General features: G+C 49.5%; 201 protein-coding genes, 2 pseudogenes, 1 riboswitch and 1 other annotated feature (1 of these 205 cut by a window edge). Of the genes and pseudogenes, 169 read left to right on the plus strand and 34 right to left on the minus strand.

The window, feature by feature from the left end; translation table 11 throughout:
- Positions 1-544: 544 nt before the first annotated feature.
- From ACFORK_RS03695 to ACFORK_RS03725, 7 genes are all read left to right on the plus strand, one after another.
- Positions 545-928, plus strand: a complete 384-nt coding sequence (locus tag ACFORK_RS03695; protein WP_379195800.1) for an N-acetylmuramoyl-L-alanine amidase — start codon at positions 545-547, stop codon at positions 926-928.
- 20 nt (positions 929-948) lie between these two features.
- On the plus strand, positions 949-1,707 hold the full coding sequence (locus ACFORK_RS03700) for a pseudouridine synthase (protein WP_379195802.1): 759 nt from the start codon (positions 949-951) through the stop codon (positions 1,705-1,707).
- 112 nt (positions 1,708-1,819) lie between these two features.
- On the plus strand, positions 1,820-2,344 hold the full coding sequence (gene resA / locus ACFORK_RS03705) for a thiol-disulfide oxidoreductase ResA (RefSeq protein WP_379195804.1): 525 nt from the start codon (positions 1,820-1,822) through the stop codon (positions 2,342-2,344).
- Positions 2,341-4,026, plus strand: coding sequence for a cytochrome c biogenesis protein ResB (gene resB, locus ACFORK_RS03710; RefSeq protein WP_379195806.1), 1,686 nt, complete (start codon positions 2,341-2,343; stop codon positions 4,024-4,026). The genes resA and resB overlap by 4 nt, the downstream gene beginning before the upstream one ends.
- The gene (gene ccsA, locus ACFORK_RS03715) at positions 4,023-5,285 is read left to right on the plus strand and encodes a cytochrome c biogenesis protein CcsA (protein WP_379195809.1); all 1,263 of its coding nucleotides are present in this window, start codon (positions 4,023-4,025) and stop codon (positions 5,283-5,285) included. Before resB ends, ccsA begins: the two co-directional genes overlap by 4 nt.
- A 76-nt stretch (positions 5,286-5,361) precedes the next feature.
- Complete coding sequence (locus ACFORK_RS03720) at positions 5,362-6,078, plus strand: response regulator transcription factor (protein WP_379195811.1); 717 nt, start codon at positions 5,362-5,364, stop codon at positions 6,076-6,078.
- Complete coding sequence (locus ACFORK_RS03725; protein WP_379195813.1) at positions 6,079-7,518, plus strand: ATP-binding protein; 1,440 nt, start codon at positions 6,079-6,081, stop codon at positions 7,516-7,518. It begins immediately after the preceding gene.
- Between the two features lie 275 nt (positions 7,519-7,793).
- On the opposite strand, the gene ACFORK_RS03730 is transcribed toward ACFORK_RS03725, so the two are convergent.
- The 4 genes from ACFORK_RS03730 to ACFORK_RS03745 all read right to left on the minus strand — a co-directional run bounded on the left by ACFORK_RS03730 (position 7,794) and on the right by ACFORK_RS03745 (position 11,458).
- Positions 7,794-8,786: a 3-oxoacyl-[acyl-carrier-protein] synthase III C-terminal domain-containing protein gene (locus ACFORK_RS03730; protein ID WP_379195815.1), complete on the minus strand. Its 993-nt coding sequence runs from the start codon at positions 8,784-8,786 to the stop codon at positions 7,794-7,796.
- 81 nt (positions 8,787-8,867) lie between these two features.
- Complete coding sequence (locus tag ACFORK_RS03735) at positions 8,868-9,218, minus strand: hypothetical protein (protein WP_379195817.1); 351 nt, start codon at positions 9,216-9,218, stop codon at positions 8,868-8,870.
- A 206-nt stretch (positions 9,219-9,424) separates the two neighbouring features.
- Positions 9,425-9,805, minus strand: coding sequence for a carboxymuconolactone decarboxylase family protein (locus ACFORK_RS03740; protein WP_379195819.1), 381 nt, complete (start codon positions 9,803-9,805; stop codon positions 9,425-9,427).
- Between the two features lie 15 nt (positions 9,806-9,820).
- Positions 9,821-11,458, minus strand: a complete 1,638-nt coding sequence (locus ACFORK_RS03745) for a thiamine pyrophosphate-binding protein (protein WP_379195821.1) — start codon at positions 11,456-11,458, stop codon at positions 9,821-9,823.
- Between the two features lie 186 nt (positions 11,459-11,644).
- A riboswitch (cyclic di-GMP riboswitch) is annotated at positions 11,645-11,737 on the minus strand.
- Positions 11,738-12,024: 287 nt separating this feature from the next.
- Between ACFORK_RS03745 and ACFORK_RS03750 the strand changes: the two genes are divergently transcribed.
- Complete coding sequence (locus ACFORK_RS03750; protein WP_379195823.1) at positions 12,025-12,291, plus strand: hypothetical protein; 267 nt, start codon at positions 12,025-12,027, stop codon at positions 12,289-12,291.
- Positions 12,292-12,307: 16 nt separating this feature from the next.
- Here the strand turns inward: ACFORK_RS03750 and ACFORK_RS03755 are convergent, their stop codons facing one another.
- The 4 genes from ACFORK_RS03755 to ACFORK_RS03770 form a co-directional block, all read right to left on the minus strand.
- On the minus strand, positions 12,308-13,558 hold the full coding sequence (locus tag ACFORK_RS03755) for a methyl-accepting chemotaxis protein (protein ID WP_379195825.1): 1,251 nt from the start codon (positions 13,556-13,558) through the stop codon (positions 12,308-12,310).
- 88 nt (positions 13,559-13,646) lie between these two features.
- Positions 13,647-14,633, minus strand: a complete 987-nt coding sequence (locus ACFORK_RS03760) for a helix-turn-helix transcriptional regulator (protein WP_379195827.1) — start codon at positions 14,631-14,633, stop codon at positions 13,647-13,649.
- Positions 14,634-14,828: 195 nt separating this feature from the next.
- Positions 14,829-16,421 (minus strand): phosphoglycerate dehydrogenase, encoded by a 1,593-nt coding sequence (serA, locus tag ACFORK_RS03765; RefSeq protein ID WP_379195829.1) that lies wholly within the window; start codon positions 16,419-16,421, stop codon positions 14,829-14,831.
- A 256-nt stretch (positions 16,422-16,677) separates the two neighbouring features.
- Positions 16,678-16,904: a binding site (T-box leader), on the minus strand.
- Positions 16,905-17,023: 119 nt separating this feature from the next.
- A complete protein-coding gene (locus ACFORK_RS03770; protein ID WP_379195831.1) occupies positions 17,024-17,929 on the minus strand; it encodes a hypothetical protein in 906 nt (301 codons plus the stop codon).
- Positions 17,930-18,043: 114 nt separating this feature from the next.
- Here ACFORK_RS03770 and ACFORK_RS03775 point away from each other — a divergent pair, with 114 nt between their 5' ends.
- From ACFORK_RS03775 to ACFORK_RS03785, 3 genes are all read left to right on the plus strand, one after another.
- Positions 18,044-18,640, plus strand: a complete 597-nt coding sequence (locus ACFORK_RS03775) for a CPBP family intramembrane glutamic endopeptidase (protein ID WP_379195833.1) — start codon at positions 18,044-18,046, stop codon at positions 18,638-18,640.
- The gene (locus ACFORK_RS03780; RefSeq protein ID WP_379195835.1) at positions 18,637-19,005 is read left to right on the plus strand and encodes a hypothetical protein; all 369 of its coding nucleotides are present in this window, start codon (positions 18,637-18,639) and stop codon (positions 19,003-19,005) included. The genes ACFORK_RS03775 and ACFORK_RS03780 overlap by 4 nt, the downstream gene beginning before the upstream one ends.
- Positions 19,006-19,067: 62 nt before the next feature.
- Complete coding sequence (locus ACFORK_RS03785; protein ID WP_379197080.1) at positions 19,068-19,838, plus strand: metallophosphoesterase; 771 nt, start codon at positions 19,068-19,070, stop codon at positions 19,836-19,838.
- Positions 19,839-20,866: 1,028 nt separating this feature from the next.
- On the opposite strand, the gene ACFORK_RS03790 is transcribed toward ACFORK_RS03785, so the two are convergent.
- The gene (locus ACFORK_RS03790) at positions 20,867-21,775 is read right to left on the minus strand and encodes a polysaccharide deacetylase family protein (RefSeq protein ID WP_379195837.1); all 909 of its coding nucleotides are present in this window, start codon (positions 21,773-21,775) and stop codon (positions 20,867-20,869) included.
- Between the two features lie 94 nt (positions 21,776-21,869).
- Here ACFORK_RS03790 and ACFORK_RS03795 point away from each other — a divergent pair, with 94 nt between their 5' ends.
- From ACFORK_RS03795 to ACFORK_RS04050, 52 genes are all read left to right on the plus strand, one after another.
- Positions 21,870-22,244 (plus strand): hypothetical protein, encoded by a 375-nt coding sequence (locus tag ACFORK_RS03795; RefSeq protein WP_379195839.1) that lies wholly within the window; start codon positions 21,870-21,872, stop codon positions 22,242-22,244.
- Between the two features lie 229 nt (positions 22,245-22,473).
- Positions 22,474-23,088, plus strand: coding sequence for a genetic competence negative regulator (locus ACFORK_RS03800; protein ID WP_379195841.1), 615 nt, complete (start codon positions 22,474-22,476; stop codon positions 23,086-23,088).
- A gap of 134 nt (positions 23,089-23,222) precedes the next feature.
- The gene (gene prsW, locus ACFORK_RS03805) at positions 23,223-23,918 is read left to right on the plus strand and encodes a glutamic-type intramembrane protease PrsW (RefSeq protein WP_379195843.1); all 696 of its coding nucleotides are present in this window, start codon (positions 23,223-23,225) and stop codon (positions 23,916-23,918) included.
- Positions 23,919-24,303: 385 nt separating this feature from the next.
- Positions 24,304-25,662: a germination protein YpeB gene (ypeB, locus tag ACFORK_RS03810; RefSeq protein WP_379195845.1), complete on the plus strand. Its 1,359-nt coding sequence runs from the start codon at positions 24,304-24,306 to the stop codon at positions 25,660-25,662.
- 163 nt (positions 25,663-25,825) lie between these two features.
- Positions 25,826-26,479 (plus strand): flagellar brake protein, encoded by a 654-nt coding sequence (locus ACFORK_RS03815; protein WP_379197082.1) that lies wholly within the window; start codon positions 25,826-25,828, stop codon positions 26,477-26,479.
- A gap of 203 nt (positions 26,480-26,682) precedes the next feature.
- Positions 26,683-27,393, plus strand: coding sequence for a (d)CMP kinase (gene cmk / locus ACFORK_RS03820; RefSeq protein ID WP_379195847.1), 711 nt, complete (start codon positions 26,683-26,685; stop codon positions 27,391-27,393).
- Complete coding sequence (locus tag ACFORK_RS03825) at positions 27,390-27,977, plus strand: lysophospholipid acyltransferase family protein (protein ID WP_379195849.1); 588 nt, start codon at positions 27,390-27,392, stop codon at positions 27,975-27,977. Before cmk ends, ACFORK_RS03825 begins: the two co-directional genes overlap by 4 nt.
- Positions 27,978-28,084: 107 nt before the next feature.
- Complete coding sequence (gene rpsA, locus ACFORK_RS03830) at positions 28,085-29,380, plus strand: 30S ribosomal protein S1 (protein WP_379195851.1); 1,296 nt, start codon at positions 28,085-28,087, stop codon at positions 29,378-29,380.
- A gap of 175 nt (positions 29,381-29,555) precedes the next feature.
- Complete coding sequence (gene der, locus ACFORK_RS03835) at positions 29,556-30,878, plus strand: ribosome biogenesis GTPase Der (protein WP_379195853.1); 1,323 nt, start codon at positions 29,556-29,558, stop codon at positions 30,876-30,878.
- A 12-nt stretch (positions 30,879-30,890) separates the two neighbouring features.
- Complete coding sequence (gene plsY / locus ACFORK_RS03840) at positions 30,891-31,508, plus strand: glycerol-3-phosphate 1-O-acyltransferase PlsY (RefSeq protein ID WP_379195855.1); 618 nt, start codon at positions 30,891-30,893, stop codon at positions 31,506-31,508.
- Complete coding sequence (locus ACFORK_RS03845; RefSeq protein ID WP_379195858.1) at positions 31,501-32,541, plus strand: NAD(P)H-dependent glycerol-3-phosphate dehydrogenase; 1,041 nt, start codon at positions 31,501-31,503, stop codon at positions 32,539-32,541. Before plsY ends, ACFORK_RS03845 begins: the two co-directional genes overlap by 8 nt.
- Positions 32,542-32,608: 67 nt before the next feature.
- Positions 32,609-32,884 (plus strand): stage VI sporulation protein F, encoded by a 276-nt coding sequence (locus ACFORK_RS03850; RefSeq protein WP_379195860.1) that lies wholly within the window; start codon positions 32,609-32,611, stop codon positions 32,882-32,884.
- Positions 32,885-33,022: 138 nt separating this feature from the next.
- Complete coding sequence (locus tag ACFORK_RS03855) at positions 33,023-33,202, plus strand: DUF2768 family protein (RefSeq protein ID WP_379195862.1); 180 nt, start codon at positions 33,023-33,025, stop codon at positions 33,200-33,202.
- Between the two features lie 84 nt (positions 33,203-33,286).
- Positions 33,287-33,901 carry a nucleotidyltransferase family protein gene (locus ACFORK_RS03860; RefSeq protein WP_379195864.1) on the plus strand — a complete coding sequence of 205 codons (615 nt, stop codon included), beginning with the start codon at positions 33,287-33,289 and terminating at the stop codon, positions 33,899-33,901.
- 15 nt (positions 33,902-33,916) lie between these two features.
- Positions 33,917-34,285, plus strand: coding sequence for a 2Fe-2S iron-sulfur cluster-binding protein (locus tag ACFORK_RS03865; RefSeq protein ID WP_379195866.1), 369 nt, complete (start codon positions 33,917-33,919; stop codon positions 34,283-34,285).
- A gap of 38 nt (positions 34,286-34,323) precedes the next feature.
- Positions 34,324-35,073 carry a hypothetical protein gene (locus tag ACFORK_RS03870; protein WP_379195868.1) on the plus strand — a complete coding sequence of 250 codons (750 nt, stop codon included), beginning with the start codon at positions 34,324-34,326 and terminating at the stop codon, positions 35,071-35,073.
- Between the two features lie 123 nt (positions 35,074-35,196).
- Positions 35,197-35,430 carry a hypothetical protein gene (locus ACFORK_RS03875; RefSeq protein ID WP_379195870.1) on the plus strand — a complete coding sequence of 78 codons (234 nt, stop codon included), beginning with the start codon at positions 35,197-35,199 and terminating at the stop codon, positions 35,428-35,430.
- Positions 35,431-35,510: 80 nt separating this feature from the next.
- Entirely contained in the window at positions 35,511-36,989 is a 1,479-nt protein-coding gene (spoIVA, locus tag ACFORK_RS03880) for a stage IV sporulation protein A (RefSeq protein WP_379195872.1), read from the plus strand.
- Positions 36,990-37,288: 299 nt separating this feature from the next.
- Positions 37,289-37,561, plus strand: a complete 273-nt coding sequence (locus ACFORK_RS03885) for an HU family DNA-binding protein (RefSeq protein ID WP_066363296.1) — start codon at positions 37,289-37,291, stop codon at positions 37,559-37,561.
- A 113-nt stretch (positions 37,562-37,674) separates the two neighbouring features.
- Complete coding sequence (mtrB, locus tag ACFORK_RS03890; protein ID WP_066363294.1) at positions 37,675-37,923, plus strand: trp RNA-binding attenuation protein MtrB; 249 nt, start codon at positions 37,675-37,677, stop codon at positions 37,921-37,923.
- A 143-nt stretch (positions 37,924-38,066) separates the two neighbouring features.
- Positions 38,067-38,609, plus strand: coding sequence for a hypothetical protein (locus ACFORK_RS03895; protein WP_379195875.1), 543 nt, complete (start codon positions 38,067-38,069; stop codon positions 38,607-38,609).
- A gap of 114 nt (positions 38,610-38,723) precedes the next feature.
- Positions 38,724-39,593, plus strand: coding sequence for a heptaprenyl diphosphate synthase component 1 (locus tag ACFORK_RS03900; RefSeq protein WP_379195877.1), 870 nt, complete (start codon positions 38,724-38,726; stop codon positions 39,591-39,593).
- 2 nt (positions 39,594-39,595) lie between these two features.
- Complete coding sequence (locus ACFORK_RS03905; protein WP_379195879.1) at positions 39,596-40,342, plus strand: demethylmenaquinone methyltransferase; 747 nt, start codon at positions 39,596-39,598, stop codon at positions 40,340-40,342.
- A gap of 1 nt (position 40,343) precedes the next feature.
- Positions 40,344-41,219 carry a UbiA-like polyprenyltransferase gene (locus ACFORK_RS03910; protein ID WP_379195881.1) on the plus strand — a complete coding sequence of 292 codons (876 nt, stop codon included), beginning with the start codon at positions 40,344-40,346 and terminating at the stop codon, positions 41,217-41,219.
- Positions 41,216-41,818 (plus strand): UbiX family flavin prenyltransferase, encoded by a 603-nt coding sequence (locus ACFORK_RS03915; protein WP_379195883.1) that lies wholly within the window; start codon positions 41,216-41,218, stop codon positions 41,816-41,818. Before ACFORK_RS03910 ends, ACFORK_RS03915 begins: the two co-directional genes overlap by 4 nt.
- A 4-nt stretch (positions 41,819-41,822) precedes the next feature.
- Entirely contained in the window at positions 41,823-42,680 is an 858-nt protein-coding gene (locus ACFORK_RS03920; protein ID WP_379195885.1) for a menaquinone biosynthetic enzyme MqnA/MqnD family protein, read from the plus strand.
- Positions 42,677-43,645 (plus strand): polyprenyl synthetase family protein, encoded by a 969-nt coding sequence (locus ACFORK_RS03925; RefSeq protein ID WP_379197084.1) that lies wholly within the window; start codon positions 42,677-42,679, stop codon positions 43,643-43,645. Before ACFORK_RS03920 ends, ACFORK_RS03925 begins: the two co-directional genes overlap by 4 nt.
- A gap of 110 nt (positions 43,646-43,755) precedes the next feature.
- On the plus strand, positions 43,756-44,199 hold the full coding sequence (gene ndk, locus ACFORK_RS03930) for a nucleoside-diphosphate kinase (RefSeq protein WP_379195887.1): 444 nt from the start codon (positions 43,756-43,758) through the stop codon (positions 44,197-44,199).
- Between the two features lie 26 nt (positions 44,200-44,225).
- Positions 44,226-45,029, plus strand: coding sequence for a CheR family methyltransferase (locus tag ACFORK_RS03935; RefSeq protein ID WP_379195889.1), 804 nt, complete (start codon positions 44,226-44,228; stop codon positions 45,027-45,029).
- Positions 45,030-45,138: 109 nt separating this feature from the next.
- On the plus strand, positions 45,139-45,300 hold the full coding sequence (locus tag ACFORK_RS03940) for a hypothetical protein (RefSeq protein ID WP_379195891.1): 162 nt from the start codon (positions 45,139-45,141) through the stop codon (positions 45,298-45,300).
- Positions 45,301-45,490: 190 nt separating this feature from the next.
- Positions 45,491-46,660, plus strand: a complete 1,170-nt coding sequence (gene aroC, locus ACFORK_RS03945; RefSeq protein WP_379195893.1) for a chorismate synthase — start codon at positions 45,491-45,493, stop codon at positions 46,658-46,660.
- A gap of 2 nt (positions 46,661-46,662) precedes the next feature.
- On the plus strand, positions 46,663-47,766 hold the full coding sequence (aroB, locus tag ACFORK_RS03950) for a 3-dehydroquinate synthase (RefSeq protein WP_379195895.1): 1,104 nt from the start codon (positions 46,663-46,665) through the stop codon (positions 47,764-47,766).
- Positions 47,760-48,134, plus strand: a complete 375-nt coding sequence (aroH, locus tag ACFORK_RS03955; RefSeq protein WP_379195897.1) for a chorismate mutase — start codon at positions 47,760-47,762, stop codon at positions 48,132-48,134. The genes aroB and aroH overlap by 7 nt, the downstream gene beginning before the upstream one ends.
- Before the next feature lie 331 nt (positions 48,135-48,465).
- Entirely contained in the window at positions 48,466-50,019 is a 1,554-nt protein-coding gene (gene trpE, locus ACFORK_RS03960) for an anthranilate synthase component I (RefSeq protein ID WP_379195899.1), read from the plus strand.
- A 33-nt stretch (positions 50,020-50,052) separates the two neighbouring features.
- Positions 50,053-51,093, plus strand: coding sequence for an anthranilate phosphoribosyltransferase (gene trpD / locus ACFORK_RS03965; protein ID WP_379195901.1), 1,041 nt, complete (start codon positions 50,053-50,055; stop codon positions 51,091-51,093).
- Positions 51,083-51,913: an indole-3-glycerol phosphate synthase TrpC gene (gene trpC / locus ACFORK_RS03970; RefSeq protein ID WP_379195903.1), complete on the plus strand. Its 831-nt coding sequence runs from the start codon at positions 51,083-51,085 to the stop codon at positions 51,911-51,913. Before trpD ends, trpC begins: the two co-directional genes overlap by 11 nt.
- Positions 51,906-52,586, plus strand: a complete 681-nt coding sequence (locus tag ACFORK_RS03975) for a phosphoribosylanthranilate isomerase (protein WP_379195905.1) — start codon at positions 51,906-51,908, stop codon at positions 52,584-52,586. The genes trpC and ACFORK_RS03975 overlap by 8 nt, the downstream gene beginning before the upstream one ends.
- Complete coding sequence (trpB, locus tag ACFORK_RS03980; RefSeq protein ID WP_379195907.1) at positions 52,583-53,782, plus strand: tryptophan synthase subunit beta; 1,200 nt, start codon at positions 52,583-52,585, stop codon at positions 53,780-53,782. The genes ACFORK_RS03975 and trpB overlap by 4 nt, the downstream gene beginning before the upstream one ends.
- Positions 53,779-54,600 carry a tryptophan synthase subunit alpha gene (trpA, locus tag ACFORK_RS03985; protein ID WP_379195910.1) on the plus strand — a complete coding sequence of 274 codons (822 nt, stop codon included), beginning with the start codon at positions 53,779-53,781 and terminating at the stop codon, positions 54,598-54,600. The genes trpB and trpA overlap by 4 nt, the downstream gene beginning before the upstream one ends.
- Positions 54,601-54,628: 28 nt before the next feature.
- Positions 54,629-55,726, plus strand: a complete 1,098-nt coding sequence (hisC, locus tag ACFORK_RS03990; protein WP_379195912.1) for a histidinol-phosphate transaminase — start codon at positions 54,629-54,631, stop codon at positions 55,724-55,726.
- Between the two features lie 48 nt (positions 55,727-55,774).
- Positions 55,775-56,869 (plus strand): prephenate dehydrogenase, encoded by a 1,095-nt coding sequence (locus tag ACFORK_RS03995; RefSeq protein WP_379195914.1) that lies wholly within the window; start codon positions 55,775-55,777, stop codon positions 56,867-56,869.
- 1,662 nt (positions 56,870-58,531) lie between these two features.
- Positions 58,532-59,122, plus strand: a complete 591-nt coding sequence (locus ACFORK_RS04000; RefSeq protein WP_379195916.1) for an RNA polymerase sigma factor — start codon at positions 58,532-58,534, stop codon at positions 59,120-59,122.
- Positions 59,123-59,127: 5 nt separating this feature from the next.
- Entirely contained in the window at positions 59,128-59,721 is a 594-nt protein-coding gene (locus ACFORK_RS04005) for an anti-sigma factor family protein (protein ID WP_379195918.1), read from the plus strand.
- A 144-nt stretch (positions 59,722-59,865) separates the two neighbouring features.
- Positions 59,866-60,453: a histidine phosphatase family protein gene (locus ACFORK_RS04010; RefSeq protein WP_379195921.1), complete on the plus strand. Its 588-nt coding sequence runs from the start codon at positions 59,866-59,868 to the stop codon at positions 60,451-60,453.
- 90 nt (positions 60,454-60,543) lie between these two features.
- On the plus strand, positions 60,544-61,629 hold the full coding sequence (locus ACFORK_RS04015) for a hypothetical protein (RefSeq protein ID WP_379195923.1): 1,086 nt from the start codon (positions 60,544-60,546) through the stop codon (positions 61,627-61,629).
- Positions 61,630-61,815: 186 nt separating this feature from the next.
- Positions 61,816-61,995 (plus strand): IDEAL domain-containing protein, encoded by a 180-nt coding sequence (locus ACFORK_RS04020; protein ID WP_379195925.1) that lies wholly within the window; start codon positions 61,816-61,818, stop codon positions 61,993-61,995.
- 242 nt (positions 61,996-62,237) lie between these two features.
- Positions 62,238-62,657, plus strand: coding sequence for a DUF2487 family protein (locus ACFORK_RS04025; protein WP_379195927.1), 420 nt, complete (start codon positions 62,238-62,240; stop codon positions 62,655-62,657).
- A 284-nt stretch (positions 62,658-62,941) separates the two neighbouring features.
- Positions 62,942-63,496 (plus strand): Rieske (2Fe-2S) protein, encoded by a 555-nt coding sequence (locus tag ACFORK_RS04030; RefSeq protein WP_379195929.1) that lies wholly within the window; start codon positions 62,942-62,944, stop codon positions 63,494-63,496.
- A 6-nt stretch (positions 63,497-63,502) separates the two neighbouring features.
- Entirely contained in the window at positions 63,503-64,174 is a 672-nt protein-coding gene (qcrB, locus tag ACFORK_RS04035) for a menaquinol-cytochrome c reductase cytochrome b subunit (protein WP_038594453.1), read from the plus strand.
- Between the two features lie 67 nt (positions 64,175-64,241).
- Positions 64,242-65,114, plus strand: coding sequence for a menaquinol-cytochrome c reductase cytochrome b/c subunit (locus ACFORK_RS04040; RefSeq protein ID WP_379195931.1), 873 nt, complete (start codon positions 64,242-64,244; stop codon positions 65,112-65,114).
- 186 nt (positions 65,115-65,300) lie between these two features.
- Positions 65,301-65,918 carry a DUF1405 domain-containing protein gene (locus ACFORK_RS04045; protein WP_379195933.1) on the plus strand — a complete coding sequence of 206 codons (618 nt, stop codon included), beginning with the start codon at positions 65,301-65,303 and terminating at the stop codon, positions 65,916-65,918.
- Between the two features lie 105 nt (positions 65,919-66,023).
- On the plus strand, positions 66,024-66,923 hold the full coding sequence (locus ACFORK_RS04050) for a sporulation protein YpjB (RefSeq protein ID WP_379195935.1): 900 nt from the start codon (positions 66,024-66,026) through the stop codon (positions 66,921-66,923).
- A 1,409-nt stretch (positions 66,924-68,332) separates the two neighbouring features.
- Here the strand turns inward: ACFORK_RS04050 and ACFORK_RS04055 are convergent.
- Positions 68,333-69,202 (minus strand): YitT family protein, encoded by an 870-nt coding sequence (locus ACFORK_RS04055; RefSeq protein ID WP_379195937.1) that lies wholly within the window; start codon positions 69,200-69,202, stop codon positions 68,333-68,335.
- Positions 69,203-69,380: 178 nt separating this feature from the next.
- Here ACFORK_RS04055 and ACFORK_RS04060 point away from each other — a divergent pair, with 178 nt between their 5' ends.
- The 40 genes and pseudogenes from ACFORK_RS04060 (at position 69,381) to ACFORK_RS04255 (ending at position 117,412) form a co-directional block, all read left to right on the plus strand.
- On the plus strand, positions 69,381-69,710 hold the full coding sequence (locus tag ACFORK_RS04060; RefSeq protein WP_066363194.1) for a nucleotide pyrophosphohydrolase: 330 nt from the start codon (positions 69,381-69,383) through the stop codon (positions 69,708-69,710).
- A gap of 61 nt (positions 69,711-69,771) precedes the next feature.
- Positions 69,772-70,293, plus strand: a complete 522-nt coding sequence (locus ACFORK_RS04065) for a tetratricopeptide repeat protein (RefSeq protein ID WP_379195939.1) — start codon at positions 69,772-69,774, stop codon at positions 70,291-70,293.
- Between the two features lie 34 nt (positions 70,294-70,327).
- Positions 70,328-71,134, plus strand: a complete 807-nt coding sequence (gene dapB / locus ACFORK_RS04070) for a 4-hydroxy-tetrahydrodipicolinate reductase (protein WP_379195941.1) — start codon at positions 70,328-70,330, stop codon at positions 71,132-71,134.
- 17 nt (positions 71,135-71,151) lie between these two features.
- Positions 71,152-71,574: a methylglyoxal synthase gene (gene mgsA / locus ACFORK_RS04075; RefSeq protein WP_379195943.1), complete on the plus strand. Its 423-nt coding sequence runs from the start codon at positions 71,152-71,154 to the stop codon at positions 71,572-71,574.
- The gene (gene bshB1 / locus ACFORK_RS04080; RefSeq protein ID WP_379195945.1) at positions 71,571-72,290 is read left to right on the plus strand and encodes a bacillithiol biosynthesis deacetylase BshB1; all 720 of its coding nucleotides are present in this window, start codon (positions 71,571-71,573) and stop codon (positions 72,288-72,290) included. The genes mgsA and bshB1 overlap by 4 nt, the downstream gene beginning before the upstream one ends.
- On the plus strand, positions 72,287-73,264 hold the full coding sequence (locus tag ACFORK_RS04085; protein WP_379195947.1) for an alpha/beta hydrolase: 978 nt from the start codon (positions 72,287-72,289) through the stop codon (positions 73,262-73,264). The genes bshB1 and ACFORK_RS04085 overlap by 4 nt, the downstream gene beginning before the upstream one ends.
- Positions 73,265-73,315: 51 nt before the next feature.
- A complete protein-coding gene (bshA, locus tag ACFORK_RS04090) occupies positions 73,316-74,488 on the plus strand; it encodes an N-acetyl-alpha-D-glucosaminyl L-malate synthase BshA (protein ID WP_379195949.1) in 1,173 nt (390 codons plus the stop codon).
- Positions 74,489-74,550: 62 nt separating this feature from the next.
- Positions 74,551-75,321: pseudogene (locus ACFORK_RS04095) on the plus strand (CCA tRNA nucleotidyltransferase); the annotation flags it as partial.
- A 147-nt stretch (positions 75,322-75,468) separates the two neighbouring features.
- The gene (locus ACFORK_RS04100) at positions 75,469-75,972 is read left to right on the plus strand and encodes an HD domain-containing protein (RefSeq protein ID WP_379197086.1); all 504 of its coding nucleotides are present in this window, start codon (positions 75,469-75,471) and stop codon (positions 75,970-75,972) included.
- Entirely contained in the window at positions 75,959-76,759 is an 801-nt protein-coding gene (locus tag ACFORK_RS04105) for a biotin--[acetyl-CoA-carboxylase] ligase (protein WP_379195951.1), read from the plus strand. The genes ACFORK_RS04100 and ACFORK_RS04105 overlap by 14 nt, the downstream gene beginning before the upstream one ends.
- A 312-nt stretch (positions 76,760-77,071) precedes the next feature.
- Entirely contained in the window at positions 77,072-77,938 is an 867-nt protein-coding gene (gene panB / locus ACFORK_RS04110; protein WP_379195953.1) for a 3-methyl-2-oxobutanoate hydroxymethyltransferase, read from the plus strand.
- Position 77,939: 1 nt separating this feature from the next.
- Positions 77,940-78,830 (plus strand): pantoate--beta-alanine ligase, encoded by an 891-nt coding sequence (gene panC, locus ACFORK_RS04115; RefSeq protein ID WP_379195955.1) that lies wholly within the window; start codon positions 77,940-77,942, stop codon positions 78,828-78,830.
- Positions 78,823-79,206, plus strand: a complete 384-nt coding sequence (gene panD / locus ACFORK_RS04120; RefSeq protein WP_379195957.1) for an aspartate 1-decarboxylase — start codon at positions 78,823-78,825, stop codon at positions 79,204-79,206. Before panC ends, panD begins: the two co-directional genes overlap by 8 nt.
- A 117-nt stretch (positions 79,207-79,323) precedes the next feature.
- A complete protein-coding gene (locus tag ACFORK_RS04125; protein ID WP_379195959.1) occupies positions 79,324-79,965 on the plus strand; it encodes a tetratricopeptide repeat protein in 642 nt (213 codons plus the stop codon).
- 117 nt (positions 79,966-80,082) lie between these two features.
- Entirely contained in the window at positions 80,083-82,941 is a 2,859-nt protein-coding gene (gene dinG / locus ACFORK_RS04130; RefSeq protein WP_379195961.1) for an ATP-dependent DNA helicase DinG, read from the plus strand.
- Between the two features lie 238 nt (positions 82,942-83,179).
- Positions 83,180-83,833 (plus strand): redox-sensing transcriptional repressor Rex, encoded by a 654-nt coding sequence (locus ACFORK_RS04135; RefSeq protein ID WP_379195963.1) that lies wholly within the window; start codon positions 83,180-83,182, stop codon positions 83,831-83,833.
- The gene (locus tag ACFORK_RS04140) at positions 83,820-85,121 is read left to right on the plus strand and encodes an amidohydrolase (RefSeq protein ID WP_379195965.1); all 1,302 of its coding nucleotides are present in this window, start codon (positions 83,820-83,822) and stop codon (positions 85,119-85,121) included. The genes ACFORK_RS04135 and ACFORK_RS04140 overlap by 14 nt, the downstream gene beginning before the upstream one ends.
- 49 nt (positions 85,122-85,170) lie before the next feature.
- A complete protein-coding gene (locus tag ACFORK_RS04145) occupies positions 85,171-85,689 on the plus strand; it encodes a cell wall elongation regulator TseB-like domain-containing protein (protein WP_379195967.1) in 519 nt (172 codons plus the stop codon).
- A 1,388-nt stretch (positions 85,690-87,077) separates the two neighbouring features.
- On the plus strand, positions 87,078-87,620 hold the full coding sequence (locus ACFORK_RS04150) for a hypothetical protein (protein ID WP_379195969.1): 543 nt from the start codon (positions 87,078-87,080) through the stop codon (positions 87,618-87,620).
- Positions 87,613-89,115: an AAA family ATPase gene (locus ACFORK_RS04155; protein ID WP_379195971.1), complete on the plus strand. Its 1,503-nt coding sequence runs from the start codon at positions 87,613-87,615 to the stop codon at positions 89,113-89,115. The genes ACFORK_RS04150 and ACFORK_RS04155 overlap by 8 nt, the downstream gene beginning before the upstream one ends.
- A gap of 133 nt (positions 89,116-89,248) precedes the next feature.
- Complete coding sequence (locus ACFORK_RS04160) at positions 89,249-90,121, plus strand: 3-hydroxyacyl-CoA dehydrogenase family protein (protein ID WP_379195973.1); 873 nt, start codon at positions 89,249-89,251, stop codon at positions 90,119-90,121.
- Entirely contained in the window at positions 90,118-91,326 is a 1,209-nt protein-coding gene (locus ACFORK_RS04165) for an acetate/propionate family kinase (RefSeq protein ID WP_379195975.1), read from the plus strand. Before ACFORK_RS04160 ends, ACFORK_RS04165 begins: the two co-directional genes overlap by 4 nt.
- A 21-nt stretch (positions 91,327-91,347) precedes the next feature.
- Entirely contained in the window at positions 91,348-92,643 is a 1,296-nt protein-coding gene (gene asnS / locus ACFORK_RS04170) for an asparagine--tRNA ligase (RefSeq protein WP_379195977.1), read from the plus strand.
- A 102-nt stretch (positions 92,644-92,745) separates the two neighbouring features.
- Positions 92,746-93,492, plus strand: coding sequence for a DnaD domain-containing protein (locus tag ACFORK_RS04175; protein ID WP_379195979.1), 747 nt, complete (start codon positions 92,746-92,748; stop codon positions 93,490-93,492).
- 161 nt (positions 93,493-93,653) lie between these two features.
- On the plus strand, positions 93,654-94,238 hold the full coding sequence (locus ACFORK_RS04180) for an RNA polymerase sigma factor (RefSeq protein ID WP_379195982.1): 585 nt from the start codon (positions 93,654-93,656) through the stop codon (positions 94,236-94,238).
- Positions 94,235-94,726: a hypothetical protein gene (locus tag ACFORK_RS04185; protein ID WP_379195984.1), complete on the plus strand. Its 492-nt coding sequence runs from the start codon at positions 94,235-94,237 to the stop codon at positions 94,724-94,726. The genes ACFORK_RS04180 and ACFORK_RS04185 overlap by 4 nt, the downstream gene beginning before the upstream one ends.
- 14 nt (positions 94,727-94,740) lie before the next feature.
- On the plus strand, positions 94,741-95,838 hold the full coding sequence (locus ACFORK_RS04190) for a hypothetical protein (protein WP_379195986.1): 1,098 nt from the start codon (positions 94,741-94,743) through the stop codon (positions 95,836-95,838).
- A gap of 248 nt (positions 95,839-96,086) precedes the next feature.
- Positions 96,087-97,208 (plus strand): ABC transporter ATP-binding protein, encoded by a 1,122-nt coding sequence (locus ACFORK_RS04195; protein ID WP_379195988.1) that lies wholly within the window; start codon positions 96,087-96,089, stop codon positions 97,206-97,208.
- Positions 97,205-100,162: an extracellular solute-binding protein gene (locus ACFORK_RS04200; RefSeq protein ID WP_379195990.1), complete on the plus strand. Its 2,958-nt coding sequence runs from the start codon at positions 97,205-97,207 to the stop codon at positions 100,160-100,162. The genes ACFORK_RS04195 and ACFORK_RS04200 overlap by 4 nt, the downstream gene beginning before the upstream one ends.
- Positions 100,159-101,139 carry a carbohydrate ABC transporter permease gene (locus tag ACFORK_RS04205; protein WP_379195992.1) on the plus strand — a complete coding sequence of 327 codons (981 nt, stop codon included), beginning with the start codon at positions 100,159-100,161 and terminating at the stop codon, positions 101,137-101,139. The genes ACFORK_RS04200 and ACFORK_RS04205 overlap by 4 nt, the downstream gene beginning before the upstream one ends.
- 3 nt (positions 101,140-101,142) lie before the next feature.
- On the plus strand, positions 101,143-102,009 hold the full coding sequence (locus ACFORK_RS04210) for a carbohydrate ABC transporter permease (protein ID WP_379195995.1): 867 nt from the start codon (positions 101,143-101,145) through the stop codon (positions 102,007-102,009).
- A 26-nt stretch (positions 102,010-102,035) separates the two neighbouring features.
- Positions 102,036-104,051, plus strand: coding sequence for a YIP1 family protein (locus tag ACFORK_RS04215; RefSeq protein ID WP_379195997.1), 2,016 nt, complete (start codon positions 102,036-102,038; stop codon positions 104,049-104,051).
- Between the two features lie 55 nt (positions 104,052-104,106).
- Positions 104,107-106,269, plus strand: a complete 2,163-nt coding sequence (locus ACFORK_RS04220; RefSeq protein WP_379195999.1) for a DUF5696 domain-containing protein — start codon at positions 104,107-104,109, stop codon at positions 106,267-106,269.
- Positions 106,266-107,162 (plus strand): carbohydrate ABC transporter permease, encoded by an 897-nt coding sequence (locus tag ACFORK_RS04225; protein ID WP_379196001.1) that lies wholly within the window; start codon positions 106,266-106,268, stop codon positions 107,160-107,162. The genes ACFORK_RS04220 and ACFORK_RS04225 overlap by 4 nt, the downstream gene beginning before the upstream one ends.
- Complete coding sequence (locus ACFORK_RS04230; protein ID WP_379196003.1) at positions 107,159-108,136, plus strand: carbohydrate ABC transporter permease; 978 nt, start codon at positions 107,159-107,161, stop codon at positions 108,134-108,136. Before ACFORK_RS04225 ends, ACFORK_RS04230 begins: the two co-directional genes overlap by 4 nt.
- Positions 108,137-108,267: 131 nt before the next feature.
- Positions 108,268-109,629, plus strand: coding sequence for an ABC transporter substrate-binding protein (locus ACFORK_RS04235; protein WP_379196005.1), 1,362 nt, complete (start codon positions 108,268-108,270; stop codon positions 109,627-109,629).
- A 323-nt stretch (positions 109,630-109,952) separates the two neighbouring features.
- Positions 109,953-111,443: an extracellular solute-binding protein gene (locus ACFORK_RS04240; RefSeq protein WP_379196007.1), complete on the plus strand. Its 1,491-nt coding sequence runs from the start codon at positions 109,953-109,955 to the stop codon at positions 111,441-111,443.
- Positions 111,444-111,462: 19 nt separating this feature from the next.
- Positions 111,463-113,106, plus strand: coding sequence for a response regulator (locus ACFORK_RS04245; RefSeq protein ID WP_379196009.1), 1,644 nt, complete (start codon positions 111,463-111,465; stop codon positions 113,104-113,106).
- Complete coding sequence (locus ACFORK_RS04250; protein ID WP_379196011.1) at positions 113,099-114,898, plus strand: sensor histidine kinase; 1,800 nt, start codon at positions 113,099-113,101, stop codon at positions 114,896-114,898. Before ACFORK_RS04245 ends, ACFORK_RS04250 begins: the two co-directional genes overlap by 8 nt.
- A gap of 192 nt (positions 114,899-115,090) precedes the next feature.
- Positions 115,091-117,412, plus strand: a complete 2,322-nt coding sequence (locus ACFORK_RS04255; protein ID WP_379196013.1) for a glycoside hydrolase family 95 protein — start codon at positions 115,091-115,093, stop codon at positions 117,410-117,412.
- A 460-nt stretch (positions 117,413-117,872) separates the two neighbouring features.
- Here ACFORK_RS04255 and ACFORK_RS04260 read toward each other — a convergent pair whose 3' ends face one another.
- The gene (locus ACFORK_RS04260) at positions 117,873-118,988 is read right to left on the minus strand and encodes a GntR family transcriptional regulator (RefSeq protein ID WP_379196015.1); all 1,116 of its coding nucleotides are present in this window, start codon (positions 118,986-118,988) and stop codon (positions 117,873-117,875) included.
- Positions 118,989-119,289: 301 nt separating this feature from the next.
- Here ACFORK_RS04260 and ACFORK_RS04265 point away from each other — a divergent pair, with 301 nt between their 5' ends.
- Together ACFORK_RS04265 and ACFORK_RS04270 are read left to right on the plus strand one after the other, a co-directional pair.
- A complete protein-coding gene (locus ACFORK_RS04265; RefSeq protein ID WP_379196017.1) occupies positions 119,290-122,400 on the plus strand; it encodes an alpha-mannosidase in 3,111 nt (1,036 codons plus the stop codon).
- A gap of 110 nt (positions 122,401-122,510) precedes the next feature.
- On the plus strand, positions 122,511-124,643 hold the full coding sequence (locus ACFORK_RS04270) for a glycoside hydrolase family 3 C-terminal domain-containing protein (RefSeq protein WP_379196019.1): 2,133 nt from the start codon (positions 122,511-122,513) through the stop codon (positions 124,641-124,643).
- A gap of 145 nt (positions 124,644-124,788) precedes the next feature.
- Here ACFORK_RS04270 and proC read toward each other — a convergent pair whose 3' ends face one another.
- Genes proC through proB form a run of 3 tightly spaced genes read right to left on the minus strand, consistent with a single transcriptional unit; the run spans position 124,789 to position 128,080 of the window.
- Complete coding sequence (gene proC / locus ACFORK_RS04275) at positions 124,789-125,658, minus strand: pyrroline-5-carboxylate reductase (protein WP_379196022.1); 870 nt, start codon at positions 125,656-125,658, stop codon at positions 124,789-124,791.
- 28 nt (positions 125,659-125,686) lie between these two features.
- A complete protein-coding gene (locus tag ACFORK_RS04280) occupies positions 125,687-126,934 on the minus strand; it encodes a glutamate-5-semialdehyde dehydrogenase (protein ID WP_379196024.1) in 1,248 nt (415 codons plus the stop codon).
- 42 nt (positions 126,935-126,976) lie between these two features.
- Positions 126,977-128,080, minus strand: a complete 1,104-nt coding sequence (proB, locus tag ACFORK_RS04285; RefSeq protein WP_379196026.1) for a glutamate 5-kinase — start codon at positions 128,078-128,080, stop codon at positions 126,977-126,979.
- A gap of 446 nt (positions 128,081-128,526) precedes the next feature.
- Between proB and ACFORK_RS04290 the strand changes: the two genes are divergently transcribed.
- Entirely contained in the window at positions 128,527-128,724 is a 198-nt protein-coding gene (locus tag ACFORK_RS04290) for a hypothetical protein (RefSeq protein ID WP_379196028.1), read from the plus strand.
- Between the two features lie 201 nt (positions 128,725-128,925).
- On the opposite strand, the gene ACFORK_RS04295 is transcribed toward ACFORK_RS04290, so the two are convergent.
- Positions 128,926-129,843 (minus strand): LysR family transcriptional regulator, encoded by a 918-nt coding sequence (locus ACFORK_RS04295; protein ID WP_379196030.1) that lies wholly within the window; start codon positions 129,841-129,843, stop codon positions 128,926-128,928.
- 247 nt (positions 129,844-130,090) lie between these two features.
- Here ACFORK_RS04295 and ACFORK_RS04300 point away from each other — a divergent pair, with 247 nt between their 5' ends.
- The 19 genes from ACFORK_RS04300 to hmpA all read left to right on the plus strand — a co-directional run bounded on the left by ACFORK_RS04300 (position 130,091) and on the right by hmpA (position 158,911).
- Positions 130,091-130,912, plus strand: coding sequence for a GNAT family N-acetyltransferase (locus tag ACFORK_RS04300; protein WP_379196032.1), 822 nt, complete (start codon positions 130,091-130,093; stop codon positions 130,910-130,912).
- A gap of 291 nt (positions 130,913-131,203) precedes the next feature.
- A complete protein-coding gene (gene leuC / locus ACFORK_RS04305; RefSeq protein WP_379196034.1) occupies positions 131,204-132,628 on the plus strand; it encodes a 3-isopropylmalate dehydratase large subunit in 1,425 nt (474 codons plus the stop codon).
- A gap of 29 nt (positions 132,629-132,657) precedes the next feature.
- Positions 132,658-133,260 (plus strand): 3-isopropylmalate dehydratase small subunit, encoded by a 603-nt coding sequence (leuD, locus tag ACFORK_RS04310; protein ID WP_379196036.1) that lies wholly within the window; start codon positions 132,658-132,660, stop codon positions 133,258-133,260.
- 204 nt (positions 133,261-133,464) lie between these two features.
- The gene (locus tag ACFORK_RS04315; protein ID WP_379196039.1) at positions 133,465-135,021 is read left to right on the plus strand and encodes an N-acetylmuramoyl-L-alanine amidase; all 1,557 of its coding nucleotides are present in this window, start codon (positions 133,465-133,467) and stop codon (positions 135,019-135,021) included.
- Between the two features lie 164 nt (positions 135,022-135,185).
- The gene (locus tag ACFORK_RS04320) at positions 135,186-136,622 is read left to right on the plus strand and encodes an N-acetylmuramoyl-L-alanine amidase (protein ID WP_379196041.1); all 1,437 of its coding nucleotides are present in this window, start codon (positions 135,186-135,188) and stop codon (positions 136,620-136,622) included.
- A 104-nt stretch (positions 136,623-136,726) separates the two neighbouring features.
- Entirely contained in the window at positions 136,727-137,416 is a 690-nt protein-coding gene (locus ACFORK_RS04325; RefSeq protein WP_379196043.1) for a GerMN domain-containing protein, read from the plus strand.
- Between the two features lie 79 nt (positions 137,417-137,495).
- Positions 137,496-140,246 (plus strand): S-layer homology domain-containing protein, encoded by a 2,751-nt coding sequence (locus ACFORK_RS04330; RefSeq protein WP_379196045.1) that lies wholly within the window; start codon positions 137,496-137,498, stop codon positions 140,244-140,246.
- A 241-nt stretch (positions 140,247-140,487) separates the two neighbouring features.
- Positions 140,488-141,198 (plus strand): endonuclease III, encoded by a 711-nt coding sequence (gene nth, locus ACFORK_RS04335; protein ID WP_379196047.1) that lies wholly within the window; start codon positions 140,488-140,490, stop codon positions 141,196-141,198.
- 2 nt (positions 141,199-141,200) lie between these two features.
- Positions 141,201-141,467: an NAD/NADP transhydrogenase alpha subunit gene (locus tag ACFORK_RS04340; protein ID WP_066363024.1), complete on the plus strand. Its 267-nt coding sequence runs from the start codon at positions 141,201-141,203 to the stop codon at positions 141,465-141,467.
- A 655-nt stretch (positions 141,468-142,122) separates the two neighbouring features.
- Positions 142,123-145,791, plus strand: coding sequence for a dynamin family protein (locus tag ACFORK_RS04345; protein WP_379196050.1), 3,669 nt, complete (start codon positions 142,123-142,125; stop codon positions 145,789-145,791).
- 156 nt (positions 145,792-145,947) lie between these two features.
- Positions 145,948-147,138 (plus strand): formate-dependent phosphoribosylglycinamide formyltransferase, encoded by a 1,191-nt coding sequence (gene purT / locus ACFORK_RS04350; protein ID WP_379197088.1) that lies wholly within the window; start codon positions 145,948-145,950, stop codon positions 147,136-147,138.
- A complete protein-coding gene (locus tag ACFORK_RS04355) occupies positions 147,128-147,592 on the plus strand; it encodes a GNAT family N-acetyltransferase (RefSeq protein ID WP_379196052.1) in 465 nt (154 codons plus the stop codon). The genes purT and ACFORK_RS04355 overlap by 11 nt, the downstream gene beginning before the upstream one ends.
- 884 nt (positions 147,593-148,476) lie before the next feature.
- A complete protein-coding gene (locus tag ACFORK_RS04360; protein WP_379196054.1) occupies positions 148,477-150,126 on the plus strand; it encodes a response regulator transcription factor in 1,650 nt (549 codons plus the stop codon).
- Positions 150,127-150,129: 3 nt separating this feature from the next.
- On the plus strand, positions 150,130-151,956 hold the full coding sequence (locus ACFORK_RS04365; protein WP_379196055.1) for a sensor histidine kinase: 1,827 nt from the start codon (positions 150,130-150,132) through the stop codon (positions 151,954-151,956).
- Positions 151,953-152,978, plus strand: a complete 1,026-nt coding sequence (locus tag ACFORK_RS04370) for a substrate-binding domain-containing protein (protein ID WP_379196057.1) — start codon at positions 151,953-151,955, stop codon at positions 152,976-152,978. Before ACFORK_RS04365 ends, ACFORK_RS04370 begins: the two co-directional genes overlap by 4 nt.
- A 312-nt stretch (positions 152,979-153,290) precedes the next feature.
- On the plus strand, positions 153,291-154,385 hold the full coding sequence (locus tag ACFORK_RS04375) for a galactose ABC transporter substrate-binding protein (protein WP_379196059.1): 1,095 nt from the start codon (positions 153,291-153,293) through the stop codon (positions 154,383-154,385).
- Between the two features lie 137 nt (positions 154,386-154,522).
- Complete coding sequence (locus ACFORK_RS04380; protein ID WP_379196061.1) at positions 154,523-156,034, plus strand: sugar ABC transporter ATP-binding protein; 1,512 nt, start codon at positions 154,523-154,525, stop codon at positions 156,032-156,034.
- A gap of 215 nt (positions 156,035-156,249) precedes the next feature.
- Positions 156,250-157,257 (plus strand): galactose/methyl galactoside ABC transporter permease MglC, encoded by a 1,008-nt coding sequence (gene mglC / locus ACFORK_RS04385; RefSeq protein ID WP_379196063.1) that lies wholly within the window; start codon positions 156,250-156,252, stop codon positions 157,255-157,257.
- Between the two features lie 394 nt (positions 157,258-157,651).
- Positions 157,652-158,911 carry an NO-inducible flavohemoprotein gene (gene hmpA, locus ACFORK_RS04390; RefSeq protein ID WP_379196065.1) on the plus strand — a complete coding sequence of 420 codons (1,260 nt, stop codon included), beginning with the start codon at positions 157,652-157,654 and terminating at the stop codon, positions 158,909-158,911.
- Here the strand turns inward: hmpA and ACFORK_RS04395 are convergent.
- On the minus strand, positions 158,908-159,426 hold the full coding sequence (locus ACFORK_RS04395) for a Crp/Fnr family transcriptional regulator (protein WP_379196067.1): 519 nt from the start codon (positions 159,424-159,426) through the stop codon (positions 158,908-158,910). The genes hmpA and ACFORK_RS04395 overlap by 4 nt on opposite strands.
- A 673-nt stretch (positions 159,427-160,099) precedes the next feature.
- On the opposite strand from ACFORK_RS04395, the pseudogene ACFORK_RS04405 reads away from it, so the two are divergent.
- Positions 160,100-161,277 (plus strand): annotated as a pseudogene (locus tag ACFORK_RS04405) (IS3 family transposase).
- Between the two features lie 177 nt (positions 161,278-161,454).
- Here the strand turns inward: ACFORK_RS04405 and ACFORK_RS04410 are convergent.
- Entirely contained in the window at positions 161,455-161,637 is a 183-nt protein-coding gene (locus tag ACFORK_RS04410; RefSeq protein WP_379196071.1) for a hypothetical protein, read from the minus strand.
- Between the two features lie 300 nt (positions 161,638-161,937).
- Here ACFORK_RS04410 and ACFORK_RS04415 point away from each other — a divergent pair, with 300 nt between their 5' ends.
- The 8 genes from ACFORK_RS04415 to ACFORK_RS04450 all read left to right on the plus strand — a co-directional run bounded on the left by ACFORK_RS04415 (position 161,938) and on the right by ACFORK_RS04450 (position 173,334).
- Positions 161,938-163,902: a WG repeat-containing protein gene (locus tag ACFORK_RS04415; RefSeq protein WP_379196073.1), complete on the plus strand. Its 1,965-nt coding sequence runs from the start codon at positions 161,938-161,940 to the stop codon at positions 163,900-163,902.
- A gap of 215 nt (positions 163,903-164,117) precedes the next feature.
- The gene (locus ACFORK_RS04420) at positions 164,118-164,846 is read left to right on the plus strand and encodes a CAP domain-containing protein (RefSeq protein WP_379196075.1); all 729 of its coding nucleotides are present in this window, start codon (positions 164,118-164,120) and stop codon (positions 164,844-164,846) included.
- Between the two features lie 203 nt (positions 164,847-165,049).
- Positions 165,050-165,985: a GDSL-type esterase/lipase family protein gene (locus tag ACFORK_RS04425; protein ID WP_379196077.1), complete on the plus strand. Its 936-nt coding sequence runs from the start codon at positions 165,050-165,052 to the stop codon at positions 165,983-165,985.
- Between the two features lie 66 nt (positions 165,986-166,051).
- Positions 166,052-167,032 (plus strand): ABC transporter ATP-binding protein, encoded by a 981-nt coding sequence (locus ACFORK_RS04430; RefSeq protein WP_379196079.1) that lies wholly within the window; start codon positions 166,052-166,054, stop codon positions 167,030-167,032.
- Positions 167,025-168,014 (plus strand): ABC transporter permease, encoded by a 990-nt coding sequence (locus tag ACFORK_RS04435; RefSeq protein ID WP_379196081.1) that lies wholly within the window; start codon positions 167,025-167,027, stop codon positions 168,012-168,014. The genes ACFORK_RS04430 and ACFORK_RS04435 overlap by 8 nt, the downstream gene beginning before the upstream one ends.
- A gap of 73 nt (positions 168,015-168,087) precedes the next feature.
- A complete protein-coding gene (gene parE / locus ACFORK_RS04440; RefSeq protein ID WP_379196083.1) occupies positions 168,088-170,070 on the plus strand; it encodes a DNA topoisomerase IV subunit B in 1,983 nt (660 codons plus the stop codon).
- Between the two features lie 28 nt (positions 170,071-170,098).
- Entirely contained in the window at positions 170,099-172,540 is a 2,442-nt protein-coding gene (gene gyrA, locus ACFORK_RS04445) for a DNA gyrase subunit A (RefSeq protein ID WP_379196085.1), read from the plus strand.
- A 350-nt stretch (positions 172,541-172,890) separates the two neighbouring features.
- The gene (locus ACFORK_RS04450; protein ID WP_379196087.1) at positions 172,891-173,334 is read left to right on the plus strand and encodes a MarR family winged helix-turn-helix transcriptional regulator; all 444 of its coding nucleotides are present in this window, start codon (positions 172,891-172,893) and stop codon (positions 173,332-173,334) included.
- Positions 173,335-173,928: 594 nt separating this feature from the next.
- Here ACFORK_RS04450 and ACFORK_RS04455 read toward each other — a convergent pair.
- The 4 genes from ACFORK_RS04455 to ACFORK_RS04470 all read right to left on the minus strand — a co-directional run bounded on the left by ACFORK_RS04455 (position 173,929) and on the right by ACFORK_RS04470 (position 176,241).
- Positions 173,929-174,261 (minus strand): hypothetical protein, encoded by a 333-nt coding sequence (locus ACFORK_RS04455; RefSeq protein ID WP_379196089.1) that lies wholly within the window; start codon positions 174,259-174,261, stop codon positions 173,929-173,931.
- Positions 174,262-174,323: 62 nt separating this feature from the next.
- Positions 174,324-174,587 carry a hypothetical protein gene (locus tag ACFORK_RS04460; protein WP_379196091.1) on the minus strand — a complete coding sequence of 88 codons (264 nt, stop codon included), beginning with the start codon at positions 174,585-174,587 and terminating at the stop codon, positions 174,324-174,326.
- Between the two features lie 40 nt (positions 174,588-174,627).
- Complete coding sequence (locus tag ACFORK_RS04465; protein WP_379196093.1) at positions 174,628-175,374, minus strand: RluA family pseudouridine synthase; 747 nt, start codon at positions 175,372-175,374, stop codon at positions 174,628-174,630.
- 3 nt (positions 175,375-175,377) lie between these two features.
- The gene (locus tag ACFORK_RS04470; protein WP_379196095.1) at positions 175,378-176,241 is read right to left on the minus strand and encodes a class I SAM-dependent methyltransferase; all 864 of its coding nucleotides are present in this window, start codon (positions 176,239-176,241) and stop codon (positions 175,378-175,380) included.
- 253 nt (positions 176,242-176,494) lie between these two features.
- On the opposite strand from ACFORK_RS04470, the gene ACFORK_RS04475 reads away from it, so the two are divergent.
- The 4 genes from ACFORK_RS04475 to ACFORK_RS04490 all read left to right on the plus strand — a co-directional run bounded on the left by ACFORK_RS04475 (position 176,495) and on the right by ACFORK_RS04490 (position 179,301).
- Positions 176,495-177,328: a helix-turn-helix domain-containing protein gene (locus tag ACFORK_RS04475; protein WP_379196097.1), complete on the plus strand. Its 834-nt coding sequence runs from the start codon at positions 176,495-176,497 to the stop codon at positions 177,326-177,328.
- A gap of 100 nt (positions 177,329-177,428) precedes the next feature.
- Entirely contained in the window at positions 177,429-177,794 is a 366-nt protein-coding gene (locus ACFORK_RS04480) for a VOC family protein (protein WP_379196099.1), read from the plus strand.
- A 272-nt stretch (positions 177,795-178,066) separates the two neighbouring features.
- Positions 178,067-178,519 (plus strand): flavodoxin, encoded by a 453-nt coding sequence (locus ACFORK_RS04485; protein ID WP_379196101.1) that lies wholly within the window; start codon positions 178,067-178,069, stop codon positions 178,517-178,519.
- Between the two features lie 2 nt (positions 178,520-178,521).
- Positions 178,522-179,301 (plus strand): hypothetical protein, encoded by a 780-nt coding sequence (locus ACFORK_RS04490; RefSeq protein ID WP_379196103.1) that lies wholly within the window; start codon positions 178,522-178,524, stop codon positions 179,299-179,301.
- A 123-nt stretch (positions 179,302-179,424) separates the two neighbouring features.
- Here ACFORK_RS04490 and ACFORK_RS04495 read toward each other — a convergent pair whose 3' ends face one another.
- Together ACFORK_RS04495 and ACFORK_RS04500 are read right to left on the minus strand one after the other, a co-directional pair.
- Positions 179,425-180,267: a GNAT family N-acetyltransferase gene (locus ACFORK_RS04495; RefSeq protein ID WP_379196105.1), complete on the minus strand. Its 843-nt coding sequence runs from the start codon at positions 180,265-180,267 to the stop codon at positions 179,425-179,427.
- Positions 180,268-180,336: 69 nt separating this feature from the next.
- On the minus strand, positions 180,337-180,630 hold the full coding sequence (locus tag ACFORK_RS04500) for a GNAT family N-acetyltransferase (RefSeq protein WP_379196107.1): 294 nt from the start codon (positions 180,628-180,630) through the stop codon (positions 180,337-180,339).
- A 169-nt stretch (positions 180,631-180,799) separates the two neighbouring features.
- Between ACFORK_RS04500 and ACFORK_RS04505 the strand changes: the two genes are divergently transcribed.
- The 8 genes from ACFORK_RS04505 to ACFORK_RS04540 all read left to right on the plus strand — a co-directional run bounded on the left by ACFORK_RS04505 (position 180,800) and on the right by ACFORK_RS04540 (position 189,021).
- Positions 180,800-181,705, plus strand: coding sequence for an ArsR/SmtB family transcription factor (locus ACFORK_RS04505; protein WP_379196110.1), 906 nt, complete (start codon positions 180,800-180,802; stop codon positions 181,703-181,705).
- A 223-nt stretch (positions 181,706-181,928) separates the two neighbouring features.
- Positions 181,929-183,695 (plus strand): ABC transporter substrate-binding protein, encoded by a 1,767-nt coding sequence (locus ACFORK_RS04510; RefSeq protein WP_379196112.1) that lies wholly within the window; start codon positions 181,929-181,931, stop codon positions 183,693-183,695.
- Between the two features lie 61 nt (positions 183,696-183,756).
- The gene (locus ACFORK_RS04515; RefSeq protein ID WP_379196114.1) at positions 183,757-184,713 is read left to right on the plus strand and encodes an ABC transporter permease; all 957 of its coding nucleotides are present in this window, start codon (positions 183,757-183,759) and stop codon (positions 184,711-184,713) included.
- Positions 184,714-184,726: 13 nt separating this feature from the next.
- Positions 184,727-185,650 (plus strand): oligopeptide ABC transporter permease, encoded by a 924-nt coding sequence (gene opp4C, locus ACFORK_RS04520; RefSeq protein WP_379196116.1) that lies wholly within the window; start codon positions 184,727-184,729, stop codon positions 185,648-185,650.
- Positions 185,651-185,662: 12 nt separating this feature from the next.
- On the plus strand, positions 185,663-186,646 hold the full coding sequence (locus ACFORK_RS04525) for an ABC transporter ATP-binding protein (protein WP_379196118.1): 984 nt from the start codon (positions 185,663-185,665) through the stop codon (positions 186,644-186,646).
- Positions 186,639-187,604 carry an ABC transporter ATP-binding protein gene (locus ACFORK_RS04530; RefSeq protein ID WP_379196121.1) on the plus strand — a complete coding sequence of 322 codons (966 nt, stop codon included), beginning with the start codon at positions 186,639-186,641 and terminating at the stop codon, positions 187,602-187,604. The genes ACFORK_RS04525 and ACFORK_RS04530 overlap by 8 nt, the downstream gene beginning before the upstream one ends.
- A 112-nt stretch (positions 187,605-187,716) precedes the next feature.
- Positions 187,717-188,190 carry a GNAT family N-acetyltransferase gene (locus tag ACFORK_RS04535; RefSeq protein ID WP_379196123.1) on the plus strand — a complete coding sequence of 158 codons (474 nt, stop codon included), beginning with the start codon at positions 187,717-187,719 and terminating at the stop codon, positions 188,188-188,190.
- 219 nt (positions 188,191-188,409) lie between these two features.
- Positions 188,410-189,021, plus strand: coding sequence for a 50S ribosomal protein L25 (locus tag ACFORK_RS04540; RefSeq protein ID WP_379196126.1), 612 nt, complete (start codon positions 188,410-188,412; stop codon positions 189,019-189,021).
- Between the two features lie 177 nt (positions 189,022-189,198).
- On the opposite strand, the gene ACFORK_RS04545 is transcribed toward ACFORK_RS04540, so the two are convergent.
- Positions 189,199-189,696, minus strand: a complete 498-nt coding sequence (locus tag ACFORK_RS04545) for a GNAT family N-acetyltransferase (protein WP_379196128.1) — start codon at positions 189,694-189,696, stop codon at positions 189,199-189,201.
- A 37-nt stretch (positions 189,697-189,733) separates the two neighbouring features.
- Entirely contained in the window at positions 189,734-190,723 is a 990-nt protein-coding gene (locus ACFORK_RS04550; protein ID WP_379196130.1) for a GNAT family N-acetyltransferase, read from the minus strand.
- 499 nt (positions 190,724-191,222) lie between these two features.
- On the opposite strand from ACFORK_RS04550, the gene ACFORK_RS04555 reads away from it, so the two are divergent.
- Genes ACFORK_RS04555 through ACFORK_RS04570 form a run of 4 tightly spaced genes read left to right on the plus strand, consistent with a single transcriptional unit; the run spans position 191,223 to position 194,803 of the window.
- Positions 191,223-191,852 carry a YhbD family protein gene (locus ACFORK_RS04555; protein WP_379196132.1) on the plus strand — a complete coding sequence of 210 codons (630 nt, stop codon included), beginning with the start codon at positions 191,223-191,225 and terminating at the stop codon, positions 191,850-191,852.
- Between the two features lie 14 nt (positions 191,853-191,866).
- On the plus strand, positions 191,867-192,550 hold the full coding sequence (locus tag ACFORK_RS04560; protein WP_379196134.1) for a hypothetical protein: 684 nt from the start codon (positions 191,867-191,869) through the stop codon (positions 192,548-192,550).
- Complete coding sequence (locus ACFORK_RS04565) at positions 192,543-193,214, plus strand: polymer-forming cytoskeletal protein (RefSeq protein WP_379196136.1); 672 nt, start codon at positions 192,543-192,545, stop codon at positions 193,212-193,214. The genes ACFORK_RS04560 and ACFORK_RS04565 overlap by 8 nt, the downstream gene beginning before the upstream one ends.
- A 56-nt stretch (positions 193,215-193,270) precedes the next feature.
- A complete protein-coding gene (locus ACFORK_RS04570; RefSeq protein ID WP_379196138.1) occupies positions 193,271-194,803 on the plus strand; it encodes an MFS transporter in 1,533 nt (510 codons plus the stop codon).
- A gap of 52 nt (positions 194,804-194,855) precedes the next feature.
- On the opposite strand, the gene ACFORK_RS04575 is transcribed toward ACFORK_RS04570, so the two are convergent.
- The 3 genes from ACFORK_RS04575 to ACFORK_RS04585 all read right to left on the minus strand — a co-directional run bounded on the left by ACFORK_RS04575 (position 194,856) and on the right by ACFORK_RS04585 (position 199,144).
- A complete protein-coding gene (locus ACFORK_RS04575; RefSeq protein ID WP_379196140.1) occupies positions 194,856-195,479 on the minus strand; it encodes a GyrI-like domain-containing protein in 624 nt (207 codons plus the stop codon).
- 751 nt (positions 195,480-196,230) lie between these two features.
- Positions 196,231-197,346: an ABC transporter substrate-binding protein gene (locus ACFORK_RS04580; protein WP_379196143.1), complete on the minus strand. Its 1,116-nt coding sequence runs from the start codon at positions 197,344-197,346 to the stop codon at positions 196,231-196,233.
- Between the two features lie 154 nt (positions 197,347-197,500).
- The gene (locus tag ACFORK_RS04585; RefSeq protein WP_379196145.1) at positions 197,501-199,144 is read right to left on the minus strand and encodes a helix-turn-helix domain-containing protein; all 1,644 of its coding nucleotides are present in this window, start codon (positions 199,142-199,144) and stop codon (positions 197,501-197,503) included.
- A 269-nt stretch (positions 199,145-199,413) separates the two neighbouring features.
- Here ACFORK_RS04585 and ACFORK_RS04590 point away from each other — a divergent pair, with 269 nt between their 5' ends.
- From ACFORK_RS04590 to ACFORK_RS04620, 7 genes are all read left to right on the plus strand, one after another.
- Complete coding sequence (locus ACFORK_RS04590; RefSeq protein WP_379196147.1) at positions 199,414-199,758, plus strand: DUF2294 domain-containing protein; 345 nt, start codon at positions 199,414-199,416, stop codon at positions 199,756-199,758.
- Between the two features lie 290 nt (positions 199,759-200,048).
- Positions 200,049-201,143: an ABC transporter substrate-binding protein gene (locus ACFORK_RS04595; RefSeq protein WP_379196149.1), complete on the plus strand. Its 1,095-nt coding sequence runs from the start codon at positions 200,049-200,051 to the stop codon at positions 201,141-201,143.
- 2 nt (positions 201,144-201,145) lie between these two features.
- Complete coding sequence (locus ACFORK_RS04600; protein ID WP_379196151.1) at positions 201,146-202,105, plus strand: nucleoside hydrolase; 960 nt, start codon at positions 201,146-201,148, stop codon at positions 202,103-202,105.
- Between the two features lie 4 nt (positions 202,106-202,109).
- Positions 202,110-202,931: an ABC transporter permease gene (locus ACFORK_RS04605; RefSeq protein ID WP_175373577.1), complete on the plus strand. Its 822-nt coding sequence runs from the start codon at positions 202,110-202,112 to the stop codon at positions 202,929-202,931.
- Positions 202,932-202,935: 4 nt separating this feature from the next.
- Positions 202,936-203,724 (plus strand): ABC transporter permease, encoded by a 789-nt coding sequence (locus tag ACFORK_RS04610; protein ID WP_379196153.1) that lies wholly within the window; start codon positions 202,936-202,938, stop codon positions 203,722-203,724.
- 15 nt (positions 203,725-203,739) lie between these two features.
- Positions 203,740-204,804 (plus strand): ABC transporter ATP-binding protein, encoded by a 1,065-nt coding sequence (locus ACFORK_RS04615; protein ID WP_379196155.1) that lies wholly within the window; start codon positions 203,740-203,742, stop codon positions 204,802-204,804.
- Positions 204,805-204,826: 22 nt separating this feature from the next.
- Positions 204,827-206,545: an adenine deaminase gene (locus ACFORK_RS04620; protein WP_379196157.1), complete on the plus strand. Its 1,719-nt coding sequence runs from the start codon at positions 204,827-204,829 to the stop codon at positions 206,543-206,545.
- A 232-nt stretch (positions 206,546-206,777) separates the two neighbouring features.
- Here the strand turns inward: ACFORK_RS04620 and ACFORK_RS04625 are convergent, their stop codons facing one another.
- Positions 206,778-208,001 (minus strand): MFS transporter, encoded by a 1,224-nt coding sequence (locus ACFORK_RS04625; RefSeq protein WP_379196159.1) that lies wholly within the window; start codon positions 207,999-208,001, stop codon positions 206,778-206,780.
- Between the two features lie 250 nt (positions 208,002-208,251).
- On the opposite strand from ACFORK_RS04625, the gene ACFORK_RS04630 reads away from it, so the two are divergent.
- Positions 208,252-208,983, plus strand: a complete 732-nt coding sequence (locus tag ACFORK_RS04630) for a type 1 glutamine amidotransferase domain-containing protein (protein ID WP_379196161.1) — start codon at positions 208,252-208,254, stop codon at positions 208,981-208,983.
- A gap of 149 nt (positions 208,984-209,132) precedes the next feature.
- Here ACFORK_RS04630 and ACFORK_RS04635 read toward each other — a convergent pair whose 3' ends face one another.
- Complete coding sequence (locus tag ACFORK_RS04635) at positions 209,133-209,552, minus strand: MarR family winged helix-turn-helix transcriptional regulator (RefSeq protein ID WP_379196163.1); 420 nt, start codon at positions 209,550-209,552, stop codon at positions 209,133-209,135.
- 201 nt (positions 209,553-209,753) lie between these two features.
- Between ACFORK_RS04635 and ACFORK_RS04640 the strand changes: the two genes are divergently transcribed.
- On the plus strand, positions 209,754-211,214 hold the full coding sequence (locus tag ACFORK_RS04640) for an MFS transporter (protein ID WP_379196165.1): 1,461 nt from the start codon (positions 209,754-209,756) through the stop codon (positions 211,212-211,214).
- Positions 211,215-211,218: 4 nt separating this feature from the next.
- Here ACFORK_RS04640 and ACFORK_RS04645 read toward each other — a convergent pair whose 3' ends face one another.
- Both ACFORK_RS04645 and ACFORK_RS04650 read right to left on the minus strand, forming a co-directional pair.
- Positions 211,219-212,826, minus strand: coding sequence for a helix-turn-helix domain-containing protein (locus tag ACFORK_RS04645; protein WP_379196167.1), 1,608 nt, complete (start codon positions 212,824-212,826; stop codon positions 211,219-211,221).
- A gap of 80 nt (positions 212,827-212,906) precedes the next feature.
- Entirely contained in the window at positions 212,907-213,911 is a 1,005-nt protein-coding gene (locus ACFORK_RS04650; RefSeq protein ID WP_379196169.1) for an ABC transporter substrate-binding protein, read from the minus strand.
- Between the two features lie 205 nt (positions 213,912-214,116).
- Between ACFORK_RS04650 and ACFORK_RS04655 the strand changes: the two genes are divergently transcribed.
- The 4 genes from ACFORK_RS04655 to ACFORK_RS04670 all read left to right on the plus strand — a co-directional run bounded on the left by ACFORK_RS04655 (position 214,117) and on the right by ACFORK_RS04670 (position 219,565).
- Positions 214,117-214,566: a carboxymuconolactone decarboxylase family protein gene (locus ACFORK_RS04655; protein ID WP_379196171.1), complete on the plus strand. Its 450-nt coding sequence runs from the start codon at positions 214,117-214,119 to the stop codon at positions 214,564-214,566.
- 43 nt (positions 214,567-214,609) lie between these two features.
- Positions 214,610-215,530, plus strand: coding sequence for a sigma-70 family RNA polymerase sigma factor (locus ACFORK_RS04660; RefSeq protein ID WP_379197092.1), 921 nt, complete (start codon positions 214,610-214,612; stop codon positions 215,528-215,530).
- Positions 215,531-215,978: 448 nt separating this feature from the next.
- On the plus strand, positions 215,979-219,200 hold the full coding sequence (locus ACFORK_RS04665) for an ATP-binding protein (protein WP_379196173.1): 3,222 nt from the start codon (positions 215,979-215,981) through the stop codon (positions 219,198-219,200).
- 74 nt (positions 219,201-219,274) lie between these two features.
- Positions 219,275-219,565: a hypothetical protein gene (locus tag ACFORK_RS04670; protein WP_379196175.1), complete on the plus strand. Its 291-nt coding sequence runs from the start codon at positions 219,275-219,277 to the stop codon at positions 219,563-219,565.
- Between the two features lie 729 nt (positions 219,566-220,294).
- Here the strand turns inward: ACFORK_RS04670 and ACFORK_RS04675 are convergent.
- Both ACFORK_RS04675 and ACFORK_RS04680 read right to left on the minus strand, forming a co-directional pair.
- The gene (locus tag ACFORK_RS04675; RefSeq protein ID WP_312876365.1) at positions 220,295-221,650 is read right to left on the minus strand and encodes a PFL family protein; all 1,356 of its coding nucleotides are present in this window, start codon (positions 221,648-221,650) and stop codon (positions 220,295-220,297) included.
- Positions 221,651-221,666: 16 nt separating this feature from the next.
- On the minus strand, positions 221,667-221,936 hold the full coding sequence (locus ACFORK_RS04680) for an ACT domain-containing protein (protein ID WP_175373564.1): 270 nt from the start codon (positions 221,934-221,936) through the stop codon (positions 221,667-221,669).
- 256 nt (positions 221,937-222,192) lie between these two features.
- On the opposite strand from ACFORK_RS04680, the gene ACFORK_RS04685 reads away from it, so the two are divergent.
- From ACFORK_RS04685 to ACFORK_RS04710, 6 genes are all read left to right on the plus strand, one after another.
- Positions 222,193-223,824, plus strand: a complete 1,632-nt coding sequence (locus ACFORK_RS04685) for a GGDEF domain-containing response regulator (RefSeq protein ID WP_379196178.1) — start codon at positions 222,193-222,195, stop codon at positions 223,822-223,824.
- Positions 223,825-223,873: 49 nt separating this feature from the next.
- Positions 223,874-224,236 (plus strand): response regulator, encoded by a 363-nt coding sequence (locus ACFORK_RS04690; protein ID WP_379196180.1) that lies wholly within the window; start codon positions 223,874-223,876, stop codon positions 224,234-224,236.
- Positions 224,233-227,511, plus strand: coding sequence for an ATP-binding protein (locus tag ACFORK_RS04695; RefSeq protein ID WP_379196182.1), 3,279 nt, complete (start codon positions 224,233-224,235; stop codon positions 227,509-227,511). The genes ACFORK_RS04690 and ACFORK_RS04695 overlap by 4 nt, the downstream gene beginning before the upstream one ends.
- Before the next feature lie 243 nt (positions 227,512-227,754).
- The gene (gene lspA / locus ACFORK_RS04700; RefSeq protein ID WP_379196185.1) at positions 227,755-228,204 is read left to right on the plus strand and encodes a signal peptidase II; all 450 of its coding nucleotides are present in this window, start codon (positions 227,755-227,757) and stop codon (positions 228,202-228,204) included.
- 163 nt (positions 228,205-228,367) lie between these two features.
- On the plus strand, positions 228,368-229,264 hold the full coding sequence (locus tag ACFORK_RS04705; protein WP_379196187.1) for an SDR family oxidoreductase: 897 nt from the start codon (positions 228,368-228,370) through the stop codon (positions 229,262-229,264).
- Between the two features lie 356 nt (positions 229,265-229,620).
- Positions 229,621-230,686, plus strand: the 5' portion of a protein-coding gene (locus ACFORK_RS04710) for an assimilatory sulfite reductase (NADPH) flavoprotein subunit (RefSeq protein ID WP_379197094.1). 782 nt of this gene lie beyond the right edge of the window; the window shows 1,066 of its 1,848 coding nt (coding positions 1-1,066); it begins with the start codon at positions 229,621-229,623; the stop codon falls past the right edge of the window.

Raw genomic sequence — 230,686 nt, forward strand, 5'->3', positions numbered from 1 at the left:
CACGATTATTAAGTTTACAAACAGTGTCGTCGGAGTGGAGAATTTATTTAGCTAAATTATGTATTTAAACTCATAATTTAGCTAATCAACAGGTCTAACAATAATGCCCTTAATTCCCTTTTTTACTCTAAAATCATCAATTTAAGGTACAAAAATGACGTTATTTTAATGCTGAGTAGACTTTAGAAAAAGAATTGTTACATGAAGGAAAACGGCGGGGATGGCAACCGTAGTAGCACAGGCGATCAAGTGAAAGCTTAGGTTTTCTGATTCACTGAGTTTGTGTGTCAGCTCCACATTGTGCTCGTCACTTTAGTTCCCAGTCTAGTTCTCGGTAAGCCCTCGGTAAGCCCTCGGTAAGCCCTCGGTAAGCCCTTTGTAAGTCCCAGGTAATGAATAAATTACCACTCTTGTTCGCTGTACGAATCTCCCCGTACCTCCCCGTACCTCCCCGTAATCTTTCCCGCACTAATTCCCCCAACTCCTGTTTACAAAGTACAACATATTCACCGAAGGACCGTCACCGGGTTTCCCTCCCGGGCATATGCTATTGCAGCAATGTGTGGAGGGAGAGATTCTGCAGATGACCTACAAAGGCTTTATTGTACATCATTCCCGCTGCCCGTCAATTAACGGTAAAGGCTTCGACTTTTGGGTCGGGAAGGATGGGGCCGTTTATGCCGCCCCGCTGCTCACCGATCCAGATTATATTCATCTCTGTCTGGAGGGGGATTACAGCACCGCCGAAAGTGTCCCGGAGCTTCAGCACAGAAAGGAGCAGCTGTTTGCCGCAGGCAAACTGATTCTAGAGCTAGCCTCGCGCTACCGAATTACCCCACTTCTTATCGAAGCCCATAACAATTCTTGCCCAGGTGCATTTTTTCCGTGGAATGAACTTGTGATTTATCCCTCGGGTGGTTATCATTAGTCTGAGGTGACTAGTCGAAAATGGAAAGATTACAGAAAGTTTTAGCACAAGCTGGCGTTGCATCCAGACGCAAATGCGAGGAATTGATTTTGGCCGGCAAAGTAGAGGTTAACGGGGAACTCGTAACCACACTGGGTACGAAGGTGGACCCCGCCCAAGATATTATCAAGGTCTCCGGCAAGGAAATCCGGGGCGAGAATAAAATCTATATTATGTTCAACAAGCCCAAGGGCGTAATCACAAGCGCTTCCGATCCTAAAGGCCGTAAGGTTGTTACGGATTATATCAAGGGCATCAACGAGCGGGTATATCCTGTTGGCCGCTTGGACTACGATACGGAAGGATTGCTGCTGCTGACCAACGACGGCGAATTCGCCAACTTGCTGACGCATCCTAAGCATCATGTTCCCAAGACGTACCTGGCCACGGTCAAGGGTGTGCCGCATGGTAGCGCGCTGGACAAGCTCAAGTCGGGCATCAAGCTGGAGGACGGCATGACAGCTCCGGCAGAGGTTGAGTACAAGGACATTGATGAAGCTAATAAGGAAGCGGTAATCAGCATCACGATTCATGAAGGCCGCAACCGTCAGGTGCGCCGGATGTTCGAGGCTGTGTCTCACCCTGTCACTCGTTTGAAGCGGATTTCGTTCGGGGATATTTTGCTGCAGAATCTCAAACGCGGCTCTTACCGTCACTTGACTAAGGATGAAATTAACCATCTGCAGCAAATTGCCAAAAATGGCTTACTCAAATCAAAATCACCACGCAAAGACACATAAAGTTCACAATTCAGCGCCCTAAAGTTGTGACAATATTCGTTATAATGTTCATAGGATGTTCACACCTAACAACTAAAGTAACGAGTTGCGTCACAAGAAGGGGGCTTCATGTGTGGGCAAAGCTAGAAAACCGGTGCAGATTGTAATTTTATTACTGGTAGTCCTGCTTGGCGGCTATGCCATCGCTACCTCCGTATTTGGAGGAGACGGCAAACCCAAGGAAGGTAGCAAGGCGCCAGCATTTGACCTGTTGGGCTTGGACGGCAAAGCTCATACGCTGGATGAGTACAAAGGTAAGGCTGTCGTGCTGAATTTCTGGGGCTCCTGGTGCGGGCCGTGTGTGAAGGAAATGCCAGCTCTCCAGGCTCAGTGGGAGAAATGGAAGAATCAAGGCGTTGTTGTCGTAGGCGTAAATGTAGGCGAAGACCAAATGACTGTGGAAAACTTTGTGAAGATGGTAAACATCAATTTTCCGATTGTTATGGACCCCGGGCGGGATGCAGTGCGCAGCTACGGGATTTCGCCGATGCCTACGACTTTTTTTATTAATAAAAAGGGTAGGGTGGACAGTATTCATATCGGTCAGCTTGATCTGGATACGCTGGATTCACAAATCGGGAAGCTGGTGAGCCCATGAGCGGACGGACGCCGTTAATTACCAACACCAAATGCGAATGCGGCCATCAGAACCCGGTAGGCACAGTCCTCTGTGAAGCCTGCGGTAAGCCGCTGGAGGAAGATGGGGATTCCAGTGAAAACCTTGAAATGCGTTATGACGGCGTAGCCCGCCGTTCACAACGTGCCAACCCGAATGTGATCGACCTCGTCTGGAACTTTTTTTCATCCGTCAAAATTGCTATCTATCTGATTGTTCTGACGCTGCTTGGCTCCATGCTGGGAACTATTTTTCCTCAGGAGAGTACCTTTCTCAATATTGATGCTTCAACGTATTACAAGGAAAAATACGGAATTGCAGGGCAGATCTATTATAAGCTTGGACTATCCCATACGTATGAATCGTGGTGGTTCGTCCTGCTGCTGGTCATGATCGGGGCCTCGCTCGTTATTTGTAGCCTTGATCGCGTGCTTCCACTTTATAAAGCGCTAACAAGACAGAAAATCCGCAAACACCGCCAGTTCCTGACTCGGCAAAAGGTCGTGCTGGTCACGGAAATGCAGGAAGAGCCGGAGGCCTGGGTCGGCCGGATCGCAAAGCCCCTGAAGAAGCGAGGTTACCGTGTCATCACGGAGGGCGGGGCGTTACTCGCCGAGAAGCACCGCTTCAGTCGCTGGGGTCCATACGTCATACATATCGGCCTGATTATTTTTTTACTTGCTGTACTGGCGCGAGGGTTGCCTGGTCTAAATATGGATCAGCATCTTGCCTTTCCGCAAGGAGAGATCACGCCAATTCCGGATACGACCTATTACCTTAAGAATGAGAAATTCACCGTAGAATTCTACACCGACGCTGAAATGCCAGAAGAATTCCGGGGCAAAAAAGTGCTGCCCAAGCTGTACGAAACCAAGGCGGTCCTGTACGAATGTACAGCAGATTGCGGAGATCCGACTCGTACACCGCAGCTTAAAGAAGTGGCCGCACATGATATTCAGGTCAACTCTCCTTTGAGTTACAAAGGTTTGAAAGCGTATCAGTTTGATTATGATCTCACGCCTATCCTGCGTTCAGTACAGCCGGAACTTAAGAATAAGCGTACTGGAGAGGCGTACGGCAAACTCAAGCTGGAGATGAAGAATCCGCAGCGTAGCTTCCAGGCAGGACCTTATACGCTTTCCCTGAAGGAGAAATACATGGATTTTGGCCTGAACGAGAGCGGGCAGCCAGTGTCCAAAACGCCGTATCCCAATGCACCGGCATTTCTCTTCCTGATCAAGGGACCGGACCTGCCGGCAGACGGTCAGCAGTACTTCTATTTCCCTAAGCAGGTAGACAAGGTGCAGTTCCAGCAGGAGGGCATCAACGACAAGCTGGGAGGCGCAGACCGATTCCTGGAGCTTGAAGTCAGCAGCATGCAGGACGTCGATTTTTCCGAATCTACGACATACCTGAATGTGCGTGTGGACCGGGCAATGCCTTTTGTATGGGTAGGTGCGGGTATAGTGATGTTGGGCCTTGTACTGGGCTTCTACTGGCAGCACAGACGTATCTGGCTGACCGTCGCGAATGAAGAGCTTATCCTTGGAGGACATACGAACAAGAACTGGTTCGGATTTCGCCGTGAGATCGTATCCATCTTGGAGAAGGTAGACATGGTAGTGGATGAAAAATCATTGGACAACGGGGGAGGTCAAGCATGAGCTTGCTCGATATCAGCAGTGATGTCTTTATAGCCGCCTTTTTCTTATACAGCGGTTCGTTCATGCTATTCACGATTGCCATCATGGGCCGGAAATGGTCCGGGCGCAAACCAGAGGAGCACACGGCTCGCTGGGGCCGAGTTGCTTTTATTGCCTCCTCACTGGGGCTCTTGTGCCACATGGCTTACTTCTTTACTCGCTGGGCAGGAGCAGGTCATATCCCGGTTAGTAACATGTATGAATTCATGACCTTCCTGTCGATGATGGTGATGGTCGCGTTTACCGTGATGTTTGCTATTTACCGTAAAATCTTGCTGGGACTGTTCGCGGTTCCAATCTCGATTATTATTATGGCTTATGCTGCGGTGTTCCCGCAGGAAGTTCAGCCGCTGATCCCTTCGTTGAAATCTATCTATCTGAACATTCATGTTACACTGGCAGCGCTGGGAGAATCATTCTTTGCCGTCGGTTTTGCTGCAGGACTCATGTATCTCTTGCGCACCGTAAACTTCACCAGCAAGGAGAAAAATGACCGGAAACAGCAACGTCTTGTTGAATTTACCTTGTTCTCGATTATTGTCATTATAGCCTTCCTAGGGTCCGTTTTCGCTTTCCGGGGAGCCGGATACGAATCGATTTTTGTCCGGGAGAACGTTACGATTGACAGCCCTGGGCAGGGAGATAGTACAATAGAGAAAGTGAGTTATAAAATGCCGCCTATTGTGGCACCTTACCATAGCGAAATTGAGAGCTTCCAGCCCTTTTTGGGTATGAAAAAACCGTTGTTCGAGGCGCCTTCGTGGATGAATGGCGTGAACGCGGGCCGGAAGTTTAATACCGTGATATGGTCGCTCCTTTCCGGGCTAATTCTCTACGGGTTGATTCGGCTGATTGTCCGTAAACCACTGGGAGCGGCCCTGCATCCCACAATGGACGGCATCGATGCCGATGATCTTGATGAGATCACCTACCGGGCCATAGCGATAGGCTTCCCGATTTTTACATTGGGGGCTTTGATTTTTGCAATGATATGGGCTCAAGTGGCCTGGGGAAGATTCTGGGGTTGGGACCCAAAAGAGGTCTGGGCTCTTGTCACCTGGCTGTTTTATAGCGCCTATCTCCATTTACGGCTTGCACGCGGATGGCAGGGACGTAAGTCCGCATGGCTCGCCGTACTCGGCTTTTTGGTCGTAATGTTTACCCTGATTGGCGTTAATCTGGTCATCGCCGGACTTCATTCCTATGCAGGAACGGATTAAGTGGTAAGTTAATCTGCCAAAGCAGCCGATAGTAAGGGTAACGTTCTACTGTATTTGATGAAGGGGTTGTTGTGAAATGGCAGATCATTTGAACAGAATTCTGGTTGTGGATGACGAAGAGCGTATCCGCCGCCTACTTAAGATGTATCTCGAAAAAGAAGGTTATGAAATTGATGAGGCGGAGGATGGAGAGATCGCCCTTCGCAAGGCAACAGCCAATGATTACGGGCTGATCTTGCTAGATGTGATGCTACCCGGCATTGACGGGATTGAAGTACTGACTAGACTTCGCGGCGTTAAATCGACACCGGTGTTAATGCTTACCGCCAAGGGCGAGGAGATTAACCGGGTACAGGGCTTTGAGATGGGTGCAGACGACTATGTCGTCAAGCCGTTCAGCCCGCGTGAAGTCATCTACCGGGTGAAGGCGATTATGCGCCGCTCCTCGGCTACAGCTTTTCTATCCAAGGAGAGCAATTCCAGCAATAACATTGTATTCCCGCATCTCATTATTGAGCATGATGCACACCGTGTAACCGCTGGTGGCCAGGAAGTCAGCCTAACCCCTAAGGAATACGAGTTATTGCATTACCTGGCGATTTCGCCGGATAAGGTGTTTTCACGTGAGGAATTGCTTAAGGATGTCTGGAATTATGAATTTTTCGGAGATTTGCGCACGGTAGATACGCATGTCAAGCGTCTTCGTGAGAAATTGAATAAGGTATCACCGGAATCCGCAGCGATGATCACGACCGTATGGGGAGTAGGCTACAAACTTGAGGTACCTAAATAGGTGAACTTCTGGAGAAGCCTTGTCGGCAAGCTGTGGGTCACGATCATCTGTCTGGTTGCTGTCGTACTGATGACACTGGGACTGTTCCTGTTGCCTTATATCGACAGTAATTTTGCCAATTCCGGGGCGATCAAGCGCTTATTTTTGTACACATGCATGATTGGGTTTTCTCTGACGACGTTCTTTGCCTTGTTTCTGTTCACTAAGATAACACAGCCGATGCAGCAGGTGATCGAGGCCGCCAACAATATTCGCAAAGGCGAATACGGAACCCGGCTGACTCTGGTCACTAGTGATGAAATCGGGCAGCTTGCCACCTCCTTCAACCATATGGCGGCAGAGCTGGAAGAGAATATTCGCAGTCTGAATCATGAGAAAGGCCATCTGTCCAGTGTTCTGCGTAGTATGAGTGATGCAGTGGTCACTTTTGACATTGAAGGCCAGATTATTCTCACTAATCCACATGGACAATCCCTGCTGGAGACTTGGCGTAACCTGGAGTGGGTGCAGGAAGCCGATCCTGAGCCCGGTGAGGAGATCATCAGCAAGGGAGAGGTACCACCTCCGCTGCGTCCGCTCTTTCTGAGCACACTGCAGGAAGGGGGAGACCAACGCTCTAACGTGCATGTCCGGCAAGGGGTCTGGTCTGTTCATATGGCCCCGCTGTATTCAGAGAACCATATTCGTGGGGCTGTAGCGGTACTGCGTGATGTGACTGAGGAGGTCAAGCTGGAGAAAATGCGGCGTGACTTCGTGGCGAATGTATCGCATGAGATTCGCACTCCGTTGTCTATGATGCAGGGGTACAGCGAAGCGCTGCTTGATGGCATGGCCTCTTCACCAGAGGAGAGCAGTGAACTGATTCAGGTCATTCATGATGAATCGCTGCGCATGGGCCGACTCGTGAAGGATCTGCTGGATCTAGCCCGAATGGAAGCTGGGCATACCGATATGCTGAAGGCTCGGGTTGATATGAGTGATTTGCTAGAGCGTGTCTATCGCAAGTTCTCTGTGCGGGCTAAGGAACGCGGTATTGATCTGCAGTACAGGAACCTAAGTGAAGAACTCTTGCTGAAGGCGGCCGATGAGGACAAGCTGGAGCAAGTGCTCACGAACCTGCTGGACAATGCTTTCCGCCATACCCCGGCAGGGAAAAAGATTCTGATTGTCGCCGGTCAAACCGTACAGGAGAGCCGCCGTTATGTCGAGATCGAAATTCGCGACGAAGGTGTGGGCATTCCGCCGGATGATCTTCCGTACATCTTCGAACGCTTCTACAAGGCTGACAAAGCCCGTGTTCGCGGAGAATCAGGGGGAACGGGGCTTGGTCTTGCCATTGTCAAGAATATCGTCGAATCTCACCATGGGCACATCTCGGCTGCGAGCAAATTGAGTGAAGGAACGACCTTTACACTGCGTTTACCTGTCGAAAAACAGTAATTCTAAACAAAGCCTGACGGCACCTCTGATTATCAGAGGTGCTTTTTTGTTGAATGGCACCGATTAATCTTGTTCATCGTGGAACAAATGGGGCTGTACAGCCCCTTATCGTCTCCAGAGGCATCTTCAACAGATAAATGAGTAAGACACTAAGACCAGGAAAGAAGAGCCTACTAGAATTGATTGTGGACAGATTTAGAGCTTATAGAAAAAGAAGCATTCCTAAGTAGAAACTACTGTTGGAATGCTTCTTCAGGTTGCTTAAGTAAATAAGCTTAGTATTCTATCACAACTGCAATATTTTGCATGCCTCCACCGACAGTCCAGAATAATACTTTATCGCCGCGTTCGATTTGACCGGTAGATACAGCCTTATGAAGTGCAACAAATGGACTGCTAGTCGAAGTATAGCCAAATTCATCCCCGACATACACGGCTACACTGCTATCAATTCCGACGTTTTCCGCAACACTAAGTATATTGGGAAGAGACAGCTGCGAGAAGCAGGCTGCTTTGATGGATTCTGGAGCGATATCTGAATCGGCAAGCAAGGTCTTGATTGATTCAGTAGCCGCTTCTACACAAATGGAATCATCAAATGGAGTGAATTTTACATTGAATTCACCAGGCGCAACGCCTGTTGTTCCCAATTTGGCTAAGCCTTCAACAGGAAAGATGGAATTGTATAACACACAAGTGTCTGTCTGGTAGATCGAATCGATTAATCCAACAGCATTTTCATCACGCTCTAGAATGACGGCCGCGGCAGCATCGCCGAAGCCGGCATAATATACTGGATTATTGCGGTCGGTATGCGGGAGAATATGGTCAGACCCGATAACTAGCGCGCGGCGGATACGGGGATTTGCCATCATCTGCCGGCTAACCTGATCAAAGGCTGCCGTCATACCTATGCAGTTTGCATTGCTGTCAATGCAGATGGTATGGGAAGCTGCATTAATCAAACGGTGCATGATCACCGAGTTGGTCGGGATAATATATTCCGGCGTCTGGGTGGAGAAGGCGATAAGATCAATATCTTGGCCAGTTAGTCCTGCTTGTTCCAGTACATTACTAGCCGCCTCAAATCCCATAGTCAGTGCATTCTCGTCCTCATTATTAATACTGTAGCGGGTGTTACGACCCAATGCCGCCAGAAGTCCACGAATCTCTATTCCTCTATCGTCAAAATGCTTGATGTAGAAATCATTGCCGATTTTATTACTCGGATGATAGATAGCGATGTCTCTGATGATTATGCCGGCCATTGAATTGCCCCCTTATTAGTGATGAGCTGATGGATAATTGCATGATCAGGCAAAATACAGGTTTTAATATGAAGTTGTGTCTTATGCAGTAACTGTAGAGATAATTTCCAGGTTATCCAGACCCGCTTTACGTCCCAGGCGCGCCAATTGCATTTTAAGAATTGGATTGTTCTCAAGGGTCAGTATCACTTTGGCAAAGCCATCTTGCTTGATCATAGTGAAGCATCCCTCCAGAAGAGGCACAACATTAGGAGCGGTAACGTTAAGCTTTCTGCAATCAAAGCGCAGCTCATAGTCTGCTGGGGTGATCGGATTAATGGTTTGTTGGTAGGCTTGAATGGATTTGATGCCATCCTCTTCAGAGAAAGTGCCATCCAATTCGACATTGATAATCTTTTTAACCGAATCTGTTTCCAAAATAAATTTACCCATTCATTCATCGCTCCCATAAATTAGTATGATCTGATAAATAGGACATCATTTTGCAAATTAATAATATATCCAAAAACTTTGATTCACGATTTTCGACAATCGATATTATACTTATTTTTGGGATATTTTAACTATATTAATAGCATATGATTTATATATTTGCAATGAAAAAGTCGAAAAATGTAAATTATTGTAGTGAACAGGGACTACTTTACTTCTTCCAAAACTTCGAGCAATACGTTAAAGGCACTAATTACACGTGGAGCCCCCAGAGCAGGCACCAAATGAAGCAGAACACCCTTAAGCTGCTCCTCAGTGACACCTACACTTAGCGCCATAACATAATGGACGCCAAGTTGTTCGTATTGTCCCATCGCAATCAGTGCGGAGATTACTGCAACTTCTTTCCAGTCATCACCGATCGTGTTGCGCTGAAAAATGTCACCGTAGGCGGCGCCCATAATATATTCAGCCAGATCTGGGAAATGGTCTTTAATAGGGGCCAAGGCTTTGGCACCATAGTCCCCTGATAAGTTAGCAAAGTGGTTCAGACCACTTTTGATGTTGTTGTTCAAATTGTCGCTCATAAATTGGCCCCCTAATTAAAGATTCACTACACGGTGTGCAGTAGGTGGTACTTCGTCACGGTCTGTCAACAGTTCGATTACTGCAACCTTGTTCAAGGCTACCGCATCTTCGATCGCAGCGGAGAATTGTTCCAACGTCTCACAGCGATATCCGCTTGCTCCAAGGGATTCACCAAACTTCACGGCGTCCATTGGGACTTCGAATAGGGTTCCGTCAATTCGGCCCGTAGTCTTCTGCATTCCCTTAAGCGCCATATCCAGTTGCATGTTGTTCACAACGATAAAAATAACCGGGATATCCTTACATACTGCTGTATTAATCTCTGCACCGAGCATCATAAAGCATCCATCGCCAGTCACACAGAAGATCGTTTCATCCGGTGATGCAACCTTGGCGCCGATAGCCATGCCAATGGCGTTGCCCATGCAGGCAAAATAGGCATCAAACACAAAACTGCCCGGTTTTTTAACGTTATACCATTTAACGGCATTAAAGCCATGGCTTCCGTCATCCACGAACATAGTGTTGTTGTATGGAATCAGATCACTCATCACATTCATGACTGAAGCCAGAGAGAGACCAGGGAGCTCAGGCAGTTCATCCCGATAGTTAAAGCTTTCGGTAGTACGTTTGGTCACAGAATCTCTATCCAGGTGTTCAAGATAATACACAAGATTATCACGCAGATCCCCGGTGACCGGTATTGTTTGGGAGGTCAGAATTTTGCCCACAAACGTAGGATCACTATCGAACTGAATTAAAGTCTCTGGATGGTTCTCACGTTTGAGATTACAGATGGTCATATCGCTCAGGCGGGAGCCCAGTACAATATACAAATCGCTGCGATTTAGCAGATCATCACCATGAGTGCATCCGCCGACACCGACAGGACCGTGATACAGCGGGTGATCCCAAGGAATAGCACCTTTGCCGCCAGGAGAAGTCACGACAGGGATGTTGAAGGTTTCAGCCAATTCGATCAGCTCTTTATGAGCTCCGGAACGGTTAACACCTTTACCCGCAATAATCAGTGGGTTCTCAGCATTGTTGATAGCGTTGATTACACGGTCAAAATTGGAGATGCTTACGAACGATTCGCGCTCTGGATAGACTACCGGGAATTCTTCCAGCAGTTCTGTCTGAACGTCGAAAGGCAAGCAAAGATGAACGGGACCACGGTTACCGCTCAGAGCAATCGAGATAGCATGATTGAAAATGGTACTGAAGTTATCGCCACGTTCTACAAGCTTGCTGAATAGAGTAGCCGGTTTGAACATATCAGCAAGATCAGCCAGATATGAGGAAGAATCCTGACATTGCGGAATACCTAATTCTTTTATGGATTGATGACCTGTAATAAATAGTACCGGAAGGTTATTCGCTTTGGCATGGGCCGCTGCAGTCAGTAGGTTCGTTCCTCCGGGACCGGATGTTCCGAAAGCAACACCTAGTCCGCCAGTCTTAAGGGCATAGCCTGCGGCTTCAAACCCGGAACTGGATTCATGTCTTCCAGGAATAAACTCAATACCGTAATCCACCATCTTTAGAACTAAAGGACAAATGGATTTACCAATAATACCAAATGAATGGGTTACTCCGAGATTACGTAGTGCCTCCGCCATAAAATCTGCGACTGTCTTCAAAAAAAACACCTCTCAAGTGTATGAATTGGGATAAGTAAAAAGATAAATATATTATCGTTCTGGTGATGCGAAATGATTAGAACGATACAAACGGGTATAAAGAAACAACAAAACCTGTGCTCGAATAATGGAGCACAGGTTGGAAGCAAAAAACCGCCACTCAGACCGCAAGATTAAGTCGATCCTCCTGGTTTTCTCTGCAACCTGGCAGTCATGGCCTCAGAAAAATGAGGCTGTAGATCCATGGCTTTGCGTCATTCCTTTTCAGGAATTTTGCCCATATAAATTATATAACTAATTATAAGAATAATTTTCCTTTACATTATATTCCTAGCTCGTCTTTGTCAATATATTTTACACAAATGAACTCGGAATTTGACGAAAAAAATGAAAGAGAATAGGGATATAGTTTTAATTTAAAATGTATCCAAGGGGGTATTGTAAATTAGAATGCGGTTACAAAATAGAGCGAAAATAAACTATTAATTGGGTCAGTATGGAATATTTGACTAGAGGGGTTGGTGCAAAAATGCAAATTGGATCAAAACAATTGGATGGAGAAGATTAGATAATAATTGAAGAAATTAGTTGACTCATCATTTGCCGTGATATTTTTAATGAAAGAATTGAATCCAAATACTTATTTTTTTCTAAACTATAATGGAAGTGAGTGGGTTAAAAGTAGGATGCTTGAGAGGGGAGAAGGCGAATCGTTATTTGTGAGTATGAATTTTACGGAAAGGTCTGAAAGCGATATAATGCAAACGTTTCATAAGTTTGAAAAACTGCCGTATAAAATAGAGCTTATACGGCAGTTTTGTGCTGAAAGGAACAAAAATTAAATTTTGATGACAAATTCTAAAATTTAAAAATATGAATCGTTTTTTGTAGCTGGAAGACGGCTGACGTCATTTTTTCACTCTCTTCTGCAACAGATTCCAGAGCATTGATCTGCTCACTCATCGATGCAGAGACCTCTTCAGTGCTGGCCGCTGTTTGCTGGGTAATGGCGGAGATGTTCTCGATCGCAGAGGAGATTTTCAGGGCACTGTCCAGCATCAGATCGCTTTCCGAAGAGAAGGCGGCGATCTGCTCGGTAATGTACTGTACGCTTTGGACAATTTGCCCGAAAATTTGTGCAGTCTGAATGATCATTTCATTCTGTACCTGAACGACTTCCTCATTGATGGTAATATTCGCAATGGCTTCCTTGATATCGGCTTCAATGCTTCGCACCAAGCTGAAGACCTCTTTGGTCGAGGCCGTTGATTCCTCAGCCAGTTTGCGAACTTCGTGGGCGACCACGGCGAACCCGCGGCCATGCTCTCCGGCACGGGCAGCTTCGATGGAAGCATTCAAGGATAACAGGTTGGTCTGTTCCGCAATTTCGGTAATTGTCTTGGTAATCATGGTGATACCGCGAGCGTTATGGGAGAGGGCATCAATAGTATCAGCTACTTTTTGTGTAGCTTCAATATTCTTGCGCATGCCTTCCGATTGGGTATCTACCGATTGGCGACCTTGCTCTACTAATTCCAGCGTATGTATAGTTTTCTTGTTCATTTCTTTGGTCGAATAAGCGTAATTGGACACCTTGGTTTCAATATCTTTAATAGAATCAATCATGCCAGCAATATCACTAGAAATCTCGTTGGCACCTTGAGCTAGCTCGTTGGAGGAGGTTGCCACCTGAGACATGACGATCTTCAGATTCTGATTCTTGTCTTCAATACCGCGGCTTGCATCCATAACCTGACGTGTGATCTGTGACGCATCGGTCAAAATGGTCTTCAATTTGTCGATCATCGTATTAAAGGAGCGGCTGATATCACCCATGGAGCCATTCTCATCGGCTCTTTGCGTAAAATCCCCCTTAGAAATCGTATGTGTAACGTTAGAGATATCATCAAAAGAAGATGTAAGCGTTCTCTCGACAAAGCGAGAAAGAGGGTAAGTCAGGGTTGTAAGCAGGACCACCAGAATGATGCCGATAACAATTTTGCCGAGAATAATAAATGTGACCAAAACAGGGATGGAGAATAAAGCGGCGATCAAGTAACATCCGGCGACAATTCTTTGTTTCAAAGGCAGCTTGTACATCCAGTCCATAGGAAATATGTCCCCCTTTATTGTTGTGTATTGTAATATTATAGGCGATTAACCGGGTATAGGTCTACTGTAAGAACTGACATAAATGCTATTCGGGATCATCTTTGACGAAATTCTGTCCGACAGACTCATATAGTGCGGTTGTATCTGCCAGTGCTTGTCGTACTTGTTCTTGCAGAACTTGTGGTGAGAGGGCTAGGACACTGGACCCATATGACAAAAGTACCCGGCAGGCCCACTCCATAGTGTTGAAATCGACATCAACCTTCAGCCACCCGGCGTTGGAACATGGGGTAGTTTTTTTTATAGTAAGATATCTCTCCCGCTCAAATTCCTGTATCGTTTCTTCCCGTATCAGCACAGTGGCTAGATAACTCGGCAGGGCAGATTTGAAGGCTTGCGTGGATTGCCGCCAGTACTGGCCAAGATCGAATCCTTCCGGGCGTTGGAAAAAATCGCTCGTGAGCTCTGCATGCTGTAGTCTGGACACCCGGTATGTCCGCAGTACTCCCCTACTTTCTGCAACGACATACCAAACTCCGCGTTTGGTTACTAGCCCGAGTGGATTAATAAGCCGTTCACTGACTTCGTTATTTCGCAGGTATGTTATTTTGACCACCCGATCGTTCCGAAGTGCATCCTGCAGCAGTGCTAGGTAAGGATATGCTTCATCTGAAGGATGCCAGCTCACGCCGTCCACATGTATACGCTGAACTGGATCAAGCGCGAACTTGTTGGAATGCGGGGCTACTATAGCCTCCAACTTCCGGGCGGCAGAAGAGAAGTCCTCTTCAATGCCAAGATCGCTAAGAATCGTTGAATCAGCAGACAGTAGGAGGGAGGCGATCTCTTTCGGTTTCATGCCTGTCAAGGAGGTGCGGTAGCCCTCGGTAAGCATCCAGCCGCCTTCTCGTCCCCGCTCTGCCAGCACGGGAATGCCAGCTGCACTGAGCGCTTCCATGTCCCGGATTATCGTCCGTTCGGACACCTCCAGCGTCTGCGCCAGGTCACGGGAGGTCATTTTGCCGCGATTCTGTAGCAGCAGTAATATAGAAACGAGCCGGTCAGCTCTCATATCTGTTCTCCTCCTTGAGTGTTATAGTTTGAGTTTATCATATTAATATGTCAGTTGATGTCATATATTAAATGGGATTTATGCAAAGCGTGAGTCCTTGTTCCTGAGTAAAATACAAGAAGCCACCCCGCTAAAGAACGGGGATGGCTTCTTAAATGTATCAATAAGAATAACATTTCTGGAGTAGCATTAAGCCTACAGCAGAACAATTTCCTCAGCGGTGTTGATTTCTGGCAGTCCAGCCAGCTTCACCAGCACGTCTTGTGGAACGGCCTTGTCAACAGTGAGTAGCATGATTGCTGCACCGCCAACAATTTTGCGTCCAACCTGCATGGAGGCGATATTCACATTGTTCTCGCCCAGCAGTGTGCCTACCAGACCGATGATACCCGGTTTGTCATTGTGCGAGATCACGAGTTGATGACCTTCTGTCGCAATATCAACCGGGAATTTATTCACTTGTACAATCCGCTCGCCATATCCTTGAAGCAGGGTACCGGCTACGAGGCGCTCTTCATCATGTTCAGCTTTCAAAGTCACAGTGATGAGGTTCGTGAAGCCTTTGGTCTTGGAAGCTTTAGTCACAACGACGTTCACATCGCGGGTCTTGGCCAGGTGCATGGAGTTGACAATATTGACATCACCAGCGAAGTGGCGGGAAAGCACACCCTTCACGATGTAGCGGGTCAGCGGCTGTGTATCTACATCCGAGAGGTCTCCGGCATATTCAACGTGAATTTCGCGAATGGCGGTGTCGGTGATTTGGGTCGCGAAGCTTCCCAGTTTTTCACCAAGGTTAAAGTAAGGCTGCAACTTGTTCATTACGCTTGGTGCTACCGGCGGAATGTTTACAGCGTTAATGAATGGTTCGTTACGCAGGATATTAAGTACCTGCTCGGAAACGTCGATTGCAACGTTCTCCTGGGCTTCAACGGTCGAAGCACCCAGATGCGGCGTTACGATAATTTTCGGATGGGAGAGGAACGGGTGATCAGCTTCAGGCGGTTCCTTCTCAAATACGTCAAATGCGGCTCCAGCAACAATTCCGCTGTCAATTGCTTCTACCAGTGCAAGCTCGTCAATAACGCCACCGCGGGCACAGTTTACAATGCGCATACCTTTTTTCATTACTTCGAATTGCGGACGGGCAATCATATGACGTGTTTCAGGTGTCAGTGGAGTATGAACCGTCATGAAGTCTGCATTCCGGACGATATCATCCACGGAGGCCAGCTTGACTTCGAGTTTCTCAGCACGATCAGCCGTCAGGAACGGGTCATAGGCAAGAATGCTCATGCCGAAGGCTTTGGCGCGTTTGGCTACTTCGCTACCGATCCGGCCCATGCCGAGTACGCCAAGTGTCTTGCCGCGCAGCTCAACGCCGAGGAAAGACTTTCTGTCCCAAGTGCCGCCAATGGTCTTGGCATAGGCTTGTGGAATGTGACGGGCAAGAGCCATCATCATAGCAAAAGCGTGCTCACAGGTCGTAATGGTGTTACCGTCCGGGGCGTTAATAACAACTACTCCACGTTGAGTAGCTGCATCCAGCTTGATGTTGTCAACGCCTACGCCAGCGCGGCCAATGACCTTCAGGTTGGTTCCAGCTGCAATGATTTTTTCAGTAACTGTTGTTTGGCTGCGTACGAGCAGGCCGTCGTATTCTCCAATAATCGCAATAAGTTCGTCTTCACTGAGTCCTGTTTTCTTGTCAACCGTTACATCACTTGCATCCACCAACTGCTGAATTCCCAAATCACTGATCGGATCCGATACTAATACTTTAAACATGTTTTCTCTTCCTCCTTATGATTAGAAAGCTTTTTATGTTGAGGATGCCCCCGAAAGGGCGGTCCACAGTACCTGAAGGATCTTGCATTGTTGCCGCCAAGAAGGAGTGCGCTACAAAAATAGCGAAGCAACGCGGTGTCGCATCAAAGAAAATAGATGCAGCTATCCCGCGAAAATTAGATAAATGCCCATATGAGAGAAGGCCAACGGGACGGCGGAGATACAAAAAAACCCTCAACCCCATACTACTGCCGTAGTAAGGGACGAGAGTTGTCGTGGTACCACCCTAATTCACTGCATCTTGTCAGAAGCAGCCTCAATGGCCTGCATAGGCCACACTGGTAACGGAGTGATCCGATTGCACCTACTTAAAAGTTCGATACAATATCTCAGGAGCGCTAAAGACTTCTGTTCGTCACCGGTTTGCACCAACCACCGGCTCTCTGAAGACTAGCATCGTCTTTGTTCCATCATCGCTTTTGCTTGATTAATTTTTCATAATGTAACATGGCTATGCCAAATGTGTCAATAGGCTTTTGCAGGATGAGTCTTCGGTCTGCTTGAAGTGCGCCTCATTTTTCGATATGATGCAGTAACTGGTCTTATTCATAAAAGAACGGGAGCTGGGGAATCGTTTCCTTGGGATAATATTGTTCCCGCCATTTGATGAAATCCTGCTCCTGAACAGCACCTGTGGAAACCAGCAGCGTCAGGGACGACTGAACGTCTGTGAGCTTGAGCGAGCTTGCAGTGCCAGAGTAAATCATATCGTCTACTTTTGCAGTTATATCCTGGGGATCATACCCCGCAAATATCCCTCGGTTCAGCAGCATGTCCGCGATTGTCGCATTTTTGAGCAGCAACGGCATCTTCTTCCATTGGACAAAGCTTAGACTATTGATTTCCTTGGAAGAGGCAGGGATCTTTTTGTTGGCGCTAGCTCCCCACTTCAGCATGGAATCGTAGAATTGTTTTTGTGACTGCAGGCCGAATTTAACTGCGCTGACTGTAAAAGGATCATTTTTAAGCAGCTTGGCAGTTTCCGTGCCCCCTGCACTGGCAGATACCTTGCCGGAGGCCTGAGAGAAGAGGGTCAGACTTTTCAGGATATTAAGTTGAGACTGCTGAAGCAGCGGCGAATTGGTAAAAACAGAGTCCTGGTTGACTTTTTTGTACTGTTTGTCGGCAAGGATACCTAAATTCTTGAGCGTGGCGGCGTTTTCACGGGCATTCGTGCTTCGAGCGAGCTTGTCGACTTCGCTGTTCCAACTGCGCTTGAATTCCCGATAAGGCAAAAATACGTTATGATAGAAGGTAACAAGATCCTGCTGCTGGTATGATCCAGAAGTTTCCTCGGCGCTCTTGGTTTTCTGGAGGTGCTCGTATTTTGCTTCAGTTTTATCTGCGCCAACCTTCACTCCCGTAAAAAAAGCGGCGAATGTGGAAATCAGGAAAAACAGAAATCCAAGCGTGTACAGCATCTGGGTTCGGGAGGTTAGATTCTTCATAATAAGTGCTCCTTTTTCTGGGGAAATAATCGTTATGTATTTTGCAGTAATTGCTAAGGACGGACTCTACTTTGGGACTGCCCGGAAAAATCATTATAGAACAGGCAGGTTATGATGAGAAAAAAATTTAAGATTGGTGATATCAAAGTAAAAAGGGTAGAACCGCAGCAGCTTACAGACCGTCTTCTTTTGCTTAATCTCTACATTACACAAGGGCTTACGTTATTTATCGGTTTGATCTGGATTTTATTACAGAAAAGAAATCCGCTTCAAGTCATAAATCTGCCCGAAAACACACAATTTCTGTACTGGGGCCTTGGTTTGGCTGGGTTAATGCTAATTGTTGACTTTTTGTTAACATATATTGTGCCAGAAGAAACAATGGATGATGGAGGCATCAATAACATGCTATTCCGCGCCCGGCCCATCTGGCATATTGTGCTGATTGCGGCAATGGTGGCGGTGTGCGAGGAAATGCTGTTCCGGGGAGCGATTCAACATGCATTTGGTCCATATTGGACCAGTATTTTATTCGCTCTGATCCATGTTCGTTATCTGCGGCACTGGATTCCTACGGGCTGGGTGTTCTTGAGTAGTTATGGACTGGGATATATTTACATTCACACAGGAAGCCTCTGGGCGCCTATTTTATGCCATTTTGTAATCGACCTCTTCTCCGGTTTGGTCATCCGATACAGGAGGGAGTCATGAGCGAGCAATTAAGCCGGGTTCAATCCCGGCAGAAGAAAAACCGGAAGCAGTCCTCTGCCAAAGCCGAACCGTCAACCCGGGCAAACCGCAATCCAGCTGTAGATGAGCCGGTTCGTCCAGTCGCGGTAAAGCCGCCGGCCACGCTGTCTCGTAAGGGCCGCCATCAGTCGACCGCGGTTACGCCTCCTGACAAAGGAAACACAGGTGAAGAGTCAACCCCGTCCCGTTCCGAAACCTATTCCTCCGATCGTGTACGCCTCAGTAAAATGTTCGTCAATTCGCTGATTTTTCTATTCGTTTTGCTGCTAGGTTTTCTTTTGACGTGGGGAATTAAGGGTGCCCCGCCATTGGGTGAGTTATGGTGATTGTCTCCATCTACATTTTTGGATCCCTTTTGCTCATTGCAGGAGGTTCATTTGTGCTGCTGATGGTGATCAATGCGTTTAAGAATCGGATTATTGCCGAGGAAATATTTTTGGAGAGTTTGCCCTCATCTTTTGATGGCTATCGGATTCTGTTCATTACCGATATTCATCGGCGGCGGCTTCCTTCGGATATGCTGATGGCACTAAAAGGCAAGGTGGATGCTGTTTTTGCTGGGGGCGATCTGACCGAAAAGAATAGTCCGCTGGATCGTCTGACTGACAATATGGAACTGATGGTATCTATAGCGCCGACCTATGCCGTCCATGGGAATCATGACTATAAGGCAGATATAGATACTGTAGATGAGATTATCCGAAGCAGCGGTGCAAGACTCTTGCTTGATGAGAATGTTCTTATTGAACATGAGGGAGAAGCGGTCTGGCTGACTGGAGTGGACTTTCCCAAGCAGGGTGGGAAGATAGCATATGCCCCACTACCGGTGTTGTCAGGTTCGAAGGCTGACGTCTGCAGAATCTTTCTGGTTCATGATCCGATGTGGCTGTCACAAAGGCGTACAGTTCCAGGCGAATTGGTGCTCACAGGACATACCCATGGCGGTCAGGTGGTTCTGCCGCTTATCGGTAGCAAGCGTGTGGAGAGTTTTTATGATCAATACAAGGCAGGGATGTATCCATGGCCCCGCAATGACGGTTCAGGAGGAACTGCCAAGGTGCTGATCAGCCGTGGCTTCGGTACGGCGCATTTTCCGATCCGTTGGGGCAGTCCTGCCGAGATGCATATACTCACGTTGCGATGCAAGAAGGATGTGTGACACATAAAGAGTCTGTCCCAAACTAGGTATCTCCTTGATGAGAAGCCCATTGACGAAGCTAGCACTGATTTTGTAGTAAGTCCCTAAAAAATACAAAAATAGAACATGGCGGTGCTCAGGAGAGTTCCTGAACCCGCCATGTTTTATTTTGGTTGACGCTCCGCTTCTGGAAGCAAGGAGGGGCAGGCCAAAACTAACGTGAGAGCCAATCTCAACCTCAACCTCAAGCCCAACCCGAACCCGAACCCCACTTGGCCTTCAGACGTGCCGATCCGGTAAAGCAAAAGTGGATGTCATGGGATGCTTAAACAACTGGAAAAACTCCCGTTATTGATTCGCAGAAAGGGATGTTTCTAAAAATAACGGGAAAAACTCCTGTTAATCTCTAGGGTTCCCCTCTATTTTCGAATAAATGGGGAATTTAACTGGAGAAATTCCTGTTAATTCGAACAAAACCCGAGGAAAGGGGAGAAATAACGGTACATTTTCCAGCTAAATCAGGTCCAAACCCAGACCAATCCCAGACCAATCCCAGAGCCAAGCCCAAAGCCCAAAGCCCAAAGCCCAAAGCCCAGAGCCCAGAGCCCAGAGCCTAAAAGCCTAACTCAGAACTTTAGCTCCAAAGATAGGGCGTGGGGACTTGCACCGGGCTCTGATCATCCCAGCATTCTGCACGACATGCGCACGGCGGCGGTTTAAGGTCCCATTTTACTTTTAGTTACTGAACTTTATATACCACTCCTGAGCGTCAGGTGTTGCGTTCGAGCTGGAGCATGCTCTACCGTATCCATTATTTGAATTAACAAAAAACTCCCCTAGTCGTAGCAGAGTTAATGGTTATCTCTGCCTACCAAGAGGGGAGCTTTTACGTTTAGAATCAACGCTGCTTCAAGGGAGCGTTGATTCTAAAATGTCTATTTTTGAACTTTCTACCTCAGTCCTGTCTACTTGAAAGGGGACCGCTCACTTATGAGACGACCCCTTTAATTTTCACAATATCAGCAAGTGGTCTTATTAGTCTTCCATACTCAGCGCATCTTCAATTCAATGCTGCGGGGATCTACAAAGCTGTAGCCTTTTTCCTCCAGTGTCGTTAGCAGCGTATCCAGCGCTTCGGTTGTCCAGGGAAGCTCATGCATCAGAATGTTGCTTCCGGAGTGGAGCTGGCTTGTTACGTTTCCAATCAGTTTTTCTGTCTTGTTGCTATCCTTCTCTTTCATCTCCCAGTCCAGTGAGCCTACTGACCAGGTCATGTAGAGCATGCCATTCTCGGCAGCAACCTTCTTGCCAACATCGCCGCCGCCCCCGTGGGGAGGCCGGAAGAAATGCGGTGTCTCGCCAGTAATCTCTTTGACTGCGGTCTGAACATCTTCAAGCTGCTTCTTTACTGTGTCATAAGGCTTATCCTTTAGGATAATATGATCCCAGCTGTGATTGCCGAGGATGCCGCCCCGTTCGTAAATAAGCTTCAACAATTCGGGATGCTCTTTAACCCGGTAGCCGTTTACGAAGAAAATGGCTTTGGCATGGTGCTTGTCCAAGGTATCTATAATCGAATTGATCATCTTGGCTTCCTTGGGGCCGTCGTCGAAAGTGAGGAGGACTACTTTCTTGGGTGTGCCTTCCTCATTAGGGACGATATCATAATTTTTGTTCATATGGTACAGGAGCGGAATTTCCGTTGCCTGTTCATTGCCACTTGTACTGCCCTCCACGTCTTGGCTTGCCTGTGGGGACGGGCTTACCACATTAGCATCAGAGGTTCCAGTGTTGGTTGCAGAATCAACTGTTTCTGTCGGTGCTGCCGATGCTTCCTGCGATGCAGTTGCTTTAGGTGAATTTCCTGTGGATTTCACTGCCTCAGACTGGCCCCCATTATTGCTGCATGATGCCAGCAGAAAGGCGGCGAGCAGTAGCGTTATTGTTGCTTTACCCACTTTTTTCAACTCGCTTTCCTGTTATTAGACTGTATGAGCCGGATTCTTTCCGCGAACACTAGACATGATTTTACCATACAAGGAGGTTGAGGATATGAATACTTCGTCATTTTTATGCGGAGTTTTGCTGGGTGCTGCTGCCAGTATGATTATCTCGAAAAAACGCAACGCGCTCATGTCTTCGCTAGGACAATCAGGCGCGAACGGGCACGGCGCCGGTGAACGGGCCAAGGATAAAATATTCGGCATGGCTATGACAGGTTTTGGAAATACCTCGGCAGCGGGAGAACAAGGTCAAGAGCATGATGCCAAATCGGACAAGGGAGAGCATAAGAAATCCGAATCCCCGGTTCAGTCCAAAGAATCCAATCTGAAAATGCTTAAGGAATTTATTGGAAGTAATCCTGATGTGAAGCAAGAAGTCGAGAAGATTCTGAAAGAAACGCACTCGACCATACCGGGCTTGTAACCGCAAAAGGCTTCTGCAGAATCATTTTGAGGATGCACATATCCGCAAAATGATTCTTTTTTATTCAGCAAGGCAGACAGCTTAAAAATGGGGTGCGGATTTTATATTTATTTACGTGCATTTATGGCGCCAAAATGATAACATACATACATAGTAACCATTTTTGGCTCATTACTCGGGACTCATCATACATTATAATAAATTGAGCTTGCAAAAGGAGGATCCTGTCATGAGAATAGAGAGATTAGGTCAAGATAAGATTCGGATTTTCCTCACTTTTGACGACCTGAGCGAGCGGGGCATCCAGAAGGAAGATATGTGGCAGGAAGTTCCCAAGGTGCACGACCTGTTTACGGAGATGATGGATCAGGCTTACAGCGAACTTGGCTTTGACGCGACTGGTCCGTTGGCCGTGGAAGTGTTCGCTTTGCCCGCGCAAGGCATGGTCGTTATTGTGACCCGGGGAAAATATGATCACCATCAGTACGGTGCGTCCGGGGAGGATGAATTGCCCGAAGAGATTTACGAAATGGAAGTTACTCTCGAACAAAGCGACTCCATTGTATATGCATTCCGCGACTTTGAGGTTCTGGTTGAAGCGGCTCATGTACTCATCGGCAATATTACTTCCGGGGGAAAACTGTATTCTTATAATGATAAATGGTATCTCTACTTCGATCCGAAGGAATATGAAGAATCTGTGTTATCCGGTCTAGTGGCCGTACTGGCTGAATTTGGTGATTCGTCATCGGTTACAGACGCCGTACTGGCTGAATACGGTAAGACCGTTATGGCTGAGAACGCAGTGGAAGTACTCTGCACGCACTTCAAGCGGCAGGAATAATCAGGGAGGGACAGGGCTGGTAAGCTTGCTTGTCAGCCCTGTTTTGCTTTAAGGAATAGGCAGCTCTTAAGTTGAAAATAGGTTTTGAGGAGCTGGGCATATGCCCGGTTCTTAACATGCAGGGAGGTTGTTCGGTGCTTATCTTATCGATTATTTCGTCGGCAGTGGCGCCAGGCCTAGCTCTGCTAACTTTTTTCTATCTGAAAGACAAATATGATCAAGAACCATTGCACATGGTGATCAAGGTGTTTCTCCTTGGATTTCTGATCGTTTTTCCGGTAATGATTATTCAAAGAGGACTTACGCTAGGCTGGGGCGACGGTCCGTATGTGGAATCTTTCCTCATATCGGCCGGCGTGGAAGAATCTCTGAAATGGTTTGTGCTGTACCATATGATTTACAACCATACCGAATTTGACGAGCCATATGATGGAATACTATATGCCGTAGCGATCTCGCTTGGCTTTGCAACAATAGAAAATGTAATGTACGCCTGGTACAGCCATGCCTCCATCGGCTCCATGTTTCTGCGGGCTCTGCTTCCTGTTTCTGGACATGCCATGTTTGGCGTGATTATGGGTTATCACATGGGCAGGGCCAAGTTCTCAAAAGGGGTCAGAACGCGGTGGATTCTGTTCATTTCACTGGTTTTGCCGTGGGCTTGGCATGGGATTTATGATTTTATTTTGAACACAACAGCTAACTACTGGATATGGTTCATCGTTCCTCTAATGGCTTTTCTGTGGTATGGGGGAATGGGTAAGGTCGCCCGAGCTAACAATCGATCCCCTTTCCGGGCTCTGAAGCGAGAAGAAGAGGTTAATACGTAGTAGAATTGGACACACTTACTCTAAAAGCAATTCCGCAGCAAGGAATTCCATAGAGTAGCGAGGTGTCTTTTTTTGCGGGTAAAGGTTCGAATCATTTGCAGAAACTGCGGGGAGACCTATATTTTAAGAGGGGTTAAGGAACAGGGTGTCATCCAGACCGGCTTCAGGCAATGTCTATGCAGTAACAGCAGCGGCTTTCATATTGAAGAGCATATTTAAGGAGCAGGAGACTGTTAGGGTATAACATTCTTGACTGCATCATGTCCTCGCATTACGCGGGGATTTTTTTTATGTGGACGGTAAAGCTGGTTCTTTTTATGCATAAGACTTCTCGGTTATTGTCAAACTAACGGCAATTAGCTATCGAAAGGAGTCTTGCAGCCATATGTACAAAAGATTAAGTGCTGTAATGTTCCCCTTGACCGCGCTGCTGTTGCTTGGAGCGCTTGTGTGGGGATACCAGGAGAATCAGGAGAAGAACTCAATTTTGCTAAAAGCGGAGAACCAGTACCAGCGTGCCTTTCACGATCTTTCTTATCATGTTGAACGTCTGCACGGTGAGCTCGGAAATACGCTTGCGGTCAACTCTGCATCTAGCGGGACGCACCGCAAAGGTCTCGTCAACGTATGGCGGCTGACCAGCGAGGCGCAGAATGAAATCAACCAGTTGCCATTAACTCTGTTGCCCTTCAGTAAGACAGAGGAGTTCCTCTCCAAAATTTCTAACTTTTCTTATAAAGCCGCAGTACGGGATTTCACCAAAAAACCTCTTACCGACGGTGAACTTCAGAACTTGAAGACCCTTTACACCAACTCGGGTGAAATCTCGAAGAATTTGCAGGACGTACAGAACAAGGTCATCAGCAACCGCTTGCGCTGGATGGATGTGGAGACGGCGCTAGCGACGGAGAACAAATCGGAAGACAATACGATTATTGATGGTTTCAAGACTGTGGACAAGCGAGTAGGAGAGTATCCGGAGCTGGATTGGGGCCCTTCTGTAGCAAGTATTTATGAGAAGCGTTCTGTCAAGAAACTGGGTGGCGCTCCAGTAACCCCAGAGCAGATCCGAAGTAAGGCGATCAAATTTGCTGATGCCGGGTCTAATGCCAAGGTGGATGTTCGGGAAAATGGTAAGGGCACGGAGTGGGAGTCTTATACAGCCACCGTTACCGGCTCAAACCAAAAGCAGCTAATCAGTATGGATTTCACCAAAAATGGTGGTCTGCTGATCTCTTACCACAATAACCGTGAGGTAGGGCCGGCCAAGGTCTCCATGAAAGAGGCGGTAATCAAAGCTGAGGAGTTCCTGAACAAGAAGGGGTTTCCTCATATGACAGCAGTCAGTGCCGATCGGTACGACAACATGGGTAACCTGACATATGTTACGAAGCAAGGTGACGTTCTGATTTATCCGGAGAAAATAACCGTTCGTGTCGGGCTCGACACAGGGGAAGCCACCGGTTTTGAGGCCAGTGACTATGTTAATCAGCATAAGAATAAACGGGAGATTCCGAAGCCGAAGCTTTCTCTGGCAGAAGCACGGAAATTGCTGAATAAAGATTTTAAGGAAAGTTATAACCGCTTGGCCTGGATTAAAAATGACGATTCCACGGAAGTACTGACTTATGAGTTCGGCGGAGAGATTAACGGTTCCAAGTATCGTATCTATCTGAATGCAGAGGATGGTACGGAAGAATCAGTGGAGCAAGTTAGAACCTCCTCAGGAGCTCAGAAAAAATAACGGTTGCTCTTCCCCGAAGAGAGCCGATCAAGCAGGGCGCACCCCTAAAGGGCTGCCGCCCTTTTTTTCTTATCGTCATTAATATATTTCTCACCCGGGTTGTGAAAGGCCATGCTATAATCAGAATTAGAATATCTTACTAATTCATGTGGCGGTGACACCTTTGTATCCCAAAATCAACGACAATCTATACATTCAAGTCGCTTCTAGCGATGCCGTAGAGGCTGAAATTGAATATAGATCGAGAATCGCAGAGACGGAAGATGAAGCTTTTTGGATTGAAATCCCGATGCAAGAGGGCAGCGGGCGACTGAAGAAACTGACGATTGGGGACGAGCTTTCGGTCTACTTTATGACAGAGGGCGGAATCAAAAATTATTTTTATACCCACGTTGTAGGTTTCAAGGAAGATGTAATTCGCATGGTTCGGGTGCGCAAGCCTGCGCAAGAATCGATTTTCAAGATCCAGCGCCGGAGCTTCCTGCGCGTAACCGCAGAATTAGAGCTGGCTGTGAAAACCAGCAGTGGCAGCCGGTTCCTCGTGCGAACGGAGGATGTCGGTGGAGGCGGAACTTCTTTTCTGACCGATGCTAAGGTAAAGCTCGAAGTAGAGGACAGACTGTCCTGCTGGTTGTTAGTTCCTTACCGCAACGGTACATCAGAACATGTGAATTTTGAGGGTGAGGTGGTACGGATCAAAACGCTGGAGAACGGTCGCAGTCTGGCGATGCTGAAGTTTGCCGCGATTTCCGATACCGAACGCCAGAAAATAATCCGATACTGCTTTGAGCGTCAGTTCGATTTCCGCAACAGATAGGGCTTTTTTCTGGTGTGGAATGACCTGTGCGATTTTGCACTGACGTACAAACTGTGATATAATTTCATAAGTCGCAGGCAATGCCTGCTTTTTTCTTGATAATATCGGTGGGGAGTGCCTTGCCGGTATGAAGTCAATGCTGATTTGAAAAGGCATCGTCAGATGCTTTTCTTATGAAAGCGTGTTTGAGGAGGAATGCCCCGTTGGATAGGCAGGGTACACATATTAACGACAGAATTAACGTCGCTATCGACGGACCTGCCGGGGCAGGCAAGAGCACTGTTGCCCGATTGGTTGCCCAGAATCTTTCTTACATTTATGTCGACACTGGAGCGATGTACCGGGCGATAACCTGGTATATGATCCGTGAAGGTATTATGCCGGAAGATGAGAGTGAAGTCGACCGAGTCGTCAACGGCATGGAGATGGAGCTGATTCCGGAGAAAGACAGGCAGAAGGTGCTGATCAATGGGGAAGACGTGACCCCACATATCCGCAGTCTTCAGGTCAGCGGCCTTGTGTCGCAGTATTCCAAGATCGAAGGTGTAAGATCCAGGCTCAGTCACCTACAGCGCCAGATGGCGCTACGCAAAGGGGTTGTGATGGACGGCCGCGATATCGGAACGACCGTGCTGCCGGATGCCGAAGTGAAGATTTTCATGACGGCCAGTGTGGAGGAGCGCGCACTTCGTCGTTACAAGGAGCTCAGGGATACGGAAGAGGTCACTCTACAGCAGCTTGAACATGATATTGCCCAGCGTGACCGTCTGGATGAAGGACGGGAGATCTCACCGCTGCGCCGTGCGGAAGATGCAACTCTTCTGGATACGACGACAATGAATATCACTCAGGTTGTAGAGGCCATCGTGTCACACTGCAGATCTTATGTTGACGGGGAGAGAAATCATTTATGATTTATAACATCTGCGTTGGAATACTCCGTGTGATCTACGCTATTGTCTTTCCATTAAGAATTATAGGGAGAGACAATTTGCCAAAGGAAGGCGGGGTTTTGCTCTGCGCGAACCACATCAGTTTGCTTGACCCGATGACGATTGGTATTAAATTGAAGCGTAAGGTCAAGTATATGGCGAAAGCGGAGCTTTTCGAGGTTCCAGTTCTGGGCTGGCTTATCAGACAGCTCGGTGCTTTTCCAGTCAAACGTGGTGGTGTAAGTAAAGAATCCATTAAAACAGCTCTTACTACGCTACGCAGCGGCTATGTCATGGGCATTTTCCCTGAAGGTACGCGCAATTCCGATGCCGCAGCGGCGAAGAGAGGTGCAGCCAGCTTTGCTCTTCGGAGCGGTGCTGCTGTTGTTCCGGCCGCCATTATCGGCGAGTACAAGCCTTTTCGTCGGATGACTGTTGTGTATGGGGCTCCCATTGATCTCAGTTCGTTCGAAGGTGCGGGTAGCGATTCTCTGGATGCAGTTACTGATCTGATCATGGCCCGCATTCACGAGATGATGGAAACTGGCAAGCCAAGTGCAAGTTAGGTTCAAATCCGGTATCCGGGTGGTAAGATTTTAAGGTAATGATTGTTTTGAACTCTGCTCTACGCGGGTTTAAATAAATGGGGTTTTGAATCGAGGAGGGTAATCACATGTCTGAGGAAATTAAAAATCAAGAAGCTGCGGAGAATGTTGAGAACAACGAAACCGTAGAAGCAACAGAAGCTGTAGAAGCTGCTGGCAACAACGAAGAAGTGACTAACCAGGAAGATTTGGAAATCATTTCTTTGAAAAAAGGCGATACCGTGAAAGGAACAATCGTCAAAATCGAAGATAACCAAGCTTATGTAAGCATTGGATATAAATACGACGGTGTGATTCCAATTCGCGAACTTTCTTCTGTACAACTTGACAACGCTGCTGCAGCTGTCGAAGTTGGACAGGAAGTAGAGTGCAAAGTTGTTAGCATCAACGACAACAAGGAAAGCCTCGTGCTCTCCAAACGTGCAATCGACAGCGAAAAATCATGGGAAGATCTTGAGAAGTACTTTGCTTCCCAAGAAGCTTTCGAAGTTACTGTGGCTGACGTTGTTAAGGGCGGTCTGGTAGCAGATGTTGGCGCGCGCGGATTTATTCCAGCTTCCATGGTTGAACGTCACTTCGTTGAAGATTTCAGCGATTACAAAGGACGTACCCTTCGCGTTAAAGTGAAAGAACTTGACCGTGAGAACAGCAAAGTGATCCTGTCGGCTAAAGAAGTTCTTGAAGAAGAATTCGAAGCCAACAAACAAAAGATCATGGCTGAGCTTACTGAAGGCCAAGTTATCGATGGTACTGTACAACGTCTGACTCAATTCGGCGCATTTGTTGATGTCGGCGGAGTAGACGGTCTCGTACACGTATCCGAAATCGCTTGGAACCATGTTGACAAACCATCTGACGTGGTATCCGAAGGCGATAAAGTAACTGTTAAAGTACTTAAGGTTGACCCTGAAAAAGGAAAAATCAGCCTCAGCATTAAAGCAGCTGCTCCAGGTCCTTGGGATTCCGCAGCAGGCAAAATCAATATCGGCGATGTTGTTACAGGCGAAGTTAAACGTCTGGTAAACTTCGGCGCATTCGTGGAATTGCTTCCAGGTGTTGAAGGACTTGTTCACATCTCGCAAATTTCCCACAAGCATATCGGCACTCCGCACGAAGTGCTGAAAGAAGGACAAGAAGTTCAAGTGAAAGTACTTGACTTCAACCCGTCCGAAAAACGCGTTAGCCTGAGCATCAAAGAAACTGAGGAAGCTCCTGCTCCTTCCGCTAAGCCGGAAAGACCAAGCAGAGACAGAGCACCTAAAGAAGTGCTTAACAACCCGAATGTTTCTCTGAGCAACGAAGGCCTCAGCTTCACACTTGCTGAGCGTTTCGGCGACAAGCTGGACAAATTCAAGGGCAACTAATCCCTTAACCCAGAATGAAACGGACATACCCGTCTTTTCAGGGATGGGGAATCTAACCGGGTAAAGTAATCGGCGAACCCTCAATACGGGGGTTCGCCGATTGTGTTTTTACGGTTAGCCAATTTTATAGTTTTTTGCTATGATGAGTAACGTAAGGACGACAGGAGGAATGAATATGGCAAGACCCGTAGTGGCGATCGTTGGGAGGCCTAACGTCGGGAAATCGACGATTTTTAACAGGTTGATCGGCGACAGATTGGCCATTGTAGAAGATAAACCGGGGATTACACGTGACCGGATCTATGGTATTTCTGATTGGAACGGTACTTCGTTCAGTGTAATTGATACTGGTGGTATTGAAATTGACGGTGAAGACGCAATTCTGAAATCAATCCGTGTTCAGGCGGAGCTGGCGATTGAGGAAGCTGATGTCATCATCTTTATGTGCGAAGCAAAGAGTGGGCTGACAAATGCGGACGAGGAAGTTGCCCAGATCTTGTTCCGCTCAGGCAAGCCAATCGTGCTGGCTATTAATAAAGTGGACAATATGAAACGTGCGGAAGATATCTACGAGTTCTACAGCCTCGGATTTGGCGATCCAATCGGCATTTCCGGAAGCCACGGGACTGGACTCGGGGACCTGCTGGACGCCGTTACCGAACGTCTGCCAGAGCTGACAGATGAAGAGTATGATGAAGATGTGATTCGTGTCGCTCTGATCGGCCGTCCGAATGTCGGCAAGTCCTCGCTGGTCAATGCGATCTTGGGAGAAGAACGTGTTATTGTCAGCAATATTGCTGGTACTACGCGGGATGCGATCGATACGCCATTTGAACGGGACGGACAGCGTTACGTGTTGATTGATACTGCGGGTATGCGCAAGCGTGGTAAGGTATATGAGAATACCGAGAAATACAGTGTGATGCGTGCAATGCGTGCGATTGAGCGCGCAGATGTCGTGCTCGTTGTCATTAATGGCGAAGAGGGCATTATTGACCAGGACAAGCATATTGCCGGTTATGCTCATGATGCGGGTAAAGCATCTATATTTGTTGTGAACAAATGGGATGTTGTAGAGAAAGATGACAAGACGATGCAGAACTTTGAGAACAAGATTCGCGATCATTTCTTGTTCATGAGTTATGCACCTGTAGTCTTCTTGTCCGCACTGACCAAGCAGCGCCTGCAGAAGCTACTGCCAGTGGTTCAACACGCGGCACAGCAGCATGCGCTTCGGATTACGACGCATCTGATTAATGATGTTATCTCTGATGCTGTTGCTATTAATCCGCCGCCAACGGACAAAGGACGCCGTCTGCGCATCAATTATGCAACTCAGGTTGCTGTGAAGCCTCCGACGATTGTCGTGTTTGTTAATGATCCGTCGCTGATGCACTTCTCCTATGAACGTTATCTGGAGAATAAAATCCGTGCGGCGTTTAATTTCGAAGGAACGCCGATCAGGCTCTTTACACGGCGCAAATCAGACGAAGGTTAGGGGAGAAGAAGCGTGGCGCTTGAAATTCTGGTTATCGTTGTCAGCTATTTGCTTGGCTCCGTCAGCTTTAGCGTACTGCTTGCCAAGCTACTGAAAGGCATTGATATCCGTCAGTACGGCAGCGGCAATGCAGGTGCAACCAATACGTTACGGGTTCTTGGAAAAGGCCCTGCGATTTTGGTGCTGGTTCTGGATGTACTGAAAGGGATTGCCGCTGTATGGCTGGGCACCTGGCTTTTCGGCTGGGGCACCTGGGCAGCGGCACTCTGCGGAATTGCTGCTATTGTGGGGCATAATTGGCCGGTGTATTTTCATTTTCGCGGCGGTAAAGGCATTGCGACTACGATCGGTGTAATGGCTACGTTTGCGTTCTGGCCTGCGCTGTCTGCTGGAATCATCGCCATTCTGGCTATTGTCATTACCCGCTATGTATCCCTGGGTTCGCTAATTTTTGTGGCGTTGACACCGCTCTTTCTGCTGTTGACTGATTTTACGTCGCCGATTCTTTGGACAAGCATTGTTATTGCTGTCTTTGCTTTTTGGCGTCATCGGACCAACATTGTGAAGATCGCCGAGGGCCGTGAGAACAAGATCGGCTCTAAGGTTAAAGGAGGAAACCGCGTTGTCTGATAAAGTTTCTGTGCTGGTCGCGGGAAGCTGGGGGACGGCGCTAGCAAGTGTGCTGGCAGCCAACCACCGTGAGGTTTATCTGTGGACGCGCAACCCTGATCAGGCTGCTGAAATTAATTCATCCCATACCAATCATCATTATTTGCCAGGAATTACGCTGCCCGCTAACATTATTGCGACAACGGATTTGGAGAAGGCAGTAACCGGCTCCAGCGCTGTGGTTATTGTCGCACCTTCTTCGGGCATGCGGCAGGTTGCGCGCAGTCTAAAGCCTTTTTGGAGGGAAGACATGATCTGCGTGCATGCCACTAAAGGCTTCGAATCGGAGACCATGAAGCGCATGTCTACCGTGATATCAGAAGAGTTGGGCTGTCCTGAAGGACAGGTGGTCGTGCTCTCCGGGCCGAGTCATGCCGAGGAGGTCGTGCGACTCTGTCCGACAACAGTGGTTGTTGCCTCCAATGACGATCAACGAGCGGCCGCTGTGCAGGAACTGTTCATTAACAATGATTTCCGGGTATACACGAACCGAGATCTGGTAGGGGTAGAGCTGGCCGGAGCTCTTAAAAATATCATCGCTCTCGGTGCAGGTCTCTCCGATGGTCTGGGCTTTGGCGACAACGCTAAAGCTGCGCTATTGACTCGCGGCTTGGCGGAGATCTCCCGGGTCGGGGTAGAACTTGGTGCGAATCCGCTTACGTTTGCTGGTCTGGCCGGAATTGGCGACCTTGTGGTTACAGCTACCAGTCAGCACAGTCGTAACTGGCGCGCAGGATCACTGCTCGGTCAGGGCAAGCCGCTAGCAGAGGTGCTGGATTCCATGGGTATGGTGGTAGAAGGAATTCGCACGACGGAAGCAGCATATGCCATTTCGCTTAAGCTAGGTGTTCAGATGCCGATAACCGATCAGATCTATCATGTGCTGTTCAAGGAAAGAAGTCCGCGCAAGGCGGTAGAAGCGCTGATGGGCCGTGACCGCAAGACGGAAATGGAAGCTATCTCGCAGGAAACTTGGGAACAATGGCACTCCTGATTAGGTTCACCTTTTGCCGGATATCCTCATATGTTGTTATTGGGGATTGACGGAGGAGGGATGAGAAGTGAGCAAAAATTTTTCCAAGGATGCTTTGAACGCCATTAACAAGAAGACAGGGAAAAACATCACCGAAGGCGCCATCAAAAAACTTGCCGGTACTGTTAAGCCGGGAACTACGCAGAATGAAGCCCAGCTCCGCCAGTTGATCAAGCAGGTGTCATCAATGGCTAAAGTACCGGTCAGTGAATCTACGGTGCAAGAAATAGTCAATGCTGTCAAAAAAGGCGGGGCCACTTCAGGCTCGATGGAGTCTTTAATGAAACTGATCCTGAAAAAATAGTTTTATGGCCTGGCAAAAGAGCAATAGAATCTGGAATCAGCAGTATTCCGGTTCTTTTGCTCTTTTTTTTGCAGAAATGGATATCTTTCATGATATAATAGTCCCTATACATTGCAGTCGAATGAGAGGAGCTCAGCCATGGATCCAATGACAAAAATGTGGTTATCCCTGATAGCGATCCTAGTGATGGGATTATCTGTATTCCTGATTACCTTCGCTCGTAGCAAGACTAAGGGCGTAGTTCGGGCCATACTGTCGGTCATTGCTTTTGTGACAATGGTGATTGGTATTTTGGGCGGGGCAGCTTCGATTATGTAAGCCGTTACATAACAACATGGACTAACTTCATAGACAAGTTCTGAAGGAATCGTATCACGATTTTGTAGGGATGGATGTGATGATATGGCCGAACCGGAGATATCTCTGGAGCTGCTGGCAGCGCTGCGTAGCGTGGCCGATTTACTGGATTTTACATGGGACAATAACCCTCCGCTATGGATGCTGGGCGGGAGTTGTGGGCTGCTGCTGCATGGTGTCACGCTGGGGAGAATGCCACAGGACATTGACCTGTATGCCGATTTGGGGGATGCTGAGCGGCTTCATCATGCATTATGTCACTATGCCGTTGATAATCCTGTGGAAGACCTTAGTAACGGCTGTTATTCCTTGCTCAGTCATTATCTGATTGGAGGGATAAGTGTGGAGCTGGTGTGCGGTTTTCGGATTTACAGAGGGCTGTCCCGTTATTCTGTTGATACAGTTCGCTTACTGCGCCATACCTCATTACAAGTGTTTCCAGCGATCGGAATGCTGAGGCTGATGCCACTGGCGCACGAATTTGTGTTCAATATTCTTCGGGGGCGTGTAGATCGTTATAAAGTCATCACCTCTGTCATGAAAAAGGATATGCCGCGCCACTTGCCTCTCTTGCAGGAACTTATCGAACTTCATCAATGGGGACCGACCCACATGTCTATACTGAAGGGGCAACTGGATATTTCCAGGGCGAATGCGTAAGAAAGGATGGACAGCATGATATCGCAAAAAGGAAAAACCGTAGTGTTTCAACCCGAAGGTCGTTCTGTGCTTGTGAATCGGGGAGTTAGTCTGCTGGAAGCCGCCCGCAAGGCTGGCGTGACCATCGCAACACGCTGCGGCGGCAAGGCCGGTTGCCTGATGTGCAAGGTTACAATAGACCCCGAGCAGGCCGAAGGCGTAAGTCCGCCTTCAGATGCGGAGCGAAGAAAGCTCGGAAGCGCCATCGAGAAGGGGCAGCGTCTCGCCTGTCAGGCCGCCGTATGGGACGACGTCACGGTCACTGTGCCGGAGGACCCGCTGAAGGCTGCGGTCCGGCGGAAGCTCGAAGCAGCCAGGCGTGGGGAAGAGGACGAGCTCTGGTAATAGCGAACGATACATTCATAGAGAAGGGGAAGATCTTCTTGAAATACATCTTGCAAAAGAAGAGGCTCAGAGCGGCGGGAAGCCTCCTGGGACTGTTGCTGCTGCTGTCTTTTCCTCTTTCCGGCTGTATGTATCCAGGGGAACCGGAACGGCAGTCAGGGGGGAATTACCGTGAGAGTGTCAAGCGGATACAGGCAGCCGTTGACGATTACCAGCAGGAGGAGGGGCTACTCCCGATTCTGAATGCCGATGAGACAACACCACGATACGAGAAGTTCAGAATTGATCTGGACAAGCTGAACAAAAAAGGGTATCTGGACGACATCCCGGCCACAGCCTTTGAGAAGGGTGGCAGCGCATATTTTCTAATCCAGGATGAAGAAACTAATCCTAAGGTGAAAGTCATGGACCTAGTGACCGTACAGAAGGTTAATGATGTCCAGCGTCAAGTGAATCGCTACAAATCTTCCCATGGTGGGGAGCTGCCGGTGGCAGAGGCGTTATATCCAGGCCTGCATACCATTGATGCCAAGAAAGCGGGAACGGCTAGCATTACGCTGAACAGTGTATACTCTGGCCAGCCTCTTGAATTTATTATGGATAGTGAAGGTACGGTGTACGTTGATTATGTATTCGATATTATGAATGCCATCGACAAGAATGGTGGCGAACATAAAGAAGGGCAGGATCTGCGATTTGAACTGGAGCAGGCCTCCTATTATGTTCCGGTAAAATCCCTTCCCTACCAGTGGATTAACGGACAGCCTGTTCCTCAGCCCCCAAGTTGAGAGAGATTAATAATCTAACTGTCCTAATGTCCTATGAGTAACGGTTGCCCTGTTGGGTAGCCGTTTCTTTTTTTTCCACCTTATGTATACGGTTCTATCAGAGTTACCTTCCTCATATGATTGATGAGAAAGCTTCCGGGCGTTTGGCCGGCCCGCAACCTAAGCGCAGGCTCCTCTTATGATTTTTATACGAATTGCGCGAAAGCAGGTCATAAATCCGTACCGGATACATATGATGATACTAGTCCAAATGCATGTCCGAGCATTCGGAGTTTAGCGCGGGACCGTACGTTCCGTATCGCCAAGCGGCTAAGCTACGAGCGGGCATACGAAGGTCCGGTTAGTGTCCTGCCTTAGGGTCATGATCACCGGCGGAACGCGAAGTCGATGCTCTGCAGGCATTTTTTCTTCGGAAGTATATGAGGAGGGGATCTCTTTTGGAAAAAGTGGATATTTTCAAGGACATTGCCGAGCGAACCGGCGGAGATATTTATCTTGGCGTCGTCGGCGCGGTCCGCACGGGTAAATCAACATTTATTAAGCGCTTCATGGAGACTATCGTCTTGCCTAACATCACGAGTGAAGCGGATCGAGTAAGAGCTGTGGATGAGCTTCCGCAAAGTGCGGCCGGCAAAACAATTATGACAACAGAACCGAAATTCGTCCCCAACAATGCGGTGCAAATTAAGGTCGCGGAAGGGCTGGAGGTAAACGTTCGGCTGGTCGATTGTGTCGGTTATGCGGTTGATGGGGCCAAAGGTTACGAGGATGAGAATGGTCCGCGCATGATCTCGACACCTTGGTTCGAAGAACCGATTCCGTTCCAGGAAGCGGCAGAGATCGGAACTCGCAAAGTCATTCAAGAGCATTCCACACTGGGGGTTGTCGTCACTACCGATGGCACTATCGCAGAAATTCCCCGCGTCTCCTATGTGGATTCAGAAGAACGCGTCATTGCCGAATTGAAGGAGGTAGGCAAGCCTTTTGTGCTTGTTATCAACTCTACCCGGCCACGCAGTGAGGAAACTCAGCAGCTTCGCAGTGAACTTGCTCTCAAATACGATATTCCAGTCATGACCCTAAGTGCAGCCAACATGTCCGAGGATGATGTGACCGGAGTTCTACGTGAAGTACTCTATGAATTCCCTGTGCATGAAGTGAATGTGAATTTGCCGAGCTGGGTGATGGTCCTTGGCGAGAACCACTGGCTGCGCAGCAGCTATGAGAATTCGGTTCGCGATACGGTCAAAGACATTCGTCGTCTGCGCGATGTTGATCGGCTGGTCTCCCAGTTCACTGAATATGATTTTATCGAAAGAGCCGGTCTCAGTGGGATGAACATGGGGCAGGGGGTAGCCGAGATTGACCTGTTTGCCCCGGAAGAGCTGTACGATCAAGTTCTGGTGGAAGTGGTCGGGGTTGAAATTCGCGGCAAGGATCATCTGCTCCAGCTTATGCAGGAGTTCTCACATGCCAAGCGCGAGTATGATCGCTTCTCCGAAGCGCTGGAGATGGTCAAGACCACAGGCTACGGCATAGCCGCACCATCGCTGGCTGAAATGGCTCTGGATGAGCCGGAGCTGATTCGTCAGGGCTCGCGCTTCGGGGTCCGGCTGAAAGCCACAGCACCATCCATTCATATGATCCGCGTCGATGTTGAGTCGGAATTCTCGCCGATTATCGGAACGGAGAAGCAGAGTGAAGAGCTGGTCCGCTATTTGATGCAGGACTTCGAGAACGATCCGATCAAGATCTGGGAGTCGGATATCTTCGGACGGTCACTACACTCCATCGTCCGTGAGGGCATTCAGGGTAAGATCGCTATGATGCCGGATAACGCCCGTTACAAGCTTCAGGAAACGCTGGGCCGGATCATTAACGAAGGCTCGGGTGGATTGATTGCGATCATTCTTTAACCAAATAGACACAATGAAAGAGCAGGAGCCTTCCTGCTCTTTTTTTGCTAGCTGCAGCTGTTTTTATGTTAGCATAGGACCTGAAAATCATGCAGGTTCGCCATTGCGGCTGATACTTTCTGCTCCTTTTTTAAGTAACGCCTTGAAATTATGGATGGGCTGTATTACTATAAGTTTGTTGCGCTTTTAGGGTCTAAGGGCGCCATTGTACTTTAATAAACGGGATTATCACGTATATTTTGCGTTGAAACGGAAAGAGTGAATGATACCGGAAATTTACTATAGGGAGGTGAAAAGATATGAATAAATCTGATTTGATCAATGTTGTTACTGAAGCAACTGAACTTCCCAAGAAAGATGCTACCAAAGCGGTAGATGCTGTATTTGAAGCCATCGCGGAAGCTCTGCAAAACGGTGACAAAGTTCAACTGGTTGGATTCGGAAACTTTGAAGTGCGCGAGCGTTCTGCACGTAAAGGCCGTAACCCGCAAACTGGTGAAGAAATCGAAATTCCTTCTAGCAAGGTCCCAGCGTTCAAACCGGGTAAAGCTCTTAAAGACGGAATCAAATAAAGATTTCTACATATCGACCCGATTTTTCGACAAACACGATGCCGCCCTCCCAGGCGGCATTTGTTTTTGAGACAGTCTAAGGACAGATTAATAGGTTCAGAGGAGGATCAGAGATGACGGAGAACAAGAGCGGCGGGAACCCGCTTCCTTCAGGAAGCGACTACATCGTGATCAAGGCTAAGGAAAACGGAGTGCAGGTAATCGGATTGACACGCGGTCTGGACACACGGTTTCACCATACAGAAAAGCTGGATAAAGGCGAGGTGCTGATCGCCCAGTTTACCGATCATACCTCAGCGATGAAAATCCGCGGAAAAGCCGAAATTTGGAGTAAACACGGACAACTGGAGAGCGAGAGCTGAAAAGCAGGCATAGCCTGCTTTTTTTCGAAATATAAGTAAGTATGAATCATTTCATAAGTCCGCATCATGAAATTGATTCAGTATGTCTTTTCGTATAAATAGACAATGCGGCGGAAACGATGGATAAGAAGGGGGGCGTAACTATGAATCGGACTTGGTGGATCGGGGCCTTGCTGCTGTTGACGGCGGGCTCGGCTATACTATTGCCGCAGTTTGCAGAGCTGGAATTATCACTCCGGCAGGAGCGCGGAGCGGTTGAGACCTTCAGTGAAGGCAGCCATAATGTGCTGGACGACACTAATCTTGTGGATGCCATAGGAGCGCTTCCTCTGACATTATCCATTGGCAGTGTTGGTTGGGAGAACGGGGTGTTGTCGCTTGATCTGATGGTAACAGGCAATGATCATGAGCCAGAGGAGCTGTACCGCAATATGGCCCAGGCGATTGCTTTTGCCATTCAGGACACGTCTAACGTGAAACAGTTGCTGCTGCGTATTGTTGCCGAAGATAAGTGGACCCAGACCCGCAGATTACTGCTGGCCGGAGATATTCGCCGGCAGGAATGGTCGGGAGAACTGCAAAGAGAGCTTTTGAACACGGGAAATCATCCCCTCTCGGGACACCTTATAAGCAGTTTCAGGATTAGCGAAAGCGACCTGTGGAAAAACCAGTTCATTTCTCCCTGACCTGGGTAAAAGAAACTAGGACGCCTTATCGTGCGTCATAAAAAAACATGTGATATAATAGACAAGATTGTGAGCAAAGATATTGTATTAACGTCAATGGCTTCGGAGGCTAAAATGAAACCGTACCGCATACCGCAACTGGCTACACCCTACACTGACTACGACATGATTCAGCGGCACACGGAATTGCCGCCGTTTTCGGATGGCCGGAGTCATTTGTTATATATTTTTCTGAACCAGGGCTCCTCTGCTGAAGGACAGGGCAGTGAGCTGTACACGCTGGTCACCGCACTGGCACAGCTTGGTCTTGATACCCATGAGGGAATTGATCGGTCGGAGAATGATCCCGGAGGCGATTTCATGCGCTCCCGGCAATTGAAAGTGCTGGCAGGCGATTATTTCAGCAGCTGGTTCTACCATTTGCTGTCAAGACGCGGTGAGGTGGCACTTATCGGTACACTGAGTACTGCCATTGCTGATTTCAATGTCACAAAAGCCCAGCTTTACAGAAAGATGAAGGGCATGCAGCTTACTGCTGATGAATATTTGCGGTACAAGGTACAGCTCAATATGGTGCTGTTTCTTTCTTTTACTCCCAAGATCGATTCCGCACTGGCCGGTTTGTGGGAGAATCTGCTCGCAGAAATCAGTCTGTGTGAGGCGCTGGCTATGGAACTGCGCCGCAGCAATGATCTCTCTCAGGCGGTGGATAGCTACAGTTACTGGAAGATGCTGGAGCTGGGATCTGAAGAGGAGCAGTGGTTGTTGCGCGAAAGGGAACTCGAGCTGAAGGATTGGAAGAAGCTGATGATGAAGTATAAATGTGATTCCCTGCTGACGGACAAGCTGCATCAATGCATTCAGTCCATACAGGGGCTGCTGCAGGGAGTGAAGGATGAGGAGCTTCTGACGGAACTTAATACCTTGCTGAATGGCTTCCTGCTGCAGATGGAAATTCCGGGACAAGCAGCCGTGGAGGGGTAATGATGACTATGGAGAAAACAACGACATCCGTCCATGTAGACGGAGTCAAACCTAAAGAGCAGTTTGTACATTCCGTGTTTGAGAGCATTGCAGGCAAATATGATGTCATGAATGATATCATAAGCTTCCGGCGCCACAAATCGTGGCGGAAATTTGCCATGAAGAAAATGGCAATGCGTCACGGAGATACCGCTGTGGATCTTTGCTGCGGCACCTGTGACTGGAGCATCGCTCTTGCTGAGAAGAGCGAGACAGGTTCAGTTATGGGGCTGGACTTTAGTGCCAGCATGCTTGAGGTAGGTCGCCGTAAAGTGGAGGCACGGGGCCTACAGGACCGTATTTCGCTGGTCGAGGGCAATGCGATGGAGCTGCCGTTCGGCGATAATTCTTTTGATTATGCAACAATCGGCTTTGGTCTCCGCAATGTGCCTGATCCTGTGCAAGTCTTGAAAGAGATGCAGCGCGTGGTGAAGCCGGGCGGCATGGTGGTATGTCTTGAGCTGTCCAAGCCGATGACACAGCCTTTCAAAGGTATTTATTATTTTTATTTCAAACAAATTCTTCCTTTAATGGGCAAGCTGTTTGCGAAGCGCTATGAGCAGTACAGATGGCTACCCGAATCATTGGCTCTGTTCCCTGACCGGGAGCAGTTAGCTGCTATTTTCCGTGAAACCGGACTGAACAAAGTGGAATCCTTCCCCTTGACCGGAGGCATCGCGGCACTACACATTGGGCTCAAGGAGAAGTGAGATGTTTAAGAAAATCGGCATCTTTTTGCAAATGATCAAGTTTGAACATACTGTTTTTGCTTTGCCCTTCGCATTTATGGGCGCATTACTCGGTTCGGTGGTTATGTTTGGTACGCTGCCGTCCTGGGCGCAGATTGGCTGGGTTGTTGTGGCCATGTTTGGCGCGAGAAGCGCGGCTATGGGTTTAAACCGGTTAATTGACCGGGTCAGTGACGCCAAGAACCCACGTACAGCTGGACGAGCCATCCCGGCAGGGTTACTCAAGATTGGAGAAGTCGTCATCTTTATCGCTTTTTCGTTCTTCTTGCTCTTCTGGGCTGCATTTAAGCTGAATCCGCTGTCGATGAAGTTATTACCGATAGCCGTCTTTTTTCTTGTTTTTTATTCTTTTACCAAACGTTTTACCTGGGCTTGTCACCTTATTCTTGGCCTGACAGTGGCGCTAGCTCCACTAGGCGGCTGGGTGGCAGTAACCGGAACGGTGGATCTTACGGCCATGGTGTTCTACTTCACGATCGTATTCTGGTTAGCAGGGTTTGATGTTATCTACGCCTGTCAGGATGTGGAGTTTGACACGAAGGAAGGCTTACATTCCATTCCTGTGCGGTTTGGCGTGGCTAAGGCGCTGGTTATTGCTCGCGTATTTCATATTTTAACCAGTATTGGTTTTATATCCTTGCTATTCATGGCCAATTTGAGCTGGTGGTATGCAGCGGGAATGATTATTGCGTACATCATTCTGTTCTATGAGCACTATATTGTTACTCCAAATGACTTAAGTCGTTTGCAGACTGCCTTCTTCACCATGAACGGTGTGCTTAGTATCGTTGTTTTCTCATTCACATTGATTGACCTGGTGGTGCAATACTATAAATGATTACTTCTACACCTAAAAGTTTTGTTGTGGGCATTACAGGGGCGAGCGGCGCGATATACGGCGTTCGCCTGACGGAAACTCTGCTGTCCATGGGGCATGCCGTGCATCTTGTAGTAAGTACAGCAGGCTGGCGTGTCTTCAAGGAGGAGCTGGGCTTCGCCGTCTCAGACCGGGAAGGCTTTTTGAACGACACGTTCAAAGGCCATCCCGGTTCTCTGCATTATCACCCGGTTGCTGATATTGGGGCTTCAATCGCCAGCGGCTCTTTTCGTGTAGAGGGCATGATTATTATGCCGTGCTCTATGGGAACACTTTCTGCAGTAGCGAATGGCGCTTCTGATAACTTGATGAGTCGTGCGGCAGATGTCATGCTGAAGGAAGGACGCCCGCTGGTGCTGGTGCCACGCGAGACGCCGCTGCATGCGATACATCTTGAAAATATGCTGAAGCTGGCTCGCTTGGGCGTTCGCATCATTCCGGCCATGCCGGCATTTTATCATGGTCCGCAAAGCATGGACGATCTGATTAATTTTATGGTGGGCAAGGTACTGGACAGCCTGAATATTGAACATCAGCTATTTCGTAGATGGGGGGAGTAAAGAGATGAGCAACAGTGCTACTGTAATTGGAAAAATAAGCTATACCAACTCATGGCCGGTCTTTCACAACTTTCATCCTTCTTCCCTGAAACATCCTGCAGTAATGGTCAGTGAGGTACCGGCCGTGCTGAACCAGGGTATGAGTGAGGGGAGCATCCATGTCGGCGCTCTATCTTCCTTCGCCTACGCAGAGGCTAGTGATCGTCTGCTGCTATTGCCTGATTTGTCAGTTAGCTCCAATGGTCCTGTAAGGTCCATTCTCCTGTTCTCCAGAAAGCCGCTGGAAGAGATCGGGCACGGAACTATAGCGGTTACCAACACATCGGCAACTTCGGTCAATCTGCTGAAGATTATTATGCAGAAAGCGATTGGAGGAAGTCCACAGTACATAAGTGCAGAACCTGATTTGGACGCAATGATGGAGCAGGCTGATGCCTGTCTCTTGATCGGAGACAATGCCATCAAGGCTTCCTGGCAGAATGAAGGGTATCTGGTGACCGATCTCGGTGAGTTCTGGAAAAAGTGGACCGGACTTGGCATGACCTTTGCAGTCTGGGCGGTGAACCGGGATGCGGCGCGTAACAAATTCGATGCGGTCGCGGAAATCGCAGAAGCCTTTGCTGAGAGCAAACGGCGCGGGGTGCGTGATCTTGCGCCCATCGTGTCTGAGGCCATACGTGCGGTTGGCGGTACGGAGGCTTACTGGTACGGATACTTCCGCAATTTGTGTTATGACTTTGAAGAAAGGCAGCAGGAAGGTTTGAACCTCTATTTCCGCTATGCCTATGAAATGGGCCTGCTGCCGCAGGAAGTGAAGATGGAGCTTTGGAGCCACAATCTGCTGACACGGGTGAAGGAATGAAAAGACTGCAAATATTTGGCATGCTTAATAAAGATATGGACCAGATTGAAAAAGAGCTATACCGCAGTGTGCAGGGTGACGACGAACTGCTGACCGAGACCTCGTTGCATCTGCTGAAGGCTGGGGGCAAACGTCTGCGCCCTGTCTTTGTACTCATGGGAGGCAAATTCGGAACTTATGACCTGGAGAAGCTTAAGCGTGTGGCCGTGCCCCTGGAGCTGATTCACAGCGCTTCACTGGTCCATGATGATGTCATAGATGATGCCGAACTGCGCCGCGGCGAGCCGACGGTCAAAGCCAAGTGGGATGAGAAAATCGCCATGTACACAGGGGATTATATCTATGCCAAGGCCCTTGTGATGACAACGGAACTGAAGAATCCACGCATTCATGAGATTTTATCCAAAGCGATGGTGGAAATGTCTATCGGAGAGATGGAGCAGATCCGCGATTTTTTTAACAGCGGGCAGAGTGTCCGCCATTATCTACGGCGTATCCGCCGGAAGACAGCACTGCTGATTGCGATCAGCTGCCAGCTTGGTGCGCTTGCCGCAGATGCGGAGCCAGAAGTAGCGCGGCTGCTCTACAATTACGGCTACAACGTCGGCATGGCGTTTCAGATCCGTGATGATCTGCTCGATCTTTCCGGAACGGAGAAACAAATCGGGAAGCCGCCGGGCAGTGATATGCGACAGGGCAACATCACTCTTCCTGTCATATACAGCCTGGAGGATGAGCGCTTGCGGCTCCCGCTGCTGGAGGAACTGGATGCCATTCGCAAAGGACATAGCGGGGTAGGCCGTGCCATTGACCTGATCCTGTCAGGAGAGGGGATTAGCAGGGCCGAGGAGCTGGCTTCCCGTTATATTGAGAAGGCGCTGGCTGCGCTTGAAGCACTGCCGAATAACAAAACCAAGCGGAGTCTCCGCGATATTGCTTTTTTCGTAACAGGTCGAGCTTATTAAATGATTTAAGCGTTCACATAAGCCCAAGTTTCTGCTAATATCAGAAAGTATATACTTCCTTAAATTCTCATAAACACCCATCCTATGTATAGGAAAATGGAGAGTGACCCATGGAAAAAACATATCTGATGATTAAGCCGGACGGTGTTCAGCGCGGATTGATCGGGCGAATTGTAGCCCGTCTGGAAGACAAGGGCTTTAAGCTGGTAGCTGCCAAGCTGATTCAAGTTACGGAAGAGCAGGCCAAGAGACATTACGCAGAGCATGAAGGCAAGGATTTTTTCCATGAGCTGGTGGGCTTCATTACGTCTGGTCCTGTATTTGCTATGGTCTGGGAAGGCGATGATGTGATTGCACTCAGCCGTCTGCTCATCGGTAAGACCAAAGTAGGGGAGGCGCTGCCGGGTACGATTCGCGGCGATTTTGCCAGCCACACCCCGCTTAACCTGATTCATGGCTCCGATTCGCCGGAAAGTGCGGAACGGGAAATCGCCAATTTCTTTGCTCCCGAAGAGTTGGTGCAGTATAACAAAGACATCGCAGTCTGGATGTAAGTTTCGGGCGGGAGGCAGGAGATACAATGTCTGATATTGACAATCAAACAGTAACAACAGACCCGGATTATCTCGGGTTTATTCATAACGTCAAACAGAGCACAGGTATTGATCTGGCTCAGTATAAAGAAGCGCAGATGAAGCGTCGTCTGACGACGTTGCGGATGAAGAATAATTATAGAAGCTTCACCGATTTCTATGCGGCGATGCTGAAGGATAAGGCCTTATTCTATGAATTTCTGGATCGAATGACAATTAATGTATCGGAATTTTGGCGTAACCCCAATCGCTGGGAAGTGCTACGGGATACTATCTTGCCGGAACTGGAGCGTTCCAGCCGCAGGTTGAAGCTGTGGAGCGCTGCCTGTTCGACCGGGGAAGAACCGTATACGCTGGCGATGATATTGTCCGATAAAGGCATTCTAGGGCAGACCGGTATTCTGGCTACAGACATTGATGACGGTGCCTTGGCGAAGGCGAAGCAGGGCCTGTATCTGGAGCGTTCCATCAAGGATGTGCCGAAGGATGTGGCGGACCGTTACTTTGCACCAGAAGGTCCGGTTCTCAAAGTCAGCGATTCTCTGAAAAAGCATGTTGATTTCCGCAAGCAGAATTTGCTGCTGGACAAGTTCGATGACGGGTTCGACCTCATTATTTGCCGCAATGTGATGATCTATTTCACGGAGGAAGCGAAGCATAAGCTGTATCACAAATTCGCTCAAAGCCTTCGTCCCGGCGGATATCTTTTTGTCGGCAGCACGGAACAGATCTTCACTCCGGGACAGTATGGCTTTGAAACGACGGAAACGTTCTTCTACCGGAAAAAATAAAGCCTTCTTTTTCATCTTTTAAACAGCCTGCACGTATACTTTGCACGGGTTCCAGCGATACTGGATCTTAGACAGCAATCTGAGTACGAAGCGAAAGGTCGTTTAATTGATGGACAAAAGTAAGGTTATTGCCGCCTATCGGCGCGGTTTCATTACCGTTCGTGAGTGCGGGCAGATTCTCGGCATGGATGATGTGCAGCTTAAGACCCTGCTGCAGCTGGAAGCGGACCAAAAAGTCCTGCCTACGGCCAGACGGCGTGTCGGCAGTTGATCACCATCACCCGGGCCCAGAGCGGCGCCGTTTATACCCAAAAGGGTGTAGGCGGCGCTTTTTAACTTCCAGAAGGGATCTCTGCAATGAACTGACTTCCTTGTCAAAGCGGATTCCCTATACTATAATGAGCAAAGATCATCAACATTTTAGCGGTTTACAGTTTAAAAGTGTGAAGGGGGAACGCAGCATGAGTTTACGCTATTTAACAGCGGGGGAAACGCACGGCCCCCAGCTTACTGCCATTATTGAGGGATTGCCAAGCAATCTTACACTGAATTTTGAAGAGTTGAATTTCCAGTTGCAGCGCCGTCAAAAAGGATATGGTCGTGGCCGACGGATGCAAATTGAGAAAGATACCGCCAATATTGTCGGGGGTGTACGTCATGGTTACACCACAGGTGCTCCAGTTGCGCTCGTTGTAGAGAATAAGGACTGGACACACTGGAGAAATATCATGAACATCGAGCCGATTCCGGGCAACGACGAAGAGAAACGCCGGGTGAATCGCCCACGTCCAGGTCATGCGGATCTTAACGGTGGTCTGAAGTATAACCATACTGACCTACGTAATGTACTGGAGCGCTCCAGCGCACGCGAGACGGCAGCAAGAGTAGCCTGCGGTGCGGTGGCTAGACAGTTTCTGGCCGCGTTTGGCGTGAAAATTGCTGGACAGGTTATTCGAATCGGCGAGATTGAAGCGCCTGCGAACGATCTGCCAATCGATGAATTGATCGCCCGTACAGAGGAATCCTCTGTAAGAGTTGTGGATAAAGAGACAGAACAAAAAATGGAGTCCTACATAGACAAGATCAAGGAAGAAGGCGACTCCATTGGAGGCATCGTCGAGTGTATTGTTGAAGGTCTTCCTATCGGACTAGGTAGTCATGTTCAATCCGATCGCAAGCTGGATGGTGCCATTGCCGGAGCGGTAATGTCCATTAATGCGTTCAAGGGCGTAGAGATCGGCATCGGCTTTGAAGCAGGCAAGCTGCGCGGTTCGCAGGTTCATGACGAGATTGCTTACGAGGCGTCCAAAGGCTACTACCGGTCGAGCAATCGTCTGGGCGGTTTTGAAGGTGGTATGACCAACGGTATGCCAGTAGTGGTCCGCGGCGTGATGAAGCCGATCCCTACTCTCTATAAACCACTGCAAAGCGTGGATATTGATACGAAGGAGCCATTCACGGCTCAAGTAGAACGTTCGGATGCTTGCGCAGTACCGGCGGCATGTGTAGTTCTGGAGAACGTTGTAGCTTGGGAAATTGCGAAAGGCTTCCTTGACAAATTCGGTGGAGATTCCATGGAAGAAATCAAAGTCAACTACGACAACTATCTCGCCCAACTGGAGCGTTACTAGTCATGCGTAGCATCAGGGTGGAATTGGGTGAACGTTCTTATCCGATTCATATCGGCAGCGGCTTGCTGGTGGAGATTGGCGAGCGATGTACGGAGGCCGGATTCCCGGTTCGCAGCCCGCTGCTGATCGTCAGCGATTCGGAAGTAGCCCCGCGCTACCTTCCGGCATTGGAAGCTGCTCTGCGGAATTATGGCTACACTGTTGTTAGCCATGTATTTGAAGCGGGTGAAGCTTCGAAGTCGCTGAAGGTCTATGAAGAAGTCATGACCACAGCCATCCAGGCTGGGCTGGACCGCCGTTCGGCGGTGCTGGCCCTGGGTGGTGGTGTTGTTGGCGATTTGGCGGGCTTCGTGGCTGCGACCTATATGCGGGGAATTGGCTTCCTCCAGATTCCTACTACGATATTGGCGCATGACAGTAGTGTAGGCGGCAAGGTGGCAGTGAATCATCCGCTGGCGAAGAATATGATCGGTGCTTTTTATCAGCCGTCAATGGTGCTCTATGATTTGGATACGCTGGCTTCATTACCGGCACGTCAAGTCTCTTCCGGACTCGCTGAAGTAGTGAAGCATGGCCTCATTCTGGATAAGGATTTTGCCTACTGGTGCCGGGAGCATGCGGCTGAACTGCTGGCACTGCAGCCTGAAGCTCTAGGTTATGCGCTAGAACGCGGCTGTGCCATTAAGGCTCAGGTCGTGTCAACCGATGAACGTGAGCAGGGTCTGCGTGCCATTCTGAACCTTGGCCACACAATCGGTCACGCGATTGAAGCGGTTGGCGGCTATGGGGTATTCCTGCATGGGGAAGCCATTGCCATTGGAATGGCAGGTTCGGCACTTCTGGCTGTGAAGCTGGGACGTGACCAATCCATCTATGATGAGACGGTCTCCATGCTGACGTCGCTTGGACTTCCGGTCACTCTTCCTGCCGAGTACAGTGAGGACGAGCTGATGGAAGCCATGATGCATGATAAGAAATTCAAGGAAGGCCGAATGACCTTTATCGTACCGGATGAGATCGGAGCGGTCAGTATTGTTGATGATGTGCAGGCATCGCTGGTACGCGAGGTTATTGCACAGCTCAAGAAGGAGGGAAGCCCGTGGTAAACCGGGGAATTCGCGGAGCAACAACCGTGACGGGCAATGAAGAAGCAGAGATTCTGCGGGAGACCGTTGTGCTGTTGCGGGAGATCGTAGAGCGCAATGATGTTATTGCCGAGGATATTTGCAGTGTCTGGATAACCATGACTGAGGACCTGGATGCTACATTTCCGGCCCGTGCCATTCGGGAGATAGAAGGCTGGGAAATGGTGCCTCTGATGTGTGCCGTTGAGATTCCTGTCAAGGGCAGCCTGCCTCAATGTATCCGCCTGATGGTACAGGTTAATACGGAGAAGACACAACGTGAGATTCATCATGTTTATTTGAATGAAGCACGCAAGCTTCGTCCAGACCTAGCACAGAGCAAGTCATAAATTCATGATTCGGGGTTGTCAGTGACCTCTGTCATCATGTATAGTGTAGTTAGCCGAGTATAGCAGAGTTTAGTTTAGTTGAGATGAGTATAGCTGAGTTGAGTACAGGATTTTAGATGAGATTAGCTGAGAGCATAGAGTGAGGAAGATTCTTTTTTTGAGTTGTCTGATTACAGGTGAAGTGTATTCAGTGCAGCCATTTAAGGATATTTCTGCAAATGCGCTGCTGATTTGTCCTATACTTTATTTCATATACTTACTTACACAAACCTCTACTTCGGTAGAGGTTTTTTTGATTTTATAAACCAACCATTCCCTCAGGAGGTACCCAATGACGAATCCGAGTGTTGAACAAGTAGTGGCGCTGTCGCGGGACTATAATCTGATCCCTGTTGTAAAACGGCTGCTTGCCGATATGGAGACGCCGATCCGGCTCTTCCAGCGTTTTGCTTCACGTGACCACGCATTTTTGCTTGAAAGTGTGGAAGGCGGCATCCAGTGGGCCCGGTATTCCTTCATTGGCAGCGACCCGTTCTTGTTGATCTCTGGCAAAAAGGGAGTGATCGAGGTTGAGGTTGGCGGCGAGAAAAAGCACCTGAAAGGTAAACCTATAGAGGAGCTTAAGGCGCTACTTCGTTCCTACCGTAGTCCCAAGCTGCCGGAGATGCCCCCGTTTACGGGTGGCGCAATCGGATTCTTCGGATATGATCTGCTGCAATATTATGAGAAGCTCTCCCCACATGCCAACGATGATCTGAAGATGGATGATATCCGCTTTATGTTTTGCGACCGGATTATTGTGTTCGATCATGTGAAGCAGCAGCTTCTGCTGATTGGCAATCTGCATATCAAGGACGGCGACACCGATGCAGACATTCGCGCCAATTACGAGACCCTTAGTGCGGGGCTGGAGGAGATGGCCGAAGAATTACAGAAAGAAGGGCCCAAGGAGAACGTCAACAAACGCAGTCTTCCAGAAGACATTGAGCTCGGGGATATCCACTCGAATCTGACGAAGGAACAGTATATGAACAATGTGGAGCAGGCTAAGGAATATATCCGGGCTGGGGATATTTTTCAAGTGGTGCTGTCCCAACGGCTGCATATTGAAACTGAGGTCTCACCGCTTCATGTCTATCGACTACTGAGAACATTGAACCCTTCACCTTATATGTATTATTTGAAAATGGATGAGGAGATCATCGTCGGCACCTCGCCAGAGGCGCTGGTCAAAGTAGACGGTAGCCGGGTGGAGACGCGGCCGATCGCCGGAACTCGTCCCAGAGGCCAGAATGAAGCTGCGGACCGTGCGCTGGCTGCTGAATTGCTGGAGGATGAAAAAGAGCGCGCCGAGCACCTGATGCTCGTCGATCTTGGACGCAACGATCTCGGCCGGGTCTCAAAATTCGGCACTGTAAAATGTGATTCATTCATGGAGATTGAGAAATACTCACATGTCATGCATATGGTCTCCGGGGTGTCAGGCACATTGGCCGATGATAAGGATTTCTTCGATGCCTTCCTGTCCTGCTTGCCAGCGGGCACGGTCTCCGGTGCACCGAAGCTGCGGGCGATGGAAATTATCGCAGAGCTGGAACAGGAAGCGCGGGGGGCTTATGCAGGCGCTATAGGTTATCTCGGATTTTCCGGTAACATGGACTCCTGCATCACAATTCGCACAATTATTTTCCGTGAAGGCAGAGCCTATGTGCAGGCCGGGGCCGGGGTTGTGTGGGATTCGGTTCCCGAGAAGGAGTACGAAGAAACAATGAACAAGGCGAAAGGTATGCTGAAGGCGATCCGGATGGCAGAAGCGATGTTTCCGGCTCAGGTCCAAGAGAAACAGGTAATCAATCAGGATTACATGTATGAATATACCCCTTGATAGAATCATTCAACTGAACAGGAGGAAGAGAGCATGGAAGCAACGAAATTGATACAATCGGGACTCGCCGGTTTGATCGAAGGCAAGGATCTTTCCCGCAGCGAGGCGCGGGACATTATGGGCGCGATTATGGACGGCAAGGCATCTTCTGCGCAGATTGGCGCCCTGCTGACCGCGCTGCGGATCAAAGGGGAGACCGTAGATGAAATTACTGGGTTCGCGGAAGCGATGCGTGGATTCGGTACGCATGTATCCACAGAGAGCGCTCGCCTGCTAGACACTTGCGGCACAGGCGGCTCCGGTATTCATAAGTTTAACATTTCCACAGTCTCGGCGATTATTTCGGCAGCAGCGTCGGTACGGGTCGCCAAGCACGGCAACCGTTCCGCCTCAGGGCGCGCGGGCAGTGCTGATGTGCTAGAGGCTCTGGGTGTTAATATCCATCTCAATGCCGAGCAGGCACGTCAATGTCTGGACAGCATCGGCATTTGCTTCCTGTTCGCACAGATCTATCATCCCTCCATGCGGCATGCTGCGGCACCGCGTCGTGAGCTGGGTGTTCGTACAGTATTCAACATGCTGGGGCCGTTGACCAACCCCGCCGGGGCGGACCGCCAGCTTCTTGGTATCTATGACCGCAGCAAAACAGCAACTGTAGCGACTGTCCTGAAGGAGCTTGGCTCCAAGCGAGCGATGGTTGTCAGCAGCCTGGATGGTCTGGATGAGATCAGTATCTCGGCACCGACATTGGTGTCAGAACTGAAGAACGGTGTAGTGAGCACCTATGAGGTGACACCACAGGAGCTGGGCCTCACGATGCATCCACTGGAAGACGTACTGGGCGGTGATGCAGCTGAGAATGCGGCAATTATTACATCGGTACTGCAAGGCCAAGTCAGCCCGTATCGGGATATCGTTCTGGCGAATGCGGGAGCCTGTATCTATGTAGCAGGTCTTGCCGATACGCTGGCCGGGGGCGTAGAGAAAGCTAAGGCAGTAGTGGATTCGGGGCAGGCATTATCCAAGCTGAAACAGCTTGTAGCGATGACGGAGGAGCTTAACTATGTATCTTGATAAAATTGTTGCCACCAAGATTAAAGAAGTAGAGACGCTGGCGGCCAGCTTTTCGCTAGCCCAGGCTGAACGTGATATTGCAGCATTGCCGGGAACGAGAGGCTTCCGTGAAGCCCTGGTAAGCCGCAGGAACAGAGGAATGGGATTGATCGCCGAAGTGAAAAAGGCGTCGCCCTCCAAGGGATTGATCCGTGCCGATTTCGACCCTGTTGCCATTGCCAGGGGCTATGAAGCAGGAGGCGCGGATTGCTTATCCGTGCTGACGGACAAGGAATATTTTCAAGGTAGCGGTGCGTATCTGCAACAGGTTCGCGAAGCCGTCGGACTGCCGCTGCTGCGCAAGGATTTTATTATTGATGAGAAGCAAATCTATGAAGCCCGCCTGCTTGGTGCGGATGCAGTGCTGCTGATTGCGGCCATTCTTACACCGGCAGCGCTGGCTTCATTCACAGATACGGCCGGTAGTCTTGGTCTCGATGTGCTAATTGAGGTGCATGATCGAACCGAGCTTGCGACTGTATTGGATACTGGAAAAGGAACGGCCTCACATGTGCTGCTGGGGATTAATAATCGCAATCTGCGGACGTTCGAGACTTCGCTTACTACCACAGCGGAACTGGTCAGAGAAATCCCGGCGGGTGTGCCGATAATTAGCGAGAGCGGGATTGCCGGGCCTGCAGATATCGCCTATTTAGGTACAACAGGGGCGCAGGGTGTGTTGGTCGGAGAGTACTTGATGCGCCAGCCGGATGTAGAGACTGCCGTGAATATTTTGCTCGGTCCTCTCCCCGAAGGAAAGGGCCGTGTCCGTCATGGCTGAGACAAAGGTAAAAATCTGTGGACTTCAGGACGTTGAAGTGCTAAAATCTATGGAGCGCTTGCCTTTGGATTATATCGGATTCGTCTTTGCTCCCAGTCGTCGAAACGTGACACGGGAAAAAGCCGCAGAGCTGGTCTCTGAGCTGCGGAATTGGAAGACCGGCAGCATTCCCAAGGCTGCCGGTGTCTTTGTCAACCCTGAGCTGGCAGAGCTCAGAGCGTTGCTTGATGATGTGCAACTGGATGTCATTCAGCTGCACGGAAACGAGAGCCCGGAGTTTTGCCAGGCGGTGAAGCTTGCTTTTCCTGGAGCCCAGGTATGGAAGGCACTATCGGTACAGGAGACAGACAGTGCTGCTGCCGGAAAGGGTCCAGCTTCTCTTGAATTATACGCAGGGAGTGTGGATGCGCTCCTGCTCGATACCTATGATCCCCTGCAGAGTGGAGGCTCCGGCCGTACCTTTGCCTGGGAACTGATTCCGGCTTACCGTGAAGCAGCTGCTGCACATGGATTGCCGCTGTTTGTCGCTGGCGGGCTTCATCCCGGCAATGTTGGGGAACTGCTGGAGCAATACGCACCAGACGGCGTAGACGTCTCCAGTGGTGTAGAGAGCGACGGCATCAAGGATATTATCAAAATGACCGCTTTTGTGGAAAGGGTGAAGCAATCATGACACAGGTACCGGACCAGCATGGACGTTTCGGTTCTTTCGGGGGCCGCTTCGTACCCGAGACTTTGATGAACGCACTGATTGAGCTGGAGGAAGCCTACCGCAAGCATTCGGCAGACCCTGCTTTTCAGGAAGAAATAGATTATCTGCTTAAGCAATACTCCGGGCGTGAGACTCCGCTGTATTACGCGGAACGCCTTAGCAAGCATCTGGGTGAAGCGAAAATCTATCTGAAGCGGGAAGACCTGAACCACACCGGCGCGCATAAGATCAACAACGCTATCGGTCAAGGGATTCTGGCCAAAAAGATGGGGAAAACAAAGGTGATCGCCGAGACAGGCGCAGGTCAGCATGGTGTTGCTACCGCGACTGTGGCAGCGCTGCTCGGGATGGAGTGCAAGGTATTCATGGGTGAAGAGGATACTCGCCGCCAAGCCTTGAATGTGTTCCGTATGAAGCTGCTCGGCGCAGAGGTCATTCCCGTAACCTCTGGCACACGCACGCTCAAAGATGCCGGTAACGAAGCACTACGCTACTGGGTCAGCCATGTGGATGATACGTTCTACGTACTGGGTTCAGCAGTAGGGCCGCACCCATATCCGATGATGGTTCGTAACTTCCAACGAGTGATTGGAGATGAGACCCGCCGCCAGATTCTAGAGGCTGAAGGCCGTCTGCCGGATCTCTTGATCGCGGCAGTCGGAGGAGGCAGCAATGCCATTGGCATGTTCTATCCTTTTGTAAAAGATGAGAATGTAGGAATGATCGGTGTTGAAGCAGCGGGTAAAGGGGTGGACACGCCTTATCATGCAGCTACTATGAGCAAGGGAACCCAAGGGGTCTTCCAGGGCTCCATGAGCTATCTGCTACAGGATGAATATGGTCAGGTGCAGGAAGCCCACTCCATATCGGCAGGTCTGGATTATCCGGGAGTCGGACCAGAGCACTCCTATCTGAAGGATATTAAGCGTGCGCAGTATGTGCCGATTACCGATGCCGAAGCGCTGGATGCGCTGAAGCTGCTGTCTGTTACGGAAGGCATCATTCCTGCCCTGGAGTCGGCTCATGCCATTGCCCAGGCCGTGAAGATTGCACCGACCCTGACGAAGGATGATATCGTGGTCATCTGCTTGTCTGGACGTGGCGATAAGGATGTAGAATCGATAATGGCGTACACGGAAGGGGCAGAAAAAGCATGACAACCGAAACAACGAACCGGATGGATCTGGTGTTCCGGAAGCTGAAGGCAGAGGGACGTACGGCGCTGATTCCTTTTCTTACCGTTGGTGACCCCGATCTGGAGACGACATTAGCCATTATCGCTGAGCTGGAAGCTGCAGGAGCCGACATTTTGGAGCTGGGCGTTCCATATTCCGATCCGCTTGCGGACGGTCCGGTCATCCAGCGGGCCTCCACACGGGCACTGCGCGGACAGGTTAATATCCGCATCTGTATGGAGACCGCGCTCAAAGCGCGTCAAGCCGGCAGCCAGCTGCCGTTCATTTTGTTCACCTACTACAATCCCGTTCTGCAAATGGGCCTCGATACCTTTTTTGCCGAGCTTAACGCTTATGAAATCAGTGGCCTGATTATTCCCGATCTGCCTATCGAGGAAGCGGAGGATATGCGCAACCGCAGTCGTGAAGCCGGGATTAATCTCATACCATTGGTGGCTCCAACCTCCAGTGAGCGTATTGCTCGAATCGTGAATGGGGCCAGCGGTTTCGTGTATTGTGTATCCTCGCTGGGCGTTACAGGGGAACGCTCCTCTTTTCATGAAGGCGTCGATGCCTTTATCCAATCCGTACGACAAGCGACAGATCTTCCGGTTGCTGTGGGATTTGGGATCTCGACTGGTGAGCAGGTAGCTCGCTTCGCCAAGATTTGCGACGGAGTTGTGGTGGGGAGTGCCATCGTCCGCAAAGTGGAGGATGTGATTCCACTACTGGATAACCCTTCCACACGCCAGGAGGGGCTGTTGCAAATTCGCGAATTTGTGGCACAATTAAAACCATAACTACAATTTGGAGAGCGAGGAAGGGTTCATGAATCCTAAACCGAATATCGTAGACTTGCCAGTCTACAAACCAGGGAAACCTATTGAAGATGTTAAAAGAGAGCTTGGCTTAGAAGAAGTTATCAAGCTGGCTTCGAACGAGAATCCTTACGGGGCTTCACCAAGCGCGAAAGCCGCTATTATCAAGGAACTGGACAATCTGTATCTTTACCCGGACGGGTCGGCTGTTGAATTGACAACTGCGCTGGCTGCTCATCTTGGTGTGAAGAATGACAATATTATTTTTGGCTGTGGCTCTGACGAAATCATCGCATTGATCACTCGTGCATTCCTCTTGCCTGGTGATGAGACGATCATGGCTGATCAGACCTTCTCTGTCTATAAGAGCAATGCGGACATCGAAAGCGCGATTACAATCGAAGTGCCGCTGATCGACGGAACGCATGATCTGGACGGTATCCTGGCCCGTGTTACGGACCGCACCAAGATCATCTGGATCTGTAACCCAAATAACCCTACAGGAACGATTGTAGCGCATGATGCTCTGCTTGCATTCCTGGATGCCGTGCCTGCACATGTTATGGTTGTGCTCGATGAGGCTTACTGTGAGTATGTAACTGATCCCTCCTACACGGACGGCATCAAGCTGCTTGGTACCTACCCTAACCTTGTAGTGCTGCGTACTTTCTCCAAAATCTACGGATTGGCCGCCCTGCGGATTGGCTATGGTGTTGCCAGCCCGACTATCATTTCGTTGATCAACAAAGTGCGCGAGCCATTCAATACGACCCGTGTCTCTCAGGCAGCAGCGTTGGCTGCTCTGCAGGATCAGGACTATGTACAAGAATGTCGTCGTCTTAACCGTGAGGGCATTGTACAGCTTCAAGGAGAGTTTGAACGTCTTGGACTGAAGTCTTTCCCGGCGCATGGTAATTTCATTATGGTGGATGTGCGTAAGCCTGGGACGGAGATCTTTGATGCGTTACTTCGCAAAGGGGTCATCATCAGAGCAGGTCATCAAGTGTATCCAACTTACATTCGTGCTACGGTGGGTTCCACTGAGCAGAATAAAGCCCTAATCGCTGCACTCGAAGCAGTGTTGTCCGAGCAGGGTGTGCTGGCATAACGGGATACAAATGAACTGAAATCACAGAAGGCAGGTAGTTCAAAGAACATGACGACAAAAATAGCAATATTCGGTGTCGGTCTGATCGGAGGCTCTCTGGCCCTTTGCTTTAAAGGCAAGGAGGGCCTGACCGTTGTAGGCCATGCCCACCGTCCTGAACTCGTTCAGAAATACATTAGCAGAGGCGTGGTCGATCATGCCACGCTTTCTGTCGAGGAAGCGGCACTTGATGCCGATTTTATTTTCTTATGTGTGCCTGTAGGACTGCTGGAGGAATATCTTATTCAGCTCAGTAAGCTCCCGCTGAAGCCAGGCTGCATCATCACGGATGTTGGCAGCACCAAAGCCAGCATCTCCGCATGTGCGCTCACGCTTGATTTGCCGGATGTGCATTTTATTGGTGGGCATCCGATGGCAGGCTCCGAGCGTTCCGGGGTGGAAGCAGCCTCTTCACTCTTGTTCGAGAACGCCTACTATGTGCTAACACCTCCACCTGATGTACCAGAGGAGGCCTATAATGCACTATCATCTCTGCTTTTACATACGAAAGCACAGATTGTAAGGCTGGACCCCGAGCACCACGACGAGATCGTTGGTGCGATTAGCCATCTGCCGCACATCATAGCTGTAGCGTTGGTGAACCAGATTCATGCCTACGACAATAAGGATTCGCTCTACAGCACACTGGCTGCGGGTGGCTTCCGTGATATTACACGGATCGCTTCCAGTGATCCCGTGATCTGGCGTGATATTCTGCTCAACAACCGTTCCGTGATGCTGCGCCTGTTGAAGGACTGGAACCAGGAGGTCGATGCTTTTATCACCTTGCTGGAGGCTGGGGATGGAACTGGGATTGAACAGGCTTTCCACGAAGCGAACAGTTTCCGCAGCCAGCTTCCGGAGCGGCGTAAGGGCATGATCACGCCGTTGTTCGACCTTCATATTGATGTTCCGGACCATCCGGGTATTATCGGACGGATTGCGACTGAACTGGGCGATCAGGGCATCAACCTCAGCAACGTGCAGATTATTGAGAGCCGGGAAGATGTTCCCGGAATCATGCGTCTGTCCTTCCGTCAGGAGACGGACATGGAGCGAGCCAAGATCCTGCTGCAGCAAAAAGACTATACGGTATATGTGTAAAAGCCGGGGCGTGATGCCCCGGCTTTTTTTCGATTAAAACTCTGGAACGCTGTGTATGAAACACTTGTGTGCGAGCTCTGGTGGCAGGGAACATTGATGTGTGTACCTTGGAGTGATGCGTAGACTCTGGTATGTGAAACTCTGCTATGTGTAACTCTGGTATGTGTAGACTCTGGTAGGTGAAACTCTGGTACGTGAAACTCTGCTATATAAAACTCATGTGTGCGAGCTCTGATGTGCGAATTCTGGTGTGTGATCTCGGGAGAGGAACTCTGGAGTGCGAACTCAAGTGCGTGGACTCAGTTGAGTAAATTCGGATGTGAGAAGCTCAGGTGTGTGAATTCGGGAATGAGAAGCTCAGGTGTACGAACTCAGATGTGTGAACCCTGATATGCAAACTCAAGGAACAATCTCAGTTGAGCGACTTTGGTTTATGGACCCGGATGTGTAAACCTGATAAGTTTCTCTGATGTGTACTCTAGTTTATGAACACTAGTGTGTGTGCTGTGGTGTATTCATTCTGCTGTATGAAATCTGGTATTCAAAACCTCCTGCTCAAAATTGTTGCAACACTGCCGTGTACCACACTATGAAGATTAATAACAGGAAAAGTTCCAGTTAAATTTGCCTCTTGATCACTTTTGGATAAATTAACAGGAAAAACTCCAGTTAATAGGCGACGTTGTTGGCTTTTTGCCAAATAGGAGGCTGAATAACAGGAGAAAATCCTGTTATTTAAAGCAAAAGGGAAGCAGCACCCAAAATAACGGGAGAAAATCCCGTTACTGGACCACAATGCAAATCACAAGCCGCCAGCTAGAGGCAACAAGCAATAAGCAACAAGCAATAAGCAATAAGCGATAAGCGATAAGCGATAAGCGTAATCATTTTACCAACCACGTAACCACGAGCGACCAGTCACCAACTGTGAGCTACCGGGAACGACGAGTCACAAGCACAAGCGTCATTATTCACCAACTGTGAACCACCAGGGATGGGCCAGCAGCATGATCGATGAGTCACAACCACCAACCACGTAACCACGAGCAACCAGTCACAACAACAACCCAATGCCAATCCTTACTAAAAATAGACAAAAAAAAGACCGCTTACATTATAAGCGGTTACAGTTCACAAAGAAATTTGGAACCGTGCAGTTTTGGATAGGAGTGGAGAGAAACCATACTGTACTTTTATTATATTGTATCCGTTTACATTCTGTCAACACTTTATTTGAATAATTTGCTTGCTGCGGGATATTATTGTTTTTTGGCGTTAAGGATTTCGAGCTAACAATTTATGTGAACTTTAATAAACTAATCTTCTATCTTTGTTATTTGCATTATGGGAGGTGAGAGTGCGACGTTTTTCCCAAAGCCAAGTCTATTAATGTAATCCTATGTAGATGTGTGGTACAATAGGAAAGTATTTTTGGAGATTGCTAGTTTCGTGATGTCGTCAATGTCCGGTAGCCGGGATTTTTTTACTGTGCTGCAACAGATACATGCCTTAATCTTTGGGTATGTGAATATACATAGAAGTGTTGTTCGTCAGGCAATTCATTTTTTTCAGTACCACCGCAACTTTTCAAGCCCTGCCCGGTAATAATATGTAGTGCTCGGGACGGGAAAGACGTGGAAGGCGAGGAGGCCGAAACTCACCATGACGGATTCCCAGTTGATCCAGCAAATCAAGCAAGGAAATACAGAATTATATTCGGAATTGATGCGGCGTTACCAGCGCAAGATTTTGGCGTTTGTGTACCATATGCTGAAGAATTCCCATATGGAGCTGATCGCGGAGGATCTATGCTCGGAGACCTTTTACAAGGCGTTCCGCAGTTTGCACTCCTTCCGGGAAGTAGATGCATCTTTTTCGACCTGGTTATATACGATCGCCCGTAATACGGTGCTCAGTGAACTTCGTAAGAACCGTGCAGGTAACGTATCCCTCGAGGAGAGTGGATATACGCCTGTAGCACCACTAGAGGTGGCCCCGGAGCAGGCTGCACTCCGCAAAGAACGGATGAACCTGGTGCGTGAAGCTATTAACAATCTTCCTGAGAAGCAGCGATCCGCGCTGATTCTGCGTGAATACGATCAGATGGACTATCAGGAAATTGCCGTAATTCTCGATCAGAGTGTCAGCTCCGTGAAATCATTATTGTTCCGTGCCAGGAGCAGTGTGAAGCTCCAACTCGAATCCTATTTCTATGAGCCTGTTTACGATGAGGAGCAGGTTGAGAGGATGTAAGGTCAATGGACTGCAGGGAAGCGCAAGAAAGTATCCCCTCTTTATGGGACGCTCCCCGCAACGACCCACAGCGCAAATTGCTTGAGAAGCATATCGAGAGTTGTCCTTACTGCGCGGCCGAATGGGCGTTGTGGCAGGAGAGTAGCCAGTTGATTTATGAGTTGCAAGAGGAAGTGAGCGACGAACGTGCAGAAGCAATAAATGCAAAGGTTATGGAGCGAATTTACCTGGAAAGTCCTTGGCTTATGCCGGGTGATGGCAAATCAGCAGGGAATTCCACAATTTTTCGCCACCGGATCAGCCTTTGGATTGCCTGTTTTTTGGCGGTGTTTATTTGCAGCTTCCTTTACTTTACGTTGTTCAAGACACCGAGTAATACCATGTCTGCGCAGAGTGGTATTGTGGAGACTGGCATTGCCGGCGTTTCTATGGATTGGCAGTCGACTTATCCTGGAATGACCTCCGAAGGTGGAATTATTGAGCCTTTTGTAGTAAGTATGGGACCTACACACCCGCAATATTGGATGCTGCTGTCCATGCTTGGTGTCGGGCTGTCAGTATTCTCGTTGACCCGTCTGAATCGCTACCGCAGACAATGAAGAGATCCCTTTACATCTGTAAAGAGGATCTTTTTGTTTTTATGCAACATACTCCATAATTCCTCCCTGCTCTTTGAAAAAGAAGACTTTTGCTTGTTTCCGTGGTACATTTAGAAGCAATACATTAAGGAAAGGGTGATACGGATGCTACTGGGCTTGGTACGGCACGGGCTGACAGATTGGAATGCGGCTGGTAAAATACAGGGACAGACTGATATTCCGCTGAATGATGAGGGGAAAATGCAGGCAGACATGCTCGGAGAACGACTGTTGCAGGAGCCTTATCACTGGGATTATTGTATCACTAGCAATTTGTCCCGAGCCTCAGAAACCGGAAGTATTGTTGCCGGGAAGCTCGGCATTCCACTGCTTGAAGGGGATGGACGAATCAGGGAGCGGGCTTACGGACTGGTAGAAGGACTGACTTCGGCGGAGCGTGAAGCGAAGTGGGGTAAGGATTGGAACACGCTTGATCTAGGACAGGAGACGGATGAGCAGTTACAGGCGCGTGCTCTTGATTTTATTAAAGATATTTCCGCTCGATATCCGGACAAGAACATTCTGGTCATCTCACACGGCGGATTCTTGGCCCAACTGTACATTGCTTTATATAAGGATAAATATGTGGAACGGATCGGTAACCTGTCACTGACTATTCTAGAGAAGAAGGGACAGGATTGGAACCCGCTGTTGTACAATTGTTCGCGTCATATCTTGCAAAACCAGCGTTAACCCGACCATTCGGGTTATTTTTTTTGCGTGAAAAGGAATAAAAAGGGCATTAAATCCCATAATGGTAGTAAAACGGTGAGGCGATAAAACATGAATCTGGCGGATATGCTCACTTACGCAGATATTGGTCAGCTAACCGCCATTGCGGGACGCTATCAATGCCAATGCAAGCAGAATTCTAAGCATGATTTGATCCAAAGTATCTTGGTTACGTTGGGAAGCCGGGATTTTCTGGAGTCTTATATCCAGGGGAGCAGTCCGCAAGAATTACGTTTCTTGAACACGCTGTTGTTCGATGGGCGCAGCCACTTCAGTCTAGAGGATTTGTTGGCGGCAGCGAGGCAAGCATCATTTGATGCTCCTTCAGAAAAGCAAGGGAATTACCGGGAACTGGTATCACGCTTCAAAAATGGGGGCTGGCTCTTTAACGGTGCTTCACAACAGACACGGTATTTATACCAGATGCCCGGGGACTTGAAGGTACGCTTCCGGGAAGCCATGGGCCAGCACATTCTGGAGAAGGTTGAGGGGAGTCCCGAGCCTGAAGGGTACCGGAGTGAAGGTGAAATGCTGGACAGTGACCTTCTGTTGTTCCTACGGTATATCGGGGAGAACGAGCCGGAGCTAAATCAGGAAGGAGCGCTTTACAAGCGTTACCAGCAGGGGGTGATGAACGCCCTTCATATCCCGGAGCCGTTGCTGAACAAGGGAGGATGGAGGTTCGGATACGGCAGGGCAGGCGAACATTATCCGCCTAGGTTGGCGCTGCTGTATGATTACGCCCGCCATCGTCACTGGATCTCTGAGGCAGGCTTCCAACTAAGATTGACCACGGCAGGAGTGGCGGTGCTGGAAGCGGGAAAATGTGAAAGCCTGATGCAGTTATTCTCCTTTTGGTTAAGACTGTATAAAGGTGCCATACCTAATCTGCCCTCACTTGTGTACTGGATCAGTATCAGTGCAGACCGGTGGGTCAGTGTTCCTTCACTGGTCAAGGGAGTAGGCTGGCTAGTCAAGCCGTTTTACTATGATGATGCCACTTCCATTATGGAAGGGCGGATTTTGCGGATGATGGTACATCTGGGAATGCTAAGGCTTGGTGAGACTTCGGAAGGGCCAGCTGTCATGATGACATCATGGGGAACCCGGGCTGCGGCGCCCAAGAAGCTTTTGTAGCAGAAGAGAAGAGCAGAAGGAACACAGCTGGGAGGTAGGCACAGACACATTCAGCGATGTAGAAGACATAATGTTGAACGGAGCTGGAATTGGTGAATATGCTTAAGTAGGAGCCGGCTTCAATGTAACCGAAAACAAAAGAAGGACCGAACACACGGAATCTCTTAAACAGCGGAGGTGTATCGAATGGACAAAATGAAGGCTACCTATGAAGTGATGCTTGGACTTGCAGCAGAAATGGTGTGGGACGAAGCGCTGCGAAAGCGGCGTACCGACATCTTGTACCGGGAGATTGACACGGCGCTGGCTGCGGGGGACGAGATTGCTTTCCGGAATCTGACCGCAGAGCTGAAAAACCTGGCTTAAGGATCTTATACATTTTCAGGACCCGCAAAGTACCTGAGAAAAAAATCAAGGCATCAGCCTCTCCCAGTGGGGCTGTTTTGGGATATCAGGACGTAAGGTGCTTAAATAGGCCGGATGTCCTGATATTTCTGTTGAGGTGGCTTTATAGAATCAAAGGTAGACGATCATCTCACATGTTCACTATAATAGGTCCTGTATAATTCCGATTTGGTTCTATCATAACGACAAAGGAGAGGAACAGGATGAAATTTAGTGATTTTAACCCCGCAGACTGGAAAGAAAATGGGGAATTCTATGATACTTGTCTGATTCCTTTCACCGGTTTACAGGGTACAGAGAGCCCTGTTGAGACAGCTGCGGCGCTTGAAAGACTGCGTGATTTTATGGACATTGTTGAGATTCCATTTCGTGGCCGAATTGTGACGTATCCCGCTTTGCAGTACATGGGTGCTGGTTATAAGGGTTTAATTAATGAGCTTTGTCATAAAGTCAAATCCAGTGGCTTCCAGTATGCGATTGTGCTGACTGTGGATGTGAACCTGTCTGGTCATGAAATTATTGAAAGCGATTTAGTTCTTGCCCTGCCTAATATTGAGGTGCCTCAAGGAGGACATCTGAATAGCGTTGTGAGGGACAAAATCCAGGCAATGTGGCAGAAATAAAAGAGGTTTAAATGTGACGAAAAATCAACAATTTATAGATTTATGCCCTATTCGGCTTGTCACAAAATAGACAATATTCTTGACGGGTTTTGGAGCCTGGGCTATGATTAGGTTGAACTTATGTGACATGTGATCTTATTCCTTGAAAACGAATTTAGCAATAAAGAAGCAAAATAACTGAAGCGCTTTTATTTCCAAAATAGGCATCCATATTCGGTCCGGCCTCATAATCTTACGGCGATATACATTTTCATATATATTGAAAAAGGGGGTTATATTGCAATATGAGTAGCTATAATGAGCAACAGGAGACCTGGCCCGACCCACCACCCAGCCGTAAAGAGATGTCACGCAGGCAGTTTTTAACGTACACGCTCGGCGGTGCCACTGCTTTTATGGGAGTGGGTGCGATTCTTCCTATGATCCGTTTTGCGGCGGACCCGATACTACATAAGAAAGGCGCAGGGGAGTTCATCAAGGTTGTGGAAACCGCGAAAATCACGGATGAGCCGCAGGAATTTACATTTGAGCTTCAGCAGCAAGACGGATGGTATGCCAGTACAGCTACGCTTACGGCCTGGATCCGTAAGAATGAGCACGGAGAAATTTATGCGCTTTCACCAATTTGTAAACATTTGGGATGTACGATTGGCTGGAATAATGACAAGTCCCACCCGGATGAGTACCATTGCCCTTGCCACGGTGCGCGTTATACCAAGCTAGGCAAGAATCTGGCGGTGGCACCGAAACCTCTGGATCAATACAAGACGAAAATTGATAACGGCTGGGTATACCTCGGAGACATTGTACCGAATACCGTAGCTAACAAGGAGGCGTAGATTCCGATGTTTAAAAATGTCTATAACTGGATTGATGAACGTTTGGATATTACGCCGATCTGGAGAGATGTGGCTGACCACGAAGTTCCCGAACATGTCAATCCGGCGCATCACTTCTCGGCGTTCGTATACTGTTTTGGCGGACTTACGTTCTTCATTACAGTGATCCAAATCCTCTCTGGAATGTTCCTCACAATGTACTATGTTCCTGATATCATTAACGCTTATGCCAGTGTTGAATATTTGCAGACAAAGGTAGCATTCGGACAAATTGTACGCGGGATGCACCACTGGGGCGCAAGTCTCGTTATCGTTATGATGTTCCTTCATACCATGCGTGTGTTCTTCACCGGTTCTTATAAAGCGCCGCGCGAAATGAACTGGATCGTGGGCATGCTGATCTTCTTCGTTATGCTGGGTCTGGGTTTGACTGGCTATTTGCTGCCATGGGACAACAAGGCGTATTTCGCCACCAAGGTTACGCTGGAGATTGCCAATTCGGTTCCCGTCATGGGACCTGTGCTTAAGGAATTGATGCAGGGAGGTACGATTGTCGGCGCAGAAACGCTGACCCGCTTCTTTGCACTTCATGTATTCTTCCTTCCGGCGGTATTGCTTATTCTGCTTGTAGGACACTTTATCATGATCCGCAGACAGGGTATCTCCGGTCCGCTATAAGACAAGTACTGGATCGTGGCTTAACGGTGCTGGTGATGCGGAGCAACACTTATAAGGAGGAGTACAGATGGCACATGGAGATAACTCCAAAGAAAAGGTCGTGTATGTCGGTGATTCCCGTGTACGCAGGGGTAGCGGATTCATAACGCCGCCTGACTATACTGCTTATCCCGGTAAATCGGAAGCTTTTATCCCTAACTTTCTATTAAAAGAGTGGATGGTCGGCGTGGTGGTACTAGTCGGTATTCTGGTGCTTACCATTTCCGAGCCAGCGCCGCTGGGCTTTCCTGCAAATGCAAGCGCGACAGTCATTCCCATCCCTGACTGGTACTTCCTTTTCCTTTATCAATATTTGAAGTTGCCCTATGCTTCCGGAGATTACATTGTTCTCGGTACCCTGGGTGTGACCGGTGTAGCATTCGGCTCGTTGCTTCTGGCTCCATTCCTGGATACAGGCCGAGAGCGGCGTTTCTACCGTCGTCCGATTGCCTCCTCGCTAATGTTTCTGTCTCTTGCGGCTATAGTGTATCTAACGAACACTGCCTGGACGGAATACAAGCATGAGATGGCTGAGACGGGCCAGATTCCGGAGGATGTTCAACGTGAGGAAAAAGCGGCGGAGAACCGAGCCAAGGGCTTGCCTACCTCCAGTGCTGTTAAGGCCAAGGAGATTGCGATTGTGGACAAGGATGACCCGGCCATGGCGCTCTTTAAGCAGGCAACCTGTATATCTTGCCATGCTACTGATTTGAAGGGCGGAGCGGGTCCTTCACTCCGCGGAGTGGGGGACACCCATGACAAGGAAGCGATTCTTAAAATCATTAAGAATGGCCAGGGTGGTATGCCGCCAATGCTGGAGGCTGCAACAAATGCAGGTCTATCAGAAAAGGATGTTGACGATCTGGCCGGATGGCTTGCGAAACAAAAAAGTCAACAGTAAAATAGAGTTAACGCAAACCTGATCGTGCATGCGGTCAGGTTTTTTGTATAAATATAAGGATTCATATATTCTAAGTTATAAAACATCCTTATATTTTTCGTTGAAACGGGTACCGTTCATTAGAGGATGGCAAAGCCGTTTCTGCTTGGTCTAGCATAAAGTGCTGTCGGGAGGTTAATAGTCAGAATGTCGCAACATTGGGTTGAGAAATTGTTTAAACACCGGGGAATAATTTGGCTCTTATTTATTGTGAACCTACTCGGTACGATTTATGGGTATATGTGGTACGGCAACCAGCTGGCATACACGGTGGACCACTATCCACTTTGGCTGCTCCCAATGGTGCCTGATAGCCCAACGGCTAGCCTATTCTTTACCATAGCCCTCCTGCTGTTGTTGTATCCGCCGAAAAGTCTAAACGGGAATATTGTGCGTGGAATTGTTGAAGCGCTTGCGGTGGTTACTTCGGTGAAATATGGGATCTGGGCGGTTAGCATTATTTTTGCTGGAGGATATCTTGGGGATTCTCTAACCTGGAAGGATTGGATGTTAGTCATTTCTCATACAGGAATGGCTGTAGAGGCCTTGCTATATGCGAGATTCTTCTCGTATCGAAAAATGCTGCCCTTGGCCTTGATCTATACATTGTTCAACGATACGGTGGATTATTCCTATGGCGTATTCCCATGGTTGCCATCGGTGCTTACAGATCATGTACAGCAGGTGATGTATTTTACCTTTGCGCTCACGATCTTTAGCACAGCTGCCGCCTGGTTGTTTCATGGTAGACGAAACCGTCTCTGACGGTGCTTGGCCAAAGGCGGTGATCAAACCTCTTGCTGAGGTGTCATTTGCCAGTGTTCTATCCCTTGTCCTGCTACCATACATTTAGGGTAGGAGGGATGTCTCATGCCGCGCAGAAGGTATTGTATGTTGATTGGTCTGATATTCTGCTGGCTCGTGGCCGGGCTGTATGGAGGAACTGGAGCTGCAGCCCTAGGGACCGGAGTGGATGATTCGGGCAGAGGTACAGTGCAGAGCGTTCCGGGGGTGCCTGATGACGGCTCAGCTGTACTTGGGGCAAGGAGTGATGCACAGCAGCTGGAGCAAACGGCTGAAGCACTGTACGGGTATGTAGTGGATGGTAATGTTGCGAAGGTCCGGCAGCTAACCGAGGAAGTCTCGCGGATTTTCGTGTCCTCTTCATTTGAGGGGTTGACCTCGGTGGAAGGCATCAACGCACTGTCGGCTGTAATTATAGACCTGAAGTCTGCCATTGCCGGGGTAAAAATATCCCCTGAACGCTGGGAGTCTGCTGCCGCGCGACTGAGGCTGGCGGCTAACAGCCTGAACCATCCTCGCCAGCCGATGTGGCTTCATTACTATAAGCTGCTACGCGAAGATCTGAATGCTATGGAGCAGAGTGCTTCCGCTAGTGATTTGACGGCCTGGAAAACGTCTCTGGAGCGGTTACAGAGCAGGTATGATAATATCCGTCCGGCGGTGCTGATCTCGCGTCAGCCAGAGGTCGTGAATGCCTTCGATTCCTGGCTGTCTTACGCAGCCGGCGTGCCGTCCCAGAGCCAAAAGCCGGAACGTGCCCGGCTAATGGAGATTATCTCATACGGCCAAGATGCGGTCCGGGTAATGTTCGGCAAGGAAAAGGATGAACCTGCCCTGTCGCTCCCGCTCGCGCCAGAGGAATACGGGGCGTGGGGACTGCTAGCAGCCGGATTTATTCTAGCCGCCCTGGTCTATGTCGGCTATCGCAAATACCGTGGACAGAGCGAGGATTGGAGACCGGTATAGGGAGGTGCTTCTGGGGGTTGGGAGTGGAGATAGGGCGGTGCTTCTGGAGATTAGGGAGTCGATATAAGACGACGGTGCTTCTGGAGATTAGGGAGTCGTTATAAGATGGCGCCAGAGGAGGCTCCGCAGGTCTTTGGCAAGGTTCAGTGATGGAGTCAAACGAGTAGGATGTAGAGGATCGGCGGGTATGTTCGCCGGTCTTTTTTTACGTAAATGCACGATTTCAGCATTTTTTATACTGGGTTGTGAGCTAAGGCTCATGAAAGTTTTTTGTGCGGATGACTACAGTGAGAAAGGGCATCTTATGGTGGGGTCGTTCCTGGGCGGGGCTGAGGAGATAATGAGAGAACAACGTGCACTCCTGTCTGGACTTAGCTACGGGGGACACTGAGGGAACTAAGCGCAATTTTGTACCTTAATTTGTTGGAAATATAGTTTTAGAGGGATTTAGTGGCAAAAATGTATCTTAAATGTTGCTGAAAAGCCTTATTTAGCGAATCTCGAAGAAATTAAGGTGCAGAAATGCACTTAATCATTGAAATGATATGCTGGAGAGAAAATTAAGGTGCAATATTGCACTTATTTCCAATTTCAGATGCCTTCGACACCGTGGAATGGCTGGATTATGGACCGGAAAAAGTGTGATAGAGACTCGCTGGAGAGTATGCGCTAGAAGTTAGAAGTCTAGAATTTAAGAGTAAAGGGTGAAGAGTCAGCGGTTAGGGGGTAGAGGTTAGAGGTTTAGGAGTTAGAGGTTCAGGGGTTAGAGGTTTAGGAGTTAGAGGTTAGAGTTAGAGGTTAGAGTTAGAGGTTAGAGTTAGAGGTTAGAGGTTAGGTATTAGAAGTCAGTCCTTAAATGGTTAATAAAAGATTGCTGAAGTGTGATTTTGTATTTATTCACAAACGTCGGTGTTGATGGTGGGGCTGTGGTGCGGATCTAGTGTAGATATCTCTCATAACTTTTCAACTTAAAAAGCCGCCGGTCTGATTGCTTCTCGCAACCGAACAGCGACCTTTTGCATGTTTTTATCAGATGACTGCCATTAGTACAGTCCTCTTTATGTAACAGAACAATGCTAACAATCAATATCAACAACTTCAATTAACATCAGTCTACACCTATTAACGCCAATCAATATTAAGTAACGTTAAACTATATCAGTAACATCAATTAACATCAGTCTACACCTATTAACGCCAATCAATATTAAGTAGCGTTAAACTATATCAGTAACATCAATTAACATCAGTCTACACCTATTAACGCCAATCAATATTAAGTAACGTCAAACTATATCAGTAACATAAATCAATAGTAATCAATATAATCAACATTAATCAATATTAATCAATATTAATCAATATTAATTAACATCAATTCCTGGCAGATGATTAAGTTTATCAGCTTTCTAAGTCTCTCGGAATCCTTCACCTTGCACATCATGGACATCGTTGATAATGACGAAGGCGCGCGGATCAACGGATTTGACCAATTGACTGAGTCTGCGGATTTCCTGGCGGGATACTACGCAATAGACCATGTATTTGGCCTGTTTGGAATAAGCGCCGATGGCGGGAATCAAGGTCACGCCTCGCTCCAGCTCCTCACTAATGAGATCGGCGATCTTTGGGGCTTCGTCGCTGATGATCGTGAAGGCTTTGGCCGCATATGCGCCTTCCTGAATGAAATCAATGACCCGGGAGGCAATGAATACGGCCACGAGGGTGTACAGAATCTTTTCCCGTGAAATGTATAGAAGAGAAGCACCAATAATGATGACATCTGTGGTAAGGATAACCTGTCCCATGCTCCAGCCAAATTTGCGCCCGATGATTCGTGCTACGATATCGACACCGCCAGTGGTGCCTCCAAAGCGAAATACGATACCCAGGCCAAGACCGAGGGTCACCCCTGCATATAATGAAGCGAGAATAAAATCATGCTCAGTGCTGAACGGGTTGATCCAGCCCAGATCGATCAATTTCTCGAACAACCATAGAAATAAAATCAGAGAACCAATACCGACCCCGGTATAAGCGATCTGGCGCCCGCCGAGCACCTTCCAGCCCATTAGAAAGAGCGGCAGATTAATCAGCAGTGTGGTGAGGAAGATAGGGATGCTAAAGGCATAGTTAAGCAGGATGGTAATCCCTGCAACACCGCCCTCCATCAGTTGGTTCGGAATGATAAAATACAGCAGCCCGAAGGCATAGATAGCACTTCCCAGCATGATTGGCGCTACTGTTTTTGTAATCGCAAACAATTTGGATGAATTCATATAATCCCTCGTTAGCCCGCTATAGGGCATTTTTCTGGTCTTTCACTTGTCTTTAATAAGTATGCCTTTTTTATCGGTTCCTTAAAAATCATTAAAAAAGATTTGTCTTCAAAACGTCTTTACGATAACATAGGGGCAAACAATAGGCAAGATGCAACAGGGGGCGAAGGAACATTTTATGGAAAAAAGTCTTAATGAGATTCAGCGTGAAGTAGATGCATATATCTCGCAATTTAAGGAAGGTTACTTCAGCCCGCTGGCGATGCTGGCTCGTATGTCCGAGGAAGTCGGCGAACTGGCCCGCGAGGTGAACCACCAATTCGGCGAGAAGCCGAAGAAGGCAGATGAGGCAGATAATTCTATCGAGCTAGAGCTCGGGGACATTTTGTTTATCACCATTTGTTTTGCCAATTCACTCGGCATTGATCTCACGGAGGCACATGACAAAGTCATGCATAAGTTCAATACGCGTGATGCCGACCGTTGGACCAAGAAAAACACCGATTAGGCGAATGTTTCATATGCTGTACCAAACGATCGGCACTTGAAGCCGTGAGGATGGTGCATACATGAGTAATACTGATTATATCAAAGATGCTTACCGTGCCATTTTGCGTAGCGATTTTGCGGAGGCCGTATCCTGCTTCGAGAAGGCGATTGCCGCCAGTCCTTGCGATGCGGAGGTTCGATACCGCTGTTCCATTACTTATGCGCGCAGCGGAAGATTGGATAAAGCGGTCGAGCATGCCCTTGCCGCAGTGAAGCTGGACAGCAGCAAGCCGGAATATAATCTCCACCTGCAGCATTTGCAGGCGATGAGGCTTGTTAACGAAGCCAAACGATTGCTGGAAGATGAAGAGGCAGGTACTCTCAACCCGTATCACCCCATTACATTATTAAAAGAAGCAGTCACACTGGATCCACTATATGGTGACGCTTATGTATGGCTGGCCATTGCGCATAGCCGGATGAATGAGCATGTACAGGCGATCTCCGCCTTGAAAGAAGTTATTTCCTTGCATCCGGATGATGCCGGACTACGGCAATTGATGAAGGACCTACAGAAATCATTGCAGACTTATATGCAATAACTACAGAACCAGCGAAAGCGAGGATGAATTTGATATGAGCAGTAAGAAAATCAGAGTAATTGTAGCAGGTGCAGGCGGTAGAATGGGTAAGGAAGTATTGAAGCTGGTTCTTCAGGATGAAGAACTGGAATTGGCCGCAGCAGTAGACCGGTCCTCAGCTGAAAGCGATGCAGGCCGTCTGGTTGGCTTGCAGGATACTGGCATCGTAGTGGTGAGTGACCTGGAGTCTGCGCTTGCCAGTAGCAACGCAGATGTGCTTGTAGACTTTACGAATCCCAAAGCAGCTTATCCGCATACTGCGCTGGCTGTTAAATACGGGGTTCGTCCTGTGATCGGTACAACCGGTTTTACTCCGGAACAAATCGCCGAGCTGGACAAGCAGTGTAAGGAGCAAGGGATCGGCGGTTTGATCGCGCCGAACTTCTCTATCGGAGCCATTCTGCTCATGAAATTTGCGGCTCAGGCCTCCAAGTACTTCCCTAATCTCGAGATTATCGAGTACCATGGAGACCAGAAGCTGGATGCGCCATCGGGTACTGCCATCAAAACAGCCGAGATGATTTCTGAAGTGAGACAAGAGCATCGTCAGGGTAATCCACTGGAAGAAGAGACCATTGAAGGCTCACGCGGCGGCTACTATAACGGATTCCGTATTCACAGCGTTCGTCTGCCGGGCATTTTCGCCCAGGAAGAAGTGATCTTCGGCGATTTCGGGCAATCCTTGAAAATCCGTCATGATTCCTATGAACGTGCGGGTTATATGCCGGGGGTCAAAATCGGTATCCAGAAGGTAATGGAATATACAGGCATGATCTACGGATTTGAGCATTTTATAGATTAGACGGGAGAGAGTACACCATGATGAGAATCGCATTTATTGCGCATGATCGCAAAAAGGATGAGATGGTTAACTTTGTGACGGCGTATGAGCATGTTTTTAAAGGGCATGAATTGTTTTCTACGGGAACTACCGGACAGCGGATTATGGATGTCACAGAGCTAGTCATTCACCGCTACATGAGTGGCCCTCTCGGAGGAGACCAGCAAATAGGGGCCATGGTGGCCCAGGATGAACTGGATCTCATTATTTTCTTGCGCGACCCACTGATGGCGCAGCCGCATGAACCGGATATTACGGCGCTGCTCCGTCTTTGTGATGTATACGGCATACCAGTGGCTACGAATATCGCTACCGCAGAAATTCTGGTCAAAGCGATTGACCGGGGGGATTTTGCCTGGCGTGAGCTGGTACATAAATATAAACCGGGTGTAGACGAATGAAACTGGATATACTCGTATTCGGTGCTCATGCAGACGATGCTGAAATCGGTATGGGGGGAACGATTGCCAAGCATACAGCAGCTGGCCTGAAGGTAGGGCTGTGCGATCTGACTGCAGCGGAAATGTCCTCCAACGGTACAGTTGAGCTTCGCAAGATCGAAGCGCAGCAAGCGGCCGATGTGCTTGGTGTTACCGTCCGGAGCAATCTGGGGCTGCCCGACAGAGGTCTTCATATTACAGAAGAACATCTGGCAGCGGTAACCGCTGAGATTCGCAAGTACGCTCCTGATATTGTGTTCGCGCCGTACTGGGAAGACCGCCATCCCGATCATATTGCCTGCTCCAAGCTTGTAGAAGAAGCGGTTTTCAACGCCAAGCTACGCAAATATATGCCGGACAAGCCGGCAGTCGCTGCGCCGCAGCTGTATTTTTATTTCATCAATGATCTGGGCCGGACGGATTTGATCGTTGATGTAACAGAACAATACGGAGTGAAGGAGCAGGCGTTATCCTGCTACCGCTCCCAGTTCACCAAGCCAGAAGGAGAGGATGCCGTATCCACTCCCCTGACGGAAGGTTATATCGAACGTGTCCGGTCGAGAGACATGCTGCTTGGGCAGCGCAGACTCATTCCTTATGCGGAAGGGTTTGCGACAAAAGTCCCTTATACGGTGGAAATGTTCACGGCCGGGAATGGTTCGCCGCAGTCATCGTGACGAGGCGCGACAGGGAACTTCAAGGGGAATTGCCGCCATCTTATAATGAAAGTGATTTATATTGGCGGCAATACCAGAAGTTCTTTCCTGAAGAGATTCAGCTTAGAGCAGGGGATCTCCCGTCGGAGGAATGGTGGGAATGGGACAAGGGAAGTATTCATATAGATCGTATGCCGGTGACAAGCTCCAAACTGAAGATCATTTCAGTTCATGGGGCAGGCGGTAATGGCAGGATGCTTGCGCCTTATGCCAAAATGCTGCAGAACAGCGGCTACGAAGTTGTGTCACCAGACCTGCCGCCTTACGGACTAAGCCGTGCGTATTCTTTTCAATCCATTGACTACCAGCTCTGGATCCAGCTGATTTCGGATTTGATTGACCGGGAGCTGAAGCGGGATGGACGACCGGTTGTTCTTCTCGGCAGCAGCATTGGTGGTATGCTTGCCTATCATGCGGCTGAACACAACAAGAATGTTAAAGGTTTGATGGCAACTACATTTGTCGACACTAGCCGGAGTGAGGTTCGTGATCAATTGGCTCCCAATAAGTTGATCAGCCGGTTCGGCAAATCTATGATGGATGCATTTCCAATGGTATTGGATTCCTTGAAAATATCTGTGAACCATGTTTCGCGCATGCATTTCATTTCTAATAATAACGAGTTAAACCAACTGATTATGAATGATTCAGGGGCGGCAGGCACCAAGATCCCATTACGCCTGCTGCGAACCTTTCTGGATATGAAGCTGTCAGTCAAGCCTGAGCATTTTGAGGTCTGTCCGGTCCTCTTGGTTCATCCACAGGAGGATCGAATGACCCCCGTTTCACTTAGCGAACCTTTTTTTAATAAGCTTGGAGTTAGTAAAAGATGTGTGATGTTGGAGGGAGCCGGACATTTCCCGCTCGAATCTCCAGGTATGGAGCAAATGAAAGAAGCGGTGCTTGCTTTCTTGCAAGCGTTAGAGAACGAGTAACAATTATATATAAAGAAGTTACCAAACATTAGACAAGAAGGGGACGGCAAGATGGATCGGTTGTTAAAGATAGGTATTACTTGTTATCCGTCTCTGGGCGGCTCGGGCGTAGTGGCAACTGAACTGGGCAAGCTGCTGGCTGAAAAAGGCCATGAGGTCCACTTTATCACTCACAGTATCCCGTTCCGGCTCGGAACGTTTCAGAAGAATATATTTTACCATGAGGTAGAGGTAAACGATTATTATGTGTTCCGTTATCCGCCTTATGATCTGGCGCTCGCCAATAAGATGGCTCAGGTTGCCAAAATGCAAAATCTGGATATTCTGCATGTCCATTACGCAGTTCCACATGCTGTCTGTGCATTTCTCGCCAAGCAGATGCTGAATAATGATATGAAGGTCGTAACGACACTGCATGGTACGGACATTACGGTGCTAGGTCAGGATGAGTCGCTGAAGGATTTGATCAGGCTCGGCATTAACGAAAGTGATGCAGTCACAGCTGTGTCGCAGGACTTGATCAAAGAAACACGCCGGGTTCTTGATATCACACGTGATATTGATCTTACTTACAACTTTGTAGACAAGCGTGTCTACTATCCGCGAGATGTAACGGATTTGCGCGGGGATTTTGCCAAACCTGATGAGAAAATTCTCATGCACATCTCTAACTTCCGTCCAGTCAAACGTGTCGGAGATGTAGTGGATGTTTTCGCTCGGGTTAGCCAGAAAATTCCTGCCAAGCTCCTGCTGGTCGGCGAAGGGCCGGATCTGCCGAAGATTCAGGCTAAAATCAGCGAGATGGGGCTTGACGACAAGGTGCGTTTCCTCGGAAAACAGGATGAGATTGCCCAAGTCATCTCTTTGGCGGATCTATTGCTGCTCCCTTCCGAGAAGGAGAGCTTTGGTCTTGTCGCGCTAGAGGCGATGGCTTGTGGCGTTCCGACCATTGGTTCCGAGGCTGGAGGCATACCGGAATTGATTCAGCATGGCAAAACAGGCTTTTTAGCCCCGATTGGCGATACGAAGACTATGGCAGAATATGCTATCAAGCTGTTGTCCAATGAAGTCATGATTGAGGAATTCAGGGAAGCCTGTCTGCACCGCGCGTGCGAAGATTTCTGCAATAATACGATCACGGATCAATATGAATCCATTTATTACCGGGTGCTAGACCGCAAGGTGCCGGAACTGGGTTGTGGTTCGGGAATTAGGAGCTTCTAATGGAATGGAAGATGGCGCCTGCCGACATGGCGGAAGCTGCGGGAAATGTGATAGACAAGCTGATGGAGAATGGCCATGAAGCATTTTGGGTCGGAGGCTGTGTCCGTGATGAGCTGATGGGCCGTCCGGTCCATGATATGGATATCACCACCTCGGCACTCCCGCAGGAAGTGGTGGCGCTATTTCCGCGGACAGTCCCTACAGGGCTTCAGCATGGAACTGTAACTGTTCTTGAAGGCGGCTATGCTTATGAGGTGACGACCTACCGGACGGAAAGCGGCTATGCCGATCATCGCCGCCCGGAACAGGTCGTTTTTGTCCGGGATGTAAAGGAAGACTTGCGGCGCCGTGACTTTACGATGAATGCTATCTGCTGCGGAGCAGATGGCGCATTGACGGATCCTTTTGGCGGTGCAGAGGATGTCGGACGCCGGACCGTAAGATGTGTAGGGGACGCGGAGGAGCGCTTCGCAGAGGATGCGCTGCGGATGCTGCGCTGTGTGCGTTTCGCGTCCGTGCTGGATTTCTCCGTCGCCAAGAATACATGGCGCGGGCTGCTGCGCCAGCGGGATAAGCTGACGCATATTGCTGTGGAGCGGCTCCGCGCAGAGCTGGAGCGCATCGTAGAGGGGCCGCATCCCCTGCGCGGCCTGGGCATGCTGGCACGCAGCGGGCTATTGCCGCGCGGCAAGGCCCCGTTCCCCTGGACCGATGCCGAGCTGGCGGCTGCTGCCGCCTTGACGGCCGGGATCGGGGTACTGGAGGGCGCCCATCTGCGGTGGGCGCTGCTCCTGCATGCCCTGGGCGTATCGGCCAAAGAGGCCGACACGCTGCTGCGGGCATGGACGTTCCCGGGGGCGACGCGTACCGCCGTCGCCGGGGTGCTGCGGGTCCGCGAAGCTTGGACCGCTGCCCTTGCGGCAGCGCCCGCGGGAGCCCCGGGCGCTGAGGAGGCCCTGCGGCGGCGCTGGATCGCCGCCGTGCTGGCCCATGGCAGCGCCGCCGCCGAGGGCTGGCTGGCGCTGCTGGAGGCGCTCCCTGCTGCTGCGGGGAGCGCGCCGGGTGGCGGCGCAGCGCACGCCGCCCCGCTTGTGGCAGCGCCTGCGGATGCTGCCACCGCCCCTAGCCTTCCCCGTAGTGGGGAAGGCCAAGAGATCACTCCAGCCGCTCAGCAACGGCTGGAGAACTCCCCAGCAACCGCACACCAGTCGATTGTCAGCACTCCGGGGCAATCTGTGCATCAGCAGCTGGAGAACTTCCCGGCAATCGCGCGCCAGTGGATGGCGCAGATGCCGGTGCAGGCACTTGCCGGTCTCACAGTGACCGGCAACGATCTGGCCGCGGCCTTGGAGCAACGGCCAGGGCCATGGGTAGGGACGCTGCTGCAAGACCTTCTTCATGCAGTAGCATCCGGTGACCTGCGCAATCACCCAGAAGATTTGTTATTGGAAGCAAAAAGGATGGTAGGACATGAGCGAGATTGAATGGTTATCGCTGTCCGAATTACAACAGGAAGCTTCGGCTTCCCGTTGGGGCGGACAGGTACATATGCTAACGACTGTAGAGTCAACCCAGGAGGAAGCCAAGAAGCTCGCCGAGAATGGCGCTCCCGAAGGCACCACCGTCTTTGCAGAGGAACAGACGGGTGGCCGAGGACGACAGGGCAAGAAATGGCATTCCCCGCTCGGCAAGGGCATCTGGATGAGCGTGGTGCTTCGGCCGAACCTTCCGCTGTTGTCTACCCCCCAGCTTACGCTGATGGCGGGTGTAGCGGTCTGCCGGGCCATCCGGCGCATATCCGGAGTGGATGTCGGGATCAAATGGCCAAATGATCTACTCGCCGGAGATCGCAAAGTATGCGGGATTCTGCTGGAGTCTTGCTGCTATGAGAATGAGTTGGCCTACTGCATTGCCGGTATTGGCATTTCCGTTAATCTTACGGAAGAGGATTACCCGGATTTTCTGAACGGAGTGGGCACTTCGCTGCTGATTGAACGGGGAGGCGCTGCAGTTGACCGTTCTGTACTTGCGGGAGCTGTATTGACCGAACTGGATAGTCTATACGCCTTTTATCTGGAACACGGCTTTTCTCCCGTTGCCCGGTTATGGGAAGCAATGTCCGTGACGCTGGGTCGTCAAGTAGCCCGAAATACCCCGCAAGGGCGAATGGAAGGTCTTGCGACAGGGTTGGACGATAATGGTGGCTTACTGCTGATGGATCGGTCAGGGCAAATCCATAGCGTATCCTCTGGCGAAATCGAGTTAATCTGAGAGTTTGTACCATGACTTGTCACATTTTCTTCGTGTATTTGCGGCAATCATTTGATATACTATGGACAGAGGCGGTATCGGAACTTAGGCGAACTGCACTCCGAAATACATCATGTTTTTCTTGGATTCAGCTTCATAACTGTAATGAACGGTTACGTTGGATTCTGCTCTGAGCCGTAAGGACCGAGACAGAAGGGACGATCGCGAGTGACTCTTTTTTGCCCTTCGGACCTTTTTAGCGGACTAATGCTAAAGGGTTTTTTATTTGCGCATTTACGCGTTATCTACTCAGGAAAAGGGGAATGAGGAGCAATGGCAGACAAACAGGCACTGAACATTGTGAAAATGAAAAAAATGAAGGCGGACGGTATTCCGCTTACTATGATAACTGCATATGATTATCCTTCAGCCACTCTGGCCGAAGAGGCCGACATCGACATTATCCTTGTAGGCGATTCGCTAGGCAATGTGGTGTTGGGTTATGATACGACCCTTCCGGTCACTTTGGATGATATGGTATACCACACACGTTCCGTGGTCCGGGGAGCGCACAATACGTTCATCGTGGCAGATATGCCCTTCATGACATATCACGGCAGTATTGATGAGACTCTCCGCGGTGTCCGCAGACTGATGCAAGAGGGACGTGCCCATGCAGTCAAAGTGGAGGGCGGCATCGAGATCTGCGAGACTGTTAAGCAAATTGTAGCTGCAGGTGTGCCTGTCCTTGGACATATCGGCTTGACTCCGCAGTCTGTCAATACCATTGGCGGTTACCGGATTCAGGGTAAGGACCCGGCGGACGCACAGCGGTTGATGGCGGAGGCCAAGGCACTAGAGGCTGCGGGTGCTTTCGCGGTAGTGCTGGAACTTGTGACAGAGGAAGTGGCAGAGGCCATTTCGCGGGCACTCAGCATTCCAACCATCGGAATCGGAGCTGGACGTTATACGGACGGACAGGTTTTGGTATACCATGATGTACTGCGCTATGCCTCCCCTTATCGGGAGAAACGTTTTGTCAAAACCTATGCCGATATCGGAACACAAATCCGCGACGGGATCACTCAATATGTACAGGAAGTCAAGCAGCGCGCCTTCCCTGATGAGAGCCATGTTTTCAAAGCGGATGAGACGGTTCTAGAATCACTGTACGGCACCGCGTCAAAAGGAGCGAAATAAGATGAGAGTGGTCAGAACAGTAGAACAATTGCGCGAAGCGCTGGAATATATGCGGGGCGGCGGTCATACGCCGATTGGCTTTGTCCCAACCATGGGTTACTTGCATGACGGACATGCCAGCCTGCTGCGCCGGGCGGTGGAAATGTCTGGTACAGTGGTCATGAGCATTTTTGTCAATCCACTACAGTTTGGCCCGAATGAGGATTTTGCTTCCTATCCCCGTGACGAAGCCCGGGATCTGGAGCTTGCGGAGCGGGAAGGTGCCGATATCGTATTTATCCCTTCTGTGGAGGAGATGTATCCACGACCTATTCGGACTGGGGTGTCCGTCTCTTCGTTGACGAATGTACTGTGCGGGGCTTCGCGCCCGGGGCACTTTGACGGAGTGACTACCGTGGTTTCCAAGCTTTTTAATATGGTACAGCCCGACTATGCCTTTTTCGGTCTAAAGGATGCCCAGCAAGTCGCTGTGCTCCGCCAAATGGTATCTGACCTGAATATGAATGTGGAAATTGTGGCCTGTCCTATCGTTCGCGAAGCCGATGGTTTGGCGCTCAGTTCCCGCAATGTGTATTTGTCGGAGGAAGAACGACTTCAGGCACTTGTGTTGTCACGTTCCCTGCGTACGGCTCGTGAAGCCGTAGAAGAGGGATCAGTCAAGACCGCCGAGGAAATCCGGCAATTACTGACATCGATCATCTCTTCTTCACCACTAGCCGTAATAGATTACGCGGAAATTCTAACCTTTCCAGACCTTGAGCCACTGGCTGGCGATTTCATTTTGGCACAGGCTGATGGTGAGATCATTATGGCACTGGCCGTTAAGTTCGGCAAAACCCGCCTGATCGACAATATTGTGTTTACTCCGAAGGAGGTAGCTGCACTTGTTTAGACATATGATGAAATCCAAAATTCACCGCGCAACGGTGACAGAAGCCAATTTGAATTACGTGGGCAGCATTACCATTGATGAGGATTTGATGGAAGCCGCAGACTTGCTGGAGAATGAAAAAGTGCAGATCGTGGACAACAACAACGGGTCCCGTCTGGAGACTTATGTCATTCCCGGTCCGCGCGGTAGTGGAGTGATTTGTCTCAATGGTGCGGCAGCCAGACTGGTGCACCCTGGCGATACGGTAATTATTATTTCCTATGCGATGTTATCTCAAGAGGAGCTTAAGAACCATAAACCGACCGTAGTTTTTGTAGATGAACTGAACAAGCCGGTCAAACTCGCCGATCATGAGATCCACGCGACCATCGTCTAACCGATTCTTACGGGCATGTAATCAATGGCAGGCATGAAAGGCCCTTACCTTGCGAAAAATGAAGTCAGGCAAGCTGAACTGAACTGATACCATTTTCAGTAAGGGTGGGATGAAGTCATGTTTCAACATTTATTTGCTGAAATGAACCAGATGCTACAGGAGGTCGTCACAGACTACCCTAAAGCGCAGGGTGCCCGCCGGGAAGAGCTTTTATGCAAGTACAATCTGCTGCACAGAATCAGCGACCATGTTATGGATGAATGGCTGGTCTTTGCGGAGAAGCTCAGCCATTTCCGTGACAACATGGAACTACCGGATGAACCCCTGGAGCCTGCGACCGCGCAGGAAGCTCCAGAGCTGTCTATGGAGTCCTTTGCCAGAGGTCAGGGCTATTACAAGCTGCTGATGTATAGGCAGTGCATTGAACAGTTTAAGCACGTTGTTCAGGAGTACCCGGACAGTCTCGCTGCTCGGCTGTATCTCGCCATGGCCTATCTGCAGGAGGGCGAAGGCGAAGCCGCATGGGTTCATCTGAATCATATGCTGAATCTCGTGCGGGAACGCAAGCTCAAGGCCATGATCTATAATGCCATGGGCTGTATCCGGGCGACTCAGGAGCGTTTCCCAGAAGCGCAGGAATTGTTCGGACTGTCTCTCCAGCATGATCCGGCTTTGCCGGAACCGACTGTGAATCTGGAAGTGTGTCGTAAGCGTGGGGGACAACTCCAGTATGGCAGCCAGCTTGTTTCGCTTTTATAACGATCAGTCTTGCCACAGAAGCGATGCCTCCGCTGTTGACAGCGGGGTGCATCGCCTTTTTTCGCAACTTCTGTTATGCTGATTAAGAGTCTCAAGTGAAAGGGAATAGAACTTACAATGAAATTTGCCGTGCTTGATTTTGAAACAACGGGAACCCAATCAGTGGGTGAAATCATCCAGGTGGGTCTTGCCATTATAGAAGAAGACCGGTCCATTTCCCGGGTATATGGTTCCTTTGTCAAGCCCGGAGCGCCGATTCCTCCTTTTATTACGGGCTTGACAGGTATAACCGACAGTGACGTGGCGGATGCGCCTGAGCTGGATGAGATGATGATGGAGCTTGTGCCTTTACTGGACGATGTGGTCCTGGTAGGGCATAATGTCGCCTTCGACTTCCATTTTTTACAAAATGCTTTGGATCGATGCGGATATTTGCCATTTCAAGGCCGGATTCTGGATACGATCGATTTTCTGAAAATTTGCTTTCCTTCGCTGACGACTTATCAGCTGGGGGCCGTCAGCAACCATTTCGGCATTACGCATGAACGGCCGCATCAGGCCGATAGCGATGCCTTGGCTACTGCACTAGTACTGCTTCAATGTCTGGAGGAGCTGTACAGCCTGCCGCTGCTAACGATACAACGGCTAAGTGAGTTGTTCGCCGCTGAAGACAGCGATCTCGGTTGGTTTTTCGATGGGCTGCTGCGGGAGCGGGAGATGGAGACTTTTCAGCCGGAAAGTGATTTAACTTTTTATCGACAGCTTGCCCTTAAGGTAGGCGACTGGACAGAGCTTGAGCCTCCGCGAGACGAGCATGGGGTTAATCCGCTGCATTCATTATCTTTTTCCGATTATATGGATGAAGTAAGACAACGGCTCAAGGACAGATTGCCCCATTATGAGAGCCGGGAAGCCCAGGATATTATGTTTAACGAGGTTATAACCGCACTTTCTGAGGACAAGCACCTGCTGATTGAAGCAGGGACGGGAACCGGTAAGTCGCTGGGTTATCTGCTCCCGGCAATTTATCAGAGCGTTCGTAGCAGTCAGAAGGTCATGGTCAGCACTCATACCATTAATTTGCAAGACCAATTACGGGAGCGCGATATTCCGCTGCTGACCGAAGTTGTTCCATTTCCGTTCAAGGCTGCTATCTTCAAAGGAAGAGGGCATTATTTGTGTCTGCGCAAGTTTGAACATAAAATAAATAAAAGGGACTTTGCCAATCCGAGGGAAGATGCCATCATTGCCGCACAGATGATTGTGTGGCTGGCGCAGAGCGAATCCGGGGATGACGAGGAATTGAACCTCGGTGGACGCGGCGGAGATTTCTGGGAGACGGTAGCGAGCGATACCGATTCTTGCCTGGGCCGATCCTGCCCTTGGTTCCGTAAGTGTTATTACCACCGGGCTAAGCATGAAGCCGGCATAGCGGACGTAGTCATTACGAACCATTCCAAGCTGTTCGCGGATGTCAAAGCTGGACATCAACTGCTGCCAGCCTATGAGCATCTGGTCATCGATGAGGCCCACCATCTGGAGGATGTAGCCGGAAAGCATCTCGGGATGCACATGAAGCATTTTACGGTGTCACATACTCTTGGTAGGCTCTACAAGGACAGCCGTAATGGACAGCTGCCAGCTCTGCGTCAAATCCTGCAAACTGCGGGTAGCGAGCAGGCTTCGGAATGGAGCAGCATCATTGACAGGCTATATCCGGACTTGCTTACGGTGAAGGAGACATGGGACGTCCTGAGTGAGAAGCTGTACACTCTTCTGCCGGAGCGCAGTGATGCGGCCGCAGGGGAGGCAGGACAGCTGGTGCTTCGTCTCTTGCCGGGAAGCAAGCCGAAGGACTGGGAAGAGCTGGCGGCGCTGGAGAATACAATGCACCTGAGCCTCAGTGATGTCATCCGCAAAGGAGAGAAGATGCTGAGCGAGATGCGCGAACAGGACGGTCAGTCCAGCTCGGACAGTCTGGTAACCGATCTCGGCGGTCTCTTCAAGGATCTGAGTGCCATTCGTGAACAGGTTCGCTTCTTTATGAGTCTGAACGACGTGAATGTTGTGTACTGGCTGGAAGCCAGCAGCAATTATCGCAGCAAGTCCCTGCAGCTCTATGCGGTGCCTGTCGATGTCAGCGCCCAGCTCAAGGAGCTGTTCTTCGATAAGAAGAACAGCATTGTGCTGACCTCAGCCACCTTGTCGGTCGATAAATCATTTCAATTCATGATTGACAATCTGGGGCTCGGTGAGGCAGCGGAGCAGGGACGCCTGATGACCTCTCTGCTGCCCTCGCCGTTCAAGTACCGTGAACAGGCCCTGCTGGTCATTCCGCGCGACTTCCCGAGCGTTAAGGGCAGCATAGGCGATGCACGCTTTGTGGACACGCTGGTGCAATCTCTCGCGGAGGCAGCGGTGACCACACGCGGACGAATGCTGGTGCTGTTCACCTCTTACCGCATGCTGCGCCAGGTCTATGATCCCCTGAAGGAAGCTCTGGCTTCACAGGATATCAGCGTACTGGGGCAGGGAGTGGAGGGCGGAAGCCGCAGCAAGCTGATCCGTCGATTTCAGGACAGCAGCGCTGCAGTGCTGCTTGGTACAAGCAGCTTCTGGGAAGGCGTAGACATTCCCGGCGATGCGTTAACTTGCCTGGCCATCGTCAGGCTGCCGTTTCAGCCGCCGAATCATCCGCTGGCGGAGGCCAAGGCTGAACTGCTTCAAGCGCAGAAGAAGAACCCGTTCATGAAGCTCTCCGTGCCGCAGGCGGTCATCCGCTTCAAGCAGGGCTTCGGTCGTCTCGTTCGGACGGCACAAGACCGGGGAATCGTTATTGTTTATGATACCAGGGTTATTGAGTCCTATTACGGTAAATATTTTCTGTATTCGCTGCCTGGTCCCAAGATGGAGCATATGAAGACTGAGCAGATGGTTCCCCGAATTGCAGAATGGCTGGAGGAAGGAGGCATTTAATGCCTCTTTCATTCAGTCTATAATGCGTTATTTTTCAACAATCGGATTAATCTATATTTACCATCATTCGGAAAATATAGGGCGAGAAAATGCTGTTCGTTGGGGAGACCAGGTTATTTTCCATTGGTTCAAGAAGGATGGTATAAGGGATGAATGGACTTGCGCCCTAAAGCCCTAACTTCATAGCGCCTCATCTTTTGTTTGAATTTTAATTTAACTTAATCTAGGAGGAGAAAACATGAAATCGGATAAAATCTCGGAGGCGGTGGTACGCAGACTTCCAGTATACCTGCGGTTCCTCAACGATCTCCAAAAACGTGAAATCTCGACAGTTTCTTCTCAAGAACTTGGTCAGAAGCTAGATCTTAACCCGGCCCAGATCCGCAAGGATCTGGCTTATTTTGGCGACTTCGGCCGTAAAGGCATCGGTTATGATGTGTCTTATCTCATTGAGAAGATCCGTCATATCCTGAAACTGGATCAGCAAATTAACGTGGCTTTGGTAGGCGCCGGTAATCTTGGACATGCTTTGTCCAACTACAATGCTTACTTGAAGGACACGATGAAAATAACCGCCATTTTTGATTCGTATGAGCCCAAGGTAGGGCAGAAAATCAACTCGCTCACGGTACAGCCGATGAAGGAACTGGGCAGCACTATTCGTGAGCAGGGCATCCGTATCGGCATTATTACCGTACCGGATACCGAAGCGCAGAATGTAGCAGATATTCTGGTGGAATCCGGGATTGAAGCGATTTTGAACTTTGCACCTGTGATTCTGAAAACACCATCCCAGATCCGAGTCCATGCAGCGGACTTTACAACGGATTTGCAAAGCCTTGCTTATTATTTGCAGGATGGAAAGGAAGAGCTTGGGCATGAGCAGCAGTAAGATTCTGATCCGTAACGGGAGATTTCTTGTGCCTGGGGCTCCTCTTTCTGTGTTGAACGGCTATATGATCATAGAGGATGATCTCATCACATACATAGGTGAAGAAGAGCCGTGTCTTGAAGAAGAGGTGCAGGTGATCGATGGTAACCGCTTGCTGTTCATGCCTGGTCTGGTGAATACCCATGGCCATGCGGCGATGTCGCTGCTGCGCGGCTATGGCGATGACCGAACTCTTCAGGTCTGGCTGCAGGAGAAAATGTGGCCGATGGAGGGCAAGTTTACCCCGGACGATATCTACTGGGGAAGCTCGCTGGCTATCTTGGAAATGATGAAGGGTGGCACGACGACCTTTCTTGACATGTATGACAAAATGGATCGGGTGGCTGAGATCACGCAGCAGTCCGGCATGCGCGGGGTGCTGACACGAGGGGTTATCGGCTTATGTCCGCCAGAGGTACAGGATGCGAAGCTGGCTGATGCTGTCCAGTTCGCCCGTGATTGGAATGGCAAGGCAGACGGCAGAATTACAACGATGCTGTCGCCGCATTCCCCGTATACGTGTCCGCCGGAATTTATAGTCAAGTTCGTGCAGGCTGCCCATGACCTGGATCTACCGCTGCATACGCATATGTCGGAGACGAAGCGGGAAGTGGAGCAGAATGTTGAGGATTATGGACTGCGCCCTGTTGCACACTTGGAACAGCTGGGAATGTTCACACGACCGTCTCTGGTCGCGCATGGCGTGCATTTGAATGACGAGGAGATCGGTATTCTGGCCCGTCACCATGTCGGCGTCTCCCACAACCCTGGGAGCAACCTGAAGCTGGCCAGCGGCATTGCCCGGGTTATCGATCTGCTGAATGCAGGCGTTACTGTATCACTGGGTACGGACAGTGCAGCCAGCAACAATAATCTGGATTTGTTCGAAGAGATGCGTTTGGCAGCGCTCATTCATAAGGGCTTCAGCGGAGACCCAACAGCTGTTCCGGCTGCAGAGGCCCTGCGGATGGCAACGGAGTACGGTGCGAAATCACTCTTCCTGAATAGCGTGGGCAAGCTTGCCCCAGGCATGAAAGCAGACTTCATTGCCATTGATATCGATCAGCCGCATTTGCTGCCGCATACGGACCTGATTTCACATGCGGTATACTCAGCCAGTGCCAAAGACGTGCTCCATGTCTGGGTGAACGGACAGCAGATTGTAAAGAACGGAGAATGCCTGACGCTGGATGAAGAAGCTATTCGTCGTAAGGCGCAGGAAGCTTTTGTAGGCCTGTTGAATCGGTAGGCAAGGATCGGCAGAACCGCCGTGGAACATGTAGAAAGGAAGCTGTAACTTGAAAAAGAGGAAAAAATGGATCCTGCTAGGAGTGGCACTGTTTCTGCTCCTGCTGCTTGGCCTAAGCCAGTTCTATGCTTTTATCATGAAGGACCAATGGAAAGAACGGGATGCAGCCAAGGAGGTTGCCCTAAGTCGAGCAGGCTTAACTCAAGTAGAGAAGGCCCAGAAATCGGTCTGGGACGAAAACTCGTTGTATTGGGTGCTAACAGGGAAAAATGAGGCGGGTACCGAACTGATGGTGTGGGTCCGCTTTACAACGGACGGTAAGGTTGCTGAAGGCGACAACGTGGTATTCAGCGAAGAACTGAGCAAGGGCACATCGGAGGCAAAAATCAGGTCCATCATCAGCGCACAGCTTCCGGATATTAAAATTCAAAGGCTGATCCCGGGTGTATATAACGGGGAATACACCTGGCAGCTTTTTTATGAACAGGCAGACCGTTATTATTATCAGTTCTACCGCTTTTCTGATGGCAATCCCATCGGAGGACGCTTCAGCCTACCCAAGCGCTGAGTTTGAGCCTCCGCAAGCTTCATGATGGGAACGAGCGTGTGAGAGAGCAATGGCGTTTAAGGGGATTTAAGAAAACACAAACAAGCGAACCGGATTGCGGCTCGCTTGTTTGTGTTGAAGCTGGTGCTGATGCTGATGCTGATGCTGATGTTGAAGCTGGTGCTGAAGCTGGTGCAGATGACTGATGCTACTGTTGATGTTGATGCTACTGTTACTGATATATTAATGTGAGAAGTGTTAAGAACGAGAATGTTTAGCGAGATTTTTACGGAAATTGGTTGATCTACATAGAGCGAATTGAATAACAAAACAAACAAAGCTAAGTTAAAAGAGAGTCAATAATAAAAATTCCCGAGGTGTAATTAGCGGCATTTTTGTACCTTAAATTCTCAGCAGCAAAGGGTTAATGGGAATTAAGTGCAATTTTGTACCTTAAATCTTCCAGAATGCCCGGTTAGCGGTACTTTTTTGAAAAATAAGATACAATAATGCCCTTATTTTCTTTATTTAGCTATATTCGAGGAAAATAAGGTGCAAAAATGCTGTTAATTAGGGAGACGAGCCATCTTTCTCACTGTTAAGACGACTGGTAAAGGGGAAAATAACCGATTCTGCTCTTGAAATTTGGTGACGGTCTGTACTTCCTCCGGGTGCTAGCTTTCCTATGGAAAGCTTTCACGGCGAGCGTCTCGCTCCTAAAGTTTTGAAGTATCCCTTTTCGTTCCCCTTCGCGTCTGGTTTCTTTTCGCGTCTGGTTGCTCTTCGCCTCTGTTACACTTCGCGTCTGGTTCCTTTTCGCGTCTAGCTCCCCTTCGTGTCTAGCTCCCGTTCGCGTCTGTTTCTGCTTCACGTCTGTTTCCACTTCACGTCTGGTACCCCTTCGCGTCTAGCTTCTCTTCATGTTTAGCTTCTCCTCGCGCTTCGCTTCTCCTAACGTCTTTCGAATCTCGTTCCTCGTTTCGTTCCTCTTCGTATTTCGCTCCTCTCCACGTTTCGCTCCTTTCTTTTGTTCGTCCTATATATAATTATCGTATTGATTATTATATATCAAATGTGCTGATTTTTTATATCAGATAGTATGGCGTCACTGATTCGCAGAAATGCAGATAACCGATCATTAGGTAGAAAATCTGATCGAAAAAAGCCGCAGAACTAAGTTCTGTGGCTTACTTTGTCGAAAACCAACAAAAGTTTTAGAGAAATTTGTAAAAAATAGAATCAAAAATTTTAAATATATTCACACTTTTTTTCGTTTTCGTATATACACCTGTGATATACTACTATTTGTATTCAAGAGGGCATGCTGAATTGAATCCCAGAGCATAGGGATCATGGCATACCGGGACGTTTCATATTACTTGTTGTTATCATCGAGAGGAGGACGTTTCTTGAAACTGCGTCTTGTACCTGTACTGCTAACGTCACTGTTGACGGCTGCCTTGTTATTTGGTGGATGGTTTCTCTATCGTGAATTTGTGGTTCAGGAACCGCTCCAGAAGATTGTGGCAGGCTATGAAGGTGTCAATAAGTCTCAAGTTTCTATTAATCGCGATCAGGTGACTTTGAAACTCGATCTGCAGCCAGGCACAAAAATGCGTGAACTGGTTCAATATATATCGACAGAAGGCAAATCGGCTCTTAACGGACGTACGTTGAAGCTGGATGTAGATCAGCACTCTAATGCAATGCTGGATGATTATTGGAATAAAGCACTGTTCTCGGTAGCGGAAGCCATGGAGAGCGGCAAATATACATTGATTCCTACAACGCTTGAAGGACTAAAAGAAAATCATTCGGAATACAAGGGTGTAGTTGCAACGACAGAAATTGATGACAGCAATGTCTATGTAAGCCTAAGCAGCGGAAAAGACAGCAAGTTCATTATTCTGCCGCGCAAGCCGGTCAAGATGGGGGTCTGGAACAATGCCTAAATGGACTAAAGAAGTGCTGGTGGGATTTATTCCTGTCTTGTTGATTTTTATGGTGTTTGTTGGCATTAATATTTTTCCGGTCATCATTGCGGCTGGGATGATCGGCGCGTTGCTGCTGATAGCACATATGCGCGGCGGCATCGCCGTCGGTGCCGGAGCAGAGAAGAAGCGCAAGAAGGACGGGCCGTCCAAGCTGACTTTTGAAGAGATTGGTGGCCAGGACAATGCCAAGCAGGAATTGCGTGAAGCGCTGGATTTCCTGATTCGTCATGAAGAGATCAGTAAGTTCGGGATTCGGCCACTTAAGGGTATCCTGTTGACTGGTCCTCCAGGAACGGGGAAGACACTGATGGCTAAAGCAGCTGCGCACTATACGAATTCAGTATTCGTTGCTGCCTCAGGCAGTGAATTTGTTGAGATGTATGTCGGGGTAGGCGCAGGCCGTATCCGTGACTTGTTCCGTGACGCCCGTGCTCGGGCTGTGAAGGAGAACAAGCAGAGCGCGATTATTTTCATTGATGAAATTGATGTCATTGGCGGCAAACGCGAAGGCGGGCAGCAACGCGAGTATGATCAGACGCTGAATCAGTTGCTCACGGAAATGGACGGTATTTATAACAATGAGACTCCGCGCATTCTGCTGGTAGCTGCTACGAACCGCAAGGAAATGCTGGATTCGGCGCTGCTACGTCCGGGCCGCTTCGACCGTCATATCCAGGTGGATATGCCTGATATCAAGGGCCGCAGATCGATTCTGGCTCTTCATGCCAAGAACAAGCCGCTGAGCGCTGAAGTAAATCTCGATAAAATCGCTGAGGAAGCTTATGGATTCTCTGGTGCCCAGCTCGAAAGCGTGATGAACGAAGCAGCCATCTACATGATGCGTGAGAATCTGACAGAGGTGGAGCATCGTCATTTGTCCATGGCCATCGATAAGGTGATGATGGGCGAGAAGACAGATCGCGAGACCAATCTGGAAGAGAAGAAGCGCGTAGCAATTCATGAGCTCGGACATGCGATAATGGCCGAACTGCTGCGTCCGGGCAGTGTTAGTCAGGTTACGCTAACCCCGCGCGGTCAAGCGCTTGGCTACGTGCGTCATAACCCGCAGCAGGAGCAGTATCTCTATACGAAAGACTATCTGGAAGATCAGATCATGATTGCACTGGGCGGTGCCGCTTCCGAGGAAATTTTCTATGGCGGGCGCAGCACAGGCTCGAGAGGAGACTTCGATCAAGCGTTGAATATTGTCGAGACGATGATGAAGTCTGGACTTACCTCCCTGGGGATTGCCAATCTGGATATGGTTACCACAGAAGAATTAATGAAGGAAAATAGCAAAATATTGGACGAACTTATGCTTCGGACGCGTGAAATGCTGGAGAATCAGCGAAATGTGTTTGATTACTCTCTTGACATTTTAATGAAAGAAGAAGTCCTCTCTGGAGAGCAATTTCGTTGTCAATTTCGTGACAGCGTCCTTTTACCGGCATAAATCTTTATGCCGGTTATTTTTTTTTACTTTTCAGGCATGCTAAGATATCATTATATGTCGGGCTTTATAAATTTTTACGACAGACAAGGTACAATACTAAGGTATAGATACCTGAAAGGATGGAGACTTTTTTATGAATTTTAAGAAAATCGGTGTCATCGGCGGCGGTACGATGGGACAAGGCATCGCAGAAATGCTCGCAGCCAAGGGCTTGGATGTTATGCTGGTGGAGAAAAATGAAGAAAGACTGGATTATTCCTATGAAATGATCGAAACCAGTCTGGACAAACAACTGGAGAAATGGGCCATCACTCAGGCAGAGAAGAAATTAATTCTCGGCCGCATTCAAAAAGTGACACATTTTGCAGAACTCAGTTCCTGTGATATGGTTATTGAGACAATCATTGAAGATCTGGAAGCCAAACAAAAAGTATTTCATCAGCTTGACCAAGTGTGTCCGAGCCACATTATCCTGGCGAGTAATACTTCCACACTCAGCTTGACTGAACTTGCCAGCTCAACAATGTATCCGGAACGCGTCATTGGCATGCATTTTATATACCCTGTAGCGAAAGTAGATCTGGTCGAAATTGTACGTGGTCTGAAAACTTCGGACAAAACATTCGAAGACACAAAAGCTTTTGTAGACGAGGTTGTAGAGAAGAAGGGCGTAATGATTTATGAATCCCCGGGATTTGTAACTTCACGCCTCATTTGCTTGCTCATCAACGAAGCTATGCATGTATTGCAAGAAGGTGTCGCTTCTCCTCAGGATATTGATGATGCTATGCGAATCGGCTACCAGTTCCAATATGGACCACTGGAAATGGCTGACCGGTTCGGCCTGGATTCAGTGCAGGCTGCGCTCGAGCGGATGTTCCGCGAATACGGGGAACTGAAATACCGTCCATCGACCATTCTGAAAAAGATGGTGCGTGCGGGACAACTGGGTATGAAATCGGGCGAAGGCTTCTTCAAGTACGACAAGGATGGTGACCGTATATGAATATTCTAGTAATTAACTCCGGTAGTTCTTCTCTGAAATACCAGCTGTACAACATGACAGATGAATCTGTTCTGGCAAAAGGTCTGGTAGAGCGGATCGGGATGGACTCCTCTATCCTGAATCACAAGCCGACTGGCAAGCAGGAAGTAACAGAAGTCAGCGAAATCCTGGAACATAACACAGCGATTCGTAAAGTTCTTGCCATCCTGACTGACAAGGAACACGGCGTAATCGAGTCCATTAAAGAAATCAATGCTGTTGGGCACCGCGTGGTGCACGGGGGCGAATACTTCAAAGCTTCCGCGCTGGTGGATGCCGATGCCAAAGCGAAGATTCGTCAGTTGTTCGACCTGGCGCCACTGCATAACCCTGCTGCAATGATGGGGATCTCCGCTTCCGAGACCAATATGCCGGGCGTACCACAGGTTGTTGTCTTCGATACTGCGTTCCATCAAACGATGCCTGAGAAGGCCTATATGTATGCTATTCCAAGAGTGTTGTACAACAAATACAAGGTTCGCCGTTATGGTGCCCACGGTACATCCCATGATTTCGTGAGCAAGGCTGCTGCCGAATATCTGGATCGTCCGCTTGAGGATCTCAAAATTATCACATGCCACATCGGTAACGGTGCGAGCGTAACCGCTGTTCAAGGCGGTGTGTCTGTTGATACTTCCATGGGGATGACTCCGCTGGAAGGTCTGATGATGGGTACGCGCAGCGGTGATCTTGACCCTGCTGTTGTTCCATATGTAATGAATAAGGAAGAGTTGTCCGTAGGCGAAGTGAATTCGATGCTTAACAAGCACAGCGGATTGCTTGCGATTTCGGGCGTCAGCAGCGATATGCGCGATATTATTGACGGTGCGGAGAAAGGCGAGCCTAACTCTACGCTTGCTTTTGAAATGTACGAATACCGTCTGCGCAAATACATCGGTTCTTACGCAGCTGCTATGAACGGTGTAGACGCGATTGTGTTCACAGCCGGTGTCGGCGAGAATGCTTCGCTGCTTCGCGAAAGAGTGCTGAATAACCTGACATTCCTTGGAATTGAATTGGACGCTGAAGCCAACAAAGTCCGCTCCGGCGACCCGCGCCGCATCTCGACGGCTGATTCCAAGGTACAGGTGCTCGTGGTGCCGACAAACGAAGAGCTTGTCATCGCACGCGATACACACCGTATTGTGCAAGGAATTAACGGCTAAATTAGAGGAGAGAGTGTAGGCATGGCTAACAAGAGTGTAATCAAGAGAGTGAATGAGCATGTTGGAGAGAGTGTTGTCATCGGCTGTTGGGTTAACAACAAGCGCTCCAGCGGTAAAATCCAGTTCCTGCAGCTGCGGGATGGTACAGGGTATATCCAGGGTGTTGTCGTGAAATCCGAAGTACCTGAAGAGGTATGGGATGCCGCCAAGAGCCTGACGCAGGAAAGCTCCCTGTACGTGACTGGAATCATTCGTGAAGAACCGCGTAGTCAATCCGGATACGAAATGACAGTTACTGGTATCGAGGTGCTGTACATCACCGAGAATTATCCGATTACGCCAAAAGAGCATGGTGTAGATTTCCTGATGGATCACCGTCACCTCTGGCTGCGTTCTTCCAAGCAGCGTGCGGTCCTGGTCATTCGTGCAGAAATCATCCGTGCGATTCAAGAGTTCTTTGATACCAACGGCTTTACAATGGTCGATCCGCCGATTCTGACGCCGACCTCGGCAGAAGGCACGACCAACCTGTTCCACACCAAATATTTTGACGAGGATGCTTACCTGACACAGAGCGGTCAGCTCTACATGGAAGCAGCTGCGATGGCTTTGGGCCGTGTCTACTCCTTCGGGCCGACATTCCGTGCGGAGAAGTCCAAGACCCGCCGCCACCTGATCGAGTTCTGGATGATCGAGCCAGAGATGGCCTTTACCGATCATGAAGAAAGCTTGAAGGTACAGGAGCAGTTCGTGTCTCATGTTGTGCAATCCGTAGTGAAGAACTGTCGTACCGAACTGGAAGCAGTAGGCCGCGACATTTCCAAACTGGAAGCCATTCAGGCACCATTCCCACGGATCACTTATGATGATGCCATCAAGTTCCTGAACGAGAATGGACATGAGATCGCTTGGGGCGAAGACTTCGGCGCACCGCATGAAACAGCGATCGCTGAAGCTTATGACAAGCCGGTGTTCATCACCCATTACCCAGCTTCGTTCAAGGCTTTCTACATGAAGCCAGATCCGAATCGTCCGGAAGTGGTGCTCTGTGCCGACATGATCGCGCCTGAAGGATACGGCGAGATTATCGGTGGTTCACAGCGGATCGATGATCCAGCTCTGCTGGAAGAACGCTTCAAGGAGCATAATCTGTCGCTGGAAACGTACAAATGGTACATGGATCTGCGCACTTACGGTTCTGTTCCACATTCCGGCTTCGGTCTGGGACTGGAGCGCACGGTAGCCTGGATTTGCGGACTTGACCACGTACGTGAGACGATCCCGTTCCCGCGCACGCTTTACCGTTTGTATCCATAATTTCATCGCAATCACGCTGCGCCGTCCTTGAATCAAGGCGGCGCAGTTTCTTGTAGACATATAAGGTGCGTGGAGTTATTTTTAGACAAAAGGGGGGCGCACATGGACGGCAAAGGATGGAACGCCTGGGGGGCAGGCGCTGCCTTCGGGCTGGAAAGCGGGATGACCGTCATTCCCTACCCACTGCTGAAGCATTATCGGAAGCTGGGACTGACTGGAAGCGAGGCGATGCTGCTCATTCATCTGCTGGCTTTTCGGCAGGTGGAAGGGCTGGATTTCCCGACCCTGGAGGATCTGCAGGGTGTAACGGGACGAAGCATCCCCGTCATTGCCGGAGAGATGCAGAAGCTGATGAAGGACGGATGGATCAGCATTGATGAGGCCAATGATGAACTGCAAGGCATCCATTACGAACGATATAATTTCACTGGATTGTATAGCAAGCTTGGTGCTTATCTGGCAGAGGCAGCTCAACAAGGGGTGCAGCAGGCTCCTCAGGGGCTGCGTACATCGGCAGGACCAGCTTCTGACATTGACTGGGGGACAAGCTGGAATGCGGCTGAGACTTCCGGCAGGGAGGAAGAAGAGAGCAAGAGCCTGTTCAGCATCTTTGAGAAAGAGTTTGGGCGTCCGCTATCCCCGATGGAATGCGAGACGATCTCCGGCTGGGTCGATCAAGACCATTACCTGGAGGAACTGATTCTGCTTGCGCTGAAGGAAGCGGTCTTTGCCGGAAAGCTGCATTTCCGGTACATCGATCGTATTCTGCTGGAGTGGTCACGCAACCGCCTCAAGAATGCCCAGGATGTGAAGGCATATTCGCAGAAATTCCGTAACGGCGGAAGATAGATTCTTCCGATTGAGAGAGATTGAACCGTATTGCGCTGGTTATCGCCGGCCAATACGGTTTTTCTACATTTTAGGGTACTAATAATTGCTATAAATCCCCTATTTTCCTCTCTAAAAAAATTCACGCATATCGCAGGGACAAGTGAAGGAAGCTACGTCTATTGCTGTGGGGGTTGCTGTGGAAGGAGGGGAGAGCGATCGAGGATGAACTATTAATCAGGAGAATTTGTCAGGGAGATGAGGATGCCTTTCGGCAGTTCGTGGACAGGTATGCCGAGCAAGTATACAAGATCACCTACTCGGTGTTGCGCGAAACCAGAGGCGCTGAAGACGCGGCTCAGGAAGCCTTCCTCCAAATATACAAATCTCTCCCCGACTATCGTTTTCAGGGATTAATAACCTGGATCTCGCGTATTGCCTTACATAAGGCAATTGACTCCAAACGTAAACGGGATCGCCAGCGGGAGCAGTACGTTGACAGCGAGATAACGCTTAGTCAGATCTCCTCGGATGATGAGGACATCCTGGCGGGTGTTGTCCGGCGAGAACGCAGAGATCGACTGTGGAATGAAGTGCAGACACTGCCGAAGATGCATCGTGATGTGATCGTCGCCTTCTATATTGAACAGAAAAATTATGAACAGATAGCAATCCAAGAGGGGATTACATTGAAAACGGTGGAATCCCGGCTTTACCGGGCCCGGCAGTGGATTCGAAAACATTGGAAGGAGGACGATTGGCTATGAGACAAGACGGAGAATTACAGCAGGATGTTGCCCGTGCACGACAGTATATTGCAGGCGAAGGAAGTCCGGAAGAGCGGGATGTCTGGGAGCAGCGCCTACTGGAGGATGACGATGCGCTTCTTTGCTACTTGGAAGCACTGGATGAGCTGCAAGGACAACTTCCTTCGCTGGAAAGCCCTAAGCATTTTACGGAGAATGTGATGGGAAGCTTACCCGCTGTGCAGAAGCCAGCAAAACAACATAGCGAGGACATCGGGCCATCCCCAGAAACTCAGCGACGAACTCGCTGGTACGAGCAAGCGATTGTCCATTATGTAATTGCCGCTTCACTAACGCTGATCCTTCTGTCCTCCGGTGTATTCGATCGGATGCTTTCGGGGGAGCTAGGAGTGTTCATTCCGGAGGGGAAGCATTCGTCTTATAGCCAACAAATAAAGCAGGCGACCAGTAGCTGGCTGGATTATTTGATGAACGGTAATCGCAAGTGAGAGGAGAGATAATAATGCAGCAGCAAAGTAAACTGAAAGCTTTATTTATCAATATTTTCCCCGGGGCAGGTCATTATTATATGGGAAGACGCACCTCGGGCATCATCTATTTCCTGGTCAGCTTTGGCGGCTTATTCCTGTCCATATTACTGGCAATGGCGAGCAGAAAAGATGAAATAGCCTTGCTCGGGCTCGCGGGCTTTATCGTGATATGGTTATTAAGTATGGTTCATCTTCTGATTCAAATGTTAAAAGAGCCGACTCCGCCGATTGCACTGCCGCTTGATGAGCCCCGGGGGCTGCAATACACGCCGCCAGTAAAGAGCGAAGACAATGAACGTTTTCATATTATTCTGCTGTCCTTTATTCCCGGGCTGGGACATTTTCATATGGGCCTGATGAAGCGGGGGCTTTCGTTCCTGATTTCCTTCTTCGGCTTCATAACGATTCTGCTATTTTTGGCCGGAATCACATCCAGTAATGCATTTCTGCTGTTCTTCGGTGTATTACCGGTTATTTGGCTATACTGCATGTTCGATGCTGTTCAGCATATCCACCGGAAGCAGGGGGGAGAACTTCTGTCCGACCGGACGTTGTTCGAGGATTTGGAGGCAGGACGTGACGGTGGACGCCGAAGTAAGGTGCTGGCGACAGTGCTGGCCGGGTTTCCAGGGGCAGGGCAAATGTATTTGGGTCTGCAGAAAAGAGGGCTCCAATTAATGCTCCTATTCCTAGGGAGCATCTATGTTGTGGACTTGCTCCGCTTGTCGGCGTTGTTCTTCCTGATACCGGTCATCTGGTTCTACAGCCTGTTCGATGCTCTGCAGCAAATCAGCCGCTATGGCAGAGAGGATATGGAAGACCGGTCGATCATTGAGGGCTTCATGAATCATCAAGGCTGGCTGGGAGCGTTATTGCTTTGTATGGGGCTATATTATATCATTGCGGAATTAGCGATTCCGGCCCTGGATGGACTCTTTCCTCAGTGGCGGCTGGAACACCGGTTCAATGCTTATTTTAAACCAATCATTCTGGCTCTGGTACTGATTGGCGGGGGCATCAAGCTACTGCTTGGAAACAAAAAGAGGACACAAAAGAGATCAAACAGATGATGACTTTGTCAGAAGAGCGATACGAACTGCCAGCAGCGTGTGCCGATATTCAATTGGTGCGCGCTGTTTTTTTTGAGAAAAAACAACGATTTTGGGCAGCCTGGGACTGAAATTACTAGTGGCAGCTCGTAACCCAACCCATTAATAAACCACAACAAAAATTAATTTCCCCTCATTTTTTGCTCCTTTATGAATGCGCTATCATAAACACATGAACCGCAGATGAGTAAAGCGTGAGGTGAGAACAGGTGGGAAGCATTTCTTTTAATCATGTCTTCAAAAGCTACAAAGGCGAATCCCGCCCTGCTGTAAATGACTTTCATTTAACGATTGATGAAGGGGAATTCCTAGTATTGGTCGGGCCCTCTGGTTGCGGGAAGTCAACAACGCTGCGTATGCTGGCTGGACTTGAGGAAATTAGCAGTGGGGAGCTCTATCTGGACGGGAAATTCATTAACTATGTGTCTCCCAAAGATCGGGATATCGCGATGGTGTTTCAGAATTATGCGTTGTACCCTAATCTGTCTGTACATGAGAATATCGCACTGGGACTGAAGCTGCGTAAGACGGCCAAGCACGAGATCGACTCGCGGGTCAAGCGGGTAGCGGGAATACTGGAGATCTCGCATCTGCTGGATCGCAAGCCCAGCCAGCTATCGGGCGGGCAGAAGCAGCGGGTCGCGCTTGGACGGGCGATTGCGCGGGAACCGCAAGTATTCCTGATGGATGAGCCGCTCTCCAATCTAGATGCGAAGCTAAGGTCGCAGACGCGGGCGGAATTAATCAAGCTGCAGCAGGATTTGAAGCGTACAACCGTTTATGTCACGCACGATCAAGTTGAGGCGATGACCATGGGGTCACGAATCGTGGTTATGAAGGATGGCATTATCCAGCAGGTTGCTCCACCCAGGCAGTTGTATGATGAACCGGCCAATGTCTTCGTTGCCGGATTTATCGGTTCTCCGCAGATGAATTTTATGAACGGAACGGTTGAAGTCAGCGACGGGAACTACTATTTCTCTAATAAAAGAATGCGTGTCCCGCTCTCCGGGGAACAAGGACAACGCTTTCAGCGCTTGGCTGGACTGACGCACAACATTATTCTCGGCATTAGACCAGAACATGTATTGATTAAGCGGGGAAGTTATGAAAAGGATGACGATTATATACCTGGCGTAGTGCAAATGACAGAACAGACGGGAGCGGATTCTTATGTGTACGTGGAGCTGGGGAAGATTCGGCTGATCGTAAGAACTGCGCCTGAAGAGCTGTTCGCGCAGGGAGAGTTAGTATCGGTGAACCTGCAGATGAACAAACTTCACTTTTTTGATGAAGCGACGGAAATGGCCATCGGGAGAGATGAGGCATGAGGTTAAAGAATGTTCCACGGTCCATCCGAATCGCTGTACGGATGGTTGTGACAGCGGCCATCGTCGTTGGCCTGATCCTCTGGGCAACCTCCAAGGAGGAGATCGTCCTCTCCGATCGGGTGACTGAGGCGCAAATGATGGATTTTGACCATGGGAGCGGGCCTGCTCCCTATATTCAACTAATTCAGGATAAGACTGAAGAGGAACTGAACTACAAGGAGGAGCGGCAGATTTCTCTGAACGCGCTGACTTACGGGGAAGTCTCTTCAGATGCTGACATTAGCGAAATCACTGAAGACGGAGTACGTGCGTTGGCTTGGCAAAATGATCGCGGCTCGGTGGATTGGCGTTTCCAGGTAAAGGAACCCGGCTGGTATGAGCTTCATATCGATTATAAGCCGCTCCCTGGTGACAATAGCTCCGTTGTTCGCGGTGTGATGATTGATGGTAGCTATCCCTTTGCTGAATCGGAACGGATTGAACTGGAACGGCTGTGGAAAGATGCCAAATATCCCTATGACCGCAATAAGAGTGGTATGCAGATCAGACCGCAGCAGGTTGAACTTACAGGGTGGAACAATAAGGCAGTAAGCGACTATACAGCCTCTTCGAGGCCGCTACTATACTATCTGGACGCAGGAGAACACAACCTGCGACTCGTAGGAGAGCGGGGTGGGGTCGCTATCAGCGGGATGACGTTCCAGTCCAGAAAGCCGCTGCCGACATACGAACAATATGTTACCGCACAGCCTGAGGCTGGTAAACGGGAAGATTGGTACAGCATTCAGGAGGCCGAGCAGTTTCAGCGCAAGTCCAGTCTATCCATCCAAACCGATCACTGGTCTGAGCCATACGTTTCTCCAGATCCTAAAGGCCGGACCACGTATAACGTGCTTGGAGGGAACCGCTGGAAAAACACCGGTGAGTGGGTGGAATGGGAGCTTGAAGCTCCTGCTGACGGCTGGTATGCCATTGACATCAAAGATTACCAGAATTACCGTTCTGGTTTCAAAGCCTATCGAACCATTCAGATTGATGGGGAGGTCCCCTTTCAGGAAATGCTGCATTATGCTTTCGACACACATAAGGAATTTGAAATTAATTCGCTGGCGGGCAAGCAAGGGGAGCCTTATAGATTCTATCTAACCCAGGGTAAGCACACGATGCGCTTGGTGGCGGACTCCTCCAAGATGCAGCCGATCTTGATGGCCCTGAGGGATACGCTGAAGCAGATTGCCGAATTCGATCGTCATATCCGTTTGATAACGGGCAACTACAGTAAAAAGGCAGCCGATGCCAACGTGGATTCTACTCGAACCTGGGAAATGAAAAAATATGATCCTGACGTAGAGAAGAAGCTTCAGGCCATTACAGACCGGCTGTCTGAGATTCGCGAATACACCAACTTTGTAAATGAGCGCGATTCGGATTTGTCACAGTCCTTAAAATCTTCCATCTCTATTCTGGACAATATGCTGCAGGATGTGAATGAAATCCCTAGCCGGGTTAACGATTTCTCAACGATCCAGGCTAATATCGGTACCTGGCTGACGACACTGACCCAGCAGCCATTACTTCTAGATTACATTGTGCTGCGGACGCCGGATACGAAGACAGGACTCAAGGAGCCTACAATGCTATCCCGTGTGCCTTATACAGTCATGGATTTTGCCCGTTCCTTTTACTTGAACTATGATCAGGACGGCAAACAGGATGCTAAATCGCTGACCATCTGGGTGGGCCGCGGACGGGACTATGTCGACCAGCTTCGAGAATTGGTTAGTCAGGACTTCACACCAAATACCGGTATTGAAGTGAACATCAACCTCATGCCTAATCCTAATATGCTGATTCTAGGAAATGCCGCAGGTGAGGTTCCCGATGTAGCTTTAGGTGTCGCTGAGGCATTGCCAGCAGATTATGCGATGCGGCATGCGGTAGAGGATCTGTCGAAATATCCGGACTTTGAGAACGTGATGCAACGCTTTATTCCCGGTGTCTCGCGGGCGATGAATTATAACGGGGGGACCTATGGACTTCCAGAAGTACAGAACTTCCAGTTATTATTCTACCGTTCCGATATCTTGGAAAGTCTGAAGCTGAAGGTGCCGGATACATGGGAGGATGTATTTGATATTCTGCCTACGCTTCAGGAAAACGGGATGATGATGAATTTCCCTAAAGCTGATTTCTCGACGCTGTTCCTGCAAAATGGTGCTGAACCTTATACCAGCAGCGGACAAAAGTCTAATCTGTTCAGCGATGAGGGGCAGAAAGCGTTCAAGCTGTGGACAGAAATGTTCACCAAATACAATATGCCGATCGATATCCCGGCTTTCTTCCAGCACTTCCGGGATGGTGACATTCCGATTGGCATCTCGGACTTCAATACGTATGTTCAACTGCAGGTGGCTGCTCCGGAAATAACAGGGCACTGGAAGGTAGCCCCGCTACCAGGCATTGCTCAGCCGAATGGTGAGGTGGCCCGTTGGTCTCCTCAAGCGCTAACCGCAGGGATGATCATGGAGAAAAGCGATAAGAAGGATGCTGCTTGGGACTTCCTGAAATGGTGGACCTCAGATGAAGTACAGCGGAGATACGCTGCTGATATGGAATCGTATTATGGCATTGAATATCGCTGGAACACCGCCAATGTGAATGCTATGAAAGCGCATTCCTGGCCGTCTGAGGATTTGAAGGCGATTCGGGAGCAAACGCGCTGGGCCAAGAATATGCCCAATGTTCCTGGTTACTACTTCCTGGCCCGGGAAATGGATTTCGCCTGGAACAAGACGGTGTTTGACGGAGTTCCTGCCGACGAGTCATTAGAGGAGGCGAGCTTGTCGCTGCAGCGCGAGATGGAGCGAAGACAGCGGAACTTCGGGATCACTGGCACAGACCTGCATATTCCGCAGATCACGAAGCCTTTTGAATGGGAGGATACGAAACCGTGAAGACAGAGGTTGTTCCAGCCATACCAGCACCGGGGGCGGCAAAGCCGCCCTCTCCGGTACTACTCCGATGGAGAAGATTCGTGAAGCAACTTCGGAAAGATGCATTCTGCTATCTATTCCTGGCGCCGTTTCTGATCAGTTTCCTGATCTTTATCGTGATCCCGGTTATCATGGCAGCCACACTGGGATTCACTTCCTATGACGGATTCGGCAAGCCGCACTTCATCGGATTTGATAACTACATTTCCTTGTTTACACAGGATATTGTGTTTTTGACCAAGGCGCTGCCTAATACGTTCTTGTTCGCTTTAATTGTGGGGCCAGGGGGCTATCTGTTGTCCTTTCTGTTCGCCTGGCTGATTCATCAGCTTCCACTGCGTGTGCGGGATTACTATACGCTGGTATTCTACGCACCGTCGATGGCTGGTGGAGTGGCATTATCCGTTGTGTGGATTGCTGCTTTCAGTGGGGACCGGGTCGGTTACCTCAATAACTTCCTACTGCAGATGGGCTGGGCGGATGCGCCAATTACCTGGCTGCAGAACCCGAAATATTTGCTGAAAGTCATGATTCTTGTATCGCTGTGGATGAGCTTCAGTGTAGGTTTTCTGGCGATGCTGGCTGGCCTGCAGACGGTGAATCGCGAGCTGTATGAAGCCGGACGGATTGACGGGATTTCCAGCCGTCTTCAGGAAGTGTTCTATATTACGATCCCGTCTATGAAGCCGCAAATGCTGTTCAGTGCCGTCATGACCATCGTATCCACGTTAAAGGCTGGAGCGATCTCCACTCAATTGACCGGACTTGCGATTACCCCGCAATACTCGGGCCATTTGATTATTAATCATGTGGATGACTATGCCTTTATCCGATTTGAGCTTGGCTATGCCTCGGCTGTATCAGTCATGCTGCTGCTCATCAGTTATTTTGTCATGCGGTTTGCTTATCGTCTGTTTAACTCGAAAGGGGAGCAGTAGACTATGATCGCAAGACTGCGCAAGCTCCGCCAAGTCTCGCCTTTTCAGGTAGTGCTGGTTACGGTTTTCACGGCATTGGCAGCCTTTATGTCACTGCCTATCATTTTCATATTCAGCCATGCCTTTAAGCCGAAAAATGAGCTGTTTCTGTTCCCGCCACGATTTTTAGTTCAGCATCCTACGATTCACAATTTTGAAGTGCTACTGCTGCACGCATCTAATGCAACCGTACCCTTCACACGCTATTTGTTCAACAGCTTGCTCGTAGTATCGCTGACGTTGTTCAGCGTCATTGTTGTCAGCACGATGGCGGCTTATGTACTGGCGAAGTACAAATTCCACTTCAAGGGACTGATTCTATCTTTGATCACGCTGTCTCTAATGTTTGCTCCGGAGACGGTGTCGATCCCGCGCTACCTCATCATCAATGGACTCGGGCTAAACAATACGTATTTCGGGCATATTCTGCCTTCGCTGGCCTCACCTGTTGCCGTGTTTATGCTGGTCGGTTTTATTTCTCAGATCCCGAACGATTTGATGGAAGCCGCCCGGATCGATGGGGCAAGTCACCTCGGGATCTTCACGCGCATCGTGCTGCCGCTATCTGTCCCGGCGATTGCCACCATTTCGATCTTGACCTTTCAGACCGTGTGGGGAGATGTGGAAACATCGACCTTGTTCATGCAGAAGGAAGCGATGCGAACGCTGCCATTCTATGTTAACAGCTTGTTAAGCGGCCTGCAGAATAGCGTAGCGGGACAGAACATGGCGGCTGCAGCCGGACTGCTTATTTTTATACCAAATCTGATCATCTTCCTGCTCTTTCAGCGCAAAGTGCTCGAGACGATGGTCCACTCCGGTATTAAATGATGTCATCAGCAAAGGAAGTCGGAATCATGAAAAAATGGCTATCCATACCACTGTTAGTTTTGGTGTTCATTTCATTGCTTCCGTCCACTGCTTCGGCACGGCTCCCGTATATCACGGCCTATTATGACAGTAATCAGTCGTCCTGGTTCCGAATTCAGCCGATCTACCGGCCTGCGGAAATGCTTACGATTGAGCTGGGAGATCCGGTAGATATTACGGTGGCCCCCAACGATGAGGTATACGTGGTGGATAAGGAACTGGAACGGGTCATCGTGCTGAATAATGACGGAAAGGTACAAAGAACGATTGGAGCCGACGAAGGAATTGGAAAGCTGGCGGCACCCGAAGGTGTCTTCGTGACAGCGGACGGGGATGTCTATGTCGCCGACTCCGGCAATCAGCGAATCGCTGTGTTTAATTCCGAGGGCACTTATCAGCGGGAATATAAGAAGCCGGACACTCAACTTCTTGGATCGGATCATTTCGTGCCTGTCAAGCTGGTAGTCGATCGACGCGGAGTGATGTATATCCAGCTTAACTCCTCCTATCAGGGGCTGGTCAGATTAAGCCCGGAAGGAGAGTTCATGGGTTACTTCGGTGCTAATAAGGCCGACCAAACCATGCTTAGTCGGCTGAAGCAGCTAGTCCTGAACAAAGAGCAGCTTGCCCAAGAGAAGCCATCGCTTCCTAAACCAATAACGAACGTAGCCATGGATGCTGATGGTTTCATCTATACGGCTACAGCCGGCGGGGAAGGTAAAGGAGCCATCCGCAAGCTGAACGCAGGCGGTGTGGACGGTTTCAAGAACAAAACGATGTACAATGGCCACGGAATCGTTGATGTAGCGATTGGGCAGGAGGGCTTTCTGTATAATATCGATCTTGATTCGATGCGAATTAACCTTTACGACCATACGGGAGACGTGCTATTTGCATTTGGATTCATCGATAAGGAGACACAGCAATACGGTGTCATCGGGTATCCTACCGGCATTGCTGTAGATTCCAAGAACACTGTTTGGATCTCGGACAGCGGCACGAACATGGTTCATAAGTACGTCCGCACCGAATTTGGCAAGGATGTGCTGCAGGCGCTGGCCTTGTACGCAGGTGGCAAATACGAAGCCAGTAAGCCTTATTGGGAGTCGGTTTACGCCCGCAATGACATGTACAATGGCAGCTTTCAAGGGCTTGGAAAGGTGTACTTGCATGAAAATGATCACGCAGATGCACTCAAATTCATGAAGGTGGCCTTTGATACGGAAGGTTACTCCAAAGCATTCTGGCAAATCCGCCTTGAGTGGCTGCAACAACATTTTGTGATGCTGGTCATTGGAATCATTAGCGGACTCTTGCTGCTGCACTTTGGCGTTCGGGGACTGAGAGTGCTTCGCCGCAAGTACCCTACGCCTTCCTCCTGGAAGCAGCCACTGCAGGACATCAGAAACTTCGGCTATGTGATGATCCATCCTTACGAGGGGTTCTATCGGATCAAGGAGGCCAGAATTGCGCCATGGGTTACTATATCTCTGCTCTTGTCTGTCATTGCCGCTAAGATCGCCAGGATATACTGGACCGGTTTCCTGTTCAATCCCGTTGAGCTTAGGAACGTGAATGCGCTCAGAGAATTGGCCTTCTTCATTGTTCCTTGGGTAACCTGGATTATTGCTAACTATCTGGTTTGCAGCATCAAGGATGGTGAGGGCAAGTTTAGAGAGGTTGTTCAAGGCAGTGTGTATGCCATGTCACCGTATTTATTCATCACTGTTCCAGTCCTGATTTTGTCCAATCTGGCCTCCCTTGATGAGGCAGTATTGGTTCATTCGCTTAACACCTTGATGACGCTATGGATGTTGGCCATGTTCTTTGTCATGACCCAGGTCATTCATAATTTCGACTTTTTGGAGACGTTCAAAAACTCGTCGATATCCGTCTTTGCTATCGTTACCATCTGGTTGTTTGGTTTTATCGTTTTCGGATTGTCGTATAATCTCTACGACTTTTTCTATGAGCTGTACAAAGAGGTGAACTTCTATCATTAAACTAGCGAAAACACTATTCCTCAAGATCAGGTGGGTTGCTGTTGCCGTAGTCGTATTGGGACTTTTGGTTCTGTTCTTCTTACGGCCCTGGGAATTGACGACAGAAGCCAACTTCGACAAAACTGGCATGACGATGCCGAAGGTTACCGAGAGTGCATTGTACGAGGGCGAGGCTTGGAAACCTTCGGCGGGAGCAGATGGCTATGCTCTGGTTAGCGAGAACGACAGCTATGGCTTGTATGTTCGCCCCAATACCACGGAGATTGCGGTCCTTGACAAAGCTAGCGGTTATCGCTGGACCAGTAATCCTGGTGATGCAGAGCTGAAACACGAGAACGTCAAGGGTCAATTGCTGGAGCAGTTGAAATCACCTTTTGTTGTGACTCATGTACGCACCAAGGGAAAGGATCAGACCGTTCGTGAGTCGCTCAGCAATGCGGTTAAAGACATGCAGACATCGATGATCCGTCATGACGATGGGTTGCAGATTTCTTACTTCTTCCCTTCCAAGGGTCTGGGCTTCACGGTGCAGTATGAACTGACGAAGACGGGGCTGAAAGTAAGAGTACCGTCCAAGGTAATCCGGGAGGAGGGGGAGAATGCCCTGCTCACCCTAGATATTCTGCCGTACTTCGGCGCTGCTTCGACTCAAGATGACGGCTACTTGTTCGTACCGGATGGTCCGGGCGGACTCATTCGATATGATACCGCACATGCGAAGCTGTCCAGAGGTTATATACACCAGGTATACGGCAGCGAAATGACGAATGCCGGGAACTGGACCCGCTCTGGACAGCGGCGGGAGACTATCGCATATCCCGTTTTCGGACTCAAGAAGAATGATCATGCTTTTGTAGCGATTATGACAGAAGGCGAAGACTCGGCTAACGTAACGGCATTGTCGCCGGGCATGAAATCCTCCTTCTTCAACGTCTTCTCCAGCCAGATTTACAGAGAAGAATATCTCTACCGTATGAGCCGGTTGGCTGCACCGAGTAAGGCTGTTCAGAAAGAAAAACTGGATCGTGACCGTGAGATCGAATATCGCTTCCTGAATGATCAGCAGGCCAATTATTCCGGCATGGCTGTCGCCTACCGCGAGTATTTGCAGGAGAAGGGCTCCTTGGATAAGAAGCTGGATCCTGCCGCACATGTTCCGCTCTATTTGAAGATTATGGGCGGCAACTATGAGCAGGCTTTCGGACAGATTCGTTATGTGGCCGCCACTACGTTCGCGCAAGCTGAGGACATTGTCCGCCGATTACAGGAGCGAGGGGTTACGTCACTCCAGACGATTTACTTCGGCTGGACCAATCAGGGTGACTACAACATGGAGAAGCGGTTCCCTATCGAGGAGGCGCTCGGCGGGGAGGCAGGCGCCAAATCCTTTGTCTCGCAAATGAAGGAAAGGGGAGTCGGCGTCAGCTTCTACGAAGATTTCTTGTGGATTGACAGCAAATCCTCCTTCTCGCCCAAGCAGGACGCCATACGAGGCATCGACGGAACGGCGTTTGTGGATGGAGACTGGTATGTTGCTAAGCCGATGTACACGGCGGTAAGTGCGGCGCAAACAATCAGCAAGCTGAAGGAGATCGGTGTGGAAGGCATGCACTACAGTGCCCTTGGGGAGCTACTCCTCAACGACTATGAATCTTCAGGTATCCGTACCAGAGAGTATACGAAACAAATCTATACAGAGCTTTTGAATTATACGCGCAAGGAGCTAGGAACAGCCGGTGTGTTCCGGGGCAATGCTTATGTGCTGGGAGCAAGCGATTATATTGACGGCCTGCCCTCAGAGTCTAGCTACGACTTTATGGTTGATGAGACAGTGCCATTCTATCCGATCGTACTCCACGGCTTCGTTAACTATACCTTTGAAGAGGGGAATCTGCGCGATGATGAAGAGGTGGAGTTCCTAAAGGCGATTGAATATGGGGCGTTGCCTTCATTCTTTGTAACCCATGATGATTCGCGTAAACTCAAGAATACGGCAGGGGGCTTCTTGTACAGCAGCAGCTTCGACAAATGGGAAGATCGAATACTGAAGGAATACGAGAACTTCGATGCCTTAAGCGCCTTGTATTCACAAAAGATCACCTCTCATGAGCGTCTGGCAGATCAGCGGTACGCTACCGTATATGAGGATGGAACGAGGGTTATCGTTGATTACTCCACGAAAAGCTTCAAGGTAGAGAAGGGGGGCGGGCATCAATGAGTAAGCTGACAGCGCATAGAAAAGAAGCACTCCGTTATCACATGAAGCATTACGGAACCGGGCTGTTGTTCATGTTGCCCTGGATTATCGGATTCCTTATATTCGTGGCTATTCCGATTGGCTGGTCGATTTTTATGTCACTGCACAAGGTAGCTGTCGTACCGGGAGGCTTCCAATATAAATGGCTGGGGTTTCAGAACTACCGGGATGCCTTTTTGAAGGATAGCGTGTTCCCGATCGAGATGATTACCTATTTCCAGGAAATGCTGCTCATGGTGCCGATCATTGTGATCTTCGCCCTGCTTATCGCATTGCTGCTCAATCAGCAGTTTCCAGGAAGATTTCTCTTTCGAGCGTTGTTCTTCCTGCCCGTAATTTTTGCTACAGGTCAGGTGTTATCCGAGTTGTTTACACAGGGAGCAGGCGACATTCCGTTTCTTGGGCAGTACAATCTGGAGCCGCTTGTTCGCCAATATGTCGGAGGGGAATTAGCCCTAACCGTGATGGAGGTTCTGGGACGTATCGTCCTGATTCTATGGTATTCCGGTGTACAAATATTAATTTTTATCGCCGGTTTTCAGACCATATCACCCTCTATCTATGAAGCCGTGAGAATAGACGGAGCATCACCGTGGGACAGCTTCTGGAAGATTACCCTGCCGTCTAGCATGCCATTTATCAGTCTAAATATGTTGTACACGATTATCGATCTGTTCACATTCCCGTTGAATCCGGTGCTGGGGCATATCAGGGACAATATGTTCAAAGTAAATACCGGTTACGGCTATGCCAGTGCACTGGCCTGGATTTATTTCGCCTTCATCTTTGTATTGATCGGTATCGTGCTGGCATTGTTCAACCGGAGTTTGCGACAGAGGGGGAGAAGGTCATGAGTGATCCTGTTAGAATACGGGGACTTCAGCAGCGAATCAAGGGAGTAATGTGGAGTCGGAACAGTCAGCGATTCAAGATGGTCATGCTGGGCAGGAGCCTGTCAGACGGATTGATCGCCAAATTAATAATTTATATGCTGTTGTCCATCGTGGCGTATCTGTATCTACAGCCGCTATTGCATATGATCAGCACCATGTTCATGACCGTTAGCGATCTGCTTGATCCCGCCGTGAAGTGGATTCCCAGGGAAATAACGTGGGAGAACATGACCAAAGCTATCGAGGGTCTGCAATACCCACAAGCATTGTTTAATACAGCCACGATTGCCCTAACCTGCTCGATTGCTCAGGTGCTGGTGTGCTCGATGACCGGCTATGCACTGGCAAGGCTGAATGTACCATTCAAAGGTTTTATCACGGCGATGGTGCTGCTGACCTTCCTGATTCCACCACAAGTGGTGATCATTCCGCTATACGTTATCTTCAGTAAATTAGGCTTGCTCAATACGATGTTTGTCTTTCTTGTCCCGGCTATCTTCGGCCAAGGTCTCAAGGGAGCATTGTTCATCTTAATCTTCCGGCAATTCTTCCGGGCGCAGCCGCCCAGTCTGGAGGAAGCGGCGAAGCTGGATGGAGCGTCTGTTGTCCGGTTATACGTCCGGATTATGCTTCCGCTGGCACGTTCAGCTTGTCTAGTTGTTTTTCTCTTCTCTTTCATCTGGTACTGGAACATGTATTACGAGCCGTCTATGTTTCTGGCAAAGGGCTTCACACCATTGTCGATTCGCCTTGACAATCTGGAGAACGTCCTGAATCCTTCGCTGCTCGGAAATAAGAACAATATTAGCAATCCGGTGACAGAAGGGACGAAGATGGCTGCCGCTTTCCTGATTATTTTTCCGCCAATGCTTATCTTCATGTTCTTGCAGCGTTGGTTTATTACCGGTATCGAGAGAACCGGTATTGTGGAATAAGCCGAAGTGGTAAGCCAGATGAAGTGAAGTTAAAAATTCTGGAGAGGGGGAATGCCCGGCAAACGTGGGTTGACGGGTAGAACCGTCCAGGTTGGCAAGCATACTAACTCAATTTAGGGGAGGAATAGCGTTTGAAAAAGAGAACTGTAACCTCATCGTTATTGGCCGTTGTGTTTATGCTGTCGCTTGTATTATCCGGGTGCAGCGGTAGTAACAATACCAAAACTGCGACGAATACACCTGACACGAGCCCGACGGAAGGCACTGTAAACAACACACCAAAGGTGGAAGAAAAGCATGATCCGGTTACGCTGCAGATCATTTCCTGGAAAGATAGCTACAACGACCTCTATAAAATGTTTGAAGAAAAATATCCGTGGATTAAGATCGAACAAATTCCGGTTAACTCTCAGCCGATCATGGAAATTATCGCATCTATGGAGGCGGCAGGCACTCCCGCTGACATTACAGAGATTGATTCCGACCTGATTTCTTTTGAGCAGAGTGGTCTCATTGATGATCTTACCCCTTATATTGAGAAGAGTGACGTGTTCAAAACAACAAAATTCCCTGATGGATTCTTCGACACGATGACCTTCAACGGCAAGAAGTTGGCGATTCCAATGGTTGACGTTCCGATGTGGGTGCTGGTGAACAAGGATCTGCTTGCCAAACACGGGGTGAATATGCCGGCCAATGACTGGACCTATGATGATTTCCGCAACATTGCCAAGAAGATAACGGACAGCAATGCCGGAGAATACGGGATAACTACACAAGCAGAGATTCAAATGCGGATGCTATCGACCAAGGCGATTGCTGACGGGTATGCAGCCAACCTGCAATATTTGAATGAAGATTTGACCCAAAGCTTACTGAATACACCGGATATTATGAATGAAGTCAAATGGTTCCAGGAACTGGTTACGAAGGATGGTTCTATGCAGTCTAATGCAGATTCCGAAGCTAACGGTAGTGTAACCAAAGAATTTATCAACGGGAAAACAGGCTTTGCCATTGGCGGAGACTGGGTACTTCCGAACCTGAAGGAGAAGGCAACCTTTGAATGGGATGTACTTCCGTTCCCGAAAGGTAAGGTAAGTCAGCCAGGTTATACGATTTACGGACCATTGTCGCTGCTAGCTGGATCGAAGCATAAGGAAGAAGCCTTCCTGTGGCTGGAGTTCCAATTCTCTAAGGAAGCCCAGAAGTGGAAGATTGATCAAGGGGCAAATGCATCGGTTGTGGATGATGAACTGACCGCTTATTATGACCAAGCAGAAATTTGGAAAGGCAAAAACATCGAAGCTGTTAAGCTGGCGCGCGAAAACGCGAAGATTCAGCCAGGCCTGACTGTTCCAGGCTGGAGTGATTACAACTGGAACAATATAATGAATGATGTTATTTTCGGTGACCGCGATATTAACGATATTATTCCAGAGACGGAAACGTGGAACAAGAAGACCTTGGAGCTGCGTGAAGGCCTGAAGTAATTTGAAGCCCGATTAGATATGAGGCGATTTATTGAAAGCGTATAACAGTTGATGGTAAAATTAACGTCCCTAGTCCGGTGTAAGTCGGCAAGGGACGTTTCTTATTGGCAACAATTTATAAACGCACTAGATAGTTTTGAATTCCCTTATATCAGAAAGGAGGAACATAAGATAAGTTAATAAATGTAAGTGTAGTTGCATGTAATTATTGAAAGCGTTAACAATTCAGGGGTGATTCAGAAGTTCAACCAGAAAGGAAGGGAAGCATAGTGCTGTCCATCCGTCCTTGGAAATTGAGAATACTGGCTTTGGTATGTGTGACGATGATCGTAATACCGGCAGGGTGTTTCCTAATAAAGACTTCGAGCCCGGAGCAAGCAGATTCTGAAGAATGGATGAATAATCCGAAGGCTGAAGTGACACTGAAGATGTATTTCGGTGGGGAGAAGAAGGCGGCTACGGATGAAGTATGGAGGGAGGTCAGTCAATATGTCAAATCAAAGGGGCTGAATGTGAAATTCTCGGTGAACTTCATCCCTTGGACGGACTATTCCAGCAAGCTGCTGGCTATGGCTGCAGCAGGTGATCGCTGGGACATGAACTTTGACTCAGAGACTTCTTTCCGGCAGATGGCTGCCCGTGGTTCATACTTGCCACTGAATACTTTGCTTCCTGAATATGCGCCTCATTTGAATGAACGGTATAAAAGCGATGGAACGCTTCTGTCTACAACACTCGATGGTGATATCGTTGGCTTGCCCTGGGCGATCAAGATGAATCAACGCCCGTATGCCGTGTGGCGTGCTGATCTGGCAGAACGTGCGGGCATTGCCTCGCCTATGAATTCCATCCAATCGGTAGAAGAGGTTGACACGCTTCTCCATCAGCTTAAGGAAGCTTATCCTGACAGGAAGCTGTCACTTGTGACAGCGCTACCTTTTTATTTTGTAAGAGATGAATGGCTTGACCTCGAATTTCATGGTCTGGGATGTTACATAGGAGATCCTGAGATGAAGGTCAGGGCCATCGAACAGCAGCCTTTCTATTTGGAGGCCGCGTTGATGAGCAGGCGTTGGAATCAAGCCGGTATTCTTAACCCCGATTCTATACTGGGACTTGAGGATAGTGCGAATCAATGGCGGAGCGGGAAGCTGCTCTTTACGATTACATCCCATGAGTGGGCGTTTGCTGCAGACCCTGGATTCATCGATTCGACTTATCGGCAACAAGTATCGCTGCTGTATCCAGAGAAGCGCCAGGTCAACCGCCGCCCATCCTCCAATGTCATTGCGATTAACCGCAACTCAGAGAACCCGGATTTGGCATTGCGCTTTCTTGATATGCTGGAGACGGACAGAACCCTCTTCGATCTTGTTATTTATGGAATTGAAGGGAAGACGTATAAGCTAGAAGGAGATACAGTCCGTTATCTGGATAATTTGAATTTTTCGACCAGCAATTATATGGATTGGGGAGGACAATGGGGGTTCTGGAAGCCGCAATTTTTACGGTCAACCGAGACTTATCCCGGAGATTTCTGGAGCAAAGAAGCTACATTTGCTGAGCTCCCTCAAAATGTGGATTCACCACTTGGCGGCTTAATGTTGTCCGACTATAAGATTAGTAAGGCGCTTGAAAGTAGAGATGAGCTCTATGAAGAACTCGGAAAATCCATTGAATTTGGCATGGAGGGAAATATAAGCGACGCGGTAGCCAAGTATAGGCAGCGACAGATGGACAATGGGCTGGAAACCATAATCGCAGAGGTACAGCGTCAAGTGGATCAATATTTATTGTTCGATCGCAAGCACTAATCATTGGGGAGGCTGCAGAATGTTCAGTGTGCTGATTGTGGATGATGAATTTGAAATACGTGAAGGACTGTGCCAGCAGGTGCCTTGGCATGAATATGGAATAAGCTCTGTTACCCTGGCTGAGGACGGAGCTGAGGCGCTGCGTCTGGCTGAGAAATGCCGTCCGGACCTGATCATTACCGATATCAAGATGCGAAAAGTGTCGGGGCTGGATTTGCTTCGGCAACTACAGGCGATAGAAGATTATCATTGGAAGGCGATCCTGATCAGCGGATATAACAATTTCAGTTTTGCCAAGCAAGCCCTTCATTTAGGTGCGATGGACTACATATTGAAGCCGATCAGTATGACGGAGCTGGATCAAATGGTCCGCAAGTCTATTGAGATCATTACAATGGAGCGAATGGAACAGAAGAAGCTGGCTCATATCAACGATCAGATGCTATTTGCTTTGCCTAAGCTACGTGAGGAGCTACTCCACGAGATTGTGGAGAATGAATATGATCCATACCGGGAGACACGAATATTCCATCGCCTGAAGACGCTGAAGCTGGGCTGGATGAAAGAGATGCAGCTGCAGCTCATGATTGTGGAGGTAGATAATCTGCGGGCGCTGACGTATCGTCATGGCATCGTTGATGAGAAAAAACTGGTCCTGTTCGGGATTGGTAATGTGGTCAGCCAGACGCTCGGTGAGGAGGAGATTGGGGCGACATCTGTGCTGTTCAAGGATAGCCATGAGCGCTGGATAGCGATTATCGGCTGCAGCGGAGATGAGGCGACGGAAAGGTGCTTATCACTCGCAGAAAAGTGTCTGGAGCGAATCAATCAGTTCGTCAAGGTTCAAGCCAGTATTGCGCTTAGCCCTCCGGCACGGGAACTACACCAGCTACATCAAATGTATACACGGTGTGAGGAATATTTGAAGCGGAAAGCCCTGCAGGGAGGCAACCGGCTGTTTATGGAGGAGGGTGAGGAAGAGGAGGGAAGGAGTTATGAGAAGCCTTCAATCCGGGAGCCTAAAGCTGTTATTGACCTGGTGAAGTACGGCAACGATGAAGAGATTCACGAGGCACTCACCGATTTCGAGGAAATGGTTCAATCCTGGGGCTCGTGTGATCTCAGAGATGTACAGCAGCATATCTTCACATGGCTGATGGAAGTGTATCGTGCTTCTGCAGCAGTAGGTTGGTCCGACCGATCATGGGAGAGAGATCCTATTGCGCTGTGGGATCGGCTGGAGCAGTATGATACGCTGCAATCTTTGCAGGAACAGGTTAAGCAGTGCCTGTTGGCACTCGCTGGCGATTTTCGGAAAATGTCAAACGCTTCAAGTCAAATCGTACAGGAGGCGGAGCGCATGATTCGTAGCCGTTACGCGGAGAATCTGTCGCTTCAGCTCGTTGCAAACGCGGTACATGTGACTCCAGTATGGCTAAGTAATCTGTACAAAAAAGAGAAGGGGAGAACCTTCCTAGAGGAGTTAACCGAGGTTCGGATCTGCAAGGCCAAAGAGATGCTGGGACAGAGCATGCATAAAATCTATCAAATCTCTTATCTTGTAGGCTATAAGGACCCGGTTCATTTCTCAAAGCTGTTCAAAAAGCATGTCGGGATTACGCCTAAGGAATATCGGCGGATGAGAGGCATAGTGGATGATTAGAAACTTGCTGAGTTTAACCTCTTCCCTGCGGAATCGGATCATCCTGATCTTCTTTGCGATGACGATTGTTCCATTCATACTCTTCTCCGGATATGCATATACGAAATCTGTCGAAGGGATCAAACAAGCAAATGCGGCTTTCTCGATGAGTTATCTTGAACAGGCCGAGATGAATGTGAAGACCTATTTGAATCATTTGAACGATCAGATCAATAATTTAATCGGGGATCGGGAGTTGCAAAGGCTACTGGAGCAGCCGCCGCAAAGTGTAGAAGAGGAGCAGACGATTTCCATAGAACTGCTTAGCATTGTTCACCAGAAAGGACAGCATCTTGATGCGCTGCGGCTTCGTGTTTTTCCGCTGCATCCTGAACGATATCCCACGTATATGAGAGCGCTCGGGGAGGACGCCACGATCCGCACGGAGAACTGGTTTCATCGTGCTTCAAGCAGTTCGGTGCCCTTTTGGCATTTATCGATGAACAAAGGTCCAGGACGCAGCCCGCTACTTCTATACATAAAAACATTTACCAGCTTGCACAATCGAACACCGCGCGGCATCGTAACAGTTGACCTTGCAGATATCTACTTCAATCGTTTCTTTATTCCAACGAAGCGATTGAACGGACAGAAGTTTCTGATTATCAATGAGGACGGACAAGTGATTTTTGATTCTGCCAGCAATGAGTGGACCGGTGAGCAGCTTCCTTCTCCCAAGCTGCTGGAGCAGCGCAAACTGTATAGTGAGGGAGTCGATACCTATACCATCCATGATCGCGAGCAATTGGCAGCTTTTGTGCAAATGGATACCTTGCCTTGGACCATCATCAGTCTAACGCCAATGCGGGAGTTAACGGAGCCTGTAACGAAGCTGAATCGGCTGCTGCTCTTTTTCCTGATTGCGTATTTGATTTGTTCCGTCTGGGTGCTGGTTTATATTACCTGGAACTTCAGCCAGCCGGTTCTGAGGCTTGTACGGTTAATGCGGCGGCTGGAGGAAGGGGAATTCAATATGGATATTCCTCATCAGGAGCGGAAGGATGAAATCGGCTGGCTGTTCCGCGGGTTCCACAGCATTGTGCGCACGATTGAGGAGCTGGTCCAGCAATCCGCCCGATCTGAACGCGTGAAGAAGGAGCTGGAGTTCCAGGTGCTTAGTCACCAGATCAATCCTCATTTTCTCTATAATACACTGGACTCTATCCGCTGGAAGGCGGAGAAGCACGGTCAGAGCGATATCAGTGAAATGGTATCTGCGCTTGGCAATTTGCTGCGGCTCAGCCTGAATCAGGGTAAGGACATTACAACCGTTGGGCGAGAGATTGAGCAGGTCAAGGCCTATGTCCTGATTGAACAGGCGAGAATCGGTATGCCGCTGCGGGTGCTGTATTTTTTTGAAGAGGGGCTACTGGACCTGCAGTTTATACGCTTGCTCTTACAGCCACTGGTGGAGAATGCCATCCAGCACAGCATACGTGACAACTTCGAACATGGGAAGGTTGTGCTGTCAGGGCGCATTGAAGGGCAGGATTTATTGATCAGCATTGCGGATAACGGCAAGGGCATTCCTCAGTCCGTTCTGGATGACTTAGAGCAGGATCATTCTGAGCTGCGAAAGGGGAAAGGTTCCGGCGTTGGACTGCGCAATGTGAACGAGCGTCTCAAGATCACCTTTGGAAGTAACTATCAGCTGCAGATTGAGTCCAGGGAAGGCAAGGGAACCCGGATTACGATCAGGCATCCGATTTTGGACGGCGATTTCACCGAGAAGACCGATGATGTGGAGGATTAGCGGAAGCATGACCCTAAGTCTTTCGCAATTCTATTACTTAACGATGGCATAGACGAACCGCACGCTGCATGGCTGATGGAATTGTTCAAGCGCCCCGCGTTCCATGCTGCGGATACGCCTTCGACGATCTGCCGCTGATGAAGAGAGCGAAGAACAAATCTGATACAGGCTGAACAAGAGAGGGGATTATATATGCCAGAATTAATAAAGAAGCAAGGCCAGGCTGATGACCTGAAGCTTTGGTACACGAAGCCGGCGGGAGACTGGAATGAGGCACTGCCCATCGGTAATGGCCGACTGGGGGCAATGGTATTTGGCGGGGCGAGGGAAGAGAAGCTTACGCTGAATGAAGACAGCCTGTGGTATGGCGGGCCAAGCAATCGAATTAACCCTGACGCGCGCACCAATCTGGAGACGATTCGGAATTTATTGAGGGCTGGCCAAGTGCAGGAGGCACAGCAATTGGCAGTGCTGGCGTTGTCCGGTGTGCCGGAGTCGCAGCGTCATTATGTTCCCTTAGGGGAGTTTACGCTGGCTATGCATCATGGGGGAGATGTGAATTCATACGTCCGTGAGCTGGATATATCGACTGGTATGGCCGCGGTTCGTTATGCGGCGAACGGCGTGAATTATACGAGAGAAGTCTTTGCTAGCTTTCCGGACCAGGTGCTGGTACTGCGCTTGACGGCGGATGCACCGGGGGCAATCAGCTTCACGGCGAGAATGCGCCGAGGCCCGAACAATCGTTATTATGATGAGTTGGTGCAGGAGGATCAGCAGACGCTTGTGATGAGAGGAAATGGGGGTGGCACGGACGGCGTGGATTTCCGGACGGTGCTGCGGGTGGTAGCGAAAGGTGGCAGCTCCAAGTTTGTCGGAGAGCACCTGCTCGTGGAGCAGGCGGACAGTGTAACCTTGCTGCTAACGGCGGCCACATCCTTTCGCTATGACGATCCGGAAGCTGAAGCGTTGCGGAGGGCGAAGGAGGCGGAGACGCTGGGCTACAAGTCTTTGAAGGAGCGACATACAGCGGATATGGGGGCGTTGATGGGCCGGGTATCACTGCGGCTGGGCGAGAGCGGGTCAGCTGCGGAGTCTCTGCCTACCGATGCCCGGCTGGAGCAGGTATCGCAGGGCAAGCTTGACCTGGGTCTGATCGGATTGTATTTTCAATTCGGGCGTTATTTACTGGTGGCAAGCAGTCGTCCTGGCTCCTTACCAGCCACGCTTCAGGGCTTATGGAACGATCAGTTTCTTCCGCCATGGGATAGCAAATACACGATTAATATCAACACCCAGATGAATTATTGGCTGGCAGAACCCGGGAATTTGGCCGAATGCCATGAGCCGCTGTTCGATATGATTGAACGCATGCGGGTGTCTGGCAGGGTAACGGCGAAAGAGATGTACGGTTGCCGGGGCTTTGTCGCCCATCACAATACCGATATATGGGCCGATACGGCACCGCAGGATCATTATGTTCCGGCAACCTACTGGACGATGGGAGCTGCCTGGCTCTGTCTGCATTTATGGGAGCACTATGAGTATGGGCAGAAGCAGAGTTCCCTGGAGCAGGCTTATCCGGTGCTAAGGGAAGCGGCTGAATTCTTCGAGGATTTCCTGACCGAACAGCCGGACGGCAGAGTTGTAACGAACCCTTCCGTATCGCCGGAGAACTCCTATCTCCTGCCGGACGGCACAGAAGGGATATTGTGTATAGGTGCCTCCATGGACAGTCAGATATTGCATGAGCTGTTCAGCGCCTGCATTCAAGCCGCCGACATCCTCGGTATGGATACGGACTTCCGGGAACGCCTGACGACGCTGCGCGCCAAGCTGCCGCAGCCGGAGATCGGTAAGCACGGCGGGTTGTTGGAATGGCTGGAGGATTATGAGGAAGCGGAGCCGGGACATCGCCATATTTCCCATTTATTCGCACTTCATCCCGGAACCCGCTTTTCGGTAAGAGATACGCCGGAATGGGCGGGGGCCTCTCGCGTTACGCTGGAACGGCGTCTGGCTAATGGGGGCGGCCATACCGGCTGGAGCAGGGCCTGGATCATTAATCTGTGGGCTCGGCTCGAAGACGGGGAAAAGGCGGCGGAGAATGTACAAGCGCTGCTGGCGCATTCTACCTTGCCAAACCTGCTTGATAATCACCCACCGTTCCAGATTGACGGCAACTTTGGCGGCGCGGCTGGCATCGCAGAGATGCTGCTGCAAAGTCATGGCAGCGGGCTGCACTTGCTTCCTGCTCTGCCGGATCGTTGGGCGGAAGGAGAAGTGAAGGGACTGCGAGCTAGAGGTGGAGTGACGGTTGATCTTGCGTGGAGCGAGAACAGGTTGAGCGAAGCCCGTATCCGTCTGGATCGGGCAGGGAAATGTACGGTCCTGGTCGCAAACGAGGTGGAGTTGATGGAGGAGGAGCGAGTACTGGCCTGTGAGCAACCTGCTCCCGGCGTGCTGAGCTGGCAGGCTGAAGCAGGAGTCTTGTATGTACTGCGCTCCAAATAGCGGGTCGGTCCAGCCTCTCTGCTTCCGGCGTGCTGAGCTGGCAGGCTGAAGCAGGAGTCTCGTATGTACTGCGCTCCAAATAGCGGGTCGGTCCAGCCTCCCTGCTTCCGGCGTGCTGAGCTGGCAGGCTGAAGCAGGAGTCTGGTATGTGCTGCGTTCCAAATAGCGGTCCAGCCTTACCTGCTTTCGGCGAGTTGAGCTGGCAGACTGAAGCAGGGATCTAATATGTACTGTGCTCCAAAAAGCGGTCCGGTCCTGCTTTGCTGCTTACCGACCTGATTGTCGACCTGCTGGGAAGTATGATTGCACCTGCGCCAATGTTTACTTAAGCGAGTATTTTAATGGCAGGTTGCTGCCGCATAACAACAAAACAGCGTCCCTCTTCGCCGGCTGCACTGCCTGCTAATGAGGGACGCTGCTGTTATTGGATATTCCTTAACAGGGCTTCAGCGCATTCTGCTTATAGCGCCGCCGGACCTGTTGATGCACGAGGGACCAGAGTCACCGGCACGGTTCTGAAGACCGGCTCGCGCTGCGGCTGCAAAATAAGGTCTGCGATCATCTCGCCCATGGCTGCGAAATTTTGATCGACGGTGGTGATCTGGGCACTACCTGTTACAGCCCATTCGATATTGTCAAAGCCGGTAATGTTCATCTGCTCTGGCACCTGGATCGACAGGCTGAGGCAGCACATATATACGTTGAACGCGACCTCGTCATTTTCACATTCAATCGCTGTTACGCCGGAGCGGAACAAACTGTTGATGGTATGCTTGAGCATATGGTGATCAGTGCTCAGGTTCATGTGGATATGCTCAGGGGGGACCGGCAGATGATGGTCCTGCATACATTGCACGAATCCCCTGTAGCGCTCGGACAGACTGGTTCGCTCCTGTGGGGTGAATCTGGATAAATAGGCGATGTTGCGGTGCCCATAATCAATAAGATGGCGGGTTAACATGTAGCTGCCACCATAATTGTCGCAGACGATGCTGCTCAAATAGCTGATGTCATGCGGCATATCCAGTATGATAACTGGCTTCCCGCTATCCGCGAACAGCTTGAGTATGTCTTTCGGCAGTTCTGCGCCTGCAGGATAGAGAATCAGCCCGCCTACAGGCTGGGCGCTGAGATGCTGAAGCAAGTTGCGCTCCTGTTCCAGCTCGCGCTCGCAAATATGAACCGCCAAATGGTAGCCGTACGCGGCCAGTTGTCTGGAGGCTGCTTCCACGATCCGTAGCATCCCGCCCTCAGTTACTGCGAAGGGGAGGACAAAGGGCAGAGTTTTGCTGGATGTCGCGGCCCCTTGGGGCGTCAACGAATTGGCAGGATCTTTAGAGAACCCGTCAGGAGGGCGGCGAACAAAACTGCCAACTCCGCGCCTGCGGTACAGAATGCCTTCCTTCTCCAGATCGTCGATGGCCCGTTTGGAAGTAATGCGGCTGACGCCATATTGCTCGGACAGGCCTTTTTCGGTACAGATCGGCTCGTCATAGCTGAACTGCTTGTGTTCAATGAGCGACAAAATGTCCTCTTTTATTATTTGATATAGCAATTTTGGGGAATCCTTTGACATATCTTTCTCCGATTTCGTTTTATGACTTAGTGTATCAAACCTTGCGTACAAGTCAATGCACACATCTTCATTTGTGTTCTCCTTGCAGGATAGCTTCGATGGAGTCGGCCAGACCTCCCAGTTGCACCAGCGTTCCTCTCCGCTCAATCCCCAGTTCTTCTTTTCCGCCGTTTCCTACTCACGGATTTGTTAAAACATTGTTATATTAAATAAAAAAGTATTGCATTTTATATTATACAAATCAATAATATGATATATCAAATACTTTTTACTCTAAAACTATTTTAGCAGGAGGCACATTATGCTGAATGAGAAGCAAATCAACCGCATGCTGTCAAAGCTGCAACGCTTTGAAACAACACTGGAGCCGCTGTTGTTCCAGCCCATTGACCAGGTAGAGATGTCCATGTTCCATACGGATCGGCAATTCCATGTCATTCCGGAGGAGGAGCGATTCTCCCCGTGTCTGCCCGGCGACCGCTATCAGGGTGAGGGAAGCTATTGCTGGTTCAAGGGACAATATGCCGTTCCGGCTGAACATGATGGAAAGACGTTGTACATCAAACCGAGTATCGAGGGTTATGAGGCGATGCTGTGGGTGAACGGCAAGCCGTTCGGCACATTTTGCAGCAAAATCGTCGTCACTGGACACGGTAATCATTACTGTGATCTGTTGAAACAGCAGGTGGCCGCCGGAGAAGCGATCGACATTGCGCTGGAGTATTATGCCGGGCATTTTGTGAAAGGCTGTTTTCCGTATGAAGATAACGGGCTGCGCACTTTTGATTACGCCTATAACGGTGTGGAGATTTGTGTGATGGACGAGATTATCGCCGATTTCTATTTTGATTTGCGGACAGTGAATCAGTTGGCCTCTTCGCTGGATGCGCATAGCTTCCGTCGCGCCGCTGTTTTGAATGCGCTTACGGAGGTTCATAAGGTTTTGTATTATTCTTTGGAGTATGTTGAGCGGGAAGCATTTTACGATGCACTTGGGCAGGCCGCCCCTCTGCTCAAAGATGTATTGAAATCGACGAATTCAGATTCTGCACCGTTCGCGGGACTGATCGGTCACTCCCATATGGATACGGTCTGGCTGTGGCATCGGGACGAGACGATCAAAAAATGCGCCCGCACGTATTCCAACCAAATCAGCTTGATGGAGCGTTATCCGGAGTACAAGTTCATCCAGAGTTCAGCGTATCATACCGAGATGATTCGCCTGAATTACCCGGATTTATTTGAAGATATTCGCCAAAAGGTTCTGGAAGGACGGTATGAGCCGAACGGAGCTGTCTGGGTGGAGTGCGACTGTAACATTACGTCTGGGGAATCGATGATCCGGCAATTTCTGTGGGGACAGCGCTATACGCGGGAGCATTTCAACTACACATCCAACGCGTTCTGGCTGCCGGATACCTTCGGATACAGCGCTGCGATCCCGCAAATTATGAAGGGCTGCGGCGTGGATTATTTCCTGACAACTAAGCTGAGCTGGAACGATACGACGGATTTCCCTTACGAGACGTTCTATTGGAAGGGCATTGACGGTACCCAGGTGCTGACGCATTTCAACCGGACGCATATTTGGCCTGATGCCGAGAGCGTGATTGATTTTGTGGTAGATGGAAAAAGACACCATGATCCGATTCGCGAGAAAACGGTGAACAATATGCGACTGCTTTCCTATGGCTTTGGCGATGGTGGCGGCGGACCGCAATTTGAAATGATAGAGATGACTCGCCGGATCAAGGATTTGGAAGGCGTGCCGCGCACCGCTCATGTCACGGTCGGTGAATTTATGCGCAAGCTGGAAGCTTCTGTGGTGAATCCGTCCACACATACTGGTGAGCTGTATCTGCAATTGCATCGCGGAACGTTGACCAATCAGCATTCGATCAAGCGTAATAACCGTAAAGCGGAATTTTTGCTTCGCAATCTGGAGTATATTACGGTCGCTGAAGCAGTCAAGGCGGGAAGTATCGTGACAGACGAAGGCATTCGTCCTTTGATGGAGACGCTGCTCGTGAACCAGTTTCATGATACGCTGCCAGGAACATGCATTCCAAGAGCCCATGATCAGACCAACGAAGAAATGACCGCCCTGCTGCACGACGGTGAAAAGCTGCTGCTGGAGCGTCTTTCCCTTCAAGACGTGGAGGGCAGTATTACAGCGATCAACACATTATCCTTTGATCGGGAAGACGCGCTTTATTTGGCAGTGGCTGAGGACCAAATCGTGGAGGGTGGCTATCCGCAGCAGCGCTTTGTGGACCTGAGCGGACAGCATAAGCTTGCAGTGGGCGGATTGCGCATCCCGGCACTGTCCTCGTCAGCGCTCAAACTGACGGCAGGCACGCCGGACCCATCCTCTGCCTTCGTCTATGACGGAGACACGCTGGAGACACCATTTGCGACCGTTGTATTTGATGAGAACGGCTATATCCGTTCCTTTACCGATAAGCGCAATGGCCGGGAGCTTCGCGGAGAAGGTCTGCCACTGAACACCTTCCTGATGGCAGAAGACGCGCCAAGCGCCTGGGACAGTTGGGACATCGACGCTGATATCGAACTGAAGCTGGCCCCTTGCGCCAAGCTACTGTCCAGCGAGGTGGTTGCGGACGGCGCAGTAGAGTTCAGAATTCGCAGCCGCTATGAGCTATCCCCGTTATCAAGCCTTGACCAAGACATGATCTTCTATGCGGCCAGCCCTGAGGTGCGTTTCGAGACGGTGATGAACTGGCAGGATGACCATCGTTTGCTCAAAACGGCCTTCCCGACTTCGATCCATACCGATTTCGTTCGCCAGGAGGTGCAATTCGGGTATTTGCGCCGTCCTACAACCCGCAATACGAATGAAGAGAAAGCGATGTTCGAGGTGCTCAACCATAAATACAGCGATTTGTCAGAGAATCGTTACGGCATTGCCTTGTTGAATGATTGCAAATACGGCATTTCCATATTGGGCAGCGAAATGCGGCTGACGCTGCACAAGGGCGGCGTCCGGCCAGATTATCGCGGCGACAAGGGGCTACATGAGTGCACGTATTCTTTCTATCCGCACGATGAAGGCTTCGCGGCTAGTTCCGTTATTCAACCGGCGTATGAGCTGAATAGTCCGTCGCTTGTCATCGCTGGACAGACAGAGATCGCTCCGCTGGCGGCAATCGCGGCAGACAATGTCATTATCGAGACGATCAAGCCGTGCGAAGACGGGGAACGGGCTTTCATTCTGCGTTTGTACGAGGCGGAAGGCACGTATACGAGAACTCATCTGACGCTAGGCGCAGGGCTAATCGCACAGTCCTTGACCAACATGCTGGAAGAGCCGCTGGAGCCGCTTGGCGGAAGAAGCGAGGCGGAGCTGGTCTTCCGTCCTTTTGAGATCAAGACCGTCAAGATTGCTTATTAGGCTGGTGAATCGGGAGGGAGTAGTTGACCGGGTCGGATGGCGGTAAGAAAAGACTGCCCTAAAAGTTGTGTCTGTACGACATTAATTTCGGAAGCAAGCGGAGGGAAGATATGAACAAACCGATCTATTTGGATATCGGTTATTCCGATCAGGAACGGGCCGAGGATCTTGTCGGCCGGATGACGCTGGAGGAAAAGGCGGCACAGCTATTGCATCAGGCGCCGGCCATCGAACGGCTGGGTGTGCCGCAATACAACTGGTGGAATGAAGGGCTGCACGGGGTGGCGCGTGCCGGCACAGCGACGATATTTCCACAGGCGATTGCTCTAGCCTCCATCTTTGATGAAGAGTATCTTCATGAGATCGCAGATGTAATCGCTACAGAGGCGCGGGCTAAATATAACGAAAGTCTGCGCAAGGGCGACAGGGATATCTATAAAGGGCTGACTATGTGGGCGCCGAACATTAATATTTTCCGTGACCCAAGATGGGGACGGGGGCAGGAAACCTATGGTGAATGCCCTTATTTAACGGAGCGTCTGGGTGTGGCCTATATAACAGGGCTTCAGGGCCAAGGAAAACGGCTGAAGGTAGCCGCTTGCGCCAAGCATTATGCGGTGCATAGCGGTCCGGAGCAGGGACGGCATGAATTCAATGCGGTTGTCTCGCTCAAGGACTTATATGAGACTTATCTTCCTGCTTTTGAAGCCAGCGTGAAGGAAGGCAAGGTAGAGAGCGTGATGGGCGCATATAATGCGGTCAACGGTGTCCCCTGCTGTGGCAATCGTTTTTTACTGGAAGAGATTCTGCGGCAAGACTGGGAGTTTGACGGCCATGTCGTCTCGGATTGCGGCGCGATCTGCGATTTCCATAATCACCACAAGGTGACGGCGAATGCCGCGGAATCCGCCGCGGTGGCTTTGAAGAACGGCTGTGATATTAATTGTGGACATACGTATCTTCATTTAATGGAGGCTTATCGCGAAGGGCTCATCACAGAGGAAGAGATTACGACTTCAGCCGTGCGCCTAATGCGGAGTCGCATTCGGCTGGGCATTTTCGATGAGGGCGGAGAGTATGACGATATTCCGTATGAGGTGAATGATTGTCAGGAGCATCGTGACAAATCATTGGAGGCGGCACGCAAATCCATGGTGCTGCTCAAAAATAACGGAGTGCTGCCGCTTAACAAAAGCAACGTCTCCTCCATCGCTGTTATTGGCCCGAACGCTGACAGTCAAACGATGCTGCGGGCCAACTATTTCGGCACAGCCTCGAAGTATGTGACGATCCTGGAGGGCATTCAGGCTGCAGTCGAACCGGGCACCCGCGTCTATTATTCCGAGGGCTGTCATCTACTGCGCAGCTCGGTGGAGGACGGCGCCCGGCGAAATGACCGTCTGTCAGAAGCGATCGCGATGGCTGAGCGCTCCGATGTCGTCGTGTTATGCCTGGGACTTGACGCTGATATCGAAGGAGAAGAAGGGGATGCCAGCAATCCCTATGCCAGTGGCGATCGGGTTGATCTGGGCCTGCCGGGTATCCAGCAGGAGCTGCTGGAGCAGGTTACGGCTGTAGGAAAGCCGACTGTACTGATTCTGGGGACGGGAAGTGCGCTGGCGGTTAACTGGGCCGATGAGCATTGCGATGCGATCCTTAATGCGTGGTATCCGGGCAGCCTGGGCGGTATCGCTGCAAGCGAACTGCTATTCGGGGAATTCTCGCCGAGCGGTAAGCTACCAGTTACCTTTTACCGGAGCACGGATGATCTGCTGGCATTTACGGACTATTCTATGGCGGGACGGACCTATCGTTATATGGAGAAGGAAAGTCTGTACCCGTTCGGCTTTGGCCTGACGTATTCCTCAACAGAGCTGTCCGGATTGCTTGCGAGAGAGGAAATTGCAAAGGGAGAGGCCTGTGAGGCAACGGTTACGATTACGAATACGGGGTCCTGTGCCATCGAAGAGGTGATTCAGCTCTACGTGAAGGATCTGGAGTCGGCCTATGCCGTCACCAACTACAGTCTGGCTGATTTCAAGCGTGTGAAGCTGCCCGCCGGGGCGTCGCAAACCGTAACACTGCGGGTTCGACCAGCCTCTATGCAGGTCGTGACGGAGGCGGGGGAACGCCAATACGACAGTCGGCGATTCAGAGGATATATCGGTACCTCGCAGCCGGATGAACGGAGCGTTGCGTTGACTGGAAGCACACCGCTGTCTTTTGAGTGGAGTCTCGTCTAATCCTGCTTTGTTGTAGCGAAAGGGGTTTCCTTATTCCGTTATGAAAACAGTAAAGCGGACGTTTCTCCCATTATGGGGGAAACGTCCGCTTTATATTTTTGAGTCATAGCTGCTTATTTCTGTAGATGCGGGCCTAAGGGAAATTCTATTGCTGCAGTTCTTTCTCTAGCGCCGTTCCCATTTCACGTGAACGTTCAGCGCAACGGTTCACCGCAGCGATGACGGTCTCGAAAAACTCGCCCCGCTCCAGCACTTCTAGCGCCGCCTGAGTGGAACCGTTCGGCGAGGTGACTTTCTTGCGTAGGGACGCCGGTGCCTCACCGGTCTGCTGCACCATTCGGGCTGCGCCGAGCACGGTCTGCACCGTCAGCTCCGAGCTCTGCTCGGAGGACAGTCCGCCACGAATACCAGCGGCGATCATGGCTTCCATCATATAGTAGATGTAGGCGGGACCGCTGCCAGAGATGCCGGTCAGCGTCTCCATGCGTTCCTCATCAATAACGGTTGTGATGCCCACCGCATCAAAGATGTTGAGCGCCAGGCGGCGGCTGTTTTCATCCACTTCTTTGGAGAAGGCCAGGCCGGTTGCGCCAAGCCCGATGGAGCTGGAAGTGTTGGGCATCGAACGTACAACAGGTTGCAGAGTACCCAGCAGCCCTTGCATCGTGCGGATAGACATTCCGGCAATTACCGAAATGACCAGTTGGCCAGGAGAGAGCAGTGGTCCCAGATGGCGCAGGGCTTCTGCAGTGTCCTTCGGTTTCATGGCCAGCACAATCACGGGTGCGCTGCGCAGGTATCCGTTTTTTTGCTCAGGGTCATTTGTCCCCTGAACGCCGTAGCGGGCCCGAAGCTCAGCCAGACGTTCGTTACTGCTCCGGTTCAGCATGATGATATTTTGCGAAGACACTACATTGCGGTTAATCAATCCGCGGGCAATAGCTTCAGCCATGGAGCCCGCACCGTAGAACACGATCTCGTGATTAAGCAATGGAATGGATTGCTGTTGACACATAAGGTTAACGCCCCTTTGAATAATGGAATTAGCCCCGGATCTGACCGTTGCCATATACTTTATATTTTGTGGATGTAAGTGCTGGTAGTCCCATAGGACCACGGGCGTGCAGCTTCTGAGTGCTGATGCCGATCTCAGCGCCGAATCCGAATTCGAAGCCATCGGTGAAACGGGTGGATGCATTATGGTATACCGCAGCCGCATCGACTTCTTGCAGGAAACGGGCTACATGGTCGGTAGTCTCGGACACAATACACTCCGAATGTTTAGTTCCGTATCGTTCAATATGCCCCATTGCTTCATCCAAATCCCCAACGATTTTGATGTTCAGAATATAGTCGTTATATTCTGTCGCATAGTCTTGCTCTGTCGCCGGAAGTGCCCAAGGGACAAGAGCTACCGTCTCTGGACAGCCGCGTAGTTCTACCTTGGCTTCACGGAAGGCTTCCGCAAGTGAAGGCAGGTGATTGCGGGCGTAATCACGATGCACGATTAGTGTCTCCATAGAATTGCAGACAGAAGGGCGCTGAGCCTTGGCGTTAAGGCTGATGTGGAGCGCCATTTCCGGATCGGCGTCGGCATCCAGATACGTATGGCAGATCCCGGCACCGGTCTCAATGACAGGAACAGTAGCATTCATTACCACGTTCTGAATTAAAGAGCTGCCGCCGCGCGGGATGATGACATCCAGTAGGCCGTTCAGCTTCAGCATTTCATCGACAGAAGCACGGCTAGGGTCTTCGATCAGTTGCAGAGCATTTGGCGGGAGGGCTGTAGTGGCCAGGGCTTTGTGTAATACCTCCACAATCTTCCGGTTGGAGGAGAGGGCGGAAGAGCCACCGCGCAGCACAACTGCGTTGCCGGTCTTCAAACAAAGGCCTGCTGCATCCACTGTGACGTTGGGACGGGCTTCATAGATGATGCCGATAACGCCAAGTGGCACCCGGATCTTCTCAACGGACAGGCCATTCGGACGTTCAAAGGTTTCCAGGGTATCACCTACAGGGTCGGGCAGTATGGCAATCTGCCGTAGTCCTTCTGCGATCCCCGCAATCCGGTCCTCATCCAGTGCCAGTCGATCCAGCATCGACTCTGGTGTGCCATTCTGGCGTCCGCGCTCCAAATCCTCTGCATTGGCGGCGATAATCGCCGCAGCTTCATGCTGAAGTGCCGTAGCCATCACCAACAAGGCTTCATTTTTCTGGTCGGTGGTCAATTTAACTAACGCTCCCACGGTTTCCTTGGCCAAGGTTGCTTTGCTTACAACTTCACTCATCATATTTCCCCCCTGAATATAAATAGTATGAATAAGACCCTCTTATCTCAGTGTAATCCATTCGTCACGGTGGATGACCTCCATCCGGTGAACCTCCCCAAGCTTCGGCACAATTTCGCGGCTGGGCAGGCCTTGAATACTGCGAAGCTGGCTATCGTCATAATTGACAATGCCGCGCCCTAGCAGCTGGGCGTCTGGTCCTAGCACCTCTACAACATCTCCGGCATGAAAGCTACCGTCGGTCTGTTTGACCCCAATCGGGAGCAGGCTGTGCCCGCCGTTCAGCAGAGCCTCGACAGCACCGACATCAATATGCAAAGTGCCGAGAGGGGTGGACATGAAGCCCAGCCATTGCTTCTTGACCGGCAGTGAAGAGAGGGTGGTGGCAAAGTAAGTGCCTTTGCCGGTTCCATCGGCTGCAAGCTGGAGATCGCCGGGCTCGGCTGCTCTGCCGATGAAGACCGGGACGCCGCCACGCGTAGCAATCTTGGCGGCATCGATCTTGGAGCGCATGCCGCCGGTACCGACACTGGAGCCAGCACCGCCTGCGATCGCGTAAATCTCGGGCGTGATCTCATCTACTTGATGATACTTCACGGCATCCGGCATTTTGCGCGGATCACCACTATACAGGCCGTCCATATCCGTAAGCACCAGTAGATGGGAAGCCTTGAGCAGATTGGCGACCAGTGCCGACAGCGTGTCATTGTCTCCGAACTTCAATTCATCGACAGAGACCGTGTCATTCTCGTTGAATACTGGCACGGCTCCCTGACGGAGCAGCTCTTCAACGGTCATTCCGGCATTGTTCATGGCCCGGCGGCTGCAAAAGTCAGTCCGGGTGAGCAGGATTTGCGCTGCGATGATGCCATGCTTGGCGAAAGCCTCTTGATAGGCCTGCATAAGCAGCGCCTGGCCTACTGCGGCCGCGGCTTGCTTCTCATGCAGCAGCCGCGGCCGCACCGGGTAGCCGATACTGCGGAACCCGGCGGCTACAGCTCCGGAGGTGACCAGCAGCACCTCCGCTCCCCTTTCACGCAGCCTGGCAATCTCGGCTGCGAAGTAGGCGATGGCGGCATGGTTTAGGCCGCCCTCCGGTCCGGTCAGCGAGCTGCTGCCGATTTTGACCACTATTCTTGTCGTCACTTTTTGTCACTTCCTCAAGGTTGATAAGGATCTTCTGAATTCTGGGTAAATGCAAAAAGCCCCCATCCTTAGACTTAGCAAAGGACGAAAGCTTGAATTCACTTCCGCGGTACCACCTTCATTGATGAGGGTTCATCCGACTTCATTCTCATAACGGGAGGGTCCGTCCTGCGCACGCAGGCCGCTCGGGGGTAGGCTTCAGAACGAAACCGCGGTAAATTCTCTCAGCCTTCCGGAATTTACTCTCTGGGCGCGGGTGGACTCGTTCTTACTGGTCCCGTCAGCACGTTTCAGTATTTGTCCTATAGAATAACATGGCAAAGGGTGGTTTGCAAAGGGGAGGCAAGCTATTTATTTTAGGCGACTAAAGTGTCTTGAAAAAGATGATTATCCTTGGGAGGAACGGGTAAAATACTTATAATCTGTTACCAGGAGGTGGCTGTAACTTGAGTAAAGACAACAAGGTCCAACAGGAACAGATCCAACAATTAAATGAATCCGCTGAGTTTCAGAACAACGTATTGCGCGAGTTCATCGAGGACAAGACAGGGGATCCCGGAACGAGAGGATCGGTGGACGAAAGCACTGCGCGGGTCTCGGATGATCAGAACCGCTTGATTACTAAACGTAATATGCGTAAATAAAGCTATATGTTCTTCTGACAGAAGATTAGTGGAAGGAAAAGTCAGAGATACCTTACACTAAGAAAATGGAGAGCTAAAAAGCCGCTGGACAATCTTGCAAGATGTCCGGCGGCTTTTCTCATGTGGAATATATTGATAATAAACGACGGGGCGATCCTTCACAGAAGAGGCAGCCGTCTGTTTGATAACTACATTTTGTTGCTAAGCTTCCTCATCCGTCAACCCAGCCACGGTTGTGCGGAACGTCTTCATAAAAGCCTCAGCGGCCTTGGATAGATAACGACCGCGGCGGTATGCGAAGACCAGTGTTCGGCTCGGTACAGGCTCAGCCAGCGGTAAGTAGACAGGCACAAATTCGCTGCGCGGTGCCCGGGCGATGAAATGAGGCACAAGCGTAACCCCCATACCTGTAGCCACGAGTGACTGTACAGTCTCCATATTGTTGCTCTCAAAAACAATCTTCGGCTCAAACCCCGCCTCCTGGCATAGCTCAATTGTCAGCTTGCGGAAGCCCTGGCCTTCCTTCAGTACAATAAAAGGCTCATCCTTCAGCTCCTCCAGCGAAGTGCGGATTCCATCTCTGCTGCGGGCTGCAAGCGGGTGATCGGCGGGAACCGCCAGATCAATCCGTTCCTCTCCCAGAACTTCATAAGCCAATGCGGGAACCTCTAAAGGGAGGGATAGCAGGCTAAGGTCGGTTTGTCCGCCAGCAGTTAGCTTCTCCAGGTTCATGGAGGAGTCCTCGAGCAGCGCAATTTCAATCTCCGGATAGCTTTGCTTGAAGACCGGAAGTACATGTGGAAGCAAATGCGCGCCTGTGATCGGCATACTGCCGACGACGACGCGGCCGGAACGAAGCTCCGAGATATCGGACATTTCCTGGCGCAGCAGCTCCACAGCATCGATAATGATCTGGGCTTGCTCCACAAATTTTGCGCCTGCATGGGTCAGCTCAACGGAGCTGGTATTCCGCTGGAAGAGCAGGACTCCTAGCTCTTTTTCCAGCTTGGATAGCTGCTGACTCAGAGACGGCTGGGCGATATGCAGCTTGTCTGCTGCGCGCGAGAAATTTCTTTCGGCAGCGATCTGCAGTGCATACTGCAATTGTCTGAATTCCATATCAAAAAACTCCCTGAATTATTGGATTAGAATAATACTCCTTATAAGTATAACCTATTAATCATTGGCTTAATATAGGCTGTGATTAGAGCAGCTTCTATTCAAGGTAGAGGGGGAGCTGGCGCGGGTAATTGCAGATTTACAAGTGATCAGCCTACTGCTAGACTGTGTGCAGAATCAATTGATTTTTACCAAAATAAGGAGGTGAATTGATATAGTTACTTATACAGTATGTGCACAAGTCGATATGAAGGTTATACATGCGGCTTTTTTGCTGGGATTCTCGGACTATTACCTTCCATTAACCCTGGACCAGCAGGTGTTCACAGAGCGTTTCTTTGGTCCAGAAGGCAATACTTTAGAACACTCCTTCATTGCACTGGATGGGGAAGATCCTGTGGGGCTGATCCTAGGTGGTATTCGACAATTTGATGGGTTAAAGACGATGCGTTGCGGTGGGTTCTGTATAGCACCGGATTATCGGGGCCGGGGGATCAGTGACAAGCTATTCCAGTTGCATAGCAGCGCGGCCATCGCTGAAGGCTGTGAACAGCTGTTTCTTGAAGTGCTCAAGGTGAACAGTCGGGCTATTCGTTTCTATGAAAAACAGGGATATCAGGCCGTTGATACGCTTGAGTATTATACGGGAGAAGCCTCAGCCTTGCCTCCATTATCCATTGCGCCAGCGTGTACTGTGGAAGCTATTTCATTCGGCACATTACAGGCATTTCGGGAGAGCCTCACGGACTGTCACATCAACTGGCAGTGTGATCCCCCGTTCTATGCTACAAGCACAGACTCAGCATTGCTGGCTGCACTGGACGAAGACCACAGGCAGATCGCTCTGATTGCTATGAGCAAGCAAGGACAGATCAACCTTCTTTGGGTGGACCCACTGCGCCGTAGACAGAGGCTTGGGTTGTTCATGATCGCAGAAGCGGCCGCCCGGCAGCACACGGAGAAGCTGAATGTCTGTCTGACAGGCAGCGCGGCTTTAGGAGGTTATTTTCAAGCATTGGGCTTTGGTAAGTTAGAGGTTGAGCAGATTGAGATGCATCTACCTCTGTAGAATCGACCCACAGATCACTCTCTAGATTCTTCGTGCTTGTACACAGCAAGTAAGTTGAAGGCCCCTTGCACAGGGGCCCGGCTGTATTGGCAGATTCAGCTCAGCTCCTTGCGATAGAATATCTGGGCACCTAGTATAGTATTTCTTGCTTGCTATTACTTATAGTCCACGCCTATGAATCCTATAGTTTTTATATCTTGGAATAATAAATAGCGCGATGTTATATTTAGTTCATTCAAGAGAGACTCCACACTCTCTTCCAATGAACGATTAAACGATGAGGTGAAATTCATGAGCAAGAAGACAATGTTTGAGAAAATTTGGGACAATCACGTTATTCATCAGGAAGAAGGCAAACCTAGCATTCTGTATATTGACCTTCATTTGGTTCACGAAGTGACTTCTCCACAAGCCTTCGAGGGCCTGCGCCTGGCTGGCCGTAAGGTTCGTCGTCCAGAGCTTACGTTCGCGACAATGGACCACAACGTACCTACTAAAGACCGTTTTAATATCAAGGACCCGATCTCCAAACAACAAATCGACACGCTCTCCCAGAACTGTCGTGATTTCGGAGTAAGACTGTTCGACCTTAATGACATCGACCAAGGTGTCGTACACGTTATGGGGCCAGAAATCGGTCTGACTCATCCTGGTAAAACAATTGTTTGTGGCGACAGCCATACTTCCACACACGGCGCATTTGGCGCACTGGCGTTCGGTATCGGAACCAGTGAAGTAGAGCACGTAATGGCCACCCAGTGTTTGCAGCAAGCCAAAGCCAAGACGATGGAAGTTCGCTTCACAGGCAAGCGCAATCCTGGCGTAACTGCTAAAGATATGATCCTCGGCGTTATCGCTAAATATGGTACTGACTTTGCTACAGGTTATGTTATCGAGTACACAGGCGAAGCAATTCGTGAGCTGTCGATGGAAGAGCGCATGACTGTCTGCAACATGTCGATCGAAGGTGGCGCGAGAGCCGGTCTGATCGCTCCTGACCAGACTACATTCGATTACCTGCGTGATCGCCAGTACGTACCGCAAGGTGCTGCTTATGACGCTGCAGTTGAGACTTGGAAAGAGCTCGTAAGTGACGAAGCTGCAGAGTATGACACCATTGTTGAATTTGATGTTGAGACCCTGATTCCACAGGTAACCTGGGGCACAAGCCCAGGTATGGGTACCGACATTACAGCAACTGTGCCGAATCCGGCTGATTTTACAACTGAAAATGAACGCAAAGCTGCTGAAAAAGCGCTTGAATATATGGATCTCGTACCAGGTACACCAATCTCTGAAATTGGCATCGATTATGTCTTTATCGGCTCCTGCACCAATGGCCGGATTGAGGACCTGCGTGCTGCTGCACAGGTTGCCAAGGGCCACAAAGTATCTGATCAAGTAACGGCTATCGTCGTTCCTGGTTCCGGACGCGTTAAAATGCAGGCGGAAAAAGAAGGTCTGGATAAAGTATTTACGGAAGCGGGCTTTGAATGGCGTGAAGCAGGCTGCAGTATGTGCCTTGCGATGAACCCGGATGTTCTGCAGCCAGGACAACGCTGCGCATCTACCTCCAACCGTAACTTTGAAGGTCGCCAAGGCCGTGGAGGACGTACGCATCTTGTATCTCCTGCAATGGCTGCTGCTGCTGCGATCAAAGGTCGTTTTACAGACATTCGTGACTGGAACTATAAGACGGAAGCCATAGGCTCATAAGAATCAGATCTAAGCGGGAGGGAACTAATATGGAAGCTTTTAAAAAATTAACAGGAATCGTTGCCCCGGTGGACCGGGTCAATGTAGATACGGATGCTATTATTCCAAAGCAATTTTTGAAACGGATTGAACGGACCGGATTTGGACAATTTCTATTCTACGAATGGCGTTTTGACGAAGCAGGAAACGACAACCCGACATTTGAGATGAATAAGCCGCGCTATAAAGGTGCGTCTGTCCTGATCTCTCGCGCTAACTTTGGTTGCGGCTCCTCCCGGGAGCATGCACCGTGGGCGATTATGGACTACGGCTTCAAGACGGTAATTGCTCCGTCTTATGCAGATATTTTCTATAATAACTGCTTCAAGAACGGTATTCTGCCGATCAAGCTGTCGGAAGAGCAAGTGGAAGATCTGTTCCAACGCACGGCTCAGCATGATGGCTACGAATTGCACGTAGATCTGGAGAATAAGGTTCTGAGCGATGATCATGGCTTAAACATTGCTTTTGACCTTGACGAGCACCGTCGTCAGTTCCTGCTGCAAGGCTTGGACGATATCGGTCTTACTCTTCAGCATGCGGATGAAATTTCCGCCTACGAAGATCGCCATGCTGCTAAGCTGTTTGGTTAATACCTTGTACGACGACTCTATGAGTCATGTTGGTTTATATTAAAATATTCTATTTTAGCAAAAACTTCTATTTCCGACATCGGAAATAGAAGTTTTTTTGTTATAATCGATATATTCGTTGCCTGTAGAGGCAACTTTTGGAAGGTTTCTGTCGTCTGATAGTTATGGAAGTTCGTGAATCTAAATATCAAAGGAGAGAAAAGGATGGGGAGAACCACTCGCTTGCTATTTTCGCTACTTTTACTACCGCTGATATTTCTGTCATTTTCCGTCCATGATGCTGCCGCGGCAGGAAAGGCAAAAGGTAAAATCGTGCTGGACAATAAAGAACTTACACTACCCAAGGGGATCGCTATTGAGAACGTGAACGGAAGTGTGATGATCCCAATACGAGTTGTGGTAGAGAATTTGGGGTTTGAAGTGTTGTGGGAGCAAAAATCTCACAAAGTGACCATAAAACAAAATTTCAAAAGTGTTGAACTTATTGTCGGCAGCAAATCGGCTAATGCTGACGGGGTACATCTGGATCTGAATGCTGCACCCAAACAAACTGGGGGCACGGTGCTGGTGCCTATCCGCTTTGTCAGCGAGCAGTTTGGGCTAAAGGTGGGCTGGGACAACCGTGACAAAATCGTTTATTTAACTGGAGGAGCGCCGACTCCACAAGCTGCAGTACCCACACCAGTACCATCACCTGCTGCTCCGTTACCCTCAGCCACGCCGGGAAATTTGGATGGAAGTATTCCGGGCACAGTCGTTCCGACACCTTCAGCAGCGCCCTCATCTGTTCCGGGCAGCGAGGGTTCTCTTGCAGGTGCGTCACAGGTCAAAGGTGCTGTATTCAGTGAGAATAAGCTGGTTGTTGCTGTTGATGGGAGCGTCAAACCAAGCGTAATGGTAATGAATAATCCGGCCCGGATTATTATAGATTTACCTGGCGCTGCTTTTGCACCGGAATTTGCAGGCAGCTTGCAGCAGGGATTGGCCGGTAACGGCACTCCACAAGGCAAGCTGGATGTGTCGGGATACCCGCTCGTATCCGAGATCAGGTACGCTTTGTTCAGCACCAGTCCTTCTATAGTAAGGTTTGTCATTCAGACAACGGTCAATCAGCCTTACCAACTAAGTTCGGATGAGGCCACCGGTCTGGTTACCATCGATCTCAACACGCAAGGTAATTCCTGGAACGGATGGACACCTGGGAATACTGGCAAACCGATAGTTGTCTTGGATGCGGGGCATGGTGGTTCTAAGCCGGGAGCGGTCAGTATCACGGGGCGATTGGAAAAGGACTTTAATTTGGCCGTGGTCCGTAAAGCGGGAGAATTACTGGAACAGGACGGACGGATGACAGTGGTATACACCCGGACTGAAGATATCCATCTGGAGCTGCAAGATCGGGTAGTGATTGCTGAGGCGGCTGGCGCGACTCTTTTTCTCTCGGTGCATGCCAATTCTCTGGAGACAACTTTTCCGAACTGGAACAAAATCAACGGTAGTGAGACTTATTACAGTCGAAGCGAGAGCCTGCCTTTTGCACAAATTATGCATAAGCATCTGTTAGCCGGAACGGGATTTAAGGACAATGGAGTCCGCTATAAGAGCCTTCATGTAACCAGGGAGACACGCATGCCCGCCGTGCTGCTGGAAGCTGGTTATCTGACCAATATCGACAATGAAGCTGCGCTGTATACAGACGATCTTCAGAGCAACCTTGCGAGAGAGATTGCAGCGGGGATTAAGGAATATCTTGGACTATAGATTAGGGCTGAGGCCGTGGGGGTTCTGCAAATCTCAGTTCCCCTATGGAATATATTCGCAACTTTTGTAGAGAGGCGGCGTCTAATAGATGTCGAAGGTTGCTGGTCGTCAGGTCAACAAGAACGTCTTTCTCAGGCGGAATACTAGATTCTTAGAGGTGGAGAATGAAGAAATTTGGTTTTATGCTGTTGCTGTTACTTTTTGTACTGATCTTGCCGGAAAATGGACATGCCGCTGCCTCGGGCAGCAAGATTATTCTGGATGGCAAGGAGATTACGGCGGAACAAGGAGCTCCTGTTGAAAATGTGAACAGCACGGTTATGGTCCCGCTAAGAATGATTGCAGAGAATCTTGGCTACAAGGTGGACTGGGAGCAGAAGAGTCAGACGGTAACCATCTCTGATTCATTCAAGACGATTAAGCTCGTGGTCAATCAGAAAACGGCTTCTGTCGACAATAAGACCGTTACCCTGGTCACTGCTCCGTTACTGCGCAGTAATACGACATTAGTCCCGATCCGTTTCATCAGTGAACAGTTTGGTCTGCTGGTTGATTGGGACAATTCGCAGAAGATTGTAACATTGACTACACCAAATGCTCCGGAAGACAATGGTTCTCAGCCGGAGAACCCAAGCAATCCAGGAGATGGGCAGCCTCCTGTGAACCCTGGCTCCAATCTGGCCCAGGTAAATGGTTTGAGCTTTAGTGAGAACCGCTTGACCATTGCTGTTGATGGCAATGTCGAGCCGAAGGTATCTGTGGTAACCGGCCCGGACCGTATTGTTGTGGATCTGCCGAATGCTACCTTCTCGAATGTTTTTGGTACCGGACAAGCTCTTGATTCCAACATGAACGGTAGTCTTGCAGTTACTGATTATCCCGATGTGTCGGGGGTTCGCTATTCGCTCTATAATACGAATCCTTATGTTGTCCGCTTTGTCATTGATTTGACCCGTTCGAAGAATTACAGCGTGAATGTTACCGGTGATACTTCGAAGTTAGTGGTCATTGATCTCAATGCGTCAACTACAACTGATCCTGGCACCCCACCAGTGAACAACGGAAGAAAGCTGGTAGTTCTGGATGCAGGGCATGGCGCCAAGGATTCCGGTGCGGTGGGTGTAACCGGAAAGTATGAGAAGAACTTTAATCTGGCTGTCGTATTGAAGGCTGCTGATCTGTTGAAGAAGGAGAATAAGGTTGACGTAGTGCTCACACGAAGCGACGATACGTTTCTCGAACTGAAAGATCGTGCAGCCCTGGCGAACAATCTAAAAGCGGATCTTTTTATCTCCGTTCATGCTAACAGCGGTGCGTCCTCCTCAGCCAGCGGGAGTGAAACCTATTACCAGCGTGATGCCAGCAAAGCGTTGGCAAGCGTGATGCATAAATACCTTGTACAGGCCACTGGCCTCAGCGACCGAGGTGTACGCTATGGAAATTTCCATGTTATACGGGAAACAAAGATGCCAGCGGTGCTGCTGGAGGTTGGCTACCTGAGCAACAAGAACGATGAAGCCCTTTTGTTCAACGATGCTTTCCAGAGCAAAGTTGCTGCTGGTATTGTCAGCGGAATTAATGAATATCTCGGATTAAAATAACAGCTTAACGGCAGACCAGCGCCGCACAGTATTTCCCGCCTGTTTTTCGGCCCGAAAACTATGCGGTACAGGTCTGCTCGTATTCATCTAAGGGGGTATTAGAAATGATGAACAAGAAATTAGGTTACGCAGGAATTGCTGCTTTGCTTTTACTAGTCATTGCCGGATGCGGTGATAAACCGACGGCTGCTCCAGCTAATGGAAACGATTTGGAGCCTGCTGTTGTGAACGGTGCTGGTGAGAACGGCAGCAATAATAATACTGCCGTAGGCGAAGAACAAGCAGAAGCGAGTACATCGCCTGAAGCAACGGAGAAGCCGGAAAATAATACTGTCAACAGTACGCCTGCTCCGACAGCTCCGACTGCTACAGAAAAACCGGCTGCTGTTGAGAAGAAAAGCCAGAGTATTGACGTCTACTATACCGATCCACAGCTCATGGATCTTGTAGCTGCGAAGGCCACAATCCATTTTGCCGATCCAGTGGAGAAGTATAGCGATGCTTTCAAAGCACTGCAAAGTAGCGATAATCAAGAGCAAATCCCGCTGTGGGGCAAAATTGAGCTGAAATCGCTCAAATTCGAAGATGGACAGATCCTTATGGATATCCATAAACCGCAAGATGCACAACTGGGTGCTGGTGGAGAATCCATGGCGATGACTGCCCTTGCCAAAACCTATTTCCAATTTGACGAAGTGAAGAGCATCGAAATGCTGGTGGACGGCCAAAAGGTTGAAAGTCTGATGGGCCACGTCGATCTGGAACATCCTATGACCAGAGAGAACAGCTTGTAATACGAAGGAGTTCTGCTACTGACTGGCGAAGTACTAGGTACACACAACAATCATGGGTTATTGAGAGGAGAACAACCTATTGTCCAGACAAAAAAGATTGAAACGTCCGATGAAGGCGTATTCTGCCAAAGCGGTTTCGGCCGTTCTGGCGGGGGTTATGGTTCTGGGTGGAACAGGCGCGGCTTTTGCAGATAATACTGCAAGCACTACAGCCAACCCGCCAGCGAATCAGAGCAATGTCTCTGCCCCTAGTGCATTTAGCGATGTAAAAGCAGGCTTTTGGGCCGAAAAGCATATTTATAAATTAGCGGCACAGGGGATTATTGTCGGTAACAACGGCTTGTTCCGTCCCGGCGATCCCGTAACCCAGCAGGAAGCTGTATTGATGGCGCTGCGTTTCATGAAGCAGGCGGGCAATGTAGACCCTAATACACAAACCGTTCTTCCAACAGGTTTTGAGGTATCTAACTACTACAAGTCCTACGTGATATATGCACTTCAGCAAGGTTTGCTTGATAAGACTACTGAACTGACAGCAGATAATGGGAAAACTACGTGGGGTGAGCGTAAAGCTTCCCGGGAGTGGATCGCTGAACTGCTGATCCGTTCGCTCGGCAAGGGTGCGGATGCGGTAGCGGCAGGGAACACGTCGACGGGTTTTGCCGATGATGCCAAGGTGTCCGCAAACAAACGCGGTTACATAAACTTGGCGGTTAGTCTCGGTCTGGCGAACGGGCTGGATGGCAACCGTTTTGATCCACAGGGTGCTGTAACCCGTGCACAGCTGGCGACTTTCTTCAGCCGTGCACAAGCACAGTCAGGGCTTGTATATGACAATACTGTGCAGGGGTATATCAGTGAGCTGAAGAATGATAGACTATCTGTCTACGATAACGGAAATACGTCTGTGCATGGACTGAACGCTAGCACCGCATATTTTACTAGCACTTCCGAGAATCGAATCAATCTGAGCGATCTTCAGCCGTACACAAAGGTAACTGTTATTGGAGCTACTTATAATGCGTCCTATGTGGAGATAACTGATCCGGCACAGCAAATTGAAAGCCTCTCAGGCAATTTTGCCATGGTAGCCCCAGGCAATAAGCTGTGGTTGAAATCGGCAACAGGCTTTACTGAGTACTACTACGATGATACGACAACTTTCGTGGATGCCAGCGGCAATAAAATTGAGCCGTCTTCACTAGTAGCGGATAGTGTCGTAACATTGACGCGGGAAACTTATAGCGGTTCTCACAAAGTAGTAAAGGTGCAGGTCACCTCTGGTGTGATCAATAAGACAACAACAGGAACAATCCAAAGTGTAAATCTTACGGACAAGAGTATTACTTTCAAGAATGCTGCCGGTGTTCCTGAGACTTTCAAGTGGGCAGATGGCAATTCGTTGTTCAGCTCTCAGAATAGCGTTCTGCAGCCTGCTGATTTGAAGCCAGGTTCTGCAGTCAAATATACGATTCAAGAGAATGTAATCCGTACCGTAGAGGTTACTGAAGGTGTTGAGCGCACCGTTCAAGGCATTCTGAACGAGATTACGGGTACTACGGTTGTGTATAAGAAAAAGGATGGAGGACGAGAGGTGAAGCTCTTGGCGGCTAAGCCGACGATTGTTATTCCAGGCCTCACGAATCCTTCCAGCGATGATCTGGTGGCAGATGCTACTGGAGGAGACAATATACAGCTTACACTCGGAAGCGATGATCAGGTCACCAAGATTGAGGTCTTGAGTCGGCAGATCGACCAGTTCAACGGCGCGACCATTGTAGATTATAATTCCAAAACTCAGCTGCTGACGATCAAGGATGTGAGTGGCAAGCCGCATGTCATTCAGTTAGATGAAAAAACCAAGCTAGCGTTTGACGGAATTGCGCCAAATCTAACGACAGTCGGAGCAAGATTGACTGAGGGTCGCAAGATAAACTTGCAGGCGCTGGGTATGCGAGTCCTTTCGCTGGAGCTGCTAACCAAATACGAGGGCACACTGACTGCCGTTAATGCCACGGCTAGAACGATGGTCATAAAGATAAATGCAGGGGAAAGTCTTACTCTTCCATATCCGACTTCGGTGGAGCAGTTCGGCAACAGTAACGCTACGGTTTCCGATGTGCCAATTGGCAGTGGAGTAATAGCAGCGCTGGGTACGAATCAGGATATCATCTCTGTTCTTAAAGTAAAATCAGTTCTGCAGCTCGAAACTTCGATGGTCAATTCGGGAACTAACCGGATTGCGATTAAAGTCAACGGAGGCAGTAGTGAGATCAACACTACTCAGTTGCCTTTGACCAACGAAGCTGGGCAGCCTGCGAAGCTGACCGATATGAAGGCAGGAGATTTTGTGAACGTGTCCTTTGAAGGTTCGACTCCACTTGCCATTCAGACCGTCAAGCTTACTACAGGCCCAGTTAGCGGCGTAGATGCTACTGCAGGCACGCTGACCGTGAAGGATTATACGGGTGCTGTGCAGACCTTCAATACAAGCAGTGGAATTAGAATTACTAGAGACGGCACAACAACGACAACACTTGGAAGCTTGACTACAGCTGACCGGATTGAAGCCCGGAAAGATGCCAATGGTTCCATAATCGTCCGTGTCCTGTCTCAGGCAAGCCGCATCTTCTCGCGCTATGAGAGTGCGACGAACGAGATTATAGTGAAGCGGGAGAATATGAACGATAATTCCAATCGTTTCCGTCTGGCACCAAATGCATATATTCACCAAGGAGACACGACATTATCCGTGCAATCTCTCAAAGAAAATGATAAGATTATAATGTATTTCAATAACGATGTCGCAGTGGAAGTTGTGAAACAATAATTGCGAGTGGTGGATTTCCGTGAGAAACACCGTCTTGACGCAAGGCTGTGCCTGCGTCAAGACGTTTTTTTTGAAATATAGCAAGGTATGGTCGTCCTTATTTATAGTTATGCATGAACTGTTCTTTCATCTGTTGAAATGTATGGAGAACTGCGCTATAATACATACTTTGTTTATATTTCCTTACATCAAATGGGAAGCGCTGGCATGTCCAGCGTAATTTGTGAAGCGGAGGGACGCTATGAAGGTTGCAGAAGTCCGCCACATTCTGGATACGATGGGTGACTTGTTTCCTGATGCGCATTGTGAGCTGAATCATAGCAACGCTTTTGAATTAACGATAGCGGTGCTGCTCTCAGCCCAATGTACGGATGCTACGGTGAATAAAGTAACCGTGGATCTGTTCCAAAAGTATAAGACTCCCCTGGACTACATCTCCGTGCCTATAGAGGAGCTGGAAGGGGATATCCGGCGCATCGGCCTCTACCGCAACAAAGCAAAGCATATACAGAGCCTCTGCTCCATCCTGATTGAGCAATATGGGGGCGAAATTCCCCAGGCTCATGATCAACTGGTTACGCTGCCAGGTGTTGGTCGGAAGACCGCTAACGTGGTGGTGTCAAATGCTTTTGGTGTGCCTGCGATTGCTGTAGATACGCATGTGGAGCGGGTCGCGAAGCGGCTTGCCTTGGCAGGCTGGAAAGATTCTGTGCTGGAAGTGGAGAAGAAGCTGATGAAGGCGGTGCCGAAGGATGAATGGACGCTGACGCACCACCGGCTCATTTTTTTCGGCAGATATCACTGTAAGGCCCAGAACCCGGGATGTCAGGTTTGTCCGCTTCTTGATGTATGCCGTGAGGGAAAGAAACGTATGAAATCGTCTGTGATCAGGAAAGATAAAGATCATATGCGAAAGAGCAAAGAGTTAGAGATGAAGAAGAGGATGGGATAGAGATGAAGTGCATTTCTGTGTACACTGACAATTTTGAAGTGTTTTCGGATATTTTTGACCGCGTAGTGGATAGCCCGCTTGAAGAGAACGAAGAGCAGGAAGTTGAAGGCATCACGATCAGCCATTCCGGCGAAGTGCCTGAACACTACCTGGAGCGTATGTCGCAAAAGCCTGAGGTAGTTGTCATGAGAGACAAATCCCGTGGCCTGACTATTCTCCAACATGGTAAAGTATTCGAAATTCTGCTGCCTGAATTGGAAAGTGCATAACACATTCGGGATGATCTGTGATTCATCCGTAATAATGAAGGAGTCTGCCCCCGGGCAGGCTCTTTTTCGTATGCATAGGTCAGCCATAAACTTCTAGTTGGCCTATTCTTGTAGGTATCTAAGATGGCGGTAGCCGGGAGACAACCTGAAACGTCAGCAGTCCCTCTGATTATATTTATAAAATATTACTTCGAACGGCAAGAGGTTTGACCACCACCTTGGGCCACGCACCGCGCGCCGGGAGGCTCACGCGGTTCGGAATGGAGAAGGATTACTCAAGTTGTTTAAAGCTCAGGGCGGGCCTAGTCTCTTCGTAGGGGATTATAGGTTATTTTGTAATTAGTGTGCATTTGATTTGTGGCAGACCGGTGATAAAATAGAATTATTCTATTCTTGTAAACTATAACGGGTCTTGCAAACTATAACGGGAAAAAATCATGTTATTTCGGCACTTTAGGTGCAGATTTGATATATAACGGGAATTTCTCCCGTTGTTCCAACATATTTGCTGCTATGTGAACCTGTTGATTGTTTTAACTGGAGAAATTCCTGTTATTTGGATGAAAAAAGGAGTTTCCTGAGAATTAGCTGGAGTATTTCCCGTTAATTCACTCAGAACGATGGACGATAAGGCTAGAGTAGAGGTGGAGAGCGGATGGGAACGGAACAAGCCAAAGCAGAGAGAACAGCCGATAGTGAAACCACAGTAGAGCTTTTGCAATTGAAAGAATTGTCTGAACGCTGGGGTGCTGAGGAGACCGGGCAGATTTTTGGTGATTTGCTGGAAAAAGAAAAGGCGAATGAGCTGACAATTGCTTTTTGCGGACATTTTTCTGCCGGGAAATCCAGTATGATCAACAAGCTGTGTGGAAGCACCGTACTTCCTTCCGGTCCGGTACCTACTAGTGCCAATATTGTATCGATCCGTAACGGTTCCCCGCGTGTGCTGATTTATCCTCGAGCGGGAGCAGGCGAGACTGTGGTACCTTGGGAAACGACTCAGGAGCGGTTGCAGGAATACTGCCGTGATGGTGGCGAGTATTCGGCAATTGAGGTCTGGGAGGATGCGGCGCTACTCGGTTCCCATGGAGTCTTGATGGATACGCCGGGCGTGGATTCCACGGATGACGGGCACCAGACAGCGACTCGGTCGGCACTTCATTTGGCGGATGTTGTGTTCTACGTGATGGATTACAACCATGTGCAGTCGGAGAATAATTTGGCCTTTGCCAAAAATCTCAGCGATTGGGGTAAACCGCTTTATCTGATTATCAACCAGATTGACAAGCACCGTGAACGGGAGATTCCTATCGCGGAATATCAAGAGCAACTGGAAAGCGCTTTCCATCATTGGGTAATTAAGCACAGCGGGATCTTGTTTACTTCGTTAAAGGTTAAGGAGCATCCGCTGAACCAATGGGAGGAACTGCTGAAGCTAATTACTAAGTTGTTGTCCTCCAGACAGGAATTGCTGCAATTCAGCTTGTCGCGTTCTATTCACCATACAGGGGAGACTATGCTGGCATCGTACCGCGAAGAGCAGCGTGAAGAGAGAGAGCAGTGGCTACAGCAACTGGATGGTACAAACCGTGAGGCTGTAGAGCGGGAGCTGACTTCCCTAGAGCAGAAGAAGAAGGACTTGGAGGATCTTCCCGAGCACTCTAGACAGCAGTTTCGCTCGGCACTAGAGAATCTACTGGGCAATGCCAATCTCATGCCCGCCGATGTACGAGAGGCGGCAGGGGCGTATGTGGAGAGCATAAGCCCGGGCTTCCGGCGGGGGCTGTTCTTCACCGCTGCCAAGCGGGAAAGGGAGCAGAGCCAGCGGCTGGCCGCCTGGCATACGCTGCTGGCCCGCGAGGTGTCCGCCCAGATCGAGTGGCATACAGGGCCACTGCTTCGGGAATGGGCGGAAGCGCTGGAGCTGTGGACGGAGGAGGCGGACAGTAAGCTGAAGGCAGGCTTCCCGGCGGTGAGCTCGGAGTGGCTGGCGGGCTCGGTGAAGCCGGGAAGTGGTCATACGGGTGAGGCGCTGCTCAATCTCTGCCGCAGTCTTGCGGCAGAGATCAAGAGCCGTTACCGCCGCACCGCGCTGGATCTCGGCGATGAGCTGCTGGCGAAGCTGCCGCCGCTCATGGAGGAGCGGCGCGCAGAGCTTGCGCGCCGCGAAGCAGCCCTCGCGCAGCAGGCTACCGCCGCCGCTGCGCTCGCGGCCCTCGACCGCGCGGCGGAGCTCCGCGCGGCCGAACTCGCGGCGCTGCTGCCGCCGCGCCGCAGCCTCACCCCCGGCACCCTGCCGGAGGTGAGGACTGCCCAGCACGCGCCTGCCGCAGAGGCGGCGCGTGACACCCGGCCGCCTCAGCGCACAGCGGCCGAACCAAGCGCCGCCCCAGGCTGGGCGGCGGGTGCACTGTCGCCGGCCGGTGGACGGCGACGATTGTCCGCCGCCGCAGGTGCGTTGGCGGCGGCAAGCGAGCTGCTGCGCGGCGAGCCGGCCATGGCCTCAGCCGCGCGCAGCCTGGCGGCGCGGGCGAAGGACCTCGCCAGCGGCCGCTTTACATTGGCGCTGTTCGGAGCGTTCAGCGCCGGCAAATCCTCCTTCGCCAACGCTTTGCTGGGCGAAGAGGTGCTGCCCGTGTCTCCTCATCCTGCCACGGCGGCGGTGGGTCGCATTCTGGCGCCGGAAGGGGAATTCCGGCATGCCAGCGCGGTTGTGACCATGAAGTCACAGGCTGATATCTGGGACGATATCACCCATTCCTTCAATGTGCTGGGGCTGGGCGCGCCGCAGCCCGAATCCTGGAGTACGGTGTTGTCCAGTCTGCCCCTGGGGGGCATTCATCCTTCTGCACTGCCGCATGCCGGTTTCCTGCGGGCCGCAGCCTCCGGCTGGAAGGAAGCCGAGCCGCTACTGGGAACCGTGCGGACCATCGGGCTGGAAGAGTACCGGCAGTTGGTTGCGGAGGAGACGCGGGCTTGCTTTGTGCAAGGCATCGATCTGTATTATGCTTGCCCACTGACCGAGAGCGGTATTGTACTGGTAGATACCCCCGGGGCGGACTCCCTGCATGCAAGGCACACCGGGGTCACCTTCGGGTACATGAAAGAAGCAGATGCCATCGTATTTGTCACCTATTACAATCATGCCTTTTCCAAGGCTGATCGGGGGCTGCTGGCACAGCTGGGACGAATCAAGGACAGCTTTGCCCTGGACAAAATGTTCTTTATCATCAATGCCTCTGATTTAGCTTCTGATGAAGAGGAACTAGAGGAGGTTCGGGGTCATGTGGCCCGGAATTTGCGGGAGGGTGGACTGCATGCTCCGCGGATATATGCGCTGTCGAGCTTGCTAGCGCTGGAGGGCAAAACTTCAGGTCAGCGTGAGACTTATGAACAATCCCGTTTCGAGCATTTTGAGCAAGTCCTCTCTCAGTTTGCTGGTGAAGAGCTACCTCAGTTATCACTTGCTGCTGCACAGGAGAGTCTGGCCTCAGTCGTCCATCGTGCGGAGGAATGGCAAGCTTTGGCTTCCCGTGAGGAGAGCCAGCGTGAAGCGGAAGCACTTCTCCTGAAGGAACGAATGGGGCAGGCGGAAGAACGGCTCGTTCTTCTGCAGACCGAAGCCCGTCCGGTTGATAGTCTTCGCCGTGAAGGAGAAGAACTGCTGTACCATGTGCGGCAGCGTATCGGGTTCACCTTCGGCCGTTTCTTCCAGGAATCCTTCCACCCATCACTGCTGCGCGAAGAAGCTGGGAATCTGAAAGAAATCTTCTCGGCTTGTGGAGCGGAGCTGTGGCGAAGTGTGCAACGTGAACTGGAACAAGAGCTATGGGCGACGACCCTTCGGCTTGAAGTCGCCGGGAACAGGTTGGTCCATGAAGCTGTGGCAGCTGCAACCGCTGAACTGCCTTTTATGGAAGGCGAAGCTCAACTTGTGGATGATGAAGAAATCCAATGGAGCCCACCGACAGTAATAGAATTGCAACTTCAGCCAGTGCAATGGACTTCCTTATGGGGGCTGTTCAAGTCTCCGCGTCAATTTTTTGAAGGCGGTGGGCGGGACAAGCTCAAATCCGCAGTGGAGCCACTGTTGAAGGAAGCCGTTGCCGTTGCAGCGGCTGCTCAGGAGCCCCGACTGCTAGAACATTACGCGGCCAATGCTCGGACAGCCCTTAATATTGCAGCGGATCGACTGCGTGAAAGATTATCCGAGCAGGAGGAAGCCATGTCGAATCTGCAGAAAGGGGGTGATTCGGCGGAGAGATGGGGTGAATTGGCCTTGCAATTGCGACGTTTTGGAGAAACTTTCGACAAGAAAGCGTAATGAAAAGTGAAGATTGTAGTAAATTGTCGAAGAACACTTGCAATCTTGCGGATGATGGATGAAAATAAAGAAGTATGTAAAATCCATGGATACTGTTACTTTTACTGAAAGGTACAGAAAGTGACAGATTATTGCTGAAAGAGGTTGAAGTCGACAATGTGGGGAGCTCCTTTTTCAACTCAAAGCCGCAAGCTGCTGCTGCTGGGCAGCGGTGAACTGGGTAAGGAAGTTATCATTGAAGCTCAACGCCTTGGCGTAGAGACCATCGCAGTAGACCGTTATAAGGATGCCCCGGCTATGGGAGTGGCTCATCGCTCTCACGTAATTGACATGCTGGATGCGGATGCCCTTAAGGCGCTGATTCGCATGGAAAAGCCGGACGTCATTGTACCGGAGATTGAAGCCATTGCAACCCACGCCCTTCAGGAGCTGGAGGATGAAGGCTTTGTAGTCGTACCAACAGCGCGAGCAGCCCGGTTGACGATGGATCGTGAAGGCATTCGCCGTCTTGCCGCTGAAGAACTTGGTCTGCCAACCGCAGATTACCGCTTTGCGGATAGTTTGGAAGAGCTGCGGCAGGCTATCGACGAACTTGGCACACCTTGTGTGATCAAGCCAATCATGAGCTCTTCCGGTAAAGGGCAGAGTATCTGCCGGAATCCAGAGGATGCAGAGCAATGCTGGAACATCGCTTTGGAGGGTGCAAGAGCCAAGGGAACCAGAGTCATCGTAGAAGCTTTTGTGACTTTTGAGAGTGAGATTACCTTGCTGACCGTTCGTTCGGTGTCGGGAACTGTATTTTGCCCGCCCATCGGACATATTCAGAAGGACGGCGACTACGTGGAATCATGGCAGCCTCATCAGATGGACGAAGGTCAGCTAGCGGAAGCACAAGCCATTGCCAAAGCAGTAACCGACCAGCTCGGAGGCCGCGGTATCTTTGGAGTGGAGTTGTTCCTGACTTCTAAAGGCGTGTTGTTCAGTGAAGTATCGCCAAGGCCGCATGATACCGGTATGGTAACCATGGCCACACAAGATTTATCTCAATTTGCAGTACATGTCAGAGCCATTCTGGGCTTTCCGCTGGAATGTGTTCAATTACTCACACCCGGAGCATCGGCAACACTTAAGGCCGAGACCACGGGACAAGCTTTTGCAGTAACCGGACTGGATGAGGCGCTCGCGCTTCCCCGCACGCAGGTCCGGGTGTTCGGTAAACCGGAAGCCCGGCCCGGACGGAGAATGGCAGTAGCTTTAAGTGCGGCTGAAGATGTGGAAATTGCACGGACGGTCGCCAGGCAGGCAGCGTCTAAGCTTAAAGTGGAGGTATATGAGAATGGACAGTAGTACCCTAGCACCAGTACTGCAAATTCGCAAATGTGGCATGGAAGATCTGGAGAGTATAACAGCCCTACTGCGGGAACTCGGTTATCCGACAACGGTAAATGTAATGAAAGAGAGAATTGAAGGCATGGAGAACAACCCTCTCCAATGTACACTTGTTGCTGAACTAGATAACGAAGTAGTGGGAATGATCGGCCTCAGGCAGGTAAGCTCCTTTTCCAAACAGCAGGAATCCATCACAGAGATTACTGCGCTCATCGTTTCGGAGGAAATCCGCGGCAACGGACTCGGCAAAAGACTAGTAGCTGCTGGAGAGGAATGGGCGCGTCATAAAGGCTGCTGCAAGCTATTTTTGAGAAGCGGCAACCGTGTGGAGCGTGCGCCAGCACATGCTTTTTACAAGCACATCGGGTTCGAAAAAACAGCAGGATACCGCTTTAACAAAGCGCTGCTATAATATTTCTGCGTTACCGATCATACCCATCCCGGATTTGCGGGATGGTTTTTTTTTATTTTTTTGACAATCCGCGAAATTTCTCCGCTCATAAAAGTGTTAAAGTCTCGAAGTGTAATTAACGACATTTTCGTACCTTAATTCCCCTGTAGCTAAGGGTTATTGGGAGTTAAGTGCAATATTGTACCTTAAATCTTCCAGAATCACCCGGCCAACGTGCTTTTTCGAAAAAATAAGATACAAATATGCCCTTATTCCCCTCATTAGCCTATATTAAGGGGAAATAAGGTGCAAAAATGCTCTTAGTTGGGGACGTGGCCCCTCTTTTCTACTGTTAAGACGACTGGTGAAGGGGAATTTACCGCTTCTAGTGGTTGAAATTTGTTGACATTGTATGTTCCGGTGCTAGCTTGTCTATGGAAAGCTTTCAGGCGAACGCTTTGCCCCTACAGTTCCAAACTTCCCCCGTTCGCTCATCTTCGCCTTTTGTTAATTTCTATTGTTCGGTTTATATAGACTGTCGAGCCCAACATTTTTATAGAAAACTAGGCTACAAAGATGCAGGATGTTTATGACTTGATACACAACCTTTGGAAATACTTCTCACGAAAAAATTAACCTTACCGGAAACTTTAGATCAATAAACCAATGGCAGTCGAGGACTTATTTTCCAGTTCAAGACTGCCGTTGTTTTTTATATTGGAGCCAGTTTAATCCTTTATTTTCTCCGCTCATAAAAGGCGATAACATAACTTAACCATAGATTAGACTGAATGAATCAGATAGAATGTACTTACTGTACACCAGCGTTATAAAATAAACTTGAAACAAATCACAACAGTGTGAGAGTAACTTTATAACAAAACCAACCCAAAGAGGGATGATGCATGTACAAATTGATTCTTGCAGAAGATGAGGAAGATGTAAGAGAAGGGATTATCGGGCAGATCGACTGGGAGAAATACGGATTTGAGGTTGTAGATCAGGCAGAGAACGGCCGGGAAGCGGCTGATGCCATTGACCGGCTGCTGCCGGACGTCGTGGTGACTGATATCCAGATGCCATTTATGAACGGACTGCAGTTAGCCGAGTGGATACGCAGTCGCCATCCGAATACGAAGATCATCATTTTAACCGGGTTCGATGAGTTTGAATATGCACAGCGGGCGATAAAATTGCAAATCGACGAATATATTTTGAAACCGTTTTCATCGCAAGAATTAATAGATGTTCTGTTAAAGGTGAAGAGGACAATAGAGTCGGAGATTGCAGAGAAAGAGAATATATTCGTGCTCAGCGAACATTACCGTAAGAGCCTTCCCGTTCTTCGCGAACAGTTCCTGTCTTCGCTGGTTTCGCGCCGTCTGACTCGTACGGAAATCGACGAGAAGCGTGCAGAATACGACATCCCACTGGAAGGCCGCTTGTTTCAAGCGTCAGTTATCAGTGTGGATTACATCCGGCACGTGGGCGGGGAGAACCGGGAGGAAGGCCAACCGATATCGCTGCGCGACACGGGTGACCGCAATTTGCAGCTCTTCGCCGTCCTGAATATTGCCGAGGAAATATGTGAGAAGCATGATTTCGGCAAAGTCTTTATCCACAGGGATTATGTGGTGCTGCTATCTGTCAGCCCGGAGCAGGAAGAAGCCGAAATTACGGCCAAGACCTTTATGATTCTGGAGGAGATTGGTCAGAACGTACAGCGCTTCCTGAAGCTGACGGTTACTTCGGGCGCTGGTACGGTATGCCAGTCACCGGAACTGTTGTTTAACTCCTTCGGGGATGCCCTGCAGGCACTGGACTACCGTTTGATTTTGGGGAATAACCGGGTGATCTGGATTGAGGATGTAGAGTCGAGATCGACCCAAATGCTGGATTATGATGAGCTGTCTCAGCAGTCACTGATTCGCACGATCAAGCTGGGAACGGTTCAGGAACTGACGACGGTAGTGGACGGTTTGTTTGCCGGGCTGGACATTGCTCAGGTCTCCATGCAGGATTACCAGATTTTTTTACTGGAGATTATGACATCCATTCTCCGAGTTGCCAAAGAAGCCGGCAATGAGACCGCTGAGCTTTTTGGCTCAGGACTCTCATCTTTAATGGATATGAACAAGTTCAACAATGTCGAAGAGACCAAGCAGTGGATCATCAACCTCTGTACCCGGATCATGGATTCCATCGCACTGGAGCGGCAGTCCAGCTACAAACAGCTCATTGTGCAGGCCAAGGAGTATATCCGCGATAATTACGAGGAATCCGACATTTCCATCGGGAAGGTCTGCCAGCATCTGCATATCAGCACAGGGTATTTTAGTAGTATTTTCAAAAAAGAAATGAAGATGACCTTTGTAAATTATCTCCTGCAAATCCGTCTAGAGGCTGCCAAGGAGCTGCTCCGTTCCACGGAACTCAAGGCGTTCGAGATTGCTGAGAAAATCGGCTTTGCCGACCCGAACTATTTCAGCTTCTGCTTCCGCAAGAAATATGGTCTTTCGCCGAAAGAGTACAAGAATAGCGCCAGAGGAGGATAAGGCATGCGGAGGGAGAAAGCACCCTTCTTCCCGCTGCGTCCACAGCGGCCTTTTGGAGGCAAGGTTAAATTACCTGCCAAGCTGCGCAGCATTCAGTTGATTATTACTGTTACATTTACTTTTATCGCTGTGCTTGTCGCCGTCCTTGTTAGCTTTATGCTGTACAACAAGTTTGCCAAGACAGCAGAAGAGAATGCCAATCTCAACATGCAGCAGATCATCGAGCAGGTGAACTACAACCTGGAGTTGTACGCCAAGGGGATGCGCAATATTTATGAAAAAGCAGAGGCGCAGATCTCTCTTACCCCGGATATTGATGCCCCTATGCTCAAGGAGCGAATGTCCACGCTGCTGGAGTCCCGGGAAGATCTGGTTTCTGTCGCTTTGTTTACTCCTCAGGGTGATTTAGTTTTGAATGTACCCGGGTTCGAAATGCGCCACAATACACAGCTTGAGAACCAGAGCTGGTATACTTCGCCTCGTCGAACCTCTGAAATCTCCTTTTCGGCCCCTCACATCCAGAATCTGTTCAAGAGCAAGTATACATGGGTCGTGTCCATGAGCAAGCTTGTTCAATACCGCGAATTCGGCGTACGCAAGACAGGGATTCTTCTGATTGATTTTAACTTCGGCACAATTGATAAACTTAGCAAACAGGTCAAGCTCGGCAAGAGAGGATATGCCTACATTCTGGATTCCTTCGGTAATATTGTGTACCACCCGCAGCAGCAGCTAATCTATGCGGGACTGAAATATGAAAATGTGGAGCCTGTTCTGGAGTATGCTTATCGAAGCTATCTAGATGAATCTACCGGTGAGAAACGATTTATTACTGTGCGTACACTGGCTGAGACGGGATGGAAAATTGTCGGTGTCGCTTATTATGACGAGATCGTGACTACGAAACGGGACTTAAATCAGTTTCTGCCCTGGTTCCTGGCCGTTGTAATTCTGTGTGTGATCATCGTCTCGATTCTGCTGTCCGCCCGGATTTCCAGCCCGATCCGCAAGCTGGAGCGTACGGTCAAGCAAGTGGGAGAAGGTGATCTCAATATCCCTATCAATGTCAGTGGGGCCTATGAAGTGGAGCAGTTATCCAAGCGCTTTAATCTTATGCTTCAGCGCATCCGCCAGTTGATGGATCAGATCATTTACGAGCAAGAAACGAAGCGTAAGGGTGAGCTCGAAGTGCTGCAATCCCAGATCAATCCGCACTTTTTGTACAATACATTGAATTCAGTCATTCGGCTCGCGGAACGCGGGAAGACCGACGAAGTCGTCACGATGATCCACTCTCTCTCGAAGTTTTTTCGCATCAGCCTTAGCAAAGGCAAGAATATCATTACCGTTCAGGAGGAACTGGATCATATTCGCCACTATCTGGTGATTCAGAGCTTCCGTTTCAAGAATAAATTCAAGTATGAGATACATGCCCAGGATGAAGTGTTGCAGTGCCAGACAGTCAAACTTATATTGCAGCCCATTGTAGAGAATGCCCTGTATCACGGGATTGAAATGATGCCGGATGAGGGACTGATCTCCATTCGGGCAGAATTGCAGAACAAGCTGATCGTCATTACTATCAGGGACAATGGTCTTGGGATGTCTAAGGAGACTCTTAGCACAATCCTGACGGGTGCATGCAAGGCTGAGACCGGATCGGGTGTTGGGGTGCGCAATGTGAATGAGCGGATTAAACTTTATTACGGGCGTGAATACGGCATTTCCTTTGAAAGCGTCATTGAAGAAGGGACCACAGTTACCCTTAGTTTTCCTGCGCTGGCGTCTCATGAATTTGCTGAAGAAAAGGAGGGGGAAGCTCAGGTATGACGATAAAACGCTTTTGGCGGATCCTGTTCTGGTGTGCTACGGCAGGGTTCATCCTCAGTTCCTGCATAGGTTCACCTCCTGATTACATCAGCACGACCAAGACCCGGAGTATCCATATGATTGTCAAAATGAGCAGAGGCGATTACTGGAATACCGTGAAACTGGGAGCAGAGGCTGCTGCTCAGGAATTCAATGTCAAACTGACGTTTAAAGCCCCGAATTCGGAGAGTGATATCGACGAACAGATCGCGATGGTGGAAGATGCAATCAACGAGAAAGCGGATGTCATCGTACTCGCGGCCAGCAGTTATATGGGGCTTGCGCAGGTAGTGGATAAGGCAGCGGTCTTTAATAAAATCCCCGTGATTTCGGTGGATGCGGAGGTGGGCTCAGCCAGAGTTTCCACTTATATTGGCTCCAACGGATATGAGGCTGGACAAAAATCGGCCGAGCGCCTGATCAAATTGCTGGATGAACACGGAGAGATCGGCATCATCAACTTTACAAGTTCATCAGAGAATGTCCCGCCGGTGTCGTCTACCGCAATGGATTTTGGTGCGAGGGATGCAGATGAACGGGAAAAGGGTTTTCTGAACTATGCCGCCCGTTATCCCAATATCCATGTTGTCGAGATTGCCTACACCCCCTCTAATATTACCAATGCAAAGGAATTGACCAGGGAAATGCTGAGACAGCATCCTAGATTAAGAGGCTTGGCAACCTTGAATGAAACGGCTTCACAGGGCGCGGCCAAGGCGATTCAACAATTGAGATTGAAGGGGATCAAAATGGTGGCCTTTGACAGCTCTCCATCGATGATGGAGCTGCTTCAGGACGGAACGGTCCAGGCTACGGTAGTGCAGAATCCGTTCAGCAATGGCTATTTGGCTATCAAGCACGCTGTGGAGATTCTCGAAGGTATCAAAGTCCCGGAACGAGTGGACACGGGAACCAAAATCATAGATTTAGACAACATGCTATGGCCGGAGAACCAGAAGCTGTTGTTCCCTTTTGTAAGATAATCAGGCTGACAGCCGGTACGCATGAATGGAGGAGGTATGATCCCCTGTTATGTGTTCACCGGTTTTTTTATGCACAGACAAATGAGCGGCAAATCTTATATTGCTTAACACAGAAAGATGAGGTTCTCCCACCGCCAAAGGATAAACTTAGTGGACGTAATATGAGAATAATGAACCCTTTTGTACATGAGAATTTTTATAAAACAGAGTAGTTTTCTATATTCGCAACCGTTTTCAAATAAAGCATAATGTAGATATTCCCAGAGTGAGCGGGGAAAATGAAAAAGAAATTTATCAGGAGGTCAATAAATAATGAAAAAAATCACTTCCGTATTACTGGCCAGCGCTTTGCTGGGTGCTGCTCTTGCAGGCTGTGGCGTCAATAACAATTCTACTAGCACAACTAGCTCCAGGGGCAACTCTGCACCTACCAATAACACCAAAAGTTCCGGTAACAGCGGAGGAAAAAATACAGAGACGCCTAAAGTCGGCGTAGCCATTTACAAATTCGATGATACATTCATGACGGGTGTCCGCAACGCGATTCAAAAATCGGCTGAAGGTATCGCCACCGTCGATATCGTAGACAGCCAAAACTCCCAGCCTACGCAGAATGACAAGGTTGACCTGTTCATCACCAAAAAATATAACGGCATGCTGATCAACCCGGTTGACCGGACGGCTGCCGGCGTCATTATCGATAAAGCTAAAACTGCTAATATTCCAGTTGTGTTCCTGAACCGTGAACCGCTTCCGGAAGATATGAAGAAATGGGACAAGGTCTACTATGTAGGCGCCAAGGCAGAAGAATCTGGCACGATGTCCGGCCAACTGATTGTTGACTACTGGAAAGCACACCCAGAAGCGGACAAGAACGGTGATGGCGTGCTCCAATACGTAATGCTTAAAGGCGAGCCTGGACACCAAGATGCTGAGCTCCGTACGACTTACTCCATTCAAGCTGTAGAAGATGCTGGTATCAAGGTTGAAAAGCTGGCTGAAGATACTGCGATGTGGGATCGTGTAAAAGGCCAAGAGAAAATGGCTGCATTCCTAGGTTCACATGGAGACAAGATTGAAGCTGTGTTCGCGAACAACGATGACATGGCTCTCGGAGCGATCGAAGCTCTGAAAGCTGCCGGATACTTCACTGGCGACAAGTTCATGCCGGTAGTAGGTGTTGACGCAACTGCTCCTGCGGTTCAAGCACTGCAAGATGGCACGATGCTCGGTACCGTTCTGAACGATGCCAACAACCAGGGTAAAGCTGCGATCACTGTAGCTTCGTTGCTGGCAAAAGGCGAAACACCAACCAAAGACAACGTAGGTTTCGATATTACGGACAACCAGTATGTCTGGATATCCTACAAGAAGATCACCAAAGACAACGTTGCGGATGCCAAGTAATCATTATGTTAGTGACATTCTTAAAAGATAGATATGGGGAGCGGTTATCCGCTCCTTGATATTCCTTACGGGTAGGAAACAGGATGGAACCGCTGTGCCTCTCATGGAAAAGAAAAAAGCGTAGGGGGCGTAACAACATGGCTCAAGCCGAGTTTTTGCTGGAAATGAACAATATTTCTAAAGAGTTCCCCGGCGTCAAGGCGCTGGATGATGTTAGCTTGAAGGTTAGACCGGGGTCGGTTCATGCTCTGATGGGCGAGAATGGTGCCGGTAAATCTACATTAATGAAATGTCTCTTCGGAATCTATGCGCCGGATGCCGGTGAAATTTATCTGGATGGCGACAAGGTCTCCATCACAAGCTCCAATGATGCGCTTAAAAATGGAATCTCCATGATTCACCAGGAATTGCATCCTGTGCCGTTCCGTAGTGTGATGGAGAACATCTGGTTAGGCCGTTTTCCGACCAAAGGCATCGGACCGATTCAATTCATTGACCACAAAAAGATGTTTACGGATACAGAGAATCTTTTTAAAGATCTGGACATTGACCTGAATCCCGAGACTTTGGTGGGTAAATTGTCCGTATCCAAAATCCAATCCATTGAAATCGCGAAGGCCGTCTCTTTTCATTCCCGCGTCATTGTGATGGATGAACCAACTTCGTCCCTGACCAGTGTGGAAGTGGAGCATTTGTTCCGGATCATCCGGGACCTGAAAAAAAGAGGTGTAGCTATTATCTATATATCGCACAAAATGGAGGAGATTCTCGAAATCTCCGATGATGTCACCATCATGCGCGATGGTAAAAAGATCGGTACCTGGCCAGCCTCGGAGATGACTACCGATCTGATTATCTCCAGAATGGTGGGCCGTGATCTGACTAACCGCTTCCCTGAGCGCTTTAATGTGCCGGGTGAAGTGTTTTTGAAAGTGGAGGGTCTTACCTCATCAGAACATCGCTCGTTCAAGGATATTTCCTTCGAATTGCGGCGCGGTGAAATTCTGGGAATCGGCGGTCTTGTGGGGGCGCAGCGTACGGAAGTGATTGAAGCATTGTTTGGTCTTCGTAATATTAAGTCAGGCTCAATTTCGATCCAGGGACAGCAGGTTAAGATCAATTCCCCCAAGGATGCGAAGAAACATGGCCTTGCACTGTTGACGGAGGAACGGCGTGTTACGGGTATTTTCCCGGTATTATCGGTGCATGAGAATGGAGCCATTGCTAATCTTGACCGTTACCAGCAGCCTTATATGCTGCTGAACGGGAAGAAGAAAAAAGCAGAAGTCGACAAAATGATCGAAAAACTCCGCACCAAAACACCGACAACCAAGACCCAAATTATGAACCTGTCCGGAGGGAACCAGCAAAAAGTACTGCTGGCCAGATGGCTGCTCACTGAACCGGAGGTTCTGCTGCTGGATGAGCCGACACGGGGGATCGACGTGGGTGCGAAGTTTGAAATTTATACGATCATCGCGGATTTGGCGAAGCAGGGCAAGAGCATTATTATGATTTCCTCAGAAATGCCAGAGCTGCTCGGCATGTCCGACCGGGTCATGGTCATGTCTGAAGGGAAACTGACAGGGATATTGGAAGGCGAGCAGGCTACGGAGACGGAAGTTATGCGACTCGCCGCGCAGCACTAGAATAGGAATGAGATTAGCTTGCGAAAAGGAAAAAACTTCTCATAACAAGGTTTTTATTGTGGTGTGAATTAAAGTTCTAGTAACGGAGTTTGCTGAAAATGAAACTAAATATTCGCATAACAAGGTTATTATTACGGTTTTAGTTGCGCTACGAGTAACAAGATTTGCTTACGATGGGAGTTACGCTACGCGTAACTTTTGAGGAGGAACAACTAATGAATGTTAAAAAAGCTCAGTCCTTTGTCACCCAGAACGCCATCTACATTGTATTGGTGTTGCTAATTCTGGGAATAGCACTTTATGAACCAAGTTTTATTTCAGTAAATACTTTGCGTGACATTATGATTCAATCTTCCACACGGATTATCATCGCGCTTGGTGTTGCTTTTATTCTGATTACAGCAGGAACGGACTTGTCCGCCGGACGGGTCGTTGGCTTCACGGCGGTGATTTCCGCCTCGATGCTGCAGATTCCTGATTATTCACGTCGATTCTTCCCGGATCTGCCGCAGCTGAACGTACTGTTTCCTATTGCCATCGCTATCATCGCAGGTCTTATCTGTGGACTCATAAACGGTCTGGTCGTCTCCAAGCTCAATGTGCCGCCGTTCATCGCCACATTGGGCACTATGGTTATCGTGTACGGTCTGAACTCTTTGTATTTTGATATGGAACCCAACCAGTCCCAGCCGATTGGCGGTCTGCGTCCTGACTTCACCAAAATTGGTTCCGGCTTCTTCGGCAGTGGCCAATATTCAATACCGTTCATAGTCATCATAGCTCTGGTCGTCGCAGCCATAGTCTGGGTGGTCTTTAATAAAACCAAACTTGGCAAGAACATGTACGCTATCGGCGGCAACATTCAGGCGGCTAAAGTATCCGGTATCGATGTATCCAAGAATCTCATCTACATCTACGCGATCGCCGGTGCCCTCTATGGCTTGGCTGGTGTTCTGGAAGCTGCCCGTACAGGCGGTGCCACGAACAACTATGGCAACATGTATGAGCTTGACGCCATCGCAGCCTGCGTAGTCGGCGGTGTATCCACCACCGGCGGTATCGGTACCGTGCCGGGCGTTCTGGTCGGAGTTATCATCTTCACTCTGATCAACTACGGTTTGACCTTTATCGGCATCAGCCCGTACTACCAGCTGATTATCAAAGGCCTGATTATCATCGCGGCAGTGGCGTTTGATATGCGGAAGTATTCATCGAAAAGATAGTCGGGCTTGAGGATAACGTTGTGACTGCGGGGAATGCTTGGACTTCCGGCCGTTGTTGTCTCCAGATTTCTTCGATTTAACCGCTGGCGCGGTTGAAATCTGGAGACAAAGACGGTCGCTGTCGCTCCTACAGTTCCAAGCTTCCCCTTCGTCACGCCTCGATCCTCTCGCTGAGGGGGCAGGGCAGCAAAAAGCAGAGCCCAAAAAGCGTTTGCTATTTCTCGCAAACGCTTTTTGGTATTTCGCTTGCTTCGCTCCGAAATGAACAGAAATTACATTTTAAAAATTCAATTCACAAATCGTTACGAAATGATGTGACTTTAATCACACTGATAGAGGCTTTTCTTTTCATATACTTGACATATTCCAAGTAAATGAAAGCGAGGAGTGCTTTATGCTTAGCGAGAAAACGATAAAAATCATACAATCCACGGTTCCGGTATTAGAAATACACGGGACGGAAATCACAAAGCGCTTCTATCAATTGTTGTTCAGCAGTCATCCGGAACTATTGAATATTTTTAATCATGCGAATCAGAGCCAAGGTAGACAGCAAACAGCCCTCGCCAACGCAATAATTGCCGCGGCTAAACATATTGATAAACTGGAATCGATTCTCCCGGTAGTGAAACAGATTGCCCACAAGCATCGCAGTCTCGGCGTGCAAGCAGAACATTACCCCATTGTTGGACAGAACCTGCTTACAGCAATTAAAGATGTTCTGGGTGACGGCGCTACAGAGGAGATTCTTCAAGCCTGGGGAGAGGCCTATGGGGTCATAGCGGATGTCTTTATCGGGGTAGAAACCGAAATGTACCAGCAGACACAACAGCAGCAAGGAGGGTGGGCAGACTTCAGAGCCTTCCGAGTGGAGCAAAAAGTGAAAGAGAGTGATGTGATCACCTCCTTTTATTTGGTACCACAGGATGGAGGAGAACTGGCTTCCTTCGAGCCGGGGCAGTACGTTAGTGTGAAAGTGGAAATTCCAGAGGAGATTCATACACATATTCGTCAGTACAGTCTGTCCGATGCTTCAGGGAAACCGTATTACAGAATTTCCGTCAAGCGTGAGGATGAGGGAGCTAGTAAGCCGGCGGGGAAAGTCTCTTTGTTCTTACATGATCAGGTCAAAAAAGGAGATCTATTATGGTTGTCGGCGCCTGCTGGCGAATTTACACTGGATCAGCAGGATACCCGTCCGGTTGTGCTCATTAGTGGAGGTGTAGGACTAACACCACTCGTCAGTATGCTGAGTACTTTGGCTGCTGCGAAGTCAGAGCGTCAAATCACTTTTATCCACGCTGCTTTGAATAGCGATGTGCATGCGCTTAGACAACAGGTTGAGGAGCTTTCCGGACGGCATCCGAACATCCAGACCTATTTTTGTTATGAAAAGCCAACTGTCCAGGATAGAGAACAGAAGGCTTTTGATAAAGAGGGATATATCGACCTGCCTTGGTTGAAGAAGGTAGTTCCCTCCCAAGACGCGAGCTTTTATTTCTGCGGGCCCGTTCCGTTTATGCGAAGTGTACACGGCTTGTTGAAGGCCTTGGACATTTCTGCTGCAGATGTTCATTATGAGTTTTTTGGACCTGCCGGCACCTTGGAAGGGGATGCAGACAGCTCCAGAGCGGATGCTTCTCTACAGCGCTAATTTGTAGAATGAGACTCTGATTTCTGGCTGCGCAGCAGTCGGTTAATCGTCTCACGACGAAGTCCGATGAATTGACCAATCTCGTCTTGAGTCAAAACGTCGGTTAGCGTGGCTGGTGATATATAGTCTTGGAACCAGGCTTGCAACTTCTGAAGTTTTTCAGCGGGAGAGACGGTGGAAAGCTGATCTATTCGCTGCTGCATGATCCGCAATCTATCCTGTAATTGGATAGCGATTTCCCGATAGCGGTCAGGGTTTTGTTCCAAGTGTTGATACCAATCCAATTCTGGCAAAACATCAATTTCACAAGTGACAAGCGCAATGGCTGTACCGTAATATGGATTTGGACTGATCAGCGAGTGATGTGGAATGGTCTCATCCGGCACAATGAGATTGACCAAAATCTGTGATCCATCTTGATGGAGCCGCACAATTTTTAACATGCCGCTCTTTAAGTGATACAGGGGTCCGGAATCACCTTGCCTGAATAAAGTTTCACCTTTATGTAATATCATAATTAACCTCCGTGAAGATAAAGAAGCGAAAATCGGTCTAACTGATTTTCGCTTCTGTTCTTTTTTAATAGTATATCAGGTTTGAAAGCATCGGGTTCGCTCAGTGTGAAAGAGGAGTTAGAACGCTAAGTGTGGGAATAATTCATACCTGACCCTTTCGAATCAGGCATACTTTTGCTTAATCTCGAGGTACGTATGGATGGTAGAGGAATTATGTACGACAACATGCCAGTCGAGCCTGGCCGTCAAGTGCGTGTGGACAATGGATATAAGACAAACAAATGAAATTAATAAAAAGCAAAGATAAGCGAACGGGGAAGTTTGGAATTGTGTAGGCGAAAGGCGCTCGTCTGATAGCAGTTTTCCATAGCAAAATTAGCACCGGAACAGGGACTGTCGACAGATTTCAACCACTAGAAGTAGTATATTCCCTTCATCAGTCGTTTTAACTGTGAAAAAAGGGCAATCCCCAACTAAGAGCATTTTTGCACCTTATTTCTCTTTAATATAGGCAAAAGAGGTAAATAAGGGCGTTATTGTATCTTATTTTTCGATAAAACACGCTGGACAGGGTATTCTGGAAGATTTAAGGTACGATCTGAATTAGACTAAAAAGTAGACACGGTAAATCCAACCCAAGATAATAGAATAAACACTAGAAGAGGTGGTAACCGTGGCGGAACGGAAGCGATACAACAAACAGTTTAAAGAAGAAACCGTAAAGTACATTCAAGAACAACGGAAGTCCATGGACGAAATTGCCCTGGAACTAAACATTCCGAAGGGTACACTCAAAAACTGGATGATGACGTACCGCCAGTTCCCCGATGAACCGTTTGTGGGGAGCGGTAAGCTGCGTACGCAAGAGAAACAAATTTCAGAACTAGAGCAGAAGAATAAGGATCTGGAAGAGGAAATCGCCATCCTAAAAAAAGCGATGCACATCTTCAGCAAAGACCGGAGCTAAAGTTTCAGTTTATTGAGGCACACCGCTCAACCTTCCGGATCGAGAAGATGTGCAGCGTACTCGGTGTATCCCGAAGTGGGTATTACAAATGGCGGACAACGCCTCCCAGTGACCGGAAGAAGCGACGTGAACAGCTGTTAGCGCGTATCGAGTACCACTTTTATGACAATGACGCGATATACGGCAGTCCCAAAATCACTCAAAAACTGCATGAAGAAGGGTTTACTGTGGGCGAAAAAACCGTAGGCCGACTCATGCGAGCCCGTGATCTTCGCTCAGAGGCTATGGGTAAATTCAAAGTCCAGACGACCGATTCGAACCATGACTTCCCTATTGCGCCGAATTGGTTAAACCAACACTTCGATGTGTGCACAAAACCGAACCAGGTATGGGTTACAGATATTACCTACATCCGGACACGCCAAGGCACGGTTTATTTAGCGAGCGTTCTAGATTTATTCACGCGTAAAATTGTCGGTTGGGAGCTCGGAAACCGGATGAAAGTGCAACTGGTTTCTGCCGCTCTAGACAAAGCGTACGAGGCACAGAAGCCCGAAAAAGGGCTCATCCACCATTCTGACCGCGGAAGCCAGTACGCCTCCGAAAAATACCGAAAGAAGCTAAAAAAGTACCACATGATTCGCAGCATGAGCCGCCGTGGGAACTGCTACGATAATGCCTGCATAGAATCGTTTCACAGCATCCTTAAGCGAGAATTGATCTACCGTAGGGCCATTTTCCAGACTCAAAAAGAAGCCGAAAACCATTTGTTCCGATATATCGAGTTCTTTTACAACCGGAAACGAATACACAGTAAACTGGGCTATCTCTCACCCGATCGCTTTGAATCGTTGTATTACAGAAATCTAAAACTTGCAAGTTGACCATTTTACCGTGTCCACTTTATTGACAGAAGTACAATCTTGCACTTAATCTCCACTATCGCCTAGCTACAGAGGATTTAAGGCGCAAAAATGCCGTTAATTACACTTCCATACTTTTTATATAAGCTTTCTTTTTTCTTGACTACGTTTTTTCATGCGCCCTATATAGATGGTGGTTCAATCCAGAAATGTGAAAACAACAGCGATCGAAGCAACCTCCCGTTCACGGAGCGCTCGCCCAGTTGCCCAGCCACTCGCCCGCCCAGCTGTTAACGATTTTGCCGTCAGGAAACCGCAGCCAATGGTTTGCTTTTTATCTGTAGGGCCCCGCAACCGTAGGGCGGCCCTATCCCATTGCACCCGCCCACACAGCGGGTGTATTTGTGTTATTTCCACTCGCAGAAAGCAGAGTGCTAGGCTGGAAGCAGCGGAGAGGACGGGAGGAATGCGTAGAAGCGGAGCGCTCGCCTTTATTCTCGGATTCCAACCGTATAGCGGTTAAATCATCAGGAATCCGAGAATAACAGCGATCGAAGCAACCTCCCGTTCACGGAGCGTCCGCCCAGCCGTCCAGCCTACTTCCATGCGATAAAATGACACACAAACGCCCGCATTCCCATATCCTATAGGCAAATGCCTGTGTTAAAGGGGAGCGACTGAATGCTTAGGATCAAGCTGAATGAGCTGAGGGGCGGCGGGAGTGATGGCAGCTTCATAAAGGCGGATGTGTGGAAATGGGACGGGATTGAATGGAGCGAGTATAGCGTTCAGCAGGAAGAAGAGTTTATTCGCGCGGATGATGATCTATTCGTTAGTCTTCCCGCTGAACCAGGATTGTATCGTGTGGACTATTCGAGCAAGTCTTTGGAGGTTCCGTTTGAGCAGCCTGCGTGGGAGGTTAAGGAGCTACGGTCGACATCCTTACATCCCGCTCCTTTCAAGCTGAAAGAAGGCACCCTGTGGGGGTATATCAACGACGAAGGAACTACGGTGATTGAACCCCGGTACGAGTATGCGGAGGATTTTCAGCCGAATGGGCTGGCAGTGGTGCAGTTGAAAGGCAACAGCGGACTTATTGACAATACTGGACAGGAGCGGGTGAAGCCGGTTTATTCCTTTATCGGACCTTTTTTGGAGGGCCGGGCTGTCGTGTCCGATGCGAAAGGATATACCTTTATTGATGAGCAAGGTCATGAAGTCACTTCGGCGCGGGTCGATTATCTGAATTCGCTGCATGAAGGCCGCGCGCTTTTCTCAAAACAGGGGTCGGGTCAGGCATCACGTTACGGCTATTGGGATCGTCAAGGTAGAGAGGTGCTCCCAGCGGTCTATACAGACGCGAATGATTTTATGAACGGGACCGCACTGGTGAAGATTGCCGAGGGTGAATTCGCACTCATTGATCCAGATGGGCATCAGCTCTACACATATAAACATCCTTTTGTAGGCAGCCCAGGCGAAGGCTTGCTGTCCTATCAGGAGACGGAGAACGGCAGATATGGATATCTGAATAAAGATGGAAGTGTGGCGATTAAGCCACAATTTACGGCTGCACTACCCTTTTATGAGGGCCGGGCGGTAGTGAATACAGCGGAGAACTTCGGGAATGCATACGGCCTTATTGACAAGCAGGGACGAATGATTATTCCGGCCAAGTATTATGAGCTTCAGCAGCTTGGAGAGGGGCGGGTGGCATTGGGAACGCCGGTATATCCCTCACAGCCGTATCGCGGCTCCCGCTATGTGATCGCAGACGCAGAGAACGGCCGGATTCTTAGTACCCATCCTCTGCTCGGTGTGAATAGCTACCATGAGGGCCTAGCCTCTGTCTATGATGCTAAAGAGACATATTTTATTGATAAAAGTGGCAAGAGGTCAGCACAGCCGCCAGTCGTACCAGGTACGGGAACCCTAACTTTCAGCGGTCGCTTGATTCGAGCGAATGTCGATCAGCGTACATCCTATTATGACCATAGCGGCAAACAAGTCTGGCGGCAGAACGATGTGATCCCCCTGCGTGCCCCATACTCCGTAATTGAGAAGAAATATAAGCCGAACTTTGATTATCTGGTGTATTATCCTGTAGTGGAGGGGATCTCCAATAAGGAGGTGGCTAGAGAGGTTAACGACAAGCTGCGGAAGCTTTCGAAGGCGGAAGATATCGGTAGTGGCGGTACCGCACAGGATTTTAGTTATACGGGTGACTTTTCGGTAACCTTTTTCCGCAAAAACCTGTTGGTACTGGAGCTGAACGGCTACCGTTTTCCTTTCGGGGCAGCCCACGGCATGCCGACCAAAATCCATACCCATATCAATCTGCGCAACGGCAGATTTTATACATTGCGTGACTTGTTTAAGCCGGGGAGCAAATATGTAGAAAAGCTGAGTGAAATTGTTGGAAAACAGATACAAAATGATCCTCAGTATTCGTATGTCTTTCCGGGAACCTATAAGGGGATCTCAGCCGATCAGCCATTTTTTGTAGATGAGGATGCATTGTCCCTTTATTTTGCACCCTATGAGATTGCTCCGTATTCAGCAGGATTTCCGACCTTCCGTATCCCCTATGCAGAGATCATGGGGCTGATTTCGACAGAAGGCGAATTCTGGCAGTCCTTTCATTAAGATCTTGCATACATCGAATGCTCGCTGATCAGGCGTGCATTCTTTTTTTGTGTCAGAACATCATCCTATCACCCGAATGTTGTCAAAAATTAGAAGCGCACAGCTGATAGATGTGTGCTACAATGGCTGAGGAACATATTACAGTTTTGTAATTATTGCAGCCTCGTTGTCCTGGCAAACCGCAAACTACAACACAAGAATAGGGAGATGGCAGAATGAAGAGCAGAACTTTAAGAGCAATGATAGGCGGAAGTGTAGCAGCCGTTATGGCGCTTAGCATTACTCTTCCATTAACGGCCAATGCGGCCAGCAGTGTAAAGGTGACTACTACGACCACAACCATCAGCTATGATGAATTATTGAAATACCTTAGCAATTTTAATATTAATGGCTTACCTTTTAATTTTAACAACGGCACTAATGTGTCCAAGCCTCAAACGACACCTGCGCCCGTAGCCACACCAGCACCAACGCCGGCTAAACCGGTAGCTACACCAGCACCTACAGCACCACCGAAAGCTACCCCGGCTCCAGCTAAGCCAGCGCCAACTCAGGCACCAGCTGTGGGACAAGCCGGCACGTTCACCCAGCAAATTGTGACACTCGTGAACAAGGAGCGTGCAGCGGCCGGGTTATCTCCGGTCAGTGCGCTGGATAGCTTGAATAAAGTAGCAGCGACAAAAGCAACGGATATGCGGTCAAATAACTATTTCGATCATAATTCTCCAACCTACGGATCACCATTTGATATGATGAAATCCTTCGGAATTACGTACAGAGCGGCAGGCGAGAACATCGCCATGGGCCAACGGTCTCCGGAAGAGGTAATGACAGCCTGGATGAACAGCCCGGGTCACCGTGCCAACATCCTGAACAAGGATTTTAACTACATCGGCGTTGGTTTTGACAACAACTACTGGGTGCAGGAGTTTATAGGAAAATAAAATGTTTCGCCTATGTACAACATATTTCGTTCTCCCGGCAGCGCCGGGGGGGCGATTTTTTTATGGTTTTGGACTATTTTAGCTGTCATTTCTACGCTTCATATTTGCAAATTATGCATAGAAGAATTATGTTTATCTACATAGTTAAGAACTTTGTAAAATGTAGCACAATACACAATAGTACGGCATACGGAGGGATAGCGTTGAATGATTCCAAATGGACCTGGCGCAGTGTAAGCCTCATCTCCATAGCAACAACCCTTGTTTTGATCACAGGATTTGGATATGCAGTAAGTGACATCCTCTATCCAAAGGGCAATGTACCCCTGACAACTCTGCCACAAGCGACGCCTGCGCCCCAGAACGGAGCAGTGAAGTCCTTTAAAGTAGTAGCTCTGGGGGATTCTCTAGCCAAGGGAACTGGGGACAATACAGGGAACGGCTATGTGAAGAATACGGTAGCAGGCTTGGCAGCAAGTGGAATGTCGGCTGAACTGCTTGGCAATATGGGGATTAACGGGCTGACTACAGCCGGGCTGCAAAATAATCTAAAGGAAGCTGGCGTACAGTATTCACTTCGTCAGGCCAATGTGATCCTGCTCTCCATCGGAGGCAATGATCTGTTCCGGGGAGCCGATCTGCTGCAAAATGGCGGTGCCGGGAATGCTCCAGCCGGATCTTCGGCAGGGATTACGGGGCAAACGGGAACAGGATCGAAACCGAGCACTGCTGAAGGAAATCGCACAGGAAAGGGAACAGTACCTGGTGCATCCGGGGGAGAAGGAACGAGCGACTTGACTCCGGAATCGCTGCTCGCCGCGCTGCCGGAAGCTGCCGAGCGACTTGGTAAGATTTTGAACACCATTTCAGAGATCAACCCGGCGGCACAAATCTATTATGTGGGTCTCTATAATCCGTTCGGTGATATTAAAGAAATGCTGATTCCCGGTAATCAGGCGGTAACGGCCTGGAACAATGCTGCGATGGATATCATCAACAAGAATAGCAAGATTACGCTTGTCCCCACTTTTGACCTATTTAACAATCATTTGGACAAATATCTGTCTTCGGACCATTTTCACCCCAACGGTGATGGTTACAAGCGGATCGGAGCGCGGATTGTACAAGCTATCCAGTAAAGTGGACAAGCTGTGTTTCAGCGCATAAGGCAAGACCGAAATGATGGAATAAGGAGCAGTGTACATATGGCAAATGAGCTCAAGGATGGCCCCGGGACAGTAGTTCTCTCGGTCGACGGGGTCCGCAAAAAAATCGGCCGCAAATGGATCATCGATGATGTGACCTTTGATGTGCGCGAAGGTGAAATTTTCGGTTTCCTTGGACCTAACGGAGCCGGAAAAACGACAACCATTCGCATGCTTGTAGACTTGATCCGCCCCAGCGAGGGGAAGATCACGGTGTGCGGCTACAACGTTAATAAAGATCCGGAGAAGGCGCTGCAATATGTGGGCTCCATCGTCGAGAATCCGGAAGTATATACTTACCTGACCGGTTGGGAGAACTTGCAGCACTTTGCCCGGATGCAGCCGGGAGTGGATGAGGCCCGGATTGCTGAGGTAGTAGATACCGTTCGGCTGGATCAGCGCATCCATGATAAGGTTAGTACATATTCGCTTGGGATGAGACAGCGTCTCGGAATCGCGCAGGCGCTGCTGGGCCGTCCAAAGCTGTTAATTCTGGACGAACCCACGAACGGACTGGACCCTAAGGGAATTAAGGAACTGCGTGAATTCATCCGTAACCTTGCCGACGGGGGTCTCGCCGTATTCGTATCCAGCCACCTTCTCAGCGAGATTCAATTACTTTGCGATCGGGTTGCAATTATCAGCAAAGGCCGTGTGCTTGCCGTGGGTGGAGTAGATGAGCTGGTTGCTCGCAACTCCCCATATGTTTTGTGGGAGCTGGAGCCTTTTGACAGGGGGCGGCGTCTATTGGCCGAACGGCCAGATATCGTATTGGCTGATCCCGCAGAGATTACGCTTGATGATACTGTGATCGCGGGCATGGGTCCAAACTCACTGATTACGATTATGGATGATATTCTGATCCCGGAGATCGTTGCTGTGCTGGTCATGGCTGAAGTAGAAGTCCGGGGCGTGCATAAAATCAACCCGACACTGGAACAGCTATTCCTGAAACTGACGGAGGGTGAGACCATTGATTAACCTGTTGCCGCTCATCCGCAATGAGTGTCTGAAGATTATTAAAAAGAAGCGTTTTTATGTTATTTTGTTGATTCTGATCGTACTGGTACCGATGTTTACTTATGCACAAATGCGCATCGCTGAACGCAGTCGTGACAAGTTCAATTCGGACTGGCGGCTGGAAATCCAGCAGCAGATTACGGACAATCAGAATTCGCTCGGAAGTGATCGGATTCCGGAGGAATGGAAATCGTACCGGCGAATTTTTGTGCAGCAGCTGCAGTATTACCTGGATCACGATGTGAATCCGAACGAACCGAGCGGCGTGACCTTTACCCGTGAATTTCTTGACAATTCGGTGTCGTTGTTCATTCCCCTGCTAATCATGGCGGTGGCCTCAGACCTCGTATCCGGCGAAAGGACCTCAGGAACGATCAAAATGCTGTTGACCCGCCCGGTCAAACGCTGGAAGGTGCTTTTCAGTAAAATGTCGGCGCTCTTAATGTTCGTCTCGCTGATCGTATTGTCGACCTTCATCATTAGTTATCTGATTTCAGGTCTGGTGTTCGGGTACAAGGGCTTTAACGTGCCTGTCTTTACCGGCTTCCAGATCAGCGGCGATACGGTAGACATGTCAGGCGTCCATGCAGTGCCGCAGTGGAAATATCTGTTGATGCAGGGTGGGTTGATCTGGTACGTGAGCGTCGTTGTTGCACTGCTCGCCTTCATGATCTCTGTGCTTGTGAGAAGTACGGCTGCCAGTATCGTGGTTATGATGGCCTCGCTGATCGCAGGGACTATCCTGACGAACATGGCTTCTGCCTGGACGACCGCTAAATACTTGTTTATGGTCAATCTGGGATTGACGGGATATCTGTCCGGAACGCCAGCGCCGATCGAGGGGATGAGCCTATCCTTTTCCATGATTGTGCTCGCGATTTGGGCCGCCGTTTCTGTGATCATTTCATTCGCCGTCTTTACGAAACGGGATATTTTGAATTAGAATGTACAAAGTGAACGAAAACGTTTGTTTGCATTTACAGGTTAAAGTGAAGTGAAGAGAAGGAGGAGCATGAATGCTCGAACAGATCGATATGTTTGCAAAAGTCTCCAGTGAAGGCGGAACAGGCCCGACTGGATATGATGCTGACGACATTCAGGTGCTCGAAGGTCTGGTTGCGGTCCGCAAACGGCCCGGCATGTATATCGGCAGTACGAGTTCGTCGGGACTGCACCATCTGGTATGGGAAATAGTGGATAATGCCGTAGATGAGCATTTAGCCAAATTTTGTTCCAAGATTGAGATTACCCTGCGCAAGGACGGCTCGGTAACCGTAACGGATAATGGACGGGGCATACCGACAGGAATGCACAAAACGGGTGTGCCCACACCTCAGGTCGTATTTACAATGCTGCATGCGGGCGGCAAGTTCGGTGGATCCGGTTATAAGAAATCGGGCGGACTGCACGGCGTTGGCGCCTCAGTAACGAATGCATTGTCAGAATGGCTGGAAGTGGAGATCTACCGGGATGGCAAAATCCATCGTCAGCGCTTTGAATATTGGGTGGACGACAGCGGCAAGGAGCATGTCGGTGAGCCGGTGACCGGACTCGACATTCTGGGCAATACGAATAGAACCGGTTCGAAGGTTACGTTCAAGCCGGATATTCGTGTCTTCCAGCACGGCATTGCCCTGAATTATGATACGCTCTCTGAGCGGGTACAGGAGATTGCCTTCCTGAACTCTGGGCTCAAGATTATTTTGACGGACGAACGCAGCGGCCGCCAGGACGAATTTTTCTACGAAGGCGGCGCGAGCCAATTTGTGCAATATTTGAATGAAGGCAAGGATGTGCTGCATGACGTCATCCATTTCAGCTCCGAGAAGGATGATATTGAGGTTGAAATCGCCATTCAGTACAATGCGGGCTATACAGAAACCATTGCGTCTTTCGTCAACTCGATTCCGACACGGAGCGGGGGAACGCATGAGACTGGCTTCAAGACAGCCTATACTCGGGTCATGAACGACTATGCTCGCCGCACGCAATTGCTTAAGGAGAAGGACAAGAACCTTGAGGGGAATGATCTCCGCGAGGGCATGATGGCTGTCATCAGCATCAAGATGGCTGAGGTTGAGTTTGTGGGCCAGACCAAGGACCAGCTTGGCAGCTCCTCAGCCCGCAGTGCAGTGGATTACATTGTCTCCGAGAACATGGCACGCTTTCTGGAAGAGAATCCGCAAGTGGGACAAAGCCTGCTGAAGAAGTCGATTCAGGCGTCCAAGGCCCGTGAGGCAGCGCGCAAGGCCCGTGATGAGATCCGTAGCGGCAAGAAACGCAGCGAAAGCTCCAATCTGGGCGGTAAGCTGACTCCGGCGCAGTCCAAGGACTTTTCACGGACCGAGCTGTTTATTGTGGAGGGTGATTCTGCGGGCGGTTCGGCCAAGCAGGGCCGGGATTCCAAGATTCAGGCCATTCTTCCGTTGAAAGGCAAGCCGATGAATCCCGAGAAATCCAAGCTGCTGGATATCCTGAAGAACGATGAATACAAAGCGATCATCGCCGCCATCGGAGCGGGGATTGGTACAGAGTTTGCGGTAGAAGACAGCAATTATTCCAAAATCATCATCATGACCGACGCGGATACGGACGGCGCGCATATCCAGGTACTGCTGCTGACCTTTTTCTACCGTTATATGAAACCTTTGATTGACGCAGGCAAGGTCTTTATCGCCCAGCCTCCGCTCTACAAGCTGACCCGCAAATCCGGCAAGCTGGAGACCGTGCGTTATGCTTGGACTGACGAGCAACTGCAGAACTATTTGAAGGAATTCGGCAAAAATTTCGAGCTGCAGCGTTACAAAGGTCTCGGGGAAATGAACCCCGACCAGCTGTGGGAAACGACGATGAATCCTGAATCGCGCACACTTCTGCAGGTACAAGTCGATGATGCCGCCAAGGCTGAACGCCGTGTATCCACGCTGATGGGCGATAAAGTCGACCCGCGCAAGCGCTGGATTGTGGAGAATGTCGATTTCACAGAAATTGTGGAGTAGTAGATTGAGGAATAGAAGGTGAGTGCCAATGAGCAGTTTATCAGAACAATTTTTGCCGGCAATTCTGGAAGAGGTCGTCGGTGACCGCTTTGGCCGGTATTCCAAATATATTATTCAAGACCGTGCGATTCCCGATGTCCGGGACGGTCTGAAGCCGGTGCAGCGTCGTATTTTGTATGCGATGTACGATTCAGGCAATACGCCTGACAAACCCTATCGTAAGTCTGCGAAGACTGTAGGGGATGTAATGGGGAATTATCATCCACACGGTGACTCATCCATCTATGAAGGCATGGTGCGCATGGCGCAGCCTTGGAAGATGGGACATGTACTGGTGGACGGGCACGGCAACTGGGGTTCAATGGACGATGATCCGGCAGCAGCGATGCGTTATACTGAAGCCCGTTTGTCGCCGATTGCCATGGAGATGATGCGTGACATTGAGAAGCGTACGGTACTCTTCAAGGACAACTTTGATAATACGGCAAAAGAGCCGGTAGTTGTTCCATCTCGATATCCCAATCTGCTAGTGAACGGCACTAGCGGAATTTCCGCTGGCTTTGCAACCGAAATTCCGCCGCATAACTTGCGTGAAGTTATTGACGCGTGCATCGCCGTCATGCAGAAGCCGGAGATCGCGCTAGAGGATATTATGACCTTCATCAAGGGGCCGGATTTCCCTACAGGCGGCACTATTATGGGCGGTGAAGGCATCATGGATGCCTACCGGACAGGCAAAGGCCGTATCTATCTCCGCTCCAAGACCGAGATTGAGAACCTGCGCGGTGGCAAGCAGCAGATTGTTATCACTGAGGTTCCATTCCAGGTGGTGAAGTCCCGGCTCGTTACAGCCATGGAGAATATCCGACTTGAGAAAAAGGTTGAGGGTATCGCCGAAGTCCGCGACGAGAGCGGACGTGAGGGATTGCGGATTGTAGTTGAGCTGAAGAAGGATGCCGATGCTCAGGGGATTTTGGCTTATTTGCTCAAAAAAACCGACCTGCAGGTCACCTACAATTTTAATATGGTGGCGATTGTAGATAAAGCTCCACAGCAGCTTGGACTCAAAGCGATTTTGGAGGCTTATATCGGTCATCAGCGCGAGGTAGTTACGCACCGGACCCAGTTCGATCTGGAACGGGCGGAGGACCGTGCCCATGTGTTGGAGGGACTGGTTAAGGCGCTTAACATTCTGGATGAGGTTATCGCCGCGATCAAGGCATCGAAGAACCGCCAAGACGCCCAGAACAACCTCGTCTGGATGTTTGGCTTCACTGAACGTCAGGCGGATGCCATTCTTACGCTCCAATTGTATCGTCTAACCAATCTGGAGATCACATCGCTCCAGAAGGAGCTTGATGAGCTGCAGGCACGGATTGAGAAGCTGCGCGGCATTCTGGAGAGCGACAAGAAATTGATCGCCGTGATCCGCAAGGAGCTGCTGGAGATCCGTGATAAATACGGCATCGACCGTCGCTCCATTATTCAGGAAGAAGTAGAGGAGATCAAGGTTAGCCTTGAGGTTCTGGTCAACGCGGAGGACGTGCTGGTCGCCCTTTCGGCAGACGGCTACATCAAGCGGACCAGCTTGTTGTCCTTTACCCGCTCAGGCGGGGAACGTCAGACCTCCGGCGTTAAGGAAGGCGATTATATCGTCAAGCTGCTGGATTTGAACACAAGGGACAACCTGCTCATCTTTACTCGTAAAGGGCAGTATTTCCTCTTGCCGGTGCATCAGATTCCGGACTTTAAGTGGAAAGAACCGGGGACGGCTATTGTCAATGTCATCGGGCTCGCCAAGGGCGATGGCATCGCAAGCGTGCTGCCGGTGAGTAACCTGGATGATCCGCAGACGAGTCTTGTCTTCGTCACCCGTAAGGGCCAGGTGAAGCGTACGGAGCTCAAGGAGTACTCTACGAGTCGTTCCGGCGCAGTCGCGGCATGTAAGGTGGGTGCAGGTGATGAAGTCCTTACAGTGGCTCTTAGCCGAGGAGACAAGGAACTGGTACTGGTCACTCGCGAAGGTATGAGCATTAGGTTCCGTGAGAATGAAGTGAATCCAATGGGCCGAGTGGCCTCTGGCGTGCGGGGAATTCAACTGCGCGAAGGTGATGAAGTAGTGTCCTGCTTCTGGGTTAGCGAAGATGAAGGCGAGATTCTGGCGATCTCTGAGCTGGGATATGCCAAGCGCTCGCTGCTGCTGGATTATCCGTCGCAAAGTCGTGGTGGCAAAGGCATGCCGACCTTTGAATTCAAGGAAGGCAAGCGTGTCCGGCCGAATGGCAGCCGCTTGGTGGGAGCTTTTTACTGTAAGGAACCAGTGGCGCTGCACGCTATTACGCGTGACGGACAGTCACATAGCTTCTCTTCGGAATCCGCACCGCTGGGTGAACGGAAATCGATCGGCAAGCAGATTGTGCCTGTAGAGAAAAAGGATGAGATCATCACCTTGTTCCCGACCATTCAATAATAGATGGATTTAACTTAGGGATTGTAGGTATGGGAGCATACCTCTTCTGAGTTGGACATAACGGAAGATACTTGATTTGAAGATGCATTGATTTGAAGATGTGTTGATTTGAAGATACATTGTCTTGAGTATTCGCTGACTTAAAAATGCATTGAAATTGGTGTCCGCCTGCTTTCTTCGAGAAAACGGGTTGGGCACCATTTTTCTTAGAGAGACGGTGGGAGTTGCGGTGGCTGGGATTATTTATTTTCCAACTTTGCAGGAAATGGAATCTTTTTCTCGAAAATGTAATATAGACCGGTAGGGAAAATACCATAACGACAGTAACGCAAGGAAAGGAAGGAATACGTGTGCACGCCACTGAATTCAGTAAAATATGGCATAAAATTTTGAAGGACTATAAGCTTCATATGGACAGCAAGCTCGCCCCAACGCTTACCGATGCCCAATTGACCGTACTAGAACTGCTTCAGGAACGTGATGCGATCAAGCCTTCCGATCTGGCTCCGTATCTGGCAACCAGCCCGGCGGCGGTGACCATGCTGCTGGACCGAATGGAGAAGCACGACCTTATCGCAAGGGAACGTGATGAAGCGGACCGCCGCATTGTCTGGGTCAGCATTACGGAGACGGGTAAGCGCGAGTCTGCACGGGGGCTGAAGATCCGCAGCGATTTTTTTGCCGAGGCCCTGGACCCGATCTCATCGCACAACCAACAATTGCTCCTGTATCTGATGGGCAAAATGGTTGTCGCTCCAACCCCCGCCCCGACGCCGGAGGGTTCCACACCGTAACACTACGGATTCATAGCTTGGCAAGTTCATTGTATCGCTCAGAGTGGACATGTCATCCGACAATGATTAGAGGAGCATTTCCGAAATATTAAAGCACTGTAGCTGAGGGTTGCATGAGCTGAGAGATTCATGCAACTTTCAAAGGAGATCAAAACAACGAGTACTTCAACAGTTCGCGAGAATTCACTTGATTTGGAAGATGAACTGCATTGGTTATCGCACTTTTTTCTCTGACGGCTGTTTGGGGATGGAGATCATTGAAGTGAATCAAGACCAATGATGTGGATCAGAGATCATTAACGGGAAAAACTCCTGTTAATGAAGCGATAGCATAGTTATTATAGAAAATAACAGGAAAAACTCCCGTTAATGTGGCTGATGGACAGACTTATTACGTCTAGTGAGGCTATTAACTGGAGAAAATCCTGTTATTTTTGTTGAGAGCATTGATTTGATTGAAATAACAGGAGAAATTCCTGTTAACGGTTCTCCCTTGGTTGTATAGTACTTAGTTTTACAAGAGTTGCAGTCTTGGTAGGCTGCACAATTAATGTAAGCTCTCAAGAAGATTATTATAAGAACACTTTAACCTCACTATAGGATCGATTTAACCTCACTGTAACTTTGATAGAGTAGCAGCGTTACCGGCAGTATCAGTAATAGGGGCGGTACCATCGGCACGAGCAATAGCAGCAGTAGAAGTGGTACGAGTAGTAGGAGCGTACCAGTAGAAGTAGCGGACGAGCAGTAGCGGAAGTAGGGGCGAAGCAGCAGTAGCAGCGGTACGGGTAGTAGGAGAAGTAGGAGCGTACCCGTAGTAGCAGCGGCATGAGCAGTAGCAGAAGAAGCATCGTACCCGTAGTAGCAGCGTACCAGCTGCAGTAGCAGTACGAGCAGTAGCAGTACGAGCAGTAGCAGAAGTAACATTGTACCCGTAGTAGCAGTGGTATAAGCAATAGCAACAGTAGCAGCAATAGCAACAGTAGCAGCTATAGCAGCGGTAGCGGCGTATCAGTAGTGGCAGTGGTACCAAGTAGTACCCGCAGTACCCGCAGTACCCGCAGTACCCGCAGTACCCGCAGTGCCCGCAGTACCCGCAGTACCCGCAGTACCCGCAGTACCCGCAGTACCCGCAGTACCCGCAGTACCCGCAGTACCCGCAGTACCCGTAGTACCCGTAGTACCCGTAGTACTACCAGCAATACCAGTAGTATCACCGCCACCAGCACCAGCAGTGGCAGTGTACTAAACACCCGCCTCACCACCAGCAGCTCACAAAAAACAAGGCCCTCCTTAACGGACGGCCTTGTTTTGCAACTCCTGTGCCCAGAGGTTCCAGGGGAAGCTCTGTGGTGGTAAGGAGATCAGTTCGATTTCATCCTTTGTGACCGGATGGGGGAAGGCAACGACTGACGACCAAAGAGCGATCTGCTGTCCTGGTTTGTTCACGGCGGCGCCGTATTTCTGGTCGCCGTATAGCGGGCAGCCGATGGAGCTGAGCTGGACGCGGATTTGATGCGAGCGTCCAGTGAGCAGGTCAATCTTCAGCAGGCTGTAGCCTTCTGCGGTGCCGAGCACAGTGTAGTCGAGGATAGCTTCTTTCCCGCCCGGTGTGCCTTTACGGACCACGGAGACGGTGTTGGTGGCAGAATCCTTGAGCAGTGTGTCGACGAGGCGTCCGCTGAGCGCCTTAGGCTTCCCATGTACCACCGTGAGATACACCTTACGGAAGCTATGGGTGCGAACACTGTCTGACAATCTTGACGCAGCCTTGGAGGTCTTGGCGAAGATCATGGCGCCGCCAACAGGGCGGTCCAGACGGTGAACCAGACCCATGTAGACATTGCCTGGCTTGTTGAACCGCTCTTTGACATCCGCTTTGAGCAGGGTCAATACATCGGCATCTCCGGTGGCATCTTCCTGCACAGGGACATTCACCGGTTTGACGATACCCAGCAGGTGGTTATCTTCATACAGGATCTCAAAAGCAGAGGAAACGCTGTTAGCGTCGTCCTGTCCGCCTTGTGCATGCGGGGCCACGGCTTAGGACTCCCAGCGGCCCAAGATGCCGCAAGGCAGGTTCAAGCCGGAAGAAGTAATCGGCAAGCCAATTTCACCGGAGGTGATTTTGCCACCGTAGCGTTGTCCCATCGTCATAGACAGCATGTTGCTCAGCACGGTCGGCGAGATGCCTGTTGTGTAAGAATTAATGAGCATGAACAGCGGATTGTCGCTCAGGATCTGCATACAGCTCTCAAGGAACGGATACAAGCTTGATTCCAGCTTCCACATTTCACCACCAGGTCCTCTTCCATAGGACGGCGGATCCATGATGATGGCATCGTATTTGCTGCCGCGACGTTGTTCCCGCTGCACGAATTTGAAGACATCGTCGGTAATGAAGCGAACCGGACGCTCGCCAAGGCCGGACAACTGCAGATTCTCCTTGGCCCATTGGACCATCCCTTTAGCTGCGTCAACATGCACAACCGAAGCGCCTGCGCTGGCAGAGGCCACGGTAGCGCCGCCGGTGTAGGCGAACAAGTTCAGCACCTGAATAGGACGATTAGCCGACGCAATCTTGTCCATCATCCAGTTCCAGTTGGCAGCTTGCTCGGGGAATAATCCCGTATGCTTGAAATTGGTTGGACGCAGGTGGAATTTCAGCTTCCCGTAATTGATCTGCCAATTGTCGGGGATGTTTTTCTTCATCTCCCATTGTCCGCCGCCTGCGGAGCTACGGTGATAATGTCCGTGCACATCGCGCCACTGATATGTTTCGTTGTTAAGCGGCCAAATGATCTGCGGGTCTGGACGGCGCAGAATGATATCGCCCCAGCGTTCCAGCTTTTCTCCGCCACCAGTATCAATGACTTCATAGTCTTTCCAATCACTTGCTATATACATTTCTTTATCCATCCTTCAAAAATTCATTTAGCCTTTATTGTACAACATTTCGCCTCATAGCTACAAACAAAATGACCTGAATTTAGCGACTGAGAGCCAGTAGTACAGAAGATTTTTACTCCTCGCTGAAATTTGCTGCTGTTCTCTGGCGTCAGCCGGACGAGTTGTGTATCATCAGATCTAGGTCTAGATGGATGCACAGCTATTTTTGGAATAAAACGCCCTTGAGCCAAGACCGGAAAGGAATGCCTAAATGTTCAACCTCGCGCAGCTATATCACCCGATCACGGCCAACCCGGCGAGGGTCTCGGAATACCCGCCTGCCACAGCACTTAAGCCGTATATCCACTGCTTCTGGGGTCCAGAATCTCCGCAAGGAGATAAGCTTTCAATACTGCCAGCAGGCAATGAGATCATCATCCCGGACACCTGCATGGATATCATCTGGGATCTGGATGAGGCCACTGGGCGCAGCAGCACGCTTTTTCATGGTATCAATGACTCGCCTTTTCAAGTACCTTTAGGGGGGGAGAAGACAGTTCGCTCCAGATTTGCAATCCGGTTTTATTTTTGGGGTGTGCACTATTTTGCTGATCACCACCTTCGGGATGCATTGAACGCCCATGTGGATGTGGAGGCTTATTTTAGCACCTTTCGACGTGAACTTGGCGAATTGTTGATGCGTGAACGTGGGATGCGAGAGCGAATTGCGGCAGCCGAAGACTATTTACTGCGAAGGCTGGAGCATACGCAAAGAACGAATGATGGTGTGATGAATGCGGTATATACGATCCTTCAGTCCAAAGGTTTAGTCACGGCGAAAGAACTGTCGAGCGGTTTAGGACTGAGCCAGCGCCAGTTGGAGAGGCTGTTCCGCGAATATATCGGTATTTCCCCCAAGAAAACTGCTGATCTGGTTCGCTTTCAGAATACGTGGCAAGAGTTGTATCAATTATCCCGGGGCAAAGGAAACATTCAGGATCTTGTGTATGCATACCGGTTCAGCGATCAATCCCATTTCAATAACAGTTTTAAAAAATATGCCGGAAGAACGCCGCTTGAGGCATTGGCCGCCGCCAGGCGTTAATGTCGTTTTTTTGCAATACGCTGGTGGACAAAACGGTTAAATTATAGAAGAGCGGCAACGGACGCGAATGACATCAACGAACAATGAGAGGGGACATATTATGATTTCTTCATTCGAGGGCATTAATTTGTACACTAAGGATACGACGGCTATGGCCGAATTTTACAGTAAGGTACTGGGTGTTCCGATCCCTTTCGAGGGCTATGGTAATTTCAGCGGCGCCAAGATCGCATTTGATGGAGGTCAGCCCGGGATTATTATCTGGGACGCAACCAAGTGGGCCAATCTCACGACAGGGGTAGTCAACCTTGTATTCTCTTGCAGCAATCTCGACGAGACTTATGCGGAGCTTAAGGCCAGAGGGCTCGACTGTGAGCCTCCAGTTACAATGGAATACGGCGGGAAAGAGATGAACTTCTGTGATCCGGATGGCAACCCCATTACTCTGCTTGAGGGTGCATATTAGTACTTTTTTGCGTGCACGAACATACATCAGTCATTGATAGAGACAGTATCATATCGGTGAAAATAAAGATGTCGGCTATTGTACAGTCAGAGCAATCTGGCTGTACAATAGCCGGCTTTTATTGCTTTCAGTAGAAGGATTATGGCATCATTATCTTTAGATATTGACATTGATAATCATTATCAAATAGAATAAGTAAGAAATCTTTATTAGGATGTTTGATGAAACAGGAATAATACAGATATAAAGTTTGAGTAGGGAGGAACAGGTTCATGGCAAAAGTATTAGTAGCGTATGCCAGTCTTACTGGAAATACGGAAGAGATTGCTGAACTGATCGTAGAAGGAATAAACCAGGCAGGCGGAGAGGCTGTATTGAAATCGGTCACCGACTGTAACGCGGATGAGATAAAAGAATATGAGGGTGTATTGCTGGGGGCCTACACATGGGGCGACGGTGAGCTGCCGGATGAATTCCTTGATTTCTATGAAGAAATGGATGAGCTGAACCTGGCTGGTTTCAAGGCAGCGGCCTTTGGGAGCGGCGATACCGGGTATGAGATTTACTGCGGCGCTGTAGACACCATTGAGCAGAAGCTGAAAGAGCTGGGCGCAGAGATCGTGCAGGAGAGTCTGAAGATCGAATACGGGCCAAGTTCTGCCGAGAAGGATGCCTGCCGGCAGTTCGGACGCCAATTTATCGAAGCCTGCGCGGCGGTTTCATAGGGATGGGCCGGCTGGCAGGCAGTATGGCAGCAGGCATAGGCAGCGGACCAGTGACACAGTACAGCCGTCTGCATGACTACCGGATGGAGCATATTATGCTGGGTGGATCGGTAAAAGAGGGCAAGGGCGCTCTGGCGACGGGGCTTCCTCGCTGGCGGCAGCAGGTTCAATATGCAGTTGGGCATACGCTGAACGATTTCTACAGTCTTCGGCCTGAGGTACGCAGGGAGACCCCAATACAGTTTCTACTGGAGCGCCGCTGGCCGCCCAAGGGTGAGGCGTTTCCATCACTGCTGCATTATTGGGACGTCAAGACGACCATCTCCGATGAACTGACGCGGATTGTCTCTGTCAATCATCTGCAGGAAATCCCCTTGATGCTCTATGAGCAGTGGTTCGTTCCTGTCCCTGAATTAGAAGTCGACTTGTCGATGATCTTTCAGCTGGCCTGGAATTCCGGGACGTCGGGACGCAGCCTCAGTATACAGAAATTCATGGTCAACGGGAATGATGACGTGATCACAGGATTTCTACATATGGCCAACGTGTTCTGCAACCAAGCTTACGGTCAGCCGTTCGAGACGGTGGAAATCTATTCACTGCTGGATGGACGCAAGCACTCTTTCGATGGCGGGGCAATTTCCTATGCAGAATCCCTGGATTATGTGCGGTTGTTGTCGGTGTTTCTGGATCATACTGAGCTGGCAGACCGCGCCGTTTGCTCCAGCAACCGTAGGAACGACAAGAATGAGGATGTCTACGGACGGTTCGGATTGATGTAACAGAGCGTAGGTTTATGTTTTAATCATAAATCAAAGAACACCCTTTCTACCCGGTTCTAAGGCCAGGTTGGAAAGGGTGTTCTGCTTACATTCTATTCTTTAGCAGACGATATCAGCACAGGTTTACCCGATAAACCGATAATAGTCCTGCTTGTTCAAAATCACAAAACCGCAGCTTTCATACAGCTTCAGCGCATTGGGATTATCCAGCGCAACCTCTAGATTGATACCATTGTAATTACGCTGTTCGCGCTCAATCGTCTGCAGCAAGGCACTGCGTCCGATCCCGAGACCCCGCAGGGTCTTATCCACAGTAAAGCCATAAATCCAGGTCTCATTATTTTCTGTGTTCAGGCGCATCTTGCCAACTGGCCGCCCGTCAAGCTCAAGCATAATATGCTCTTCCGCGTCATCATGCTTGTTCAATTCGGCGGCTTCTTCCAGCGTCAAGCCGAAGCCATCGGCATCCAGTTGGTTGAGCAGGGAAGTCTCATCCGCACGTGCTGGACGCAGATTCACAGAGGTTCTCGCTGAACTGTCACCACCGCCATAGCGCTTGGCGGCTTCACCGTCCCATTTCATCTGGTATTCGGCATGACTAAAGGTAAGCGGCAGTGTAGCAAGAAAGGCTAACCCTGAGGTAGAGGCCCCAGGTGTATTCAGCAGAATCTTCTGGAGTCCTTTGGATTTGATGATATCCAGTGCCTGATTCCATAACTTGGTGAAAATCCCCCGCCGACGGTAGCCTGGACGGACCATGCCGCAGACCTCTACCTCGCTGCCGAAAGCATACAGCCCTATAAATCCGACGAGCAGCCCGTCCTCGTAGCTTACAAGCCATTCCGCGCCGCCGGGAGCAGAGCCTAAACGCAATGATTCCCAGTTCAGCTTCAGCGAAATGCCATCATGCTGCTCGCATTTTTGTTGCAGTTCTTCAATATCTTTCAATGTGTTGTTAGTAGTCAAACCCGTTCCCTCCAAGTGTGACGGTATCCCGCCCGATTATAGTTGTCCTTGGGAAACGGGGACCGGCCTTCAGGAAGACCGGCTTCCGTCTCCGCTCAGTACATCCTGATACTCAGGATGCTTCTTGAATTGATGCGCAGCATAGGAGCATTCCGGTACTATTTTCAAATTCTCCTCACGCGCTTTGTCCACGACAGCCTTAACGAGATTCTCTCCGGCACCTTGGCCGCGCAGCTCCTCGGAGACAAACGTATGGTCAATGACCAGATCTCCAGTGGTTTCATCTGCTTTATATGTAATCTCGGCAAGGTCTTTGTCGTCACCGGCAACAAAAAAACGACCTTCTCCATGTTGAATTTTCATCTTATTAATCATCCCCCAACAACTTGATGGCTACATATTACCACTTCTACTTTCAAAAAGCGATAGAAGAGCGCACGCAAAACCGAATGCTTGCGCGTTCGACGGGATATACAATAAGATAAAAGCACTAATCTGGCACTGAACAGAAGTTGCACAAGGAGGAACGCCCATGAATTACGAGGTTGAGGTTCAATTTGAACCTGTCTATGAATTGCTGAACAGCGTACATACGTTTATATGCAGGAAGTCCTACAAGAAGATTGATCTGGGCCAGGCTTGGGCGGCGGAAACGCGGAATATGCTGAGCAAGGAACTGCTGAACCTTCTGGACGAGACGGAACTGAATAATGATTGGAAGACGCTAAATCTGCTCATTTACCAGTGTCCCTGTAAGGATAGCGTGGAAAGTGTTCTGAACTGGATCGAAGGGTTGACGGTCGGAGAAATGTACGAGACCCTTTCGGAATATGTCACGGTGTTTCCCCTCCAGATGGAGGCGTTTCGCGGTAAAATGCTCTTTTTACTGAGAGAGTGGAATGCACAGTATTTCAGCCGGCAGAAGTCAGAGGTTATAGAGCGACTACAAAGTCATGCAGATCAGAAGCAGGAAGAACTGAAGATGTCGACCCCGGAGGATTTTATCAATCAGACAACGAACGGCTTTTATTTTAACCCCATTGACGGCCTTCAGAAGCTCGTGTTGATCCCGCAGTTTCATTTCCAACCAGCTAACATCATCTACCACTATGGCAAAATAACGATCTGTCATTATTCCGCACGGATTTCTCTGGCCGAGGAGGAAGAACTGTCCCCATTCATGTACCGGGCCATCCGCAGTTTGGGGGAGAAGAGTCGTCTACGGATTCTGCAATCCGTTAGTGGACAACGCAAAACTTTTACCGAAATCGTCAAGGATGCCGGTATTTCCAAGGGAATTGTCCATGATCATATTTTTAATCTGCGCTGCGCAGGTCTGCTGTACGCTTATATTGACGGAGAGAACGTGACAACTTATAGCCTGCGTCTGGACGGGCTGCACAAGATGAACGAGCAATTGCTGGAATATTTAAAATAATATCTTTTTCTATGCACAAGAGGGCGCCATGAGGCGCTCTTTTTGCTTTATCTGGAAGATGTTTAAATATTTAAATTCTTTATAAACAGAAAAAATATTAAGTTCTCTATTTACAGAACTCGTTTTCCTTTCTATAATGTGAACTATCGGTCTTTAATCATACTTAGTAGGTAGGAATAATAGTTATTGCCGAAAACCACAGAAAAAAACAGGAGATGAGTCCATGAAACAACGATTGATGCTGATCACTTCACTATTGCTTGCCGGTTCACTGCTGCTGTCCGCTTGCGGAGGCAACAATGCCAATACGGCCGGAAACGATGGTGCTAAAGGGAATACGGGAACAACGAATACAGGTACGAATCAGACAGCAAGCTCGAATACCCCGGGGGCAAATGTGGTGCCTGCTGGTGCGCTGAGCGAACCGTTCACGGCCACCGATTTGTCCAAGCTTCCGGCTACCGCGCAGAAGCGCAATGATACGATTATTGTTGGCTTGACCGATCCGAGCGGGGCGTTCACCCCTTATTTTCAGCAAAGCGGATATGACGGGAACGTCTCTTCCTTGCTCTATGCCTCACTTGTAACGGTGGATGATAAAGGTGTGCCTACACCGGAGCTGGCGGAGAGCTGGGATGTCTCAGAGGATGGACTTACATACACTTTTCACCTTCGTAATGATCTGAAGTTCAGCGATGGCTCGCCATTGACCGCGGATGATGTGGCCTTTACCTGGACGATTCAATATGACAAAGCTTATGATGGCGGCTCCCAGTTGCCAACGCTGAATGTGAAGGGCGGCAAAGCTTACAAGGAAGGTACGGCCCAAAGCATCGAAGGCATTAAGATCATTGATCCACAGACGATCTCAGCTACACTTGAAACACCCAACGCGACAGCGCTGGTAACCTTGGGCTCGAACGTACTGTCGAAAGCCTACTATGGCAAGGACTACAAGTTCGGTCATCTGGAATATATCAAGAAGTTGCATGAGCATCCGCTCGGCGACGGTCCTTACAAGCTGGAGAAGTTCATTCCGGGGCAGGAAGTCCGCTTTGTCGCCAACGAGAATTATTTTAAAGGAAAACCTAAAACTGAACATTTTATCTACAAAACTACCGAAGGCGATGTTTGGCAGTTCCTGGAGACCGGGGAAGTGGACTACGCCGCGTTCAGTGCAACAGAAGAGAATATCGAGAAGCTGAAGGCTCTGGGATTTGTTAACATCATTCCTTATACTCCAAGCACCTATGGTTATATGCAAGTCAATTTGAAGCATGAGCAGTTAAAAGATAAGCTGGTGCGTCAGGCAATTGTCTACGGTCTGGACCGGCAAAGCATCTATGTTGATGCAGCTCAGGGCGCAGGCTCTATCGCCAATATTCCGGCTTCGCCGATCTCTTGGGCTTATACGGAAGAAGGCATCAATCCTTACAAATATGATCCGGAAAAAGCAAAACAGCTGCTTGATGAAGCAGGCTGGAAAGCAGGCGCGAATGGCATTCGCGAGAAAGATGGCAAGCCACTGTCGATCCATTACCTGGGCTCGAAGAGCAAGAACACGGATATTTTTATCGCTGTAGCCAAAGAGAACTTTGCAGCCATCGGCATTGATTTCCAGCCGGAGGTCTTCGCAGACTTTAACTCGCTGGTGTCCAAGGTGGAGGGCGGGGATTATGATCTCGTCACCTTCTCCACGCCGATGCTGACCGATCCGTCAGAAGCCTTCATGCAATTCTTCAATGGAGAAGTCACGGATTACGATAATCCGAAATTCACGGAACTGTACAACAAAGCGCTAGCGACCACGGATATTGAACAGCGTAAGGCGGTTTACAAAGAGCTGTACCAGCTTGTTAATGACGAGCTGCCGATTATTTTCACCAACTACAAGAAGACAGTGTATGCCTATAACGGCCGCATCGGTAATCTCACCGTCAGTCCGTACATCGGGCTGGCCGGCAGTTTGCCGGAATGGACCCTGAAATAAAACAGCAAACGTCCCCTGCTTGCACCATTTCGGGCAGGGGACATTTGATAAGGAGCCTGTCATGAGCACTTATTTAACTAAACGATTACTGTACATGATCATTATTCTATTCGGAGCTTCGCTGCTGATCTTCTGTCTGTATGCCTCGACACCCGGGGATTTCATCACCGGTAACATTAAATTGACCGCGGAACGCAAAGCCGAGCTGCGAGAAATCTATGGTCTTAACAAGCCAGTGTTAGAACGCTATGGACTCTGGATGAAGAACGCGCTGCACGGTGACTTCGGCTACTCGCTGGCTCAGCAGAAGCCGGTGCTGCAGCTGTTTAATGATTACATCTGGAATTCATTTTTGCTGGCCGCAGTATCCACGTTTCTGACCTGGTTGATTGCGGTCATTATCGGCGTAATCTCAGCCTACAAGCAGTATTCCTGGTTCGATACGCTGGTGATGGTGGCGATCTTTGCGGCGATGTCACTGCCGTCCTTCTTTATTGGCCTCTTCCTGATCAAGATTCTGGCTGTCGACCTGAAATGGCTGCCGCCGGGCGGAATCATAACGACAGGCAGCAACGCCACCGGGTGGGAATACATCAAGGAAGTCGTGACGCATATGGCGCTGCCGGTTATCGTCATGACGCTGCTGGGTCTCGGCTCGCTGACCCGCTATTTCCGCAGCAATATGGTTGATGTGCTGAAGCAGGATTATATCCGCACAGCCCGGGCCAAAGGCCTGAAGGAACGCAAGGTGCTGTTCACGCATGCACTTCGCAATGCGCTGCTCCCAGCCATTACACTGGTCGGCTTCGAGCTTCCGGCACTGTTCGGCGGGTCGCTAATTATCGAGAAGATTTTCAATTGGCCTGGTATTGGCCAGCTGTACATGCAGTCCTTCGGGCTAAGGGATTATCCTCTGCTGATGGGCTTTACGATGTTTATTGCAATATTAACCGTAATTGGAACGCTGCTATCGGATTTGCTCTATCGCATTGCCGATCCGCGCGTCCGGTTGCAGTAAGGAGGGGACTACATTGGCTGTTAACAGTAGTTTAGCTCCGGTACGCCGGGCAGGGGCAGCAAGCGGGAAATCCTCTTTATTCAGGCAGTCTATGCGGAGGCTTCTCCATAATAAGCTGGCGATCTCCGGATTTGTGGTTGTCCTGTTCATGTTCGCGCTGTGTTTTGCGGGCCCGCTATTCTCCCCTTATACAGACAATAAGATCAATATGGCGATGATGAACAAGGCACCCAGTCTGAAGCACTGGCTCGGGACTGATGCCCTGGGAAGAGATATTCTGACCCGTGTCATGCAGGCCGGGCGCATCTCTCTTACAGTTGGGCTGGCCTCTATGGTCTTGTCCGTCTTTATTGGCGCCCTTCTGGGGGCGATAGCTGGGTATTATCGCGGAGTCGCTGATCAGATTATCATGCGTGTCGCCGATCTGTTACTGACCGTTCCCAGTCTGCCGTTACTATTCATCTTCGGCGCGTTGTTGTCGGAGTGGAAAATTCCGACGGATTATCGCATGTATATCGTCATGCTGATGCTCAGCATCGTGAACTGGCCGGGCATGGCCCGGATGGTCAGAGGTCAGATGCTGAGCTTGCGTGAGCGTGAGTTCATGCAGGCAGCCGTTGTGCTGGGCCTCCGTGACCGGCGCAAGCTGTTCAATCATCTGCTGCCGAATATCATTCCGCTGCTGATTGTTATGGCCACGCTCAATATCGGCGGGGCGATACTTAGCGAATCGGTGCTCAGCTTCTTTGGCCTGGGCGTTATGCCGCCTACGCCAACCTGGGGCAACATGATAGATGCCGCGAACAACATGATTGATTTTCAACAGCGTCCATGGCTGTGGATTCCGCCGGGACTCTCGATTTTTGCCACAGTAATTGCCATTAACATATTCGGAGACGGTCTCAGAGATGTGCTGGACCCGAAACAGAAGAGGTAGGTGACCAGCATCATGAATAACGTAATACGCATAGACGGTCTCAGCACGCACTTCTTCACAGAAGATGGGGAGGTTAAAGCCGTCGATGGCGTTAGTTTCCGGGTACGAGAAGGAGAGACAGTCTGTGTTGTCGGTGAGTCCGGCTGCGGGAAAAGCGTGACTGCGATGTCCATTATGGGACTTGTCGAGTCACCAGGCGGCAGAGTCACCAGCGGTAGCATTGAGTTTCAGGGTGAAGACCTGCTGCAACTGGATAAGCATACACTACGCAGTCTGCGTGGTCATGAGCTTGCGATGATCTTTCAGGAGCCGATGTCTTCACTCAATCCGGTGATCAAGATCGGGGAACAAATCATGGAACCACTGCGGGTTCATCTGAAGTTGAATAAGAAACAGGCGCGCGCTAGAGCTATCGAGCTGATTAGCCAGGTTGGTATTTCCCGGCCCGAACAGATTGCGGATAGCTATCCGCATGAACTAAGCGGGGGTATGCTGCAACGGATAATGATCGCCATTGCAATTTCCTGTGGTCCGAAGCTGCTCATCGCCGACGAGCCGACCACAGCGTTGGACGTGACGATTCAAGCACAGATTTTGGACATGCTGCGACAGTTCAAAGCCGACTCAGGCATGTCCATTCTGTTGATTACGCATGACCTTGGCGTGGTAGCGGAGATGGCCGACTATGTGATCGTGATGTACGCTGGCAAGATCGTAGAAGAGGGTGAGGTCGTGGAATTGTTCAGCAATCCCAAGCATCCGTACACTCGGGGATTGCTCAAATCCAAGCCGGTGATCAACCAGCGGCAGGAAGAACTGTACTCTATTCCGGGACAGGTGCCGAATCCGCTGGAGCTTGCACCCTCTTGTTATTTTCATGATCGCTGTGAACACTGTATGCCAGTATGTCGCAGCAAGCAGCCTGTACTGCAAGACGTTGGCAATGGACAAAAGGTGTCTTGCTGGCTCTATGAGGAGGCGTTAGTCCATGCCTGAGGCACTGCTGGAAGTCAATCATTTAAAGAAGTATTTTCCGATTACGAAAGGTCTGCTTAACCGCACAGTGGGTCAGGTGAAGGCTGTGGATGACATAAGCATCCGGCTGCAGCCAGGGGAGACCTTCGGATTGGTCGGAGAGTCTGGTAGCGGCAAAAGCACGGTTGGCCGCACCATTCTCCGCCTGACGGAGAAGACGGCTGGCGAGGTCAAGTTCAAGGGGATAGATATCCACGCCCTGCCGCCTGAAGAGCTGCGCGGGCTGCGGCCCAAGATGCAGCTGATCTTCCAGGACCCGTACAGTTCACTGAATCCGCGGGTACGGGTAGGGGATGCCATCGGCGAGGCGCTGCTGGATCATGGTTTATGCTCCGCCAGCGATGTACGTGATTTGGTGCTGGAAGCACTGGAATCCTGCGGATTATCATCGTACCATATCGACCGTTTCCCGCATGAATTTTCTGGTGGGCAGCGGCAGCGGATCGGCATTGCGCGGGCGCTGATACTGAATCCTGAGCTGATCATAGCTGACGAGCCGGTCTCTGCACTGGATGTATCCATTCAGGCTCAGATCATTAACTTGTTCAGCAAGCTGCAGCAGAGTCGGGGATTGACGTATTTGTTCATCTCCCATGACCTTAGTGTCGTGGAGCATTTATGCTCGACTATCGGCGTAATGTACCTTGGCTCCATGGTCGAGACGGCATCCCGGGACGAACTGTTCCGTCATCCGCTGCATCCCTATACCAAGGCGCTGCTGTCAGCGGTGCCGATCCCGATTCCGAAGCTGAAGCGGGAACGAATTGTGCTGAAGGGCGATATTCCGAGCCCGGCGAACCCGCCGTCCGGCTGTAAATTCCATACGCGCTGCCCCTTCGCGGAAGAGGTCTGCCGCTCGCAGGTTCCCGTCTTCAGGGATGCCGGAGGCGGACATTTTGTAGCGTGTCATCTGGTTTAGGACTATCATAAAAATAGTTCCAATAAAAGGTACAAAAATGTAGTAGTTTCATCTTCCCTGTGAAAAAAATGATACAATGGGTTTCATTACCTATGACAGGGGATGGAGAGACATGACGGTGACGCTTGCAAAGGCTGTGGAGTCAGATGCGGAGGCTCTTCACAACATTCAAATTCAAGCTTTTCTGCCTTCGTTGGAAAAATACGAGGATATGGATACCAGTCCTGCCAATGAAGGCATTGAAAAGACGATCGGCAGAATTACAAGTCCTCAGGGCGGATTTTATAAAATAGTGCTTGATGACGTGCTTGTTGGAGGCATTCGTGCGACTTGGAAGGAAGAAAAGACCCGGATGTGGCTGGGGCCATTTTTTATTCTTCCTGCATACCAGGGAAAGGGAATAGCCCAAAGAGTGCTTAATTTGATCATGGAGATGTTCCCGCAGGCCGCTGTTTGGGAGCTAGCAACGATTGCTGAGGAAGAACGCAACTGTTGGCTGTATGAAAAAATGGGCTTCGCAAAGACGGGGGAGTACACGCAGCTAAATGATAAAGCAACGTTGGTCTTTTACCGGCGGATAGGGTAATCGCTCAGTGAGTAACCCGTTTATTCGGGGCTTTACTCGAAGCTAGGGAGAAGCCGAATGATATTATTTTGGATATTTTTATCATTTATGACTTTTTTGACTTGTATCATCCGCAGTGCTATACTGGTTCCCATACAGGCAAATATGGTTAATAAGAGACTGATTAGACATACATATCTAATCGGTCTTTTTTTAAATCCCTACTCAGGAGGAATTGTAATGAATACAACAGTACGTTTGACCGAAAGATCCGGCAAGGCCGCTTCCCAGCGGCGTAAAGGCTTTGTACCGGTCGTTGTCTACGGTGCAGGTTCAGATACTCACTCCTTTTCTGCGGATGCAAAAACGATCAACGAAATTCTAAGCAAAAATCCGCGAGCAATCCTGAAGCTGGAACTACCAGGTGCGGGCGCCAAAAATGCCGTGATTCAAGAAGCACAACGTCAGCCACTATCGCGCAGTTTGCTGCATGTGGATTTTCAACAAATTGATATGAAGGCAGAACTGGATACCAAGGTTGCTTTTCATTTTACAGGAGACCCGGCTGGTGTGAAGAACGGGGGCGTGCAGCAGATAGAGCTGTATGAACTGGATATTCGCACACTGCCAGATAAATTGACTGCAACATTCGATGTGGACATCAGCGGCCTGGAGATCGGGGATCAGCTGTTAGTCTCTGACCTGCCGAAGCATGAGGGCTGGGAAGTGCTGACACCGGAAGATACACTAATCATCCGGATCGCACCGCCGGTAGCTGCCGAGGCGCCAGCCGCCGAAGAAGCGGGTGAAACGGCTGCAGACGCTACTGCTGAGGTCAAAGCCGAGGAATAGGACAGGCACTGAGCGCGTGTCTTAAGTGGATTTGAATTACAAGAGCAGGCAAAATCCTTCCGGGAATTGTCTGCTCTTTTTTGTCACTATGCATAGTACGCTTTATGGATGATTATAAAAAATGAAAGGCTTCATAATCGTGAAGGCTATTATGCGCTTGTTCACAGTACATCTCTACTACCTGTAGCACTTGGTGCTAAAAGTCTGGATATACTTGTTCATATCACTCCTGAACGACTCTGTATAGCTCTGCTCCGTATATTCTCCAATCACCTCACGCCAGAATAAGATCGCGGCTTCATTGGAGGACATCTGGGCCACTTTCCAGTTAGCCTTGAAGGAATCAAAGGCCAGTTGTGCTGCTGCTCTTCCCAGCCCCTGTCTCCTGAACTTTCGGAGAATCATAAAATCATAAATAACATGAGTAGGATCAGGATCTATATCCTGATTCTCGAATAACACAACCAGAAATCCGGCAATATGGTTCCCGGAGGTAATGAAGTATGGATTCCAGCGGGAATCTCGCCAATAATGCTCCAGGGAGATGTCATACAGACCACTTTCATTGATCTCCTCCCCAGTGAATGAACTGAAGTCATGATGATATAACTGATAGAGGTTATTCAGTACGTTTTGTTTATCTTCTGGTACAGGGAGTAACTGAACCACTCTCATTCCTCCGATAGAAGTCTGTGACTAATTAGACCTGTCTCTAAAAGGGCCGTCCAAACATCCGGTAAGATCCTCGAAGTGGTGCATAACCTAGGCGCCGATTGATCTTCAGGATCGGTGCGTTAGTGGAATCGTTGTCTGTGCGGATATAATCTGCACGGACTTCTCTCGCAAGGTGAACGGCTTTGAGCTTAAGTCCCAGCCCAACTTTGCGGCCGCGATAGGCGCGGCTCACCCCGGTATATTCGTGATACATGCCATTGGTCTGCTTTTTGTGCAGTACATTGGATACACCAATGTATTTGTCGCTATCGACAGCAATAATCACCTGTTCCGGTGCATAGCCGTCAACCATCAAATTCCATTTGCGCCATTCCTCAATAACGGGAAAATCACCGGTATATCCCGGAATATCAAACGCAGTTTCCTTATAAAGCTCATAAAGCTTCTGCTTGGAGACTTCGCCGGGTTCTTCCGCGAGTGTGGTGAAACGCAGACCCGATTGTTCCAGCGATAAAATGACGCTTTCCTCGTCAAGGTGTTCCCAGTCAACCTTCGCGATGTCCAGCACGGATTGAAAAATATGCCGCTCCTGCTCAAAGCCCCGATGTGCAGCAAAGCTAAGAGAATCCGGTTTATCGTCCCAGACCTGGGCGACAAGGGTGGAGGCTCCAATCTGGCGGCCCCACTCAAGGGCATGATCCAACAGCTTTTGCCCGATTCCCTGCCGACGGTGCTGTTCGGCTACGACCATCAGATTCACCAGTTGGCCCGCCTCCGTCCAGGGCGCACGCCAGCAATAGACATACCCCAGAATTTCATTCCTGTCATTCACCGCAACATGGCGGGTTCGGTCATAGCCTGCAAGCAGCCCATTTTCATCTTTATAGGTATCACCAACCTCGTAGAGTTTAGCATCATCTTCCGCAAGCTGCTGGGCAGTGGTTGGCTCCGCCCACTCCGTATTAAGCAATTTGGCCAGTCCGGTATAATCTTCCGGCAATTGTAAAGGCCGCAGTGTAATCGACATTGTGTTGCCCCTTTCGTTCCTTCTCGCTTTTGTTGTTTTCAATTGTTCATTTTAAATAGATCTGCGATTTCTTCTCTTATTATGGCAGGTCCAAAAGAAGGAATATATGGAAAAAACCGATATAACAAACTCTACCCCTCCCGCAATCTATACATTGAACTTAAGATACTAACCTAAGGATCGGCGTCGTTCTGGTGAAGCTTGGACTTTCGGTCGCTGTTGTCTCCAGATTTCTTTTGTTTAACCACTTGTAACGGTTGAAATCCGGAGACAAAGGGAGTACTCCTTAAGGTATCCATAAAATCAGCCTCTGGGCGGAGGCTTCTCCGTACTGTTCTGGTATAGAATCAGGATGGAAAAAGGCAGGGAACGTGAGTAGTTCAAACATTCACTGGGGGAACGAACGAGTCTTAAGTAAGGAACTTGAGTTCGACCTCTATAGATTTTAGATTTACAACGTAACAGTGTTATGTTACGATGATCGCGAGGAGTGATCAAGATGGAAGAAGATCTGATATCCAAGAAGGATTTGCTGGATTTAACCGGCATATCATACGGCCAGCTCTACCGCTGGAAGCGGAAGCAGCTGATTCCTGAGGAATGGTTTATCCGCAAATCAACCTTTACTGGGCAAGAAACCTTTTTTCCCAGAAAGATGATTCTGGCCCGTATCGATAACATCGTAAGCATGAAAGACGACCTCTCGTTGGATGAGTTGGCAGACAAATTATCTTCACCCCCGCCGATCAGCAAGGCAGCTGTGTCCGCAAAAGAATTACTGGAACGTAACATCGTTTCGAGTTTGGTGCTGGATCGGTTTGGCAAGCAGCCGAAAGCGGAGGGGAATTACACATTTGATGAAGTGATGTATCTGTTCACTGTTGATAGCCTGCTCAGTAGAGGAGAGATGAGCCTTGAAGAAGGTGACTTACTCTTCCGTACCTTGTTGGAGAATTCTTCGAGATTGGAAGGGAAGGCATGGGAGCTGTTTTTTGTCCGCAAAATGGGCGTGACGTCTTTCCTTCTGTCAATTGCACCTGCTGAGCTGATCTTTGATGAAGGAGTACGGCTTGTCAACAGGATCACTGTAGCGAATCTAATGGAGCAGTTAAGAGGAAAGCTTAATTAATGGAGGGAATGAGCATGGTGAAGCAACCTGGCGATTTGGTCATTGCTGGCGTAGGGGGGGCCTCCGGTGGTACTTACGATACAGTTAGGATTGATGGCGTAGGTACCGTTAACGGTTCGGTGGAGGCACGGATTGTTAAAGGGAATGGACATATTCATCTGAAGGGTGATCTTCGGGCAGAAGAACTGGAATGCAACGGAAATATGAATGTTAAAGGAGGTCTGACGGTCGAAAGTCTCAAAGCAGAAGGGATGCTTCGTATCGGAGGCGCCTTGCGGGGTGAATCCTGTATGCTCAATGGTGTGATCAGCACGAAGGCAGATTGTGAGCTAGAGGAATTGACTGGTGAAGGGGCATTTACGGTGAATGGTCTGCTGAGCGCGGGGCATGTGGATTTTGTCCTGCATGGACCGGGCAAGGCCAATGAGATTGGTGTCGAAAGTCTTGTGATTCGTCAGAACAATCAGGGCGCGTGGAACAGGCTGCTGGGAGGAGTGTTTCCTAAACTCAAGCCGGAGCTGAACGTCAGGACTATTGAGGGTGATTTCATTGATTTGGAATACACTAATGCTGATGTTATCAGAGGAAATATTGTCATCATCGGCGAGGGCTGCACAGTCGGAGCCGTGGAATATCGTTCACAGTTAACCGTACATCCGGGAGCCAGAGTAGGAAGGGAGGAGAAGATCGGTGTCTGACAAAACTACGCTTAGCAACCTCAGTATGGTGGGTACTAGCACTTCAGGGGGAGGTTCCTTCCTGAACGTCAAAGTGACAGGTGAGTGCCAATTCAATGATGCTGTAGACTGCCGGAGATTGAGTCTGACTGGTAATGTAAGGGTAGATGGTGACCTGCAAGCGGAGAAGCTGAAAGTGACAGGTGAGCTTGCTGTAGCCGGGGGGCTTGCAGGACAGTCCTTGCGCGGAACCGGCGAGGTCAAAGCAGCTTCAGCTCGAATCGAGCACATAGATTTCAGTGGAAGCCTTGTGGTAAATGGTGATTGTGAAGCAGAGCAGCTGCAGATTTCCGGTGCAGCAGAGGTGGAAGGCTTGCTCAGCGCAGAGCGGCTGCAGATCAACTTGTTTGGACCCGGCAGTGCCCGGGAGGTTGGCGGCGGTACTGTTGTCATCAAGCAAAACAAGGCAGGCAAGCTGCTTAACTTTATAAAAGCGAAGCAGGATGTTATTTTCAGAGCGGGTCTGATTGAAGGGGACAATATAGAACTACACTGTACAGTAGCTGATACTGTCCGAGGTGGGTCAGTGATCATCGGTCCCGATTGTGTAATTCAGACGGTGGAATACCGGGAGACGCTAGAGATTCACAAGAATGCCTCGGTGAAGCAACAGGTGAGAATCTGACAGGCTGCTCAGAGCTATATAGTTTTGTGATATACAGAAATTAAGGAGTGGAAAAGATGAGTGCAGCCAAATCGCCCAATCTGGGCATTGTAATCGCAGGATTGCTGCTAGGAATATTGATGGCTTCAATGGACAGCACGATCGTTGCAACGGCTATGGGCAATATTGTTGGGGAACTAGGGGGAATGGACAAATTTGTCTGGGTAACCTCCGCATATCTCGTTGCAGAAATGGCAGGTATGCCGATCTTTGGCAAGCTGTCAGATATGTATGGCCGGAAGAAGTTCTTTATTTTCGGAATTATTGTTTTTATGGCGGGCTCAGCCCTGTGCGGGACAGCTAGTACGATTACTGAGCTTGCGGCCTATCGGGCTGTTCAGGGGATCGGTGGCGGAGCCCTGGTTCCGATTGCTTTTGCGATTATGTTCGATGCCGTTCCGCTGGAGTCGCGCGGCAAGCTGGGCGGGGCTTTTGGTGCGGTGTTCGGCTTGTCGAGTGTGTTTGGCCCACTGCTGGGCGCGTACATTACAGACCATATCGCCTGGCAATGGGTATTCTACATTAATCTGCCGCTGGGACTGATCGCTTTTGTGATGGTGGTGTTCTTTTACAGAGAATCGCATGAGCATTCCAAGCAGCCGATCGACTGGTTAGGTGCAGGTACATTGCTTGGGGCGGTTATCTCCTTGATGTTCGCACTGGAGCTTGGCGGCAAGCAGTATGCTTGGGATTCATCGGTGATTCTGGGATTATTCGCAGTGTTTGCCGTGTTAGCAATTGTGTTCCTGTATGTGGAGACGAAGGCTGCTGAGCCGATTATCTCGTTTGCACTGTTCAAAAAGCGGTTGTACGCCTTCAGTATCCTGAGCGCATTGTTTAGCGGGGCGGCATTTATTGTGGCTTCTGTGTATATCCCAATCTTTATTCAGGGGGTTATGGGCGGTTCTGCGACGAATTCGGGGATGGTATTGCTGCCTATGATGGTTGGTTCTGTAGTTACAGCAACAACGGGAGGCTTCCTGATGTCAAAAGTAAGCTACCGCAGCCTGCTGATTCCTACCCTTGCGCTGTTGGTGGTGGGAACAGGGCTTGTGGCGACACTTACGCCGGATGCCTCACGTCTGCTAGTGACCGTTTATATGATCCTGATCGGTCTTGGCATCGGAGCTTCCTTCTCGGTGCTGAGCACAGCAGCGATTCACGGGCTGACAGCCCAGCAGCGCGGCTCAGCTAGCGCAACGCTTAATTTCCTGCGTTCGCTGGGGATGACTGTCGGCATTACCAGCTTTGGCATTATCCAAAGCCATTACTTCACCGGCAGCTTGACCAGCATGTTCGCCGGGGGCGCGGGAGCTCCAGCCGGGGCGCTGGATTTCAAAGACCCGCACTCCCTGCTATCGCCAGAAGCCCGAGCGATGATCCCACCTGAAATCTTGTCCAAGATTACAGAAGGATTATCCTCTTCCATCGCGCATACCTTTGCTTGGGCAATGATTCCGGCTGCCCTGGCCCTATTGGCTTCCTTCTTCATGGGCCGGCAGAAAATGGATGCCTCGGCAGCCGGGGACTCGGCGGTGTCCGGGCACTAGTAGTTCGTTAACAGAGAGTGAGGGGGGCCGCCCCCTTGGTTCGGGTCTATCCCTACCGGTTAACTTTGAATCGGAGAACGGTCTTTAGCTTGTCGGGGCGGGTTCTGCGGGCATCCGTCAGGTAAATTTCCCTATGGGTCTTGGAGGCACGTTTCAGCCCATTCCGCATACAGTAGTCCTCCATAGCTGCAAAGCTTTCCGGCTCATTGTCATACGATCCGGAATGGAGCATTTGTACACTCAGGCCATCTTCGACCTTGCCGAAGATGGCCTTTTCCATCAACACATGCGGTTTGGTCTGCTTTACGATCTCCAGAATTTGCGCTGCTAAGTCCTCAGTGACAAACTCTGGCTGCCTGATCATCAATGTATACAGCAGCTCGTCTTTATCCAGAACATCTTTCTCTCTTCCCTCTTGAGTGAGATCCCAGACACCTTCCAGCGGAAAGACAGAGTAATCGTAATAGCTTTCGGTTAACAGCTTTCCTTTTTTGGGGAGCATTTTAGCGGCATAGGCGAGGGAATAGAGCACGCCTACCGTCTCGGAGAATAAGTCACTGTTGGGATTACCGCATCCTTCCAGCATAAAATAATTAAAGCCGGGAACCGTGACCAGCTCCGGTTTCGCTAGTGGCAGGTAGAAGGATTTGTCTTGTTTCTTCCATTCGTATTTCATCTGAATAGCGCCTCCTTTTGAGGTAGAATAGCACAGGCAACTGGACAGCACAGTGTCATGTTTGGAATGGACGGATTCAAACAAAATAAGCCCCTGCCTTAGATTCCGGCAGAAGCTTATTTTTTTTAAGTTAAGATTATATAAGGTGAACTCAAGATTCGAACGTAAAGCGCGGTCGTCACTGTGATGGAACGTTTGGAATTCCGGTCGCCATGCTCTCCAGATAACTCTTTATAAACCACTTTCTACATATAAACGCATTAAAATAACGAACAAAGCTTAGAAGTTATTCCTAGAGTGTAATTAACGTCATTTTTGTACCTTAAATTCACTGCAACTCAGGGTAAATGGGAATTAAGTGCAATATTGTACCTTAATTCTTCCAGAATTCCCTGTTTAGCATACTTTTTCGAAAATTAAGATACAAAAATGCCCTTATTTGCTTCCTTTACCTATTTTCAAGAAAAATAAGGTGCAAAAATGCACTTAATTGGGAAGCGGACCATTTTACACTGTTAAGACGACTGGGAAGACGAAAGACGAAAGACGAAAGACGAAAGACGAAAGAAGAAAGACGGAAGAAGGAAGAAGGAAGAGGGAGGAGAGAAGACGGATGGGAGATCAGTGCCGCCCTCAAACCTCAAACCTCAAACCTCAAACCTCAAACCTCAAACCTCAAACCTCAAACCTCACTCCATCTAAATCATGAGTTTAGTCTCTTTTTTCTCAATTGGCACTCTAAAAGTGCTACTTATTTACTTCCAGTAAGAGCATTAACAACATCGTCGACTTTCAGACCGTCTGCAATAGGACCGTTAAGCGCCCAGTGGCGTGCGGATACCTGATGGACATTGCCTTTTTGGACAGCGGGAATGCTTTTCCAGATGCTAAGCTTTTCCACTTCTGCGGCTTCGCGTACCGATTGCTGAAATTCTTCTTCACTGGACATAGAAGCACCGTAATCCATAAAGAGATAATCGGCTGATAGTTTAGGGAGCACTTCGAGCGACAGCATGGTGCCACCCCACGTATCCGTAGTGGTGGAGGCAATTTTCAATACCTCTGGGTCTGGCTTCAGTCCTAGCTCGTTATACAGCATTGAGGTCCAGGCATATTCCGGGAAATCCAACTCAACATCTTTGGTGCTAGGACGGATAAAAGCTACAGTTTTGTTCTCGCCGACAGCCTGCTTGATGGTAGCTTGGGCCTGTTGAACCTTGTCTTGGAAGTCTTTCAGGACACTTTGGGCTTTATCTTCCTTATCAAGTGCTTTGCCGATTTCGAGAATGCCAGTCTGCCAGTCATCACGGATAAAGGCAATGGTCGGAGCGATTTTGCTCAATTGCTCGTAGCCCTGTTCGTCGGTCATGTATTTGTTCATAATGATCAGGTCAGGATCGGCAGCCGTGATGGCTTCCAGATTAATATCGAAGGAGCTGTTGATGGCGATTCCTTTGTCCTTGAGCTGTTTGTCCAGATAATAACCATCTGTGCTAAAGGCTTGAACCATTGGGACGTCAAGAGAGAGCAGCATGTCCTCCATTCCAATAGAAACAATCCGTTTAGGGTGCGCAGGGATAACAGACTCACCAAACTCATGCTTGATGGTCTTCGGCTGGTCCTTATCTGCATTAACATTAGATCCAGTCTGCTCATTAGTGCTACTCGGTTCCACAGTAGTTTGAGCAGTGGATGCAGGCTCATTATTTCCCTTGCTATTAGCGCTGCTGCTATTATTGGCTCCGCATGCGGTCAGGGTAAGAGTAAATACAATCACCAACCCCATCCATAGTAAGGACACCGGAGATTTCCCGCGTTTAGGGGGAACTTTACCGGATGTAAATCTCGAAAATAAACTGTAATGCATTTGTATTCCTCCACATTCTCATTTGATAATCATTATCATTAATGAGGAGTATATCGCAATCTTTTGCCTCTGTATATTCACTATCGTGCTGTATTCTCAGAAATGAGCGCACAAAAACAAATGGGTGTGTTATCCAACAGAATCATAGGTGTTGTTATCCAACAGAATCAAAGTTGTTATTATCCAATAGAATCCTAGGTGTGTTATCCAGGAGGAGCTTGTGATCCCAAGCCGTGTACTCGATCCAAGGATATACCCAGGAGGAATGTCCTGGTAAACGGTGTACCGCATGATGCTGCACAGCAAGTAGTGTAGTCCAATGCTCCGACAGTTGGAGTTTGTCCCACAACAGGCGGGAGGCGGGGTTATCGTCCACACTGACAATCATTCTGTCTGCATCATAGTTAGTTAGCTGCCAGTCTTCGATTGCTTCGAACCATTCAATGCCATTAACGAGGGGAGCCGGAGTGATCTGCAGATCATCATACAACACGGTCATGGCTTTGCGCCCCAACACAAATAGTCCGTCGGTGGCAATCTTCAGTACCAGCACTTTATCGTCTTTAACGACAGGTTGGATCTGCTCGTGGACGGATCGTGCTTGAGAATCGTAACGTTCAAGCCATTGCTCGCCTTCATGGGTTCGACCCAGAGCTTCGGCCACCAACAGCAGGTGTGTCCGCCAATCGGCGCTCATCCAGGGAAGCAGCAGAACAGGCGCGATTTCCTGCAATCGTTGTTCTTCCTCTGGAGAAATGGTGCTGTCCAGACCAATAATGAGATCAGGTTGGGCTTGTCTAAGCACGCTGCGATTGAATTCATACTCATGCCCAAGCTGAATGATAACATCGCTGCCGTATTGTCGCCGGTAATCATCCGTCCAGTAATGGTCCATAGGAGCGGCATAAGGGATGGTCTGTAACGGAAGCAGGTGACCCAAGATTGGCCAGCTGTATGCTGCCACTTTGCATGCCCGGTTGCGCAAATAGGCGGCTGGAGCCAGGCCGACTTGCTTCTTGAAGACGGTACGGAAATAAGACTCGCTCTGAAAGCCGACCTTTCCGGCAATCTCATGGATAGAATATTCACGTTTCAACATGAGCTGTTTGGCATGATGCAAGCGGATTCCCGTGAGGTATTCGCCAATGCTTTTTCCATAACGTTCCCTGAATATTCGCATTAAGTGGTAGCGGCTGATCCCGGAAGCTACAGCTAGGCGCTCAATCGTGATTTCCTCGGAGTAATGGCGGTCGATCTCTGCTTTGACTTTGGATAGCAGTTTCACCGTCTCTTGTCCCTGGTACTCTATGATCAACGCCAGTAATTCATGAAAAACAGCCTGGGCGCGCATCTTGTCTGCCAGACTTTCACTGAGCCAACTACGGTGTATTTGACCACATAAGGCTGGAGCCGCTGGTATCCGGGATTCCTCCTCCAAGCCCCCACTTTGTGGGTTCTCAGCTGTATGCAGATCTATCACTGCAGGGTTAGTACTTCCCATTTCAAAATACAATAAGTACAGCGGGTGCCCCTCTTCTGAGGTGACGCCAATCTCCACACTCTGCCCGGGCCGGCAGACCACTACCATGCCTGAATACGTTGCGAGAGCCTGTCCGTCTACCACGATTCTGTTCCATTCGCTGCCGGCAATGATTAGCAGATGTCGATCGGTAAGCTCTCTTCGATAAGACCAATAGTCTCTGCTGTAGCCGACCGATTCTATGTTGACTAGCTTGTACCATGTACGGCGTAATACCTCGTCAGGGTCCCCGGTTATATGATCTTGTTTGGTAAACATGTCAGGGCACCTTCCTAATGAAACTTACTTTTATATATGAAGTATTTTAATTGATAATCATTATCATCGTCAAACCTTAAGCAGGGAATTATAGGTCTGACAGGGGGGCAGAAAGGCTCAAATTTCTTTATCAAAAAGATTTATCGTTCGTGTTTGGCGTTACTTGAATGTTTTGTTTGCCTTTTTTCTTGCCCAAAACACAATAATTATGTATAATGACATTAAATATTGATGTGATTGTACGATATTCTGTTGTTGAAGGTGGTTTCATGGCAGAACTGGACAGCAATGAGAACAAGAAGAAGATGTGCCAGATCTACAATGAGCTTTCCAAGGAATTGTTTGGTTTCGGGACGACCCTGCTCCGCGTAACTCTCGATCAGCGGGTCATTACCTTTCACGCCAAGCACCGCCGTTCTCCCCGTTCTTCTGCACTGGAAGGCGAGGCGCCGGAGCTTAAACAGGAAGTGGACTTTCGAATGTCGCTCCTGTTCAAGAAGAAGTTCCAGGAAAGATTAGAAGAAGAGATGGGCCTAAAGATTGAGGTTCTGCTGAGAGATTACGATGCACGAACCCAATGGGCCTTTACGAACATGATTTTGGCTGAAGATTAAAATACCTATCCGGATTTTTGCTTTTGATCTATCTTAAGCGAAGACCGTCTTTCTATAACGGGTAGCTCTTTCCTTTGTTTAAACGGAGAAAAGTGTTCTTGTTCCTACAAGAATACTTTTCTTTTTTTATGAGAAAAAATGGGAAACATAGAATTTAATTATGGTTAGGAGGTGCTGTCAACATCGCCGGGCGCCCGAAATACGGGCTGAAATGACCGATTGTCAACGTGAATTATGAGATTTAAGCCATATTATCTTTATACACACACATCAGGGAGGTCTATTGGATTATGAAAAAGATTTGGGGAACAGCACTTGCACTTACACTTACTGCGGCACTGACCGCTTGCGGATCGTCGGGAAGCAATTCCGCTACTACAGCTAACGGCACTAACAGCGGAACTGCTGCAAACAATGGGAAATCAGGAGCACCCAAGGAATTGGTAATCTCCACATGGGGCTTCTCGGAAGATTTCTTCAAGGAAGCAGTGTACGCACCTTTTGAGAAAGAACACAACGTCAAGATTGTCGTGGAGATTGGTAACAACGCTGAGCGCCTGAACAAGATTCGTCAGGGTAGCTCCAACGTTGACGTTATTTATCTGTCTGATTACTACGCACAGCAAGGTATTAATGAAGGACTGATTGATACCATCGATACCGCTAAGGTGCCTAACCTTGAACATCTCTATGATATTGCCAAAGCTCCACTCGGTGAGGGCTACGGTCCTGCTTACACGATAGGACGTCTCGGTATTGCCTACAATCCGGCTTTGGTTAAGGGTGAGATCACATCGTGGAAAGATCTTTGGACGGCCTTTGATCGCAATCTGACACTTCCGGCGATTACGGCGACTGCAGGACCGATGATGGTAGATGCAGCTTCTGTCGTTGCTGGCAGCACTGACTTCAATGAAGACCAAGCCTTTGCCAAGCTGAAAGAAGTTAACCCGAACGTGATTAAATATTACAGCCAGACTTCCGAATACGTGAACATGTTCAGCCAGGAGGAAATTGCCGGAGGACCGATTATGGAGATGTACTTCAAGGATCTGCAAGCCGCAGTACCGGATGCGAAGTTCGTGGCTCCATCTGAAGGTGCATTTGCTGTTATGAACACTATCAACGTAGTTAAAGGTACAGATAACAAGGAATTGGCCGAAGAATTCATCAACTGGCAGCTGAGCAAGGAAGTTCAAGAGAAATCCGCTAAGGCCAAGGTTGATTCCCCGGTAAACACTGAAGTTGTTCTGAACGAAGAGGAAGCCAAGGGCGTAACTTACGGCGCGGATGTTGTGGGCAAGCTGCGTAAACTGGATATGAAATTCGTCAACGATAACATTAAAGCTTGGACTGATCGCTGGAATAAAGAGATCGGTGGTTAAGGATGACTATTCGTAAAAAAGTAATTCTCGATGTGGATACAGGCGTGGATGACGCCTTAGCCATCATGCTGGCGGTGAAAAGCGGAGCGCTCGACATCCTTGGCATCACCACGGTTAATGGTAACGTATCGTTAGATCAGGCGACAGAAAACACTTGTAAAATCCTGCAGTTTCTCGGCGTTCAGAACGAGATTCCGGTGCACCGGGGAGCGGACAAGCCGCTGGCCCGTGAAGTACATTTCGAGCATCGCGTCCATGGGCGCGACGGCATTGGCGGTGCATTGGCGGATATGGTAGTCGGTAAGCGTGTGGAGGAAGAATCCGCTGCGGACTTCATCATCCGTCAGGTAATGAGTCAGCCGGGAGAGGTCACACTGATTATGACCGCTCCCCTGACCAACCTGGCCGAAGTGCTGCAGAAATGCCCGGAGCTGGTGCAGCATACCGCTGAAGTCATCGTCATGGGCGGCGTAGTGCGCGGCTCAGGTAACATCACCCCTACTGCTGAGTACAACATTTATGTTGATCCCGAAGCCGCCAAGCTGGTGGTGGGTGCGGGTTTCCCGCGCCTCACCCTGGTGGGTCTGGATGTTACTCGCAAGGCGTTGCTGTCGCAAGCGGATATTGCCAAGCTGAGTAATCCCGAGATCGCAGCTTATGTGGAGCAGAGTACAGCCGACTATCGCCAGCGGTATTACGAGCGCAACGGCGTTGAAGCTTGTGCCCTGCATGATCCACTGGCGGTAGGTGTGGCGATTAATCCGGACCTGGTGACAAAGCTGGATTATTACGTGGATGTAGAGACCCGGAGCGAGCTGTGCGACGGGCAGACGGTCTGCGATTTCCAGAACCGGCTGAACAAGCCATATAATGTCAGTGTCTGCCTGGAGGTGGATGACCCCGCTTTTCTTGAGCTATTCATCGGGAGTCTGAACCAAGAGATGAAGACAGACGGGAGTTAACTCAATGAATAAAAGATATCTATATCTGCTGCTGTTGCCGGGATTTCTGTTCCTGGCAGCATTCATGCTGATCCCTATCATTCTTACAATTGTTTCAACCTTTATGCCTGACGGCAGTCTGACCCTGGAAGGGTATATGACCTTTTTCCGAGACGGGTATTTCAATAAAATCCTGCTCACCACCCTGCGGGTAAGTGTAGTGACAACCTTGGTGTGCGTGGTGCTAGGCTACCCTGCTGCCTATTATATTTCCCGTGCCGGCATCCGCAAGAAAAGCATTCTGCTGGCGTTGTCCATTTTCCCGCTGCTGACCAGCCCGGTTGTCCGTTCTTTCAGCTGGATGATCATTCTCGGGAAGAAGGGGCTGCTCAATACGTTTCTGATGAACATCGGTTTGATTCAAAAGCCGCTCGAGATTCTCTATACACCGGTGGCTATGATGGTCGGTCTCGTGCATCTCTTCCTGCCGCTGATCATTATCACCTTGCTGGGCGTAATGGAGAATCTGGATTATGAGCTGGTGCGGGCTGCCCGCAGTCTGGGCGCTTCATCGTTCACAGCTTTCCGTAAAATCATCTTCCCGCTCACCGTACCGGGACTGATTATCGGCAGTATTCTCGTGTTCGTCGGCAGCTTGACGGCCTATACAACACCTGCGCTGCTGGGCGGGAAAGAACGCGTCGTTGCAACGTTCCTGTACCAAAATGCCATGACCTTGAATGATTGGCAGGCGGCGTCTGTCATTGCCGTGATTATGATTGTGATTACATTTGTGGTGGTTGGTCTGATGAATGCCTGGGCGAACCGACTAAATCCGAAGGGGTGAGAAGATGAAGGAAGGAAGCCGCACACTGTCGTTTTACACATTCCTGGTGTTTGTGTTCCTGCTAGGCCCGCTAGTGATTATTTCAATCACTTCATTTGAGCCGGGCACTGTCCTGAAATTCCCCCCGGAGGGCTTTTCGCTGCGATGGTACCGGAATATCTTTGAAGTAAGTATGTTCATGGAGACATTCAAGACTTCCATTATAGTGTCGATGCTGGGCAATCTGCTGGCACTGCTGCTGGGTGTGCCGGCGGCTTATGCACTGAGCCGGTTCGAGTTCCGGGGCCGGGATACACTGAACGCGCTATTCTTGTCACCAGTGCTCATTCCCGGCATTGTGCTCGGGTTCACGCTGCTGCGCTATTTGATTGTGGTGTACGGACTCCCGATTTATGCCGGTCTGCTGATCGGCCACACGGTGATTATGCTGCCGTTCATTATCCGAGTGATTGCCTCAAGCTTGGCCAATTTCGATTTTGCCGTAGAAGAAGCCGCACAGAGTCTCGGCGCGGGTCGTCTAGAGACCTTTTTCAAAGTAGTGCTGCCTAACATTCGTTCCGGCATTCTGGCTGCGGTACTGATCGCCTTCCTGGAATCCTTCAATAACGTGGATATCTCCGTGTTTATGACCGGTCCAGGGGTAAGCACCTTGCCGATTCAAATGCTAACCTATGTGCAGAATTATTTTGACCCTACAATTGCAGCGATTTCGGTCATCCTGATGGTGCTGACAGCAGCGCTGATGTTCCTCATCGAGCGTCTGATGGGATTCGCCTATTTTACCAAACGATAACGGAGGCATACGGTAATGGCATTAATAAGTCTGGAACAAGTATCGGTTGCTTACGACAACCGTTTTATATTGGAAGATTTCAATTTGCAGCTTGAAAAAGGGAAGCTCCTGTCCCTGCTCGGCCCCAGCGGCTGTGGCAAAACGACCACCCTGCGCCTGATCGCCGGCTTCCTGAATGCGGAGCAGGGCAAGTTCATGTTCGGTGGCAAGGATTATACCAATGTGCCAGTGAACAAGCGGAACTTTGGTTTTGTATTCCAGAGTTATGCCTTGTTCCCGCATATGTCGGTGTACGATAACGTGGCCTTCGGCCTGCGTCTGCGCAAAATGAAGGAAGCAGAAGTGAAGCAGCGGGTGAACCGTATGCTGGAGATTGTCAGCCTGGGCGGTTTTGAGAAAAGATTGCCGAAGGCGCTCTCCGGTGGACAACGGCAGCGTGTTGCGATTGCGCGCGCGCTGGTCATCGAGCCGGATCTGCTGCTCTTCGACGAGCCACTGAGTAACCTTGATGCGAACCTGCGGGTGAACATGCGCGTTGAGATCCGCCGAATTCAGCAGGAGCTTGGAATTACGACCGTTTACGTCTCCCATGATCAGGAGGAGTGTTTCTCGATCTCCGATCAGGTGGCCGTGATGAACAGCGGGAAGATTGAGCAGCTTGCGCACCCGACGACTATTTTTAAATATCCGGCTAGTGAATATGTGGCCCGCTTTATTGGCTTCGGCAACTTTATTGCCTTCGAGGGCCGTAATGATACAGGTGAGGATATCGAGCTGAGCCGGGGGGCTTTGAAGTTCCTGGCGGCCAAACGCCCGGATGGGGCAGGCAACACTGGACTGCTGGGCGCGATCAGACCGGATGACCTTCAACTGTGGTCTAGCACACATGAGGCTCCGCTTTCAGGCAATACCCTTTCGGGAAGAGTGCAGGTAAGCACTTATCTGGGACGTAGTTATCAGTATGAAGTAGAGACGGAGCTAGGCGTATTTACGGTCAATCAGGAGATGGATGTACCCTTTGCACAAGGGGAGCAGGTTACGATTTATTTTCCAAAAGACAAGCTGGTGCTGGTGCAGTAAGCCGCAGTAAGGAGCATATACGATGGTTACGGATCAACTAATTCTGAATGTGAATGTGTATAACAGTTACTATAAAAGATTTGAGCTGGCCAATGTGGCTGTGAAGGATGGGCGTTTTTTGTACATCGGTGGTCTGGGCGCGGATACATTCACTGCGAGTGAGGTTATTGATGGTCAAGGAAGATACATGGTTCCTGGTCTGATTGACATCCATCTGCATATTGAGAGCACTATGATTACCCCGGAGACATTCTCTTATGGCATTCTGCGTCATGGGGTGACGACCATCGTTCCTGAGCCGCATGAGATGGCTAATGTGTTCGGTGTCGAGGGCGTACATGAGATGATTCGGGCCAGTGAAGACTGCACGGTGGACATGTTCTACGCAATTCCAAGCTCGGTACCGGCGACACTGCTGGAAACTACCGGCGGCTCCATAGAAATTGAGGATATCGACCAGCTGATGGCGACCGAGCAGATGATCTGTCTTGGGGAAGTTATGAACTATGTGGATGTTATTCGTGATCCGGATGGCAAAAGCAACCGTATACTCCAGCATATCCGCAGCCGCTATCCGGAGCTGGTGATTGAGGGGCACACCCCGAAGCTGCTGGATCTCGATCTGCATCAGCTGATTTACGCGGGCATTGACTCGGATCATACCCACCAGAGCATTGAAGGGCTGACTGCCCGCATTGCTGCCGGGATGTTCATTGAAATTCAGGAGAAGTCCATGACCCCGGATGTCGTGGATTACTTAATTAAACATCCTGTCGGTGAGCATTTCTGCTTTGTGACCGATGATGTGATGACTGATTCGCTCGTGGCTACCGGACATCTGGACCATCTGGTGCGCAAAGCGATCAAGATGGGCATGACGCCTGAGGATGCCGTCTACGCCGCAACCTTCACCCCTGCTCGGCGGATGCGGATGCAGGACCGTGGTGTGATTGCACCGAACAAGATCGCTGATTATCTGCTCTTGTCCGATCTGCATTCCTTTGAACTAGACGCAGTATTCAAAGGCGGCAAGCAGGCCTATGACCGCCATCAGCCGCAGTCCCAGCCGGTGTCAGAGCCCCGCTTCCCGGCGCATTTTTACCAGAGCGTGAAGCTTGATCCGGTAACTGCAGCCGACTTTACGGTTGTCTCGGAGAAGGCAGATGGACGTTATGGCTGCCGCGTGATGATGGTCAACAACGTATCCACGTTCACGGAGGAGAAGCACAGCGAGGCAGAGGTGCGTAACGGTCTGCTGCAATGGCAGGAGAGCGGTTATGGTCTCATCGCTACCTTCGAGCGGTATGGCAAGAATGGCAACCGGGCTTACGGTCTAATCGGCGGCGACACGATCAAACGTGGCGCGATCGCAACCACTTATTCGCACGACAATCACAATCTGCTGGTCGTCGGCCATAATCCCGAGGATATGGCGCTGGCGGCGAATGAAGTCATCGCTGGTCAAGGCGGCTTCTGTGTCGTCTGTGACGGACAGGTGCTCGCCCATCTGGCTCTGCCGGTCGGCGGTATTCTCACCGAGGAGCCGCTGGAGATCACTGCCCAGAAGGTGAAGGAGCTGCGGTCAGCCATGGAATCGCTGGGCTATAATCACTACAACCCGATTATGTCCATCAGCACGCATTCCCTGCCTGTTAGTCCGGCGCTCAAGATCACCGACCTTGGCCTGATTGATGTAGGCAAGGGCGAGGTTGTACCGCTGCTGTTCAGTTTAAGTGAATAATAACAATTATATATATGTAAAGAAAAATCCCCTTCAACTCCATTTTAGAGTGGCGCTGAAGGGGATTTTGTTTTGGCAAAGCAGTGCTTTGATTGGCGAAGCAATGCTTTGATTGGCGAAGCAATGTTTTGATTGGTGAAGCAGTGTTTTGTTTGTTGAAGCATTGCTTAGTTGTTGAAGCATTGCTTAGTTTTGTTGAGATGATGCTTTGTTTGATGAAACAATGAACTGTTTATGGCGTGGTATTGATTTGACCCACTCCACCTGCATTACGCCGCGAAATGGCGTAGCTGAGCCATGCACCGAGGAAGCCCAGAATCGCAAGGGATGCAGACAGCCAAGGAATCGACTCCAGCCCAAAGTGAGTGATCGCGAGTCCGCCGAAGTAGGCGCCACCAGCATTGCCCAAGTTCAGTGCAGAGTGGCTGGATGTCGTAGCCAGCAAGGGAGCCTTATGCGCCAGATTCATGATGCGCAGCTGAATGCCCGGCATAATACCGAACGCGGCAATGCCCCAGAAGAAGATATTGATGACCGATAGCACCGGGCTGTCGAGCGTGAGATTAAGGATAGAAATAATAACGGCCAGCACCGCGAAGTTAACAATTAGGGAAGGCATCAGCTTCCAGTCTGCCAGTTTGCCGCCGACAATGTTGCCGATGGTCACGCCGAGTCCGAACAGTACCAAAATCCAAGTCACGCTATGCTCAGCGAAGCCAGTGATATTCTCCAGCATCGGCGTAATATAGGTGAACAGGGAGAAGAGACTGCCACAGCCGAGTGCTCCGGTAAATAAGATCAGCAGAACCTGCGGATTGATCAGTCCGCGGAATTGCTCGCCCAGGCTGTTGATTTTATCCTGTGTAATTACAGGAATGAAGCGAATAATGCCGAATAAGGATACAATACCCAGCAGGGTGATGGCGCCGAACGAGGCTCTCCAGCCCAATTGTTGGCCGATAAAGGTTCCGAACGGTACGCCGATGATGTTGGCAACCGTCAAGCCTGCCAAGACGATCGAGACCGCACCGGCCCGTTTATCTGGCCTTACAAGTCTGGCAGCAATAATCGTGCCTACCCCTAAAAAGGTACCATGCGCAAAAGCGGTGATCACGCGTGCTCCAATCAGCAGGGAGTAGGTTGGGGCGATGACAGATACAGCATTGCCTGCGATGAAGATGAGCATCAGGATGACGAGCAGCTTTTTCTGAGGCAGCTTATGGGTGAATACGGTCAAGATTGGTGCGCCGATGGCAACGCCGAGGGCGTAGCTGGTAATGAGCTGTCCGGCTTGCGGAATCGTTACGCCAAGGTCATGAGCCACATTGGGCAGCAGACCCATAATAATAAACTCTGTCATTCCAATCGCGAAGGCGCCAAGGGTTAGACACAGCAGCGATAAAGGAAAACGTTCCTTTTTCGCCGGGGGTGACGCGTTGCTTGCTGAAGAATTCATGTGGTGTCTTCGCTCCTAATCTATAATATTTCCGGGTCTTTGCAGCCTTTGCAGACATCGGCCCAGTCTTTGCCGTCAGAATACAGAGCCAGTTTATACATTCTTTCTGAAATGGTCTGTATTTTCATGCAAGTTTCATTTTAACGGCTCCGGAGTCATTGGGCAAAATGTTTTTTTAAAATTTGTGATAAAATGATCGCGTAGATAAACGACGGCCGCTTTCAGTGACCCATGAAGGGAAGAGAATAATATGCCACAGCCGAAAAGAGTGCTGATTCCACTGCCGTCCCAAGACTTTGATACCACAGAAGTGGTGGTACCGTGGTATCTCTGCCGAGAAGCAGGCTTCCAGGTGGACTTTGCCACACCTGACGGGAAGCGCGCCTATACCGATCCCTATTTGTTGACAGGAGTTGTGTTCGGGCAGCTTGGGGCGGACCAAGTGGTTGTGCAGCGGTACCGCCAGGAGCTGGAGTTGGTCCCTGGCTTTTTGCACCCGCTTGCATATGGAGATATTGCTCCCGAAGCCTATGACGGTCTTATTTTGCCTGGAGGGCATGCCAAGGGAATGACAGTATATTTGGAGAGCGTTACTTTACAGGAGAAGGTGCTACAATTTTGGAAGCTGGACAGACCGGTTGGCGCCATCTGTCACGGCCCGATCGTTCTAGCCCGGACTATTGATCCTCAGACCGGTCGAGCGGTGGTATACGGAAAAAAGATGACGAGTCTGACCAAATCCCTGGAGCAGACCGCCTATTGGTTAACTGCCTGGGCTCGCGGCCGTTACTACCGTACATATCCAGAATATGTTCAGAATGAGGTGACCCGGCATCTGCAGAAGCGGGAGGACTATGTGAAGGGCCCTTCATTTAATACGCCCTTCATCGTGGAAGATGGTCAATTGCTGACCGCCAGATGGCCGAAGGATGCAGCCCTATTCGCAGAGACGTTCATACGTAAAGTAGGGGTACAAAAGTAAGATGGAACATTGAACTGATTATAGATTGAAATGGACTTAAAATAATAACCGCAAGCCATCCGTCATCGCGGAAGAGCTTGCGGTTATTTTTAGTGATATGGAGTAAAAATATGGGGAGGTCTCTGCTACCCAATCATTCTGTCAGCAGGTTATTCATCTTCCTGGATAATCCGCTGTAGCAGGGAAATAAGCTGCATTTCCTCTTCATCCGTCAGATGACGGGAGAGTTTGCGATTAAGTCCATTCAGAATCTCCTGCAGGATTGGCGCAAAGTCCATGGCTTTGGGAGTGGGATAGAGCAGGTAGGAACGGCGGTCATCAGGATCGACTTTTCGCTCAATGTAGCCGGATTGCTCCAATAGCTTCACGGCTCGGGCCGTGGTCGCCTTATCGAACTTTAATTCATTCGTTAACTGCTCCTGAGTGACACCCGGCCGGCCTATGATCAGCTTGAGAAAGCTGTGCTGCCCACCGCTGCCGATTCCATAGGGAATTAGCTGTCTCGACAACGTTTTTTGGTTCTGACGATGAATCAGGGAGATCAGCTTCCCAATAGGTTCCTTGTTCAACATGCACACCTCTTTGGTTAGATTGCTTGAATGCGAGGTCAGCGCTCAATATGAATAAAAGTGTACAGCAATATTGTTGCGCACGCAACTAATCTGCTGTACACTGGGAATGATCTAATTGGTTGCATACGCAACTAAAATTCCTCTTGATTCGACAACCTCTTTTCGGTTCCATCATTCTAAGTTTAATGAGGTGTAATTATGAGTTCAATTCCTGCAACCTATCAGGAGAACAGTGACATTCAGAAAAGGCGCTGGATGATTCTGATTGTACTGAATCTCTTTACGTTCATGGCGACACTGGACGGGAGCATTGTCAATATTGCGCTTCCGGTGTTGTCCAAGAGCCTTGGCCTGCCAATTGCGCAGATTGAATGGGTGACGACAGGTTACCTGATGGCGATCTGTGCCGCGATTTTGTTCTTCGGAAAGCTCGGGGATATTGCGGGGAAAATCAGAATCTTCAAGATTGGCACGGTGGTGTTCATCATTGGTTCGCTGTTGTGCGGACTTAGCACGACGCTGCCTTTACTTATTGCGTCACGAGTCATTCAGGCCATTGGCGCTTCGATGACGATGGCCAACAGCCAAGGCATAGTGACCGATATCTTTCCAGCTACTGAGCGCGGTAAGGCGCTCGGCTTTATCGGAACGTTCGTCTCGCTTGGCAGTATAGCGGGACCCAGTCTGGGCGGGATCATCGTCTCTTCACTGGGCTGGGAATATATTTTTTGGGTGAATGTTCCCATTGGCCTGATTGCCATCATTTTGGGTTGGAAGGTGCTACCGAAGGATTTGATAAGGGTTAAGGACCGCATCGATATTCCCGGCAGTACATTGTTTGCTTTCTTTATTGTCCTGCTGTTCGCCGGACTGCTGCTCGGACAGCAGATCGGCTATGGCGATACACGAATTGTTGTATCACTGGTTGTCGCGATCTGCGCCTTTGCAGCTTTTATCTGGGTTGAAATCCGCAAGACACAACCGCTGCTGAATCTGTCCCTGTTCAAAAATCCATTGTTCTCGGTCAGCATCCTATGCGGGTTCCTCGTCTTCGTGGCGAATTTCTGCTTCAATATCATCGCTCCATTCTATGCGCAGAACATGCTGAACCTGTCGCCGTTTGATGCAGGCTTCCTGTTGATGCTGCTGCCGATCTCCATGGTCATTGTGGCGCCGATCAGCGGCGCATTGTCGGATAAGATTGGCTCAGAGCTGCTAACCTTTGCCGGTCTTATCGTCATGGTCGTTGCCCAGATCGGACTGGCGAAGCTGCATGCCGGCAGTTCTGTGTCCCTTGTCGGCCTGTGGATTGCTATGCTTGGGATCGGCAGCGGCCTGTTCCAGTCGCCGAACAATTCACTGATCATGTCCAAAGTACCGCGCACCCAGCTCGGCTCTGCGGGCAGTGTCAATTCACTGGTCCGCAATGTCGGCATGGTCGTAGGCATTACGCTGGCGACAACGATCCTGTTCCATGTCATGAGTAACGATGCAGGGTATCGTGTGACCGGGTTGATCCCGGGCCGTCCGGATATTTTCCTGGAGGGCATGCATGTAGTCTTTATGACCTCCGCATCAATCTGCTTCGTGGCCGCGGTGCTCACCGGCTGGCGGTTAGTTAGCGCTCGGCGCGTAAAAATGCAGACGGAAAAAGGGTGAATTCTCAATTTAATTTGACGAGCAAAGGAACAGCCTCTCGAATCTGTCCGGACATGGATACCGGATCTTCGCGCAGCCAGTCCTCCGAGCCGAGATATACTCGGCGGTTCTGAACAGCAGGTAGGCTATTCCAGATCTCGCTTTGCCGGAGCTCACGAAAATGCTGTTGTGAGACAGGGTCTGGTGAGACGACAACAAACAGATGATCGCCCACATAATGAGCCAGTTCCTGGACCGGAATATTAGATTTGAATGGATGGCCCTTTGTCTTCTGCACGGCAGCTACCGGAGGGGGAGCCTGAAAGCCCAGGTCCTGATAAAGAACCTTCATATCGTTATAGACTTGCACGGTATCCGGGAGTCCTCTTGTCCAAATAAAAGAGAGGGTCTGCCCGGCCTCCAAATGCCATTTCAAAGCATTCCTGGCCTCAAAGGTCTGCTCTTCGTATTGGCTGAGCCATTGCTCAGCCTCTTGTTGTTTGCCGATCAAATCGGCAATAAAACGGAACCGGTCAAAAACCGGCTGGGACCAGGACATATCCAGTGTAGGAGCGATTTTGGCATAGGTATCGTAATGATGGCCGTCAAAGGTAAGAATCACATCCGGTTTCAAGGTGGCGAGCCTGTCCAGGTAAGGGGTCACAACGGATCTGCCGATGTCAGTTATACCCTCCACACGGTCCTGCAAATAACGGCCTTTTAGAAGCTGGGAAGGTGCGCCGACAGGCTTGATGCCCAAAGCGAGTAGTTCCCCCAGATACTGAAGAGAGGCGATCCGGCTGCTATGCTTGCGCAAATTAATGTACAGACGGGGAGAGACTCCCGTGTGCTGCTTGAAGCTGCGGCTAAAGTGAAAGGGATCATGAAATCCCACGCTCCCGGCCACCTCGCCAACCGATACCTCCCGGCTTTGCAGCAGACTTTTCGCCTTGTTCATTCGAAGTTCAATAAGGTAGTCGATAGGGCTTTTGCCGGTTATTCCTTTAAAAATCCGCGAATAATGCCTTGTGGAGACCCCGGCCATTTCGGCAAGCTGTCCATGCGTGAGATCGTAGGCGTAAGCATTGTCCATAAAGGTGATGGTTTTCTGAACCGAACTTGTGACGTCCTGTTCCTTGTTGCATTCGGCGGTCTTCAAGATCATTAACATCATCTCTTGGAAAATAAAGTGACTTTCGTACTCCTCAAGTGGCCCGGACAGATCCCGCCGTTCGTATAGATTGTGTAGTAGCCCCGAAAAATGGCTGAAAGAGGCTACTTCGATCACACCTGTAGGAATTGGCAACCGCTCGGCGGACATTGCTTCAGAAGAGCCCGGCAAGAGCAATTCATCAAATTCGACAAGATACAGGCGTAGAGGACCTGTACCGGCATTTTGGATAGAGACATTTTCCTTCGGGTTTAGAATACCGCAGTGGTTCCCGTAGAGAACGTGGCGTTTGTCGTCACTGTATACCTCAGCAGACCCTTCAACCGGGACGACCAGTATTTTTTCAGCTAGACTACAGATCTTCAGCTCCTCAGCACCTTCCTCCAGTGTATATAAATAAATCTGCGACCAGGTATACATAATAGAGAGACGCGCCGAGCGTCTACTTGGTTGAACCGACATTGTATTCACCTCCCTGTATGAAAGAAAGGAGCTCTTCAGCTGATGCTGAAGAACCCCATATGGTATGAACATGCAACCATTTATTTTTTTAACAACTCAACTGCGTTTTCCAATTGACCCTTAAGGGACATAACGTCATAAGAGAACCATAGGGCTTCATCCACTACGTAGACCTTGTTATTCTTGACCGCTGGAAGGTTATTCCAGAGTCTGCTGTTTTCCACTTCTTGCAGGAATTCAGGATCATTCTTAAATCTAACAAGGAATATCCGGTCGGCAGAAGCATACTCAGGGAGTTTTTCCAGGGAAATCTTGAGCCCCAGTTCGTGGTCTTTAGTCTCCCATTCGTGCTTAACGAAGTCTGTCATTTTAAAATGTAGAGTATCGTATAAAGTATAACCGACGTTCCCCGGTCCGTACACTCTCAACTGTCCTTTTTCATAACCGCCAATAACAACAGCGCCGAAGGTTTCTCCTTCTTGTACGAAAGAGGCCAGCTCTTGACGCGCTTGCTCACTCTCTTTGTTGAAATCTGCAATCCATTGGTCAGCTTCCGCACTCTTGCCGATAACAGCCGCAACGTCTGTGAAGTGTTTGAATGCGTCATTGCCCACCCACTGTACTGCCACTGTTGGAGCAATTTTGTTTAGTTCGTCAATTTTATCCTTATCCATCTCTGTGGCAATGATCAGATCTGGTTGAAGGGATAGGACCTTCTCCATATTGATGGCATTGGCAGGGCCAACATCCTCAATACCACCGATCTGATCCTTGATGGATACAAAGTTGGTCAGCAAATGGGTGACTGCGCCAATAGGTTTGGTTCCTGCGGCGATCATTTCCGGAAGATATTGAGTCGTAATAATTCTTTGCGGATGTGCTGGGATAACGACTTCACGGCCCAAACTGTCGGTGTAGTTTATAGTAGCAGCTGAATCCGTAGCTTCAGCAGAAGACTCATTTGGTGCAGTGGTTGCCGCTGGTTCATTGGCTGGAGCAGCCGAGTTTGAATTTCCGCAAGCGGATAGAACTGATAAAACTAACATTAAAGCAGCTAAAAGCAGAAAATTACGGTGACGATGCATTATGAATAACCCCTTCTCTCATCTAATTGATAATAATAATCATTATTATAGCAGGAATCAAAAAAAGGAGAACATGTTATATTTGGACATGACCATGCATGATTTGGACGTGTGAACAATTTGAATTTTCTATAGAGAGGTTGTCACAAAAAGAATGACTCCTTTGTCTACAGTAATGTAAGACATTTTAAGGAGGATGAATGGGATGAGTTTAAGGTTAAATTACAGTAAGGCTAACCCTAAGGCTGCGACAGCAATGATGGGTTTGGAAACATACGCAGGGAACGCGATTAAAGACAAGGTTCTGTATGAACTGATCAAATTACGGGTGTCGCAAATCAATGGCTGCGCCTTTTGTCTGGATATGCACGCTAAAGATCTGCTGAAGCTTGGTGATCACGGTGACCGCATTCTGCTGCTGAGTGTGTGGCATGAAGTTCCGCATCTTTTTACAGAGCAGGAGCGGGTTGTATTGGAACTCTCCGAAGCGGTAACAACCATTTCCGAGGGCGGTGTGCCAGAGCAGCTGTATGATAAAGTAAGAGGACATTTTAATGAAGCGGAATATGTGGACCTGATTATGGCCATTAATACGATCAACTGCTGGAACCGGATTGCGATCTCGACAGGTATGTATCCGGGCTGTTTTCATTAATCTCAGGGTAGGAAGTATTAGAGGAGGAAGTATGGTGAAGAGCATGGACAAGGTGCAGGAGGTAAGCGTGCCGACAGCGGATGAGCGGGGTATGGAGGAGTTGTATCTCACGTATAAAGGGTATGCTTTTTCCATCGCCTATCGGATGCTGGGGGTGGTCGCCGATGCCGAAGATGTTGTGCAGGATTGTTTTGCAGAGCTGCAGCGGAGGGATCGGAGCGAAATCCGGAACATAAAGGCTTATATTGCCAAAGGGATCACCAACCGTTGTCTGAATCTTCTGAATTCTCCGCGCAATAAACGTGAGGCCTATGAGGGAGAGTGGCTGCCGGAACCGATGTCAGAGATTTACGACGGGCCGGAAGCGACGGCTGAACGCAGGGATACCTTGTCCTATGCTTTCTTGGTCCTACTAGAAAGACTTACACCGACTGAGCGTGCAGTATTTGTCCTGCGTGAAGTGTTTCAGTACGAATATGAGGCCATCGCTGAGATGGTGGGCAAATCGGAAGCCAATTGTCGCAAAATCTTCAGTCGTGCCAAACGGAATCTTCAGCAGGTTCCTAAGAGTGAACGTATGGAGACGGTCATCAAGCCTTCCAGAGAGGTGCTTCTGAAAAAATTTACGACTGCCTTCGAGTCTTATGATATCAACGGAATGCTGGAACTACTGGGTGATCATCCGGTGCTCATCTCCGACGGTGGCGGCCAGGTGCATACTGTGCTCCGGCCAATGATTGGCCGCAAAGGGGTCGCAGCCCTGTTATCCTCGCGGCGGGTGCTTAACCGACTGCGGGAGTGGGAGGCTTCGTTCATCACGGTCAATGGCGAGCCCCAGATCATCTACAGACAGCATGGAGAGATTGTTGGTGTGTTCTGCCTGGAATTGAACCGGTCAGGTGACCGGATTCAGGGGCTGTATTTGATGCTTGATCCCGACAAATTGAGCCATGTGAATCTTTAGGATGTCATAATAGATGTGAGAAAGTAACAATGTGAATTCTTGGGGTAGCCTGCTATTACATTGTGTATAGGCCGTTTCTTAAAATTAACTGGAATCCCTCCAGTTAATTTTTTTTGTTTATAGTGATTTTAGGCCAAGTCCCCATAATAACGGGAGGATTCCCGTTTACTTATAGAATATTGCAGAGATCCGTTATTTTAAAAGGAAGTTTTCATGTTATTCGTATCCGGCCGGGGATGACAACTTGATCATAGATTCATCTGGAATTTCTGGGAGAAATGTTTTTTTCTATGCTTTAATCCCTAGATTAAGTATAATACTGTTCAGCACAGGGACTAAAGTCATCATTATCACCTGCTGCTGATCGAGAGATGATTTTCTATCCAAAAAGGATACGAAAAGACTAAAAGAAAAGGAAAGACAGTTCTCCTGTCAACTGATCAACTATATGATATCCAAAGCCAATCTTGATACGTTGAAAAAGCATGGACTCATTCTTCTTCTCACTCTTGCTCTACTGTTTGGGCTGCGGCTGATTTGGTATGCGGTCCAGGCACCCCCGACTACTCCCCATGCAGTGAACGGTATACTGGACATGAGGGGATGGAATTTCGAGGATTCCAGGTCCATTACACTAGATGGAGAATGGGAATTCTACCCTGACAAGCTGCTGTCAGACGGGAAAGGAAATCTGCCGAAATCATCTAGTCATGTCAAGGTCCCTGGGGATTGGAGGAGCGGGTTCACTGACACTAAGACCAACTCCTATGGGAGAGGTACATATCGCCTACGTATTTTGGTAGATCAGCCGCTAAACCAGCCGTACTCGTTTTGGGTCCGTAAAATCGAAACCAGTTCAGCGATCTTCATCAACGGTGAGCAGCAGTCTGCATTCGGCGTGTTTTCGGAACGGAAGGATCAATCCCAGTCTCGTGTAAGCTCCTATACGATAACCTACACAACGAATGGACAACAGGAGCTTGATGTGCTGGTCCAGGCTGCCAACTACGACAACCCGTCTTTGGGTGGAATTCTTAAATCTGTGAAATTTGGTTCACAGGCTGCTATCGACAAGGAGCGTCTTTATTCAATCGGATTTCAGCTGGTCATTTTTATTGTGCTGCTACTACATAGTGTGTACGCGGTTATTCTATTCTTCTTTAATCCGAAGGAGAAAAGTTTTATCTACTTTTGTATGCTGCTTACAGTGACAGCACTCTCGATCGCGTCCGATCATGATAATCTGCTCCAGCTATGGCTGCCCATCAACTATACCTGGGGGCTAAAGACCCGACTGCTGTCCTATGCTTCCATCTCCTTTTTCATGCTCTTACTGACCCGCACCTTCCACAAAAATGCCGATAACGGCAGAACGTACCTGTTCCGTACTTACGTTGCTTGTTTTGTCCTTTTTGTTTTGTTTATTTTGGTATCACCCGCGAACTGGGTCTTGTACTCCTACCATTTCAAAGTTTTTGGCTTAATCTATTTACTGCCGATGGTCGGAGTGGTCTATCTAATTGCCAAGATGGTCATTCAATCCCAGCGTGACGTGCTTTTTCTGCTGCTGGCTGCAGCAGGCGTTTCTTCCAGCGTGATCTGGGGTGTGCTGCAAAACGCAGGAGTTGTGGACAGTATTTTTTATCCGGTCGATATGATTGCAGCTATCGTCAGCTTCTGTGCTTACTGGTTCAAGCGGTATTTCCGCAACGCGGAGGAGAATACAGAATTGACGGAACGGCTTCGTCAAGCAGATAAGGTCAAGGATGATTTTCTGGCTAACACTTCGCATGAGCTAAGGACGCCGCTGCATGGCATTATGAACATCGCCCAAACGGTGATTACCAACGAACAGCAGGGGATGAACCCAAAAAGCGTCAAAGATATGGAACTATTGATTACGATCAGCAGAAGAATGTCTAGCCTCCTTGGCGATCTTCTGGATATCACTAGGCTTCAGGACAAGAAAATCGTGCTGCGGAGGGAACGCCTTCAGCTTCAGGCTGTCGTTCCGGGCGTAGTAGCTATGCTGGGTTACTTGCTGGATGGTAAACCGCTACGTATGGAGATGAATATCCCTGATGATTTTCCGGCGGTGTATGGCGATGAGAAGAGGTTGGTACAAATTTTGATCAACCTTCTGCACAATGCGATCAAATACACGGATGTTGGAGCGGTAACCGTCAGTGCGGAAATTGTGAATGGCAAGGCTATCATCCGTGTGGCCGATACTGGCGCAGGTATGGATGAGGCAACGGCTGAAAGAGTCTTCAAGCCATATGAGCAGGGTGCACTTGGCATCAATGATGGAGGAGGCTTTGGACTCGGGCTTAGCATCTGCAAGCAATTTGTAGAACTGCACGGCGGTACACTTGTTCTGGATTCTGCACCTGGGCAGGGCTCTGTGTTCTCGTTCACGATGCCATTGTACTCAGGTTTAAACAGTGATTCCAGCGGTAAAGTGGCTGTTGCTAGTGATTCGGAGCCAATCGATACGCTACATACCTACGGTGTGGTTGCTCCGCTTGCTGCGGAAGATCTGGAGCCATCCGGCCTTACGTACACTCAGAGTATTGCCGCGCTGCCGATTGTTCCGGTATTACAGGAAACAACCTCGTTCTCTACTAGTGGCAGCCTGAACATCTTGGTGGTAGATGATGACCCCGTCAATTTGCGGGTGCTTGGCGGCATGCTCTCTGATGCCCATTACTATCTGGTGCCGGCATTGTCCGGTAAGGAAGCACTGGAACTGCTGGACAGAGGGCGCTGGGATCTGGTGATCGCCGATGTCATGATGCCTCATATGTCAGGTTATGAACTGACCCGGATCATCCGTGAGCGTTACAGCGTATCGGAGCTTCCCGTGCTGCTGCTGACAGCCCGCGCTCAGCCGGAGGACATCTACACCGGATTCCTGGCCGGAGCCAGTGATTATGTGATTAAGCCGGTGGATGCGTTGGAGCTGCAATACCGCGTACGCGCGCTGACGATGCTGAAGCAGTCCCTTGATGAGCGGCTACGAATGGAGGCAGCCTATCTCCAGGCGCAGATCCGACCTCACTTTCTGTTCAATGCCCTGAACTCTATTTTGGCCCTTAGTACCATCGATTCTGATAAAATGGCCCGGCTCGGGGAAGCCTTCACTTCGTATCTGAGGATTAACTTCGATTTATTGAATGCCGACGAGCTTGTGCCGCTCGCGCATGAGCTGGAACTTGTCCGAGCATACCTCTATATTGAACAAGAACGGTTTGAGGACAGATTGTCCGTGGAATGGAAGATTGAGGAGGAAATTTGCAGAGACAAGGTAAACGGGCCACAGCTGCCCCCGCTCACGATTCAGCCTCTGGTGGAGAATGCGGTCAGACACGGGCTGCTTAGCCAGGCGCGTGGTGGTATGCTCAAGATTTCCATTACCCATCATGGCAGGGAAATACGAATTGAAGTCAAGGATGATGGAAAAGGCATGGGGCCTGATCAGGTTGAAACATTGCTCGAGCCCTCCCAGCATGGCAAAGGTGGTATTGGTTTGCTGAATACGAACCGCCGGCTGAAGCGGCTCTATGGCAAAGGGTTGATCATTGAGAGCCAGCCCGGTGCAGGCACGACGGTGTCCTTTACTATTCCTGATCAGCGAGATGCCGCTTTCGGTATCACGGTAATCGATTAAGACCTGTTATTTAAACAGAGGATGTCCCAGAAGCTATAGCTCTGAGGGCATCCTCTTTTGCATGATTTGAGCCAATGAGGTGGCTGGTAGTGGTGCTGTCGCTGGTGCTGTCGTTCGTGGGGCCTTCGCTTGTGGCACTGTCGTTCGTAGCATTGTCGTTTGTGACACTTTTGCTCGTGGGACCTTCGCTTCTGGCACTGTCGCTCGTGGGGCCTTCGCTTGTGGTGCTGTCGTTCGTAGGACCTTCGCTTGTGGAACTGTCGCTCGTAGCATCGTCGTTTGTGACTCCGTTGCTGATGGCCCCGTCGCGCGAAATAATGGCAATTCGGCACCTTAATTTAAGGAATAATCGATATATTTTGTAAATAAGTGCATTAATGTACTCTAATTCTTCTGATATAGCCTCTTTTCATGCAAAGTAGAAGAATTAAGGTGCAATTTTGCTCTTAATCTTCTTTATTGAAATCATTCATACAAATTAAGGTGCAGATTTGCATCTATTTCTAAAATCCTCGTTCTTCCAGCCGTGGCAATTGATCGAAGAGAGAGGATGTCCCAAAAGTCATGAGATGGATGCTTGAGATAGAGGATAAACTTTTGTTTGAATAGAGAGGATTACGTTTGAGATCGGCTAGTTTCTCTCGTGCCTATATTGATGAGCAGGCTACAATGGAACAAAAATGCCAAACAGCGCTTCTCAATAACGGGAGAAATCGCTGCTTGGCTGGCTTAGATATTGACTAATTGGCTAAGTTTTACGTTTTCTAATTTAATGAAGTAAGGCTGTCATGTTAGTGAAGATCACTGTCGCGTAAAATCACTGTCGCGTAAAATCACTGTCGCGTAAAATCACTGTTGCGATAGTAGACTCATAAGGCAGGTCCTTAGTGTGTTAGAAATCCTGCCTTACTGTTGCAGCCTATGCTGCCCCAGCTAGCGCTACCCTCGGATAGCGCTGCCACTGACAGCACCTGTGCCATCTGACAGCCGTGCTCTGCTAGTGCTACCTTGATAGCACCTGCCCCAGCTAATACTGTCTCTTACAGTACTGCCTTTGCTAGAGCAGCCAATGCTGCCTCTAGCACAGCATAACTCTAGTTCTTAAAGCTGTGAATCGGCGCCGGAATGCGTCCGCCGCGGTTCACAAAGCCCGCACAGTTAAACGAATTGACGGCCATCACGGGCGCATAGCCTAGCAGGCCGCCGAATTCGACCATTTCCCCAACATCCTTGCCGATGACAGGGATGACGCGCACGGCTGTGGTCTTGTTGTTGACCATGCCGATGGCTGCTTCGTCGGCAATGATTCCCGAAAGTGTCTCTTTAGAAGTGCTGCCGGGAATAGCAATCATATCCAGACCTACTGAGCAGACGCAGGTCATGGCTTCCAGCTTCTCCAGCGTCAGTGCACCGCGCTGAACAGCCTGAATCATGCCATGGTCCTCACTGACCGGGATGAATGCACCGCTGAGTCCGCCGACGTAGGAGGAGGCCATGACGCCACCTTTTTTAACATTGTCATTCAAGATTGCCAGGGCTGCGGTTGTTCCCGGTGCGCCAGCTTCTTCTAGTCCCATCACCTGGAAGATCTCAGCAATGGAATCTCCGATGAGCGGTGTAGGCGCAAGGGAGAGGTCGATAATACCGAATGGAACGCCCATCCGCTTGGAAGCTTCCTGGGCAACAAGCTGTCCCACGCGTGTGACCTTGAAGGCCGTCCGTTTGATGGTCTCGCACAGGGTTTCAAAATCCTGGCCTTTGACCTCTTCCAGCGCTCGCTTAATGACACCAGGCCCACTAACGCCTACATTAATAACGCATTCGCGCTCGCCGACCCCGTGAAAAGCGCCAGCCATGAAGGGGTTGTCCTCCACAGCGTTGCAGAAGACAACCAGCTTCGCACAGCCGATAGAGTCTCTGTCTTTGGTGCGCTCGGCGGTCTGAAGGATGATGTCACCCATCAACTTCACAGCATCCATGTTGATGCCGCTGCGGGACGAGCCGACATTCACAGAAGAGCAGACACGCTCAGTGACGGCCAGCGCTTCAGGGATGCTGTCGATCAGGATGCGGTCGCCTTTGGTACAGCCCTTCTGCACCAGCGCAGAGAAACCGCCGATGAAGTTTACGCCAACTTCCTTAGCGGCCCGGTCGAGAGCCTCAGCTACCGGTACGTAGGTATCAGTGTGAACCGAGCCTGCGGCAATGGCAATCGGGGTTACCGAGATCCGTTTGTTGACGATAGGGACTCCAAATTGCTTTTCCAAATCCTCACCGGTCTTGACGAGCTTCTCGGCAGAGCGGGTGATTTTGTCATATACGTTCTGGTTAAAGGTCTTCAGATCACTATGCGCGCAGTCCATCAGGCTGATTCCCATGGTGATGGTACGAACATCAAGATTCATCTCGCGGATCATTTTATTCGTTTCCTGTACTTCAACAAGTGAGATCATGAGCTTACTCCTCCTAAATTCGATGCATAATATTGAAGATATCTTCGTGCTGAAGCTTGATTTCAACGCCAATTTCGGTGCCGATCAGCTGCAGCTCTTCTACAATTACCTCAAAGCTTTTGGTAGCTCCGGTAAGTTCGACGATCATCATCATGTTGAAATAGTCCTGAACAATGGTTTGCGAAATGTCCAGAATATTCAAATTGTGTTCAGCAAGATAGGTACATACTTTGGCAATAATCCCAACTTTGTCTTTCCCCAATACCGTAATAATCCCCTTCAATCGAAACAGCCTCCCCTTATATGTGTGTGTCCTTCCGCCACTGGGGCGGAAATAATCATTTCAACCATTATGGCAAATGATGTTACAAGCTTCAACCAAAGGTTTTTTGTCAGGTTGATCAACTTTTTAATACCGACGCATTCTTCACAAAGGATATTAATTGACAATGCATTAAAAATATGATGAACTGGAGTTTTGACAGACTCAAAATTTGGTAACAATATGATGCGATATGTCCGTATTTAAAGGAGTTGCTATGACAACACGTAAATATAAAGATTTGGTTGAGCAGAGAACCAGACAGACTCTGGAGGAATGGTCGAAACAGCCTTCAGTGGAGGAAAAAGATATCCATCGGTTCCTGCATAACCTGAAAGGAACAGCCGGAACAGTAGGACTCAAGGAGATTGAGGAGCTGGCTGAGCAAACGCTGCCATTGTTTGGGGATGATAGCGTAAGAGAGTGGTCGTCACTCGAATGGGGCCGTCATTTGTATCCGCTGCTAACTTTGCTTAACGACAGCTCTACTTCCACGATGAAGACCGCGGGTCCCTCTGAAGAGGGAAAGACAGAGGATGCCCGGCCACAGTATGAGATCCTGATTATTGATGATGATGTGCAGCTTGTAGCCTACCTTAAAGAGTCGCTGGAGCGAAATCCTTACTATGTCAGCATTGCATTGTCTGCAGAGCGGGGCCTGAAGTTCTTTTACGAGAGCAAACCGGACATGATTCTGCTCGATATTATGCTGCCGGATCAGAGCGGGATTGAAGTGCTGAATCAGATTATTGGCAAGGCCAAAAAAGAACGGATTCCGATAATTATGATCAGCGCGGAGCACTCCAAGGAGGTACAGATGCATGCCTATTCCCTTGGTGTCATGGATTTTGTTAAAAAACCGGTTGATATTGATATCTTCCTGGCTCTGATCCAAAATCGGTTTGAGCTGAAAAGAGAGTGGCAGGAGTCGATCATTGTCGATGAGCTGACGGGTGCTTTTAACCGCAAGCATTTCAACCAGACGATGAAGCAATTACTATCGGATTACAGACGCACAAATCGGGTATTCTCGCTCGTGCTTATAGATCTTGATCATTTCAAAGCCATTAATGATACATACGGGCATTTGGCCGGGGATGAGGTTCTGCACTCATTTGCAGAATTTGTACAGGCTTCCATCCGGGTGGAGGATGTTTTCTGCCGGTACGGCGGGGAGGAATTTGCTCTTTTCCTGCCCAATACGGATGCCTCTTCCGCCAAGCTGGTGGTCGAGCGGATTCAGAGACGTTTTTCGACAAAAGAGTTCCGTACCAAAAAGCAGGTCTTTAATGTGACCTTCTCCAGTGGTGTAACGGAAGTTAAGGACGGGGAACAGCATGCCGTACAGCTGGTGGAAGAAGCCGATAAGGCGCTTTATGCCAGTAAGCATGGGGGCCGGAATCAGACAACAGTATACACTCAGCAGCTGCTCGCTACTAAATTTGACTCTGTGCTGAATGTGATCATCATAGATGACGATGCGTTGGTGCGCCGAATTGTGACCAGTGAGTTCGCGGGCTGGAAGCCCTCCAATATGGCCAAGGTCAATATCAGCAGTTATGCCAGCGGCCCCGAGTTTTTGGAATCAGACTGGTACAGCAGTGAAGAGAAGTACATTGTCCTACTGGATGGCATCATGCCAGAGCTAGACGGGATTGAGGTGTTGGAACGCATTCGCGGGAACTATCCGCAGGAGAATATTGTCGTGATTATGTTGACTGGGCGAAATAATCAGGCAGATATTGTTCACGCTTTGCAGATGGGTGCCGATGATTATGTAATAAAGCCGTTTGATATGAACGAACTGATGCTGCGTATTGAACGTCTGGCTTTCCGCTTCCTGTTCTAGGCAGGTGGCAGGCGATGACAACCAAGAAGCTAAACAAGTGGAGGTTAGGATGCAAAAAGTATTGGTGGTAGACGACGAAGAAGTATTGCGCATGTTGATTACGGACACGTTAGAGGATCTGGAGGACGTGGAGATCCATACAGCAGAGAACGGTGAGGATGCGCTAGTAAAGCTGGAAGAAGATACGTATGATCTGGTCATTCTGGATTATATGATGCCGAAGATGACAGGGATCGAGGTGCTCGGACAGCTGGATAATGAGAAGAAACAGAGTACCCCGGTTCTGATGCTGACCGCGAAGGCACAGGAAGTGGACCGCAACCGGGCGATTGAGGCAGGTGTGCGCTACTTCATGCCCAAGCCGTTCAGCCCATTAGAGCTGTTGCAAGTCGTGGAGGGGATCCTGAAGTGACCCAAAAGAACCGCTTCGGAAGCACCAGCCTGAAGAACCGATATTTTCGCATCATTGCGACTGTGTTCGCGCTGATCATCTTGTGTGGCATGGCCTTTTTCCTGTATATCAACAAAGAACAGGAGAAGCTGAACTCCAACAGGGAGACACTGCACAAGAAGACGCAGACGATCAATCAACTCGCGGATAATCTTAATGAGATCTTTCTGCGGGCCAGAGGATATATCGCGCTGAACAATGAAAATGAATTGCTGCTGCTGAATCAGGCACTCCGTGATTTTGACGGTGTGTTGAAAGACTATTCTCAGCTTACATTGTCAAAAGAAGAAGCGAAGTATCGGGATGATCTAAAGGCTTTTTACACCGAGTACAAATACAAACTCCTGCCAGGAGCGCTTAAACTGGCAGAAGAAGGCAATTATAAAGCGCTTAGAGCGAACTCGGGAGAGAGCACTACGGCTAAAGTCAATGAATTTCTTGATTACACGAAGGGATATCAACATCGTGCGGACATTGCATTGAATGAGATGGCCAAGAACTCCATTCACAAGGCTAATGAGTTTACGGTGGTTGCTTTTCTGTTCAGTACGGCGATTCTCTTATTCTTCACTCTGCTGGTTTGGCGAATTCTCAGGAATCTGATTGTACCCATCTTGAAGCTGGAAGAGGCGACTCATTCGCTGGCAGCCGGGGAACAAATTCTGCTCGGTACTATGCACCAGAAGGATGAGATTGGGCGTCTGTACAATGCATTCCTGGATATGGCGCACAGCATTCAGGATAAAGAAGAAGAATTGATGATGCAGAATGAAGAGCTGCACGCCCAGCAGGACGAGCTTCATGATCAGCAGAATAGGCTGCAGCGCTCGCTTAATGAAATTGAAAGTATGATGAAGGCATTGGATCAATCGGCAGCTGTGGGTATTCTCTCTGCAAAAGGTGTCTTTACGTATGCCAATGACAATCTGAGCAGTTATACGGGCTACCGAAACTCCGAGATTATTGGTTTTACGTACAAGCTCTTCGAGATGCCAGATATGTTGGCGCAAGACATGCAGCAAATGTATCGTAAACTGAAAAGTGGTGGTGTCTGGACCCACGAAGTCGGGCTGCAAACGAAGTCCGGTGCCACGACCTGGCTGAACCTGACTATCGTTCCTTATCTCAATAGTGAAGGCATTATCTATCAGTATATCCTGATTGCCAGCGACATCACTTCACTGAAGAGTATTCAGCAGCAGCTCGCGCTGACGCTCAAGGCAACGGAACAGACGAAGACCATGCTGGAGCTCAACAATCAGCTCAATCATGATATTTCCTATACGCTTAACAAAAATGAATTTACCGAAAAGTTCTTACAATTTATGAACCGGCTTTATTCCTTTGATTCAAGCTTCTTTTTGCTTGCCAAAGATACAATCTATGCGGCCAAAGGTATTCCTGAGGACCGAATCGAGCGTTATGTGCAAAGCCACTGCAGCGAGATGCTGCACCGTTTGCAAACAGAAAGCGCCTATGTCATTAAACGCCCGGCTACCGAAGCAGAACAGGGAATCGCGCCGAATCAGTTGTATTGTTATGATTTCTATACGAAAGTAGTCAATGCCGAGGATGAGATACTAGCCATCTTCTGCGGCAGCCGGATCGGTCTATCCTTTAGTGATGAAGAGCTGAATGAGGTCCAGGGTCTGATGAACCGGGTGTCACTGGCTATTGAGCGGTTGTTCATGTATGAAGAAATCGAGCATGCCCGGAAACTGAATCAGGACATCGTCAACAATGTGAATGAAGGGATTCAGTTCGTAGATGCCGAAGGTACAGTGCTCCATGTTAATAAAGCGTTATGTCAAATGACTGATTACAGCAGATGGACTGAAGGCGGTCATTCATCAAAAGAAGAGTGGATGTCCCATTTCATGCAGGCTGCCAACGAATCGAACGACCTCCGCGATTTCTTCCAGAATGCACTGGATGAAGAGACGACGGAATCGGCCAGTATGCGGTATTCGATCGGAACCGAGTCAGTGAAGCATATTGATGTATATGCTATACCGGTGTTCCGGCGGGATGCACGAATTGGCACCTTGTTTGTACATCGTGATATTACAAGGGAATATGAGCTGGACCTGATGAAATCGGAACTGGTCAGCACGGTCAGTCATGAGCTGAGAACACCGTTATCAAGCGTACTGGGATTCACCGAGCTATTGCTGGCCAGAACGATGAAGCCGGAGAAGCAGCTGAAATATCTGGAGACGATTCACAAGGAAGCGAAGCGATTAACTGAACTGATCAATGATTTCCTGGATCTTCAGCGTATGGAATCTGGCAAGCAGCACTATGCTACAGAATCTGCGAACCTGAGTGAGATTGTGCTGGGTGTACTGGACCAATACAAGCTAGGTTCACATAATGTGCTACTGGTAGACGAAGCATTTAATTCCGAAGTGGAAGTAGACAGAGACAAAATCATTCAGGTGCTCACGAACCTGCTGAGTAACGCCATCAAGTTCTCGCCAGACAGCAATGAGGTGAATGTTCACTTGCATAATGAGGAAGACCGAATCGTGGTCAGAATTCAGGATCATGGTCTAGGGATTCCGAAGGATCAGATCGGACACTTATTCCAGAAATTCAGAAGAGTAGACAATAGCGCTTCGAAGCGTATTGGCGGAACAGGGCTAGGCCTCGCTATCTGTAAGGAGATCATCGACAAGCAGAAGGGTGAGATCGGCATCGAATCTGTCGAGGGCAAAGGAACTACGGTCTGGTTCAGTCTCCCGAATCTCTACTCCGAGCGAAAGCAATACGAAGAAGACGGGGGCAGATGGAATCCGGACAAGGAAGCTAAGCCCAATGTCATGATCGTGGAGGATGATTACAGCCTCTCGCTGCTGTTGTCGGAGGAACTGAAGGGTAAGGGCTTCCGGGTCACCCATCACTACCATCCGCAAAAAGCGTTTGATCAGGCGCTGAAGACGCCGTTCGTAGCTATCGTAATTGATCTGATGCTTGGTGACGAACTGGATGGCTGGGATCTTATCCGTATGCTCAAGGAAGATCAGCGAACCGAGACGATCCCGCTGGTGATATCCTCGGCCCTGGATAAATCGGATAAAAACGCACTTAATAACGTTATCCAAAAATATCTTACCAAGCCGTATCCGCCTGGCGAGTTGTCGCAGACACTCGAAGAGATTGTGAAGATTAGACAGGCCAGCGGTGAAGTATTGTTTCCGGACAATACTCCGGAGAAGGAAGAAGACAAGTCCTGATGGGGCTTGTCTTTTTTTGGTGAGAAACGGATGAAGCCAAAGTTTGATGATTACAAAAGATTGTTGATTAGTAAAGGAATCTTCGCCCTAAATGGCGAGCCCTAATGATGAGTAACGGCGTTGCAATTGTGCTAAAGTAATGGACAGGCTTGTTTTTTAGGCGGGTTACGATTAGGTTTATAGATAGCACATCAGGGCAAGACCTGGTTTTTAAATTAAGGGTTAAAAGGAGGCTGGCAACCGGTGATTTTTTATTTGATATCTGCACTCGTAATTCTTGTTGATCAAGTGTCAAAATGGCTGGTGCGCACCCATATGGAGGTTGGGGAGACGATCCCGTTCTGGACCCATTTCCTGAAATTCACCTTCTATGAAAATAGTGGTGCAGCGTTCAGCTCCTTTCAGGGCTATGGTCGATACTTTGTCATCGTTGCGGCAGGCTTTGTCGCCGCTATCTTTTATTATCGTCGTAAAGGCGAGATTCGTGGTCATCTGCTGAATGCAGCTGCTGGATTTCTGGTCGGCGGGGCGATCGGTAATGCTATAGACCGTGTGCTGTTCAACAAGGTAACAGACTTTCTGGTTTTCGGCCGCAGTAACGGCATTCTTAATATTGCGGATGTAGCGATCAATGCGGGGGTTGTACTGGTTCTTTGTTATATGATTGTAGGTCAGTTGAAGCGGATTATGTGAATCAAAACGTATTTTAATATCATTAATCAGAGAAGTCTCCTGAGCCGATTTGGAATAAATCAGCGGGGGGCTTCTCTTTTTTGAATAGAGTTGACAATGTACAAACCTGTAACTATAATGATTACAAGTTAGTGATTAAACCACCACTCGGGAGGAATAGAGTATGAGTCAAACAAATGAAGCGGTATTGGTTACAGGTGCAAACGGACAGCTGGGGCAATTGGCCATCGAATGGCTACTTGAGCATCATCAGGGCCCAATTATTGTTACAAGTCGTGATCCGCAGAAGCTGTCCGGTCTTGCGGAACGTGGAGTAATTGTTCGTCAGGCGGACTTTGACCAGCCAGCGAGTCTACCCGAAGCTTTTGCCGGAGCTAAACGACTATTGCTGATCAGCACCGATGCACTTGATGTTCCCGGCCAGCGTGTGCAGCAGCATCTCAATGCTATCGAAGCAGCAGTTCAAGCGGGTGTGGAGCATCTGGTATATACCTCGCTACCTAACCCAGAATCGGGTACAGCTTGTCTTCTGGCAGGAGATCACTACGCTACGGAAGAGAAGATCAAGAGTAGCGGCTTGTCCTACACTATTCTCCGTAATCACCTCTATACCCATAGTTTGATTCCTGCGCTGCAGCAAGCGGCAGCATCCGGGCAATATGCAGCTGCTACCGGTAACGGCGCGACCGCCTATGTTACACGTGAAGACTGCGCTCATGCTGCGGCAGCTGCACTGGTATCCTCCTTCTCGGGACATCGGACGCTGGATGTATCGGGTCCAGAAGCATTGACAGGCGAAGAAATTGCTGCAATCGCCAGTGAGTTCACCGGTCAAGACATTACATTCGTTCCACTGACTACGGAGCAGCTGGTAGGCATCTATGAAGCTGCCGGACTGCCTAATGGAGCGGCACAAGTATTTGCTTCGTTCCAGACGGCTTCTTCCAAAGGCGAATATGACCAAGTCACAACGACTGTTAAAGATTTGACAGGGCAAGCACCCATTAGCTTGAAGGCGGTACTGGCAGCGAACAAAAGTACTTTTACCAGCGCTGAATAATGAACTTGTCCTAATATATAGATGAAACTAATTTAGTTTGCACGAACAAGGGTAGGCCTCAGCCTATCCTTTTTTTATTTTGGAGGTATTAACTGTTAGTTTCGTTTATCAATTTATCTAATACAACTTATTACTTATTGTAATGAAGTAGGGGAAAACGGGGTGATTTACTATGATTTCGATCGTTTTTTGGCGATTAATAGGCAATATTGCATGATTATACAAAAAATAGCGGAATTACAGTTCATTGCCCGTTTCCATTTAATGTGTTAGCCTGAATCCATGATGTGAGGATATAGGGTTGTATCAGCCCTGTATACGGAGCAAGATTTCTTGTTTAGGAGAGGTGGATATTGTTGCAATTACAAGTCACTAACAGTCCGTTTACCCCGGAGCAGGCAGAGCTACTCAATCGTCTGCTGCCAACCTTGACGCCTTCGCAGCAAGTATGGCTCAGCGGCTACCTGTCTGCTCTCCAGGCAGCAGTGCCGGCAACTGAGGTTTTGTCATCTCCGCCTGTTCTGGTCGAAGAGAGTGTTGCCCCGATCAGTCAGCAGTCCATTTCCCGAGAGGTGACAGTATTGTTCGGCTCACAGACAGGCAACTGCCAGCGGCTGGCCGGCAGCCTGTCCCGCAAGCTGGAGGAGCAGGGATTCCAGGTCACACTGTCTTCTATGAACAGCTTCAAGCCGAATGGATTAAAGAAAGTGGAGAATTTGCTGGTTCTGGTCAGCACGCATGGCGAAGGAGAGCCACCGGATAATGCCCGGGCACTTCATGAATTCCTCTATAGCAAGAGAGCACCGGGACTTGAGCATTTACGCTTCTCAGTTCTGGCGTTGGGAGACACTTCCTATGAATTTTTCTGCCAGACGGGTAAGGACTTCGACCAGCGTCTGGAGGAGCTAGGAGGACAGCGCCTGTACCCGCGTACAGATTGCGATTTGGATTATGATGAGCCGGTAGCGGAATGGATTGAAGGTGTACTGCAATCTTTTCAAGAACGTCTTCATCCCACCGCTATTGCTACGGAAGCCGTAAAGGCAGCGGACCAGGCGCCAGGGCAAGATCCATCGCAATATTCACGTAGCAATCCTTTTCAGGCTGAAATTCTTGAGAATATTAATCTGAACGGACGCGGCTCAGATCGTGAGACACGGCATCTGGAGCTGTCACTTGCCGGTTCCAATCTGCAGTTCGAGCCGGGTGACTCCCTTGGAGTCTATCCTGAGAATCATCCGCAGCTGGTTGACGAGATTATCGCAGCCTTCGGTTGGAAAGCGGAAGAGACGGTTCCTTTCAATAAAAAGGGTGACGAAGGCGCTTTGCTAGATGCGCTCAAATATCATTATGAGATAACAGTGCTGACCAAGCCGCTGCTGGAGCAGGCGGTACAGTTTTCCAGAGGCACCGGGCTTCAGG

The sequence above is a fragment of the Paenibacillus sp. GCM10012306 genome (assembly GCF_042649265.1).
Taxonomy (GTDB): domain Bacteria; phylum Bacillota; class Bacilli; order Paenibacillales; family Paenibacillaceae; genus Paenibacillus_AQ.

Coding starts and splice junctions, on each gene's coding strand:
- ACFORK_RS04470 (WP_379196095.1), bottom strand. CDS start 176,241: ATGTATATAGCAAGTGATTGGAAAGACTATGAAGTCATTGATACTGGT.
- ACFORK_RS04255 (WP_379196013.1), top strand. CDS start 115,091: ATGCCAGAATTAATAAAGAAGCAAGGCCAGGCTGATGACCTGAAGCTT.
- hisC (WP_379195912.1), top strand. CDS start 54,629: ATGAATCCTAAACCGAATATCGTAGACTTGCCAGTCTACAAACCAGGG.
- ACFORK_RS03800 (WP_379195841.1), top strand. CDS start 22,474: ATGAGAATAGAGAGATTAGGTCAAGATAAGATTCGGATTTTCCTCACT.
- ACFORK_RS03775 (WP_379195833.1), top strand. CDS start 18,044: ATGAGAAAAAAATTTAAGATTGGTGATATCAAAGTAAAAAGGGTAGAA.
- ACFORK_RS04160 (WP_379195973.1), top strand. CDS start 89,249: ATGAATTTTAAGAAAATCGGTGTCATCGGCGGCGGTACGATGGGACAA.
- ACFORK_RS04505 (WP_379196110.1), top strand. CDS start 180,800: ATGAATTACGAGGTTGAGGTTCAATTTGAACCTGTCTATGAATTGCTG.
- ACFORK_RS04105 (WP_379195951.1), top strand. CDS start 75,959: ATGAGCGAGATTGAATGGTTATCGCTGTCCGAATTACAACAGGAAGCT.
- trpB (WP_379195907.1), top strand. CDS start 52,583: ATGACACAGGTACCGGACCAGCATGGACGTTTCGGTTCTTTCGGGGGC.
- ACFORK_RS04420 (WP_379196075.1), top strand. CDS start 164,118: ATGAAGAGCAGAACTTTAAGAGCAATGATAGGCGGAAGTGTAGCAGCC.
- ACFORK_RS04630 (WP_379196161.1), top strand. CDS start 208,252: ATGCCACAGCCGAAAAGAGTGCTGATTCCACTGCCGTCCCAAGACTTT.
- dapB (WP_379195941.1), top strand. CDS start 70,328: ATGAGCAGTAAGAAAATCAGAGTAATTGTAGCAGGTGCAGGCGGTAGA.
- ACFORK_RS04140 (WP_379195965.1), top strand. CDS start 83,820: ATGAGCAGCAGTAAGATTCTGATCCGTAACGGGAGATTTCTTGTGCCT.
- ACFORK_RS04245 (WP_379196009.1), top strand. CDS start 111,463: ATGTTCAGTGTGCTGATTGTGGATGATGAATTTGAAATACGTGAAGGA.
- mtrB (WP_066363294.1), top strand. CDS start 37,675: ATGACGGAGAACAAGAGCGGCGGGAACCCGCTTCCTTCAGGAAGCGAC.
- ACFORK_RS04210 (WP_379195995.1), top strand. CDS start 101,143: ATGATCGCAAGACTGCGCAAGCTCCGCCAAGTCTCGCCTTTTCAGGTA.
- ACFORK_RS04515 (WP_379196114.1), top strand. CDS start 183,757: ATGAGCACTTATTTAACTAAACGATTACTGTACATGATCATTATTCTA.
- ACFORK_RS04005 (WP_379195918.1), top strand. CDS start 59,128: ATGGACTGCAGGGAAGCGCAAGAAAGTATCCCCTCTTTATGGGACGCT.
- ACFORK_RS04315 (WP_379196039.1), top strand. CDS start 133,465: ATGGGGAGAACCACTCGCTTGCTATTTTCGCTACTTTTACTACCGCTG.
- ACFORK_RS04540 (WP_379196126.1), top strand. CDS start 188,410: ATGAATACAACAGTACGTTTGACCGAAAGATCCGGCAAGGCCGCTTCC.
- serA (WP_379195829.1), bottom strand. CDS start 16,421: ATGTTTAAAGTATTAGTATCGGATCCGATCAGTGATTTGGGAATTCAG.
- bshA (WP_379195949.1), top strand. CDS start 73,316: ATGGATCGGTTGTTAAAGATAGGTATTACTTGTTATCCGTCTCTGGGC.
- ACFORK_RS04615 (WP_379196155.1), top strand. CDS start 203,740: ATGGCATTAATAAGTCTGGAACAAGTATCGGTTGCTTACGACAACCGT.
- ACFORK_RS04650 (WP_379196169.1), bottom strand. CDS start 213,911: ATGCATCGTCACCGTAATTTTCTGCTTTTAGCTGCTTTAATGTTAGTT.
- ACFORK_RS04355 (WP_379196052.1), top strand. CDS start 147,128: ATGGACAGTAGTACCCTAGCACCAGTACTGCAAATTCGCAAATGTGGC.
- ACFORK_RS04560 (WP_379196134.1), top strand. CDS start 191,867: ATGGTGAAGCAACCTGGCGATTTGGTCATTGCTGGCGTAGGGGGGGCC.
- ACFORK_RS04065 (WP_379195939.1), top strand. CDS start 69,772: ATGAGTAATACTGATTATATCAAAGATGCTTACCGTGCCATTTTGCGT.
- ACFORK_RS04295 (WP_379196030.1), bottom strand. CDS start 129,843: ATGGAATTCAGACAATTGCAGTATGCACTGCAGATCGCTGCCGAAAGA.
- ACFORK_RS04215 (WP_379195997.1), top strand. CDS start 102,036: ATGAAAAAATGGCTATCCATACCACTGTTAGTTTTGGTGTTCATTTCA.
- ACFORK_RS04455 (WP_379196089.1), bottom strand. CDS start 174,261: ATGTTACTTCTGCTACTGCTCGTACTGCTACTGCTCGTACTGCTACTG.
- ACFORK_RS03865 (WP_379195866.1), top strand. CDS start 33,917: ATGATATCGCAAAAAGGAAAAACCGTAGTGTTTCAACCCGAAGGTCGT.
- ACFORK_RS03740 (WP_379195819.1), bottom strand. CDS start 9,805: ATGAGCGACAATTTGAACAACAACATCAAAAGTGGTCTGAACCACTTT.
- parE (WP_379196083.1), top strand. CDS start 168,088: ATGCTCGAACAGATCGATATGTTTGCAAAAGTCTCCAGTGAAGGCGGA.
- ACFORK_RS04370 (WP_379196057.1), top strand. CDS start 151,953: ATGACGATAAAACGCTTTTGGCGGATCCTGTTCTGGTGTGCTACGGCA.
- ACFORK_RS04530 (WP_379196121.1), top strand. CDS start 186,639: ATGCCTGAGGCACTGCTGGAAGTCAATCATTTAAAGAAGTATTTTCCG.
- ACFORK_RS04475 (WP_379196097.1), top strand. CDS start 176,495: ATGTTCAACCTCGCGCAGCTATATCACCCGATCACGGCCAACCCGGCG.
- ACFORK_RS04000 (WP_379195916.1), top strand. CDS start 58,532: ATGACGGATTCCCAGTTGATCCAGCAAATCAAGCAAGGAAATACAGAA.
- ACFORK_RS04185 (WP_379195984.1), top strand. CDS start 94,235: ATGAGACAAGACGGAGAATTACAGCAGGATGTTGCCCGTGCACGACAG.
- ACFORK_RS04030 (WP_379195929.1), top strand. CDS start 62,942: ATGAGTAGCTATAATGAGCAACAGGAGACCTGGCCCGACCCACCACCC.
- ACFORK_RS04155 (WP_379195971.1), top strand. CDS start 87,613: ATGCCTAAATGGACTAAAGAAGTGCTGGTGGGATTTATTCCTGTCTTG.
- ACFORK_RS04250 (WP_379196011.1), top strand. CDS start 113,099: ATGATTAGAAACTTGCTGAGTTTAACCTCTTCCCTGCGGAATCGGATC.
- ACFORK_RS03735 (WP_379195817.1), bottom strand. CDS start 9,218: ATGGGTAAATTTATTTTGGAAACAGATTCGGTTAAAAAGATTATCAAT.
- ACFORK_RS03795 (WP_379195839.1), top strand. CDS start 21,870: ATGAATACTTCGTCATTTTTATGCGGAGTTTTGCTGGGTGCTGCTGCC.
- ACFORK_RS04550 (WP_379196130.1), bottom strand. CDS start 190,723: ATGTCGATTACACTGCGGCCTTTACAATTGCCGGAAGATTATACCGGA.
- aroB (WP_379195895.1), top strand. CDS start 46,663: ATGCGTAGCATCAGGGTGGAATTGGGTGAACGTTCTTATCCGATTCAT.
- ACFORK_RS03755 (WP_379195825.1), bottom strand. CDS start 13,558: ATGGACTGGATGTACAAGCTGCCTTTGAAACAAAGAATTGTCGCCGGA.
- ACFORK_RS03730 (WP_379195815.1), bottom strand. CDS start 8,786: ATGGCCGGCATAATCATCAGAGACATCGCTATCTATCATCCGAGTAAT.
- ACFORK_RS04365 (WP_379196055.1), top strand. CDS start 150,130: ATGCGGAGGGAGAAAGCACCCTTCTTCCCGCTGCGTCCACAGCGGCCT.
- ACFORK_RS04360 (WP_379196054.1), top strand. CDS start 148,477: ATGTACAAATTGATTCTTGCAGAAGATGAGGAAGATGTAAGAGAAGGG.
- ACFORK_RS04225 (WP_379196001.1), top strand. CDS start 106,266: ATGAGTAAGCTGACAGCGCATAGAAAAGAAGCACTCCGTTATCACATG.
- trpC (WP_379195903.1), top strand. CDS start 51,083: ATGTATCTTGATAAAATTGTTGCCACCAAGATTAAAGAAGTAGAGACG.
- ACFORK_RS04510 (WP_379196112.1), top strand. CDS start 181,929: ATGAAACAACGATTGATGCTGATCACTTCACTATTGCTTGCCGGTTCA.
- ACFORK_RS04610 (WP_379196153.1), top strand. CDS start 202,936: ATGAAGGAAGGAAGCCGCACACTGTCGTTTTACACATTCCTGGTGTTT.
- ACFORK_RS04190 (WP_379195986.1), top strand. CDS start 94,741: ATGCAGCAGCAAAGTAAACTGAAAGCTTTATTTATCAATATTTTCCCC.
- ACFORK_RS04265 (WP_379196017.1), top strand. CDS start 119,290: ATGCTGAATGAGAAGCAAATCAACCGCATGCTGTCAAAGCTGCAACGC.
- ACFORK_RS04705 (WP_379196187.1), top strand. CDS start 228,368: ATGAGTCAAACAAATGAAGCGGTATTGGTTACAGGTGCAAACGGACAG.
- ACFORK_RS03720 (WP_379195811.1), top strand. CDS start 5,362: ATGGCAGATCATTTGAACAGAATTCTGGTTGTGGATGACGAAGAGCGT.
- ACFORK_RS04600 (WP_379196151.1), top strand. CDS start 201,146: ATGACTATTCGTAAAAAAGTAATTCTCGATGTGGATACAGGCGTGGAT.
- ACFORK_RS03760 (WP_379195827.1), bottom strand. CDS start 14,633: ATGAGAGCTGACCGGCTCGTTTCTATATTACTGCTGCTACAGAATCGC.
- leuD (WP_379196036.1), top strand. CDS start 132,658: ATGGAAGCTTTTAAAAAATTAACAGGAATCGTTGCCCCGGTGGACCGG.
- rpsA (WP_379195851.1), top strand. CDS start 28,085: ATGTCTGAGGAAATTAAAAATCAAGAAGCTGCGGAGAATGTTGAGAAC.
- ACFORK_RS04240 (WP_379196007.1), top strand. CDS start 109,953: ATGATCGTAATACCGGCAGGGTGTTTCCTAATAAAGACTTCGAGCCCG.
- ACFORK_RS04620 (WP_379196157.1), top strand. CDS start 204,827: ATGGTTACGGATCAACTAATTCTGAATGTGAATGTGTATAACAGTTAC.
- ACFORK_RS03695 (WP_379195800.1), top strand. CDS start 545: ATGCTATTGCAGCAATGTGTGGAGGGAGAGATTCTGCAGATGACCTAC.
- ACFORK_RS04585 (WP_379196145.1), bottom strand. CDS start 199,144: ATGTTTACCAAACAAGATCATATAACCGGGGACCCTGACGAGGTATTA.
- qcrB (WP_038594453.1), top strand. CDS start 63,503: ATGTTTAAAAATGTCTATAACTGGATTGATGAACGTTTGGATATTACG.
- ACFORK_RS03900 (WP_379195877.1), top strand. CDS start 38,724: ATGAAACCGTACCGCATACCGCAACTGGCTACACCCTACACTGACTAC.
- purT (WP_379197088.1), top strand. CDS start 145,948: ATGTGGGGAGCTCCTTTTTCAACTCAAAGCCGCAAGCTGCTGCTGCTG.
- ACFORK_RS04025 (WP_379195927.1), top strand. CDS start 62,238: ATGAAATTTAGTGATTTTAACCCCGCAGACTGGAAAGAAAATGGGGAA.
- ACFORK_RS03700 (WP_379195802.1), top strand. CDS start 949: ATGGAAAGATTACAGAAAGTTTTAGCACAAGCTGGCGTTGCATCCAGA.
- ACFORK_RS04135 (WP_379195963.1), top strand. CDS start 83,180: ATGAAATCGGATAAAATCTCGGAGGCGGTGGTACGCAGACTTCCAGTA.
- ACFORK_RS04485 (WP_379196101.1), top strand. CDS start 178,067: ATGGCAAAAGTATTAGTAGCGTATGCCAGTCTTACTGGAAATACGGAA.
- ACFORK_RS04640 (WP_379196165.1), top strand. CDS start 209,754: ATGAGTTCAATTCCTGCAACCTATCAGGAGAACAGTGACATTCAGAAA.
- ACFORK_RS04665 (WP_379196173.1), top strand. CDS start 215,979: ATGATATCCAAAGCCAATCTTGATACGTTGAAAAAGCATGGACTCATT.
- ACFORK_RS04660 (WP_379197092.1), top strand. CDS start 214,610: ATGGACAAGGTGCAGGAGGTAAGCGTGCCGACAGCGGATGAGCGGGGT.
- ACFORK_RS03855 (WP_379195862.1), top strand. CDS start 33,023: ATGGATCCAATGACAAAAATGTGGTTATCCCTGATAGCGATCCTAGTG.
- trpA (WP_379195910.1), top strand. CDS start 53,779: ATGACAACCGAAACAACGAACCGGATGGATCTGGTGTTCCGGAAGCTG.
- ACFORK_RS03910 (WP_379195881.1), top strand. CDS start 40,344: ATGTTTAAGAAAATCGGCATCTTTTTGCAAATGATCAAGTTTGAACAT.
- leuC (WP_379196034.1), top strand. CDS start 131,204: ATGAGCAAGAAGACAATGTTTGAGAAAATTTGGGACAATCACGTTATT.
- ACFORK_RS04230 (WP_379196003.1), top strand. CDS start 107,159: ATGAGTGATCCTGTTAGAATACGGGGACTTCAGCAGCGAATCAAGGGA.
- ACFORK_RS03920 (WP_379195885.1), top strand. CDS start 41,823: ATGAGCAACAGTGCTACTGTAATTGGAAAAATAAGCTATACCAACTCA.
- ACFORK_RS04260 (WP_379196015.1), bottom strand. CDS start 118,988: ATGTCAAAGGATTCCCCAAAATTGCTATATCAAATAATAAAAGAGGAC.
- proC (WP_379196022.1), bottom strand. CDS start 125,658: ATGTGTCAACAGCAATCCATTCCATTGCTTAATCACGAGATCGTGTTC.
- ACFORK_RS04020 (WP_379195925.1), top strand. CDS start 61,816: ATGGACAAAATGAAGGCTACCTATGAAGTGATGCTTGGACTTGCAGCA.
- trpE (WP_379195899.1), top strand. CDS start 48,466: ATGACGAATCCGAGTGTTGAACAAGTAGTGGCGCTGTCGCGGGACTAT.
- ACFORK_RS04320 (WP_379196041.1), top strand. CDS start 135,186: ATGAAGAAATTTGGTTTTATGCTGTTGCTGTTACTTTTTGTACTGATC.
- resB (WP_379195806.1), top strand. CDS start 2,341: ATGAGCGGACGGACGCCGTTAATTACCAACACCAAATGCGAATGCGGC.
- asnS (WP_379195977.1), top strand. CDS start 91,348: ATGGCTAACAAGAGTGTAATCAAGAGAGTGAATGAGCATGTTGGAGAG.
- ACFORK_RS03885 (WP_066363296.1), top strand. CDS start 37,289: ATGAATAAATCTGATTTGATCAATGTTGTTACTGAAGCAACTGAACTT.
- ACFORK_RS04340 (WP_066363024.1), top strand. CDS start 141,201: ATGAAGTGCATTTCTGTGTACACTGACAATTTTGAAGTGTTTTCGGAT.
- ACFORK_RS03895 (WP_379195875.1), top strand. CDS start 38,067: ATGAATCGGACTTGGTGGATCGGGGCCTTGCTGCTGTTGACGGCGGGC.
- ACFORK_RS04545 (WP_379196128.1), bottom strand. CDS start 189,696: ATGAGAGTGGTTCAGTTACTCCCTGTACCAGAAGATAAACAAAACGTA.
- ACFORK_RS04500 (WP_379196107.1), bottom strand. CDS start 180,630: ATGAAAATTCAACATGGAGAAGGTCGTTTTTTTGTTGCCGGTGACGAC.
- ACFORK_RS04490 (WP_379196103.1), top strand. CDS start 178,522: ATGGGCCGGCTGGCAGGCAGTATGGCAGCAGGCATAGGCAGCGGACCA.
- ACFORK_RS04045 (WP_379195933.1), top strand. CDS start 65,301: ATGTCGCAACATTGGGTTGAGAAATTGTTTAAACACCGGGGAATAATT.
- ACFORK_RS04280 (WP_379196024.1), bottom strand. CDS start 126,934: ATGAGTGAAGTTGTAAGCAAAGCAACCTTGGCCAAGGAAACCGTGGGA.
- ndk (WP_379195887.1), top strand. CDS start 43,756: ATGGAAAAAACATATCTGATGATTAAGCCGGACGGTGTTCAGCGCGGA.
- ACFORK_RS04535 (WP_379196123.1), top strand. CDS start 187,717: ATGACGGTGACGCTTGCAAAGGCTGTGGAGTCAGATGCGGAGGCTCTT.
- gyrA (WP_379196085.1), top strand. CDS start 170,099: ATGAGCAGTTTATCAGAACAATTTTTGCCGGCAATTCTGGAAGAGGTC.
- ACFORK_RS03825 (WP_379195849.1), top strand. CDS start 27,390: ATGATTTATAACATCTGCGTTGGAATACTCCGTGTGATCTACGCTATT.
- mglC (WP_379196063.1), top strand. CDS start 156,250: ATGAATGTTAAAAAAGCTCAGTCCTTTGTCACCCAGAACGCCATCTAC.
- ACFORK_RS04060 (WP_066363194.1), top strand. CDS start 69,381: ATGGAAAAAAGTCTTAATGAGATTCAGCGTGAAGTAGATGCATATATC.
- ACFORK_RS03770 (WP_379195831.1), bottom strand. CDS start 17,929: ATGAAGAATCTAACCTCCCGAACCCAGATGCTGTACACGCTTGGATTT.
- ACFORK_RS04690 (WP_379196180.1), top strand. CDS start 223,874: ATGCAAAAAGTATTGGTGGTAGACGACGAAGAAGTATTGCGCATGTTG.
- ACFORK_RS03915 (WP_379195883.1), top strand. CDS start 41,216: ATGATTACTTCTACACCTAAAAGTTTTGTTGTGGGCATTACAGGGGCG.
- ACFORK_RS03940 (WP_379195891.1), top strand. CDS start 45,139: ATGGACAAAAGTAAGGTTATTGCCGCCTATCGGCGCGGTTTCATTACC.
- ACFORK_RS04685 (WP_379196178.1), top strand. CDS start 222,193: ATGACAACACGTAAATATAAAGATTTGGTTGAGCAGAGAACCAGACAG.
- ACFORK_RS03905 (WP_379195879.1), top strand. CDS start 39,596: ATGACTATGGAGAAAACAACGACATCCGTCCATGTAGACGGAGTCAAA.
- ACFORK_RS03975 (WP_379195905.1), top strand. CDS start 51,906: ATGGCTGAGACAAAGGTAAAAATCTGTGGACTTCAGGACGTTGAAGTG.
- ACFORK_RS04430 (WP_379196079.1), top strand. CDS start 166,052: ATGGCAAATGAGCTCAAGGATGGCCCCGGGACAGTAGTTCTCTCGGTC.
- ACFORK_RS04055 (WP_379195937.1), bottom strand. CDS start 69,202: ATGAATTCATCCAAATTGTTTGCGATTACAAAAACAGTAGCGCCAATC.
- ACFORK_RS04580 (WP_379196143.1), bottom strand. CDS start 197,346: ATGCATTACAGTTTATTTTCGAGATTTACATCCGGTAAAGTTCCCCCT.
- ypeB (WP_379195845.1), top strand. CDS start 24,304: ATGTACAAAAGATTAAGTGCTGTAATGTTCCCCTTGACCGCGCTGCTG.
- ACFORK_RS03995 (WP_379195914.1), top strand. CDS start 55,775: ATGACGACAAAAATAGCAATATTCGGTGTCGGTCTGATCGGAGGCTCT.
- trpD (WP_379195901.1), top strand. CDS start 50,053: ATGGAAGCAACGAAATTGATACAATCGGGACTCGCCGGTTTGATCGAA.
- ACFORK_RS04625 (WP_379196159.1), bottom strand. CDS start 208,001: ATGAATTCTTCAGCAAGCAACGCGTCACCCCCGGCGAAAAAGGAACGT.
- der (WP_379195853.1), top strand. CDS start 29,556: ATGGCAAGACCCGTAGTGGCGATCGTTGGGAGGCCTAACGTCGGGAAA.
- ACFORK_RS04570 (WP_379196138.1), top strand. CDS start 193,271: ATGAGTGCAGCCAAATCGCCCAATCTGGGCATTGTAATCGCAGGATTG.
- ACFORK_RS04655 (WP_379196171.1), top strand. CDS start 214,117: ATGAGTTTAAGGTTAAATTACAGTAAGGCTAACCCTAAGGCTGCGACA.
- aroC (WP_379195893.1), top strand. CDS start 45,491: ATGAGTTTACGCTATTTAACAGCGGGGGAAACGCACGGCCCCCAGCTT.
- ACFORK_RS04380 (WP_379196061.1), top strand. CDS start 154,523: ATGGCTCAAGCCGAGTTTTTGCTGGAAATGAACAATATTTCTAAAGAG.
- ACFORK_RS04015 (WP_379195923.1), top strand. CDS start 60,544: ATGAATCTGGCGGATATGCTCACTTACGCAGATATTGGTCAGCTAACC.
- ACFORK_RS03925 (WP_379197084.1), top strand. CDS start 42,677: ATGAAAAGACTGCAAATATTTGGCATGCTTAATAAAGATATGGACCAG.
- ACFORK_RS04605 (WP_175373577.1), top strand. CDS start 202,110: ATGAATAAAAGATATCTATATCTGCTGCTGTTGCCGGGATTTCTGTTC.
- panC (WP_379195955.1), top strand. CDS start 77,940: ATGAGAGTGGTCAGAACAGTAGAACAATTGCGCGAAGCGCTGGAATAT.
- ACFORK_RS04575 (WP_379196140.1), bottom strand. CDS start 195,479: ATGAAATACGAATGGAAGAAACAAGACAAATCCTTCTACCTGCCACTA.
- ACFORK_RS04325 (WP_379196043.1), top strand. CDS start 136,727: ATGATGAACAAGAAATTAGGTTACGCAGGAATTGCTGCTTTGCTTTTA.
- ACFORK_RS04270 (WP_379196019.1), top strand. CDS start 122,511: ATGAACAAACCGATCTATTTGGATATCGGTTATTCCGATCAGGAACGG.
- ACFORK_RS04415 (WP_379196073.1), top strand. CDS start 161,938: ATGCTTAGGATCAAGCTGAATGAGCTGAGGGGCGGCGGGAGTGATGGC.
- ACFORK_RS04590 (WP_379196147.1), top strand. CDS start 199,414: ATGGCAGAACTGGACAGCAATGAGAACAAGAAGAAGATGTGCCAGATC.
- ACFORK_RS04645 (WP_379196167.1), bottom strand. CDS start 212,826: ATGTCGGTTCAACCAAGTAGACGCTCGGCGCGTCTCTCTATTATGTAT.
- dinG (WP_379195961.1), top strand. CDS start 80,083: ATGAAATTTGCCGTGCTTGATTTTGAAACAACGGGAACCCAATCAGTG.
- ACFORK_RS04595 (WP_379196149.1), top strand. CDS start 200,049: ATGAAAAAGATTTGGGGAACAGCACTTGCACTTACACTTACTGCGGCA.
- ACFORK_RS04010 (WP_379195921.1), top strand. CDS start 59,866: ATGCTACTGGGCTTGGTACGGCACGGGCTGACAGATTGGAATGCGGCT.
- ACFORK_RS03875 (WP_379195870.1), top strand. CDS start 35,197: ATGAGAAAGCTTCCGGGCGTTTGGCCGGCCCGCAACCTAAGCGCAGGC.
- ACFORK_RS04555 (WP_379196132.1), top strand. CDS start 191,223: ATGGAAGAAGATCTGATATCCAAGAAGGATTTGCTGGATTTAACCGGC.
- ACFORK_RS04525 (WP_379196118.1), top strand. CDS start 185,663: ATGAATAACGTAATACGCATAGACGGTCTCAGCACGCACTTCTTCACA.
- ACFORK_RS04125 (WP_379195959.1), top strand. CDS start 79,324: ATGTTTCAACATTTATTTGCTGAAATGAACCAGATGCTACAGGAGGTC.
- ACFORK_RS03785 (WP_379197080.1), top strand. CDS start 19,068: ATGGTGATCAATGCGTTTAAGAATCGGATTATTGCCGAGGAAATATTT.
- ACFORK_RS04670 (WP_379196175.1), top strand. CDS start 219,275: ATGAGGTGGCTGGTAGTGGTGCTGTCGCTGGTGCTGTCGTTCGTGGGG.
- ccsA (WP_379195809.1), top strand. CDS start 4,023: ATGAGCTTGCTCGATATCAGCAGTGATGTCTTTATAGCCGCCTTTTTC.
- ACFORK_RS04165 (WP_379195975.1), top strand. CDS start 90,118: ATGAATATTCTAGTAATTAACTCCGGTAGTTCTTCTCTGAAATACCAG.
- ACFORK_RS04375 (WP_379196059.1), top strand. CDS start 153,291: ATGAAAAAAATCACTTCCGTATTACTGGCCAGCGCTTTGCTGGGTGCT.
- ACFORK_RS03780 (WP_379195835.1), top strand. CDS start 18,637: ATGAGCGAGCAATTAAGCCGGGTTCAATCCCGGCAGAAGAAAAACCGG.
- ACFORK_RS04050 (WP_379195935.1), top strand. CDS start 66,024: ATGCCGCGCAGAAGGTATTGTATGTTGATTGGTCTGATATTCTGCTGG.
- ACFORK_RS04200 (WP_379195990.1), top strand. CDS start 97,205: ATGAGGTTAAAGAATGTTCCACGGTCCATCCGAATCGCTGTACGGATG.
- ACFORK_RS03860 (WP_379195864.1), top strand. CDS start 33,287: ATGGCCGAACCGGAGATATCTCTGGAGCTGCTGGCAGCGCTGCGTAGC.
- ACFORK_RS04175 (WP_379195979.1), top strand. CDS start 92,746: ATGGACGGCAAAGGATGGAACGCCTGGGGGGCAGGCGCTGCCTTCGGG.
- ACFORK_RS03935 (WP_379195889.1), top strand. CDS start 44,226: ATGTCTGATATTGACAATCAAACAGTAACAACAGACCCGGATTATCTC.
- ACFORK_RS04345 (WP_379196050.1), top strand. CDS start 142,123: ATGGGAACGGAACAAGCCAAAGCAGAGAGAACAGCCGATAGTGAAACC.
- hmpA (WP_379196065.1), top strand. CDS start 157,652: ATGCTTAGCGAGAAAACGATAAAAATCATACAATCCACGGTTCCGGTA.
- ACFORK_RS04300 (WP_379196032.1), top strand. CDS start 130,091: ATGAAGGTTATACATGCGGCTTTTTTGCTGGGATTCTCGGACTATTAC.
- nth (WP_379196047.1), top strand. CDS start 140,488: ATGAAGGTTGCAGAAGTCCGCCACATTCTGGATACGATGGGTGACTTG.
- ACFORK_RS04395 (WP_379196067.1), bottom strand. CDS start 159,426: ATGATATTACATAAAGGTGAAACTTTATTCAGGCAAGGTGATTCCGGA.
- panB (WP_379195953.1), top strand. CDS start 77,072: ATGGCAGACAAACAGGCACTGAACATTGTGAAAATGAAAAAAATGAAG.
- bshB1 (WP_379195945.1), top strand. CDS start 71,571: ATGAAACTGGATATACTCGTATTCGGTGCTCATGCAGACGATGCTGAA.
- ACFORK_RS04480 (WP_379196099.1), top strand. CDS start 177,429: ATGATTTCTTCATTCGAGGGCATTAATTTGTACACTAAGGATACGACG.
- ACFORK_RS04040 (WP_379195931.1), top strand. CDS start 64,242: ATGGCACATGGAGATAACTCCAAAGAAAAGGTCGTGTATGTCGGTGAT.
- mgsA (WP_379195943.1), top strand. CDS start 71,152: ATGATGAGAATCGCATTTATTGCGCATGATCGCAAAAAGGATGAGATG.